General features: G+C 63.1%; 207 protein-coding genes, 6 tRNA genes, 1 other RNA gene, 1 pseudogene and 1 riboswitch (1 of these 216 only partly in view). Of the genes and pseudogenes, 115 read left to right on the top strand and 100 right to left on the bottom strand.

Features of this window, described 5'->3' with window-relative positions; genetic code table 11:
- Together FQ746_RS23220 and pdxH are read right to left on the bottom strand one after the other, a co-directional pair.
- Positions 1-1,026, bottom strand: partial view of an SAM-dependent methyltransferase gene (locus FQ746_RS23220; RefSeq protein WP_144111971.1) — the 5' portion only. The gene continues 189 nt to the left of window position 1, outside the view; only the first 1,026 of its 1,215 coding nucleotides appear in the window; the start codon lies at positions 1,024-1,026; its stop codon lies off the left edge, out of view.
- A gap of 141 nt (positions 1,027-1,167) precedes the next feature.
- On the bottom strand, positions 1,168-1,809 hold the full coding sequence (gene pdxH, locus FQ746_RS23215; RefSeq protein ID WP_144111970.1) for a pyridoxamine 5'-phosphate oxidase: 642 nt from the start codon (positions 1,807-1,809) through the stop codon (positions 1,168-1,170).
- A gap of 236 nt (positions 1,810-2,045) precedes the next feature.
- On the opposite strand from pdxH, the gene tcdA reads away from it, so the two are divergent.
- Positions 2,046-2,900: a tRNA cyclic N6-threonylcarbamoyladenosine(37) synthase TcdA gene (gene tcdA, locus FQ746_RS23210; RefSeq protein ID WP_144111969.1), complete on the top strand. Its 855-nt coding sequence runs from the start codon at positions 2,046-2,048 to the stop codon at positions 2,898-2,900.
- On the opposite strand, the gene trxA is transcribed toward tcdA, so the two are convergent.
- A complete protein-coding gene (trxA, locus tag FQ746_RS23205; RefSeq protein ID WP_144111968.1) occupies positions 2,897-3,745 on the bottom strand; it encodes a thioredoxin in 849 nt (282 codons plus the stop codon). The two genes, tcdA and trxA, sit on opposite strands and share 4 nt — an antisense overlap.
- A gap of 96 nt (positions 3,746-3,841) precedes the next feature.
- Positions 3,842-4,717: a pirin family protein gene (locus tag FQ746_RS23200; RefSeq protein ID WP_144111967.1), complete on the bottom strand. Its 876-nt coding sequence runs from the start codon at positions 4,715-4,717 to the stop codon at positions 3,842-3,844.
- A 148-nt stretch (positions 4,718-4,865) separates the two neighbouring features.
- Between FQ746_RS23200 and FQ746_RS23195 the strand changes: the two genes are divergently transcribed.
- Positions 4,866-5,747 (top strand): EamA family transporter, encoded by an 882-nt coding sequence (locus tag FQ746_RS23195; RefSeq protein ID WP_144111966.1) that lies wholly within the window; start codon positions 4,866-4,868, stop codon positions 5,745-5,747.
- 92 nt (positions 5,748-5,839) lie between these two features.
- Here the strand turns inward: FQ746_RS23195 and FQ746_RS23190 are convergent, their stop codons facing one another.
- Positions 5,840-7,441, bottom strand: coding sequence for an N-acetylmuramoyl-L-alanine amidase (locus tag FQ746_RS23190; RefSeq protein WP_144111965.1), 1,602 nt, complete (start codon positions 7,439-7,441; stop codon positions 5,840-5,842).
- Positions 7,423-7,995 carry a tRNA (adenosine(37)-N6)-threonylcarbamoyltransferase complex ATPase subunit type 1 TsaE gene (tsaE, locus tag FQ746_RS23185; RefSeq protein WP_144111964.1) on the bottom strand — a complete coding sequence of 191 codons (573 nt, stop codon included), beginning with the start codon at positions 7,993-7,995 and terminating at the stop codon, positions 7,423-7,425. The genes FQ746_RS23190 and tsaE overlap by 19 nt, the downstream gene beginning before the upstream one ends.
- A 17-nt stretch (positions 7,996-8,012) precedes the next feature.
- On the opposite strand from tsaE, the gene queG reads away from it, so the two are divergent.
- The 5 genes from queG to plsY all read left to right on the top strand — a co-directional run bounded on the left by queG (position 8,013) and on the right by plsY (position 12,069).
- A complete protein-coding gene (gene queG / locus FQ746_RS23180) occupies positions 8,013-9,263 on the top strand; it encodes a tRNA epoxyqueuosine(34) reductase QueG (RefSeq protein ID WP_144111963.1) in 1,251 nt (416 codons plus the stop codon).
- Between the two features lie 93 nt (positions 9,264-9,356).
- On the top strand, positions 9,357-9,842 hold the full coding sequence (locus FQ746_RS23175; RefSeq protein ID WP_144111962.1) for a methylated-DNA--[protein]-cysteine S-methyltransferase: 486 nt from the start codon (positions 9,357-9,359) through the stop codon (positions 9,840-9,842).
- Positions 9,839-10,774 carry a site-specific tyrosine recombinase XerD gene (gene xerD / locus FQ746_RS23170; protein WP_144111961.1) on the top strand — a complete coding sequence of 312 codons (936 nt, stop codon included), beginning with the start codon at positions 9,839-9,841 and terminating at the stop codon, positions 10,772-10,774. The genes FQ746_RS23175 and xerD overlap by 4 nt, the downstream gene beginning before the upstream one ends.
- Before the next feature lie 31 nt (positions 10,775-10,805).
- Positions 10,806-11,297 carry a Cys-tRNA(Pro) deacylase gene (gene ybaK / locus FQ746_RS23165; RefSeq protein WP_144112256.1) on the top strand — a complete coding sequence of 164 codons (492 nt, stop codon included), beginning with the start codon at positions 10,806-10,808 and terminating at the stop codon, positions 11,295-11,297.
- Positions 11,298-11,436: 139 nt separating this feature from the next.
- Positions 11,437-12,069 carry a glycerol-3-phosphate 1-O-acyltransferase PlsY gene (plsY, locus tag FQ746_RS23160; protein ID WP_144111960.1) on the top strand — a complete coding sequence of 211 codons (633 nt, stop codon included), beginning with the start codon at positions 11,437-11,439 and terminating at the stop codon, positions 12,067-12,069.
- 43 nt (positions 12,070-12,112) lie between these two features.
- Here the strand turns inward: plsY and FQ746_RS23155 are convergent, their stop codons facing one another.
- The gene (locus FQ746_RS23155; RefSeq protein WP_144111959.1) at positions 12,113-12,598 is read right to left on the bottom strand and encodes a YajQ family cyclic di-GMP-binding protein; all 486 of its coding nucleotides are present in this window, start codon (positions 12,596-12,598) and stop codon (positions 12,113-12,115) included.
- A gap of 180 nt (positions 12,599-12,778) precedes the next feature.
- Here FQ746_RS23155 and murB point away from each other — a divergent pair, with 180 nt between their 5' ends.
- Positions 12,779-13,822, top strand: a complete 1,044-nt coding sequence (gene murB, locus FQ746_RS23150; RefSeq protein ID WP_144111958.1) for a UDP-N-acetylmuramate dehydrogenase — start codon at positions 12,779-12,781, stop codon at positions 13,820-13,822.
- A gap of 103 nt (positions 13,823-13,925) precedes the next feature.
- Here murB and FQ746_RS23145 read toward each other — a convergent pair whose 3' ends face one another.
- Together FQ746_RS23145 and argF are read right to left on the bottom strand one after the other, a co-directional pair.
- Positions 13,926-15,152, bottom strand: coding sequence for an argininosuccinate synthase (locus FQ746_RS23145; RefSeq protein WP_144111957.1), 1,227 nt, complete (start codon positions 15,150-15,152; stop codon positions 13,926-13,928).
- A 204-nt stretch (positions 15,153-15,356) separates the two neighbouring features.
- On the bottom strand, positions 15,357-16,286 hold the full coding sequence (gene argF, locus FQ746_RS23140; protein WP_144111956.1) for an ornithine carbamoyltransferase: 930 nt from the start codon (positions 16,284-16,286) through the stop codon (positions 15,357-15,359).
- A gap of 386 nt (positions 16,287-16,672) precedes the next feature.
- Between argF and FQ746_RS23135 the strand changes: the two genes are divergently transcribed.
- Positions 16,673-17,020 carry a DUF3579 domain-containing protein gene (locus FQ746_RS23135; RefSeq protein WP_144111955.1) on the top strand — a complete coding sequence of 116 codons (348 nt, stop codon included), beginning with the start codon at positions 16,673-16,675 and terminating at the stop codon, positions 17,018-17,020.
- A 170-nt stretch (positions 17,021-17,190) separates the two neighbouring features.
- Here FQ746_RS23135 and rpsT read toward each other — a convergent pair whose 3' ends face one another.
- On the bottom strand, positions 17,191-17,469 hold the full coding sequence (gene rpsT / locus FQ746_RS23130) for a 30S ribosomal protein S20 (RefSeq protein ID WP_144111954.1): 279 nt from the start codon (positions 17,467-17,469) through the stop codon (positions 17,191-17,193).
- 508 nt (positions 17,470-17,977) lie between these two features.
- Between rpsT and murJ the strand changes: the two genes are divergently transcribed.
- A complete protein-coding gene (murJ, locus tag FQ746_RS23125; RefSeq protein WP_144111953.1) occupies positions 17,978-19,528 on the top strand; it encodes a murein biosynthesis integral membrane protein MurJ in 1,551 nt (516 codons plus the stop codon).
- Between the two features lie 5 nt (positions 19,529-19,533).
- Positions 19,534-20,376 carry a SirB1 family protein gene (locus FQ746_RS23120; protein WP_144111952.1) on the top strand — a complete coding sequence of 281 codons (843 nt, stop codon included), beginning with the start codon at positions 19,534-19,536 and terminating at the stop codon, positions 20,374-20,376.
- Between the two features lie 69 nt (positions 20,377-20,445).
- Here the strand turns inward: FQ746_RS23120 and FQ746_RS23115 are convergent, their stop codons facing one another.
- The 5 genes from FQ746_RS23115 to lpxK form a co-directional block, all read right to left on the bottom strand.
- The gene (locus tag FQ746_RS23115) at positions 20,446-21,204 is read right to left on the bottom strand and encodes a 3-hydroxyacyl-CoA dehydrogenase (RefSeq protein WP_144111951.1); all 759 of its coding nucleotides are present in this window, start codon (positions 21,202-21,204) and stop codon (positions 20,446-20,448) included.
- Positions 21,205-21,426: 222 nt separating this feature from the next.
- Complete coding sequence (adk, locus tag FQ746_RS23110) at positions 21,427-22,092, bottom strand: adenylate kinase (protein WP_144111950.1); 666 nt, start codon at positions 22,090-22,092, stop codon at positions 21,427-21,429.
- Between the two features lie 210 nt (positions 22,093-22,302).
- The gene (kdsB, locus tag FQ746_RS23105; RefSeq protein WP_144111949.1) at positions 22,303-23,103 is read right to left on the bottom strand and encodes a 3-deoxy-manno-octulosonate cytidylyltransferase; all 801 of its coding nucleotides are present in this window, start codon (positions 23,101-23,103) and stop codon (positions 22,303-22,305) included.
- Between the two features lie 133 nt (positions 23,104-23,236).
- On the bottom strand, positions 23,237-23,440 hold the full coding sequence (locus FQ746_RS23100; protein WP_007180583.1) for a Trm112 family protein: 204 nt from the start codon (positions 23,438-23,440) through the stop codon (positions 23,237-23,239).
- On the bottom strand, positions 23,421-24,437 hold the full coding sequence (lpxK, locus tag FQ746_RS23095; protein ID WP_144111948.1) for a tetraacyldisaccharide 4'-kinase: 1,017 nt from the start codon (positions 24,435-24,437) through the stop codon (positions 23,421-23,423). Before lpxK ends, FQ746_RS23100 begins: the two co-directional genes overlap by 20 nt.
- A 647-nt stretch (positions 24,438-25,084) precedes the next feature.
- On the opposite strand from lpxK, the gene xseA reads away from it, so the two are divergent.
- The 9 genes from xseA to FQ746_RS23050 all read left to right on the top strand — a co-directional run bounded on the left by xseA (position 25,085) and on the right by FQ746_RS23050 (position 34,424).
- Positions 25,085-26,464 (top strand): exodeoxyribonuclease VII large subunit, encoded by a 1,380-nt coding sequence (gene xseA / locus FQ746_RS23090; RefSeq protein ID WP_144111947.1) that lies wholly within the window; start codon positions 25,085-25,087, stop codon positions 26,462-26,464.
- Between the two features lie 268 nt (positions 26,465-26,732).
- Entirely contained in the window at positions 26,733-27,311 is a 579-nt protein-coding gene (gene sodB / locus FQ746_RS23085) for a superoxide dismutase [Fe] (protein ID WP_144111946.1), read from the top strand.
- A 259-nt stretch (positions 27,312-27,570) separates the two neighbouring features.
- Positions 27,571-28,695, top strand: coding sequence for an ABC transporter ATP-binding protein (locus tag FQ746_RS23080; protein WP_144111945.1), 1,125 nt, complete (start codon positions 27,571-27,573; stop codon positions 28,693-28,695).
- Positions 28,682-29,803 carry an ABC transporter ATP-binding protein gene (locus FQ746_RS23075; RefSeq protein WP_144111944.1) on the top strand — a complete coding sequence of 374 codons (1,122 nt, stop codon included), beginning with the start codon at positions 28,682-28,684 and terminating at the stop codon, positions 29,801-29,803. Before FQ746_RS23080 ends, FQ746_RS23075 begins: the two co-directional genes overlap by 14 nt.
- Positions 29,803-30,711, top strand: coding sequence for a carbohydrate ABC transporter permease (locus FQ746_RS23070; protein WP_144111943.1), 909 nt, complete (start codon positions 29,803-29,805; stop codon positions 30,709-30,711). Before FQ746_RS23075 ends, FQ746_RS23070 begins: the two co-directional genes overlap by 1 nt.
- Positions 30,701-31,510: a carbohydrate ABC transporter permease gene (locus FQ746_RS23065; protein WP_144111942.1), complete on the top strand. Its 810-nt coding sequence runs from the start codon at positions 30,701-30,703 to the stop codon at positions 31,508-31,510. The genes FQ746_RS23070 and FQ746_RS23065 overlap by 11 nt, the downstream gene beginning before the upstream one ends.
- Positions 31,510-31,791: a DUF2160 domain-containing protein gene (locus FQ746_RS23060; protein ID WP_144111941.1), complete on the top strand. Its 282-nt coding sequence runs from the start codon at positions 31,510-31,512 to the stop codon at positions 31,789-31,791. Before FQ746_RS23065 ends, FQ746_RS23060 begins: the two co-directional genes overlap by 1 nt.
- A gap of 116 nt (positions 31,792-31,907) precedes the next feature.
- Positions 31,908-33,650 (top strand): ABC transporter substrate-binding protein, encoded by a 1,743-nt coding sequence (locus FQ746_RS23055; protein WP_144111940.1) that lies wholly within the window; start codon positions 31,908-31,910, stop codon positions 33,648-33,650.
- 216 nt (positions 33,651-33,866) lie between these two features.
- The gene (locus FQ746_RS23050) at positions 33,867-34,424 is read left to right on the top strand and encodes a glycine zipper family protein (RefSeq protein ID WP_144111939.1); all 558 of its coding nucleotides are present in this window, start codon (positions 33,867-33,869) and stop codon (positions 34,422-34,424) included.
- A 77-nt stretch (positions 34,425-34,501) separates the two neighbouring features.
- Here FQ746_RS23050 and FQ746_RS23045 read toward each other — a convergent pair whose 3' ends face one another.
- The 4 genes from FQ746_RS23045 to FQ746_RS23030 all read right to left on the bottom strand — a co-directional run bounded on the left by FQ746_RS23045 (position 34,502) and on the right by FQ746_RS23030 (position 40,509).
- Complete coding sequence (locus FQ746_RS23045) at positions 34,502-35,965, bottom strand: NYN domain-containing protein (RefSeq protein ID WP_144111938.1); 1,464 nt, start codon at positions 35,963-35,965, stop codon at positions 34,502-34,504.
- Between the two features lie 79 nt (positions 35,966-36,044).
- Complete coding sequence (locus FQ746_RS23040; protein WP_144111937.1) at positions 36,045-37,319, bottom strand: EAL domain-containing protein; 1,275 nt, start codon at positions 37,317-37,319, stop codon at positions 36,045-36,047.
- A 235-nt stretch (positions 37,320-37,554) separates the two neighbouring features.
- Positions 37,555-39,015 carry a multidrug transporter subunit MdtD gene (gene mdtD, locus FQ746_RS23035; protein ID WP_144111936.1) on the bottom strand — a complete coding sequence of 487 codons (1,461 nt, stop codon included), beginning with the start codon at positions 39,013-39,015 and terminating at the stop codon, positions 37,555-37,557.
- Positions 39,016-39,087: 72 nt separating this feature from the next.
- Positions 39,088-40,509 (bottom strand): PLP-dependent aminotransferase family protein, encoded by a 1,422-nt coding sequence (locus FQ746_RS23030; protein WP_144111935.1) that lies wholly within the window; start codon positions 40,507-40,509, stop codon positions 39,088-39,090.
- A gap of 134 nt (positions 40,510-40,643) precedes the next feature.
- Here FQ746_RS23030 and FQ746_RS23025 point away from each other — a divergent pair, with 134 nt between their 5' ends.
- Positions 40,644-40,937: a DUF2917 domain-containing protein gene (locus FQ746_RS23025; RefSeq protein ID WP_144111934.1), complete on the top strand. Its 294-nt coding sequence runs from the start codon at positions 40,644-40,646 to the stop codon at positions 40,935-40,937.
- A 64-nt stretch (positions 40,938-41,001) separates the two neighbouring features.
- On the opposite strand, the gene FQ746_RS23020 is transcribed toward FQ746_RS23025, so the two are convergent.
- Positions 41,002-42,237 carry a citrate/2-methylcitrate synthase gene (locus tag FQ746_RS23020; protein WP_144111933.1) on the bottom strand — a complete coding sequence of 412 codons (1,236 nt, stop codon included), beginning with the start codon at positions 42,235-42,237 and terminating at the stop codon, positions 41,002-41,004.
- A gap of 112 nt (positions 42,238-42,349) precedes the next feature.
- On the opposite strand from FQ746_RS23020, the gene FQ746_RS23015 reads away from it, so the two are divergent.
- Positions 42,350-43,741, top strand: a complete 1,392-nt coding sequence (locus tag FQ746_RS23015; RefSeq protein WP_144111932.1) for a CoA transferase — start codon at positions 42,350-42,352, stop codon at positions 43,739-43,741.
- A gap of 12 nt (positions 43,742-43,753) precedes the next feature.
- Here the strand turns inward: FQ746_RS23015 and FQ746_RS23010 are convergent, their stop codons facing one another.
- Positions 43,754-44,500 carry a GntR family transcriptional regulator gene (locus FQ746_RS23010; RefSeq protein WP_144111931.1) on the bottom strand — a complete coding sequence of 249 codons (747 nt, stop codon included), beginning with the start codon at positions 44,498-44,500 and terminating at the stop codon, positions 43,754-43,756.
- Positions 44,501-44,733: 233 nt separating this feature from the next.
- Here FQ746_RS23010 and FQ746_RS23005 point away from each other — a divergent pair, with 233 nt between their 5' ends.
- The gene (locus FQ746_RS23005; RefSeq protein WP_144111930.1) at positions 44,734-45,579 is read left to right on the top strand and encodes an aldo/keto reductase; all 846 of its coding nucleotides are present in this window, start codon (positions 44,734-44,736) and stop codon (positions 45,577-45,579) included.
- 43 nt (positions 45,580-45,622) lie between these two features.
- Here the strand turns inward: FQ746_RS23005 and FQ746_RS23000 are convergent, their stop codons facing one another.
- The 11 genes from FQ746_RS23000 to FQ746_RS22950 all read right to left on the bottom strand — a co-directional run bounded on the left by FQ746_RS23000 (position 45,623) and on the right by FQ746_RS22950 (position 58,057).
- Positions 45,623-46,096, bottom strand: a complete 474-nt coding sequence (locus FQ746_RS23000) for a hypothetical protein (RefSeq protein WP_144111929.1) — start codon at positions 46,094-46,096, stop codon at positions 45,623-45,625.
- Between the two features lie 29 nt (positions 46,097-46,125).
- Positions 46,126-48,321 (bottom strand): ABC transporter ATP-binding protein, encoded by a 2,196-nt coding sequence (locus tag FQ746_RS22995; RefSeq protein WP_144111928.1) that lies wholly within the window; start codon positions 48,319-48,321, stop codon positions 46,126-46,128.
- A complete protein-coding gene (locus tag FQ746_RS22990; RefSeq protein WP_144111927.1) occupies positions 48,318-49,196 on the bottom strand; it encodes an ABC transporter permease in 879 nt (292 codons plus the stop codon). Before FQ746_RS22990 ends, FQ746_RS22995 begins: the two co-directional genes overlap by 4 nt.
- Positions 49,193-50,218 carry an ABC transporter permease gene (locus FQ746_RS22985; RefSeq protein WP_144111926.1) on the bottom strand — a complete coding sequence of 342 codons (1,026 nt, stop codon included), beginning with the start codon at positions 50,216-50,218 and terminating at the stop codon, positions 49,193-49,195. The genes FQ746_RS22990 and FQ746_RS22985 overlap by 4 nt, the downstream gene beginning before the upstream one ends.
- A 79-nt stretch (positions 50,219-50,297) precedes the next feature.
- Positions 50,298-51,962 (bottom strand): ABC transporter substrate-binding protein, encoded by a 1,665-nt coding sequence (locus FQ746_RS22980; RefSeq protein WP_144111925.1) that lies wholly within the window; start codon positions 51,960-51,962, stop codon positions 50,298-50,300.
- A gap of 226 nt (positions 51,963-52,188) precedes the next feature.
- Entirely contained in the window at positions 52,189-53,214 is a 1,026-nt protein-coding gene (locus FQ746_RS22975; protein WP_144111924.1) for a HoxN/HupN/NixA family nickel/cobalt transporter, read from the bottom strand.
- A gap of 28 nt (positions 53,215-53,242) precedes the next feature.
- The gene (locus FQ746_RS22970) at positions 53,243-53,776 is read right to left on the bottom strand and encodes a cupin domain-containing protein (RefSeq protein ID WP_144111923.1); all 534 of its coding nucleotides are present in this window, start codon (positions 53,774-53,776) and stop codon (positions 53,243-53,245) included.
- Between the two features lie 170 nt (positions 53,777-53,946).
- Complete coding sequence (fusA, locus tag FQ746_RS22965) at positions 53,947-56,052, bottom strand: elongation factor G (protein ID WP_144111922.1); 2,106 nt, start codon at positions 56,050-56,052, stop codon at positions 53,947-53,949.
- A 290-nt stretch (positions 56,053-56,342) separates the two neighbouring features.
- Entirely contained in the window at positions 56,343-56,849 is a 507-nt protein-coding gene (locus FQ746_RS22960) for a DUF192 domain-containing protein (RefSeq protein ID WP_144111921.1), read from the bottom strand.
- 145 nt (positions 56,850-56,994) lie between these two features.
- Positions 56,995-57,201: a hypothetical protein gene (locus tag FQ746_RS22955; RefSeq protein ID WP_144111920.1), complete on the bottom strand. Its 207-nt coding sequence runs from the start codon at positions 57,199-57,201 to the stop codon at positions 56,995-56,997.
- A gap of 286 nt (positions 57,202-57,487) precedes the next feature.
- Positions 57,488-58,057 (bottom strand): pseudouridine synthase, encoded by a 570-nt coding sequence (locus FQ746_RS22950; protein ID WP_144111919.1) that lies wholly within the window; start codon positions 58,055-58,057, stop codon positions 57,488-57,490.
- A 388-nt stretch (positions 58,058-58,445) separates the two neighbouring features.
- Between FQ746_RS22950 and icd the strand changes: the two genes are divergently transcribed.
- Both icd and FQ746_RS22940 read left to right on the top strand, forming a co-directional pair.
- The gene (icd, locus tag FQ746_RS22945; RefSeq protein ID WP_144111918.1) at positions 58,446-59,702 is read left to right on the top strand and encodes an NADP-dependent isocitrate dehydrogenase; all 1,257 of its coding nucleotides are present in this window, start codon (positions 58,446-58,448) and stop codon (positions 59,700-59,702) included.
- Positions 59,703-59,921: 219 nt separating this feature from the next.
- The gene (locus FQ746_RS22940; RefSeq protein WP_144111917.1) at positions 59,922-60,719 is read left to right on the top strand and encodes a hypothetical protein; all 798 of its coding nucleotides are present in this window, start codon (positions 59,922-59,924) and stop codon (positions 60,717-60,719) included.
- A 115-nt stretch (positions 60,720-60,834) separates the two neighbouring features.
- On the opposite strand, the gene FQ746_RS22935 is transcribed toward FQ746_RS22940, so the two are convergent.
- Complete coding sequence (locus FQ746_RS22935; protein WP_007180614.1) at positions 60,835-61,041, bottom strand: cold-shock protein; 207 nt, start codon at positions 61,039-61,041, stop codon at positions 60,835-60,837.
- Positions 61,042-61,601: 560 nt separating this feature from the next.
- Here FQ746_RS22935 and clpS point away from each other — a divergent pair.
- Together clpS and clpA are read left to right on the top strand one after the other, a co-directional pair.
- A complete protein-coding gene (gene clpS / locus FQ746_RS22930) occupies positions 61,602-61,916 on the top strand; it encodes an ATP-dependent Clp protease adapter ClpS (RefSeq protein ID WP_144111916.1) in 315 nt (104 codons plus the stop codon).
- Positions 61,913-64,210 (top strand): ATP-dependent Clp protease ATP-binding subunit ClpA, encoded by a 2,298-nt coding sequence (gene clpA / locus FQ746_RS22925; protein ID WP_144111915.1) that lies wholly within the window; start codon positions 61,913-61,915, stop codon positions 64,208-64,210. Before clpS ends, clpA begins: the two co-directional genes overlap by 4 nt.
- A gap of 73 nt (positions 64,211-64,283) precedes the next feature.
- Here clpA and FQ746_RS22920 read toward each other — a convergent pair whose 3' ends face one another.
- The 7 genes from FQ746_RS22920 to FQ746_RS22890 all read right to left on the bottom strand — a co-directional run bounded on the left by FQ746_RS22920 (position 64,284) and on the right by FQ746_RS22890 (position 74,479).
- Positions 64,284-66,797, bottom strand: coding sequence for a hypothetical protein (locus FQ746_RS22920; RefSeq protein WP_144111914.1), 2,514 nt, complete (start codon positions 66,795-66,797; stop codon positions 64,284-64,286).
- Between the two features lie 315 nt (positions 66,798-67,112).
- Positions 67,113-67,559: a dUTP diphosphatase gene (gene dut, locus FQ746_RS22915; protein WP_144111913.1), complete on the bottom strand. Its 447-nt coding sequence runs from the start codon at positions 67,557-67,559 to the stop codon at positions 67,113-67,115.
- A 14-nt stretch (positions 67,560-67,573) separates the two neighbouring features.
- Positions 67,574-68,593, bottom strand: a complete 1,020-nt coding sequence (locus FQ746_RS22910; protein WP_144111912.1) for an LLM class flavin-dependent oxidoreductase — start codon at positions 68,591-68,593, stop codon at positions 67,574-67,576.
- An 86-nt stretch (positions 68,594-68,679) separates the two neighbouring features.
- Positions 68,680-69,894, bottom strand: coding sequence for a bifunctional phosphopantothenoylcysteine decarboxylase/phosphopantothenate--cysteine ligase CoaBC (gene coaBC / locus FQ746_RS22905; protein WP_144111911.1), 1,215 nt, complete (start codon positions 69,892-69,894; stop codon positions 68,680-68,682).
- Positions 69,895-69,983: 89 nt separating this feature from the next.
- On the bottom strand, positions 69,984-70,493 hold the full coding sequence (gene lspA, locus FQ746_RS22900; RefSeq protein ID WP_144111910.1) for a signal peptidase II: 510 nt from the start codon (positions 70,491-70,493) through the stop codon (positions 69,984-69,986).
- On the bottom strand, positions 70,493-73,330 hold the full coding sequence (gene ileS / locus FQ746_RS22895) for an isoleucine--tRNA ligase (RefSeq protein WP_144111909.1): 2,838 nt from the start codon (positions 73,328-73,330) through the stop codon (positions 70,493-70,495). The genes lspA and ileS overlap by 1 nt, the downstream gene beginning before the upstream one ends.
- 168 nt (positions 73,331-73,498) lie before the next feature.
- Positions 73,499-74,479: a bifunctional riboflavin kinase/FAD synthetase gene (locus tag FQ746_RS22890; RefSeq protein ID WP_144111908.1), complete on the bottom strand. Its 981-nt coding sequence runs from the start codon at positions 74,477-74,479 to the stop codon at positions 73,499-73,501.
- A 117-nt stretch (positions 74,480-74,596) separates the two neighbouring features.
- Between FQ746_RS22890 and purN the strand changes: the two genes are divergently transcribed.
- The 6 genes from purN (at position 74,597) to nadC (ending at position 81,544) form a co-directional block, all read left to right on the top strand.
- Positions 74,597-75,250 carry a phosphoribosylglycinamide formyltransferase gene (purN, locus tag FQ746_RS22885; protein ID WP_144111907.1) on the top strand — a complete coding sequence of 218 codons (654 nt, stop codon included), beginning with the start codon at positions 74,597-74,599 and terminating at the stop codon, positions 75,248-75,250.
- Positions 75,247-76,506: an RsmB/NOP family class I SAM-dependent RNA methyltransferase gene (locus FQ746_RS22880; RefSeq protein WP_144111906.1), complete on the top strand. Its 1,260-nt coding sequence runs from the start codon at positions 75,247-75,249 to the stop codon at positions 76,504-76,506. Before purN ends, FQ746_RS22880 begins: the two co-directional genes overlap by 4 nt.
- Positions 76,507-76,617: 111 nt before the next feature.
- Positions 76,618-77,961: a mechanosensitive ion channel family protein gene (locus FQ746_RS22875; protein ID WP_144111905.1), complete on the top strand. Its 1,344-nt coding sequence runs from the start codon at positions 76,618-76,620 to the stop codon at positions 77,959-77,961.
- A gap of 203 nt (positions 77,962-78,164) precedes the next feature.
- Entirely contained in the window at positions 78,165-79,361 is a 1,197-nt protein-coding gene (locus FQ746_RS22870) for a fatty acid desaturase (protein WP_144111904.1), read from the top strand.
- Between the two features lie 132 nt (positions 79,362-79,493).
- On the top strand, positions 79,494-80,633 hold the full coding sequence (gene nadA, locus FQ746_RS22865; RefSeq protein ID WP_144111903.1) for a quinolinate synthase NadA: 1,140 nt from the start codon (positions 79,494-79,496) through the stop codon (positions 80,631-80,633).
- Positions 80,633-81,544 (top strand): carboxylating nicotinate-nucleotide diphosphorylase, encoded by a 912-nt coding sequence (gene nadC / locus FQ746_RS22860; protein WP_144111902.1) that lies wholly within the window; start codon positions 80,633-80,635, stop codon positions 81,542-81,544. The genes nadA and nadC overlap by 1 nt, the downstream gene beginning before the upstream one ends.
- Positions 81,545-81,650: 106 nt before the next feature.
- Here the strand turns inward: nadC and nadB are convergent, their stop codons facing one another.
- The 4 genes from nadB to radC all read right to left on the bottom strand — a co-directional run bounded on the left by nadB (position 81,651) and on the right by radC (position 84,893).
- Positions 81,651-83,249 carry an L-aspartate oxidase gene (nadB, locus tag FQ746_RS22855; RefSeq protein ID WP_144111901.1) on the bottom strand — a complete coding sequence of 533 codons (1,599 nt, stop codon included), beginning with the start codon at positions 83,247-83,249 and terminating at the stop codon, positions 81,651-81,653.
- Positions 83,250-83,464: 215 nt separating this feature from the next.
- Positions 83,465-83,632, bottom strand: a complete 168-nt coding sequence (gene rpmG, locus FQ746_RS22850) for a 50S ribosomal protein L33 (RefSeq protein ID WP_006050116.1) — start codon at positions 83,630-83,632, stop codon at positions 83,465-83,467.
- Between the two features lie 10 nt (positions 83,633-83,642).
- Positions 83,643-83,876: a 50S ribosomal protein L28 gene (gene rpmB, locus FQ746_RS22845; protein WP_007180631.1), complete on the bottom strand. Its 234-nt coding sequence runs from the start codon at positions 83,874-83,876 to the stop codon at positions 83,643-83,645.
- Positions 83,877-84,137: 261 nt separating this feature from the next.
- Positions 84,138-84,893 (bottom strand): RadC family protein, encoded by a 756-nt coding sequence (gene radC / locus FQ746_RS22840; RefSeq protein ID WP_144111900.1) that lies wholly within the window; start codon positions 84,891-84,893, stop codon positions 84,138-84,140.
- Between the two features lie 223 nt (positions 84,894-85,116).
- On the opposite strand from radC, the gene FQ746_RS22835 reads away from it, so the two are divergent.
- The 7 genes from FQ746_RS22835 (at position 85,117) to FQ746_RS22805 (ending at position 92,169) form a co-directional block, all read left to right on the top strand.
- The gene (locus tag FQ746_RS22835) at positions 85,117-85,572 is read left to right on the top strand and encodes a peptidylprolyl isomerase (RefSeq protein WP_144111899.1); all 456 of its coding nucleotides are present in this window, start codon (positions 85,117-85,119) and stop codon (positions 85,570-85,572) included.
- A gap of 2 nt (positions 85,573-85,574) precedes the next feature.
- Positions 85,575-86,534: a 4-hydroxy-3-methylbut-2-enyl diphosphate reductase gene (gene ispH / locus FQ746_RS22830; RefSeq protein ID WP_144111898.1), complete on the top strand. Its 960-nt coding sequence runs from the start codon at positions 85,575-85,577 to the stop codon at positions 86,532-86,534.
- Positions 86,535-87,078: 544 nt separating this feature from the next.
- A complete protein-coding gene (locus FQ746_RS22825) occupies positions 87,079-88,278 on the top strand; it encodes a branched-chain amino acid ABC transporter substrate-binding protein (protein WP_144111897.1) in 1,200 nt (399 codons plus the stop codon).
- Positions 88,279-88,508: 230 nt separating this feature from the next.
- A complete protein-coding gene (locus tag FQ746_RS22820) occupies positions 88,509-89,459 on the top strand; it encodes a branched-chain amino acid ABC transporter permease (protein ID WP_144111896.1) in 951 nt (316 codons plus the stop codon).
- A 26-nt stretch (positions 89,460-89,485) separates the two neighbouring features.
- Positions 89,486-90,655 carry a branched-chain amino acid ABC transporter permease gene (locus FQ746_RS22815; RefSeq protein WP_144111895.1) on the top strand — a complete coding sequence of 390 codons (1,170 nt, stop codon included), beginning with the start codon at positions 89,486-89,488 and terminating at the stop codon, positions 90,653-90,655.
- Positions 90,656-90,673: 18 nt separating this feature from the next.
- A complete protein-coding gene (locus tag FQ746_RS22810; RefSeq protein ID WP_144111894.1) occupies positions 90,674-91,447 on the top strand; it encodes an ABC transporter ATP-binding protein in 774 nt (257 codons plus the stop codon).
- Between the two features lie 17 nt (positions 91,448-91,464).
- Positions 91,465-92,169, top strand: a complete 705-nt coding sequence (locus tag FQ746_RS22805) for an ABC transporter ATP-binding protein (protein ID WP_144111893.1) — start codon at positions 91,465-91,467, stop codon at positions 92,167-92,169.
- 92 nt (positions 92,170-92,261) lie between these two features.
- Here FQ746_RS22805 and FQ746_RS22800 read toward each other — a convergent pair whose 3' ends face one another.
- A complete protein-coding gene (locus FQ746_RS22800) occupies positions 92,262-92,732 on the bottom strand; it encodes a GNAT family acetyltransferase (protein ID WP_144111892.1) in 471 nt (156 codons plus the stop codon).
- 16 nt (positions 92,733-92,748) lie between these two features.
- On the bottom strand, positions 92,749-93,933 hold the full coding sequence (locus FQ746_RS22795) for an acetylornithine transaminase (protein ID WP_144111891.1): 1,185 nt from the start codon (positions 93,931-93,933) through the stop codon (positions 92,749-92,751).
- Positions 93,934-94,470: 537 nt separating this feature from the next.
- Between FQ746_RS22795 and FQ746_RS22790 the strand changes: the two genes are divergently transcribed.
- Positions 94,471-95,397 (top strand): hypothetical protein, encoded by a 927-nt coding sequence (locus tag FQ746_RS22790; RefSeq protein ID WP_186310815.1) that lies wholly within the window; start codon positions 94,471-94,473, stop codon positions 95,395-95,397.
- Here FQ746_RS22790 and FQ746_RS22785 read toward each other — a convergent pair.
- The gene (locus FQ746_RS22785; protein WP_144111890.1) at positions 95,363-96,394 is read right to left on the bottom strand and encodes a CDP-6-deoxy-delta-3,4-glucoseen reductase; all 1,032 of its coding nucleotides are present in this window, start codon (positions 96,392-96,394) and stop codon (positions 95,363-95,365) included. The two genes, FQ746_RS22790 and FQ746_RS22785, sit on opposite strands and share 35 nt — an antisense overlap.
- 99 nt (positions 96,395-96,493) lie before the next feature.
- On the opposite strand from FQ746_RS22785, the gene FQ746_RS22780 reads away from it, so the two are divergent.
- Positions 96,494-97,582 carry a sugar nucleotide-binding protein gene (locus tag FQ746_RS22780; protein ID WP_144111889.1) on the top strand — a complete coding sequence of 363 codons (1,089 nt, stop codon included), beginning with the start codon at positions 96,494-96,496 and terminating at the stop codon, positions 97,580-97,582.
- A 24-nt stretch (positions 97,583-97,606) separates the two neighbouring features.
- On the opposite strand, the gene FQ746_RS22775 is transcribed toward FQ746_RS22780, so the two are convergent.
- Entirely contained in the window at positions 97,607-98,341 is a 735-nt protein-coding gene (locus FQ746_RS22775) for a pseudouridine synthase (protein ID WP_144111888.1), read from the bottom strand.
- Positions 98,342-98,491: 150 nt separating this feature from the next.
- On the opposite strand from FQ746_RS22775, the gene poxB reads away from it, so the two are divergent.
- Entirely contained in the window at positions 98,492-100,216 is a 1,725-nt protein-coding gene (gene poxB, locus FQ746_RS22770; protein WP_144111887.1) for a ubiquinone-dependent pyruvate dehydrogenase, read from the top strand.
- A gap of 27 nt (positions 100,217-100,243) precedes the next feature.
- On the opposite strand, the gene FQ746_RS22765 is transcribed toward poxB, so the two are convergent.
- A complete protein-coding gene (locus FQ746_RS22765; protein WP_144111886.1) occupies positions 100,244-101,236 on the bottom strand; it encodes an alpha/beta fold hydrolase in 993 nt (330 codons plus the stop codon).
- Between the two features lie 319 nt (positions 101,237-101,555).
- Here FQ746_RS22765 and FQ746_RS22760 point away from each other — a divergent pair, with 319 nt between their 5' ends.
- On the top strand, positions 101,556-102,896 hold the full coding sequence (locus tag FQ746_RS22760) for an amino acid permease (RefSeq protein WP_144112254.1): 1,341 nt from the start codon (positions 101,556-101,558) through the stop codon (positions 102,894-102,896).
- 99 nt (positions 102,897-102,995) lie between these two features.
- Here FQ746_RS22760 and FQ746_RS22755 read toward each other — a convergent pair.
- Both FQ746_RS22755 and hemN read right to left on the bottom strand, forming a co-directional pair.
- Positions 102,996-103,080: transfer RNA gene (locus FQ746_RS22755), tRNA-Leu, on the bottom strand.
- A gap of 117 nt (positions 103,081-103,197) precedes the next feature.
- Positions 103,198-104,595, bottom strand: a complete 1,398-nt coding sequence (hemN, locus tag FQ746_RS22750) for an oxygen-independent coproporphyrinogen III oxidase (protein ID WP_144111885.1) — start codon at positions 104,593-104,595, stop codon at positions 103,198-103,200.
- Between the two features lie 148 nt (positions 104,596-104,743).
- Between hemN and FQ746_RS22745 the strand changes: the two genes are divergently transcribed.
- The 3 genes from FQ746_RS22745 to FQ746_RS22735 all read left to right on the top strand — a co-directional run bounded on the left by FQ746_RS22745 (position 104,744) and on the right by FQ746_RS22735 (position 106,720).
- Positions 104,744-105,094, top strand: a complete 351-nt coding sequence (locus FQ746_RS22745; protein WP_260854138.1) for a YkgJ family cysteine cluster protein — start codon at positions 104,744-104,746, stop codon at positions 105,092-105,094.
- 114 nt (positions 105,095-105,208) lie between these two features.
- The gene (locus FQ746_RS22740; protein WP_144111884.1) at positions 105,209-105,802 is read left to right on the top strand and encodes a DUF1439 domain-containing protein; all 594 of its coding nucleotides are present in this window, start codon (positions 105,209-105,211) and stop codon (positions 105,800-105,802) included.
- Between the two features lie 81 nt (positions 105,803-105,883).
- Positions 105,884-106,720 carry an undecaprenyl-diphosphate phosphatase gene (locus tag FQ746_RS22735; RefSeq protein ID WP_144111883.1) on the top strand — a complete coding sequence of 279 codons (837 nt, stop codon included), beginning with the start codon at positions 105,884-105,886 and terminating at the stop codon, positions 106,718-106,720.
- An 89-nt stretch (positions 106,721-106,809) separates the two neighbouring features.
- On the opposite strand, the gene trmB is transcribed toward FQ746_RS22735, so the two are convergent.
- The 5 genes from trmB to FQ746_RS22710 all read right to left on the bottom strand — a co-directional run bounded on the left by trmB (position 106,810) and on the right by FQ746_RS22710 (position 109,983).
- Complete coding sequence (trmB, locus tag FQ746_RS22730) at positions 106,810-107,598, bottom strand: tRNA (guanosine(46)-N7)-methyltransferase TrmB (protein ID WP_144111882.1); 789 nt, start codon at positions 107,596-107,598, stop codon at positions 106,810-106,812.
- A gap of 117 nt (positions 107,599-107,715) precedes the next feature.
- Positions 107,716-107,789 (bottom strand) — tRNA-Gly (locus tag FQ746_RS22725).
- Between the two features lie 83 nt (positions 107,790-107,872).
- Entirely contained in the window at positions 107,873-108,436 is a 564-nt protein-coding gene (locus FQ746_RS22720; protein WP_144111881.1) for a YggT family protein, read from the bottom strand.
- 186 nt (positions 108,437-108,622) lie between these two features.
- Positions 108,623-108,943, bottom strand: coding sequence for an EthD family reductase (locus FQ746_RS22715; protein WP_144111880.1), 321 nt, complete (start codon positions 108,941-108,943; stop codon positions 108,623-108,625).
- A gap of 77 nt (positions 108,944-109,020) precedes the next feature.
- On the bottom strand, positions 109,021-109,983 hold the full coding sequence (locus FQ746_RS22710) for a Rossmann-like and DUF2520 domain-containing protein (RefSeq protein WP_144111879.1): 963 nt from the start codon (positions 109,981-109,983) through the stop codon (positions 109,021-109,023).
- A gap of 210 nt (positions 109,984-110,193) precedes the next feature.
- Here FQ746_RS22710 and FQ746_RS34860 point away from each other — a divergent pair, with 210 nt between their 5' ends.
- From FQ746_RS34860 to FQ746_RS22700, 3 genes are all read left to right on the top strand, one after another.
- Positions 110,194-110,355 carry a hypothetical protein gene (locus FQ746_RS34860; RefSeq protein WP_186310813.1) on the top strand — a complete coding sequence of 54 codons (162 nt, stop codon included), beginning with the start codon at positions 110,194-110,196 and terminating at the stop codon, positions 110,353-110,355.
- A gap of 376 nt (positions 110,356-110,731) precedes the next feature.
- Entirely contained in the window at positions 110,732-111,022 is a 291-nt protein-coding gene (locus tag FQ746_RS22705; RefSeq protein ID WP_144112250.1) for a hypothetical protein, read from the top strand.
- Positions 111,023-111,232: 210 nt separating this feature from the next.
- Positions 111,233-112,195 carry a threo-3-hydroxy-L-aspartate ammonia-lyase gene (locus tag FQ746_RS22700; protein WP_144111878.1) on the top strand — a complete coding sequence of 321 codons (963 nt, stop codon included), beginning with the start codon at positions 111,233-111,235 and terminating at the stop codon, positions 112,193-112,195.
- A gap of 83 nt (positions 112,196-112,278) precedes the next feature.
- Here the strand turns inward: FQ746_RS22700 and FQ746_RS22695 are convergent, their stop codons facing one another.
- The gene (locus FQ746_RS22695; RefSeq protein ID WP_144111877.1) at positions 112,279-112,962 is read right to left on the bottom strand and encodes a LysE family translocator; all 684 of its coding nucleotides are present in this window, start codon (positions 112,960-112,962) and stop codon (positions 112,279-112,281) included.
- 48 nt (positions 112,963-113,010) lie between these two features.
- A complete protein-coding gene (locus FQ746_RS22690) occupies positions 113,011-114,576 on the bottom strand; it encodes a UbiD family decarboxylase (protein WP_144111876.1) in 1,566 nt (521 codons plus the stop codon).
- Positions 114,577-115,194: 618 nt separating this feature from the next.
- Here FQ746_RS22690 and FQ746_RS22685 point away from each other — a divergent pair.
- Positions 115,195-116,388, top strand: a complete 1,194-nt coding sequence (locus tag FQ746_RS22685; protein ID WP_144111875.1) for a lytic transglycosylase domain-containing protein — start codon at positions 115,195-115,197, stop codon at positions 116,386-116,388.
- Between the two features lie 69 nt (positions 116,389-116,457).
- Here the strand turns inward: FQ746_RS22685 and FQ746_RS22680 are convergent, their stop codons facing one another.
- The 4 genes from FQ746_RS22680 to ribBA form a co-directional block, all read right to left on the bottom strand.
- Positions 116,458-117,654 carry a pyridoxal phosphate-dependent aminotransferase gene (locus FQ746_RS22680; protein WP_144111874.1) on the bottom strand — a complete coding sequence of 399 codons (1,197 nt, stop codon included), beginning with the start codon at positions 117,652-117,654 and terminating at the stop codon, positions 116,458-116,460.
- Positions 117,655-117,738: 84 nt separating this feature from the next.
- Positions 117,739-118,173 (bottom strand): transcription antitermination factor NusB, encoded by a 435-nt coding sequence (gene nusB, locus FQ746_RS22675; protein WP_144111873.1) that lies wholly within the window; start codon positions 118,171-118,173, stop codon positions 117,739-117,741.
- The gene (ribH, locus tag FQ746_RS22670; RefSeq protein ID WP_144111872.1) at positions 118,170-118,676 is read right to left on the bottom strand and encodes a 6,7-dimethyl-8-ribityllumazine synthase; all 507 of its coding nucleotides are present in this window, start codon (positions 118,674-118,676) and stop codon (positions 118,170-118,172) included. Before ribH ends, nusB begins: the two co-directional genes overlap by 4 nt.
- A gap of 48 nt (positions 118,677-118,724) precedes the next feature.
- Entirely contained in the window at positions 118,725-119,861 is a 1,137-nt protein-coding gene (gene ribBA / locus FQ746_RS22665; RefSeq protein WP_144111871.1) for a bifunctional 3,4-dihydroxy-2-butanone-4-phosphate synthase/GTP cyclohydrolase II, read from the bottom strand.
- Between the two features lie 335 nt (positions 119,862-120,196).
- On the opposite strand from ribBA, the gene FQ746_RS22660 reads away from it, so the two are divergent.
- The 4 genes from FQ746_RS22660 to FQ746_RS22645 all read left to right on the top strand — a co-directional run bounded on the left by FQ746_RS22660 (position 120,197) and on the right by FQ746_RS22645 (position 124,371).
- On the top strand, positions 120,197-121,252 hold the full coding sequence (locus FQ746_RS22660) for an alpha/beta fold hydrolase (RefSeq protein ID WP_144111870.1): 1,056 nt from the start codon (positions 120,197-120,199) through the stop codon (positions 121,250-121,252).
- Positions 121,253-121,301: 49 nt separating this feature from the next.
- On the top strand, positions 121,302-121,715 hold the full coding sequence (locus tag FQ746_RS22655; RefSeq protein ID WP_144111869.1) for a putative quinol monooxygenase: 414 nt from the start codon (positions 121,302-121,304) through the stop codon (positions 121,713-121,715).
- A gap of 187 nt (positions 121,716-121,902) precedes the next feature.
- Positions 121,903-122,622, top strand: a complete 720-nt coding sequence (locus FQ746_RS22650) for an ABC transporter substrate-binding protein (RefSeq protein ID WP_260854149.1) — start codon at positions 121,903-121,905, stop codon at positions 122,620-122,622.
- Between the two features lie 75 nt (positions 122,623-122,697).
- Positions 122,698-124,371 (top strand): thiamine pyrophosphate-binding protein, encoded by a 1,674-nt coding sequence (locus FQ746_RS22645; protein ID WP_144111867.1) that lies wholly within the window; start codon positions 122,698-122,700, stop codon positions 124,369-124,371.
- 20 nt (positions 124,372-124,391) lie between these two features.
- On the opposite strand, the gene FQ746_RS22640 is transcribed toward FQ746_RS22645, so the two are convergent.
- The 3 genes from FQ746_RS22640 to hemL all read right to left on the bottom strand — a co-directional run bounded on the left by FQ746_RS22640 (position 124,392) and on the right by hemL (position 127,567).
- On the bottom strand, positions 124,392-125,027 hold the full coding sequence (locus FQ746_RS22640; RefSeq protein ID WP_144111866.1) for a riboflavin synthase: 636 nt from the start codon (positions 125,025-125,027) through the stop codon (positions 124,392-124,394).
- Between the two features lie 22 nt (positions 125,028-125,049).
- Complete coding sequence (gene ribD / locus FQ746_RS22635; RefSeq protein ID WP_144111865.1) at positions 125,050-126,207, bottom strand: bifunctional diaminohydroxyphosphoribosylaminopyrimidine deaminase/5-amino-6-(5-phosphoribosylamino)uracil reductase RibD; 1,158 nt, start codon at positions 126,205-126,207, stop codon at positions 125,050-125,052.
- A gap of 76 nt (positions 126,208-126,283) precedes the next feature.
- Positions 126,284-127,567, bottom strand: coding sequence for a glutamate-1-semialdehyde 2,1-aminomutase (hemL, locus tag FQ746_RS22630; protein ID WP_144111864.1), 1,284 nt, complete (start codon positions 127,565-127,567; stop codon positions 126,284-126,286).
- Positions 127,568-127,868: 301 nt separating this feature from the next.
- Between hemL and FQ746_RS22625 the strand changes: the two genes are divergently transcribed.
- The 3 genes from FQ746_RS22625 (at position 127,869) to FQ746_RS22615 (ending at position 129,928) form a co-directional block, all read left to right on the top strand.
- Complete coding sequence (locus FQ746_RS22625) at positions 127,869-129,089, top strand: Bcr/CflA family multidrug efflux MFS transporter (RefSeq protein ID WP_144111863.1); 1,221 nt, start codon at positions 127,869-127,871, stop codon at positions 129,087-129,089.
- Positions 129,090-129,221: 132 nt separating this feature from the next.
- A complete protein-coding gene (locus FQ746_RS22620; RefSeq protein ID WP_144111862.1) occupies positions 129,222-129,452 on the top strand; it encodes a hypothetical protein in 231 nt (76 codons plus the stop codon).
- Between the two features lie 71 nt (positions 129,453-129,523).
- Positions 129,524-129,928, top strand: coding sequence for a RidA family protein (locus FQ746_RS22615; RefSeq protein ID WP_144111861.1), 405 nt, complete (start codon positions 129,524-129,526; stop codon positions 129,926-129,928).
- 58 nt (positions 129,929-129,986) lie between these two features.
- On the opposite strand, the gene FQ746_RS22610 is transcribed toward FQ746_RS22615, so the two are convergent.
- The 6 genes from FQ746_RS22610 to rph form a co-directional block, all read right to left on the bottom strand.
- Positions 129,987-130,166: a hypothetical protein gene (locus tag FQ746_RS22610; protein WP_144111860.1), complete on the bottom strand. Its 180-nt coding sequence runs from the start codon at positions 130,164-130,166 to the stop codon at positions 129,987-129,989.
- A 199-nt stretch (positions 130,167-130,365) separates the two neighbouring features.
- Complete coding sequence (locus FQ746_RS34855; protein ID WP_186310811.1) at positions 130,366-130,506, bottom strand: hypothetical protein; 141 nt, start codon at positions 130,504-130,506, stop codon at positions 130,366-130,368.
- Between the two features lie 260 nt (positions 130,507-130,766).
- Positions 130,767-130,856 (bottom strand) — tRNA-Ser (locus FQ746_RS22605).
- A 55-nt stretch (positions 130,857-130,911) separates the two neighbouring features.
- On the bottom strand, positions 130,912-132,141 hold the full coding sequence (gene hemW, locus FQ746_RS22600) for a radical SAM family heme chaperone HemW (RefSeq protein ID WP_144111859.1): 1,230 nt from the start codon (positions 132,139-132,141) through the stop codon (positions 130,912-130,914).
- A complete protein-coding gene (gene rdgB, locus FQ746_RS22595; protein ID WP_260854137.1) occupies positions 132,138-132,737 on the bottom strand; it encodes an RdgB/HAM1 family non-canonical purine NTP pyrophosphatase in 600 nt (199 codons plus the stop codon). The genes hemW and rdgB overlap by 4 nt, the downstream gene beginning before the upstream one ends.
- A gap of 124 nt (positions 132,738-132,861) precedes the next feature.
- Positions 132,862-133,602 (bottom strand): ribonuclease PH, encoded by a 741-nt coding sequence (gene rph, locus FQ746_RS22590; protein ID WP_144111858.1) that lies wholly within the window; start codon positions 133,600-133,602, stop codon positions 132,862-132,864.
- A 205-nt stretch (positions 133,603-133,807) separates the two neighbouring features.
- Here rph and FQ746_RS22585 point away from each other — a divergent pair, with 205 nt between their 5' ends.
- The 5 genes from FQ746_RS22585 to FQ746_RS22565 all read left to right on the top strand — a co-directional run bounded on the left by FQ746_RS22585 (position 133,808) and on the right by FQ746_RS22565 (position 138,853).
- A complete protein-coding gene (locus tag FQ746_RS22585; protein ID WP_144111857.1) occupies positions 133,808-134,743 on the top strand; it encodes a YicC/YloC family endoribonuclease in 936 nt (311 codons plus the stop codon).
- A 17-nt stretch (positions 134,744-134,760) separates the two neighbouring features.
- Entirely contained in the window at positions 134,761-135,441 is a 681-nt protein-coding gene (gene gmk, locus FQ746_RS22580; RefSeq protein ID WP_144111856.1) for a guanylate kinase, read from the top strand.
- Positions 135,442-135,501: 60 nt separating this feature from the next.
- The gene (gene rpoZ, locus FQ746_RS22575) at positions 135,502-135,705 is read left to right on the top strand and encodes a DNA-directed RNA polymerase subunit omega (protein ID WP_006025620.1); all 204 of its coding nucleotides are present in this window, start codon (positions 135,502-135,504) and stop codon (positions 135,703-135,705) included.
- A 140-nt stretch (positions 135,706-135,845) separates the two neighbouring features.
- Complete coding sequence (locus FQ746_RS22570; RefSeq protein WP_144111855.1) at positions 135,846-138,203, top strand: RelA/SpoT family protein; 2,358 nt, start codon at positions 135,846-135,848, stop codon at positions 138,201-138,203.
- A 161-nt stretch (positions 138,204-138,364) separates the two neighbouring features.
- Positions 138,365-138,853: a phage protein NinX family protein gene (locus FQ746_RS22565; RefSeq protein WP_144111854.1), complete on the top strand. Its 489-nt coding sequence runs from the start codon at positions 138,365-138,367 to the stop codon at positions 138,851-138,853.
- Between the two features lie 51 nt (positions 138,854-138,904).
- Here FQ746_RS22565 and FQ746_RS22560 read toward each other — a convergent pair.
- Both FQ746_RS22560 and FQ746_RS22555 read right to left on the bottom strand, forming a co-directional pair.
- Positions 138,905-138,981: transfer RNA gene (locus FQ746_RS22560), tRNA-Arg, on the bottom strand.
- Positions 138,982-139,102: 121 nt separating this feature from the next.
- Positions 139,103-139,179 (bottom strand) — tRNA-Arg (locus FQ746_RS22555).
- 128 nt (positions 139,180-139,307) lie between these two features.
- Between FQ746_RS22555 and greB the strand changes: the two genes are divergently transcribed.
- Complete coding sequence (greB, locus tag FQ746_RS22550; RefSeq protein WP_144111853.1) at positions 139,308-139,877, top strand: transcription elongation factor GreB; 570 nt, start codon at positions 139,308-139,310, stop codon at positions 139,875-139,877.
- 92 nt (positions 139,878-139,969) lie between these two features.
- Here greB and FQ746_RS22545 read toward each other — a convergent pair whose 3' ends face one another.
- Positions 139,970-141,115 (bottom strand): porin, encoded by a 1,146-nt coding sequence (locus FQ746_RS22545; RefSeq protein WP_144111852.1) that lies wholly within the window; start codon positions 141,113-141,115, stop codon positions 139,970-139,972.
- 536 nt (positions 141,116-141,651) lie between these two features.
- A complete protein-coding gene (locus FQ746_RS22540) occupies positions 141,652-141,891 on the bottom strand; it encodes a hypothetical protein (protein WP_409932421.1) in 240 nt (79 codons plus the stop codon).
- A gap of 365 nt (positions 141,892-142,256) precedes the next feature.
- Here FQ746_RS22540 and FQ746_RS22535 point away from each other — a divergent pair, with 365 nt between their 5' ends.
- Positions 142,257-143,408 (top strand): exonuclease domain-containing protein, encoded by a 1,152-nt coding sequence (locus tag FQ746_RS22535; protein WP_144111850.1) that lies wholly within the window; start codon positions 142,257-142,259, stop codon positions 143,406-143,408.
- Positions 143,409-143,437: 29 nt separating this feature from the next.
- Here the strand turns inward: FQ746_RS22535 and FQ746_RS22530 are convergent, their stop codons facing one another.
- The 3 genes from FQ746_RS22530 to FQ746_RS22525 form a co-directional block, all read right to left on the bottom strand.
- Positions 143,438-144,043 (bottom strand): chorismate mutase, encoded by a 606-nt coding sequence (locus FQ746_RS22530; protein WP_144111849.1) that lies wholly within the window; start codon positions 144,041-144,043, stop codon positions 143,438-143,440.
- Positions 144,044-144,292: 249 nt separating this feature from the next.
- Complete coding sequence (locus FQ746_RS34850) at positions 144,293-144,442, bottom strand: hypothetical protein (protein ID WP_186310810.1); 150 nt, start codon at positions 144,440-144,442, stop codon at positions 144,293-144,295.
- Positions 144,443-144,927: 485 nt separating this feature from the next.
- On the bottom strand, positions 144,928-147,609 hold the full coding sequence (locus FQ746_RS22525) for an excinuclease ABC subunit UvrA (protein WP_144111848.1): 2,682 nt from the start codon (positions 147,607-147,609) through the stop codon (positions 144,928-144,930).
- Between the two features lie 173 nt (positions 147,610-147,782).
- Here FQ746_RS22525 and FQ746_RS22520 point away from each other — a divergent pair, with 173 nt between their 5' ends.
- Positions 147,783-147,962 carry a hypothetical protein gene (locus tag FQ746_RS22520; RefSeq protein ID WP_144111847.1) on the top strand — a complete coding sequence of 60 codons (180 nt, stop codon included), beginning with the start codon at positions 147,783-147,785 and terminating at the stop codon, positions 147,960-147,962.
- A 99-nt stretch (positions 147,963-148,061) separates the two neighbouring features.
- Here FQ746_RS22520 and FQ746_RS22515 read toward each other — a convergent pair.
- The 3 genes from FQ746_RS22515 to pepN form a co-directional block, all read right to left on the bottom strand.
- A tRNA-Thr gene (locus FQ746_RS22515) sits at positions 148,062-148,137 on the bottom strand.
- A 55-nt stretch (positions 148,138-148,192) separates the two neighbouring features.
- The gene (locus FQ746_RS22510) at positions 148,193-149,209 is read right to left on the bottom strand and encodes a class 1 fructose-bisphosphatase (protein WP_144111846.1); all 1,017 of its coding nucleotides are present in this window, start codon (positions 149,207-149,209) and stop codon (positions 148,193-148,195) included.
- Between the two features lie 331 nt (positions 149,210-149,540).
- A complete protein-coding gene (gene pepN / locus FQ746_RS22505; protein WP_144111845.1) occupies positions 149,541-152,240 on the bottom strand; it encodes an aminopeptidase N in 2,700 nt (899 codons plus the stop codon).
- A gap of 226 nt (positions 152,241-152,466) precedes the next feature.
- Between pepN and FQ746_RS22500 the strand changes: the two genes are divergently transcribed.
- Complete coding sequence (locus FQ746_RS22500) at positions 152,467-153,156, top strand: DUF4136 domain-containing protein (protein ID WP_144111844.1); 690 nt, start codon at positions 152,467-152,469, stop codon at positions 153,154-153,156.
- Positions 153,157-153,279: 123 nt separating this feature from the next.
- Here the strand turns inward: FQ746_RS22500 and FQ746_RS22495 are convergent, their stop codons facing one another.
- Positions 153,280-153,852 (bottom strand): TMEM165/GDT1 family protein, encoded by a 573-nt coding sequence (locus FQ746_RS22495; protein ID WP_144111843.1) that lies wholly within the window; start codon positions 153,850-153,852, stop codon positions 153,280-153,282.
- Positions 153,853-153,930: 78 nt separating this feature from the next.
- Positions 153,931-154,082: riboswitch (yybP-ykoY riboswitch) on the bottom strand.
- Between the two features lie 62 nt (positions 154,083-154,144).
- Here FQ746_RS22495 and FQ746_RS22490 point away from each other — a divergent pair.
- The 17 genes from FQ746_RS22490 to FQ746_RS22410 all read left to right on the top strand — a co-directional run bounded on the left by FQ746_RS22490 (position 154,145) and on the right by FQ746_RS22410 (position 169,644).
- Positions 154,145-154,447, top strand: coding sequence for a hypothetical protein (locus tag FQ746_RS22490; protein ID WP_144111842.1), 303 nt, complete (start codon positions 154,145-154,147; stop codon positions 154,445-154,447).
- Between the two features lie 97 nt (positions 154,448-154,544).
- Positions 154,545-155,246 (top strand): beta-ketoacyl synthase chain length factor, encoded by a 702-nt coding sequence (locus tag FQ746_RS22485; RefSeq protein ID WP_144111841.1) that lies wholly within the window; start codon positions 154,545-154,547, stop codon positions 155,244-155,246.
- Positions 155,230-156,024 carry a lysophospholipid acyltransferase family protein gene (locus FQ746_RS22480; RefSeq protein ID WP_144111840.1) on the top strand — a complete coding sequence of 265 codons (795 nt, stop codon included), beginning with the start codon at positions 155,230-155,232 and terminating at the stop codon, positions 156,022-156,024. The genes FQ746_RS22485 and FQ746_RS22480 overlap by 17 nt, the downstream gene beginning before the upstream one ends.
- Complete coding sequence (locus tag FQ746_RS22475; RefSeq protein ID WP_144111839.1) at positions 155,999-156,298, top strand: phosphopantetheine-binding protein; 300 nt, start codon at positions 155,999-156,001, stop codon at positions 156,296-156,298. Before FQ746_RS22480 ends, FQ746_RS22475 begins: the two co-directional genes overlap by 26 nt.
- 3 nt (positions 156,299-156,301) lie before the next feature.
- On the top strand, positions 156,302-156,553 hold the full coding sequence (locus FQ746_RS22470) for an acyl carrier protein (protein WP_144111838.1): 252 nt from the start codon (positions 156,302-156,304) through the stop codon (positions 156,551-156,553).
- Positions 156,553-157,227: a hypothetical protein gene (locus tag FQ746_RS22465; protein WP_144111837.1), complete on the top strand. Its 675-nt coding sequence runs from the start codon at positions 156,553-156,555 to the stop codon at positions 157,225-157,227. The genes FQ746_RS22470 and FQ746_RS22465 overlap by 1 nt, the downstream gene beginning before the upstream one ends.
- On the top strand, positions 157,224-158,960 hold the full coding sequence (locus tag FQ746_RS22460) for an AMP-binding protein (RefSeq protein ID WP_144111836.1): 1,737 nt from the start codon (positions 157,224-157,226) through the stop codon (positions 158,958-158,960). The genes FQ746_RS22465 and FQ746_RS22460 overlap by 4 nt, the downstream gene beginning before the upstream one ends.
- Positions 158,960-160,708, top strand: coding sequence for a glycosyltransferase family 2 protein (locus tag FQ746_RS22455; protein WP_409932419.1), 1,749 nt, complete (start codon positions 158,960-158,962; stop codon positions 160,706-160,708). The genes FQ746_RS22460 and FQ746_RS22455 overlap by 1 nt, the downstream gene beginning before the upstream one ends.
- Positions 160,695-161,150: an acyl-CoA thioesterase gene (locus FQ746_RS22450; RefSeq protein WP_144111835.1), complete on the top strand. Its 456-nt coding sequence runs from the start codon at positions 160,695-160,697 to the stop codon at positions 161,148-161,150. The genes FQ746_RS22455 and FQ746_RS22450 overlap by 14 nt, the downstream gene beginning before the upstream one ends.
- Positions 161,138-161,839: a LolA family protein gene (locus tag FQ746_RS22445; RefSeq protein ID WP_144111834.1), complete on the top strand. Its 702-nt coding sequence runs from the start codon at positions 161,138-161,140 to the stop codon at positions 161,837-161,839. Before FQ746_RS22450 ends, FQ746_RS22445 begins: the two co-directional genes overlap by 13 nt.
- Entirely contained in the window at positions 161,839-164,277 is a 2,439-nt protein-coding gene (locus FQ746_RS22440; protein ID WP_144111833.1) for an MMPL family transporter, read from the top strand. The genes FQ746_RS22445 and FQ746_RS22440 overlap by 1 nt, the downstream gene beginning before the upstream one ends.
- Complete coding sequence (locus FQ746_RS22435) at positions 164,274-165,476, top strand: beta-ketoacyl-[acyl-carrier-protein] synthase family protein (protein ID WP_144111832.1); 1,203 nt, start codon at positions 164,274-164,276, stop codon at positions 165,474-165,476. The genes FQ746_RS22440 and FQ746_RS22435 overlap by 4 nt, the downstream gene beginning before the upstream one ends.
- 19 nt (positions 165,477-165,495) lie before the next feature.
- On the top strand, positions 165,496-166,008 hold the full coding sequence (locus tag FQ746_RS22430; protein ID WP_144111831.1) for a hotdog family protein: 513 nt from the start codon (positions 165,496-165,498) through the stop codon (positions 166,006-166,008).
- A complete protein-coding gene (locus FQ746_RS22425; protein ID WP_144111830.1) occupies positions 166,005-166,730 on the top strand; it encodes a 3-ketoacyl-ACP reductase FabG2 in 726 nt (241 codons plus the stop codon). The genes FQ746_RS22430 and FQ746_RS22425 overlap by 4 nt, the downstream gene beginning before the upstream one ends.
- Positions 166,730-167,956: a beta-ketoacyl-ACP synthase gene (locus FQ746_RS22420; protein WP_144111829.1), complete on the top strand. Its 1,227-nt coding sequence runs from the start codon at positions 166,730-166,732 to the stop codon at positions 167,954-167,956. The genes FQ746_RS22425 and FQ746_RS22420 overlap by 1 nt, the downstream gene beginning before the upstream one ends.
- Positions 167,953-169,182: a beta-ketoacyl synthase N-terminal-like domain-containing protein gene (locus FQ746_RS22415; RefSeq protein WP_144111828.1), complete on the top strand. Its 1,230-nt coding sequence runs from the start codon at positions 167,953-167,955 to the stop codon at positions 169,180-169,182. Before FQ746_RS22420 ends, FQ746_RS22415 begins: the two co-directional genes overlap by 4 nt.
- A gap of 39 nt (positions 169,183-169,221) precedes the next feature.
- On the top strand, positions 169,222-169,644 hold the full coding sequence (locus tag FQ746_RS22410) for a signal peptidase (RefSeq protein ID WP_144111827.1): 423 nt from the start codon (positions 169,222-169,224) through the stop codon (positions 169,642-169,644).
- A 70-nt stretch (positions 169,645-169,714) separates the two neighbouring features.
- Here FQ746_RS22410 and FQ746_RS22405 read toward each other — a convergent pair whose 3' ends face one another.
- Positions 169,715-170,440, bottom strand: coding sequence for a class I SAM-dependent methyltransferase (locus tag FQ746_RS22405; RefSeq protein ID WP_144111826.1), 726 nt, complete (start codon positions 170,438-170,440; stop codon positions 169,715-169,717).
- A 152-nt stretch (positions 170,441-170,592) separates the two neighbouring features.
- Between FQ746_RS22405 and FQ746_RS22400 the strand changes: the two genes are divergently transcribed.
- Positions 170,593-171,837: an NAD(P)/FAD-dependent oxidoreductase gene (locus tag FQ746_RS22400; protein WP_144111825.1), complete on the top strand. Its 1,245-nt coding sequence runs from the start codon at positions 170,593-170,595 to the stop codon at positions 171,835-171,837.
- Positions 171,838-171,875: 38 nt separating this feature from the next.
- Here FQ746_RS22400 and guaD read toward each other — a convergent pair whose 3' ends face one another.
- From guaD to FQ746_RS22360, 7 genes are all read right to left on the bottom strand, one after another.
- Positions 171,876-173,240, bottom strand: a complete 1,365-nt coding sequence (gene guaD / locus FQ746_RS22395; protein ID WP_144111824.1) for a guanine deaminase — start codon at positions 173,238-173,240, stop codon at positions 171,876-171,878.
- A gap of 100 nt (positions 173,241-173,340) precedes the next feature.
- Positions 173,341-174,399, bottom strand: coding sequence for an adenosine deaminase (locus tag FQ746_RS22390; protein WP_144111823.1), 1,059 nt, complete (start codon positions 174,397-174,399; stop codon positions 173,341-173,343).
- A 57-nt stretch (positions 174,400-174,456) separates the two neighbouring features.
- Positions 174,457-175,476: a xanthine dehydrogenase accessory protein XdhC gene (gene xdhC / locus FQ746_RS22385; RefSeq protein WP_144111822.1), complete on the bottom strand. Its 1,020-nt coding sequence runs from the start codon at positions 175,474-175,476 to the stop codon at positions 174,457-174,459.
- A gap of 135 nt (positions 175,477-175,611) precedes the next feature.
- Positions 175,612-178,080, bottom strand: a complete 2,469-nt coding sequence (gene xdhB, locus FQ746_RS22380; protein ID WP_144111821.1) for a xanthine dehydrogenase molybdopterin binding subunit — start codon at positions 178,078-178,080, stop codon at positions 175,612-175,614.
- A complete protein-coding gene (gene xdhA, locus FQ746_RS22375) occupies positions 178,080-179,645 on the bottom strand; it encodes a xanthine dehydrogenase small subunit (protein ID WP_144111820.1) in 1,566 nt (521 codons plus the stop codon). Before xdhA ends, xdhB begins: the two co-directional genes overlap by 1 nt.
- Positions 179,646-179,971: 326 nt before the next feature.
- On the bottom strand, positions 179,972-180,481 hold the full coding sequence (locus tag FQ746_RS22365; protein WP_144111818.1) for a disulfide bond formation protein B: 510 nt from the start codon (positions 180,479-180,481) through the stop codon (positions 179,972-179,974).
- 280 nt (positions 180,482-180,761) lie between these two features.
- A complete protein-coding gene (locus FQ746_RS22360; RefSeq protein ID WP_144111817.1) occupies positions 180,762-182,138 on the bottom strand; it encodes an amidase in 1,377 nt (458 codons plus the stop codon).
- 305 nt (positions 182,139-182,443) lie between these two features.
- Between FQ746_RS22360 and FQ746_RS22355 the strand changes: the two genes are divergently transcribed.
- From FQ746_RS22355 to FQ746_RS22345, 3 genes are all read left to right on the top strand, one after another.
- Positions 182,444-184,201 (top strand): cation:proton antiporter, encoded by a 1,758-nt coding sequence (locus tag FQ746_RS22355; RefSeq protein WP_144111816.1) that lies wholly within the window; start codon positions 182,444-182,446, stop codon positions 184,199-184,201.
- A gap of 126 nt (positions 184,202-184,327) precedes the next feature.
- Positions 184,328-185,869, top strand: coding sequence for a gamma-glutamyl-gamma-aminobutyrate hydrolase family protein (locus FQ746_RS22350; RefSeq protein WP_144111815.1), 1,542 nt, complete (start codon positions 184,328-184,330; stop codon positions 185,867-185,869).
- 371 nt (positions 185,870-186,240) lie between these two features.
- Positions 186,241-186,963: a DUF2968 domain-containing protein gene (locus tag FQ746_RS22345; RefSeq protein ID WP_144111814.1), complete on the top strand. Its 723-nt coding sequence runs from the start codon at positions 186,241-186,243 to the stop codon at positions 186,961-186,963.
- Between the two features lie 102 nt (positions 186,964-187,065).
- Here the strand turns inward: FQ746_RS22345 and FQ746_RS22340 are convergent, their stop codons facing one another.
- Together FQ746_RS22340 and FQ746_RS22335 are read right to left on the bottom strand one after the other, a co-directional pair.
- Complete coding sequence (locus FQ746_RS22340; protein ID WP_144111813.1) at positions 187,066-188,127, bottom strand: hypothetical protein; 1,062 nt, start codon at positions 188,125-188,127, stop codon at positions 187,066-187,068.
- A gap of 349 nt (positions 188,128-188,476) precedes the next feature.
- The gene (locus tag FQ746_RS22335; protein WP_144111812.1) at positions 188,477-189,001 is read right to left on the bottom strand and encodes a GNAT family N-acetyltransferase; all 525 of its coding nucleotides are present in this window, start codon (positions 188,999-189,001) and stop codon (positions 188,477-188,479) included.
- Positions 189,002-189,370: 369 nt separating this feature from the next.
- Between FQ746_RS22335 and FQ746_RS22330 the strand changes: the two genes are divergently transcribed.
- A complete protein-coding gene (locus FQ746_RS22330) occupies positions 189,371-190,672 on the top strand; it encodes an MFS transporter (RefSeq protein WP_144111811.1) in 1,302 nt (433 codons plus the stop codon).
- A 103-nt stretch (positions 190,673-190,775) separates the two neighbouring features.
- On the opposite strand, the gene FQ746_RS22325 is transcribed toward FQ746_RS22330, so the two are convergent.
- A complete protein-coding gene (locus tag FQ746_RS22325; protein ID WP_144111810.1) occupies positions 190,776-192,623 on the bottom strand; it encodes a tetratricopeptide repeat protein in 1,848 nt (615 codons plus the stop codon).
- Positions 192,624-192,825: 202 nt separating this feature from the next.
- On the opposite strand from FQ746_RS22325, the gene FQ746_RS22320 reads away from it, so the two are divergent.
- The 3 genes from FQ746_RS22320 to FQ746_RS22310 all read left to right on the top strand — a co-directional run bounded on the left by FQ746_RS22320 (position 192,826) and on the right by FQ746_RS22310 (position 196,077).
- Positions 192,826-193,863 (top strand): cation diffusion facilitator family transporter, encoded by a 1,038-nt coding sequence (locus FQ746_RS22320; protein WP_144111809.1) that lies wholly within the window; start codon positions 192,826-192,828, stop codon positions 193,861-193,863.
- 92 nt (positions 193,864-193,955) lie between these two features.
- A complete protein-coding gene (locus FQ746_RS22315) occupies positions 193,956-195,674 on the top strand; it encodes an FAD-dependent monooxygenase (RefSeq protein WP_144111808.1) in 1,719 nt (572 codons plus the stop codon).
- 136 nt (positions 195,675-195,810) lie between these two features.
- Positions 195,811-196,077, top strand: a complete 267-nt coding sequence (locus FQ746_RS22310; protein ID WP_144111807.1) for a hypothetical protein — start codon at positions 195,811-195,813, stop codon at positions 196,075-196,077.
- A gap of 105 nt (positions 196,078-196,182) precedes the next feature.
- Here the strand turns inward: FQ746_RS22310 and ssrA are convergent.
- The 4 genes from ssrA to ompA all read right to left on the bottom strand — a co-directional run bounded on the left by ssrA (position 196,183) and on the right by ompA (position 198,995).
- Positions 196,183-196,552, bottom strand: a transfer-messenger RNA (tmRNA) gene (gene ssrA / locus FQ746_RS22305).
- Between the two features lie 142 nt (positions 196,553-196,694).
- Positions 196,695-197,408, bottom strand: coding sequence for an HAD family hydrolase (locus FQ746_RS22300; protein WP_144111806.1), 714 nt, complete (start codon positions 197,406-197,408; stop codon positions 196,695-196,697).
- 50 nt (positions 197,409-197,458) lie between these two features.
- The gene (gene ubiG, locus FQ746_RS22295; RefSeq protein ID WP_144111805.1) at positions 197,459-198,157 is read right to left on the bottom strand and encodes a bifunctional 2-polyprenyl-6-hydroxyphenol methylase/3-demethylubiquinol 3-O-methyltransferase UbiG; all 699 of its coding nucleotides are present in this window, start codon (positions 198,155-198,157) and stop codon (positions 197,459-197,461) included.
- Between the two features lie 190 nt (positions 198,158-198,347).
- Complete coding sequence (gene ompA / locus FQ746_RS22290) at positions 198,348-198,995, bottom strand: outer membrane protein OmpA (RefSeq protein WP_144111804.1); 648 nt, start codon at positions 198,993-198,995, stop codon at positions 198,348-198,350.
- Between the two features lie 499 nt (positions 198,996-199,494).
- Between ompA and gyrA the strand changes: the two genes are divergently transcribed.
- Positions 199,495-202,158, top strand: a complete 2,664-nt coding sequence (gene gyrA / locus FQ746_RS22285) for a DNA gyrase subunit A (protein WP_144111803.1) — start codon at positions 199,495-199,497, stop codon at positions 202,156-202,158.
- A 119-nt stretch (positions 202,159-202,277) separates the two neighbouring features.
- A complete protein-coding gene (locus FQ746_RS22280) occupies positions 202,278-202,880 on the top strand; it encodes a DUF2059 domain-containing protein (protein ID WP_144111802.1) in 603 nt (200 codons plus the stop codon).
- A 55-nt stretch (positions 202,881-202,935) separates the two neighbouring features.
- On the opposite strand, the gene FQ746_RS35290 is transcribed toward FQ746_RS22280, so the two are convergent.
- Positions 202,936-203,211 carry a hypothetical protein gene (locus FQ746_RS35290; protein WP_260854153.1) on the bottom strand — a complete coding sequence of 92 codons (276 nt, stop codon included), beginning with the start codon at positions 203,209-203,211 and terminating at the stop codon, positions 202,936-202,938.
- Here FQ746_RS35290 and serC point away from each other — a divergent pair.
- The 15 genes from serC (at position 203,101) to cysM (ending at position 219,086) form a co-directional block, all read left to right on the top strand.
- Positions 203,101-204,147, top strand: a complete 1,047-nt coding sequence (gene serC, locus FQ746_RS22275; RefSeq protein WP_260854147.1) for a 3-phosphoserine/phosphohydroxythreonine transaminase — start codon at positions 203,101-203,103, stop codon at positions 204,145-204,147. The genes FQ746_RS35290 and serC overlap by 111 nt on opposite strands.
- Positions 204,148-204,251: 104 nt before the next feature.
- The gene (pheA, locus tag FQ746_RS22270) at positions 204,252-205,334 is read left to right on the top strand and encodes a prephenate dehydratase (RefSeq protein ID WP_144111800.1); all 1,083 of its coding nucleotides are present in this window, start codon (positions 204,252-204,254) and stop codon (positions 205,332-205,334) included.
- A 75-nt stretch (positions 205,335-205,409) separates the two neighbouring features.
- A complete protein-coding gene (gene hisC, locus FQ746_RS22265; protein WP_144111799.1) occupies positions 205,410-206,522 on the top strand; it encodes a histidinol-phosphate transaminase in 1,113 nt (370 codons plus the stop codon).
- 81 nt (positions 206,523-206,603) lie between these two features.
- The gene (locus tag FQ746_RS22260; RefSeq protein WP_144111798.1) at positions 206,604-207,554 is read left to right on the top strand and encodes a prephenate dehydrogenase; all 951 of its coding nucleotides are present in this window, start codon (positions 206,604-206,606) and stop codon (positions 207,552-207,554) included.
- Positions 207,555-207,573: 19 nt separating this feature from the next.
- Positions 207,574-208,878 (top strand): 3-phosphoshikimate 1-carboxyvinyltransferase, encoded by a 1,305-nt coding sequence (gene aroA / locus FQ746_RS22255; RefSeq protein ID WP_144111797.1) that lies wholly within the window; start codon positions 207,574-207,576, stop codon positions 208,876-208,878.
- 34 nt (positions 208,879-208,912) lie between these two features.
- On the top strand, positions 208,913-209,599 hold the full coding sequence (cmk, locus tag FQ746_RS22250) for a (d)CMP kinase (RefSeq protein WP_144111796.1): 687 nt from the start codon (positions 208,913-208,915) through the stop codon (positions 209,597-209,599).
- 200 nt (positions 209,600-209,799) lie between these two features.
- Entirely contained in the window at positions 209,800-211,533 is a 1,734-nt protein-coding gene (gene rpsA / locus FQ746_RS22245; RefSeq protein WP_144111795.1) for a 30S ribosomal protein S1, read from the top strand.
- Positions 211,534-211,640: 107 nt separating this feature from the next.
- Positions 211,641-211,964, top strand: coding sequence for an integration host factor subunit beta (locus tag FQ746_RS22240; RefSeq protein ID WP_094779754.1), 324 nt, complete (start codon positions 211,641-211,643; stop codon positions 211,962-211,964).
- Positions 211,965-212,244: 280 nt separating this feature from the next.
- Positions 212,245-212,538 carry a lipopolysaccharide assembly LapA domain-containing protein gene (locus FQ746_RS22235; protein WP_144111794.1) on the top strand — a complete coding sequence of 98 codons (294 nt, stop codon included), beginning with the start codon at positions 212,245-212,247 and terminating at the stop codon, positions 212,536-212,538.
- Between the two features lie 69 nt (positions 212,539-212,607).
- Positions 212,608-213,783: a lipopolysaccharide assembly protein LapB gene (lapB, locus tag FQ746_RS22230; RefSeq protein ID WP_144111793.1), complete on the top strand. Its 1,176-nt coding sequence runs from the start codon at positions 212,608-212,610 to the stop codon at positions 213,781-213,783.
- A gap of 144 nt (positions 213,784-213,927) precedes the next feature.
- Positions 213,928-215,343, top strand: coding sequence for a UDP-glucose dehydrogenase family protein (locus FQ746_RS22225; protein ID WP_144111792.1), 1,416 nt, complete (start codon positions 213,928-213,930; stop codon positions 215,341-215,343).
- Positions 215,297-216,328, top strand: coding sequence for a D-glycero-beta-D-manno-heptose-7-phosphate kinase (rfaE1, locus tag FQ746_RS22220; RefSeq protein ID WP_144111791.1), 1,032 nt, complete (start codon positions 215,297-215,299; stop codon positions 216,326-216,328). The genes FQ746_RS22225 and rfaE1 overlap by 47 nt, the downstream gene beginning before the upstream one ends.
- A gap of 51 nt (positions 216,329-216,379) precedes the next feature.
- A complete protein-coding gene (gene rfaD, locus FQ746_RS22215) occupies positions 216,380-217,372 on the top strand; it encodes an ADP-glyceromanno-heptose 6-epimerase (RefSeq protein ID WP_144111790.1) in 993 nt (330 codons plus the stop codon).
- 79 nt (positions 217,373-217,451) lie between these two features.
- The gene (locus FQ746_RS22210; protein WP_144111789.1) at positions 217,452-217,889 is read left to right on the top strand and encodes a ComEA family DNA-binding protein; all 438 of its coding nucleotides are present in this window, start codon (positions 217,452-217,454) and stop codon (positions 217,887-217,889) included.
- Positions 217,890-218,183: 294 nt separating this feature from the next.
- Positions 218,184-219,086: a cysteine synthase CysM gene (gene cysM, locus FQ746_RS22205; protein WP_144111788.1), complete on the top strand. Its 903-nt coding sequence runs from the start codon at positions 218,184-218,186 to the stop codon at positions 219,084-219,086.
- Positions 219,087-219,159: 73 nt separating this feature from the next.
- Here cysM and mltB read toward each other — a convergent pair whose 3' ends face one another.
- A complete protein-coding gene (gene mltB, locus FQ746_RS22200; RefSeq protein WP_144111787.1) occupies positions 219,160-220,386 on the bottom strand; it encodes a lytic murein transglycosylase B in 1,227 nt (408 codons plus the stop codon).
- Between the two features lie 216 nt (positions 220,387-220,602).
- Between mltB and FQ746_RS22195 the strand changes: the two genes are divergently transcribed.
- Positions 220,603-221,526 (top strand): histone deacetylase family protein, encoded by a 924-nt coding sequence (locus FQ746_RS22195; protein ID WP_144111786.1) that lies wholly within the window; start codon positions 220,603-220,605, stop codon positions 221,524-221,526.
- A gap of 43 nt (positions 221,527-221,569) precedes the next feature.
- On the opposite strand, the gene FQ746_RS22190 is transcribed toward FQ746_RS22195, so the two are convergent.
- The gene (locus FQ746_RS22190) at positions 221,570-222,505 is read right to left on the bottom strand and encodes an alpha/beta hydrolase (protein WP_144111785.1); all 936 of its coding nucleotides are present in this window, start codon (positions 222,503-222,505) and stop codon (positions 221,570-221,572) included.
- A gap of 242 nt (positions 222,506-222,747) precedes the next feature.
- On the opposite strand from FQ746_RS22190, the gene FQ746_RS22185 reads away from it, so the two are divergent.
- The 5 genes and pseudogenes from FQ746_RS22185 to FQ746_RS22165 form a co-directional block, all read left to right on the top strand.
- Entirely contained in the window at positions 222,748-223,782 is a 1,035-nt protein-coding gene (locus tag FQ746_RS22185; protein ID WP_144111784.1) for a methionine ABC transporter ATP-binding protein, read from the top strand.
- Positions 223,772-224,425, top strand: a complete 654-nt coding sequence (locus FQ746_RS22180) for a methionine ABC transporter permease (protein ID WP_144111783.1) — start codon at positions 223,772-223,774, stop codon at positions 224,423-224,425. Before FQ746_RS22185 ends, FQ746_RS22180 begins: the two co-directional genes overlap by 11 nt.
- Before the next feature lie 51 nt (positions 224,426-224,476).
- Entirely contained in the window at positions 224,477-225,277 is an 801-nt protein-coding gene (locus FQ746_RS22175; protein ID WP_144111782.1) for a MetQ/NlpA family ABC transporter substrate-binding protein, read from the top strand.
- Positions 225,278-225,559: 282 nt separating this feature from the next.
- Complete coding sequence (locus FQ746_RS22170) at positions 225,560-226,309, top strand: electron transfer flavoprotein subunit beta/FixA family protein (RefSeq protein ID WP_144111781.1); 750 nt, start codon at positions 225,560-225,562, stop codon at positions 226,307-226,309.
- Between the two features lie 13 nt (positions 226,310-226,322).
- Positions 226,323-226,476: pseudogene (locus tag FQ746_RS22165) on the top strand (electron transfer flavoprotein subunit alpha/FixB family protein); the annotation flags it as partial.

The following is a 226,476-nucleotide window of genomic DNA, read 5'->3' as shown; positions in this document are numbered from 1 at the left end:
GGCCTCGAAGTTCTCGGCCCAGATATCCAGCGTGCGCGCGTAGTGACGGCGCAGGCTTTCGACGTCGACCGCTTCCAGTCCGCCGCGTTGCATCGCTTCGAGAGCAAGGCCGATATGCGGCAACTCGCCGTCCGGGAACACGTAGCGGTCGATGAATTCGCCGCCGCCGAGCGCGGTCTCGCCGCTATCCGAATCGCTCGACGTTATGCCGTGATTCATCGCGATACCGTCGTCCACCAGCAGATCGCGAATTTTCTGGAAATAGCCCGGCAGATTCTTGCGGCCGACGTGCTCGAACATCCCGACGCTCGTGATGCGGTCGAACTGGCCTTCGACGTCGCGGTAATCCTGCAGACGGATTTCGATCTGGCCTTCCAGCCCCGCGGCCTTCACGCGCGCAGTAGCGAGATCGAACTGGTTCTGCGAGAGCGTCACACCCACGCACTGCGCGCCGAATTTCTGCGCCGCGCGCAGCACCAGCGCGCCCCAGCCGCAACCGATATCGAGCAGACGCTGCCCCGGTTGCAACTGGATCTTGGTGAGAATGTGATCGATTTTCTTGATCTGCGCGGTCGCGAGATCTTCGTCGCCGTTCTCGAAGTAGGCGCACGAGTACACCATGTTCTCGTCGAGCCAGAGCTTGTAGAACTCGTTCGACACGTCATAGTGATACTGGATGGCCTTCTTGTCCGACGCCTTCGAATGGCTGAAGTAGCGCCGCACGCGCGCGAGCTTGCTCGCACTGGTGACGGTGTTGCGCGCCAGCTGATAACCGATATTGATGATGTCCGACAGTTTGCCTTCAATATCGATTTTGCCCTTCACGTACGCCTCGCCCAGATTGTCGAGGCTCGGTTCGAGCAGATATGGCAGCGCCGTGGCGCTTTTTACGTGCAGCGTGACCTGTGGTGCGGCGAACTGCCCGAAGTCGTGTTGCTGACCGTCCCACAGCACGAGGCGTGCGGGCAGATTAGCCTTGGTCTTGACATCGTCCACCCACTGCGCCAGCTTTTTCTCCCAGAACATGTGATCTCTCCGAGTCCGTTGAACTAAAGCAAAGCCTACGTGGATCGCCTCGCACTACGGCGCAACTCCCAATGCCGCGAGAGGCAATCCGGCCGGCGCGCGTTGCTGCATTGGCGACGCGCGTACGGTATTCGATTCGAGTCAGGGCGACAGGCGGGAGATGTACCACTCGCTGTTTTCTGCTGACCGCGTGTAGAGCAGACGGTCGTGCAAACGCGACGGCCGGCCCTGCCAGAATTCGATTGCTTCGGGTACCAAACGATAACCGCCCCAGTGAGGCGGACGCGGTGGCTGGTCACCGTATTGCAGGCTGATTTCGCGTTCGCGTGTTTCGAGCTGCGAACGGCTTTCAATTACCTGACTCTGATTCGAGGCCCATGCGCCGATGCGTGAGCCGAGCGGACGGGAGGCGAAGTAGGCGTCGCTTTCGGTCTCGCTGGTTTTGACGATGCGCCCTTCGACCCGTACCTGACGCTCCAGCTCGATCCAGTAGAACAGCAGACTTGCGAATGGATTGGCGGCCAGTTCGCGGCCCTTGCGGCTCTCGTAGTTGGTGAAGAACACGAAGCCCCGTTCGTCCACCCCTTTAATCAGCACGATGCGCGCCGAGGGACGGCCGCGCGAGTCGACCGTTGCCAGCGTCATCGTATTCGGCTCGGGCAGTTGGGCGTCGACCGCCTGCTGAAACCACGTATCGAATTGCGCGAACGGGTTGCGGTCGATATCGGCAACGTCCAGAGACCCTAGCGAATAATTTTTCCGAAGGTCGGAGAGTGAGGTCATGTTCTTATGCGAACGCTACAGTGCGGCAAGTATAGCCAAGCCTAAATTTTTTTGCGCGCGACCAGGACAAACCCGCGCGACCATGCGGGTCACTTTTGCAGCTATTGATTGACTACCTGATTGCAGGGAAATGCGTACGACGATGACGCTCTATGGGTTCAGGCAGAATACCGGCTGCGAACGCTTACGCGTGAGTTCTTTCCGTTGTGTCTGTTTTTTTCACGAGTCCTGCCGCCATGTCCAGCCCCACCGCGCAAACCGATCTTACTACCAGCCCCGACGCGAGTGAATCCGCCGATCGCGCGCGACGCTTCGGCGGCATCGCGCGTTTGTATGGCGCGCCGGCGCTGGCCGCGTTCGAAGCCGCGCATGTGGCGGTGATCGGCATTGGAGGAGTGGGGTCGTGGGTCGCCGAGGCGTTGGCGCGCAGTGCGGTGGGCACGCTCACGCTGATCGATCTGGACAACGTGGCGGAGAGCAACACCAACCGGCAGATTCACGCGCTCGACGGCAATTACGGCAAGCCGAAGGTCGAGGCAATGGCCGAGCGTATCGCGGCGATCAATCCGTTTTGCGACGTGCGGCTGATCGAAGACTTCGTCGAGCCCGAGAATTTCGCGGCGACGCTCGGCAGCGGTTTCGATTACGTGATCGATGCGATCGACAGCGTGCGGACCAAGACGGCGTTGATCGCATGGTGCGTCGAACGCAAGCAGCCGCTGATTACCGTCGGCGGCGCGGGCGGGCAACTCGACCCCACGCGCATCCGTATCGACGATCTCGCGCTGACCATCCAGGACCCGCTACTTTCGAAAGTGCGCGGGCAGTTGCGCAAGCAGCACGGTTTTCCGCGCGGGCCGAAGGCGAAGTTCAAGGTGAGCGCAGTGTATTCGGACGAGCCGCTCATCTACCCGGAAGCTGCCGTGAGCGATATCGACGAAGAAGCCGGGCACGTCACGACGTCGCCGGGACAGACGGGACCGGTCGGCTTGAACTGCGCGGGGTTCGGCTCGAGCGTGTGCGTGACCGCAAGTTTCGGTTTTGCCGCAGCCGCGCATGTGTTGCGGGCGTTGGCAAAACCGGCTGTTTAGAACAGCGACGCGCTCAGCTTACGGCGCCATTGCGATACCAGCTCCGGCTGGTGCGCCGCCAGATCGAACACCGACAACATGGTCTTACGGCCGATATCGTCGCGGAACGTGCGGTCGCGTTGCACGATCGCCAGCAGATGTTCCAGTGCGCCTTCGTACTTCAGACGCGCAATCAAAGCGCTTGCCAGGTCGAAGCGGGCTTCGAGATCGGCCGGATCGGCGGCGACTCTCGCTTCCAGCGCGTCGGTCGGCGGCAGGGCGGCGGCAGCGTCGAGCGCGTCGAGCCGGGTCTTGATTGCATTGAACCGGTGGTCGATGCCCTGAGTGGTTTTCGGCGAGAGCTTGTCGACCTCGCTACGGACTTCCTCGATACGATCGTCGTCCAGCAGCAATTCAATGCGGTCCATACGCGCTTCGTCGAAGCCCGGATCGTAGGCGAGCGCTGTTTCCAGCGCGTCGTAGGCGTCTTCGCGGCGGCCTTCGGCCAGCGCGGTTTGCGCGTCGAGTCGCGCGCCGTCCGCGCCTTGCGGCACGAGGCGTTCGATGAACTCGCGCAACTGACTCTCCGGCAGCACGCCGACGAACTGGTCGACCGGCTGACCGTCGGCGAAGGCCATCACGTGCGGAATGCTGCGCACCTGAAAATGGCCGGCCAGTTCCTGGTTCTCGTCCACGTTGACCTTCACGAGCTTCCATTTGCCGGCGGCTTCGGCCTCCAGCTTTTCCAGCATCGGGCCGAGCGACTTGCAAGGGCCGCACCACGGCGCCCAGAAGTCGACCAGCACAGGCGCCTGGGTCGATGCCACGATGACGTCCTGTTCGAATGTGGCCAGAGTGGTGTCCATTGCGTCCTCGTCGATAAAACAGTTGGTTGATTAGTTGGGGGCACGCAGCGTGGTTTCAATGCGGCGAGAGCCTGGTGCGTCGGTGGCGCTCGATGCTCAGTGCCGCGCCGGCAGCGGAATCCATTCCGTTTCGCCGGGCACCGTGCCCATTTCCTGATGCGTCCACGCGATTTTGGCCGCATCGATCTTCTCGCGCGAACTGGCCACGAAATTCCATTCGATAAAGCGCTCGCCATCGAGCTTTTCGCCGCCGAGCAGCATGGCGCGCGCGCCGTGGCTGCTGGCGAGCGTGACCGTTTCGTCGAGCGCAAGCACGGCCATCTGGCCCACTTCGAGCGGGGTGCCGTCGATTTCCAGATCGCCCTCGACGAGATAGACGCCGCGCTCCTCGTGTTCCGGTTCCAGTGCGAAAGCGCTGCCCTGCGCGAACTCCGCAGCCACGTAGAGCGTGCCGGAGAATGTCGTGACCGGCGACGTCGCGCCGAACGCGGTGCCCGCGATCACGCGCAGCGTCACGCCGTTGCGCTCGATTACCGGCAGCGTATCGGCCGCGTGATGCGAGAACGACGGCTCGACCTCTTCGTCGTCGAGCGGCAACGCGACCCAGGTCTGCACGCCATGCATGGTCAGGCCGCTCGCGCGATCTTCGTCCGGCGTGCGCTCGGAATGGACGATGCCGCGACCCGCCGTCATCCAGTTGACGTCGCCAGGAACGATCTTCTGCTCCGAGCCGAGGCTGTCGCGATGCATGATCGCGCCTTCGAACAGATAGGTGACCGTGGCGAGACCAATGTGCGGATGCGGGCGCACGTCGAGGCCCGTACCGGGTTCGAGGGTGGCGGGCCCCATGTGGTCGAAGAAGATGAAAGGCCCGATCAGACGCGCCTGCATGGCCGGCAGCACACGCCGTACGGTAAGACTGCCGACGTCGCGCAAATGCGGCTTGAGGACTGCTTTGATCGAGGAGGACATGAGGCAGACCCGGTTGGAATGGAGAGGGAAACGGTGCGCAATGGGCGATTCTACTGCGGATGACGCTGGGGTCGCAGGGTGGGCGGTGTGTCCGCTAAACTGCCACCTCCGCTCATCGAGCACACTGAACCACCATCAGGAGACCCGGATGTCCCCGAGAGATCTGCTGCTCGCGCTAGTCGTCGTCGTGGCGTGGGGCGTCAATTTCGTCGTGATCAAGGTCGGGCTGCATGGTGTGCCGCCAATGCTGCTCGGCGCATTGCGCTTCACGCTGGCCGCGGTGCCGGCGGTGTTTTTCGTGAAGCGCCCGCGCATCCCGCTGCGCTGGCTGCTCGCCTACGGCGCGACCATTTCGTTCGGCCAGTTCGTGTTCCTGTTCTCGGCCATGTACGTCGGCATGCCGGCCGGCCTCGCCTCGCTGGTGCTGCAGGCCCAGGCCTTCTTCACGCTGATCTTCGCGGCCGCCTTCCTGCACGAACGCCTGCGTCTGCCGAACGTCGTCGGCTTGCTGATCGCGGCGGGCGGCCTGGCCGTCATCGGTCTGCAAGGCGGTCATGCAATGACGCTCGCCGGTTTCCTGCTCACGCTGTGCGCCGCGTGTTCGTGGGCGGCCGGCAACATCGTCACGAAGAAGGTCGGCAAGGTCGATCTGGTCGGGCTGGTGGTATGGGGCAGCCTTGTTCCGCCGTTGCCGTTTTTCGCGCTCTCGTTTGCGCTGGAAGGACCGCAACGGATCGCGGCGGCGTTGAGCGGCATCAGTGTCAGTTCGATTCTCGCGATCGTTTATCTCGCGTTCATCGCCACGCTGCTCGGTTACGCGCTCTGGAGCCGCCTGCTGTCGCGCTATCCGGCAAGCCAGGTCGCGCCGTTCTCGCTGCTGGTGCCGATCGTCGGGCTGGCGTCGGCTTCGCTGCTGCTCAACGAGCAATTGTCGGGACCGCAGATCGTCGGCGCCGTGCTGGTGATGGGAGGGCTGGTGGTGAATGTATTCGGTGGCCGGGTGATGCAGCGGTTCGCGCCGGCGCGCTGAACGCGGATTCCTCACAATGCGGTCATCGAAAAGACGCTCAAAAAAACGGCCGCTCGAAGCGGCCGTTTCTCATGGTGCAAGTGCGTGCCCGCTTACGTCATGCGGTTCTTCGCCAGCGGCGGATTAGCCGCGAAATAATGCTTGATGCCGTTCATGATCGCGTCGGCCATCTTGTCGCGATAGGCGTCGTCGTTCAGGCGACGCTCCTCGTCCGGGTTGCTGATGAATGCGGTTTCCACAAGGATCGACGGAATGTCGGGCGCCTTCAGCACCGCGAACCCGGCCTGTTCGACGGAGCCTTTGTGCAGCTTGTTGATACCGCCGATCTCCTTGAGCACGAAGTTGCCGTAGCGCATCGAATCGCGAATCTGCGCGGTCGTGGACATATCGAACAATGCGCGATTGACGGTGGCATCCGCGGACTTGATGTTGATGCCGCCGATCTGATCCGACGAGTTTTCCTTGTTCGCCATCCAGCGCGCCGCCGCGCTCGACGCGCCGTGATCCGACAGCGCGAACACCGACGAACCTTTCGCCGACGGTGTGGTGAACGCGTCCGCGTGGATCGACACGAACAGGTCGGCGCCCACGCGGCGCGCCTTCTGCACGCGCACGTTCAGCGGCACGAAGAAGTCGGCGTCGCGCGTCATCATCGAGCGCATGTTGGCTTGCCCGTCGATCTTGGCGCGCAGCTTCTTCGCGATGTCGAGCGCGATGTGCTTCTCGTACGTGCCGCCGCCGCCGATCGCGCCGGGGTCTTCGCCGCCGTGACCTGGATCGATGGCGACAGTCAGTAGACGCAGCGTGCCACTCTTGTTGGACTTGGGCGTGCTGAACGCGTAGTTATCGCTGTCGTCGCTATCGCCGAGGTTGCTCGCGTTGCTGCTGCCGCCTGAGCCCTTGTTGTTGCGCGCAATCGCGGTGGGCGGCGGTAGCGGCTTGCCGATGGAGGGCGTGCCAGGGGAGTTGGGTGCGCTGGGCACGAGCGGCGCCGGTACGCCATGCAGCGGCGCGCGCGGTGTCGTCGAGGTCGCTGCACCGCCGCTGCCGCTGCCGTTATCCGCGTAGCGCTCGAAGAACGCCTCACTGTTATCGGCGGTGGGCGGCGTCGTGCCGGGACCGCTCAGCGTCGCCGGCGGCGCGCTGTTCTGATTGAGGCTCTGTTCCTTGTGTTCGGTCTGCGCCAGCAGATCCATCAACGGATCGGGCGCGACCGCCGGGTACAGGTCGAACACCAGCCGGTATTTGTACGCGCCGACCGGCGGCAGCGTGAACACCTGTGGCTTCACCGAACCTTTCAGGTCGAACACCATGCGCACCACGTGCGGCTGATATTGCCCGACGCGGACGGCCTGAATCTGCGGATCGTTCGGCGTGATCTTCGAGACCAGGTCCTTCAGTTCCTGATCGAGATCGAGCCCGCTCAGATCGACCACCAGACGATCGGGACCTTGCAGCAACTGCTGCGCATTCTGCAACGGCTGATCCGATTCGATCGTCACGCGGGTGTAGTCGCGCGCCGGCCAGACGCGTACGCCGAGCACCGAACTGGCCCAGGCCACGCGCGGCGCGACGAGACCGAGCACGAGGGTGGACGCGCCCGCGCGCAGAATCTGCCGGCGCCGCCAGTTATGCGTGGCGGTAGCCGCCGATTCGATCGAACGGAACGGTTTGATCAACATCTTTCGAGACATGCCTTTCCTGATTCGCTGTATGCCCGTGCGACGAGTACGCGGCCTTCGCCGCTCACGTCGAGGTCGAGCGAGAAGACCAGATCCGGCACGCCTAGCAGACGTCCCGCACGTTGCGGCCATTCGACGAGGCAGATAGCGCCGCTGTCGAAATATTCCCGAAAGCCCGCATCGGCCCATTCGGCCGGATCGGAGAATCTGTACAGATCGAAGTGATACAGCGCGAGTTCCCCGGCGGGGCGCTCGAGCACATAAGGTTCGACGAGTGTGTAGGTGGGACTGCGCACGCGGCCCGTATGACCGAGGCCGCGCAAGGTGGCGCGCACGAGGGTGGTTTTGCCCGCGCCGAGATCGCCGGCGAGTTGCACTTGCAGACCGTAGAACGCCTTGTCGCCATCCGCATCCGGAGTTTGCAGGCTCGCTTCGCGCACGCTTTCGATGGCTTGCGCAAAGCGCTCGCCGAACGCGTGCGTCGCGGCTTCGTCCGCGAGCGCGAAGCTGCGTTCGAGGAGGACAGCGGCGAGCGGTGGAATCGCTTGATCGGGATTGACGGGCATTCTCGTAAAATGGCGTGATGAACCGAAGTCCGGAGTCCCCCGTTGCCCACCCGCCTGCGTTGAACGACGCCGGTGCGACTGCGCGCGCAGAGCCTTCGCTGGATGAGGCGGCGTTGCATGCGCTCGCGCTGGACATCAGGACATGGGGCCGCGAACTGGGCTTCGGAGCCATCGGCATTAGCGACACCGATCTCTCCGCTGCCGAAGCGCCGCTCGCTGCCTGGCTGGAAGCGGGGTGCCACGGCGAGATGGATTATATGGCCAAACACGGCATGAAACGCGCGCGGCCGGCCGAGCTTGTGGCCGGTACGCGACGCGTGATCACTGCCCGTATCGCGTATCTGCCGGCCGCGACATTGCAGGGTGAGACGCGCGAGCGCGCGACCGCGAACACGCAGGAAACGCCGCGAGAATGGCGCGCAGCCGAGCATGCGCGTCTCGCAGACCCGAGCGCGGCCGTCGTATCCGTCTATGCGCGCGGTCGCGATTATCACAAGGTGATGCGTAACCGTCTGCAACATCTCGCCGACAGGATCGAAGCGCAGATCGGCGCATTCGGCTACCGCGTATTTACCGATTCGGCGCCGGTGCTCGAGGTAGAACTTGCGCAGAAGGGCGGCATCGGCTGGCGCGGCAAACATACGTTGCTGCTACAGCGTGACGCTGGGTCGCTGTTCTTTCTCGGCGAGATTTACGTCGATGTACCCTTGCCGACCGATGCCGACACGACACCCGAGCTCGCTCCCGAGTCGCCCGGCGCGCATTGCGGCAGTTGCACGCGCTGCATCGGCGCGTGTCCGACCGGCGCGATCGTCGCGCCTTATAAAGTCGATGCGCGCCTATGCATCTCCTATCTCACCATCGAACTGAAAGGCAGCATTCCGCTCGATATGCGGCCGCTCATCGGCAATCGCGTGTACGGTTGCGACGACTGCCAGCTCGTGTGTCCGTGGAACAAGTTTGCGCAGGCCGCGCCGGTCGCCGATTTCGACGTGCGCCATGGGCTCGACCGCGCGTCGCTGGTCGAACTGTTTGCATGGAGCGCCGACGAGTTCGACACGCGCATGCAAGGCAGTGCGATCCGCCGTATCGGTTATGAAAGCTGGCTGCGCAATCTGGCGGTCGGGATGGGCAATGCGTTGCGGGCGTCGCCGCAGAGCATCGGCGAAGCGGCGCGTGAAGCGGTCGTTGCCGCGTTGCGCGCGCGCCTGAACGATGAATCCGCGGTGGTGCGCGAGCACGTGGAGTGGGCGTTGCAAGCGGCGTAAAGTAGCGCGGTCGAACAGCGGTCGAATAGCAGTTGAATAGCAGTCGAACAGCGGTCGAACAGCAGGGCTCAAAGTGGAAACCTCAAGGCAGTCATGAAACAGGCCACGTTATTCAACGCCGTGATAGATGCACCGTTCGGCAAGGTCGGCATTCGTGTGCAGGACGACGCGTTGCGCGAGATCGTCTATCTGCCCGAGTCGATACCGAACGTCACGCCAGACACGCCACTGGCGCGCGCAGCGGTAGAGCAGATCGAGCAATACTTCGCGAACGCCGCCACGAAATTCACGTTACCGCTGGCGCCCGTCGGCACCGCTTTCCAGCAGCGTGTGTGGCAGGCGATCGACGGGATTGCGCCGGGCGTCGTGCTCACCTACGGACAACTGGCGAAGCAGCTCGGCAGCGTGCCGCGCGCGATCGGGCAGGCGTGCGGTGCCAATTACTTTCCGATTCTGATTCCGTGTCACCGGGTGGTGGGGGCGAGCGGGATCGGCGGCTTTTCGAATCACGCCGGCGACGGTTTCTTTCGCAACGTCAAGCGCTGGCTGCTGACGCATGAAGGTGCTTCTTATCCATGAGTGATACCCCGGCTGAAGACGCCATCGTCGTGTCTCCGTTGTTCCTCGCAAGCAATGCCTCGATCGATGCGTTCTGCGACGCGCTGTGGCTCGAACACGGTCTGTCGCGCAACACGCTCGATGCCTACCGGCGCGATCTGCGGCTCTTCTGCGAATGGCTCGCGACGACCCGCAACAGTTCGCTCGACATCGCCAGCGAAGCCGATCTCAACGCCTATAGCGCGGCGCGTCAGAAAGACAAATCGACGTCGGCGAACCGTCGCCTGTCGGTGTTCCGGCGTTACTACGGCTGGGCGGTGCGCGAGCATCGTGCGCAGGTCGATCCGACCTTGAAGATCCGCTCGGCCAAACAGCCGCCGCGTTTTCCGTCGACGCTGTCCGAAGCGCAGGTCGAAGCGCTGCTCGGTGCGCCCGATATCGGCACGCCGCTCGGGCTGCGCGATCGCACCATGCTCGAACTGATGTACGCGAGCGGCCTGCGTGTCACGGAACTCGTCACGTTGAAAACCGTGGAAGTCGGGCTGAACGACGGCGTCGTGCGCGTGATGGGCAAGGGTTCGAAAGAGCGGCTGATTCCGTTCGGCGAGGAAGCGCATGGCTGGATCGAGCGTTATCTGCGCAAGGCGCGGCCGGCGCTGCTCGGTGCACGCGCGAGCGACGCGCTGTTCGTGACGTCGCGCGCCGAAGGCATGACCCGCCAGCAGTTCTGGAACATCATCAAACGGCATGCGGCGGCGGCCGACGTGCGCGCGCCGTTGTCGCCGCATACGTTGCGGCATGCGTTCGCCACGCATCTGCTCAATCACGGCGCCGATCTGCGCGTCGTGCAATTGCTGCTCGGCCACACGGATATCTCGACTACGCAGATCTACACGCACGTGGCCCGCGAGCGGCTCAAGTCGCTGCATGCGCAACATCATCCGCGTGGATGAGATCGGAGCGAGCGAACGCTACAATGCGCCGATGAGCAAATCCCGACACGTTTCCGAAACGCCCGCGACGCAGTTTCTGCGCCGTCAGGGCGTCGCTTTCACCGAGCATCCGTACGATTACGTGGAGCATGGCGGCACCGGCGAATCGGCGCGCCAGCTCGGCGTCGACGAGCATCAGGTGGTCAAGACGCTGGTGATGGAAGACGAGCACGCGAAGCCGCTGATCGTCCTGATGCACGGCGACCGGACCGTCAGCACCAAGAACCTCGCGCGGCAGATCGGCGCGAAGCGCGTCGAGCCATGCAAGCCGGAGGTGGCGAACCGGCACTCGGGTTATCTGATCGGCGGCACTTCGCCGTTCGGCACCCGCAAGGCGATGCCGGTGTACGTGGAGTCCAGCATTCTCGCGCTGGAGCGCATCTGGTTGAATGGCGGGCGGCGCGGTTTTCTGGTCGGTATCGAGCCCAACGTGCTGACCGAACAGCTCGCGGCAAAGCCGGTACAGTGCGCGAGCGTCGATTGAGGTTTGTCTGAATGTTTTCCGGGCGCGCGGGTTCGGTAGAATGTGCGCCGCCCGGGCGGTGCCGCTTTGCTGCCTGGTCGCTTTCCTGTTGCGGCCGGACTGTCGAGTTCCGCGCCGCCGATTCCTATAAGAGTCCCCGATGCAAAATCTGATCGTTGCTGTGCTGGCCTACCTGATCGGCTCGGTGTCGTTCGCCGTCATCGTGAGCGCCGCGATGGGGCTGGACGACCCGCGCTCGTACGGCTCGGGCAACCCCGGCGCGACCAACGTGCTGCGCAGCGGCAGCAAGAAAGCCGCGATCCTCACGCTGATCGGCGATGCCTTCAAGGGCTGGCTGCCGGTGTGGTTCGTGGTGCACTACGGCGCGCGTTTCGGCCTCGACGACACCTCGGTCGCCATCGCTTCCATCGCCGTGTTTCTTGGCCATCTGTACCCGGTGTTTTTCCGTTTCAAAGGCGGCAAGGGTGTAGCCACGGCCGCCGGCGTGCTGCTCGCGATCAACCCGATTCTCGGCGTGGCGACGCTGCTCACCTGGCTGATCGTGGCGTTTTTCACGCGCTATTCGTCACTGGCGGCGCTCGCGGCGGCGGTGTTCGCGCCGCTGTTCGATGGCTTTCTGTTCGGCCCGCACGTCATCGCGCTGTCGATCGTGGTGATGAGTTCGCTGCTGGTGTGGCGTCATCGCGCGAACATCGCCAAGCTGATGCGCGGGCAGGAGAGCCGCATCGGCGACAAGAAGAAGGCCGCCGCCGCGGCCGCCGATGCGGATTAAATCCCTTTGATGCACGGGCGGCGCGTGCCGCCGTTGGGGGGAGTCAGTCGCGGAAGTTGTTGAAGTCGAGCGGCGTGTCCGTCACGTCCTTGCGCAGCAGCGCGATGACGCTTTGCAGGTCGTCGCGTTTGCCGCCGGTGATGCGCACAGCGTCGCCCTGAATGCTCGCCTGGACCTTGATCTTGCTGTCTTTCACGAGGCGCACGATTTTCTTCGACAGATCGCCCGACACGCCTTTCTTGATCTTGATGACCTGCTTGACCTTGTCGCCGCCGATCTTCTCGGTCTTGCCGTAGTCGAGAAAGCGCACGTCGACGTTGCGCTTGGCCATTTTCGACACCAGCACGTCGGTGACCTGGCCGAGCTTGAAGTCGTCGTCGGCATAGGCGGTGATTTCGCTTTCCTTGTGCTCGACGCGCGCGTCCGACCCCTTGAAGTCGAAGCGCGTGGAAATTTCCTTGTTGGACTGCTCGATCGCGTTCTTGACTTCGATCATGTTGGCTTCGCAGACGACGTCGAACGATGGCATGGCTTTCTCCCAATAGTGCTGCGATGCGTGATGCGGCCGGCCGGCTGCACACAGGCACTCGCTATAATCACGGACCGGACGTCATTTTACCGACGCCGCCCGCATTTGCCTAAGCCGTATCCGCATCTGCATTGGCATCCGCATCGCTACGCTTTATTCCTGCTCCCACTTTCCTCTCCGATGTCCCAATCCGATCAGGCCGCCTTCCTCGCCGACTATCCGCTCAAGGCGCACAACACCTTCGGTTTCGATGTACGAGCAAAGCTCGCCTGCGTGATCGAGCATGAGGCGCAATTGCTGGCGGCCGTGCGCGATCCGCGGGTCGCCGGTTTGCCCTTGCTCGTGCTGGGCGGCGGCAGCAATGTCGTGCTGACCCGCGACTTCGCCGGGCTCGTGCTGCTGGTGACGCTGCGCGGACGGCGCGTCGTGCGGGAAGACGAGTCGGCATGGTATGTCGAGGCGGCGGCCGGCGAGCCCTGGCATGACTTCGTCGCGTGGACGTTGACGCAAGGGCTGGCAGGTCTCGAGAATCTCGCGTTGATCCCGGGCACGGTGGGCGCGGCGCCGATCCAGAATATCGGCGCGTATGGGCTCGAGATGGGCGAACGTTTTGCCTCGCTGCGCGCAGTGGAGCTGGCCACGGGCGCGGTGGTCGAGTTCGACGCCGACGCCTGCCGGTTCGGCTACCGCGACAGTTTTTTCAAGCGGGAAGGGCGCGATCGTTTCGTGATTACGTCGGTAACGTTCCGGCTGCCGAAGCACTGGCAGCCGCGCGCGGGTTACGCCGATCTGGCGCGCGAGCTTGCCGCGAGCGGTCACGAGGAAGGCTCGCCGCCAGCCGCGCAGGCGATTTTCGACGCGGTGGTCGCGGTGCGGCGCGCGAAATTGCCGGACCCGCTGCAACTGGGCAACGCCGGGAGTTTCTTCAAGAATCCTGTGGTCGAGGCGGCGCAGTTCGAGGCGCTCAAGCTCAAGGAGCCCGAGGTCGTTTCGTATGCGCAGCCTGATGGGCGGGTCAAGCTCGCGGCGGGCTGGTTGATCGACCGGTGCGGCTGGAAAGGCCGCGCGATCGGCGCGGCGGCGGTGCATGAGCGGCAGGCGCTGGTGCTGGTCAATCGCGGCGGCGCGAGCGGCGCAGATGTGCTGGCGTTGGCGCAAGCCATTCAGCGCGATGTGCTGGCGCGCTTCGGCGTGGAGCTGGAAGCGGAGCCGGTCTGCTTGTGAGCGTTGGACGTTCCTGACTGAGCGAGATCCGCAATAGAAAAGGCGCCGGGAGAGTGGAAACTCTTCCGGCGCCTTTTTATTAGCGGCTCGTGTTCAGATCCGCTTAGTCACGCTGACGGCGTGCGTTTTCAGCAATCCGCATACGCAAGGCATTCAGCTTGATGAACCCGCCGGCGTCGGCCTGGTTGTACGCGCCGCCGTCGTCGTCGAACGTGGCGATGGTCTTGTCGAACAGCGTTTCCTTCGAATCGCGTGCGACCACCGAGACGCTGCCCTTGTACAGCTTCACGCGCACCCAGCCGTTGACCTTTTCCTGCGTGTGGTCGATCAGCACCTGAATCGCACGACGCTCCGGGCTCCACCAGTAGCCGTTGTAAATCAGCGAGGCGTAGCGTGCCATCAGATCGTCTTTCAGGTGGGCCACTTCACGGTCGAGCGTGATCGACTCGATGCCGCGGTGCGCCTTCAGCATGATCGTGCCGCCCGGCGTTTCATAGCAGCCGCGCGACTTCATGCCGACGTAACGGTTTTCCACCAGATCCAGACGGCCGATGCCGTGCTTGCCGCCCAGACGGTTCAGTTCCGTCAGCATGTCGGCGGGCGACAGGCGCTTGCCGTTGATCGCGACCGGGTCGCCGTGCTCGTATTCGATGTCGAGGTATTCGGCCTGATCGGGCGCCTGTTCCGGCGACACCGTCCAGCGCCACATCTCGGCTTCGGCTTCGGCTTTCGGGTCTTCGAGATGACGGCCTTCGAACGAGATGTGCAGCAGGTTCGCGTCCATCGAATACGGCGCGCCGCCTTGCTTGTGCTTCATTTCGATCGGGATGCCGGCGCTTTCCGCGTACGCGAGCAGCTTTTCGCGCGAGAGCAGGTCCCATTCACGCCACGGTGCGATGACCTTGATGCCGGGTTCCAGCGCGTAGTAGCCGAGTTCGAAGCGAACCTGGTCGTTACCCTTGCCGGTTGCGCCGTGCGACACGGCTTGTGCGCCGGTAGCACGTGCAATTTCGATCTGGCGTTTGGCGATGAGCGGACGCGCGATGGACGTGCCCAGCAGATACTCGCCTTCGTAAATCGTGTTGGCGCGGAACATCGGGAAGACGTAGTCGCGCACGAATTCTTCGCGCAGGTCTTCGATGAAAATGTTTTCCTGCTTGATGCCGAGTTGCAAGGCCTTCTTGCGCGCCGGTTCCAGCTCTTCGCCCTGGCCGATATCGGCCGTGAACGTGACGACTTCGGCGTCGTAGTTGTCCTGCAACCACTTCAGGATGACGGAGGTGTCGAGGCCGCCCGAATAGGCGAGCACGACTTTCTTGATATCGCTCATGGTGAACTCGTAGCTGGAGAAAGCGGGAAAACAAGGCGCGCCGGCGAGGCTGGCGCACGGAAAACCACTATTTTGACACTAAACCGCGATTCGCCCGGGTTTTTGACGGTCCGGCGGCTACGCGATGGCGCGGCGCTAAACGTGGTTGCCTTGCCTCGTAGTCAAGGCCCCGTCGCGCTTCACGCAGGCGCCGCGTGAGCTCGCTCAGTGATTGAGCTTGCCGAGCAGCAGATATTCCATCAAGGCTTTTTGCACGTGCAGACGATTTTCCGCTTCGTCCCACACGACGCTTTGCGGACCGTCGATCACGTCCGCGCTGACTTCCTCACCGCGATGGGCGGGCAGGCAATGCATGAAGAGCGCGTCCACATTCGCGCGCGCCATCATGTCGGCGTCGACGCACCAGTCGGCGAAGGCCTGCTTGCGGGCTTCGTTTTCTGCTTCGAAGCCCATGCTGGTCCACACGTCGGTGGTGACCAGGTCGGCGCCGGTGCAGGCGTCGTTCGGATCGTCGAATTCTTCGTAGAACGGCGCGCTTTCGGCTGCGACCATCGCACGGTCGAGCTGGTAACCCGGCGGCGTGGACAGACGCAACTTGAAGCCGAGAATCTGCGCGGCTTCGATCCACGTGTACAGCATGTTGTTTGCGTCGCCGACCCAGGCGACCGTCTTGCCGCGAATCGGCCCGCGGTGCTCGAAATACGTGAAGATGTCCGCGAGGACCTGGCAAGGGTGATATTCGTTGGTGAGTCCGTTGATGACCGGGACGCGCGAGTTATCGGCAAAGCGCTGGAGGATGTCCTGACCGAACGTGCGGATCATGATGATGTCGACCATGCGCGAGATGACTTGCGCTGCGTCTTCGATCGGTTCGCCGCGACCGAGCTGCGTGTCGCGCGTGCTCATGAATACGGCATGACCGCCGAGCTGAAAAATACCGGCTTCGAAAGACAGACGCGTGCGCGTCGAATTCTTTTCGAAGATCATCGCCAGCGTGCGATCGTGCAACGGATGATAAGTCTCGTAGTTCTTGAACTTGCGTTTCAGAATGCGTGCGCGTTCGAGCACGTACTCGTAGTCGTCCAGCGAGAAATCCTTGAACTGCAGATAGTGGCGAATTTTCTTGGCGGTCATGAAACAAATACGGCGGTCTCACCCGGCAGGATTGCCGGACGGCGCCGCCGTCGTTTATGGTAACTGCGTGCAGCATAAAGGATTTCACCTCGTTTGACGAGTCGGCTAAAAGCGCGTGAAAGCTGGATGAAGGGCGTGCGCGAGTGCTGGATTGAGCTTGTGTGCAGTGCGGAAAAAGGTCCGCTGCGCTATAATCCGCGGGTTATCCCATAGCCCACCAGGCTGGTATTTCGCTCGCGGGAGACGGCTTGAGCGAGCCCAGGCAGTAGCGTGTAGAAGCAATAAGCGCGCAGAAGCTCGCAGAGACTCAAGCGGTTCGGAAAAGCCCCAAGCATTGCCATCAGCATTGCCATCGTCTCGTTGGGCAGTCACACAGGTATTCGTAAATGGCCGAAGCAGCTCCAACCGAATTTTTTATTCAAGGCGTAACGTCGACGGGGAAAAAGTTTCGGCCGAGCGACTGGTCGGAGCGGCTCGCAGGCGTCATGGCCTGTTTTGGTCCGAGCCCAGGTGGCCGCGGCCCCAATGCTTATCTGCAATATTCGCTGTACGTGCGCCCGACTATGATCGGCGACCTGAAGTGCGTGATTCTCGATTCGCGCCTGCGCGACATCGAGCCCATGGCCTTCGACTTCGTTCTTAACTTTGCTAAAGACAACGACCTGCTCGTTACCGAAGCGTGCGAGTTGCAGCTCGAACATGCGCCGCCGCCGCAGGTCAAGAAATGGCGCTGAGCCGTGCGCTTTGGAATTAAAAAAACCCGCTATGAGCGGGTTTTTTTGTGTCCTGACCGGTCTTCTGGAGGACTTGCCTGACGCTGGCGAGCCAAGCAAAAAAGCCCGCCGAGGCGAGCTTTTTTGGGCAGCGGAAACAGGAGGTAGCCCACCGGAGCGGGCCAACCGAATTACGCTGCTGCGGAAGCCTGCAGACCCTTGATGGCTGCAGACAGACGGCTCTTATGGCGAGCAGCCTTGTTTTTGTGAACGATTCTCTTGTCGGCGATGATGTCGATGGTCTTCGACGATGCCAGGAAGATTTCAGCGGCCTTAGCCTTGTCACCTGCGTCGATTGCCTTGCGGACAGCCTTGATAGCCGTGCGGAACTTCGAGCGCAGTGCCGAGTTGTGCGAGTTTGCCTTGGCGGCCTGGCGGGCGCGCTTGCGTGCTTGTGCGGAGTTAGCCATGACGGTTCCTTATCCTGTTCCTGTTTCCAGTACCTGAGCCTCGAGTAGGGAGGTGTTCTGCGGTACTGCTTTAATCCGAACCCTTGGAAGCGATTGCCCAAGAGCGCAAAGAGTGTCGAAAAATCGATCGAACGACGCCGAAAGAAGCAAAGGCGAGCCCGTATTCCGGAATGCCGACGTGAATTCCGACGTTATTGGCGGCGGTCTGACACGGTTTCGACGCGATGCTTGTCGAAAAATCTCATACAGACTGCCTGCTTTGAACCCCGTCCGAAAATTGAGCGAGCTTCGAAACCGGCGATTATAGCAACAAAATCAGGCACGTGGCAACGGCAATCGCCGGACCGGATTCGCCGGGCGATCCCGCTTCCAGCAGTCGGCTGCAGCCCGCACGGGCAAAAAATCCGGCGGATCGACACGCGAGCACGAACGTCTGCCGCGTAAATCGGTCCGAAAGGCGTTCCGGCTCGTCGTCCGCACCCTGCGGCACCCGTATAATAAGCGCCCCATGAATCTATTCCGAGCCCTGCTGACGGTCAGCGGCTTCACGCTGCTGTCGCGCGTGACCGGACTGGCCCGCGAAACGCTGATCGCTCGCGCGTTCGGTGCCAGTCAATACACTGACGCGTTCTACGTCGCCTTCCGCATTCCCAACCTGCTGCGCCGCATCTCGGCGGAGGGCGCATTTTCGCAGGCCTTCGTGCCGATCCTCGCGGAGTTCAAGAATCAGCAGGGACACGACGCCACCAAGGCGCTGGTCGACGCCACGTCGACGGTGCTCGCCTGGGCGTTGGCCGTGCTCTCGCTGATCGGCGTGGTCGGCGCGTCGGGTGTGGTCTTCGTGGTCGCGTCGGGCCTCGCGCACGAGGCGCAAGCCTACGCGCTCGCGGTCACGATGACGCGCATCATGTTCCCGTACATTATTTTCATTTCGCTGACGTCGCTCGCGTCCGGCGTGCTGAATACGTACAAGAACTTCTCGCTGCCCGCGTTCGCGCCGGTGCTGCTGAACGTTGCGTTCATCGCGGCGGCTGTGTTCGTCGCGCCGCGTTTGCACACGCCGGTCTATGCGCTCGCATGGGCGGTGATCGTCGGCGGGCTGCTGCAGTTCGTCGTGCAGTTGCCCGGTCTGAAGAAGATCGACATGCTGCCGCGCATCGGGCTCAATCCGCTCAAAGCGCTCGCTCATCGCGGCGTGAAGCGCGTGCTCTCCAAGATGGTGCCGGCCATGTTCGCGGTGTCGGTCGCGCAAATCAGCCTGATCATCAACACGAACATTGCGTCGCGCATCGGCCCCGGCGCCGTCTCGTGGATCAACTACGCCGACCGCCTGATGGAGTTTCCGACTGCGCTGCTCGGCGTCGCGCTCGGCACGATCCTGTTGCCGAGCCTGTCGAAAGCTCACGTCGATGCGGACCCGCACGAGTATTCGTCGCTGCTCGACTGGGGGCTGCGCGTGACGTTCCTGCTGGCCGCGCCGAGCGCGGTCGCGCTGTTCTTCTTCGCCGAGCCGCTTACCGCGACGCTGTTTCACTACGGCAAGTTCGACGGTCATTCCGTGGTGATGGTCGCGCGCGCGTTGGCCGCGTACGGCATCGGCCTGATCGGTCTGATCCTCATCAAGATTCTCGCGCCCGGGTTTTATGCGAAGCAGGACATCAAAACGCCGGTGAAAATCGGTATCGGCGTGTTGATCGTCACGCAGTTGAGCAACTATGTGTTCGTGCCGATCTTCGCGCACGCGGGTCTCACCTTGAGCGTCGGGCTCGGCGCTTGCGTCAACGCGCTGTTGCTGTTCCTCGGTTTGCGCAAGCGTGGCATCTATATGCCGTCGAACGGCTGGACCCAATTTTTCGTGCAGTTGCTCGGCGCCTGTCTGGTGCTCGCCGGCGCGATGCACTGGCTCGCGATCAGTTTCGACTGGATCGGCATGCATGACCGGCCGATCGACCGCATGGCGCTGCTTGCCGCATGTCTCGTGCTGTTCGCCGCGCTATATTTCGGTATGCTTTGGCTGATGGGCTTCAAGTACGCGTATTTCAAAAGGCGAGTGAAGTGATCACGATGACGCGAGTTCTCGACTATTTCGGCACGCTGGTTGCCGAGGACGACAGCCTGCCGTTGACCGAGGCGGCGCTCTCGCTCGCGCAGGACGCCTATCCCGATCTGGATCTGCAGGGCACGCTGGCCGAGATCGACGAACTGGTGGTGCGTCTGCAAAGGCGCATGCCCGACGACGCCGACATCCGGCAGAAGGTCGGCATTCTCAACCGGTTCTTCTTTCGCGAGCTGGGTTTCGCCAGCAATCTCAACGACTATTACGATCCCGACAACAGTCATCTGAACGCGGTGCTCAAGCGTCGCCGCGGCATTCCGATTTCGCTGGCGGTGCTGTATCTGGAAATGGCCGAGCAGATCGGCATTCCGGTGCGTGGCGTATCGTTTCCGGGGCATTTTCTGTTGCGCGTCACGACGCCCGACGGCGATGTGATGCTCGATCCGACGAGCGGGCATTCGCTATCGGAATCGGAGATGGTGGAAATGCTGGAACCGTACGTCGCTTCGGCCGGCGACTCGGTGAGTCGCGCACTGCGCATGCTGCTGCAGCCCGCGACGCGGCGCGAGATCATCGCGCGCATGTTGCGCAATCTCAAGTCGACGTATTTGCAGACCGAGCGGTGGCAGCGGCTTCTTGCCGTGCAACAGCGTCTCGTGATTCTGCTGCCGGACAGTATCGAGGAAGTGCGCGATCGCGGTTTCGCTTACGCGCGGCTCGATTATCTACGGCCGGCTCTGGAAGACCTGGAGCGATATCTCGGCGATCGGCCGGATGCCGAGGACGCGACGGTGGTGGAGTCGCAGTTGCACGAGTTGCGGCAACGTACGCAGCATAACGATCGCGATTGATCGACCGGCAAATAAAAAACGCCTGCATCTTTGCGAGATGCAGGCGTTTTTCATTGGTACGCGCTTTTGTCACTTGGGCTGCATGCGGATCGCGCCGTCGAGGCGGATTACTTCGCCGTTGAGCATCGGATTATCGAAAATCTGTTTGGCGAGCATCGCGTATTCCGCGGGTTTGCCGAGACGCGGCGGAAACGGCACCATCGCGCCGAGCGCATCCTGCACTTCTTGCGGCATGCCGAGCAGCATGGGTGTTTCGAAGATGCCCGGTGCGATGGTCATCACGCGAATCGCGCTGCGCGACAGGTCGCGTGCGATCGGCAAGGTCATGCCGACCACGCCGGCTTTCGACGCCGCATAGGCGGCCTGGCCGATCTGCCCGTCGTACGCCGCGACCGATGCCGTGTTGATGATCACGCCCCGCTCGCCGAACGCATTGGGTTCGTTTTTCGCCATGGCCGCAGCGGCGAGCCGGATCATGTTGAAGGTGCCGATGAGGTTGATCGAAATGGTGCGCGCAAAAGCGTCCAGCGGATGCGGGCCATCCTTGCCGACCGTCTTTGCGGCCGGCGCGACGCCGGCGCAATTCACGAGGCCGCGCAGCGTGCCGAGTTTCAGCGCGGCTTCGACCGCTTGCGTGGCGTCGTCTTCGCGGCTTACGTCGCATTTGACGAACACGCCGCCCAATTCGTCGGCGAGTGCGACGCCCGCGTCCTGGTTCAGATCGGCGAGGGCCACCTTGCCGCCGTGCTCGACCAGAAGGCGCGCCGTGGCAGCGCCGAGTCCCGATGCACCGCCGGTGATCAGGAATACATTGTCACGAATCTCCATGTCTTCTCCTTTGCTACGGTTCAGTAATGTCAGGATCGAATATTTTTTCGACGACCGATTGTACGGCTTATGCTGCAATGCGGAAAGTGCGGCGGACGCGCCGCAGTGTTTGAAATCGTTCTGGATGGCTAACGAATACGGCCGCAGCGGAAAAGTGCGGCGTATAAAAAAACCCGCCGGCGGGGCGGGTTCTTCTAACGTTGTTTGCCGAACGACGCGAGCTTACTTCAACGCGTCGAACGCGCGAGTGCGGATTTCATCGACCGTGCCGAGGCCCGAAATGCGGCGATATTGCGGCGCTTCGAGCGAGGACGACGCATCGCCGTTCTTCGCCCAGTTGTTGTAGTAGTCGATCAGCGGCTTGGTTTGCGCTTCGTACACTTCCAGACGCTTCTTGACGGTCTCTTCCTTGTCGTCGTCGCGCTGGATGAGCGGCTCGCCCGTCACGTCGTCCTTGCCTTCGACTTTCGGCGGATTGAACTTGATGTGATACGTACGGCCCGAAGCGGCATGCGAGCGACGGCCGCTCATGCGCACGATGATCTCGTCGAACGGAACGTCGATTTCCAGCACGTAGTCGATTGCCACGCCAGCCTGCTTCATGGCCTCGGCCTGCGGAATGGTGCGCGGAAAACCGTCGAACAGATAACCGTTCGCGCAGTCCTGCTCTTTCAGACGTTCCTTCACCAGGTTGATGATGAGTTCGTCGGTGACCAGTTCGCCTGCGTCCATGAAGCGCTTGGCTTCGATGCCGAGCGGCGTGCCCGCCTTGACGGCGGCACGCAGCATGTCACCGGTGGAAATTTGCGGAATGCCGAACTTTTCCTTGATGAACGTTGCCTGAGTGCCCTTACCCGCGCCGGGCGCACCCAAAAGGATCAAACGCATGTGATATCTCCAGATCTATGTGAATTCTGTCGTAGCGCTGAAGCCATCCCACGAAAACCGAGGGGCCCGCATCGGCTGCCGTCAGGGTCCGCGCTGCTCGTCGACACGACGGCGCTGCAGGACGATAACGGCGCGACCGGGTTAAACCCTGGCTCTCGCGTTCAACGGGAGGCGCGCACAACCGTCCGATTATGCCATGGGTTTTTGCGCTCAAGCCCCGAATAAAGCCTGCACGCGCGCCAGATCGGCAGGGGTGTCGACGCCCGGCAGCGGGGCGTCGTGGGTCACGAGGACCGCGATGCGCTCGCCATGCCACATTGCGCGCAACTGTTCGAGCGCTTCGACCTGTTCGAGCGGCGAGATTGCCAGAGTGGGATAAGAGCGCAAAAACTGCGCGCGATAGGCGTATAGCCCGATATGCCGGTAGACCGCCGCGGGAGCCGGTGGCGCGGGCATTGCCGCGATGTCGGGCCAGTGCGGCTGATACGCGTCGCGGGCCCACGGAATCGGCGCGCGCGAAAAGTACAGCGCGACGCCGCGAGCGTCGAGCACGACCTTGACGACATTGGGGTTGAAGATCTCGGCGGGATCGGCGATGGGATGCGCGGCGGTGGCGATGGCGCAATCGGGATTCGCCGCAAGGTGCGACGCCACGCCGCAGACGAGCGCCGGGTCGATCAAGGGTTCGTCGCCTTGCACGTTGACGACGAGCGTGTCGTCGCTCCAGCCGAACTGCGCGGCCACTTCGGCGAGCCGGTCGGTGCCGGACGGATGATCGGCGCGCGTCAGCACGGCTTCGAAGCCATGTTCGCGCGCGACCTCGAGCACCGCTTGCGCGTCCGACGCGATCAGCACCTGCTGTGCGCCCGACACGCGCGCACGTTCGGCGACCCGCACCACCATCGGTTTGCCGCCGATGTCGGCGAGCGGTTTATTCGGCAGGCGCGTCGACGCGAGCCGGGCCGGAACCACGGCAATGAACGGAGGAGGGGAGACGTCGGCTCGAGTCATGGAGAGTGAGTCAGCAGGAAGGATCGGCGGGAATGAAACTGCGGAGTAAGTCAGCGAGTCGAGCCGCCGCAACTTGCGAAGCAAGGCAGCCGGAACAGACTGCCCGCCCAAAGCGGCAAGCCGAACCGCTGCTTCAGGCCACCGAACCCGGATTCAGATCGACCGGGGTGCCTTCCACGGTTTGACGGGCTTCGTCGACCAGCATGACGGGAATGCCGTCGCGAATCGGATAAGCGAGCTTGTCCGCATTGCAGATGAGTTCCTGCGCGGCGCGATCGTAGCTGAGCGGGCCCTTGCAGATGGGGCAGACGAGAATTTCAAGCAGGCGAGCGTCCACGGACTTTCTCCACGACTAATGCAATGAGGCGATGATCGAGCGCGGCTTCAACCGGGACGACCCAGAGGCGCGCATCGTGCCAGGACCCTAATTTTACCGCATCCTTTTCTGTTATCAGGATGGCGTCGACGTCCACGTCGGTAAACGGATTGCGCTCGAACGCATAGTGATCGGGCAGCGCGAGGGTAGCGGGCGTAAGCCCGGCGGCGCGCAGTGTCGCGAAAAAGCGTTCGGGTGCGCCGATGCCGGCCGCCGCCAGCACGCGTTCGCTGCGAAATTGCGCGAGCGGACGGCGCAAGGAGGGTTGATCGACATGCCATGCATCGGCCGGCGCGAGTTGCAGCGCGAACGTGTTCGGCCACGCCGGCAGCGTGCGCGCATACGGATCGTTAATCAGCGTCGCGTCACGGCGGCGCGACAGCGATTCGCGCAATGGACCCGCCGGCAGCAGGAAGCCATTGCCGCCGAGCCGGTGATCGAACACGACCAGTTCCACGTCGCGCGCGAGGCGGTAATGCTGCAGGCCGTCGTCGCTCACGATCACGTCGACTTCGCGATGCGCCGCGCACAGCGCCTGCGCGGCTGCCACGCGATCCGGACAGACCCACACCGGCGCGCCGGTGCGGCGTGCGATCAGCAGCGGTTCGTCGCCACCGATGCTAGCCGCCGAAGTCGGCGAAACGCGCGTCGGCGATTTCACGCGTGCGCCGTAACCGCGCGACACCACGCCGGGCGTGAAGCCCGCCGCCCGCAGCGCTTCGACCAGCGCGATCACGGTGGGCGTCTTGCCCGTGCCGCCGACGGTCACGTTGCCCACTACCACCACGGGCACGCCGATACGCACCGGCTTCAGCCAGCCCAGCGTGAATGCGGCGCGGCGCGCGGCGGCAATCGCGCCGAAAATGCAGGCAAACGGGGTGAGTGCCCAGGCAAGCGGGCCGCGTTGTTGCCATTCGCGTGCAAGACGTGCTGCCAGACGGTCATTGAACTCGCTCATCGGCGAGTCGCTCGTGCGCAAGGAAAGCCGGAGAGTACCGGCGATGAGCAATGCGACGCGCCGCAGCGTGCGGGCTGATGGGGATCGGGCAGCAGGTTGGACAACGAATTGGACAGCAGATCGGGCATGTAGGCGGTACTCCGGACAGTCAAAGAAAGGTGTGGCTGGCGCGAAGCCGTTAAGCCGCAAGGCCATGAAACCAGGCTGGGCACTGACGCAGCGTGCCCACGGTGTATGGTCTGAGCGAACGCCGCCGGGGCATCCGCCGCGTCCACGAACGCGCCACTCTAGCGCGCGCGGCTTCTGCCCGGCAAGTCGGCCGGTTGGCCAGAAGCGCGCCACATCGGTCCTGTGGGCAACGCCCAGCCTGTGGATAACTTTGTGGAGAACCTGCCACCGAATCGGTCGGAAGCGCCGTTGGATGCGGCCGGTATCGGGCATCGTCCGTATTATCGAGATGCAAACTCCATATAAATCAAAGACATGCTTCGACTTTCCGTGATCCTGCGGGCGCGCCGGCCGACACTGCGACACTAACCCCCAGCATGTGGACACTTTTAACATTTCCGCGTTTGCTGCCCCGCCGCGCTGGACGCGGATAGCCACTCGGTCTATCGTCTGTCCGGCCAGTCACAGACATCCCCCGCATGAATTCCGAAAATCCGTTTGCTTCGTCGGCTCAGCCCGGCGGTGAAGTCGTCGTTCCCGTTTCCGCGCTCAATCGTGCCATCGGCTCGATGCTCGAGCGCTCGTTCCCGCTCGTGTGGGTCGCCGGTGAGGTGTCGAACTTCACGCGCGCCGCGAGCGGACACTGGTACTTCTCCATCAAGGATGCGCAGGCGCAGATGCGCTGCGTGATGTTTCGCGGCCGTGCGCAATACGCCGAATTCACGCCGCGTGAAGGCGACCGCATCGAAGTGCGCGCGCTGGTCACGATGTACGAGCCGCGCGGCGAGTTGCAGCTGAATGTCGAAGCGGTGCGTCGCACGGGTCAGGGGCGGCTCTACGAAGCGTTCCTCAGACTGAAGGCGCAACTCGAAGCCGAAGGGCTCTTCGCTGCCGGGCGCAAACGCGCGTTGCCCTCGCATCCGCGTGCCATCGGTATCGTCACGTCGCTGCAGGCCGCCGCGTTGCGCGATGTCCTGACCACGCTGTCGCGCCGCGCGCCGCATATTCCGGTGATCGTTTATCCGGCGCCCGTTCAGGGCGTGGGTGTGAGCGACAAGCTCGCCGCGATGGTCGATGCGGCCAACGCGCGTCGTGAAGTGGATGTGCTGATCGTCTGCCGCGGCGGCGGTTCGATCGAAGATTTGTGGGCGTTCAACGAAGAAGTGCTGGCCCGCGCGATTGCGCAGAGCGCGATTCCGGTAGTGAGCGGCGTCGGTCACGAAACCGACTTCACGATTGCCGATTTCGCCGCCGACGTGCGTGCGCCGACACCCACGGGCGCTGCCGAACTGGTAAGCCCGCAACGCGTCGAATTGCTGCGCGAACTCGATCAGCGGCATGCAACGCTCGCACGAGGTTTCGGCCGCATGATGGAGCGCCGTGCACAGCAACTCGACTGGCTCTCACGCAGACTGGTTTCGCCTGCCGAGCGTCTCGCGCGTCAACGTACCCATTTGCAGCAACTGAGCGTGCGCCTCGCCTCCGCGGGCACGCGACCGGCACGCGATGCACGAGCGCGATTTTCGCTGTTGCAGATGCGCTGGCAACGTTGGCGTCCCGATCTCAACGCGCATCGCGCGAAACTCGAGACGCTGTCGCAGCGTCTCGATGCAGCCGTGTTGCGTCAGCACGAGCGACAGAGCGCGCGTATCAGCACGCTCGCCGCGCGGCTCGACGTGTTGAGTCCGCAGCGTACACTCGAGCGTGGTTATGCCGCCGTGCTCGATGCACAAAGCGGTCGTGCAGTGCGCTCACCGTCGTCGCTGAAACCGGGGCGACGTCTGACCGTGCATCTCGCGGAAGGCGCAGCGGACATTGCATTGGCAGATGTGCAACCACGCCTTACCGATGGTTTCTGACACACTGCCGACACACGTCGGCATGTGGTCGATCGACGGTGTTTCCGTGCATGAAGCGGAGCGGGCACACGACGTGCGCACCGTCTCGTTGCGCTTCATTTGAAGTCGCGTGGATGATGGCGTCGACCACCTCGTCGAGCACCGCGAAATCCGCGTCGCGCATAATGTCCGTTGGTTTGCGGGGTTTTTCCAACTCGCCTACAATCGGGTGCTCTAAAGCATCATCCGCAGACTCCCCCACAACATAGACAGATATAAGGAAAGCACCATGGAACATACGCTCCCGCCGCTGCCGTTTGCAAAGAATGCTCTGGCTCCGAACATGTCGGAAGAGACGCTCGAGTATCACTACGGCAAGCATCATCAGACCTATGTGACTAACCTGAACAATCTGATCAAGGGCACGGAATTCGAAAGCCTGTCGCTCGAAGAAATCGTCAAGAAAGCATCGGGCGGCGTGTTCAACAACGCAGCTCAAGTGTGGAATCACACGTTCTTCTGGAACAGCCTGTCGCCGCAAGGTGGTGGTGCGCCGACCGGCGCATTGGCCGACGCCATCAACGCCAAGTGGGGTTCGTTCGACAAGTTCAAGGAAGAATTCGCCAAGACCGCAGTCGGCACGTTCGGCTCGGGTTGGGCATGGCTGGTGAAGAAGGCCGACGGTTCGCTCGACCTGGTGTCGACGAGCAACGCTGCCACGCCGCTCACCACGGACGCAAAAGCACTGCTGACCATCGACGTGTGGGAACACGCGTACTACATCGATTACCGCAACGCACGTCCGAAATTCGTCGAAGCGTACTGGAACATCGTCAACTGGGAATTCGCGTCGAAGAACTTCGCGTAAGTTGCCAGAGGTAGTCAAGCGCAGCGACTACCGCTGTAGCTGCAGTCTCAAGAAAGCCCTCCAGAGCGAGGGCTTTTTTTCGTTCTCACGAAACGCATGGATTCAAACGAGTAAGTAAAAAGAAATTTAAATGTTTGCGTATTGTATGGTTTACACCGATTTATAGGAAAACGAACAGAAAGGAACATGATTTCGTTGTTTTGATTTCGTTTCGGAACCCGCGCACGCCCGCATACGCACTCGAACAAAGGAGAGCGATTTGGTCCTGGAACTGGAGCGGGTGACCGTCGTATCGGGCGCGCAAACGCATTTGTACGGCGTCGATCTGCGGCTCGTGCCCGGTGCGATCAACGTGTTGCTCGGGCCTACGCAGGCCGGCAAAACCACGTTGATGCGCGTGATGGCCGGACTCGACCGACCGGCCTCGGGCCGCGTGCTCGCCGACGGCCTCGACGTCACAGGCGTGAGCGTACGGCAGCGCAACCTCGCAATGGTGTATCAGCAGTTCATCAACTATCCGGTCATGACGGTGTTCGACAACATCGCCTCGCCGCTGAAGCTTCAAAAGACGTCGGCCGGCGAAGTGAAGCGCCGGGTTCACGAAGTCGCCTCCAAACTTCATATCGAGCATCTACTGCAGCGCAGGCCCGGCGAACTGTCCGGTGGCCAGCAGCAGCGTTGCGCACTGGCACGCGCACTGGTCAAGCGATCGTCGCTGGTCTTGCTCGACGAACCGCTCGTCAACCTCGACTACAAGCTGCGCGAAGAGTTGCGCGTCGAACTGGCAACCCTATTCGCGGATGGCAAGACCACTGTCGTCTATGCAACCACCGAGCCGCTCGAAGCGCTGCTGTTGGGCGGCTATACGGCGATCGTCGACAAAGGCCGCGTGCTGCAGCAAGGTCCGACGCTCGACGTCTACAACGCGCCGGCGAACGTAGCCGTCGCCACCGTATTCAACGATCCGCCGATGAACATGCTCGTGAGCGACATTACCGCCGACGGCATCGCGCACTTGCCGATCGGTATCGATCTGCCGCTCGAACGCGTCACAGGGCGGGAAGCGGTGGACACGCGAGCATTGCAGCACGACGCGGCTTTACGGATCGGCATCCGGCCCGGCCATCTGCGCCTCGCACCGCGCAGCGCGCAGGCCGTCGCGGTGTCGTGCCGGCTGGAACTCGCCGAACTGAGCGGCTCCGAAACCTATCTGCATCTCCATACGCGAGACGGCGGCGTGGATCTCGTCGCGCAACTTCAAGGCGTGCATCAGATCGATCTCGGCACGCAACTCGACGTCTACATCGACCCCGACGAGCTGTTCGTATTCGGCGCGGATACGAAGCTGGTCTCGGGCCCGGAGGCCGTTCATGGCGCGCATTGAATTCCAGCAACTCGCGCACGCGTATGGTCCGAACCCCGCCACGCTGGACGACTATGCGTTGCAGCCCATGAGCATGGTCTGGGAAGATGGGGGCGCCTATGCGCTGCTCGGTCCATCGGGTTGCGGCAAGTCGACGCTGCTCAACATCGTGTCTGGTCTGGTCACACCCTCCGAAGGCCGGGTGCTGTTCGACGGGCGCGATATCACCGGGTTGAGTCCGCGCGAACGCAACATCGCGCAAGTGTTTCAGTTCCCCGTGATCTACGACACGATGAGCGTGTTCGACAACCTCGCGTTTCCGTTGCGCAATCGCAAAGTGCCTGCACGTGAAGTGAAACAGCGCGTTCACGAGGTGGCGGAGATACTCGACATGACGCGCGAGTTGCCGCGCAAAGCGAGCAACCTGTCGGCGGATGCGAAACAGAAAATCTCGCTCGGTCGCGGCCTCGTGCGCAAGGATGTCGCGGCGATCCTGTTCGACGAACCGTTGACCGTGATCGACCCGCACATGAAATGGATCTTGCGGCGTCAGTTGAAGAAGATCCATCAGCAACTGAAACTCACGTTGATCTACGTCACGCACGATCAGGTGGAAGCACTCACGTTCGCCGATGAAGTCGTGGTGATGACGAACGGCCGCGTCGTGCAGAAGGGCGGTCCGGACGCGTTGTTTTTGCGGCCCGATCATGCGTTCGTCGGGTATTTCATCGGCAGTCCGGGCATGAACCTGTGCCCCGTCGAGCTGAACGGTCACGGCGTGAAGATCGGCACACAGCAGATGCAGGTCGATCCCCGCACGCTCGAGACGCTCAGGCATGCAAGCGGTGCATTGAAGCTCGGCATCCGCCCGGAGTTCGTGAGCGTGGCGAGCGGCGAGCAAGCCGGCGCGGTGCAAGCCGGCGCGGTGCAGACCGGCGCGGTGCAAGCCAGGGTGCTGCGCGTCCAGCAGCTCGGCAACTATCAACTGGTCACCGCGCAATGCGACGGTCATGTGTTCAGAGCGAAGGTGGAGCCGCACCAGCGCATCGATGCCAACGACGCTACCGTCTGGCTCAAGCTCGTGACGCCGCAAACCGTCTTTTTTAGTAACGACGAAAGGATCGCGTGATGAACAAGCCCGTGAACCAGAAAGCGTGGCTGCTGGTCGTGCCGGTATTCATCTGCGTGGCGTTCTCGGCGATCCTGCCGCTGATGACGGTGGTCAACTATTCGGTGCAGGACATCATCAGTCCGACGCAGCACGTATTCGTCGGGACCGAGTGGTTCCGCGCGATCATCAACGACGACGATCTGCGTGGCGCACTCGGCCGGCAGATCGTCTTCTCCGCCTGCGTGCTGCTGTTCGAAATTCCACTGGGTGTCGGGCTGGCACTGGCCATGCCGGTCTCCGGATGGCGCGCGTCGGCGTCGCTCGTCGTGCTGGCCATGCCACTCCTGATTCCGTGGAATGTCGTCGGCACGATCTGGCAGATTTTCGGTCGCCCGGATATCGGTCTGCTCGGCTATACGCTCAATCATGCGGGCTTCGACTACAACTACACCGCGAGTCCCACCGCGGCATGGATCACGGTGCTCGTGATGGATATCTGGCACTGGACGCCGCTCGTCGCATTGCTCGGCTATGCCGGTTTGCGGGCCATCCCTGCGGCGTTTTACCAGGCCGCCGAGATCGACGGCGCGAGTCGCTTCGCGGTATTCCGCTATATCGAGTTGCCGAAGATGCGCGGTGTCCTGATGATCGCAGTGCTCCTGCGCTTCATGGACAGCTTCATGATCTACACCGAGCCTTTCGTGCTGACGGGCGGCGGTCCAGGCGATTCGACCACGTTTCTCTCGCAGTATCTGACGCAAAAGGCGGTCGGCCAATTCGATCTGGGCCCGGCTGCAGCGTTCTCGCTGATCTACTTCCTGATCATCCTGTTGCTTTGCTTCATCCTCTACAACTGGATGGAGCGCGTCGGCAAGGGCGGTTCCGCCGCGGCGTCGCCGGGAGCGGGAGACGACCATGCGCAATAACCGCTGGATGCGCGTTCTCGTGCTGACGCTGTACATCCTGTTCGCACTGATCCCGCTGTACTGGATGCTGTCCATCTCGCTGCGCACCAACGAAGAAACGATGTCGGCATTTGCGATCTGGCCGCATCACGTGACCTTCGCCAACTACAAGGTCATCTTCACGGACCCGTCGTGGTACTGGGGCTACATCAACTCCATCGTCTACGTGCTGATGAACACGGTGATGTCCGTGCTGGTCGCGCTGCCCGCCGCCTATGCGTTCTCGCGCTACCGCTTTCTCGGCGACAAACACATGTTCTTCTGGCTGCTGACCAACCGGATGACGCCGCCGGCGGTGTTCCTGCTGCCGTTCTTCCAGTTGTATTCGAGCGTCGGTCTGATGGATACGTATATCGCAGTCGCGCTCGCGCACATGCTGTTCAACGTACCGCTCGCGGTGTGGATTCTCGAAGGCTTCATGTCGGGCGTGCCCCGTGAAATCGACGAGACCGCTTATATCGACGGCTATACCTTCCCCGCCTTCTTCGTGAAGATTTTCCTGCCGCTGGTCAAATCCGGTGTCGGCGTGACGGCGTTCTTCTGCTTCATGTTCAGCTGGGTCGAATTGCTGCTCGCGCGCACGCTGACCACCGTCAACGCCAAGCCGATCGCCGCCGTGATGACGCGCACGGTATCGGCGGCAGGCATGGATTGGGGCGTGCTGTCGGCCGCGGGTGTGCTGACCATCGTGCCCGGCGCGCTCGTCATCTACTTCGTGCGCAACTACATCGCGAAGGGCTTTGCGATGGGGAGAGTGTGATGCTCACGTGGATGTACTGGACCCCCGAAGTCGCCATCTTTTTCGGCTGCGTCGTCGTGATGCTCGCCGGCATGACCGTGTGGGAAATCCGCTCGCCGACCGTCGAGCGCAAGGGCTTCCTGCCGATCGGCACCACGCGCGGCGACCGGCTGTTCATCGGATTGCTGGCGGCCGCCTACGTGAATCTCGCGTGGATCGGCCTGAGCGCGGAAAGCGCCAGCGCGTGGCCCGGTTTCGCCGCGTCGATGCTCGTGCTGGGCCTCGTCATGTGGAAAGGCTGACCGGCGCCGCGTCCTCGATGTTTTTGCTTATCTGGACAGACCGGTTCCGTTAATGCCCCGGGCGGAGCTGGCAGTCGATCCAAAAGGGGACGTAGACAGAGGAACAGGAGAGAGTCATGCAACGAAGGAGACGCATCATCGCGCTCGCGGTGGCGAGCATCGTCGCGGGCGGCCTGACGAGCCACCTCGCGATAGCCGGCACGCCTGAAGCGCAGAAGTGGATCGACAGCGAGTTCCAGCCGAGCACGTTGACGAAGCCGCAACAGATGGACGAGATGAAGTGGTTCATGGACACCGCCGACACGCTGAAAAAAGCCGGCGTGAAGGAAGTTCACGTGGTGTCGGAAACGCTGGACACGCACATGTACGAATCGAAGACCCTCGCGAAGGCATTCACCGAAATCACCGGTATTTCGGTCAAGCACGACATCATTCAGGAAGGCGATGTCGTCGAGAAACTGCAGACGTCGATGCAATCCGGACAGAGCATTTACGACGGCTGGATTTCCGACTCCGATCTGATCGGCACGCACTACCGTTACGGCGTGATCATGCCGCTGTCCGACTACATGGCCGGCGAGGGCAAGCAGTACACGAACCCGGGGCTCGACATCAAGGACTTTATCGGCACGAGTTTCACGACGGCGCCCGACAAGAAGCTCTACCAGTTACCCGACCAGCAGTTCGCCAACCTCTACTGGTTCCGGGCGGACTGGTTTGCGCGCAAGGACCTGCAGGACAAGTTCAAGGCGAAATACGGTTACGAGCTGGGCGTGCCGGTCAACTGGTCGGCGTATGAGGACATCGCGGAGTTTTTCACCAACGACGTGAAGACCATCGACGGCGAGAAAGTCTACGGCCATATGGACTACGGTAAAAAAGATCCGTCACTCGGCTGGCGCTTTACCGATGCCTGGCTGTCGATGGCGGGCGAAGCGGACAAGGGTATTCCGAACGGCATGCCGGTCGACGAGTGGGGGATTCGCGTGACGCCGGACGGTTGTCATGCGGTGGGCGCCTCGGTCAGTCGCGGCGGCGGCACCAATAGCCCGGCGGCGGTATTCGCGACCACCAAGTACATCGACTGGCTGAAGAAATATGCACCGCCCGAAGCCTCCGGTATGACGTTCAACGAAGCAGGGCCGGTGCCGGCGCAAGGCAAGATCGCGCAGCAGGTGTTCTGGTACAGCGCGTTCACCGCGTCCATGCTGAAACCCGGCAACGTCACCAACGCGGACGGCACGCCGAAGTGGCGGATGGCGCCGTCGCCGCATGGTCCGTACTGGAAGGACGGCATGCAGAACGGCTACCAGGACGTCGGCTCCTGGACCTTCTTCAAATCGACGCCGCCGAACCAGCGTGCCGCCGCGTGGCTCTATGCGCAGTTCGTCACGTCCAAAACCGTGTCGCTGAAGAAGTCGATTACCGGGCTCACGTTCATTCGCGACTCCGACATCCATAGCGATTACTTCACGAAGAACGCGGACAAATACGGCGGGCTGATCGAGTTCTACCGAAGCCCGGCGCGCGTCGCGTGGACGCCGACCGGCAACAACGTGCCGGATTATCCGAAGATGGCGCAGTTGTGGTGGAAGAATGTCGCGACCGCGGTGGCGGGCGAAAAGACGCCGCAGGCCGCAATGGACAACCTGGCGAAGGAGATGGACCAGGTGCTGGGCCGCTTGCAGCGCGCGGGAATGAAGGTTTGCGCGCCGGAACTGAACCCGGAAAGCGATCCGTCGAAATGGCTGTCGGATCAACATGCGCCGTGGAAGAAGCTGGCTAACGAAAAGCCGAAGGGCGAGACGGTCAAATACGACCAGCTGCTCAGTGCGTGGAAGCAGGGGAAGGTCAGGTAGGACGACGGCGGGGCGGTCTACGGGCCGCCCGCCGTTGCGGTGCGGTGACTGATTCGCCTTCGCAACTTTTTTGTCACAGTTGGTAACCGCCACCCATCGAAACCCGCTTGCGCGTGTCCAAATGTAAATGGAAAAAGATCCGGTAACTGTCTCGTAACCACGGCTCGCGTCGATAGGCCTAACGTTAGCTTCCCATTTCATGTAACCCGCGCTCTCATGAATTCACGTCTTCAACCCCTACGCGTCGCCCTGCCGCTCAGCCTCGTTGCGCTCGCCATTCTCGGCGGCTGCGCGGTGATGCCGCCTAGCGGTCCGTCGATCGTCGCGCTGCCGCGTAGCGGCGAGCCGCTCAACCAGTTCCAGCAAGACGATTATTCCTGTCGCGACTACGCGAATCGCTCCACCGACCCGGCGGGTGCGTCGCAAGCCGCCACCAACAATAGTGTGAACAGTGCAGCGCTGGGTACGCTCGGCGGCGCAGCCGTCGGCGCGCTGATCGGCGCGGCGGCCGGGAATGCCGGTGCGGGCGCGGCGATCGGCGCGGGCAGCGGTTTGCTGCTCGGCAGCGCGAACGGTGCCAACGGCGCGCAATACTCGGCCGACGGCATGCAGGCACGCTATGACGCGGCCTACGCGCAGTGCATGACGTCGAAGGGCAATACGATTTCGCAGCCGCAGCAGATGTATGCGCCGCAACCGGTGTATGTCGCGCCGGCACCGCGCTATTACGCGCCGCCGCCGCCGGTCATGTACGCACCGTATCCGTATTACTGATTGGTCTGAGCCAGTATGGAAACGGCGTCGTGGCCGCTAACAGCCCAGCGGCACACGAAGCCTGACGAAGCGCAGCTTTATTCCGCGTCGTTCGCGGTGCTCGCTTTACGCGGACGGCGGCTACGCGACGCCGTTTTGCGAGCGGTCTTTTTAGCGGGCGCAGGCGCGTCGTCATCGGCATAAGCTACCGGTCTTGCCTCTGCCACGACAGGCACATTTGTCGACTCGTCGGGCGTCGGTTGCGCTGTCTTCTTTGCCTTCTTCGCCGCCGGCTTACGCGGTGCGCGTTCCTTGCGGTGACGTGACGGCGTGTCGTTCGTTTCCAGCGCCTCTTCATGAGCGACGATCACCGGTTCTTCGGCCGCCGCCTCGCGCAGGCTCTCGGTTTCGTCCCACACAGGCTGCGCCTGTTCGAACTCGTCCGCGTTGCCTGATGGCGAGTGTTCGCGCCCATACTCGGGTTGCGTCCACTCACTTGCGCCATTCGCCGCGACAGTCTGCTCCTGGTGAACCGGCTCCGACTGATTCCGTCCCGACGACTTACGATTGCCGCGCCCGCGCCGCCGCGACTCGTGCTTGCCACCGGACTCCACCGAAGCCGCCACCGCCGCGTCGGCCACCTGGGGCTCATCGCCCGAACCACTCATCTCCACCGACTCGACGGACTCCATCGCCTCGCCCGACGTATCGCCGGTTACGGTAGCGCCCGTGCTGCGATACACATAAGCGCCGGACTTCTCGTCGCGGCCGAATTCCAGCAAGCCGCGCGCTTGCGCTTCTTCCAGCAGATTGCCGAACGCGCGAAACCCGTAGTACGTTTCGTTGAAATCCGGCTTGCGACGCTTGATCGCATTCTTCAGCACCGACGCCCAGATCTTGCCGCCGTCGCCACGTTCAGAGGCGAGCGCGTCGAACGTCTGCACGGCGATTTCGACAGCCTTGGTGCGGCGCTTTTCGATATCTTCCTTGTGGCTTTTCTTCTCTTCGTCCGGCGCGCGTTTGGCGGCTTGCTGCGCTGCCGGTTGCGGACGCGACGGCTCGCGTTTGGTGACGGTGCGTTGACTTTCGCGCACCAGGTCGTCGTAGAAGAAAAACTCGTCGCAGTTCGCGATCAGCAGGTCGGAAGTGGATTGCTGCACGCCGACGCCGATCACCTGCTTGGCGTTTTCGCGCAGCTTCGACACGAGCGGCGAGAAATCCGAATCGCCGCTGATGATGACGAAGGTATTGACGTGCGATTTGGTGTAGCAGAGGTCGAGCGCGTCGACCACGAGCCGGATGTCGGCGGAATTCTTGCCTGACTGGCGCACGTGCGGAATTTCGATCAGTTCGAAATTGGCCTCGTGCATCGCGCCTTTGAAACTCTTGTAGCGATCCCAGTCGCAGTAGGCCTTCTTGACGACGATGCTGCCTTTGAGCAGCAGACGTTCGAGCACCAGCTTGATGTCGAACTTGTCGTACTTCGCGTCGCGCACGCCGAGCGCGACGTTTTCGAAGTCGCAGAATAGCGCCATGCTGACGGTTTCGTTGGATGACGCCATGTATCTCTCCATTGAAGCGGTTCGTCGGACTCGACGAATCGCGACCATGATAGCGACTCCAGCGAAAACGATCGCGTTTTCAACTACGGTGCGCGGCGACTTCCCAGTTGATGTCCACGCACAGCACCTGCGTGCCGTGCGGCGTATGCGCCGCGATCGACGCGGTCACGCACAGATGCGCTTCGTTGATCGACAGATACGGCGGCGTGAGATGCACCTGACCCGGCACACGCATCGCCTGGATGAAATACGGCCGGCGTTCCCAGCTCGCGCCTTCCGAATGCAGGAGCGGACGGAAGCGTTTGGCGCGTTGCGATGCGCGTCCCGGCGGCAAGACGTTGTCGCCGATCTGCCGGCCCGAACCGTCGAGCACGAAACAGCGCGCGGTTTCGCCGAGCGTCAGCAGCGGCGCGGTGGCTTGCGTGACCGACTCGCCGGCGATGAGTTGCAGAGCCGCCGTCTCCAACGCCTTCACGTACGGTGCGAGCCGCGCGGCTTGCGAGCGTTCGCGCGTGGCGACCCGTTCACGCAGCGCCGCGGACAGCGAATCCATCAGTCCGGCGGCCGCCTGCGGCTTGACCGGCTCGACGCTCGGGCCCGCGAAGTACGCGCCCTGCACGAAATCGACATTGCATTCCAGCGCGATCAACGCGTCGCGCTCGGTGCTGAGGCCGCCCATCAACACGAGTTGCCCGGACTCGTGCAGCAGCGAAACGAGGCCCGGCAACACGCGTTCGATATGCGAATGCTCGCTCGCCTGCGCGAGGATGCAGCGGTCGAGCGTGACGATGTCCGGCCGCAGATTCCACACGCGGTCGATGTTCGAATGCTTCGCGCCGAAGCCGTCCAGCGCGATCAGAAAACCGGATTTGCGCAGCGCGTCGATGATTTCGGCGAACCGTGTGGTCTCGCCGCCGGCCTGTTCGGAGACTTCGAGCACCACGCGCTGCGGCGGCAAACCGAGCGCCTTGAGGCCGGCGAGCAGGGCGTCGCCGTAGCTGGTGTCCATCAACGCGGCGGGGTGCAGGCTCAAAAACAGCCATTCGTCGTGGCTGTCGAACGCGTTGAAATTGCCCAGATGCAGCGATTCGGCCAGCCGGCCGAGTTCCAGCAGATCGCCGCGGCGCGCGGCTTGTGTGAAGACTTCGTGCGAGGGGACTTGCACCGCATGTTCGTCACGCGCCCGCAGCGAGGCGTGATAGCCGATGGCGCGACGGTGCGAGACCGAGAAAACCGGCTGGAACACGCTGAATACGGTGTAGCCGCCATACAGGACGGTGCGTCGCGAGCCCTCGTCGCCGGCCATCGGGCGGGGCGGCTGGAAGCCGGGAGGATCGAGGTCGATCATGCTCATGATGTCGGTCGTGTGAGAGTGGCGGCGCGCTTGCCGGCTCGGCACGAGCGGCTTGCGTAAAACGTGAGTTTACAGGATAGCCGAGCAAGAACTATGCGCATGAGGATGGGCGCCGATCGCACGCTCGCGCATGGCTGGTTGCGGTAGCGAGGCCTCGGCACGCGCAGGAAGGCGACGATTCGCACAGCGCTGGTGCGAGTCGCGCCCCGCCGCGGGTCGTGCGGCGCGCACGCGCTCACGTGCGTTCGGACGGATCGGTCTTCTTCGCCGGGGTGCGGATGTCCGGCGACAGTTGCGCAAAGATCCACGAGGTCCCTGCCGTAATAATGCCGACACACAGGAACGTCGCATGAAAAGCGGGCAGCGAATTCGCCGCGGTCACGCGCGGCAGCAGGCCGGTGAACGTTGCGAGCAGTGCGCCGGCGACCGTCACGCCGAGACTCATCGACAGCATCTGGACTAGCGAGAACAGGCTGTTGCCGCTGCTCGCGCCGCCGGTGCCGAGGTCTTTCAGCGTGAGCGTATTCATCGCGGTGAACTGAATGGAATTGACGCCGCCGAAGCACGCGAGTTGCACGAGCCGCAGCCAGAGCGGCTGGTCCGCGCTGGTCAACCCGAAGCTCGCCATGAACAGGCCGACCAGCACCGTATTGACGATCAGCACTCGCCGGTAGCTGTACTTGACGATCAGAAACGTCACGAGGCGTTTGGACGCCATGCCCGCGGCGGCGACGGGCAGCATCATCAGGCCGGCTTCGAATGCGCTATAGCCGAGACTCACCTGCAATAACAGAGGCAGCAGATACGGCATCGCGCCGCTGCCGATCCGCGCGAACAGGTTGCCGAGCAGGCCGACGCTGAACGTGTGAATTCTGAAGAGATCGAGCGAGAACAGCGGCTGCGGTTCGCGCACCGCGTGCAGGCCATAGGCGACGAAGCAGGCGAGGCTGAGAATCAGCAGCACAAGCACCGTTGCGTGCTGAATGCCGAGTTCGCTGCGCCCGTCGAGCGCGAACGAGATGGCCACCATGCCGACCACCAGCAGCAGGTAACCCTTGAGATCGAACTTGCCGACATGGGTATTGCGGCTGTCCGGCATGAAGATGAACGTCGCGATACAGCCGACAATGCCCACCGGCACGTTGATCAGAAAGATCCAGTGCCACGACGCGATTTTCACTAGCCAGCCGCCGAGCGTCGGGCCGATCAGCGGTCCGATCAGCCCAGGAATGGCGACGAACGACAGCGCCGACAGATAGCGTTCCGCCGGGAAAGTGCGCAGGACCGCGAGCCTTCCCACTGGCAGCAGCATCGCGCCGCCCACGCCCTGGGCAATCCGGAACGCCACCAGCTGATTCAGCGTATGGGCATTCGCGCAGAGCAGCGAGCCGACCGCGAACACCAGAATCGCGCTGAAAAACACCCGCCGCGTGCCGAGCTTGTCGGCGAGCCAGCCGGATACGGGAATCATCACCGCCATCGTCAGCGAATAGGCGATCACCACCGACTGCATGCGCAAGGGCAACTCGCCGAGACTGGTGGCCATCGCCGGGAGCGCCGTATTGACGATGGTCGAATCGAGCGTCTGCATGAAGAAGCCGGTCGCCACCAGCCACAGCATCACGGTCAGCGAGCGGGCGGAAGGCGTGCGGGACGGCTGAGCGGACGGCGTGGGCGAGATGGGGGAGGTCGGCATGAGTGGCGGCTGGCGCGCGCGGACGGGGAGAGACTGGCTATTCTAGGGAAAACGCTGTGGCATGCCCAGCAATTAGCCGATCGGGCCGGGCAGCGCCGCCGCCGCATGGAAGAACGCCTGAGCCCGTGGATCGTTGCCGAACGCGGCATGAATGCGAATCCACGGACTGACCTCGGTGTTGGGCCGGAAATAGCTGCCGGGCACGACGGTGACGCCCAGCGGGATGCCGCATTGGACCAGCCGCCCGGCGTCCTCCACGTGCGGCACGCGCGCCCAGACGAACTTGCCGCCGACGGGCTTTTCGAACAGTTCCCAGCCGGCGTCTTCGAGTGTCTGGATGGTCGAGCCCAACGCGTCGCGCATCCGGCGGCGCAGCCGGTCCAGGTATTTGCGGTACGCGCCGCGCTCCAGCAGCGAGACCGCCACCGCTTCGACGAAGCGCGAGCCGCCGATGCTGGTCAGCATCTTGATGTCGACCAGATCCTTGATGATCGCGTGACTGGCCACGATGTAGCCGATCCGCAGCGACGACGAGAGCGTCTTCGACAGGCCGCCGACGTAAATCACGTGTTCGAGCTGATCGAGTGTCGCGAGCCGGTCGGTGACGTCGCTCTGAAAGTCCGCATAGATATCGTCTTCGATAATCTTGAAGCCATGCTCGCGCGCGAGTTGCAGCAGGCGGAACGCGACCGGCGGCGCCACCGTCGTGCCGGTCGGGTTGTGGAACACCGTGTTGATGAACAGCAGCTTCGGCCGATGCAGCTTCAACTGCGCCTGCATCACCTCCAGGTCCGGGCCGCTATGCGTGCGCGGAATGCCGATCAGCTTCACGCCGTGCAGTTTCAGCAGGCCGTAGAGGTTGTAGTAGCCGGGGTCTTCCACGAAGATCGTGTCGCCGGCCTTGAGCATGTAGCGCATCAGCAGGTCGAGCGCCTGGCTCGCGCCGTTGGTGATGAGAATCTGCGCAGCGTCCGCCTGAATGCCCAGTTGGCCGATGCGGCTTTGCAGATGCTCGCGCAAGGTCAGGTTACCGAGCGGCGTCGCATAGTCGATCATGCTGGCGGGGTCGGTGCGCGACACATGACGGATGGCTTGCGCGAGGCTGTCCATGTCGCGCCACGCTTCCGGAATGAAGCCGCTGCCGAGCTTCAGCGTCTCGCCTGGCTGATTGAACTGCTGCAGCAGATGTTCGGACTCGCCCTCGGCCCGGCGCGGGTCCGACGTGCCCTGACAGGTCAGGCCGACCGGCTGCCGTTCTGCGACATAAAAGCCCGAGCCGTGACGTGAATCCACGTAGCCGAGCGACACCAGCCGGTCGTACGCCTCGATCACCGGAAAACGGCTCACGCCGAAGTCCGCCGAGAACTGGCGGATGGACGGCAGCTTGGAGCCGGGGTGGGCGGCCCGTGAGCGGATCCACGTCGTCACGCCGGAGACGATCTGCTCGGTAAGCGGCACGCCGTTGTCCCGATCGAGCTGAATGTCGAGTCTCATAGTCTGTCTCCGTCAACTGTCCGGTTTTTCGACTGAACAGTTCCACCGAAAGTGTTCGGAACTGTGCATGGGTGGAAGATGATCTCACGTCAATAATCGCTGCAACAGAAATGATTTCTGACGGGAGAATGGCGATGCGTGAAGTGCGGATTTTCGAACTCGAACATGATGAGCCCGCGGCAGCCTGGCGTGTCGCGCGCCCGTCGACTTTCAAGGTGATCTCCGGCGAAATCTGGCTAACCGTTCAGGGCGACAGCGAAGATCACTGGCTGGCGACCGGGCAATCCATCGAGTTGCCGCGCAACGCGGTGGCGTGGATTAGTGCAGGACGGGCCGGCGCCCGGTTCGCGTGGGCGAGCGGCTCGGATAAAAGCATTGTGCGGCCGGTGCGCAGTCTGCCGGTATTGCGCTGGTTGGGCGTGGCCTGAGCGAAGGCTTTGATCCAGGCATCGACGGCGAGCGGCGTGAACCGCACCGACTCGCTGAATTGAATCAGCTATCTTCCCTGTAGTCCCCGATATAACGCGCACGCGGCCGTATCAGTCGCCCGTCGCGCGTCTGTTCCATCGCATGGGCGATCCAGCCCACCACCCGGCCTACCGCGAACAGCGTGAAAGCCGCGCCGGACGGCAATCCCAATACCCGCTCGATAGCAGCCAGCGCGAAATCCAAAGTGGGTTCCGCGCCCGTGGTGTCGTGAACCGCCTGTGCCAGCGCGAGCACGTCACCGAGCGGTGAACGGGCCGGCGCACACTCGGCCAGCAGCGCCAGCAGTACGCGTGCGCGCGGATCGCCCTGCGGATAAAGCGGATGACCGAAGCCCGACAGCACCGGTCCCGGCGCACGCTGTTCGTGTTGGGCTAGCCGGTTCGCCAGATAGCGGTCGAGGTCGGGCGCGCGCGCGGCTTCCTCGAACAGGGCGGCGACCCGCACCGTCTCGCCGCCATGCCGCGGGCCCGCCAGCGCGGCCAGGCCGCCCGCCACCGCGCCGAACAGATGGGTTCCCGTCGACGTGATGCAGCGCACCGTGAAGGTCGACGCGTTCAGCTCATGGTCCGCACACAACACCAGCGCCGCGCGCAACAGGCTCGTTTGCTGCCGGTTGCGAACCTGCCACGCCGCGGCCAGTTGCCGATGCATGGGTTCGCTGGTCGGCACGACCGAGATCATCGCGGCGGCCAGCAGACGCATCACCGCACACGCGTTGTCGAGTTGCGCATCGGCGCCGAGCGCCCACACGCGCGGCAGATGCGAAGCGGCAGCCGGCAACAGCACCAGCGCGCGATCGACCGGCGTGCTGTCGCTCCACAGCTTGAGCCATGCGGACCACTGAGCCGTACCAAGCGGCATGGCCGCCGACTCGGTCACGCGCTTTACGCTGCATTCCCACAGCAACGCCGCAATCTCTTCAAGCGTGGCGCGCTGCGCGAGCGTTCCGGCATCGTGTCCGCGATACAGCAGGCGACCGTCGGCAACCAGCGTGATCGACGATTCGAGCACCGGCACGCCCCAGTCCAGCACCTTTTGCGCGACCTTGCCGGCGCGCTTGCCGTCGGCCTTGCGGCGTGCAAGACGCCGGACCTCGGCGGCGTCGTAGAGACGGTGCTTGCCCTGTGGGTGGGGCGCAGAACTCAGCATGCCCCGGCTCACGTACGCGTACAGCGTGGGCAGGCTGATGCCGAGCGCGGCGGCGGCTTCTGACGCGGTGAAGAACGAGGAAGTCGGCATGAACGGTTCCCGGTGGCAAAAAATCAATATGGGTTGATTATCATAATCAAGATTGATTCCAGCAAAGAGGAATTCTAGACTGCGTTCACTTTCTTCTTTCGGAATACCTGTCATGACGCCTGAACTCGCGCTCAAACAGCTTTGGACTTTGGCCGGCTGCGACCCGACCGCGCTGCACGCTCTGTCGTTTTCCGGCGCCGAACCGGGCTTGCCTTCGGTTTATCACGTGGGCGCGCTGGCGTCGGCGACCATCGGCGCGACCGGTCTGGCCGCAGCCGAATATCACCGGCTGCGGACCGGCCGCAGACAATCGGTCGGCGTGGAGATGCGGCGCGCCCTGGCGTCGTTTCGCAGCGAGCGCTATCTGCGTATCAACGACGGGCCGCCGCCCGCGTTGCGCGATCCGATCATGGGCTTCTACGAAACGCGCGATGGCGGCTGGATTCAACTGCACACGAACTTCCCGCATCACCTGCAAGGCGTGTTGAAAGTGCTCGGCGCGTCGAACGATCACGCGTCCGTCGTGCAGGCGATTCGCGGCTGGGACGGCGCCACGCTCGATCAGGCGCTGGCCGACGCGGGTCTGTGCGCGGCACTGATCCGCTCACCCGACGAGTGGGCCGCGCACGAACAGGCACAGGCGATTGCGAGCCTGCCGCTGTTCGAGATCGAGCGCATTGGCGATGCGCCCGCCGAGCCACCCCGTCGCGACGACGCCTCGCGGCCGCTCGCAGGCGTGCGCGTGCTGGACCTGTCACGCATCATCGCCGGGCCGGTCGCGGGGCGTGCGCTGGCGCAGCATGGCGCCGACGTGTTGATGATCAACGGTCCGCATCTGCCGAACATCGCGCCGCTCGTGATCGACAACAGCCGCGGCAAACGGTCGGCCGTGCTCGATCTGCGCGATGCGGCGCAGCGTGAGCGCCTGCTGGGACTCGTGCGCGACGCGGATGTGTTCCTGCAGGCGTATCGCCCCGGCGCATTGGCCGCGCGGGGGCTGAGTCCCGAAGCACTGGCGCAGGTGCGGCCCGGCATCGTGTATGTGTCGGTCTGCGCATACAGCCATGCGGGACCGTGGGCGCAGCGACGCGGCTTCGACAGTCTGGTGCAGTCGGCCAGCGGGATTGCGTGGACGGAGCGTCGAGCCGCCGGTTGGGACGAGCCCAAACATCTGCCGTGTCAGGCGCTCGATCATGCAACCGGTTATCTGGCCGCGTTCGGTGCAATGGTCGCGCTGGCGCGACGCGCGACCGAAGGCGGTAGCTGGCATGTCCGCGTGTCGCTCGCGCAAACCGGGCGCTGGTTGCAATCGTTCGGTCTGATCGAGGACGGCTGGAAGGCGCCGGACGTCGGTATCGACGACGTGCGGGATTGTCTCGGCACCGTGCAATCGGAGTTCGGCAGCGTGCTGGGCGTGTTGCCCGCCGAGCAGATGGAGGAGACACCCGCATACTTCGGCCTGCCGCCGTCGCGCGTGGGCGCGCACGACGCAAGCTGGGCGTGAAGCCTTCGTGTGTTACTTGCGCAACTCCGCGACGAAGTCGTAGTAGTCGTTGCGGCAGTAAGTGTCGGTCAGTTCGATGGCCCGTTGATCCGCCGTGTAGCCCACGCGGGTAATCAGCAGTAAAGCCTCGTTCGGGACGATATTCATCTGCTGCGCAATTTCCGCCGTCGCGTTGACCGCGCGAAAATGCTGCAATGCCCGCACGATCGTCAGGCCGCGATTTTCCAGGTACGTATAAAGCGAATCGCCGATTGCATTGGGATCGGGAATCACGGCGGCGGGGAAGGTGGAGTTCTCCACGGCCATCACGATGCCGTCCGCGAGCCGCAGGCGGCGCAATCGGGTGACCGCCGCTGCCGGGGACAAGCCGAGCTGGATCACTTCATCGCGATTGGCCGGCATGATCTCGCGCGACAGCCATTTCGAACTGGGCTTGAAGCCGCGCCGCCGCAGCATTTCACTAAAGCTCGACAGTCGCGACAGCGGATCTTCGTAGCGCGGCGTGATGAAACTGCCCGCGCCTTGCGTGCGCCGGATCAAGCCCTGTTCGACCAGCAACGCGATCGCCTTGCGCGAGGTGATGCGCGAGACGCCGAGCGCTTCGGACAGCACACGCTCCGACGGCAATGCCTCGCCGGCGTTCCAGCGGCTTTCGTGAATCGCGGTGCCGAGCTTGCGGGCCAGTTGCAGATAAAGCGGCGTGTCGTTTTCCGGGTCCGGGCGCAGGTCGCGCCAGCGGTCTTCCGAGGCAGAGGTCATGGGACTCAGGCAAGAGGAGCAAGCGGCAATTCTATGACATCGGGGCGCTGCGTTATAGCGAACGTTTGCCCTGAGGCGGGTAGCCTGTGCGTCGCGGCGCTAAACTCGACACTCGACTTTGCATGGAAAGCGGTGCGTCAAACCGTGCGCGGCGTCCGTGCAGAAATTCGTGACGGCGCGCGGCGCATTTTTTGCGACCGCTCCAGCACATCGAGCCACTTCGAGGAATCAACATGACGAGCGACATCGCAAGCGTGAGCCTGCCCGACGGCGAACGCATTCCGAAACTGGGTCAAGGCACGTGGGAGATGGGTGAACGAACCGAACGCCGCGCCGCCGAAATCGCCGCGCTGCGCGAAGGCGTGGAACTGGGCATGACGCTGATCGACACCGCCGAAATGTACGGTGACGGCGCGACCGAATCGCTGCTCGGCGAAGCGCTGGCTGGCTTGCGCGAGCAGGTGTTTCTGGTCAGTAAGGTGTATCCGCACAATGCCAGCAAGCGCGGCGTGATCGCGGCTTGCGAGCGCAGCCTGAAGCGTCTGAAGACGGATCGACTCGACCTGTATCTGCTGCACTGGTCGGGCACGGAGCCGCTCGAGGCGACCGTGGCGGGGTTCGAGGCATTGCGCGAGGCCGGCAAGATTCGCCATTGGGGTGTCAGCAACTTCGACACGGCCGATATGGAAGAACTGTTCGCCACGCCGGGTGGCGACGCGTGCGCCACCAATCAGATTCTGTACAACGTGGCGCGCCGTGGCGCCGAATTCGATCTGCTGCCGTGGCTCGCCGCACGCAATATGCCGACGATGGCCTACAGCCCGGTCGATCATGCGCGCCTGCCGATGCATTCGCCGCTCGACGAGATTGCCGCCGAACGCGGCGTGTCGGTGTTTCAGGTAGCACTGGCGTGGGTGTTGCGCGAGCCTCGCGTCTTCGCGATTCCGAAGGCCGGCAGCGTCGAGCATGTGCGCGAGAACTATCGCGCGTCGCAACTGAAACTCAGCGCAGAAGAACTGGACGCGATCGATGCGTTTTTCAAGCCGCCGCGCAGCAAACGTCCGCTCGAGATGTTGTAAGCGGTGTCGAGCGCGGCGGCTTTCCCGCTGGACCGCGCTCAGGCTAATTGCAACTGTGATGCATATGCACGGACCCCAGCACCGCGACTTCGGCTGGGGTGTGCTTCAGTGAATCCTCGTTGACCTGCGCGGCGTCCGCGACGAACTCGTCGACGATCGACGAGACCGGTGCATCGCGCAGACACAGCGATACGCGTTGCGTTTCGTTCGGCGCGAGCGACGCGCGCTGCGAGAGGAACAGCACGCCGTACTGATAACCGTGGATGATGCCGCGGATCGCGCCGATACATTGACCTTGCGCGACGTTGTCGTCGTGGCGCTTGCAGGTCTGGGCCAGCGAATAGGCCGAGAAGCTCGGGTCGACCGGCGGTGCGGCTTGCGACAGTGTGGGAGACATGGGTTGCGCAGGCGGCGGTGGCGGCGTCTGCGCATGAGCGAGGGAGCTTAGCGCTACAGAGCCGGCCATCATGACGCCGACGGTGATACGTGCTGCGTGACGGGGTACGTTTCTTTGCATAGTGCGATGCCCTCCTGACGAACGTTGAATCAGGTATGAGGCGCTCGCGCCGGATTGGTTCCTGTCGTGTCTTTCTGCAGCACGCGTAGTTCATGCACGGGAATATGGCAGCGGATGCGATGTGTGGTCATCCTTACCGTACCGGCGTCCGTACCGGCGTCCGTACCGGCGTCCGTGTCGGCGTCCGTGTCGGTATGGGCAGCCGCATGACCGGCTTCGGCGAATGGCGGGTCCTGCTGCTCGCAGATCGCGCCGAGCTTGCGCGGACAGCGTGTATGAAACACGCAGCCAGACGGCGGCGACGCCGCGCTCGGCAAGTCGCCCGAGAGCCTGATGCGCTCGCGCGTCGTCGTCGCACCGAGCGTCGGCACGGCAGAAAGCAGTGCTTCGGTATAAGGATGATGCGGCCCGTCGAACACCGCGCCGGCCGGTCCGATCTCCAGCAGTCTGCCGAGATACAGCACGGCGATGCGGTCGGACAGATAGCGCACCACGTTCAGATCGTGCGAGATGAACACGTAACTCACGCCCTGTTCGCGTTGCAGATCGGCGAGCAGATTCAGAATCGCGGCCTGCACCGACACGTCGAGCGCGGACGTCGGCTCGTCGCACACCACCACGCGCGGATCGCCGGCGAACGCACGGGCAATCGCGACGCGCTGCTTGAGTCCTCCCGACAACTGCCTCGTACGCGAGCCGAGATAGCGCTCGGGCAGCCGCACGGCTTCGCTCAATGCCTGCAGCCGCTGTTCGACGGCCGGCCCGCGCAGACCGCTCAGGCGCGACAACGCGCGGCCGATCAGCCGCTTCACCGAATGCGCGCGATTGAGCGCCGAGTCCGGATTCTGGAACACGATCTGCAGCGACTTGATCTGGTCTTCGTTGCGGCGCGTCACGCGGGCGGCGAGCGGTGCGCCGTCGAGTTCGAGTACGCTGCCGGCGTCGGGCGTGAGCAGGCCGAGCATCAGTTTGGCCAGCGTGGTCTTGCCGCTGCCCGATTCGCCGACCAGACCGAGCGTTTCGCCGCTGGCGAGGTCGAGCGAAACCTCGTCGACTGCACGCAGCGCAACGCCGCCGACGTTAAATGTCTTGGAGAGCTTCTCTGCGCGCAGAACGGGTAGCGTGACCTCGCGCGCGGGTTGCGACTGGCTCGGAGCCGGCAACGTCTCCACGCTTGCACGCGGCAGGTCGGCGGCGCGCTCGTGGTAATGACAGCGCGACATCTGATCGCCGTGCGCGGCGCTAACGCGATAGGGCGGCGGTGCTTCACGGCTGCAGCGCTCATCGGCGAGACGGCAACGCGGGGCGTACAGACAACCTGGCGCGGCCGATCCCGGTAGCGGCAGGCTGCCCGCAATCGTATCGAGCCGTTCGCTATCCTTGCTGCGTCCGGCCGTCGGCAGGCAGCGCAGCAGTCCCACCGTGTACGGATGACGCGGTCGCGCGAACACGTCCGCCGTCGCGCCTTCTTCCACCAGTTTGCCGGCGTACAGCACGCCGACCCGTTCACACATTCTGCCGATCACCGCGAGATTGTGGCTGATGAAAAGCACCGCTGTGCCGAGTTCGGTGCGCAGCTGCGCGACCAGATCGAGCACTTCCGCTTCGACGGTGGCATCGAGACCGGTCGTCGGCTCGTCGAGAATCAGCAGTTCGGGGTTCGACGCGAGCGCCATCGCGATCACCACGCGTTGCTGCATGCCGCCCGACAACTGATGCGGATAACTCGCCATCACGCGTTCGGGCGCGGCGATGCGCACGCGTTCGAGCATCCCGGCGGCGCGCACTCGCGCTTCATCGGGCGCAGCGCCCGCCACTTCGAATGCTTCGCTCACCTGCCGGCCGATGGTCAGCGATGGGTTCAGGGCGCGCCCCGGGTCTTGGTACACCATCGAAACGGTCTTCGCGCGCAGCTTGCGCAGCGCGTTTGCGTCGAGCTTCTGCACGTCGTGCCCGGCGACGCCGATCTTGCCGGCCTTCACCTTGCCGTTACGCGGCAGATACCGCAGCACCGCCATCGCGACCGTCGATTTACCGCAGCCGGATTCGCCGACGAGCCCGTACGCCTCGCCGCGTCGCACGCGAAACGACACGTCCTGCAGCACTTCGCGATCGCGCCCGCGCATCCGGTAAGCGACGCTCAAGCCGACGACGGTGAGCGCGTCCGCACGGTCGCTCTTCGACACGTCGAAGGCGGGGAATGAGGAGGGAGGACGATCGTTCATCGGTCGAGGATGCCTTGCACGCTGTCGGCGATCAGATTGACGCCGACCACCAGCGACGCGATCGCGCCTGCTGCGAACACCACGGTCCACCACGCGCCGCCCGCCATCAGCGTGTACGACTCGGATAGCGCGAGGCCCCAGTCGGCGGACGGCGGCTGGATGCCGAAGCCGAGAAACGACAGTGTGGCCACCGCGAAGATCGCATAGCCGAGCCGCACGGTGGCTTCGACGACGATGGGCGGCAGCACGTTCGGCAGAATCTCGGCGAACATGATGTACGGCGCGCGTTCGCCGCGCAGTTGCGCGGCCGCGACGTAGTCGAGATGGCGCTCGGCGAACACGGCGGCGCGCACGGTGCGCGCGGTGATCGGTGTGAAGGTGATGCCGATGACGAGAATCACCGTCAGGTTCGACGCACCCACCGCGGCCAGCGCGAGCAACGCGACAATCACGAGGGGCAGCGCGAGCACGGCGTCGATTGCGCGGCCCACGACGTTGTCGACCCAGCCTTCGAAGTAACCGACGATCAGACCCAACGCGGTGCCCGCGAGCGTACCGAGCAGCGTGGCGAGCGGTGCGATGGTGAGAATGTCGCGCGCCCCGACGATCACGCGCGAGAACACGTCGCGGCCGAGCTGGTCGGTGCCGAACCAGTGCGTGCGATCGGGTGGCATCAACGAATTGAGCGGGTCGGACGCGTAGGGATCGATGCGCACGATCCATTGACCCGCGATGGCGCAGACGATCCACCACGCGACGATCAGCATGCCCACCACGAAAGTCGGCGAGCGCAGCAGCACGCGCAACGCGTCGAAGCGCGGTTGTACGGGCGCCGGCTGATCCGTCGTACCGGGTTGTGGCGCGACGTGGCTCATTCGGCGCTCCTGACCCGCAGGCGCGGACTGAGCAGCACGTGCAAAGCATCGGCCACCAGATTGGCCACCGTGTACACCACGCCGATGGTCAGCACGCCCGCTTCGAGCATCGGAAAATCCTTGGCCTTCGCGGCGTTGTAGATGAGCGAGCCGATGCCCTGATAGTGGAACAGCGTCTCGACCACCACCAGACCGCCGATCATGTACCCGAGCTGCGTCGCGGCGACGGTGATGGTCGGCAGCAGCGCATTGCGCAATACATGTCGCCAGATCACGACGCGGCGCGGCAGACCTTTGAGAATCGCGGTGCGGGTGTAGTCGGCATCGAGCGCTTCGACGGTGCCGGCGCGTGCCATCCGCGCGATGTAGCCGAAGAACACGAGCACCAGCGGCAGCACCGGCAACACCAGATGACGTAACTGTTCGAGCACGCCCGCGTCGGGCGCGGCCGACGCTTCGATGGGCAGCCAGCGCAGCCATACGCCGAACACGAGAATCAGCACGATGGAGGAAACGAATTCGGGCACCACCGTCGCCGACAGACCGGCGATGCTGATAGTCCGGTCGAGCCAGCGGCCCGCGTGCATGGCCGACCAGACCCCGCCGGCAATGCCGAGCGGCACGACCACGATGAACGCGAGCAGACCGAGTTTGGCCGAGCGGCCCAGTGCATCCGCGATAAACGGGCCGACCGGTTCACGGTAGGCATATGACAGGCCCATGTCGCCGCGCAGAAAATGCGAGATCCAGTCGAGGTATTGCGTCAGCAGCGGCCGGTCCGCGCCGAGTTGATGATTGAGCGCGGCGACCGCGCGTGCGTCGGCGAGCGGCCCGAGCATCGCGCGGCCGATGTCGCCGGGCAGCAACTGGCCGCCCGCGAATACGATGACCGACAGCAGCCATAGCGTGATTAACGACAGGCCGACGCGCGTCGCGAGAAAGCGCACGACGCGGCCGGCGTTGCCGCTGTTGCCGCCGTTGCCGCTTTTGCGATGAGAGGTTGGCGTGACCGTGGTCGACATGGTGAGCTCCGGCCTCAGCGACGGTTCGGGCTTTTGGGCTTGAGTGCTTGAGTGCGGTTGTGCTGTCGCGCCTGCACGCTTACGCGCTGAGCACCGCACGGTCGAAATACAACTGCGCGAGCGCGGTGAAGCGCACGCCGTTCACGCCTTTGCGCATCGCGATCAACTGATCGTAGAAGAACGGAATGATGACGGGCGTTTCGTCGAGTAGCAAGGTCTGGATCTGGCCGGAGAGTTTCTTCTGCGAGGCGAGGTCGATGGCCGCGACGAATTGCGCGACCAGTTGATCGTATTGCGGATTTTTGAAGTGCGCCGCGTTCCAGGTGCCGGTACTCACGAGCGGCGCATTCAGAAACACGTTCGGCACGCCGCGATGGCCGTAATCGGTAATGCCGAGCGGCGAGTCGAGCCAGTCCGATTTGCCCGGCGTGCCCGCACCGTAATACAGCGACTGGCTTTCGACTTTCAGGTTGATGCGTACGCCGATCGCTTTGGCCGCGTTCTGCACGACCACCGCGAGGTCGGGAATCTCCATGTACTTTTCGGTGGTGAGCGTCACGTCGAAACCGTTCGGCACGCCGGCCTGCGCCAGCAGCTGCTTCGCCTTCGCGAGGTCGAGATGGCGTTGCGGCACGCCGGCATCCGACGATGGAAACACGGGCGCGAACGGACTGTCGTTGCCGAGTTGCGCACGGCCTTTGAAGAGCCCGCGCACCAGCACGTCGCGATCGAGCGACAGCGCGAGTGCCTGTCGCACGCGCTTGTCCTTGAAGAGCGGATTATCGTTGCGCATGTGAATCTGCCGGTGCGCGCTCGACTTCACGCCGACCGCCTTGAAGTCCGGATTGTTCAGAATGCCGGCGCCACCCTGCACGGTGAAGGTACCCATCACGTCGGCCTGACGGCCTTGCAGCGCGAGCAGTTGGGCTTGCTCGTCGGCGTAGAACGAAAACTGTACGCGTTGCGGTAACGCTTTGTCGCCCCAGTAGTCGGGATTGCGCACGAACGACGCGCCGACTTTCGGCTGATACTTCTCGAGCCTGAACGGACCCGTGCCGATAAAGCTTTTCTCATAGCCGCCCGCGTAATTCGCGGGGAGCAGCACGGCGTTGTAATTATCCGAGGAGACGTAGTACGGAAAGTTGCCGTTGGGTGCATCCAGATGGAACGCGACCGTGTGTTCGTCCACCACCTTCGCGCCACCTTTGGAGAGCACGCCCTTCAACACGGAGAGCGCGGCCGAGCCGCTGGCCGGATCGGCGAGACGGTCGAAGGTCGCGACGACGTCTTTGGCGCCGAATGCCTGGCCGTCGTGGAACTTGACGTTCGGACGCAGCTTGAACGTCCACACGTCGCCTTTCTCGTTGGGCTTCCACGACAGCGCGAGCGCCGGTTTCAGCACGAGCTTGTCGCCGTCGTCGTCGATCAGGAATTCGCCGGTCTGGTTGAGCAGCGCGAGGCTTGCGGCATCCGTGACCGTGAGCGGGTCGACGGCGCCCGCGGGCGTCAGATGAGCGACGCGGATCGTCTGGTTCGTGGCCGCCGGTGCGCCCTGGGCGCGCGCGAACGGCGAGTCGAACAGACCGCCGCCCGCCAGCGACAAACCGATCACGCTCGCATAGCGCAGCAGGTCGCGGCGCGTGATGCGCCCGGCCAGGAATTCGTCGATCGCGTGATTGCCGAGCGTGTCGGCGTGACGGCGGGTCGTGCCGGAGAGGGGGAAGCGGTCCGCGGGCTTGTTCATCGAGGGAGTGTCCGTCCGTTCTGTTGTCGGTTCTGCTGCCGGATAGGCGTGCGATGAGTCGGATGACGCAAAGCTGCGGGGTCATCGGGCGCGATTAGTGTAAGCGATTGCCTGCAGGTTCGGAGTGCCCTGGCGGCATGCGGTTCCCGATCGGCGGAGAAAGCGGCGCTATGTCGATGGCGGCGGCGACATCCTTACCGATGTCGCCGCGCAGCGTGAGTTGGATTTACCGCGCGGGAGTGTCGGTGGTGGGCCGACGCCAGCGATGAAACAGCACCGAGCCGATCCAGCACGCCATGAACGTCGCGACGATGCCGTAGCCGATTTCGCCGAACCGGTCGTTGATGCTCGTCACCGCGTCCCATGCGCGGCCGCCCAGGCCGAGCTTGTCGGCGAGCAGTCCGAGCGCTTCGACTCCGCCGATTACGATCGCCACCACGGCCGAGACGAACGTGATGCTGGCGTTGTAGTAGAGCTTGCGTTTGGGATCGTCCATTGCCCAGCCGTATGCGTGAACCATCAGCACGTTATCGGTGGAATCGACCAGCGTCATGCCGGCGGTGAACAGCGCCGGAAACACCAGAATCGAGTACAGCGGCAAGCCTTTGCCTGCCTCGGACGCGGCGATGGCCAGCAGGCCGATTTCGGTCGCCGTGTCGAAGCCGAGTCCGAACAGCACGCCGACCGGGTACATGTGCCAGCTTTTCGTGACGAGCCGGAACATCGGCCGCAAGGCGCGTGTGAGCAGACCGGCCGGCGCGATGGCAGCGTTCGTGTCGGCAGGCAGTTCGCCGCCGCTTTGCACATGGCGGTAGCGGCGCCATACATCGCGCAGAATGACCAGGTTGACACCGGCCAGCACGAGCAGGAAGACCGCCGACACGACGGTGCCGAGCGTGCCGCCGACCGCCTTGAAACTCTCGAAGCGGCCGTGCAGCGAATGCGTGGTCCACGCAATGCCGAGCGTCGCGACGATCACGATGGTCGAGTGCCCCAGCGAAAACGACAGGCCGACGCCGAGCGGCCGCTTGCCCGCCTGCATCAGCTTGCGTGTGACGGCGTCGATCGCGGCGATATGGTCCGCGTCCACGGCATGCCGCAGACCGAAGCCGTACGCGAGCAAGGCGCTGCCGAGCAGCAGCGGATAGTGACGGAAGGCGATCAGCGCCCACACCCATGCACCGAGATTGGCGGCGAACAGGACGGCATACAGCATGAAGAGGCGCGGGCGAAGCGAAGCGGTCGGCGTCATGACGGGCGGAGAAAGTGGATGACCGGCGTTAGTGATCGTGCGGATGCTTGTGAATGGGATCGACCCAGAACACCGACTCCGGTTCTTCGACCGCGTCGATGTTCAGATTGACCACGACGGCCTCGTTGTCGCTGCGTACCAGCACGCATTCGAGCGGGTCGTCGGTACTCGCGTTGATTTCCTGATGCGGCACATAAGGCGGTACGAAGATGAAGTCGCCCGGTCCCGCTTCGGCGGTGAATTCGAGGTGTTCGCCCCAGCGCATGCGCGCCTGACCGCGCACCACGTAGATCACGCTTTCCAGCGCGCCGTGATGATGCGCGCCGGTCTTCGCATTCGGATGAATGGTCACGGTGCCGGCCCAGATTTTCTGCGCGCCGACCCGCGCTGCATTGATCGCGGCCGCGCGGTTCATGCCCGGCGTTTGCGCGGTGTTGCTGTCCAGCTGGTCGCCCTTGATGACCTTGACGCCGTGCTCGCGCCAGTCGACGGGGGCCGGCGAGGGTTCTCCCGAGGCGTTGCCGGATGCGTCGTGCGGTTCGTGCGGATGATCGTGGCTCATGCTGCGTCTCCTGATGGGCGAGTCGCCGGATGCGGCGCGCGGCGCGGCCCGCTATTTTTACACGGTCAAAAACGTTATGCGGCCGGATGTCGGCCGCGTTGTGACGGCCTATAAAAAAAGCCCGTCCGGGAAGGACGGGCTTCGTTCGACGTCGAGTCGTTGCGACCGACTTACTTATGCTTCGCGTTGATCACGGCTTCGGCGACGTTGTTCGGCGTTTCGGCGTAGTGCTTGAACTCCATCGTGTAAGTCGCGCGACCTTGCGTGGCCGAGCGCAGCGATGTGGAATAGCCGAACATCTCGGCAAGCGGCACTTCGGCGCGCACCAGCTTGCCGCCGCCACCGGCGATGTCTTCCATGCCCTGCACCATGCCGCGACGGCTCGACAGATCGCCCATCACGTTGCCCATGAAGTCTTCCGGCGTTTCCACTTCCACCGCCATCATCGGCTCCAGCAGCACCGGTTTGGCCTTGCGCATGGCTTCCTTGAACGCCATCGAACCGGCCATACGGAACGCGTTTTCGTTCGAGTCGACATCGTGGTACGAACCGAAAGTCAGCGTCACTTTCACGTCGACCACCGGATAACCCGCCAGCACGCCGGCCTTCAACGTTTCCGTAATGCCCTTGTCGACCGCCGGGATGAACTCGCGGGGGATCACACCACCCTTGATCGCATCGACGAATTCGTAGCCCTTGCCTTGCGCCGCGGGCTCGAGCGTGATGACCGCGTGGCCGTACTGACCGCGACCGCCCGATTGCTTGACGAACTTGCCTTCGACGTCCTCGACCTTGCTGCGCACCGTTTCACGGTAAGCCACCTGCGGTTTGCCGACGGTGGCCTCGACGCCGAACTCGCGTTTCATGCGGTCGACCAGAATTTCCAGGTGCAACTCGCCCATGCCGGAGATGATGGTCTGGCCGGATTCTTCGTCGGTCTGCACGCGGAACGACGGGTCTTCCTGCGCCAGACGATTGAGCGCGATGCCCATCTTTTCCTGGTCGACCTTGGTCTTCGGCTCCACCGCCTGCGAAATAACCGGCTCCGGGAAGATCATGCGTTCGAGAATGATGACGTGCTGCGGATCGCACAAGGTGTCGCCGGTGGTCGCTTCCTTCAGGCCGACGGCCGCGGCGATATCGCCTGCATAGACTTCCTTGATTTCCTTGCGCTCGTTCGCATGCATCTGCAGGATCCGGCCGAGGCGCTCCTTCTTTTCCTTGATCGCGTTATAGACCGTGTCGCCGGAATTCACCACGCCCGAATACACGCGGAAGAAAATCAGCTGGCCGACGAACGGGTCGGTCATGATCTTGAAGGCGAGCGCGGAGAACGGGTCGGTGTCGGTCGGGTGACGCTCGATTTCCTTGTCGTACTCGTCGTGACCGGTAATAGCCGGCACGTCGATGGGCGAGGGCAGATAGTCGATCACCGCGTCGAGCATCGCCTGCACGCCCTTGTTCTTGAACGCGCTGCCGCACAGCATCGGCACGATTTCATTGGCGATGCAGCGCACGCGAATGCCGTGCTTGATTTCTTCTTCGGTGAGCGTCTCGCCGCCGAGATATTTGTCGAGCAGTTCTTCGCTGGCTTCCGCTGCGGCTTCGACCATTTTCTCGTGCCATTCCTTCGCGGTGTCCGCGAGTTCGGCGGGAATGTCGCGGTACTCGAACTTGATGCCCTGGTTCTCTTCGTCCCAGTAAATCGCCTTCATCTTGACGAGGTCGACCACGCCCTGGAAGTGATCTTCCGCGCCGACCGGAATCTGGATGGGCACCGCGACGCCTTTCAGACGATCGCCGATCTGCTTCTGCACGCGGAAAAAGTCGGCGCCGACGCGGTCCATCTTGTTCACGAACGCAATGCGCGGGACCTTGTACTTGTTCGCCTGACGCCACACGGTTTCGGATTGCGGCTGCACGCCGCCCACCGAGTCGTACACCATGCAAGCGCCGTCGAGCACGCGCATGGAACGCTCCACTTCGATCGTGAAGTCGACGTGTCCGGGTGTGTCGATGATGTTGATCCGATGTTCGGGATAGTTGCCGGCCATACCTTTCCAGAAAGCCGTGGTGGCTGCCGACGTGATGGTGATGCCGCGCTCCTGCTCCTGTTCCATCCAGTCCATCGTCGCCGCGCCGTCGTGAACCTCGCCGATCTTGTGGGTCACGCCGGTGTAGAAGAGGATCCGTTCGGTGGTGGTGGTTTTGCCGGCATCGATGTGAGCGCTGATGCCGATATTCCGGTAGCGCTCGATGGGAGTCTTGCGGGGCACGTGAACCTCCTTGGAATGGCGCGCCTGAAACGCTCGCCGGGAGGCAGTTTGTGCGACCCGGCAAGTCTGGGTGCTGCGTGTCGTGCTGCTGCTTGATTTGCTGCTTCGATTAGCCTACTAGGATAGCGCGTCGGCCCGTCTTTTGCAGGAATCTTGCCAGCACGGTTCGAAGCCCGGCTGGCAAGGCTCGTAGCGTGCGGCGCCCGGTGCGCTCTGGCGCCACGCGAAAAAAAACCGGCGCCTCGTGAAAGGCGCCGGCTCATTGCCAGCGAATTGCCAGGCGCAGTCGCTTATTGCGCGGCCGGCAATCCCTGAATCTTCATACCCGGTTTGATGCCTTTCGACGTGAACCAGTCCTTGCTCATTTCCAGCGCGTACACGCCGTTGTTGCGCGGGCAGTGATTGTTGGTCGTCTCGGCCTGCATCTCGTCGATGTCGGTGACCGTACCGTCGGCACGCATGAAGGCGATCGACAGCGGGATCAACGTGTTCTTCATCCAGAAACAATGCACGGCGTTTTCGTTGAAGACGAACAGCATGCCTTCGTTCGGCGCGAGCGCGGTGCGATACATCAATCCCTGTTCACGGTCCGGGTCGTTCGCGGCGACGGCCGCGTCGATCACGAACATGCCCGCGGTCAGTTTGGCGCGCGGGAAGTCGCCGGGCTGTTTGGCGCCAGCCGGCATTTGCTGAGCGTGCACGGGCGCCGCATGGGTGGCGACGAACGAGAGTGCCGCGAGCGGCAACGCGACGGCAACAGCGAAACGCGCAATCAACGAGCGCATGGAAAATCGCACGGCATGACTCCTTGCTGGAAATTAACCCGCGCATGTTACGCGAGCGCGTCAAAAACAAAAAGGCAGATCGCCTTTCGGTGACCTGCCTTTCAACGCCGTAAGAACGGCAGTGAAGCTAGTTCTTGACTGCTTGTCTACAACAAACTTATTCCGAAGCGGCCGAAGCAGCTGCAGCAGCCGATGCTGCCTTATGCGACTTCTTGTGTGCCTTCTTCGTGGTCTTCTTCGTTGCCTTCTTGGCCGACGAAGCTGCTGCTGCCGGAGCTGCCGAAGCTGCAACCGGAGCCGAAGCTTGTGCGAATGCTGCCGTTGCGAAGAGGCCAGCGACCAGAGCGGCGATCAGTTTGTTCATTTTGTGAATCCTCAGCTTGAGTTAATTAACCAAATGACCCGGTTATAGGTAGAGTCATGTCGGTAAACGTGCCATCCACCTTTCGGTTGACAGTCGCATCGAACAATTTTTCCGATTCGACTGCCTAGCTCGGACACTCCGCATTCCCCGCGTGAACGGCTTGTGCAGCGGCCCTTTAGGCTGAATGCCGGATAGCTTTGGGCGGCATCTGCGTCGAATAACGCGTGAGCTCGCGCACCGGTTGACGTTATTTTCGTGGAAATTTTTCTGGTCGATCAAAGGCGCTTCAGGCGACTCCTTTCCAGGGTGCGTCCGGCGGCAATATGCGACTGTCGCCGGGTTGAAGGCCGAGAGAAAAAATATCGAGTGCGCCGATGCCCACGCGCACGAGGCGCAAGGTCGGAAAGCCGACGGCCGCGGTCATGCGACGCACCTGACGGTTCTTGCCTTCGGTGATCGACAGTTCGATCCACGTGGTCGGGATCGCGGCGCGAAAGCGGATGGGCGGTGTGCGCGGCCAGAGCGATTCGCCTGGCTCGACGTAATCGGCGCGACATGGGCGGGTGACGTAATCGCCGAGATCGACGCCGCGTGCGAGTTTTTTCAGCGTGGCGATGTCGACCGCGCCTTCGACTTGCGCCCAATATCGTTTGACGAGTTTGTGTCGCGGCTCGGCGATGCGCGCCTGCAGTGCGCCGTCGTCGGTGAGCAGCAGCAGTCCTTCGCTGTCGGAGTCGAGACGCCCGGCGGGATAGACGCCCGGCGTCGTGATCCAGTCGGCGAGCGATGTGCGCGTCTCATGCGGCGAAAACTGGCAGATGGTGCCGAACGGTTTGTTGAGGGCGAGTAGGGGCATGAGCAACGTACGGGGCGAGTCGCTCTGACGGTAGCCTGCGGGCTGGCGCGAGCGATCGCGGTGAATCGGGTTTGAATCGGTTGACTCGGGTTGAATCGCCGCATGGTACTGCATCGGCGGATTTCTCCATGCGTATCTATCTTTCATCGAGTGTGATTGCGCGGGGGCAGATAATGCGTGTCTTATATAAGACCTCACCCCGAAAGACCGTCCTGAGCCGCCTGGCCTATGTTGGAAAACCCTAGCCGTTGCCGCCTCGTGGGCCGGGTCGCGTGGGCTAGAATAGCGGCCAGGCCGCTTGCCGGCGCGCGGTGTCGCGCATCACGAAGATCATCCAATATTCGCAGTTTCCCTTCTGCTTCTGCTTCGTCTTCACTGGAGTCCGATCATGCCGTACCAGCACATCAAGGTTCCGACCGGCGGTGACAAGATCACGGTCAATGCCGATTTCTCGCTCAATGTCTCCGACCAGCCGATCATCCCGTTTATCGAAGGCGACGGCACCGGTCTCGACATTACGCCGGTCATGATCAAGGTGGTGGATGCGGCGGTCGAGAAAGCCTACGCGGGCGAGAAGAAAATCCACTGGATGGAAATTTACGCGGGCGAAAAAGCGACCCGAATTTATGGGCCGGACGTGTGGCTGCCCGAAGAGACGCTGGAAGTGCTGAAGGAATACGTGGTGTCGATCAAAGGACCGCTCACCACGCCGGTGGGTGGCGGCATCCGTTCGCTGAACGTCGCGCTGCGTCAGGAACTCGACCTGTATGTGTGTCTGCGGCCGGTACAGTATTTTAAAGGCGTGCCGTCGCCGGTACGCGAGCCGGAAAAAACCAACATGGTGATCTTCCGCGAGAACTCGGAAGACATCTACGCCGGCATTGAATGGCCAGCGGAATCGGAGCAGGCGAGGAAGGTCATCAAGTTCCTGCAGGAAGAAATGGGCGTGAAGAAAATCCGCTTTCCCGAGACTTCGGGTATCGGCGTCAAGCCGGTGTCGCGCGAAGGGACGGAGCGGCTGGTGCGCAAGGCAATCCAGTATGCGATCGACAACGATCGGCGTTCGGTCACCTTGGTGCACAAGGGCAACATCATGAAGTACACGGAAGGCGCTTTCCGCGATTATGGGTATGGTCTCGCGAAGAAGGAATTCGCCGCCGAGGTGATCGACGACGGTCCGTGGCTGAAGGTCAAGAATCCGAAGACCGGGGGCGATATCGTGGTCAAGGACGTGATCGCCGACGCGTTCCTGCAGCAGATCCTGCTGCGCCCGGCCGAGTACGACGTAATCGCCACGCTCAACCTGAACGGCGACTACATCTCGGACGCGCTGGCTGCGCAGGTCGGCGGAATCGGCATCGCGCCGGGCGCGAACATATCCGACTCGGTGGCGATGTTCGAAGCGACGCACGGTACGGCGCCTAAGTATGCAGGCAAGGACTATGTGAATCCGGGCTCGGAAATTCTGTCGGCGGAAATGATGCTGCGTCACCTGGGCTGGATCGAGGCGGCGGACCTGATTATCAAGTCGATGGAAACGTCGATTCTGCAAAAGCGCGTGACGTACGACTTCGCGCGATTGATGGAAGGCGCGACGCAGGTGTCGTGTTCGGGTTTCGGCCAGGTGATGATCGAAAATATGTGAGCGCTGGCGGAGTTGCGCTGTACTGAGTTTGAGTGGACAGGTCGACCCCGGCGCCGTTAGGCGGCCGGGGTCGATTCGTTTGCGGAGTCGCGTTATTGAGACGCGCGGTTTGCGAAGTCGGTTAACTTACGTGGCCTGTCTCTTCGCCGTCGTCGCCCTTGCTGCCGACGCGAACGCCGTCTTACTCGAACTTTGCATGCGATCCGCCTGACACCCGCTATGAATACCCAACACATTGCCGCCAACGTCTACGTTGCGACACCCAGCTATGGTGCGGTCGTTACCACCGCTTATGCGCTCGGCCTGCTCGATCTTTACGAGATGTCGGCCAGATACGGCTTTGGCGTCCGCGTAAATTTCAACAGTTTCGACAGCCTGATCACGCGGGCCCGCAACACGATGGTGGCCGAGTTTCTCGCCGACGGCCGCTTCACGCATCTGATGTGGATCGACAGCGACATTGGCTTCAAAGGCGAGGACGTGGTGCGTCTGCTGCAAGCCGACCGGCCGGTCGTGGCGGGTGTGTATCCGCTGAAGAACGACGGCTGGCCGGCCGCCGGTCTTGCTCGAGCGCTACCCGCGGGGGCGACGAAGGCGGATTTTCGTGCGATGCATGCGACGTATCCGGCGGTAGCGAGTTCGGCGACGCTGGAGCCCGACGCGGCGGGTTTTCTCGACGCGCTGCATGCGCCTACTGGCTTCATGTTGATCCGGCGCGAGGTGTTTCTCGCATTGATCGAGCATTATCCGGAATTGCATTGCCGCTCGCCGTTCGTCGATCGCCCCGAGTTCGATGCGGGTAAGCCCGCGGACTTTCTCTACGCATTTTTCGACACGGGCATCGATCCGGTCTCGCGCACCTATCTGTCGGAGGACTACTGGTTCTGTCAGCTCGTGCAGACGATCGGCATCACACCGGCTATTGACACGCACTCGAATCTCCAGCATCAGGGGATCGCGAATTACGAAGGCGATCTGGCGCGAAGCCTCGCGATGCAGCGGTCGATGATCGGCTAGACGGCATCGGTCCGTTATATGGGACGGCGTGACGCCCAAAAACGCGTTAGAAGGAAAGGCCCAAAAAAGAAACCCGGCGAGCAGCCGGGTTTCGAAGGACGGGTACCGAACGGAATCAGGCAGGTGCCTGGATGTTCGATGCCTGCTTGCCTTTCGGGCCTTGCACGACCTCGAAGGTAACCTTTTGGCCTTCCTTGAGTGTCTTGAAGCCATTCATCTGGATGGCCGAGAAGTGTGCAAACAGATCCTCACCACCTTCATCGGGCGTGATGAATCCAAAACCTTTTGCGTCATTGAACCATTTGACCGTACCAGTTGCCATTCCAACTTCCCCTGTAACTCATGTCACTACCACGAGCCCTCGAAAAGCTCGACGACTGCGACGCAGCCGCTCCCTCCTCACAAGCTCACCATCGGCATTTTTTCGAAATTATGGCTCAGTGAAAAAAGTGCCAGCTTGATTGTTGGTGCTCTTAATTCGAGTGTCAAGCGAATTTTGAGATGCCGCGAGATTGTCGTTGTTGGGCTGCAAACAGGCGCTTTCCAGGGTTTTTACCGCTTTCTATATGTGCGGTTGCGCAAGCGGGCTATCTTGAAAAGTCGCATAATCGACGCACATGCTGTTCTGCGGGTGCGCCGCTGCCGATTGGCTCCAGCGAGTGCCTTCAACCAGCTTTGGCAGGTTGTGCGATACTCGATCCGACTGCGGTGCAACACAACCGCGCTGCATCACTGGATAGGGGCCGGCTCCGCAATCGGCTCGTGGAATGTCGCAAGCAGGGCGGGTAATTCACCCATCAGGCGAACGCGAACGGGCTCACTGGTCGCAAGGCCGGGTTTTGACAGGATTGCGGGCCTGTCCTAGTTGTTTAGAATGGGTGTATGGCGATTATCCCGGACAAGCAGGACAGCACCGTACTGGAGCGGCAGGAGAAGAAGCTCAAGCCGCCAGCCATGTACAAGGTGGTGCTGCTGAACGACGACTTCACACCAATGGAATTCGTGGTGATGGTCGTGCAGGAATACTTCAATAAAGATCGAGAAACCGCAACGCAGGTTATGTTGAAGGTGCATCGCGAAGGCAGGGGAGTTTGTGGGGTCTATACGCGGGACATCGCGTCGACCAAAGTCGAGCAAGTCGTTACCCACGCACGGCAGGCCGGGCATCCGCTGCAGTGTGTGATGGAGGAAGCATGATTGCCCAGGAACTGGAAGTCAGCCTGCACATGGCGTTCATGGAAGCACGCCAGGCGCGGCACGAGTTCATCACGGTCGAGCATCTCTTGTTGGCGCTGTTGGACAACCCAACGGCCGCTGAGGTGTTGCGAGCATGCGCGGCCAATATCGAGGATCTGCGGCAGAACCTGCGCAACTTCATTCATGACAACACGCCTACCGTGCCTGGCACGGACGACGTCGACACGCAGCCTACGCTGGGTTTTCAGCGTGTGATCCAGCGCGCCATCATGCATGTGCAGTCGACCTCGAATGGCAAGAAGGAAGTGACTGGCGCGAACGTGCTGGTTGCGATCTTCGGCGAAAAGGATTCGCACGCGGTGTATTACCTGCAACAGCAGGGCGTGACGCGTCTGGACGTGGTCAATTTCATCTCGCACGGTATCGCGAAGACCAGCAGCACGGATGCCGCGAAAGCGAGCGACGCGAGTGCCGAGTCGGACGAAGCCGCCGCGCAGAAAGAAACGCCGCTCGCGCAATTCACCGCCAATCTGAACCAGATGGCCAAAGACGGTCGCATCGATCCGCTGATCGGGCGCGAGTCGGAAGTCGAGCGTGTGGTTCAGGTCCTGTGCCGTCGCCGTAAGAACAACCCGCTACTGGTTGGCGAGGCGGGCGTCGGTAAAACCGCCATCGCGGAAGGTCTGGCGTGGCGAATTACGCGCGGCGAAGTGCCGGACATTCTGGCGGATGCGCAGGTGTATTCGCTCGACATGGGCGCACTGCTCGCCGGCACCAAGTATCGCGGTGACTTCGAGCAACGTCTGAAGACCGTGTTGAAGGAATTGAAGGAACGCCCGCACGCAATTCTGTTTATCGACGAGATTCACACGTTGATTGGCGCGGGCGCAGCATCGGGCGGCACGCTCGACGCATCGAATCTGCTGAAGCCGGCGCTGTCGTCGGGCACCCTCAAGTGCATCGGCGCGACGACGTTCACGGAATACCGTGGCATCTTCGAAAAAGATGCAGCACTGTCGCGTCGTTTCCAGAAGGTCGATGTGACCGAGCCGACCGTCGAACAGACGGTGGCGATTTTGCGTGGTCTGAAGTCGCGGTTCGAGGAGCATCACGGCGTGAAGTATTCGTCGGGTGCGCTGTCGGCGGCGGCGGAATTGTCGGCGCGCTTCATCACGGATCGTCATCTGCCGGACAAGGCCATCGACGTGATCGACGAAGCGGGTGCCGCGCAACGCATCTTGCCGAAGTCGAAGCAAAAGAAGACCATCGGCAAGAACGAGATCGAGGAAATCATCTCGAAGATCGCTCGCGTCCCGCCGCAAAGCGTGTCGCAAGACGATCGCAGCAAGCTGCAGACCCTGGATCGCGATCTGAAGAGCGTGGTGTTCGGGCAAGACCCGGCCATCGACGCGCTGTCGGCCGCCATCAAGATGGCGCGTGCTGGCCTCGGCAAGCTGGACAAGCCGATCGGTGCGTTCCTGTTCTCCGGTCCCACGGGCGTCGGCAAGACGGAAGTGGCGAAGCAACTGGCGTTCACGCTGGGGATCGAGCTGATCCGCTTCGATATGTCGGAATACATGGAACGTCATGCGGTAAGCCGCTTGATCGGCGCGCCGCCGGGCTACGTCGGTTTCGATCAGGGAGGTTTGCTGACCGAAGCCGTCACGAAGAAACCGCACTGCGTGCTGCTGCTCGACGAGATCGAAAAGGCGCATCCGGATATCTACAACGTGCTGCTGCAGGTGATGGACCACGGCACGTTGACGGATAACAATGGTCGCAAGGCAGATTTCCGCAATGTCATCATCATCATGACGACGAATGCGGGTGCTGAGGCAATGGGCAAGTCGGTGATCGGCTTCACGAACCGTCGGGAAACCGGCGACGAAATGGTCGACATCAAGCGCATGTTCACGCCTGAGTTCCGTAACCGTCTGGACGCGGTCATCAGCTTCCGCTCGCTCGATGAGGAAATCATCATGCGGGTGGTCGACAAGTTCCTCATGCAACTGGAAGATCAGTTGCATGAGAAGAAGGTCGATGCGCTGTTCACCGACGCGTTGCGCAAGCATCTGGCCAAGCACGGTTTCGACCCGCTGATGGGCGCGCGGCCGATGCAACGCCTGATCCAGGACACGATCCGTCGTGCACTGGCCGACGAGTTGCTGTTCGGCAAGTTGATGAGCGGCGGTCGTGTGTCGGTCGACGTGGATGCCGACGACAAGGTCCAGTTGACCTTCGACGAACATCCGGCGCCGCGCAATCCGAATCCGGAAGCGGTGGAAGTCGAGTAATCGACCTCGGTTGAGCGCTTGAAAAAACGGCGTGGCTCCTTCGGGACCACGCCGTTTTTCTTTGCCTCAGCGCTTATTCATCGTCGAACGGGATGGGTGCGTTCATGTAGGCGTTGAGCTTTTCTCTCGCCCACGGCTCAGGGTTGCCGATTGCCGAGACGATGCCGGTCGTCGCGCCGCCGCCCAGCAGCACCGTGAAAATACCGCGCAGTGGAAAGTCGCCGTACATCGGCTTCGATATATCGAACGGCTCGGAGCGGATGAACATGTCTTCTGCCGTGGCGCCCATGTATTGCTGGAATGCCGCGGGAAACTGCAGCGCGAGAATCGTGGGATTCACGTTTTGATAATCCGAGCCGATGGCCGGATCGCCGAGCAGACAACTGCCGCCAGTGCCCCAATGCTGCGAGTCGAAGTCGGCCGCGACCGGATCGGTCGTCGTCGGAATACGGCTCGCGGGAATTTGCCAGGGCATCACGGGCAATTTGAGCGCGCGGCTTACGGCCTGGCAGAAATCGAAGTATCGATCCCATTCGCGTGGACCGTAGCAGTAGCCGTTCACATATGCACGCTGTGTGAAGTCGTCCGCCTCGTAGCGGTCGATAGCCAGGAAGTCCGGCGCGTAGGGCGCGTTATACACGCCCAGGCTCGATACATAGGCCGCCGTTTGTTGAGCCATCTGAGCCGGATCGATGTCGTTCTCGTAGATCCACTCCGAGTAGCCCACGCCCCACAGATTGATCTGCCAGCCGAACGTTACCGAGGGCGCAACGGTGCGAGTCAGCCAGTTAACCGCAAGCACATAGCCGGCAATATCTTCCGTGATGTCGGCGGGGATGGGAACCGCAATCGACCAGTGATCGAGCGCCTGCTGCAGCGGCGCTCGCACCGGCATCGCATACGTCGGCCCGAAGCCGGCTTGCTGGCATGCGCCGAGAAAGTCGGGATTGACGATAAAGCCGGCCGGCACCGGATGATGTTCGTCGATGGACTCGTTCGCGAGGTTGAGCGCCAGAATGTAATTGGCGAAGCTGTGCGCGTGAGCGTCGGCGTTGGCCAGATTCGTCCTGGTATCGCCGCCCGACAGATTGCACGTGTATGACACCATGACCGGCAGCACCGGCTGCGTATTGCCGAGTTGCGCCTCGACATTGCGGGCGAGCGTGATGGTCGCGGTGGTTTGCGGGTCGTCCGTCAGATAGACCGTGGCGTCGCCCGCACCGTCGGTGCCGGCGTAATCGAAGACGGAGGTCGCGCGCGCCGCGACGAAGTCTGCCTGATTACTGGGGACGAGATCGGCGCATCCGCCGAAACACAGGTATGCGGGAAAGCCGCGTACGTTGAGGTTGGCCGATGGCTCGACCGTGACCTCGAGTTGCGTTTTCCCCTGCGCCGACACGCTGAGTTGCGATGGCGCGCCGAGCGCATACACCACGCCCGCCGTTACGAAGTCGTTCACCGCGACCGTGTACTCGCCTGGCTGCACTAGCGCGGAGAACGCGGTCTGCTGCGAACTCGCCGTGACGGTTTGCAGATAACTCATGCTGCCGCCAATCAGACGCACGTCGATTTGCCGATCCACCGACTGCGCCGAGACCACCTGGATGTCGACCTCGACGTACCCCGACGTGTTCACTGCGGTCGCCTCGACCATCGAATCGTCGATGCTGATCGTCTGCAACGCATTTGTCAGCGTCACGTCGGGCACGTCGAACACGTAGCCGACATCGTTCAACGCGATCGACTGAACGGCTATGCGGGCCTGGCCCGATGGAGGCAGTTGCCGCAACGGCGTTACGCTATTGGGCGCGGCGCTAAACACGGCGAGCGGGGCACCGGAGACAAGATCGGTCACCGTGATGTCGAGCGTCTCCGACGACAATCCCGTGAGCGAGCCAATCGCGATATCCAGCGCCGCATAGTATTGAACCGGCGCGAAACTCACGCGTACCGAAACGGCGTCGCCGACCTCGACATCGATCGCGTCGGGCTCGATGACGAGGGCCGCCATGACCGTCTGGTCGCTGGTACTGACCGGATCGCCAGCGACCGTGTAGTGGCCCTGTTCGAGGCTCGCCGAAGACGTCGAGCCGTAGTCGAGCGTTAGGGTAGAGACGACATCGCCCTGCGCGAGCGTCAGCGACGGCTTGATGCCCGCAAGAGCCGGGTCCGGCGCGTCCGCGCAGCCGACGACGACCGAGCCGGAAATCGTCGGCGGCGCATCCGCGGAAAACACGAACGAGTCGAGCCACGTATCGGAATTCGTAGTGAGATCGCCGTTGATGTCGATAGTGATCTGGTCGGTGGCGGTCAGCCTATAAGGCGTGGTGAAGTCGATCGTCACGGTGACGTCGAAATTGCCGTCGTCGACCTGCGCGGAAGTCGCTGTGATGTCACCGATCACCCACGTACTGAATTGCGGGTCGATAGCGGTGGCGTCGACCGCCGCCGGCGAGTGAAAGTTGAACGCCAGATATTCACCGACCCCAATCCCGCTGCCGTCCGCGTAGCGAAGGTTGGAGACGACAAGGGTGCCGTACCATTCGTTTGCGCCCGGTCCAACGATTGCATCGTATTCGATCTGCATGCTCTAACTCCATTCAGGTTGAGAGTTCAATCCAGACATCAGACGCAAACGTACCGATCGCCAATTAATAGGTATGGCTAACTAAATAAAGCAATTCGAGGTCGGTAAGCATTGCGCTAGTCCATTTATAGGTGCGCGATGCAGCGAGCCAAATCGGACAAATCCGAATTCGAACGGAAAGGGGGAAATGAATTGATGCGGATGGCTAACTATTAGCCTGAGAAAGATTCAATTGCGCGCGACAATTAGAAACTATTGTCAGATCAGGACGGATCGGATAGGTCCGCCCTGATATTCAGATCAAGGCAAACGCGGTCAGTGCTTGCCGGTGCTGCCAAAACCGCCGGCACCCCGTTCACTGCTTTCGAAGTCATCGACGATATTGAACTGCGCCTGCACCACCGGCACGATGACGAGTTGCGCGAGCCGCTCCATCGGGTTGAGTACGAAGGTCGTCTCACCGCGATTCCACGTCGAAATCATTAATTGGCCCTGGTAGTCGGAGTCGATCAGTCCTACCAGATTGCCGAGCACGATGCCGTGCTTATGTCCGAGGCCGGAGCGCGGCAGAATCAGCGCGGCGTAGCCGGGGTCTCGCACGTGAATCGCGAGACCCGTCGGGACCAGTGCCGTTTCGCCGGGCTTCAGGGTCAACGGCTCGTCGAGGCAGGCGCGCAGGTCGAGACCCGCGCTGCCCGTCGTGGCGTAGGCGGGGAGTTGATCGCGCATTCGCGCATCGAGAATCTTCAGGTCGAGTTTCATGCAGTGTGAAGGCGTTAGGAAGGGGAGGCCGCGCGTGTCAGGGCAAACGCGTCGGCAAGAAGTTCATAGGAGCGCAGACGCGCACGATAACTGCCCGCCACGGTGAGCACGATCAGCTCGTCGGCCTGGAATCGTTCCTGCAGCGCTTGCAGTCGCGCGGTGACCGTTTCCGGCGTGCCGATGATGCTGCGCGGCTTCTCGCGGTCGATCACCAGTCGCTCGCGTTCGCCGTAGGTCTGCGCGATGCCCTGTGCGATCGACGGAATCGGTTCGTTCAGGCCGTAAGCCATTTGCACGCGCCGCAAATCGACGGCTTTCTCGAGATCGATGGCTTCCTGTTCGGTGTCCGCGCAGATCACGAAGACCGCGGCTGCGAGATACGGCTGCTGCGCCTCGTCGCCGGCTGTGAAGCGGTCGCGATACGCTTCGGCCACCTGCTGACCATAGTGCGCATTGATGAAATGCGCGAACGCAAAGCGAATCCCGAGTTGCGCGGCGAGCAGTCCGCCGAATTCGCTCGAGCCGAGCATCCACAGTTGCGGGCGCGTATCGATTTGCGGTTGTAGCAGTACACCGTTCGCCGGATGATCGTCGGGCAACGTGCCGTGCATCAGACCGATCAGTTCGGCCACCTGCTGCGGAAAAATATCGCCACGGTTGTAGTCGCCGGCGGCCACGGCCTGCGCCGTGCGCATGTCGCCGCCCGGCGCGCGCCCGACGCCCAGATCGATCCGGTTCGGAAACAGCGCTTCGAGCATCATGAACTGCTCGGCGACCTTGAACGGACTGTAGTACGGCAGCATCACGCCGCCGGAGCCCAGGCGAATCCGTTTTGTCACGCTGCCCAGTCGCGCGAGCATCACTTCCGGGCACGGGTTCGACACGCCGCGCAAACCATGATGTTCGGCGCACCAGTAGCGCGTGTAGCCGAGGTCGTCGGCGAGTTGTGCAAGTTCCACGGTCGCGGCGATAGCGTCCGCCACCGAGTGTCCGGCGATCACGGGTGTTTGATCGAGCACGGAAAGTAGCGTCATGACAGTTCCGCTTGAGAGAGGTGTCGATTCGGTAGCGTGGATTCAAACGAAGGTTGCCGGACAACACCGGCAACCCTGCGCACGTGCTAGCGGATCAGACTGGTATCGGGCAGCCGTTTCGCAATCTCGGCGATCAGCGCGCGGGCCAGCGTTTGCTTGTCGGCGCGCGGCAGACGCGTCACGCCGCCGGCTTCGTACAGAATGATCTCGTTGTCGTCGAGACCGAAGGTCAGCGGCCCGAGATTGCCGATCAGCAGCGGCACGTTCTTGCGCAGCCGTTTTTCTTCGGCATGCACGTCGAGGTCGCCGCTTTCCGCTGCGAAGCCGACCGCGAACGGCGGGTGCGCGAGCTTCGCGACCGAGGCCAGAATGTCCGGATTTTCGACGAAGCTGAAGCTCGGCAACGCTCGATCGGCCGTTTTCTTGATCTTGTGCTCGCTCACGTGATCGACACGCCAGTCGGCGACCGCGGCGACACCGATGAAGATGTCGGCATCGGCGACCGAGCGCATCACCGCGTCGTGCATCTGCTGCGCGGTTTGCACGTCTTCGCGGATCACACCCCAGGGCGTGTCGAGCGCAACGGGGCCTGCTACCAGATGCACGTCGGCGCCGGCCTGCTGCGCCGCGCGCGCCAGCGCGAAGCCCATCTTGCCGCTCGAACGATTGGTGATGCCGCGCACCGGATCGAGCGGTTCGAAGGTCGGGCCCGCGGTCAGCAGAACGCGGCGGCCCGCGAGCAGTTTAGGTGCGAAAAACGCGGCGATCGCTTCATACGTGGCGGCGGCCTCGAGCATGCGTCCATCGCCGGTTTCACCGCAAGCTTGTGGACCCGAATCGGGACCCAGTACGTCCACGCCGTCGCCGCGCAATTGCGTGACGTTGCGTTGCGTCGCGGGGTTTTGCCACATCTGCCGGTTCATCGCCGGCACGACCAGCAGCGGACAATCTCGCGCGACGCACAGCGTCGACAGCAGATCGTCGGCCATGCCGTGCGCGAGTTTCGCGAGGAAGTCGGTGGAAGCCGGCGCGATGACGATGGCGTCCGCTTCACGCGACAGGTCGATGTGCGCCATGTTGTTCGGCACGCGCCCATCCCACTGACTCGTGTAGACCGGGCGCCCCGACAGCGCCTGCATGGTGACGGGGGTGATGAACTGCGTAGCCGCTTCGGTCATCACGACCTGCACGGTTGCGCCGCCCTTGACGAGCAAACGCGTGAGTTCGGCGATCTTGTAGCAGGCGATGCCGCCTGTCATGCCGAGGACGAGGTGTTTTCCTGCGAGTTCAGCGGTTGCCAATGAAAGCCTCCGACAGACAGAGCGAAGTGGCCGGCGACGGCTCGATACGCCGAACGCCGGCCTCGAAGCGGGGGAGCCTGAGTGCCCCTTTAGCGCGACGACCCGCGCACGCGCCGCAACTCGTCGAGCACCAGCAGAATCGCGCCTACGGTAATCGCGCTATCGGCCAGATTGAACGCCGGCCAGTGCCACGTACGCGCATGAAAATCGAGGAAGTCGATCACATGGCCGTAGGCCAACCGGTCGATCACGTTGCCGAGTGCGCCGCCGAGAATCAGCGCGAGCGCCGTGCAGAACATGCGCTGTCCACCATGACGCTTGAGCAGGTAGCAGATCACCAGCGCCGCGACCACGCCGAGCGCGGTAAAGGCCCAGCGTTGCCAGCCGCCCGCCATCGCGAGAAAGCTGAACGCGGCGCCGCGGTTGTACACCAGCACGAGGTTGAAGAACGACGTGACCTCGTGCGCGACACCGTAGGCAAACACCTTTTGCACGGCGATTTTCGTCAACTGGTCGAACAGGATGACGATGAGCGCGACGCCGAGCCAGGGTGCCAGCGAACCGCTCGCCGACGTCGTTTTCGACATGGTTCTTGCCATTATGCCGCGCTCCTCGTTTCACCATTTCCGAACAGATTGCTAAAGCAGCGGCCGCACAGCGTGGGGTGCTCCGCATTCGCGCCGACGTCCGCCTGATAGTGCCAGCAGCGTTCGCACTTCAGATACTTCGAGGCGATCACTTCGACACTTTCCCCGGCTTCGCTGTCGACCTTCACGACGGTCGCAGCCGACGTGATCAGCACGAACTTGAGGTCGTCGGCGAGGCTGGCGAGCGCGTCGTAACGCGCACCGGCCGCGCGGATTTCCACTTCGGCCTGCAGCGACGAACCGATCAGGTTCGCGACGCGCGCTTCTTCCAGCGCCTTGGTTACGTCGCTGCGCGCAGCGCGCAGCAAGGTCCATTTGTCGAGCAGTTCGCCCGCTTGCGGCACCTGCGGGAACGCGTGATACGTCTCCGTGAAAATCGTCTCGCTGTTCGGCTGGAAGATCTTCCATGCTTCTTCGGCGGTGAACGACATGAACGGCGCCATTAGACGCAGCAGACCCTGCGCGATGTGATACAGCGCGGTCTGCGCCGAACGGCGCGCGACGGAGTCGGCGGCGGTCGTGTACAGACGGTCTTTCAGCACGTCCAGATAGAAGCCGCCCAGGTCTTCCGAGCAGAACGTCTGCAGCTTGGCGACCACCGGGTGGAACTCGTACTTGTCGTAGTGCGCGAGGATGTCGCTCTGCAGATTGGCCGACAGCGCCACCGCATAGCGGTCGATCTCGAGCCAGCTTTCCACCGGCTGCGCGTGTTGCGCGAAGTCGAAGTCCGACAGGTTCGCGAGCAGGAAGCGCAGCGTGTTGCGAATCCGGCGATAGCCTTCGGTCACGCGCTTCAGGATTTCCTCGGAGATGGCCAGCTCGCCCGAGTAATCGGTCGACGCAATCCACAGGCGGATGATTTCCGCGCCGAGCCGGTTCGCCACTTCATGCGGATCGATCCCGTTTCCGAGCGACTTGCTCATCTTGCGGCCTTCGCCGTCGACGGTGAAGCCGTGCGTGAGCAGCGCATTGTACGGAGGACGTCCGTCGAGCATCGACGCGGTCAGCAGCGACGAGTGGAACCAGCCGCGATGCTGGTCCGAGCCTTCCAGATACAGATCGGCGGGGAATTGCAGTTCGTCCTTGTGCGAGCCGCGCAGCACGTGCCAGTGCGTGGTGCCCGAATCGAACCACACGTCCAGCGTGTCGCGGTTCTTCTCGTACAGATTCGCATCGTCGCCGAGCAGCTCGCGCGGATCGAGCGATTGCCACGCTTCGATGCCGGCCTTCTCGACGCGTTGCGCGACTTCTTCGAGCAACTCCAGCGTGCGCGGATGCAGCGCGCCGGTTTCCTTATGCACGAAGAACGCCATCGGCACGCCCCACTGGCGCTGGCGCGACAGCGTCCAGTCCGGCCGGTTGGCGATCATGCTGAACAGGCGCTGCTTGCCCCACGACGGATAGAACGCGGTGTTCTCGATGCCTTCGAGCGCGGTTTCGCGCAGCGTGCGTTCGCTGTCGTTCGGCTTCACGTCCATGCCGGCGAACCATTGGGAGGTCGCACGGTAGATGATCGGCGTCTTGTGGCGCCAGCAGTGCATGTAGCTGTGCGTGTACTTCTCGGTGCGCATCAGCGAGCCGGCGCTCTGCAGCGCCTCGATGACCTGCGGGTTCGCGTCCCAGATGGACAGGCCGCCGAACAGCGCGAGCGACTCGATATAGCGGCCGTCGCCCATCACCGGATTGATGATGTCGGAGTCGGACATGCCGTGCGCCTTGCACGACACGAAGTCTTCCACGCCGTAGGCGGGCGACGAGTGAACGACGCCCGTACCTGTTTCGGTCGTCACGTAGTCGCCCAGATACACTGGCGCGGTGCGCTGATAGCCCGGATGTGCCGCGGCCAGCGGATGATTGAAGCGCAGGTTCACGAGCTTCGCGCCCGGCGTCGTCGCGACGATCGTGCCTTCGAGTCCGTATTGCTCGAGGCACGCTTCGACGCGCTCTTCGGCGAGGATCAGCAGGCCGCGCGGCGTATCCACCAGCGCGTAGACGATTTCCGGATGCAGATTCAGCGCCTGGTTGGCCGGGATGGTCCAGGGCGTGGTGGTCCAGATGACGATGCCGCCTTCATGGCGCGGCAACGCGGCGAGGCCGAACGCCTGCGCGGTCTTTTCCGGCTCGGCGAAGCTGAACAGCACGTCGATGGTCGGATCGGTCTTGTCCTTGTACTCGACTTCCGCTTCGGCCAACGCCGAGCCGCAGTCGAAACACCAGTTGACCGGCTTCAGGCCGCGGAACACATAGCCCTTTTCCATGATCTTCGCGAGCGCGCGGATTTCGCCGGCTTCGTTGGTGAAGTTCATGGTCTTGTACGGATTGTCCCAGTCGCCGAGCACACCCAGCCGGCGGAAGCCGACTTTCTGCTTCTCGATCTGCTCGCTCGCGTAGGCGCGCGCCTTCTGCATCACCTCGGCGGCCGGCAGCGACTTGCCGAACTGCTTTTCGATCTGGATTTCGATCGGCATGCCGTGGCAATCCCAGCCGGGTACGTAGACCGCGTCGAAGCCCGCCAGATTGCGCGCCTTGACGATCATGTCCTTCAGGATCTTGTTCACCGCGTGGCCGAGGTGGATGTCGCCGTTCGCATACGGCGGGCCGTCGTGCAGGATGAACTTCTTGCGGCCCTTGCTGGCGGCGCGGATGGTCTCGTAGACCTTGCGCTCCTGCCACTCCTTCACCCATTGCGGCTCGCGTTTGGGCAGATCGCCGCGCATGGGGAACGGGGTGTCGAGCAGGTTGACCGGGTAGCGTGACTGCGGTTTCGAATCGGCTTTCTTGTTGCTCATGATGGGATCGCGGTGATGTCTTTATAAGCGCAGCGTGGCGCGGGTCGCGCGGTGAAGCGCAGGGCGTTGGGCGCGCCCGGCAGGCATGTCGCGAAATCCACGGACGCCCTTCGATGCGCGCAGCGAGGGTATTTGCGGCACTCGACGTGCGCGCAGATACCGCGGCGGTTATCTAATTCGGTCGGTGGCCGAGGTGGCGAAACCGGTGGAACGGCTGCCGAGCGCCGCGAACCACTCGCGCGCATTGGCGACGTCGCGCGAAATGGCGGCCGTGAGCGTTTCCAGGTCGACGTACTTTTCTTCGTCGCGCAGTTTCTTCAGAAATTCGACGCGCACGAGTTTGCCATAAGCGTCGCCTTGCCAGTCGAGCAGATGCACTTCGAGCAGCACGCGGCCCGAGTCGTCGACCGTGGGACGCAGGCCGAGGCTGGCGACGCCGGGCAGCGGCTCATCGGCCACGCCGTGCACTCGCACGACGAAAATGCCCGCCAGCGCCGGCCGCTTGTGCGCGATGGCCAGGTTCAGCGTGGGGAAACCGAGATTGCGGCCGAGCTTCATGCCATGCACGACGTGACCGCTGATCAGATAGTCCCGGCCGAGTGCGGCACGCGCCGCGTCGAGGTCGCCGGCGACCAGCGCCGCGCGCACGCCCGAACTCGAGATGCGCGCGCCGGACGGGTCGGCGACGGTCGCCATCTGCTCGACTTCGAAGCCATATTCCTGACCGGCGGCTTTCAGCGAAGCAAAGTCGCCCGCGCGTTTCGCGCCGTAGCGGAAGTCGTCGCCGATCATGACCCAGCGAGCGTGCAGTCCGTTGACGATGATCCGTTCGACGAACGCCGCTGGCGACTGGCTGGCAAAGGTGTGGTTGAAATGCTCGACGACCACCCGGTCGACACCGTTGGTGCGCAGCGCTTCCAGCTTGTCGCGCAGCATCGCGATGCGCGGGGGAGCGCCTGCCGGGTTGAAGAATTCGCGCGGGTGCGGCTCGAAGGTCATCACGCAGACGGGCAGCCCGCGCGCATCGGCCGCGGCCCGCACGTGGGCGAGCAGAGCCTGATGGCCGCGGTGGACACCGTCGAAGTTACCGATGGTCAGTGCGCAGGGCGCACGGCTCTCGGCATTGGGAAGACCGCGGAAGACTCTCACGATAACGGCTTTGGGGTAGGGCGGCCGGGGTGCCGCAAAACGAATGATTATAAACGCTCGGCGCGGGAGACGGCGGCGCGACGCGGTTTTGGTGTTCCCGAATGATAAAATCCGCGGATGAAAAAAATCGTCATCCTGATTTCAGGGCGGGGAAGCAACATGGAAGCTATCGTTCGGGCCAGTTCGGCCGAAGCGTGGCCGGCGCAAGTCGCCGCCGTGATTGCCAACCGTCCGGACGCCGCGGGCCTTGCGTTCGCGGCGTCGCATGGTATTGCCACGGCGGTGGTCGACCACCGCCAGTTTCCCGATCGCGATAGTTTCGACGCTGCACTAGCCACGGAAATCGACCGTTTTGCGCCCGATCTGGTGGCGCTTGCAGGCTTCATGCGGGTGCTCACGGCCGGTTTCGTCGACCGATACGCCGGGCGCATGCTGAACGTGCATCCGTCGCTGCTGCCGAGTTTCCCTGGATTGAAGACACATCAACAGGCTCTGGACGCGGGCGTGCGGCTGCATGGCGCGTCCGTGCATTTCGTGACGTCGCAGCTCGACCACGGGCCGATCGTCGCGCAAGCGGCGGTGCCGGTGGTCGACGGCGACACGCCCGCCGCGCTCGCCGAGCGCGTGCTGGCAACCGAACACATTATTTATCCACGCGCGGTGCGCTGGTTCGTCGAAGGGCGTGTTGCTCTCGACGGCTTGCGCGTCACGCTAACGCCGCCGGAGCCGCAATGGCTCTTTGCCGGTCACACCGCCGGAGAGGGCGTATGAGATTGCATGGTTTTCTGATTGGACAAACCGAGACTTTGCTGGCCGAAGTCCTGAAACTGAACGGCCCGGCCGATGCCACCACCAGCCGTTTCTTCCGCGCGCACCCGAAGCTGGGGCATGGCGAGCGCGGCGTGATCGCCGAAGCGGTGTTTGCCGTGTTGCGGCGCCGGATGGAATTTGCGCACCTGGCCGAAGGCGGCGCGGGCAGCCCGGCGCGGCGTATGGCCCTGCTCGGTCTGATGCAGACGGCGGGCCGTTCGGCGCTCAAGCCGTTCGTGTCGGACACCGAGTCGAACTGGCTCGAACATGTCTCGAAGATCGACCCGGAAAGCTTGCCGCTGCGGATTCGCCTGAATCTGCCGGAGTGGATCTACACGGCGCTGTCGAAGCGCTTCGAAGCCGCGGAACTGGCGCAACTGGCCGCCGCGCTGAATTACCCGGCGCCGCTCGATCTGCGCGCCAACCCGATCAAGGCGAGCCGCGACGACGTGCTGAACGCGTTGTCGAAGGCCGGTATCGAAGGCGGCGCCACGCCGTTCGCGCCGTTTGGCGTGCGAGTGGTCGGCAAACCGCCGCTCACCAAGCTCGACGCGTTTCAGCAAGGCTGGGTCGAAGTGCAGGACGAGGGCAGCCAGTTGCTGTGTTCGCTGGTCGCACCCAAGCGCGGCGAGATGATCGTCGACTTCTGCGCGGGCGCGGGCGGCAAGACGCTGGCGCTGGGCGCGGCGATGCGCTCCACCGGCCGTCTGTATGCGTTCGACATCTCCGAGCGGCGTCTCGCCAAACTGAAGCCGCGCCTCGCGCGCAGCGGTCTGTCGAATGTCAATCCGGTGCTGATCGACAGCGAACACGACGCGAAAATCAAGCGCCTCGCGGGCAAGATCGACCGGGTGCTGGTCGACGCGCCTTGCAGCGGACTCGGCACGTTGCGGCGCAACCCCGATCTGAAGTGGCGTCAGTCGCCGGACTCGGTCGCCGAACTCGCGCCGAAACAGGCGTCGATTCTGGCGAGCGCGGCGCGGCTCGTGAAGAAGGGCGGCCGGCTGGTGTATGCGACCTGCTCGATTCTCGAAGCGGAGAACGAAGCGGTCGTGCAGCAGTTCCTCGCCGACCACCCGGACTTCGTGCTGGTGCCTGCGCGCGACGTGCTGGCCGAGCAACGCATCGAGCTGGAAATGGGCGACTACCTGTCGCTGTGGCCGCACCGTCACGCCACCGACGGCTTCTTCGCCGCTGTGCTGGAACGCCAGAGCTGAGCGCAGCGGGTTTCAGCGCGGCGTAGGGCGGGTTCACGGGTCGAGCCGGAATGCTCGACTTTTCCATGGCTGCAATCGTGAATCCGGCCCGCTGGCGCGATCGGCGACATCATGCAAAACCGTATCTTCTCCCACCTGTTCGGCGACCTGACGCGCGACTTCGGCCAGCCGGTCATGCTCTGGCAGACCGGCATGCTGCTCGGGACGCTTGTCACCGCGTGGCTGCTCGCGCGCCTGTTGCGCCGCGGGCTCGATCTGCGCCGGCAAACCCGATACCAGACGCTGCGTTTCGGCGCGGAAAGCCTGAATCGCGCGTTCTTCCCGCTGCTCGGCGCGGCGCTGGTGTGGCTCGCGCGAACCGTCGCCGGGCAGTTCATGCACACCGCGCTGCTGGATCTGGCGCTGGTGCCGCTGTTCGGTATCGGGCTGATCTACATCGTCTTTTTCTTCGCGCGACGGGTGTTCAGCCACGACGGCGAGACGCACCCGTGGCTGTTTCTCGTCGAAAAAATCGTCTCGCTGGTCGTCTGGGTCGGCATGGTGCTCACAGTGATGGGCATCCAGGACGACGTGATCGCGTGGATGGCCAGCGTGCATTTCCGCGTCGCCAACGCGCATATGACGCTGCTTTCGCTTATCACGGGCCTGCTGTGGGTGTGCGTGACGATGATCGTCGCGATGTGGCTCGGCTCGGCGTTCGAGGACCGGCTGATCCGCTCGACGACGCTCGACGCGAACCTGAAAGTCGTGGTGGCGCGGGTCGGGCGCGCGGTGTTCGTGCTGGCGGCGGTGCTGATCAGCCTGTCGCTGGTGGGCATCGACATTACCGTGCTGGGCGTGTTCGGCGGGGCGCTGGGCGTCGGGCTCGGGTTTGGTCTGCAGAAGATCGCCAGCAATTACGTGTCGGGCTTCATCATCCTGATCGACCGGTCGTTGCGGATCGGCGACACCATCAACGTGAGCGGCCTGCAGGGCATGGTCACGCAAATCCGCACCCGCTATACCGTGGTGCGAGGTCTCGACGGCATCGAGACGCTAATTCCGAACGAAAAACTGATTACGGACGTGGTGCAGAACCAGTCGTCCTATCTGACGCGTGGCTACGCGAAGCTGGCGGTGCAGGTGGCCTACACCTGCGACGTGGAACAAGCCATGGCGCTGCTGGTCGAAGCAGCACGGGACGTCCCGCGGGTATTACAGGAACCGGCGCCCGCTGCCTATCTGGCGAGTTTCGGCGCCGACGGCGTGAACCTGGAGCTGGGGTTCTGGATCGAAGAGGCCGCCACGGGAACCTCGAGCGTTCGGTCGAACGTGAACCGCAAGATCTGGCGGTTGTTCGCCGAGCACGGTATTTCGATTCCTTTCGCGCAGCGGGAAGTGCGGATTGTCGGCGGACCGATCGATGCGGTAACAATGACCGGGGCGACCGGCGATCGCCCGGAGAGCCTGCGCTGACGGGCCTGCGAGCGGTGGCTGACGCAGCCCGACGGAGCTTTTTTTGTTTGCTCCCCGTTGATACTCAACAAAAAATCCCTATTTGTTACAAACACTTGGAACGCTTCCAGTAGAATGACGTCCAATCCCGCTGTATGCTTTCACTTTCTTGACACGCGCATTTTGCGCGTGCCTCGTGTCTCTCGTTCCACAGGTAAATTGCCTTGTTGAATTCCTTGCTCGACTTCCTTGCCCACGGTCTGCTGCGCTTTTCGTGGTGGCAGCTTGTGCTGTACACGGCGATCGCGACGCACATCACGATTATCGGCGTGACGGTCTATCTGCATCGCTGCCAGGCGCACCGCGCGCTGGAGCTTCATCCCATTGCAAGTCATTTTTTCCGATTCTGGTTGTGGATGACGACGGGTATGTTGACCGGCCAGTGGGCCGCCATTCACCGTAAGCACCACGCCAAGTGCGAGACCGAAGAAGATCCGCATAGCCCGCAAACGCGCGGTATCTGGAAGGTGCTGCTCGAAGGCGCGGAACTCTACCGTTCCGAAGCCAAAAACGAAGAAACCATGCGCAAGTTCAGTCACGGCACACCGAACGACTGGATGGAACGCAATGTCTACACGAAGTACCCGATTCTCGGCGTGAGCCTGATGATGGTGTTGAACGTCGCGCTGTTCGGCGTCGTCGGCCTGACCATCTGGGCCATCCAGATGGTATGGATTCCGTTCTGGGCAGCCGGCGTGGTCAATGGCCTCGCGCACTTCTGGGGCTACCGCAACTTCAACTCGTCGGATGCCAGCACCAACATCTTCCCGTGGGGCATCATCATCGGCGGCGAAGAGTTACACAACAATCACCACACGTACGCGACCTCGGCCAAGCTGTCTAACAAGTGGTACGAGTTCGATATTGGCTGGATGTATATCCGCATCATGTCGGCTTTCCGTCTGGCCAAGGTAAAGAAGGTTGCGCCCACGCCGCGTCTCACCACCGGCAAGCTGGTACTCGATCAGGACACGCTGCAGGCCGTGCTGGCCAACCGCTATGAAGTCATGGCGCGTTACGGCAAAGCCATCAAGCGCGCTTACCGTCAGGAACTGGCGCATCTGAAGGAAGTCGGGGCGCGTGAGAAGTATCAGGTCATGCGCGGTGCGCGTAGCTGGTTCCATAAGGAAGAAGCCGGTCTGGACGAGCCGCAGAAACGTCAGCTGCCGCAAATCTTCGCGAACAGCCAGAAACTGAAGACGTATATCGACATGCGCAACGAGCTGGCTTCCATGTGGGAACGCTCGAACGCTTCGCGCGATCAACTGCTGGTGCAATTGCAGGACTGGTGCCATCGTGCAGAGCAAAGCGGAATCAAGGCGCTGCAGGAATTTGCTTTGCGACTGCGCCGTTATGCTTGATCGCGAAATCCTTTAAAATTCCGCTACGTCACAAAACCCCGCGTTTGGCGGGGTTTTGCTTTTTGGGCCGCTGAAACTGCAACGAAAGTCGATTGTCAGTCGGCGGCGACAGAGCGAGAGGCAGAGGAGATCATGGATCAGCAGTCGATCAGGACGGTCGAATACGACCGGCCGCAGGAGCAGGGTATGACCTGCGGGATCGGGCAGGCATGGGCGAAGGTGCCCGAGACGCCGTCGGCGGAGCAAAAAATCGCTCTCAAAGCACGCATCCGGGCGCTGCTCGAACGCGAGAAAGCGGTGCTTGTCGCGCACTACTACGTGGATGCGGAACTGCAGGAACTCGCGGATGAAACCGGCGGCTGCGTGGCCGATTCACTGGAAATGGCGCGCTTCGGCCGCGATCATGAAGCGCAGACACTGGTGGTGGCCGGCGTTCGCTTCATGGGCGAGACCGCGAAGATTCTGAGTCCGGGCAAGCGCATTCTGATGCCCGATCTCGACGCCACCTGCTCGCTCGACCTCGGTTGCCCGGTCGATGAATTCTCTGCTTTTTGCGATGCACATCCCGACCGCACGGTCGTGGTGTACGCCAACACCAGCGCCGCGGTGAAGGCGCGCGCGGACTGGATGGTGACCTCGTCGATCGGACTCGAAATCGTGGCCGATCTGCATGCTCGGGGCGAAAAGATCATCTGGGCACCGGACCGGCATCTCGGTAGCTACATTCAGAGCAAGACCGGCGCGGACATGTTGCTGTGGCAAGGCTCGTGTCTCGTTCACGACGAATTCAAGGGCATCGAACTCGACCTGCTGCGCGCCGAATATCCGGGCGCGAAAGTGCTGGTGCATCCTGAGTCGCCGGCTAACGTGGTGGCGCAAGCGGATGTGGTGGGTTCGACCACGCAGTTGATCGACGCCGCGCAGAGACTGAATGCCACCCACTTCATCGTCGCGACCGATCTCGGCATTCTGCACAAGATGCAACTCGCCGCGCCTGGCAAGACACTCATTGCGGCGCCGACCGCCGGCAATAGCGCCACCTGCAAGAGTTGCGCGCATTGTCCGTGGATGGCCATGAACGGCCTCGCCAATCTCGCCGACGTGCTCGAGCGCGGTCACAACGAAATCTTCGTCGATCCTGCCATTGGAGAGCGGGCGCGCTTGCCGATCGACCGGATGCTCGACTTTGCCGCGCGTCAGAAGAAGCGGGTTCAGGCAAGCGGCGACCTGGCGCGCGACGCGCAACTCTTTTCGAACGTAGGGGCAGCGTAATGGCAGTCGTGGAAGGTGCGGTCCGGTTCTCGCGGGACGAGGCAGTGTCGCCGCTATTTGCCGAGATTCACGCGCAGTATGGCGATGCTTTCGAAAAAGCATTGGCGCGCAACGTTGCCGATGCGCTCGCCGAAGACGTCGGCACGGGCGACCAGACCGGTCGACTCGTCCCCGCCGCGCAGTTGCGGGACGCACGCATCATCGTGCGCGAAGATGCTGTGCTGTGTGGCGTGCCCTGGTTCAACTCAGTGATGCGCCAACTCGATCCGGCTATCGAGGTGCAGTGGCTGTATCGCGAGGGCGACCGCATGACGGCGGGCTCGACGGTCTGCGAACTGCGCGGGCCGGCCCGCGCGCTGTTGACCGCCGAGCGTAATGCGTTGAATTTTCTGCAACTGCTGTCAGGCGTGGCGAGTGCCACGCGCCGTTACGTCGACGCCATCGCGCACACGCGCACGCGCATTCTCGACACTCGCAAGACCTTGCCCGGCTTGCGGCTCGCGCAGAAGTACGCGGTGCGGGTGGGTGGCGGCGCGAATCAGCGGCTGGCGCTTTACGACGGCATTCTTATCAAGGAAAACCACATTGCTGCCGCCGGCGGTGTGGGCGCCGCGCTGGATGCGGCGCTGGGTCTGAATGCGGGCGTGTCGATCCAGATCGAAGTCGAAACGCTCGAGCAACTGGAAACTGCGTTGGCGCATCGCGCGCAGTCTATCCTGCTCGACAATTTTTCGTTCGACGCCATGCGTGATGCGGTTCGTCTGACGGCGGGCAGGGCGGTGCTGGAAGTGTCGGGCGGCGTCAACTTCGAGACGGTGCGCACGATTGCGGAGACGGGTGTCGACCGCGTGTCGATTGGCGCACTGACCAAGGACGTGCGCGCGACGGATTACTCGATGCGGATCGTTTGAGCGCCGTGGGCGCTGAATAACAAGCGTGTCGTTCAGGAAGGCCATCGCCGGGGTTAAACCAGCGATGGCCTTTTCTTTTGCCCAGCTTTCGGCTGGGCGCGAACAATCAGACGTTGCGGTTTCGCACGTACTCGGGAGATAGCACCGAAGGCAGCGCCTTGGGCAGAGTCGCAGGCCAGTCGCGACTGAAATGCAGTCCGCGACTCTCGCGCCGCGAACGTGCGCCTTCGACGATCAACGACGCCACGTCGACGAGATTGCGCAGTTCGAGCAGATCGCGGCTCACCTTGAAGTTCGCGTAATACTCGTGGATTTCGTCACGCAACAGCGTGAGTCGATGTTTGGCGCGCGCCAGTCGCTTGTCGGTCCGCACGATGCCGACGTAATTCCACATCAGCCGGCGCAGTTCGTCCCAATTGTGGGCGACGACTACCTCTTCGTCGGGGTCGGACACGCGGCTTTCGTCCCAATCGGGCAGCGGCGCGTGGACGGCAGCGCTGAAGCCGTCCTGCTCGATGGCTTGCGCGGCGGAGCGACCGATCACGAGACACTCCAGCAGCGAATTGCTGGCTAGCCGGTTCGCTCCGTGCAGACCCGTGCACGAGGTTTCGCCGACCGCATACAGGCCTGCGAGATCGGTGCGTCCGGCGAGGTCGGTCACCACGCCGCCGCACGTGTAGTGCGCGGCCGGCACGACCGGAATCGGTTCTTTGGTGATGTCGATGCCGAACTCCAGGCAGCGCGCGAGAATCGTCGGGAAATGCTCGCGCAGGAATTCCGCCGGTTGATGGCTGATGTCGAGGTACACGCAGTCGATACCGCGCTTCTTGATCTCGAAGTCGATTGCACGCGCGACGATGTCGCGCGGCGCCAGTTCGGCGCGTTCGTCGTGGTTCGGCATGAAGCGGGTGCCGTCCGGCAGTTTCAGGATGCCGCCTTCGCCGCGCACCGCTTCCGAAATCAGAAACGACTTGGCATACGGATGAAACAGGCAGGTCGGGTGGAACTGGATGAACTCCATGTTCGATACCCGGCAGCCGGCGCGCCAGGCCATTGCAATGCCGTCGCCGGTCGCGGTGTCCGGGTTGGTAGTGTACAGATAGACCTTGCCTGCGCCGCCGGTGGCCAGCACCGTATGCGGCGCTTCGATGGTGACCGTGCGGCCGCTTTGCAGATCGAGTGCATAGAGACCATGGCAGCGACGCCCGGGCAAACCGAGGCGGTCCGACGTAATGAGGTCGATCGCGTAATGATCTTCCAGCAAGGTGATGTTCGGGTGGCGACGCACGCGTTCGCTGAGCGTGGCAACCACCGCGTGGCCGGTGGCGTCCGCGGCGTGAATGATGCGGCGATGGCTGTGACCGCCTTCGCGCGTCAGATGGAAGCCGAGTTCAGCGGCATCGTCTTTGGTGAACGGCACGCCTTGTTCAATCAGCCATTCGATTGCAGCACGGCCATGCTCGACGATGAACCGTGTCGCGGCTTCGTCGCACAGTCCGCCGCCGGCGATCAGCGTATCGCGCACGTGATTTTCGATGGAATCCGCCGAATCCAGCACTGCGGCGATGCCGCCTTGAGCCCAGTCGCTTGCCCCTTCCGTCATCGATCGCTTGGCGACCACTGCGACCCGCCTGGTCTCCGCAAGATTGAGCGCGACGCTCAAACCAGCCAGTCCGCTACCGACAATCGCCACATCGAATTCCATTGCCCACATCTCCGTCTATCGTTTGCCGTGACGACGCGTTTAAGACGCGCCGCTGAAACGACAAAGGATACGCGTCGCAACGGATGAGGGAAAGCTGACCAATTGGCATAGGACAGTCTTAAGCCGAACGAAAACGCAGCCTGAAAAGCAGAAAGCCCCGCACGAATGCGAGGCTTTCTGTTTGTCTTCTGTCTTCGTCAGGCTGGAGCCAAGTGTTACTTGATCTTGGTTTCCTTGTAGTCAACATGCTTACGGACGACCGGATCGAACTTCTTGATCAGCATCTTTTCCGGCATGTTGCGTTTGTTCTTCGTCGTCGTATAGAAGTGACCCGTGCCTGCGGTCGATTCCAACTTGATCTTGTCGCGTGCGCCTTTCGCCATGATTTACTCCTTAGGCTTCACCGCGTGCGCGCAGATCTGCGAGCACAGCGTCGATACCGTTCTTGTCGATCAGGCGCAGGCCGGCGTTCGAAACGCGCAGACGCACCCAACGGTTTTCGCTTTCCACCCAAATACGGCGGTTTTGCAGGTTCGGCAGGAACCGGCGCTTGGTTTTGTTGTTGGCGTGGGAAACGTTGTTGCCGCTCATCGGCGCTTTCCCAGTTACTTGGCATACGCGTGCCATGAGAGCACTCCTAATACGCTAATTCTGAGTTCGAACGCCGTGAAAGTTTCCCGAAAAGAGCAGCGCTGGGTTTAGCCGTGATTCAGTGTGAATCTCGCGAAAACCGGCAGTCGCTTTTCCTTTCCGGAACGCCTTGGTGGCTTCGGAACAGGGGGTTGGAAATGGGCAAACCGGAATTCTAGCAGGAAAAAAGCCGCAAAATCAAACCTTATTTGCGATGCGGGCCTGCGCGCCGGCGGTCGCCACCCCGCTGCAATCGTCTCACGGCCAGCCCGCGCGGGCGAACGAGTAGGTGCTGTCGGCGCCGATCACCAGATGATCGACGAGGCGCACATCGATCAGCGCTAACGCGTCACGCAGTGTGCGTGTGAGCCGGCAGTCGCTCGCGCTGGGCTCGACGGCGCCCGACGGGTGATTATGCGCGACGATCAGGCTCGCCGCATTCAGGCCCAGCGCGCGGCGGGCAATTTCGCGCGGATAGACCGCCATGTGCGTGAGCGTGCCGCGCGCGCTTTCCTCGCAGCGTATCAGCCGATGCCGGGCGTCGAGATAAAGCGAGATGAACACCTCGTGCGACCGGCCGCCGATCAGCAGGCGCAAATAGTCTTCGACGGCGTCGGGCGAGTCCATCAGCGGACGTTTGCGCATCTTGTCGACCAGCGACCGGCGCGCCATTTCCATGATCGCGATGAGCTGCGCTTTCTTGGCCGGTCCGATTCCGCGGAGCCCGTCGAAATCCGTGTAATCCGCGTCCAGCATGGCCCGCAGCGAGCCGAACCGGTCGAGCAGCCCGCGCGCGACTTCGAACACGTCGTGATCCGGCAGGCCCGAGCCGAGCACCAGAACGATCATCTCCGTGTCCGACAGGACGCCGGGACCCTGTTCGATCAACCGCTCGCGCGGCATGTCTTTTTTCCGCCATTTGCCGCGCACGAGTGCAGCCTGGCCGGGCGCGTCGGGCTGGCGCAGGCTGGCTGCGGGCCTTACTTCTTCAATCGTGGAGACAGGGTCAAGCATGGAATCTCATCCTCCGCACAGTTTCCGGGCGACGGGGCCGCGAGCCAGGGAGCCATGTGCACCGCGCGCGGCACCAGGCGAGCGCACGCGCGATGCAGCGCATGTGCCTTCCGTATGTGGCTTACAATAGGCGCTTTGCGCACGGCACCCCGACGGTTTGCCACACGCGTCGACTGCGCCCGCGGCGCACGCGTGCAGCGCGCTTCGACTGAGCGAGCACTGCATGAGCATCATCGACATTTCCGAAGTGAAGTCCGGTTCGCACGTGACGCTTCATTACCGGCTTTCCCTCGCCGATGGCGCCGAAGTCATCAATACGTTCAACGACAAGCCGGCCACGCTGCTGCTGGGCGCCGGCCAACTGGCACCGCCGCTGGAAGACATTCTGCTCGGTTTGAAGGTCGGCCACCATTCGACCTTTCAGCTAACGCCGGGCCAGGCATTCGGGCCGCGTAATCCGGAGTTGATCCAGCGCGTGTCGCTCGCCACCCTGCGCGAAAACAGCATGATCGGCGAGGATTTTTCGCCGGGCGACCTGGTCGAATTCAACGCTCCGGGTGGCGGTCGCTATGCCGGCGTGCTTAAAGAGGTCGGCGAAACGTCGGCTCTGTTCGATTTCAACCACCCGCTTGCCGGCCAGGCGCTGGCGTTCGAAGTGAAAATCATCGGAATTCTGTAACCATGAGCATTACGGATACGACTATTGCCGAAGCCGAAATCCTGCTCGCGCAGCCGCGCGGGTTCTGTGCCGGCGTCGACCGGGCCATCGAGATCGTCGAGCGCGCCCTCAAGCTTTACGGCTCACCCATCTACGTGCGCCACGAAATCGTCCACAACGCCTACGTCGTCGAAGACCTGCGCAAGAAAGGCGCGATCTTCATCGAGCGTCTCGAAGAAGTGCCGGCCGGTAATACGGTCATCTTCAGTGCGCACGGCGTGTCGAGAGCCGTGCGCGCGGAAGCCGAATCGCGCGGGCTGCGGGTGTACGACGCGACCTGCCCGCTCGTGACCAAGGTCCACATCGAAGTCGCGAAGATGCGCCAGGACGGTTTCGACATTGTCATGATCGGCCACAAGGGTCACCCCGAAGTCGAAGGCACGATGGGGCAGGCAGGCGAAGGCATGCATCTGGTCGAAGACATTGCCGACGTCCTGGCCTTGCAACTGGCCGATCCCGAACGAATCGCCTTCGTCACGCAAACCACGCTGTCGGTGGACGACGCGGCCGAGATCATCGGCGCATTGAAGGCCAAATATCCGGCAATCCGCGAGCCGAAGAAGCAGGACATCTGTTACGCCACCCAGAACCGCCAGGACGCCGTGAAGTTCATGGCGCCGCAGTGCGACGTCGTGATCGTGGTAGGTAGCCCGAACAGCTCGAATTCGAACCGCTTGCGCGAACTGGCCGAGAAGCTCGGCGTTCCCTCCTATATGGTGGATTCGCCCGACCAGATCGATCCGGTCTGGGTCGAGGGCAAGCGTCGCATCGGCGTGACGGCCGGCGCATCGGCGCCGGAGGTGCTAGCCCAGGCGGTCATCGCCCGCTTGCGCGAACTCGGCGTGCGCAACGTGCGCGCGCTCGAGGGCATCGAGGAGAACATTGCGTTCCCGTTGCCGCGCGGTTTGGGTTTGCCGGCCTGACCGACAAGGAGAAAGCGACACAGAAGAAAGCGCGCCGACGGCGCGCTTTTTTTACGCCCGTCGTCGGCAGCTGCATCGCAAAATTAAAGGGCCACACCAGTCGTTGAAGCGTTTTTCCCGCCTCCCAAGCGGAAATAATTTTAAAAAAACATCCCCATTTATAACTCGTTCCTTTTGATGCGTCCCCGTTTAAATTAAATCAAAACCGTCGCGCGGATTTTTGACGCACTAACATAGTGCGTATCGGGCGAAAGCAATCAAAACGTAATACTTATGGCAAATCCCGGTGTTATCGGGCATTGGGCGTACTCGCTGCAACACTTGATGACACGGGCTCTCACGCTGGTGCAACTGGTGCACGAAAAAAAGGCGCAACCTGGTTGCGCCTTTTAGCGAATTAACTCTCCAAAATAAGGTTGCAATGGAGGAAAACCCTGCCGGTTGAACAATATTGCCCGTCGCAAAATTGGAGTTACAATGCGCGCGTTCTCAAGGCCTTAGGGTCCCGAACAACAGAATGTGCAAGGCGCAGGAGAACTACTAGATGCGAGTGAAGTTTGCTTACGCCGTGTCCATCGCGGCCGTGGTCGTCGTCTCGACCGCGTGCGGCAAAAAACCGGATGGCGAGGCGGGAGCGGGTGCATCGGCGGCGACGGTCGCGGCGGCGCCGGCAAGCGAAGCGGTGGTCGTGAAGATCGGTCATGCGGCCCCTTTGACGGGTGGCATCGCGCATCTCGGCAAGGACAATGAAAACGGTGCGCGCCTGGCGGTAGAAGAAATCGACAAGCAGGGTTTGACCATCGACGGTCAGAAGATCCAGCTGGAACTCGATGCGCAGGACGACGCGGGCGACCCGAAGACGGGCACGGCGGTCGCGCAGAAGCTGGTCGACGATCACGTGGTCGCAGTGGTGGGTCATCTGAATTCGGGGGTCTCGATTCCGGCGTCGAAGCTGTACAGCGATGCGAGCATCGTGCAGATCTCGCCGTCGTCGACCAATCCGGCGTACACGCAACAGGGATTCAGGACGACGTATCGGGTGGTCGCTACCGACGCGCAGCAGGGACCGGCGCTCGCCAACTACGCCACGCAGGCGTTGAGCGCCAGACGCATCGCGATCGTGGACGATGCAACCGCCTACGGTAAGGGGCTCGCGGACGAATTCGCGAAGACCGTACAGGCGAACGGGGCGAAGATCGTCGCGCGGGAAGCGACGAACGACCGGGCCACGGACTTCCGGGCCATCCTCACGAAGATCAAGAGTGTTCAGCCGGACGTGATCATGTTCGGCGGTATGGACGCGACGGGCGGGCCGTTCACGAAACAGGCGGCGGCGCTCGGTATCAGGGCAAAAATCCTTGGCGGCGACGGTGTGTGTACCGACAAGGTGGGTGAGCTGGCGGGAACCGCCGTGCAAAACCTGGTCTGTTCGGAGGCAGGACTCGCGCTTTCGAAAATGGACAGGGGAGCGGACTTCGAGAAGAAGTACGTCGACCGCTTCCACACACCGGTGCAGATTTACGCGCCGTTCACGTACGACGCTGTATACGTGATCGTCGATGCAATGAAGCGCGCCAATTCGATCGAGGCGCCCAAGGTGCTGGCCGCGATGCCGTCCACCGATTACAACGGGGTAATCGGGCACATCGCGTTCGACGACAAGGGCGATTTGAAAGAGAGCGCCATTACGCTTTACGACTTCAAGGACGGCAAGAAATCCGTTCTCGACGTGGTCAAGATGTGATGACGGGATGTTCAGCCTGACGGCACCGATACCACCCAACGGTGCCGTTTTTGCATCCGCTCATGACGGGCCCGCGACTGCACCCCAGTCGCCAAGGCGCGCCGGCGGCGGATAACCCTTACCGGTTTTTACTATCAGTACCCGCAGTGCCGTTGAGATTTTCGAACCGCATCACCGCCCACCGGCTGATGAAGAACGTGAATCCAGTCGCACGGGCTAAGGAGCATTGAATGGATATCTTCATCCAGCAGATTATCAACGGACTGGTGCTTGGCAGCGTGTACGCCATCATCGCACTGGGCTATACGATGGTGTACGGCATCTTGGGCATCATCAACTTCGCCCATGGCGACGTGTTGATGGTGGGCGCGATGGTTGCGCTCTCGGCCATCGGCGTGCTGCAGAACCATTTCCCCGGGCTCGGCAACGTGCCGACGCTCATCATCGCGTTGATCATCGCCGCCGTCGTGTGCGCGGTGGTCGGCTACACGATCGAACGGGTGGCCTACCGGCCGTTGCGTAAAGCACCGCGTCTCGCTCCGCTGATCACCGCCATCGGCGTGTCGATCCTGCTGCAGACGCTGGCCATGATGATCTGGGGCCGCAATCCGCTGGCTTTCCCGCAACTGCTGCCGACCGATCCGCTCAACGTGATCAAGGCCACGGACACCAACCCCGGCGCCGTGATCTCGATGACTGAAATCGTAATCATCGTGGTGGCGTTCCTCGTGATGGGCGGTTTGCTGCTGCTGGTGCACAAGACCAAGCTCGGCCGCGCGATGCGGGCGATTGCCGAAAATCCGGGCAACGCCGCGCTGATGGGCGTGAATCCGAACTTCGTGATCTCGGCCACCTTCATGATCGGCTCGGCGCTCGCCGCACTGGCCGGCGTGATGATCGCCTCCGAATACGGCAACGCGCACTTCTACATGGGCTTCATCCCCGGCCTGAAGGCCTTTACCGCGGCGGTGCTGGGCGGTATCGGCAATCTCGGCGGCGCGATGGTGGGCGGCGTGCTGCTCGGGCTGATCGAACAGCTGGGCGCCGGTTACATCGGCAATCTGACTGGCGGCGTGTTCGGCAGTAACTATCAGGACGTGTTCGCGTTCGTGGTGCTGATCATCGTGCTGGTGTTCCGTCCGTCGGGTCTGCTCGGCGAACGTGTTGCGGATCGTGCCTGATCCCGGGCCATAAGGAGTCAACAGACATGACCTCAATTCAACCGATCGAGCCGTCCACGACGCTCATCCCCGAAAAGAACCGCGGCAAGACGCTGACGGTGGGCATCATCACCGCGATCCTCGTGATCGCGGCGCCGATGATCATCGGCACGGCAGGCGGCAACTACTGGGTCCGCGTGCTCGACTTCGCGATGCTGTACGTGATGCTCGCGCTCGGCCTGAACGTGGTGGTCGGCTTCGCCGGCCTGCTCGATCTGGGCTACATCGCGTTCTACGCGGTCGGCGCCTACGTCGCTGCATTGCTGAGTTCGCCGCATCTGTCCTCGCAGTTCGAGTGGATCGCGCATCTCGCGCCGCACGGGCTGCACGTGCCGTTCCTCGTCATCGTGCTGATCGCGATGGGCGTGGCCGCGCTGTTCGGCATCATGCTCGGCGCACCGACGCTGCGTCTGCGTGGCGACTACCTCGCCATCGTGACGCTCGGCTTCGGGGAAATCGTGCGGATCTTCATGAACAACCTCGACCGACCGGTGAACATCACCAATGGCCCGAAGGGGATCACGGCGATCGACCCAGTGCACTTCGGCGACTTCAGCCTCGCGCAGACGCACTCGCTGTTCGGCTTCCAGTTTCCGTCGGTGTACGCGTACTACTACCTGTTCGTGCTCGCCGCGCTGCTGGTGATCTGGGTCTGTACGCGTTTGCAGCATTCGCGTATCGGCCGCGCATGGGCCGCCATCCGCGAAGACGAAATCGCTGCGAAGGCGATGGGCATCAACACCCGTAACGTGAAGTTGCTGGCGTTCGCGATGGGCGCGTCGTTCGGCGGTCTGTCGGGCGCGATGTTCGGCTCGTTCCAGGGCTTCGTGTCGCCGGAATCGTTCACGCTGCAGGAATCGATCGTGGTGCTGGCGTGCGTGGTGCTGGGCGGTATGGGCCACATCCCGGGCGTGATTCTCGGCGCGGTGCTGCTGGCCGTGCTGCCGGAATTCCTGCGCTCGACCATGGGTCCGCTGCAGAACATGCTGTTCGGTCATGAAATCGTCGACACGGAAGTGATTCGCCAGCTGGTCTACGCACTCGCGATGGTGCTGATCATGCTGTACCGCTCGGAAGGCCTGTGGCCGTCGCCGAAGCACGAAGACAAGATCGCGAAACTGTCGAAGCGCAGCGGCAAGAAGCCGGTGCGCGCGTAACGGACGAGGACAATAAAGATGAGCGACAACATTCGACTGTCCGTTAAAGGCGTCAACAAGCGCTTCGGCGGCTTGCAGGCTTTGTCCGATGTCGGACTGGAAATCAGGTCCGGCCAGATTTACGGTCTGATCGGCCCGAACGGCGCCGGCAAAACCACGTTCTTCAACGTGATCACGGGTCTGTACACGCCGGATTCGGGCGAATTCAAACTCGACGGCGAGAACTACACGCCGACCGCGGTGTACCAGGTCGCCAAGGCCGGTATTGCGCGTACGTTCCAGAACATCCGTCTGTTCGGCGGCATGACCGCGCTGGAAAACGTGATGGTCGGCCGGCACGTGCGCACGAAGCACGGGCTGATCGGCGCGGTGCTGCAGACCTCGTCCGAACGCCGCGAAGAGCGCGAGATCAAGGAACGCGCGATCGAACTGCTCGACTATGTCGGTATTGCGCAGTACGCCGATTACACGTCGCGCAACCTGTCGTACGGCCACCAGCGCCGCCTCGAAATCGCCCGCGCGCTGGCGACCGACCCGAAGCTGCTGGCGCTGGACGAACCGGCGGCCGGCATGAACGCAACCGAAAAGGTCGAACTGACCAGACTGCTCGACAAGATCCGCTCGGACGGCAAGACCATTCTGCTGATCGAACACGACGTGAAACTGGTGATGGGTCTGTGCAACCAGATGACGGTGCTCGACTACGGCAAGGTGATTGCGCAAGGGCTGCCGCAAGACGTGCAGAAGGATCCGAAGGTGATCGAAGCTTATCTGGGGGCGGGGGTCCACTAATGTCCACGACGCAAGCAATGTTGAAAATCAAGGGCCTGCAGGTCAATTACGGCGGCATCCAGGCCGTCAAGGGTATCGATCTCGAAGTCGCGCAGGGCGAACTGGTCACGCTGATCGGCGCGAACGGCGCGGGCAAGACCACGACGATGAAGGCCATCACGGGTCTGAAGCCTTATTCGATCGGCGACATCGAGTATCTCGGTCAGTCGATCAAGGGCTTGCCGCCGCACGAACTGCTCAAGCGCGGTCTGGCGATGGTGCCGGAAGGGCGCGGCATTTTCGCGCGTATGTCGATCATCGAGAACATGCAGATGGGTGCTTATCTGCGTAGCGACACCGACGGCATCAAGGCGGACGTGGATCGCATGTTCGGCTTCTTCCCGCGTCTGAAGGAACGTGCTGCGCAGTACGCCGGCACCCTCTCCGGCGGCGAGCAGCAGATGCTGGCGATGGCGCGCGCGATCATCTCGCGCCCCAAACTGTTGCTGCTGGACGAGCCGTCGATGGGTCTGTCGCCGATCATGGTCGAGAAGATCTTCGAAGTGGTTCGCGCGATCTCGGGTGAAGGCATGACCGTGCTGCTGGTCGAGCAGAACGCGCGTCTGGCGTTGCAGGCGGCTAATCGCGGCTACGTGATGGACTCCGGTCTGGTCACGATGTCGGGTGACGCGAAGCAGATGCTCGACGATCCGAAGGTGCGGGCGGCTTACCTGGGTGAGTAATCGCGCTGAGTAAGTTAAACGAGCTGGTTTCGTAAAAAAGCCGCCCATATTTAACACATGGGCGGCTTTTTTTATTCGTGCGCGGGCTCTGTCTAGCTCACCGGCGCAGCATCCACGAACGCCCCCAGCCGCTTGCCCATGCTGATGACCGCATCGGCGCGATAACCGAGCGCTTCGTAAAACGCCTGAATATCCGTTTTGGCCGATAGCACCTGCAGGTTGAGCTTCGGACATCCCATTCCGGTCAACGTGTTTTCGACGTGCGCGACGAGCCGTGTGCCGATACCGTGACGCCGCACCGATTCATCCACCGCCAGCGAATACAGCCAGCCGCGGTGACCGTCGTAACCGCCCATCACCGTGCCGACGATCCGCTCGCCGAGCGTTGCCACGAAAAACAGCTCGGGTTGCGTCGTCAACTTGTTTTCGATCGACAGACGCGGGTTGCGATGCGGCTTCGTCGTGTCCCGATACTCGGGAAACGCCTGCTGCCACAGCGCGATGACCGCGTCGGTGTCGCGCGCATCGAAGCGGCGGATCGATAATGTCGCGCTCGTCGTCATACGTCTATTCCCGTGATTACAGCGAGTCCAGGATCGTGCGCAGCATGGCCATCATCTGGTCGATCTCTTCGTTGGTCACGTTCAGCGCCGGCATGAAACGCAGCAGATTCGGACGGGCCGCGTTCAGCAGCAAACCATCGGGCTGCATGTCGCGAGCTTTCTCGACGATCTGGTTGCCGATGTCCTTGCCGAGCAGCAATGCACGCAACAGACCTTCGCCGCGCTCACCCTCGAAGCCGCGCTCCTCCGACAACTCCAGCAGCTTCGCGCGCAGATACTCGCCGCGCGCGCGCACGCCTTCGAGGAAACCCGGCGCGGTGAGTTGCGAGATGACCGAGTAGCCGACCGCGGTCATCAACGGGTTGCCGTTATAGGTGCCGCCCTGGTCGCCGGCTTCGAAAACCGCCACTTCCGCCTTCGCGAGCAGCGCCGCCAGCGGGACCCCGCCGCCGATGCCTTTGCCGAGCGTCATGATGTCCGGCTCGATGCCCGAGAGCTCGTAGGCGAACAGCGTTCCCGCGCGGCCGCAGCCGCTTTGCACTTCGTCGACGATCAGCAGCAGGTTGTGCTTTTTCGTCAGTTCGCGCAGTTGCTGCATGAATTCGCGCGTTGCGGGAATCACGCCGCCTTCGCCTTGAATCGGCTCGAGCATGACCGCCACGGTTTTTGCGTTGATCAGCTTTTCGACCGATGCAATGTCGTTCAGATCCGCTTTCGGAAATCCCGGTACTTGCGGGGCGTAGATGGTGTCCCAGCCGGGCTTGCCGCTCGCCGACATCGTCGCGATGGTGCGACCGTGGAAGCTGTGATCGAACGTGATGATCTCGAACGCGCCGTCCTTGAACTTCTTGCCCCACTTGCGCGCGAGCTTGATGGCGCCTTCGTTGGCCTCCGCGCCGCTGTTCGCGAAGAACACCTTGTCGAAGCAGCTGTGCTGCGTGAGCAGCCCGGCGAGTTGCGCCATCGGCCCGTTATAGAACGCCGGTGACGGATTGAGCAGCAGCTGCGCCTGCTTGTTCAGCGCTTCGAGCATGCCGTCGTTGCAATGGCCGAGGCTATTGACCGCCCAGCCCTGGATGAAGTCCAGATATCGCTTGCCGTTATTGTCGTAGAGCCACGAGCCCTTGCCGTGCGTAAAAACGATTTCAGGCCGGTTCGTGATGTACATCAGCGACTCGATCGGGTACTCGGTGAAATTCATGACGGCAAGCTCCAGACAACGGGTGATGGATAAAGAAACGGGGAGTCGGAAAAACAAAAAAGCCACGGCATGCCGTGGCTTTCATGATTCGAACTGCGAGGCGCCCTGGTGTGGCGCGAATCCGTGACGAAGCCGGCGGCGTCCCTAAGGGAGCGGCGAGCGGCGACGTCGAAGTTCGGACTGGATGCGGTTCATGCGCGAAAGAATACGACAAGGAAAGCGCCGATGTAAACCACGAATTTGCATTGAGCCGATATTTTTGTTGTCGGCCCGCTCGAGGCTGCATGTCGCGGCTGGCCATCCGGCCAGTCGATTATGAGACGCTCGCTTGACTAGAATGTGACGCGGGGGCGGATCGATGGAAGTGGCGAAGTCACAAGCGGAGTTCGTGTTCCAGATGCAAATGGGCGCTCGACTGAGCGCCCATTTTTATTCAGGAAGCCGGGGGTCCGCCCACCCGAAGATAGCTGCCGACACTGATCCCGACTTATCGCCGACGATTCTACAAACAGGAAGAGGAAGCGTCAATGGGAACATTTGACCGACAAAGACATCGCTGAAGTCGCCGACCTGCTTTCAGGCGAGCGGCTTGGTACCTTCATGTCGATGACCGGGACTACGCGCGCTGCAATTGCGCTTCACCAGGAGATGCTACGACTTGCGGGCACCTTGATGAGTGTGACGGCGGTCGTGGAAATTGCTTTGCGCAATGCCGTCTATAACCGGCTTGCCGAACATTTTGGTAGCCATGCATGGTTGCGTCGCCCACCCGCGCCTTTTGTCTGGAAGGACGAAGAGCGAGGCAAAATCGAAGCCGCGGTGCGCAACGCGCAGCGCGTCGCCTATGCCAAATTAGGTCAAACCGAGAAGCGCGCGCTCGACAGCGCGGCATTTCGTCGAGGCGTCCCTTCCAATTTGCGTCACGAAATTCGACTCGACGCGCGGCAAAAAACCATTGCGGTCTGCAGCGGGCAGGTGATAACGCAGTTGACGATGTATTTCTGGAAGCGACTCTTTTCACGCGACTACGAGCAAACGCTCTGGAAAGTTGCGCTCAAGCGTATTTTTCCAGACCGGCGGATCGACCGGTCCACAGTCGCAGTTCAGCTGGAGCATCTTTATCAAACACGAAACCGTGTCGCGCACCACGAGCCGGTGTATGGCCGCAGGTTGTCCGATACGCTGACTGCCATCGACTTCCTTGCATCGAACCTGGGAGCAAGCGGTGACGGCAGTTGCGCTCCATTGCACAAGTTACTCGTGCCCGAGCAATCGACGCTGGCAACTCAAGCCCAGGCTCTGCAAACCCGCATCGACGCATTGACCGATGCCGACCCCGCATGGACAAAACGCGACCACCTGCACGGCCGCGCTCCACACCCCTCGTCCCGCGACCACCGGCGCTCTCGCGCCGATGCCGCACACCCCATCACACCGCGTTCGCCAGATCCGCCGCGCTCGTGAACGAGTCCGCGTAGAACTCGTCTTCCGGCAGGCCGTGATGCTGCGTGAAATCGCGTTGCGCCGATTCGACCATCACCGGTGCGCCGCATGCATACACCTGATGCGCGGACAGATCCGGCAGATCTTCGATCACCGCGCGATGCACGAAACCGACGCGGCCGGTCCATGCGTCGCCGGCATCCGGCTCGGACAAGACCGGTACGAACTTGAAGTTCGGATTCTCGCGCGCCCACTGCTCGGCCAGTTCGAGCAGATACAGGTCTTTCTTGCGACGCGCCCCCCAGTACAGCGTGATCGGCCGGTCCAGGTTCTTGAACACCGCGTGCTCGACGATCGCCTTTAGCGGCGCGAAGCCCGTGCCCGAGGCCAGCAGCACGATCGGTTTGCTCGAGTCTTCGCGCAGGAAGAACGTACCGAGCGGTGCCTCGAAGCGCAGGATGTCGCGCTCTTTCAGCGTGTTGAACACGTGGTCGGTGAAGGCGCCGCCGGGCATGTGACGAATATGCAATTCGATCGGGCCTTCGGCGTGCGGCGCATTCGCCATCGAATAGCTGCGGCGCTTGCCGTCTTTCAGGATGAATTCGAGGTACTGGCCGGCCAGATACTGCAGGCGTTCGTTGGCGGGCAATTGCAGCTTGAGCACGATCACGTCGTCGGCCTTGCGCTCGATTGCATTGACACGGCACGGCAGCTTTTTGACCTGCACGTCGCCAACGCCCGCCACTTCACGAATGTCGACCTCGAGATCCGAGCACGCCGTCGCGCAGCAGAACAGCGCCATGCCGCGGGTTTTTTCATCGTTCGACAAGGCCGACGACGAATGCGGGCGCTGTTCGATTTCGCCGCTGACTACGGCGCCTTTGCACGAACCGCACGCACCGTTCTTGCAACCGTACGGCAGACCGATGCCCTGGCGCAAAGCGGCGCTCAGTACGGGTTCGTCCTGTTCTACCTGAAACTGCCGGCCGCTTTGCCGGAGCGTGACGTTGAATGCCATAGAGAGTTCGTTCGAAATCGAGAAGTCGGTAATCGTTATCGGACCCGCGGTATCGACTGCGCGATACGCGCCGCGCCCGACCGCTACAATGCGTCCACCATGAAAGCGACACGAAACTTACGCCGGCCGCGCGTGCTGATTGTGGGTTGCGGCGATGTCGGCATGCGCTGCGTGCCTTTGCTGCAGCCGCGCGCGCGGTTATTCGCGCTGACCAGCCACCCCGAACGCAGCGCGCAATTGCGCGCGCTCGGCGTGACGCCGCTGGTCGGCGACCTCGACGTACGCGGCAGCCTGAAACGGCTTGCCGCGCTCGCGCCGACGGTGCTGCACCTGGCGCCGCCGCAAAAAACCGGCGACGACGACCGGCGGACCCGCACGCTGCTCGCGACGCTTGGGACACGCGGCACACGCGGCACACGCGGCACACGCGGCACACGCAGCGTTCGTCCGCTACGGGCCGCGCGTGGCGCGGTAGCGCCGGTGGGGCGGCTGCGCCGTATTCGTGCCTCGTGGGCTGAATCCGAAGCAGGCGGTATTGTACCCGACGGGGTGGGCCGGACCGCCGCACAGGGCCGCTGCGTGCACCCGCTGCGAATCGTCTATGCGAGCACGACCGGCGTCTATGGCGATTGTGGCGGCGCGTGGATCGACGAGACCCGCGCGACCCGGCCCGCCAATGGGCGTGCGAAGCGCCGCGTCTCGGCTGAACAGCAACTGCGGCGCGCGACCGCGCGTGGCGCCGTGTCGGTCAGCATCGCGCGAATTCCCGGCATCTACGCTCGCAACCGTCTGCCGCTGGCACGGCTCGAGAAGCGTACGCCCGCGTTGACCGATGCCGACGACGTCTACACCAATCATATTCATGCCGACGATCTCGCCGCGATCCTCGTACGCCTCGTCACCCACGGCCGGCCGGCGCGCGTCATTCACGCGTCCGACGACTCGTCGCTGAAAATGGGCGAGTACTTCGACGCGGTAGCCGACACCTTCGCGCTGCCGCACGCGCCGCGCATTACGCGCGATGAAGCCGCGCAGCAGATCGAGCCGACCTTGTTGTCGTTCATGCGCGAGTCGCGCCGTCTCGAGAACCGTCGCCTCAAGGAAGAGTTGCGGGTGCGTTTGCGCTACCCGAGCGTGGAAGATTTTCTGCGTGAAGTACGGGAGCGGGAAGGCTCGTCGAACGAGTAGTCTGCAAGATAGCGGTCAGGCCGTTCAGAGCTTCCGCAACGACTCGAACTCGCTGTCGTCGAGCCATTGCCACGCGCCCTCTGCGAGCGTTTCGGGCAGCACGAGTCCGCCGATCCGCTCGCGATGCAGCGCTTCGCAGCGATTGCCGGCCGCAGCGATCATCCGCTTGACCTGGTGGTATTTGCCTTCCATGACCGTGAGCGCGAGTGTGTGGTGGTCGCGCGCCTCTACGTCGACGGCGGCAATCGGTTTGGGCTCGCCGTGCAACAGCACGCCGTCGCGTAACGCGGCCAGTTGCGCGTCGTCGAGCGGGTGGCGCGTCGTCGCAACATACAGCTTCGGCACCTTGCGTTTGGGCGACGTGAACAGGTGCACGAACTTGCCGTCGTCGGAGAGCAGCAGCAGGCCGGTCGTGTCCTGATCGAGCCGGCCGACGCACTGCACGCCGCGCTCCGAGAACTGCGGCGGCAGCAGACTGAATACGCTCGGATGATGCTGCGGTTCGCGCGAGCATTCGTAACCGGCGGGCTTGTTCAGCAGCAGATAAGCGTGCTCGCGATACGGCCACAAGACACCGTCCACGCTGAAGTGGAGGGTGCCGTTACCGGTGGGGAAATCGGCATCGGGATCGGTGCAGGCTTCGGCGCCGGGATGTGCGCGAGGGTCGGGGGCGACGCTCACGCGCCCGGCGCCGATCAGCGCGCGGCACTGCCGGCGCGACCCGAAACCTTGTGTGAAGAGAATGCTTTCGAGATTCATGGCGAGCGAAGAATACCATCGCGCGCGGCGTCAAGCGGATCGTGTCACCGTGGCGGCGCGATTCATGAAGACGCGTTACGCTGCTCCATTTCCGAGGCGCCGTCTGTCACCGGACGGATCGCCAAATCTGATCACCAAGCGGAGCGCGACATGGGTAAGCAGACTATTGCGGATTATCTGGCCAAAACACTGGCGGCAGCCGACGTCGAACGAATCTGGGGTGTGACGGGCGACAGCCTGAACGGCCTGTCCGACAGTCTGCAACGACTCGGGTCGATTCAATGGATGCATACCCGTCATGAAGAAGTGGCGGCGTTCGCGGCCGGCGCGGAAGCGGCGGCTACCGGCAAGCTCGCGGTTTGCGCGGGCAGTTGCGGGCCGGGCAATCTGCATCTGATCAACGGGCTGTACGACTGTCACCGCAATCATCAACCGGTGCTCGCGATTGCCGCGCACATTCCGTCTTCGGAAATCGGTCTTGGCTACTTTCAGGAAACCCATCCGCAGGAATTGTTCAAGGAGTGCAGTCACTTCGTCGAACTGGTGACGAACCCGGCGCAGTTTCCGCGCGTGCTTGCCCGCGCGATGCGCACCGCGATCGAGGAGCAGGGGGTCGCCGTCATCGTGCTGCCGGGCGACGTCGCGTTGAGCGAAGCGCCCGACGAAACGCCGACGTGGGCCGGCACGCTCGAACGCTCGTCGGTCGTGCCGTCGGACGCCGACCTCGACCGCCTTGCCGATCTGCTCAATCAGGCCGGTGCCGTGACGCTGCTGTGCGGCAGCGGTTGCGCGGATGCGCACGACGAAGTGGTCGCGTTCGCCGATCAGCTCGGCGCGCCCGCCGTGCATGCGCTGCGCGGCAAGCAGTACGTGGAGTGGGACAATCCGTTCGATGTCGGCATGACCGGGTTGATCGGCTTCAGCTCCGGTTATCACGCGATGATGTCGTGCGACACGCTGGTGATGCTCGGCACCGATTTCCCGTATCGCAACTTCTATCCCGCGCACGGCAACGTCGTGCAGATCGACCGGCGCGGCTCCGCGCTCGGCAAACGCACACCGTTGAAGCTCGGGCTCGTCGGCGATGTGAAGGCGACCCTGCAGGCGCTCTTGCCGAGACTCAGGCACAAGACCGACCGGCGGTTTCTCGAGAACGCGCGCAAGCATTACGCGGATTCGCGCAAGGGTCTCGACGATCTCGCGCGTCCGTCCGATCCGGGTCGCGCGATTCATCCGCAATACCTGACCAGCATCGTCGATCAGGTCGCGAACGACGACGCCGTCTTCGCCGCCGATGTCGGCACGCCGACGCTCTGGGCCGCGCGCTATCTGACGATGAACGGCCGCCGTACGCTGCATGGCTCGTTCAACCACGGCTCGATGGCGAACGCGATGCCGCAGGCGCTCGGCGCGCAGGCGGCCGAGCCGGGCCGCCAGGTCATCGCGCTGTCGGGCGATGGCGGGCTCTCCATGCTGCTCGGCGATCTGCTGAGCGCCCGGCAACTGAATCTGCCGATCAAGGTAGTCGTGTTCAACAACAGCACGCTCGGTTTCGTTGCGATGGAAATGAAGGCGGGCGGCTATCTCGAAGCCGGCACCGATCTCGCGTCGACCGACTTCGCGGCCATCGCGCGCGGGGCCGGCATCTACGGTGTGCGCATCGAACTGTCGGAAAACATCGAGCCGGCGTTGCGCGAAGCATTCGCGCATCCCGGTCCCGCGGTCATCGACGTGGTGACCGCGAAGCACGAACTCGCGTTGCCGCCGAAGATTCAGTGGGCGCAGGCCAAAGGCTTCAGCCTGTACATGCTGAAAGCGGTACTCAATGGTCGCGGCGACGAAGTGGTCGAGCTGGCCAATACCAATCTTCGCTGAGCTTCCTCGACCCGGCGCGCGCGCCGTCTACTGCTGACGGCTTAGCTCACGCGCGGCGCGGTCGATCACATCGGCAATCGCGCCCGCATGCGAAACCGGCACGAGATGGCTCGACGCGATCGGCACGATCTTCGCGCCCATCCGCTCGGCCATGAATTTCTGGACGTCGGGCGAGACTGCGCGGTCATTGGTAGTCAGCACGTACCACGACGGTTTCTCGCGCCAGGCAACCTGATTCACGGATTCGCCGAAAGCCTTCGCCACGATCGGTTGCTGCGCGGCGGAGAGCACGCGTGTGAGATTGTCGGGAACGTCGGCGGCAAAGTCGCTGCGATATTTCGTGCGATCCAGCCACAAATAGCCGGTCGGGTCTTCGATCATGCTCTGGCCGGCCGGCATCGGGGCCGCGCGCTTCATCAGCGTGACGGTGGATTCGTGCAGGTCCGGTGCAATGGCCGCGACATACACGAGGCCGGCCACGTTTGGCGCGTTCGCGCCCGCTTCGGTGATGACGACGCCGCCCCACGAATGTCCGACCAGCATCGTCGGCCCGTCCTGACGCGCGAGCACGCGACGGGTGGCGGCGACATCGTCGGCGAGCGAGGTGAGCGGGTTTTGCACCGAACTCACGTGATAACCCTTCTGCTCCAGTTTCGCGACCACGCCGTTCCAGCTCGAGCCGTCGACGAACGCACCGTGCACCAGCACGACGTTGCGCACCGGGCCGAGCATGGGCGTGCTGGAGACTTTGCCGGCGGGTGGCGCAGCTGGCGCAGGTACGGTGGGTTGGGTGGCGGCGGTGCCTGTGGGAGCAGCCGATGGCGCCGGCACAGGCGCTATCGGTACATCGGGCAGCGGGCTGTCGGCGTCGGCCGGTCCGGCGGCGGACGGCGTGTCGGCGGACCGCGTGTCGGCGGACCGCGTATCGGGCGCCATCGTCGGCGCGCCCGTCTGGGCGAATGCGGCCCCGGCCAGGCAAAGACACACAGCAGCGGCGCACAGCAGACGTTGGGGTGACATATCGACTCTCCGGAGGCGGCAACCTCGACAAGGCAACATACCGAAGCGCGATTCCAGTGACAATCGCTATCCGCCCCGTTGCGTGCGGCGCAGAACCAAGCGCGGGTTGCGCGACATACAGGCGGTTCGGGTCACGCTCGCGAGCACGGTAAAATTGCGGGTTTCGCCTGAGGATCGCTGGTCTGCCCGGGCGATCGACACCCCGAGACTGGAGCGCAATTTGACTAGTGGACAGCAGCACGACGGGCTGAAGCAGGCTTCGAAGCACGACCCGACGCGCGACCCGAAGCACGACCCGAAGCCGGGTGCGAATCACGGCCTGCAGCGCGGTCTGAAAAACCGTCATATCCAGTTGATCGCGCTGGGCGGCGCGATTGGCACCGGGCTCTTTCTCGGCTCGGCGAGTGTGCTGCAGGCGGCCGGTCCGTCGATGATTCTCGGTTACGCGATCGGCGGCATCATTGCGTTCATGATCATGCGGCAGTTGGGCGAGATGGTCGCGCAGGAACCGGTGGCCGGTTCGTTCAGTCATTTCGCCTACAAGTACTGGGGCGATTTCCCCGGCTTCCTGTCGGGCTGGAACTACTGGGTGCTGTACGTGCTCGTGAGCATGGCCGAACTGACCGCGGTGGGCACTTACGTGCATTACTGGTGGCCGGGCGTGCCGGCCTGGCTCTCGGCGCTGGTGTGCTTCGCGCTCATCAACGCGATCAATCTGACCAACGTCAAGGCTTATGGCGAGACCGAGTTCTGGTTCGCGATCGTCAAAGTGGCGGCCGTGATCGGCATGATCGTGTTCGGCGGCTATCTTTTGATGACCGGGCACGGCGGTCCGCAAGCGTCGTTCTCGAACCTGTGGCGCAACGGCGGGTTTTTCCCGCACGGCGTGCATGGCCTGTTCATGATGCTGGCCGTCATCATGTTTTCATTCGGCGGGCTGGAACTGATCGGCATCACGGCAGCGGAAGCCGACGAGCCGCACAAGAGCATTCCGAAGGCGGTGAATCAGGTGATCTACCGGATCCTGATTTTTTATATCTGCTCGTTGACTGTATTGCTCTCGCTGTATCCGTGGAACCAGGTCGCGGCGGGCGGCAGCCCGTTCGTGATGATCTTTTCGCAGATCGGTTCGACGCTGACGGCCAATGTGCTCAACGTCGTGGTGCTGACCGCGGCGCTCTCGGTCTACAACAGCGGCGTGTATGCGAACAGCCGGATGCTGTACGGTCTCGCGGAGCAAGGCAATGCGCCGCGCGCGCTGATGAAGGTCGACCGCCGCGGTGTGCCTTACCTGGCGATCGGCTTGTCGGCGCTGGCCACGTTCACGTGCGTGATCGTCAACTATCTGATTCCTGCAGAGGCGCTGGGTTTGTTGATGGCTCTGGTCGTCGCGGCGCTGGTGCTGAACTGGGCGTTGATCAGCCTGACGCATCTTAAGTCGCGCAAGGCCATGGTCGCGGCCGGTGAGACGCTGGTGTTCAGGTCGTTCTGGTTCCCGGTCAGCAACTGGATCTGCCTCGCGTTCATGGCGTTGATTCTGGTGATTCTGGCGATGACCCCGGGCCTGTCGGTGTCGGTCTGGCTCGTGCCGGTGTGGTTGCTGGTGATGTGGGTGGGGTACGAGGTGAAGCGTCGGCGGGCGGGGGGGAGAGCGAGGTAGTTGCCCTGTAGTTGCTGTCAAGCCATAAACGAAAAACCCCGCAGGCAGCAGATGCTGGCGGGGTTTCAGGTGCAGACGACTACGGTGCTACGTATTCTTTGGTGCCCAGGGCCGGAATCGAACCGGCACGCCTTGCGGCGGGGGATTTTGAGTCCCCTGCGTCTACCAATTTCACCACCTGGGCAGGTCTTGCAGATCATCTCGCACGTCGCGCGCTAAAGCCGGCGCGGCGCGAAGACGCAGATTATGGCCGAAAATCCGGCGACGGGCAAGCCGCTCGCCAGGTTATCGTCGACGGTCGTCAAACCGTCCTTGAAAAACGCTCGAGCCGGTGTTGGCCGCCTTGCTGTCTTAGGTAGCCGTCGAACACCATCGCGATATTGCGCACCAGCATGCGGCCGGCCGTTTGCACGACGAGCCGGTCGCTCGTCAGCGAAACGAGACCGTCCTCTTCGAAGTCGCGCAAGCGCGCAAGTTCGGGCTCGAAGGTTTGAGTGAAGCGGATGCCATGCGCCGCTTCGACCTCGTCGAAGCGCAGTTCGAGATTACACATCAATTGCGTGATGACATCGCGCCGAAGACGATCTTCTGCGGTGAGCTTCACACCTCGCGTGATAGCAAGCTTGCCCGCTTCGATAGCCGCCGTATAAGCCGGCAGGTCTTTGGCATTTTGCGCGTACACGTCGCCCACTTTGCCGATCGACGATGCGCCGAGGCCGATCAGATCGCACTGCGCGCGCGTGCTGTAGCCCTGAAAATTCCGCTGCAAGGTGCGCTGTCGTTGCGCGCGCGCGAGTTCGTCCGAGGGCAACGCGAAATGATCCATGCCGATGTACACATAGCCCGCGCCGGTCAGCCGTTCGATGACCCGTTGCAGGATCGCGAGGCGCATCGAAGGCGAGGGCAGCGTCGCCTCGTCCATCTGGCGTTGCATCTTGAAGAGCTGCGGCATGTGCGCATAAGCAAACACCGACAGCCGCTCGGGCGCGAGTTCCAGCATCGTGTCGAGGGTACGGCTGAAACTGTCCGCGGTTTGATGCGGCAAGCCGTAAATCAGGTCCACGCCGATCGAATGAAAACCGTTGTCGCGCGCGGCCTGCATCACCGAGGCTGTCAACCCGAATGGCTGGATCCGGTTGATCGCCTGTTGCACGCGTGGATCGAAGTCCTGCACGCCCAGACTCAAGCGGTTAAAGCCGAGCTTGCGCAGATGCTCGATGGTCGCGGGCGACGCTTCGCGCGGATCGACCTCGATTGAGTATTCGCCCGCGTCGTCGGGACGCAACGCGAAGTGTTCGCGCGTCGCCGCCATCAACTCGGCCATCTCGTCGTGCGACAGAAAGGTCGGCGTGCCGCCGCCCCAATGCAGTTGCGAGACCGGCCGCCGCGTATCGAAACACGCTGCCTGCAAGGCCATTTCGCGTTTCAGCAGATCGAGATAGGGCCGCGCGTGAGCCCGGTTTTTCGTCGCTATCCTGTTGCAGCCGCAGTAGAAGCACACGGTGTCGCAAAACGGAATGTGCACGTAGAGCGAGAGGTCGGTGTCCGACGCGCCGGGGTCGGCGGCCGCGCGCAGGTAATCGGCGGGTTCGAACTCGTCGCGGAACTGCAGGGCGGTGGGATAGGACGTGTAGCGCGGACCGTTCGCACTGTACTTGGCGAGCAGGTCGGGGTGAAACAGCGTGTCGGCGGTGGTCATGATGAGCCCGGTTGAGCCGCCAAGTTTACGCGCGCCTTCCGGTGGGGCATTGCGTAAAAAGGTCGCACGGCAGGCGATGGCACAATGCGGGTCTGTCATTGCGATGCCGCGTGTCGCATCGCTTCTCCGCTCAGGATGCCTGTTCAAGATGAATGCCGTAAAGGATGTGTCCGACCGTGCCGCGAGGCGCGCGTCCCCGCCCCATGCCGACGATCACGCGTGCCGCCCCGATTGCGGCGCGTGTTGTATCGCGCCGTCTATCTCGAGCCCGATACCCGGCATGCCGAACGGCAAGCCGGCGGGCGTGCGCTGCGTGCAACTCGGCGAGGACCTGCGCTGCGCGATTTTCGGCCAGCCGCAGCGGCCGGCATGTTGCTCCGGTCTGCAGCCGCAAGCCGAAATGTGCGGCGAGAGTCGCGGCGCCGCGCTCGCCTGGCTCACGCAACTGGAAACGCTGACGCAACCTCTGACGCAGCCGCACACGGTGGCCAAGCGCTAGCGACACCAATACTGTCAGCACCGGGCGAACCGTCCGTGCACTCGAGCGGTCAGAACGACGTGGCAATCGACCGACCTCGTTCCATGCCGTGACCGTTTCCCCAGGAGATTTCGCATGACCCAAACTGCTGCGCCGACCCGGCGCCGCTTTCTGCTTGCCGCGCTGACAGGGTGCAGCGCGCTCGGCATCACGCTGTCGCTCGCGGCCTGCGCGACCTCGACGTTCCCGTTCATTCCGTCGCAATACACGTTCTCGCAGCGCCAGGTGCAGGAAGCCGTGCAGCGCAAGTTCCCGTATCAGCGGACGATCTCGCAGGTGTTCGAGGTCGCATTGACGCATCCGGTGGTCGGCTTTCTGCCGGACGCGAATCGCATTTCCGTGCAACTCGACGCGCGATTCGTGAGCCCGTTCATGCCGCAACCGGTCGACGGCGTGTTCACGCTGTCGAGCGAACTCGCTTACGACGCCACCGGCAAAGCCGTCGTGCTGCGTTCGCCGACGGTGGATCATGTCAGCGTGAGCGGCGACGCGCAGGCCTACACGCAACAGATCAACGCCGCGGCCGCCGTGCTGGCGACCCAGTTGCTCAACAACTATCCCATCTACACGTTCAAGCCCGAGCAGTTGCAATTTGGTGGCGTGAATTACGAACCCGGTACAATCACCATCCTTACAAACGGCATACGCGTGCAGATCGTCGAAAAATGACGCGTGCGCGTGGCCGACGGGGCTGCGCGTAACCAAACCGGCCCTGTCGAATTCGACAATCTAACGCGATGAGGGGCACGGATGGACTGGCTACTGGCTTGCAAGGCGCTGATTCTGGGCGTCGTCGAAGGCTTGACGGAGTTTTTGCCGGTGTCCAGCACCGGCCATTTGATCGTTGCGGGCAGCCTGCTCAATTTCACCGACGAACACGCCAAAACTTTCGACGTGGTGATCCAGCTCGGCGCGATTCTGGCCGTCTGCTGGGAGTTTCGCCGCCGCATTGCAAGCGTCGTGGTCGGCTTGCCGAACCGGCCCGCGGCCCGCCGGTTCACGCTGAACGTGATCATCGCGACCATTCCGGCTGTCGTGCTTGGCTTGCTGTTCGAGAAGTCCATCAAGGCGGTGCTGTTTTCGCCGGTGTCGGTGGCTTTTGCGCTGGTCGCGGGCGGCGTGGTGATTCTGTGGGCGGAAGCGCGTCAGCGCGCGGTCGGCGAGACGGCCGCGCGGGTGCGCGATATCGACGACTTGCGGCCGCTCGACGCGTTGAAGGTGGGTCTCGCGCAGTGCTTTGCATTGATTCCCGGCATGTCGCGTTCGGGCTCGACGATCATCGGCGGGATGCTGTTCGGGGTGGACCGGCGCGTGGCCACCGAGTTTTCCTTCTTCCTCGCGATTCCGATTATTTTCGGCGCGACGGCTTACGAGCTTCACAAAGACTGGCAGCTTCTTACCATCGATGCGTTCGGCACGTTCGCGCTGGGTTTCGTGGCGGCGTTCATCAGTGCGTTTGCCTGTGTGCGCTGGTTGCTGCGCTATGTCGCGGGGCACGATTTCACGGCGTTCGCATGGTACCGGATCGGCTTTGGCTTGCTGATTCTGCTGGTCGGCTATAGCGGGGCGCTGAGTTGGGCCGAGTGATTTTTGCGGTCATGCCGGCGCAATAACGGAAAAGGTCCGCCAGTGTTTGCTGGCGGACCTTTTTTCATGAATGACCTGGCGACGAGCGCTTACGGCGTGGCGCGCTTGCGGAACACCAGATCCCACACGCCATGGCCGAGCCGCAATCCACGACGCTCGAACTTCGTCACCGGACGATACTCCGGGCGCGGCGCGTAGCCGTCGGCGGTGTTTTCCAGCGCGGGTTCCGCGCCCAGCACTTCGAGCATCTGCTCGGCGTAGTTTTGCCAGTCGGTGGCGCAATGCAGATACGCGCCCGGCTTCAATCGGGACACAAGCAGCGCGACGAATTTCGGCTGGATCAGCCGGCGTTTGTGATGACGCGCTTTATGCCACGGGTCTGGAAAAAAGATATGCACGCCGTCGAGGCTGTCCGGCGCGATCATCTGTTCCAGCACCTCGACCGCGTCGTGCTGGATGATGCGGATATTCGACAGATTCTGCTCGCCCATCAGCTTGAGCAACGCGCCGACGCCCGGTTCATGCACTTCGACGCCGAGAAAATCGTCGGCGGGACGGTGGCCGGCAATCTCCGCTGTGGTCGCGCCCATTCCGAAACCGATTTCCAGCACGCGCGGCGCACTACGGCCGAATACGGTTTGCCAGTCGGGTTGTTCGGCGGTGAACGGCACGACGAAACGCGGACCGAGCTCGTCCATTGCCCGACGCTGGCCGGTCGACACACGACCTGCACGGGTGACGAAACTGCGGATGCGGCGGTGATGCAGCGCGTCGCCCGGTGTGTCGGAGTCGGCTACGGTTTCGGCCGCGGTTTCAGCTTCGCTCGACGGCGTGGGAAGTTCGTCCGGCAGACCGGCTTCGTTGGGATCGTGGATCATCGTTCGATGAAGAGGGCGTTGCGGGGCTGGCGCTTCGACCAGACCGGACCAAGGTGAGGCCAGAGTGAGGCCATGTTTGGCCTGCTTGGGTCGGTCAGGAGCAATCAGGAAGATATCTGGAGCGGGCGATGGGAATCGAACCCACGGCTCTAGCTTGGGAAGCTAGGGTATTACCATTATACGACGCCCGCAGAGCGCGCCATTTTACTCGGGAACGGGCATTGAGCGCAAATTGCTGCGCTTTCCCCCGTTCCTGCGACCATCCGCCATCGCGTCAAATCACAAAATAAGTCAGCTCGACGGCCGCGCGCGTGACCACCATCAACAGCACCTGGACGATGACGAACAGCAGAATCGGCGAGAGGTCAAGGCCGCCGAATTGCGGAATCACGCGACGCAGCGGATTCAGAAACGGCGCAGTCAGTTGATACAGCACCGGCATGGCCGGCGAACGCGGATTGAGCCACGACAGCAGCGCCATCAGAATGGTCATCCAGATGATGAGGTTCAACGCCCACTTGATCAGCGTCAGCACGGCGACGATCAGCAGCGTCGGCGCCAGTTGCAGCGGATCGGCGCCGGTTACCACGACCATCAGCACAACATAGACGATGGCGGCGAGCAACGCTGCGACCAGACTCGCCCAGTCGATGCTGCGCACGGCCGGCAGAATCTTCCGCAAGGGCAGGACGATCCAGTTGGTAGCTTGCAGCACGGCCTTCGTGACCGGGTTGTACGGCGGCATGCGCACGACTTGCAGCCACGCGCGCAGCAACAGCGCCGCGCCGAACAGCGTGAAAACGGTATTGAGCAGAAAACGGGCGATATCGCCAAACATCTCGTGTCCTTATGCTTCGGATAACGGCCGACCGGCCGCAGCTTGCCGGCGCCGCTTCAATAGCGCACCGGCGGGTGATTGGAATACTTCGCGACCTTGCCAGAACAGGGCGCTTTACGCGATGGATTTCGGGTTGCCACCGTGTGACTCGCCGCGTTCATGGACACCTTTAAAGGTGCGTCGACCTTACAAGGAAATCTTGATTTCGCTGATCAGGATCGTGCCGTTGCCGCCGTCGGTGTAGTTCGGGATATCGGCGCCCAGTTGCTCGGAGGCCGGCTTGAACACCTTGTAGAAATCGTCCGTGCTGTCGAACAGGAAATGGCCCGCGGCGACGAACGGCGGTGGCGTGCCCGGCGGCCCTGCATTGATGCCGACATCGACCGACCAGCCCTTAAGCGACGGCCCGAACAGTTTGGCCGCCAGCGGCATGTGCGTGACGCAGTAATAGTCCACGTCGAAGTGGCCGTTTTCCCGATAAGGATAAAGGATGCTGACCTTGATCATTGTGCGTTCTCGTCTGTTGGTCTCGAAGCGCGGCGCCCGCGGATTGCGCGCGGCGCCGGACGTCACATTATCACGGCTTACTTCAGGCTTGCACCTGCTGCCGCCTGATTCAACGAACGGCCCAGCGATTCCTCCACGGTCGCGGCAATGGACTCGATCGCGACGGGCGGTCTGATGCGGCGCCCGGCGAGTTCGACCGCCCGCCGCGACAGCAGACCATACAGCGCGGCATGGTCGCCGCCGAGTCCTTCGAGCAGGGCCAGCTGTTTGGCCACCACGCCCGTGTCGCCGCGCGAAACCGGGCCCGCCAGCGCGTTTGGCAGACCTTTGTCTCGCGCGGTTTCGATGGTGCCGGCGAGCATCGGCAGCAATGCGCGCAACGCGTCGTCTTCGGCGAAACCGAGAGTGCGCCACAGCGCGACGCATTCCGCGAGACTGCACAGCGCGAAGCTGGCCGCGTAGTGCGCGGCAGCGTGATAAAGCATGCGACCGCCTGGCGGAATCGACAGCGGATGGCAACGCAACGCGACGGCAAGCGCGGTCAGCGCTTCTTTGAGCGCGCCGTCGGCTTCGATGGTGACCGAGCAACCGGCGATCCGTTCGAGGTCCGCGAGTTCGCCGCTAAACAGGTAGAGCGGATGGAATCCGCCGATCGCCGCGCCCTGTTCGCGCGCAGGCGCCAGCAGGTCGACCGGCGAAGCGCCGCTGCAATGCACGAGCGCCTTGACGGCCGCTCGATTGGCCGCTGGGTTGGCCGCTGCATCGATCGTGTCGCGAGGGAACCGCAGTGTGTGCGCTGACGTACCGATGCTGTCGTCGGGAACGGCTAAAAAGACGATGTCGGCGTGGTCGACGACCGCTTGGGGATCGTCGAATGCCACGCAATGCTCGATCTGACCGGCGAGTTCGGCAGCGGAAGCCGGCGTGCGACTCGCTACCGCGGTCACCGGATAGCCGGCGCGCGCAAAGCTGAGCGCAAGGCAGCGCGCGAGCCGGCCTGCACCGATGAAGCCGACACGCGGCAAGGATTGCTGGGACATGGTGAACTGCTCCAGTCAGAACGGTTGAACGGAAGCAGGAGTATCGCGCATTCGTCGGGGCTGCAGCGCCTTTGAACGGCGCCTCGCCGCCGCTGCCATGAAGGTGGCCTGATTGCTCAGGCCTGAAAACTGCTCGATAGCAATCAAGGCCGGCCTGGAAGTTGCTGGTCACAGGTACGTCATCTCGCAATCAGATTCGGGGAGGTCACCATGAATGTTTTTTCTTATCGGAAGCATCTGCGATTCCTTTCGGCCGCACAGCGCCGTCGCTGGTGGGAGCAGAAGATGCGGCTGACGCCGAGGGTGCGGATTAGCGGCGCTTACGTGCCGCCGAACGTTTCCCGCGAATTCGCCTACGTGAAGGTCGCCTGAGTTAGTGCGGTTGTTGGCGGCTTTGCGTTGGTAAAAAGTGCCCGGCATATACACAGATGCCGGGCTTTTTCATTTGAGCAATCGGATTGAAGCGAATTTGTAATTAAAGTTTACCGGCGCGTCTCAATGCGAGCGTTCGATGCCGCAAAACCACCTAGCAGGAACAGGTTCAAATCGCCTGTAATCCCTTGCCATCGGGTGGTTTGCATAGCCTGCTCGATAAGCATCGCCAGATTAAATATTTTGCCATTGAGGCTGCAATTGCAATTTGCAACAAATCCAAACAGCGATGAATGGCGTTTTTCGATACATTGATTTCAGGGCGTGCGAGGCATGCCAAGTTGCCGGTTCACTTGAACTGCGCCAGGAGAACAAAGTGAAAAAGATCGTCCCGTTATTCGTTGCCGCCGCGCTCGGCGTGGGGTTTGCCGGTGCTGCAGAAGCACACGTTTCAGTTGGTATTGGCATCGGGGTGCCCATTGCGCCTGCCTATCCGGTCTACGCCGCGCCGCCGCCGGTCTACTACGCACCGCCGCCGCCGGTCGTTTATGCACCGCCGCCCGCCGTGGTAGTGGGCGGTTATTACGGTGGTTATGGTCATCCTTATTATCATCATGGCTATTACCGTGGCGGTTATGGTTATGGCCACGGTTACTATCGCCGCTAATCGGTAGCGAGTACTTGTAGTAATGACGGCGCGATGCCGGCATGAATGCCGGTATCGCGCCGTTTGCAATTGAGCTTTTAATTCGCGTGCGTTAGTGGAAGGCAATCCTCGTCATGCTGACTCCGCGCTATCGTTTCGTCGGGACGTTCCAAACCCTTGACGAAGCTGGGAGAATGGCGTTCCCGTCACCGCTCCTGAAGAGATTCGCCGATGCCGCTTCCCGCTCCTACTTTTGACGACGTACTCGACGCCGCCGCGCGTCTCGAAGGCGTCGCGCACCGCACTCCCGTTCTGACATCCACGACGTTCGACGAGCGGACCGGCGCCTCGGTGTTCTTCAAATGCGAAAACTTTCAGCGCATGGGGGCATTCAAGTTCCGCGGCGCCTATAACGCGATTTCTCACTTCGATCCGGAACAACGCAAAGCCGGCGTGCTGACCTATTCGTCGGGTAACCATGCGCAGGCGATTGCCTTGTCCGCGCGGCTCGCGGGCATTCACGCGACGATCGTAATGCCGCACAACGCGCCCGCCGCCAAGGTCGCTGCCACCAAAGGTTACGGTGGCGAAGTGATCACGTATGACCGCTACACGGAGAACCGCGAAGAGATCGGCCGGCGGCTCGCCGAGGAGCGCGGCATGACGCTGATTCCGCCGTACGATCATCCGCACGTCATTGCGGGGCAGGGCACGGCGGTCAAGGAATTGATCGACGAGACCGGGCCGCTCGACCTGTTGTTCGTGTGCCTCGGCGGCGGTGGGCTGATTAGCGGCAGCGCGTTGTCGGCGGCGGCTTTGAGCCCGGACTGTACGGTGATCGGCATCGAGCCGGAAGCGGGCAACGACGCGCAGCAGTCGCTCGCGCGCGGCGAGATCGTGCATATCGACACGCCCCGTACCATCGCCGATGGCGCCGCGTCGACCCACCTCGGCGATTACACGTTCGCGATTATTCGCGAACGGGTAGCCCGGATCGAAACGGTCAGCGACGCGCAATTGATCGAAACGATGCGCTTTTTTGCGCAACGCATGAAGATCGTCGTCGAGCCGACCGGGTGCCTCGCCGCGGCCGCGGTGCTCAACGGTATCGTGCCGGTGAAAGGCAAGCGGGTGGGCGTGGTGGTGAGCGGCGGCAATGTCGACCTGGCGAAGCTCGCGGAATATCTCGCTTGATGCGTGTTGCAACGACTGCCATTAACTGAACGCGCTGTGAAATGGCCAACGGCTCGCACGTGTGAACGGCGAGCCGTTTTTATTTAGCTGGCTGCCTGCGCGGTTTGCACGATCAGGTCGCGATACCCGTTGACGATCACGCTATACGAGAAGTACGCGAACAGCAGCGCGGAGAGTACATGGCACGCGCGCAGCAGGCCCGTGCCGGCGCGTTTGCGGCCGTGGCTGCCGAGTCCGCAGATAAAGATCGTCCATGCCAGGCCGCCTAGAAAGAAGCCGCCTAGAAACACCGGCGCCGTCGTCGCGCTGGTCGCGCCGGCTTTCGCGATCAACGCGCCGCCCACCGCCGCGAACCAGAGAATCGCCGAGGGCGACGAGACGGCCAGTAACACCCCACGCAGAAATCCGCGCCAGGCGGGCAAAGGCGGCGGTCCGCCCGCTGCGTCCGCTTCCCCGGCCACCGGCGGCGCCGACGCGGGGTAGAGCGCTTCGCGTGCCATTTTCCACGTGAGAAACAGCAGGATTGCTGCGCCGCCGATCCACACGACCCAACGCACCGACTGGAACTGCAGCAACGCGGCCATGCCGGCGAGCGCCAGCGCCGCGTAGATCAGATCGCCGAAACAGGAGCCGAGCCCCAGCCAGAAACCCGGCTTGAAACCGTGCGACAGCGTGAGCGAAATGATCGCGACATTCACGAGACCAATGTCGAGGCACAGTGACAACGACAGGAAAAAACCATCCGACAGCAAAGAAAAAGCGTGCATCCGTGCGACGACTCCATCGACGTTGTTATTAGTGAGCCACGGCCTGTTTCAAAGACCCAGCTCGCTCCACAACGCGTCCACACGTTGCTTGACCGCCTTGTCCATCTCGATAGGACGCCCCCATTCGCGGTCGGTCTCGCCCGGCCATTTGTTGGTGGCGTCGAGACCCATCTTCGAGCCGAGACCGGCGACCGGCGACGCGAAATCCAGGTAGTCGATCGGCGTGCGATCCACCAGCACGGTGTCGCGCGCCGGGTCGATACGCGTGGTGATCGCCCAGATCACTTCCTTCCAGTCGCGGATATTCACGTCCTCGTCCACCACGACGATGAACTTCGTATACATGAACTGGCGCAGGAAACTCCACACGCCGAACATCACGCGCTTGGCATGGCCGGGGTAGCTCTTTTTCATCTGCACGATCGCCATCCGGTAACTGCAACCTTCGGGCGGCAGATAGAAGTCGGTGATCTCGCTGAACTGCTTCTGCAAGAGCGGCACGAACACTTCGTTGAGCGCGACGCCCAGCACCGCGGGTTCGTCGGGCGGCTTGCCGGTGTAGGTGGAGTGGTAGATCGCGTCGCGCCGCATCGTGATGCGCTCCACGGTAAAGACCGGAAACCACTCCTGTTCGTTGTAGTACCCGGTATGGTCGCCGTACGGGCCCTCCAGCGCATGCTCGTAACCGGCCGACGCGCCTTTGGACGGACGCGGCGGCGCGCCTGCCGGAGCGGCGGCGGGCGCGCCTTCCTGCGGATAGATAAAGCCTTCGAGCACGATCTCGGCACGGGCCGGCACCTGCAAACCGTCGACGCCCGGCGTGATGCACTTCGCGAGTTCGGTGCGGCCGCCGCGCAGCAAGCCGGCGAACTGGTATTCGGACAGCGTGTCGGGCACCGGCGTCACCGCGCCCAGGATGGTGGCCGGATCGGCGCCCAGCACGACGGCAACCGGATACGGCTTGCCCGGGTTCTGTAGAGCGAACTCGCGAAAATCGAGCGCGCCGCCGCGATGCGCGAGCCAGCGCATGATCAGTTTGTTGCGCCCAATCAGTTGCTGGCGATATATACCTAAATTTTGTCGACTCTTATTCGGGCCTCGCGTGACGGTCAGACCCCACGTGATCAACGGGCCGGCATCGCCCGGCCAGCAGGTCTGAATGGGTAGCTTCGTCAGGTCGACATCCTGGCCTTCCCACACGATTTCCTGGCAGGGCGGCGCGCTCACCGTCTTCGGCGCCATGTCCCAGACGGCTTTCGCGAGCGACAGCAATTTGCCCGCATCCTTGAGACCTTTGGGCGGCTCGGGTTCCTTCAACGCTGAGAGCAGTCGACCGACATCGCGCAGCGATTCGAGCGCGGCGCCATCGTCTTCGCCTTGTGCGTCGATGCCCATGCCGAGTGCCACCCGGCGTGGCGTACCAAAAAGATTGCCGAGCACCGGGAACGCATGCTGGGCTTTGCTCTCGAACAGTAGCGCCGGCCCACCGGCGCGCAGCACCCGGTCGCACAGTTCGGTCATTTCCAGGACGGGCGAAACGGTTTGCGAGATACGGCGAAGCTCGCCGATCGATTCGAGTCGGCCAACAAAATCACGCAGGTCTTTGTATTTCATCGGTGCGGTTCGTTGCCGCATGAGCGGCAGAAGGAGGTTGCACGGGAAGGGGCAGCAAGACTTCCCGGGTGCGAAAACGATTGTCGATTTTACCTGTGTTACCTGGCGCACGCGGATCAGCCGAACGGCCTAGGACGGAAGCGGAAAGCAAGATGCTCGAAAACCCGCTTGGCGCGTGGTTCTCGACCGACTGAACACCGTTCATTATTACAATTAGTTATAGATTTACCTTTCTATAGTGTTGACGATCTATAAAACCGTGCATAGAATCCGTCCACATTGGTTGCAGGGCGTGAACCTTTTTACCACTGCCCCCGGTCCACTCGACGCAACGCGTCAGCGATTACCGATTCCCCTGCACGGTTTTCGACGGTCTTATCGAAGTCCTCGCCAGCGCCAAACTGACGCTGGTTTTTTCGCGTGGGAGCCTCCCGCCTGCATGTTTTCGACATGCCGCGGCCCTTTTTCAGGACGGCTCCCCACAGACGGTATATGCCGTTTCCCGACGTCGCTGCTGCCCTAACCAGACAGAGCACGCGATGTCTTGACTCTACGAACATGTGTTACCGCCCCTTTTTACCGGCGGAGTTCGCGGATCATGCACTATGGGAGATCTGAATGAACGCCTGGTTATCGTGGCGTCCCGATGAGCGTATCGCGCAATTCATGCGCGGCGTGCTGCGTCGCGGGACGCGAATGAGTCATCACCTGTTCAGCATCGTCGGCGGTATCGCCGTGGTGCTGGCACTGGCACTGTGGCTGATGCCGACCTGGCGCGGCACGCTCGCCGCCAGGCTCATGCCGGTCATTTCGGCCGCTGTGCAAGCCGGTCCTGCACGACTTCTGCAGGGCAATCCGCTGCCGGCTTTCGGGCCGCCGGGAACGACGGCACCCGCTGACGACTCGCTGTCGGCGAGTTCCAACGGCAACGACGCTACCAGCGCCGTCACTGCCGACAACACCGACAACAGCACCGTGACCGCCAGCAACACCAGCTTCGACGGCGCTTTCGACGCCGCCGGCTCGCCGGGCATGGGCGTCGCAGCATTGAACGGGCTCGACCCGCGCACCATGCAAGGCGTGTCCGCGCTGGCTCGTCTGATTCCTGCCCAGCGCGTTTCGGCCGATGCGCGCGACGATCGCGTGCTCGTTTCGACCCGTGAGCAGGACCTGGTCGCTTCCTACCTGGCCCGACGCTACCGCGTGGCTCAGGAGCCCGTCAGCGAGCTCGTGAAGGCCGCGTTCGACACTGGCCGTGAAGTCGGTCTCGACCCGCTGCTGCTGCTCTCCGTGATGGCGATCGAATCGGGCTTCAATCCGTACGCAGAAAGCGGCGTCGGTGCGCAAGGCCTGATGCAGGTGATGTCCAAGGTGCATTCGGATAAATTCCAGTACTTCGGCGGCCAGAGCGCCGCGCTCGAACCCGTCGCGAATATCAAGGTGGGTGCGTTGGTACTGAAGGACTGCATCGCGCGCGGCGGTTCGCTGCCGGGCGGTTTGCGTCTGTACGTGGGCTCGAGTTCGCAGGACGACGGTGGCTACGGTGCCAAGGTCATGGCCGAACGTGGCCGTCTGCGTGACGTGGCGCGCGGCCGCAAGGTGCCCATCAACGCGCCGCAGGCTCCGGTGATCACCGCGTCGAACAATACGGCAGCTGCCGTCGCCAGCACGAACAAGCGGGTGCAGGTCACGCTGGACGCTCATCCGCTGAGCGCGACGGTACCTGTCAAGACGCCGGTGGGCGATCAGGACGACGCCACCTCGGGTACGACGACGAAGCACGTCGCTTCGGCTTCGGAGTTGGGCGCCTGAGATTCAGCTGAGTGAACATAAAAAAAGACACCTTCGCGGTGTCTTTTTTTTCGCCTGCGGCCGCCCGGATCAATGCCGTCCGAACAGCTTCGCCAATCGGTCGACCGCCTGCTCCAGCTTTGGATAAGCCGTCGCATACGACAGCCGGATATAGTCCTTCGGCGCCGAGGTGCCGAAATCCATCCCCGGCACCAGCACCACACCCGCGTCGTGCAACATCGCCTTGGTCAGGGCCGCGCTGTCGCCGGCAGCGTGGTGCGCGACGCTCCGGCAGTCGGCATACGCGTAGAACGCGCCGTCCGGCATGACCGGCACGGAAAAGCCCAAGGTTTGTAGCGCCGGCGCGATGAAATCGCGGCGACGCTTGAATTCCAGACGACGCCCTTCGTAAATCGCGATCGTTTCGGGTTCGAAGCAGGCGAGTGCGGCATGCTGCGCGAGTGCCGAGGCGCAGATGAACAGGTTCTGAGCGAGCTTTTCGAAGGCGCTGACCATGCCTGGCGGCACCACCAGCCAGCCCAGCCGCCAGCCGGTCATGTTGAAGTACTTCGAGAAACTGTTGACCGTGATGACATCGTCGCCATACGAGAGCGCCGACACGGGTTTCGCGTCGTAGCTCAGGCCCTGGTAGATCTCGTCGACGATCGTGAAGCCGCCGCGCGCACGGACCGCCTTGACGATACGCTCGAGCTCGGCCGGTTCGATGGACGTGCCGGTGGGGTTCGACGGCGACGCCAGCAGCACGCCGCGGGTGTGCTCGCCCCACAGACGCTCGACATCGGCCGCGGTCAGCTGGAAGCGCTCCGCCGGACCGCTCGGCACCATCACCGGCTTGCCTTCCGCCGCGATGACGAAATGGCGGTTGCAGGGGTAGCAGGGGTCGGGCATCAGCACCTCGTCGTCGCGGTCGACCAGCGCGGCGCAGGCCAGCAGCAAAGCCGCCGAGGCGCCGGCCGTCACGACGATTCGTGCCGGATCCACCGCAACGTCGTACACCTCGGCGTAGTGCGCCGAGATGGCCTCGCGCAACGCGTGCAGACCGAGCGCGTTCGTGTACTGCGTCACGCCGCGACGCAACGCGCCAGCCGCCGCTTCGATCACCGGCTCCGGCGCGGTGAAATCGGGTTCGCCGATCCCCATGTGAATGATGTCGCGCCCCTCGCGTTCGAGCAGCGCGGCCTCCTTGGCCAGCTCCATCACATAGAACGGCTGGATGGCGTCCACGCGGGCGGCCAGCCGCACGAGGGGTTCGGTCACGGAAGTCATACGGTCAAATCCAGTTTCAAAGCAGAAGCGGAACGGCGCTGCGTCCGTTCGTCCATCGGTGCAACGGCGTTCCGGGCCCCCGGGTCAGTGCTTGCGGGCGGCTTGCGTTTCCGCCGGGCGCAGGTGCGCCGCGAGTTTGTCGAGCACACCGTTCACGTACTTGTAACCGTCCGCGCCGCCGAAGGTCTTGGCGAGTTCGACTGCTTCGTTGATCACCACGCGATACGGAATATCGAGGTGGTTCTTCAGTTCGAACGCGGCGACCAGCAACACTGCGCGTTCGACCGGCGAGAGTTGCTCGATGGGACGGTCGAGGCACGGCGCGATGTCGGCGGAAAGCGCTTCCGAGTCGCGGATCACGCCATGCAGGATAGCGTCCAGATGTTCGTGATCGGCCTTGTCGAAGCCTTGCGCGCCGCGCAGTTGCGCGTCGATTTCACCGCCGGGCGAACCCGACAGCAGCCACTGGTAAAGCCCCTGCGTAGCCAGTTCGCGGGAGCGTCGGCGTGCGCTCTTCATGCTTCTTCCTCTTCTTCGTCTTCTTCTTCGTCGTCGCCGCCGAGTTGTTCGAGCGCGACGGACAGGTTCGCCATTTCGACCGCCACGCGCGCAGCGTCACGGCCTTTTTCGGTCATGCGGGCCACCGCCTGTTCGTCCGTTTCGGTGGTCAGCACGGCGTTTGCAACCGGAATGCCAAAGTCCAGACCGATACGCGTGATGCCCGCACCGCTTTCGTTCGAGACCAGTTCGAAGTGGTACGTCTCGCCGCGAATCACCGCGCCCAGCGCGATCAGCGCGTCGAATTGCGCGCTTTCGGCAAGCTTTTGCAGCGCCAGCGGGATTTCCAGTGCGCCCGGCACGGTGACGAGCAGCACGTCTTCGCCGACCACGCCGAGGCGTTCCAGTTCTTCGATGCAGGAGTCGGCGAGGCCGTTGCAAACGGGTTCGTTAAAACGCGCCTGGACGATGCCGATGCGCAGTCCGTCGCCGTCGAGATTCGGTTGGTATTGTCCGATTTCCATATCAATTCCGTAGTGTTTGAGTGAGCGCGAGGCGCGTGAGTGGTCGGATCAGCCTTCGTGAGGCGCTTGTGTCGCGCCGCCCGGCATGGGGATGAAGCCCGTGACTTCCAGGCCGTAGCCCGACATGCTGCCGAGCTTGCGCGGGTTCGACAGCACCTGCATCTTGCCGACACCGAGCTCGCGCAGAATCTGCGCGCCGATGCCGTAGGTCTTGAAGTCGACCGGCCGGCGTTTGAGCGCCTCGGCCTTTTCCTTCGAGTCGAACGCCTTGAAGACGTCGATCAGATGGTCTTTCGAATCGCCGCAGTTCAGCAGCACGATCACGCCGAGATCGCGTTCGGCAATTTCCTTCATGGCGGCGTCCAGCGTCCACGAGTGGGTGGACTCGCCGACTTCGAGCAGATCGAGAACCGACAGCGGTTCGTGTACCCGCACCGGCGTGTCGCGCCCGACGTTCGGCGTGCCGCGCACCAGCGCGATATGCGGCTGGCCGCTGGGCTGGTCGAGATACATGACCGCGCGGAACGCGCCGTGCGCCGTCTGCATGGTGCGTTCGCAAATGCGCTCGACGATCGATTCGGTGCGGCTGCGGTAGTGAATAAGATCGGCAATCGTGCCGATCTTGAGGTCATGCTGTTTCGCGAATTCCATCAGGTCCGGCAGCCGCGCCATCGTGCCGTCGTCGTTGATGACTTCGCAGATGACCGCCGCCGGCGTGAGGCCCGCCAGCGCGGTGAAGTCGCAACCGGCTTCGGTATGGCCCGCGCGCACCAGCACGCCGCCGGGCTGCGCCATGATCGGAAACACGTGACCGGGCTGAACGATGTGCTCGGCGCGGGCGTCGGTGGCGACTGCCGCGGCAATGGTGCGGGCGCGGTCGGCCGCCGAAATGCCGGTGGTCACGCCTTCGGCCGCCTCGATGCTGACCGTGAACGCCGTGCCGTACTGGGTGCCGTTGCGGTACGTCATGAGCGGCAGGTTCAACAGCTTGCAGCGTTCCTGCGTCAACGTCAGGCAGATCAGGCCGCGACCGTAGCGTGCCATGAAGTTGATCGCTTCCGGGGTGACGAATTCGGCGGCGATGACGAGGTCACCCTCGTTCTCACGGTCTTCTTCGTCGACGAGGATCACCATCCGGCCGGCTTTCAGTTCGGCGATGATCTCAAGGGTGGAGGCGAGCGTCATGTTGGCGAGATTTTCGGGAAAGCGCGTATTTTACGCCACGAGCGGGGTCAAGTCGCCTCCGCCGGATGGCATAGGCCCGGATTGGCCCGGATTGGCCATCTGGCCGACTGGTGTTCAGGCGTGGGGCGCCGGTATGCTCGACGAAACTTTGGCTGTTCCCCGGCACTCAGCCAGTTGAAAGCTGGTGAAATGCGTGACGATCTTCGATGTGTCACCATCACGCCTTTGCCGGCCCCCTTGGTTCCGTCGCCCACGGCGATACGGATTTCCGTCGTCCTACGTTCTATCCGTCAATGAAAAAGTCTCATTGTTTAGTTTCGGTAGTCGCAGCCGCCATGCTGGTCGCCTCGCCTCTGCTGTACGCAGCAGCCGCAAGCGAGCCGGGCGCCTCCGCTCATCCGGCCAGTGTCGGCAACCCGGCCGATCCCGCACAGGACGGGCCGGTCTACGGCGCCGAACTGCAGGGCTTCGCGTATCCGTACCCGGTGTCGTACTTCAAGTTCCATTCGCAGCGGCAAGACATGCGGATGGCTTACATGGATGTCGCGCCGGACCCGAAGACAGTGAACGGCCGTACCGCCGTGCTGTTGCATGGCAAGAACTATTGCGCGGCTACCTGGGCGCCGACCATCCGCGTGTTGAGCCATGCCGGCTACCGTGTGATTGCAATCGACCAGATCGGCTTCTGCAAATCGAGCAAGCCGCAGAGCTATCAGTTCTCGTTCCAGCAACTCGCGCGTAATACCCGTGACCTGCTGCAGTCGCTCGATATCCATCAGGCCACGATGATCGGTCACTCCACCGGCGGCATGCTGGCGATTCGCTACGCGCTCACGTACCCGCAGCAAACCGAGCAACTGGTGCTGGTCGACCCGATCGGACTCGAAGACTGGCGCGCCAAAGGCGTGCCGCCCATCTCGATCGACGAGTGGTATCAGCGCGAACTGCATACCTCGGCGGACCGCATCCGCAACTACGAGAAAAACACCTATTTCGCGGGGCAGTGGCGCGCCGACTACGAGCCTTCGGTACAGATGCTGGCCGGCATGTACCGCGGGCCGCAGCGCGATCTCGTGGCGTGGGACTCCGCGCTGCTCTACGACATGATCCTGACGCAACCTGTCTACTACGAGCTGTCGCAACTCAAGGCGTCGACCTTGCTGATGATCGGCGACAAGGACACGACGGCGATCGGCAAGGAGTTCGCACCGCCTGAAATCCGTCCTTCGCTCGGCAACTATCCGCAACTTGCGCACGCGGCGGCCGCGGCGATTCCGCACGTGAAGCTGGTCGAGTTTCCGGATGCCGGCCACGCGCCGCAGATGCAGGATCCCGATGCATTCCATGCCGCGCTGCTGCACGGTATGGCCGAGCCCGTTTCCTCCAATTGATGTTTTGCAAGCCCACCCCCACCGTATGTTGAAAATCGAATCCCGCTTCATGGCGACACTCTTTGCGACAGCAGCGCTCGCGTGCCGGATCCCGGCTCACGCCGCCGGGCAGGTCAGCGCGGGAGTCGGCGAGGGCATGAGCGCGGGAGTCGACGCAAAGCCCGACACGCCGCTCTATTCGATCGTGCACGTCGATATCGAGCCGGCCGCCGTCAAGACCGCATTGCCGATCTTGCAGTCGTACGCGAAACAGGCCGAACAAGATCCGGCGGTGCTGCACATCGACGTGTTGCAGCAGGACGGCGCGAAGAATCACTTCACGCTGGTCGAAGTGTTGCGTTCCCCGGCGGCTTACGACACGTTCGTCGAAGAACCCTACGTGAAGGACTTGCGCAACGACCTTCAACCTTTTCTGGGCAGTCCCTTCGACGAGCGCCTGCATCAGGCCGTCGCGGTGCGCTAATCACCGAGGCATCCAACCGAGGCATTCCGGAATGACAAAGCTTTTAGCAAGGCAAGGCCGCGAGCGCCTCATGCAAATCCTTGGCGTCGTGCTGACGGCGAGCAGTGTGGTATTCGCTCTAACGTCCTGTTCCTCTCTCGCGCCGCAGCAGGGCGCGGCCTCTTCCACGACGCAGACAGGTGCATCCATGGTGAAAGTTTTCGCTCCGAGCGGCACGCTGCGCGCGTCGATCAACCTCGGCAATCCGATCCTGGCCAGGCTCGATCCGGCCACCGGTCAGCCGGTCGGCGTCTCGGTCGATCTCGCCACCGAGTTTGCCCGGCGGCTAGGCGTGCCGCTCCAACTGGTTGCGGTCAAATCAGCGGGTGCCTCTGTCGAGAACGTGAATCAGGACAAGGCCGACATCGGGTTCTTCGCGGTCGACCCCAAGCGTGGGCAGGAAATCAGTTTCACGAAACCGTACGTGCTGATCGAAGGTTTCTACATGGTGCGCAACGCGTCGCCGATCACCACCAACGAACAGGTCGATCAACCCGGCGTGACGGTCGCGGTCGGCAAGAACAGCGCCTACGATCTGTTCCTCACGCGTGAACTGAAGCGCGCCACGATCGTACGGATTCCGACTTCGCCCGCCGTCGTGCAGGGTTTTCTGGACCAGCATCTGGACGTCGCGGCGGGCGTCAAACAGCAACTCGAAATGGATGGCGCAAAGGTGGGCGGCTTGCGGCTGCTCGATCAACGCTTCATGGTGATCCGCCAGGCGATGGGCCTGCCCAAGGCGAAGGGCGACGACGCCGCTGCCTATCTCGCGCAGTTCGTCGAGGAAATGAAGGCGTCGGGTTTCGTTGCGCAGTCGCTGGCGCGTCATCACATTGCCGGAGCGGCGGTGGCCAAAGAGAACGATTAGCCGTCGTAGCGCACTACGCCGTGCTCGGCGTCGCGATGCTTTTGCGGGAAACCCGTCATAAGGAGCTTGAAGTCCATGTCTGACACTGTTCAATCGCGCAACGGCGGGCAGATTCTCGTCGACGCGTTGGTCCGCAATGCCGTGGACACGGTCTACTGCGTACCCGGCGAAAGTTATCTCGCGGTGCTCGACGCGTTGCACGACGCGCACGGCATCCGCACCATCGTCACCCGTCACGAAGGCGCCGCGTCGAACATGGCCGACGCGTACGGCAAACTCACCGGGCGCCCTGGCATCTGTTTCGTCACGCGTGGCCCGGGCGCGACGCACGCGGCCAACGGCGTGCACACGGCCCGCGAAGACTCCACGCCGATGATCCTGTTCATCGGTCAGGTCGAACGCGGCTTTATCGGGCGCGGTGCGTTTCAGGAAGTGGACTACCGGCAGATGTTCGGCGGTCTCGCCAAGTGGGTCACGGAGATCGACAGCCTCGAGCGCATTCCGGAAATCGTCGCGAAGGCGTTCAGCATTGCGCTGTCCGGACGTCCGGGGCCGGTGGTGATCAGCTTGCCGGAAGACGTACTGTTCAATGCGGGCGAAGTGGCCGATGCCGCGCCGGTGCGAATTGCGCAGGCCGCGCCGACCGTGGCCGCGATGGCTGAGTTGAAAAGCCTGCTCGACGCCGCGAAGAAACCGCTGGTGGTGCTCGGTGGCACGGGCTGGGATCGCTCCGCGACCGATGCGTTCAAACGCTTCGTCATCGCCAACGATCTGCCGGTGGCGGCGTCGTTCCGTCGTCAGGATCTGTTCGACAACCGCGACTCGCATTACGTCGGGCAACTGGGTCTTGGCATTTCGCCCGCGCTTGCGGATCGCGTGCGCGAAGCCGACCTGCTGCTCGTCGTTGGATCGCGGCTGGCTGAGACGACGTCGTCCGGTTACAGCCTGATCGGGCATCCGGTGCCGCGCCAGACACTGGTGCACGTGCATCCCGATGCTCAGGAACTTGGGCGCGTGTATCAGGCGCATTTGCCGATCAATGCGGGCATGCGCGCGTTCGCCGCGGCGCTCGAAGAACTGGGTGCGTCCGCAACGAACGCTGCAAGACCGTGGCAAGCGTGGACCGCGGCCGCGCGCGCCGACTACGTGAAGCACTCGACGCCGCCTGCTTCGAACCCCGAACTCGCGGGTGTCGATATGGCGAGCGTGGTGTCGCATCTGGACAAGGTGCTGCCCGACGACGCGGTCATCTCCAATGGCGCCGGCAATTACACGGTGTGGGTGCATCGCTTCTACCGTTACCGCACGCCGGGTACCGAACTCGCGCCGACCAACGGCGCGATGGGCTACGGTTTCCCGGCTGCCATTGCGGCGAAGCTGCAGAATCCGCAGCGAACGGTGGTGTGTTTCGCCGGCGACGGCTGCTTCATGATGTATCCGCAGGAACTGGCGACGGCCGTGCAGTTCGGCGCACCGCTCATCGTGATCGTGGTGAACAACGGCATGCTCGGCACCATCCGTATGCATCAGGAACGCGAATACCCGGGCCGCGTGTCGGCGACGCGTCTCGCGAATCCCGACTTCATCGCGCTGGCTAAATCGTTCGGCGCACACGCGGAACGCGTCGAGCGCACGGAAGACTTTCCGGCCGCGTTCGAGCGTGCGCAGCAGGCCGGCGTCGCTGCGCTGATCGAGTTGCGCACCGACCCGCTGCAGATCACACCGATTGCGCGGCTAACCCAGGATTAGCCGCCGCGCGTGAAGGCAGGTTATCTGGAAACCGGCACGCTGCCGGTGGGCGCGGACATCATCCGCTCCACGTACCGCGCAATCAGATCGATCTCCAGATTGACCCGGGTCCCTTCACGCAAATGCTTCAGCGCGGTGACTTCGACCGTGTGCGGAATCAGGTTGATCGAAAATTCGCAGCCGTCGTCGCGGTCCTTCACCGAGTTGACGGTCAGGCTCACGCCATTCACGGTAATCGAGCCTTTGTACGCGAGATAGCGGCCGATCTCGCGCGGCGCCAGCACGCGCAGTTCGTGCGATTCGCCCACCGGCGCAAAATGGGTGACGGTGCCGAGGCCGTCCACGTGACCCGACACGATGTGGCCGCCGAGCCGGTCGTGCGCACGCAGCGCTTTTTCCAGATTGACCTCGCCGATCTCGCCGAGCCCGGCGGTGCAGTTCAAGCTTTCGCGCGACACGTCGACTTCGAACGAGTCGGCGGTCTTGGCCACCACCGTCATGCAGGCGCCCTGAATGGTGATGCTGTCGCCGAGCTGGACGTCGTCCAACTCGAGGCCGCCGGCCTGCACGTTCAGACGCACGCCGGCATCGCCGTCGGTGCCGAGCGGGTTGACTGATTCGATGCGGCCCACTGCCGCGACGATTCCTGTAAACATCGTGCTGATCCTTGTCGTGTGCTTATTTCGTAATGGGAGGCGCGGCGGCATCGGCCTCGGCGGCGGCTGCTGTAGCCGGCACGAAGCGCGCGAGAATCCGCAGATCGTCGCCGATCCGGTCGACCGCATGAAAATTCAGTTTGACACGGGCATCGAGCGTCTCGGGTGCGCTCAGGTTGAACATGCTCATCGAGTCCATGCCGAGCAGACTGGGCGCGAGGTAGACGAGCAATTCGTCGACACAGCCTTCGCGCAGCAGCGAACCGTTCAGCTTGTAGCCCGCTTCCACGTGCAACTCGTTGACACCGCGTTCGCCAAGCGCCTTGAGCATGGCAGGCAGGTCGACCTTGCCCGCCGCATTCGCCATCTGCACGATCTCGGCGCCGCGATCGCGCAGCGCGTTTGCGCGTTCGGTGTGCCGCTCATCGAGATTGCCGCAAAAAATCAACGTCGGTGCGCCGGCCAGAATTTGCGCTTCCGGCGGCACGTCGAGACGACCGTCGACCAGCACGCGTTGCGGTTGACGGGGCGTGTCGATGGCTCGCACCGTCATGCGCGGATCGTCTTCGCGCACCGTGCCGATGCCGGTCAGAATCGCCGAGGCACGGGCGCGCCACGCATGGCCGTCCGCGCGCGCCGCTTCGCCCGTAATCCACTGGCTGATGCCGGACGGCAAACCGGTGCGGCCGTCGAGCGAAGCCGCCACCTTCATCCGTACCCAGGGCCGGCCGCGCGTCATGCGCGACACGAAACCGATGTTCAGTTCGTGGGCTTCCTGCGCCAGCAAACCGCAACGCACTTCGATACCGGCGTCGCGCAGCATCGCGAGACCGCGCCCGGAAACTTGCGGATTCGGATCCTGCATCGCGGCGACCACGCGGCTGACCTGCGCTTCGATCAGCGCGTTCGCACAGGGCGGTGTGCGGCCGAAGTGACTGCACGGTTCCAGCGTGACGTAGGCCGTCGCGCCGCGCAGATCGTGGCCGCGCGAGCGCGCATCCTTCAAGGCGCGCACTTCCGCATGATCCTGACCGGCGGGTTGCGTGAAGCCTTCGCCGATGACCTCGTCGTTCTTGACGAGCACGCAGCCGACGCGCGGATTCGGGTCGGTGGTGTACATGCCGCGTCTCGCCAGAGCTAGCGCGCGTTCCATATGGACAAAATCGGTTTGCGAAAACATCGGTGTCCGGTGGTGGTGGCGGTGGCTGGGCGGGCGCGAATGCCTGGGCGAAGGCCTGTGTGCGTGGTTGCGCGCCTCAGGCCGCGAGCGAAGCGAACGCGCCGCGCGCCGCGTCGATCGTCGCGTCGACGATCGCGTCGTCGTGAGCGATCGACACGAAGCCGGCCTCGTATGCCGACGGCGCGAAATACACGCCCGCGTCGAGCATCTTGTGGAAGAACGCGTTGAAGCGCGGCACGTCGCTTTTCGTGACTTCGGCGAAGCTGGCCGGAACCGACTCGGTGAAATACAGGCCGAACATGCCGCCGAGCGAATCGGCCGCGAACGGCACCGCCGCTTCGTTCGCCACCTTCGCCAGACCTTGCGCGAGGCGCGCGGTGCGTGCGGAAAGTGTTTCGTAGAAGCCGGGCGCCTGGATGAGTTGCAGGGTCTTCAGGCCGGCGGCCACGGCGATCGGATTGCCCGACAGGGTGCCGGCCTGATAGACGCCGCCGAGCGGCGCGAGATGCGCCATGATGTCCCGACGACCGCCGAAGGCCGCGGCCGGCATGCCGCCGCCGATCACCTTGCCCAGACACGTCAGATCCGGCGTGATGCCGTACACCTCTTGCGCACCGCCGAGGGCGACCCGAAAACCGCACATCACTTCGTCGAAAATCAGCACCGAACCATATTCGCTACACAGGCGCCGCAGCGCTTGCAGGAACTCGGGCGTGGCGCGTACCAGATTCATGTTGCCCGCAACCGGTTCGACGATGACCGATGCGATCTCGTTGCCGAAAGCCTTGAACGCCTCTTCGAGTTCGGCGACGTTGTTGTACTCGAGCACCGTGGTGTGCTTCGCGATGTCGACCGGCACGCCCGCCGAGGTCGGGTTGCCGAACGTCAGCAGACCCGAGCCCGCCTTGACCAGCAAGCTGTCCGCGTGACCGTGATAACAGCCTTCGAACTTGACGATGCGACTGCGGTTCGTGAAACCGCGCGCCAGACGCAACGCGCTCATGGTGGCTTCGGTGCCGCTCGACACCATCCGCACCTGTTCGATGGACGGCACCAGCTTGCAGATTTCCTCGGCGATTTCCACTTCCGATTCGGTCGGCGCGCCGAACGAGAAACCGTTGGCCAGCACGCGCTGCACGGCTTCGAGCACTTCGGGATGCACGTGGCCGAGGATCATCGGCCCCCATGAGCCGATGTAGTCGGTATAGCGCTGGCCGTCCGCGTCCCAGAAGTACGGACCTTGCGCGCGTTCGATGAAGCGCGGCGTGCCGCCGACCGAGCGGAATGCGCGCACCGGCGAGTTGACGCCGCCGGGAATCGTGCGCTGCGCGCGTTCGAAGAGGATTTCGTTTTTGGACATGGCGATAGCGGAATAGGGGTTCTGCAGCGACGGAAGCGGCCCGCGGATGACCCGGAGACAGCCCGGGTCGGCCCGGAGAGCCGTGCGTTCCACGCTGGGATGGGTGCGGAAATTGTACCGGAGTCGCGCTGAACGGGTAGCCGCGCGGCCCGCGGGGGTGAGGCGGCGACCGCGGGCGGGAAAGGGCGTTCAGAAGGGGACGGGATTCGATGTCGCTTACAATCGGGCTTTGCTGGTGCAGTTTTCTCCGGCTCACTTCATTGCGCCGTCAACGACGGAGCGGTGCGCCATCTGGATTTCCATGTCTCACGTCGTCACCCGCCGGCCCGATGGCCGGCTGATCCTGTTGCTCGGTGCGCTGGCCGCCTGCGGGCCGATTTCCATCGATATGTATCTGCCGAGCCTGCCGACCATTGCGCAGGCATTTGCGATCAGCGCCGGCCGCGCGCAGACCACGCTCACCAGTTTCATGTTCGGCTTTTCGCTCGGCATGCTCGTTTATGGTCCGCTGTCGGATAGCTATGGACGCCGCCCCGTGTTGCTCGGCGGCATCGTCATGTATGCGATCGCGACCGTTGCCTGCGCGCTGTCGTTCTCGATCGAATCGTTGGTGATATTCCGCTTCGTGCAGGCGCTCGGCGCCGGCGCGGCTTCGGTGCTGGCGCGCGCGATTGCCCGCGATGCGCACAGTCCCACCGACGCCGCCCGCGTGCTGTCGATGCTCGCCATCGTGACGTCGGTCGGGCCGCTGCTCGCGCCGTTGATAGGCGGCCAGTTGCTGCTACTCGGGGGCTGGCGCGTCGTGTTCGTGGCGCTCACGCTGTTCGGCGCCGTGTGCGCCGTCACGGCCTGGCTCAAGGTGCCCGAAACGTGGCCACGCGAGAAGCGGGCGCAATCGGCGTTGGTGAAATCGTTCGGTGCCTATGGCAAGTTGCTGCGCGATCCGGTTGCGTGGGGGCACATGCTGTGCGGCGGAATGGCGTTCGCGTCGATGTTCGCGTACATCACGGCGACACCCTTCGTATATATCGACTATTTCCACGTGTCCGCGCAGCACTACGGGTTCTTCTTTGCGCTGAACATCGCCGGCATCATGTTCGGCAATTTCCTGAATACGCGACTCGTCGGCCGGCTCGGTCCGTTGCCGATTATTTCGGCGGCGGCCACTGTCAGTTGCGTGGCTTCGCTGTTCGTGTGTCTGGTGTCGTTGACCGGATGGGGCGGCCTGTGGTCGATCGTGTTCGGGCTGTTTTTCGTGGTCGGTGTCGTGGGCGTACTGTCCGCCAATTGCACGACCGATCTCATGCATCGCTATCCGCTCAATGCCGGCGCGGCAGCGGCCGTGTTCGGCGCGGTGCAGTTGTCGCTGGGCGCGTTGTCGAGCCTGGCCGTGGGACTGTGGCAAGACGGTTCGCCGAGAGGCATGGGTGTCGTCGTCGGGGTAGCGGGTGTGTTGTGTTACGTCGGGCGGATACTCGTCGTGAAGCTGCACGGAGCGAAGGCGCCGGTTGCGGTTGTGTGACGTCGTTTCAGTACGACCGTGCCGGTCGCGAATGCAGCGCGACTAAGGAAAACACCCGGTGTTGCGTGCGCGCTACCTTGCGTTTCATTTTGCATTGCTATGATGGAGCCACTGTTCCTCGGAGCGGCAATCATGGCGATAAGAGACTTGATGGACGGCGAACGGCAATCTGCTGCATTCGCCGAAGCGCAGAAGCTGGCCGACAGCGGCGCCTATCACGATTACACGGATATCGAATACGTCTTGCGCTTTGATTATGGGTTGTTCGATGTATCGACACTGCTCGATAGTCAGTTGATGCATCGCGATCTGAATCGCCGCTGCGCCGACGCCCGCGAGAAGCTGGATGCGCTGAGCGTGTGACTCGCAGGTGATGGCATGCAGCGTTTTTACCGACGCGCTGCTTTGGCGCCATCACTCCTGGAGTCGCATTCATGGCTGTTAGCCAATCTGAACCGCAATTGCCGCAAACCTCGAATCCCGCTTCGCTAGCGAAGCCGGGTGGTCACTACAGCCATGTCGCGATAGCGAATGGTTTCGCGTTCGTGTCGGGGCAATTACCGATCGATGCGCAAGGCCAAAAGCTCGCGGACGCCTCGTTCGAAGTGCAAGCGGAGCAGGTACTCGCCAATGTTCGCCACGCACTTGAAAGCGCGGGAAGCAGCGTTGCGCAACTGGTACAGGTCCGCGTTTATATTTCCGACATCGACAATTGGCCGAGCTTCAATCAGATCTACGCGCGCTGGGCAGGCGAAGCCCGACCGGCACGCGCGGTGGTGCCGGTCCCGCAATTGCATTACGGATTCAAGATTGAAGTCGAAGCGACCGGGCTGATCTGAACGTCCGATACGGTGGGTGTTGTTGAAACGTATCGGCTATTCAGCCGATACGTACCGTTTAACGATGCCAGCCGCCATGTCCCCCACCGATGCCGATACCTACGTCGACACTCGGCGCCGCGTAGTAGCCGGGTGCATATCCATAGGCTGGCGCGTAGCCATATCCATATCCGGGTGGTGCGACGACGCATCCACCGAGGCCGAGCACGAACAGCGTTGCAAGTAGCAGTCTGAGCATGATTCCTCCTTGTCTTCGAGTTGGAGAAAATCCATGCGACGATCGTTCTACTCGAGATGTGACGGCAAATTACGAAGCGTCGATTAAAGCGGCATCCATTTACAGTTACTTACGTGCGTGCTTTCTGAGTACAAAAAAAAGCCCCGCGAGAAGCGGGGCTGATTCTGCAAAGACAGATTAATGCAGTTGCCTGATGCCCTTAATGGCAGCGATTTTGCCAATGGCCATGCACCTTCACCTTGTGGCAAACCGGATGGTGGTGGTGGTCGTCGGCGAAAGCCGGTGCGACAGCAGTCATGGTGGCGATAACAGCGGCCAGTGCAAGAAGGGCTTTTTTCATGGGAGTTTCCGATTGTGTGGTTATAAAGGCGGACCATCTTAGCATCGCGAACCGCGCATGAGACGTGCTGAGGCGGGTAGAAGTCCTTTGAAAACTGAGAGAGATGTAACGTTATATTCTGGTAAGTTTCGACAGGGTTTTGTTCGCGGCAATGGGTGAAAACCAGACGATTGAAGCGGTCGGATTTATCGGTTGTTTTTTGGCGAGCCAGTAAAAAAGCCCCGTGAGTCTTTTCGACTGACGGGGCTTTGATGATGATCTGGCGGAGGCGGTGAGATTCGAACTCACGGAAGGATCACTCCTTCGCCGGTTTTCAAGACCGGTGCCTTAAACCACTCGGCCACACCTCCAAGCCCTAAATTGTAACCTGAAAAAACCAGCCAGCGAAAGGCAACCCAACTGTAATCACTGCGGATCTTTGAGAAACAGCTCCTGTAGATCGTTCAGGAAGGCTTGACCCAGCGGTGTCGGCGCGATCTTTTCGTGATCGCGTGTGATCAGCCTGCGTCGTTCCGCTTCCTGCAAAGCCGGTTCGATCGATGTCATGGATAAGCCAGTGCGCTCCGCAAACCGATACACCGGAAATCCTTCGACGAGGCGCAGCGAGTTCAGCATGAATTCGAACGGCAGATCGCGCGGCCCGACTTCATGTTCTTCCTGCACGGCGCTACCGGCTCTCGCCTGCTCGATGAACTTCGTCGGGTGCTTGTAGCGCACCTGCCGCAACACGCGGTTCGGGAACGACAGTTTGGTATGTGCGCCCGCACCGATGCCAAGATAGTCGCCGAAGCGCCAGTAATTCAGATTGTGCTTGCTTTGCCGATGCGGCTGCGCGTACGCGGACACTTCGTAGTGTTCGTACCCAGCGGCTGCGCTGCGTTCGTGAATCCAGTCCTGCATATCGGCGGAGGCGTCGTCGTCGGGCAACGCGGGCGGAAAGCGGGCGAACAGCGTGTTCGGTTCGAGTGTGAGGTGGTACAGCGAAAGATGCGGCGGCGCGAATGACAGCGCAGTTTCCACGTCCGCCTGGCATTCGGCCAGCGTTTGTCCCGGCAGCGCGTACATCAGGTCAAGGTTGAAATTGTCGAACGTGGTCGCGGCCACTTCGACGGCGTGGCGTGCTTGTGTCGCGTCGTGAATACGGCCGAGCGCCTTGAGATGCGCTTCGTTGAAACTCTGAATCCCGACCGACAGACGATTCACGCCGCTCGCGCGAAACTGCGCGAACTTCGCGGCTTCGAACGTGCCGGGGTTGGCCTCCAGTGTGATCTCGGCATCTGCGTCGAGCGGCAGCAGCGCTCGTACGTCGGACAGCATGCGATCGAGTCCGGCCGCGGAGAGCAGGCTCGGCGTGCCGCCACCGATGAACACCGTATGCACCTGGCGTCCCCATACGAGCGGCAACGCCATCTCGAGGTCGGCGCGCAACGCGTCGAGATACTCCGTTTCCGGGAAGCTATCGCCTTTCCATTCATGCGAATTGAAATCGCAATACGGGCACTTACGCACGCACCACGGGAAATGCACGTAGAGCGAGAGCGGCGGCAGCGACGTCAAACGAATACTGCCCGGCGACGTGAACGCCTTGACGACACCGTTGCCGATGTCCGCGGGCGTCGGCTTGATCGGAATCACGCGTCCTCCGAGAGGCGCGCGAGCAGTTGCCGCAACGCCATCGCGCGATGGCTGCTGGCGTTTTTCACCGCGGGTTCGAGTTCCGCGGCGCTCGCGCCCAGGGCGGGCAGGAAGAAGTACGGGTCGTAACCGAAACCATGCTCGCCGCGCGGTGCGTCGAGCATCTCTCCATGCCAGCGACCTTCGGCGATAAGCGGCTCAGGGTCTTCCGGATGACGCACCAGTGCTAGCACGCAGTAGTAATACGCCCGGCGGTCGGATGCGCCTTGCAACGCGGAGACTAAATGGGTGTTGTTCGCCGCATCGCTTTTCTCACCGCCGGCCAGTTGCGCGTAGCGCGCCGAATAAACACCCGGTGCGCCGTTCAGGATGCGTACGCACAGGCCTGAGTCGTCGGCGAGAGCGGGCAGGCCGGTGAGTCGCGCGGCGTGGCGCGCCTTCGTCAATGCGTTCTCGACGAACGTGGGGTACGGCTCTTCCGCTTCCGGCACATTCAGCGCGCCTTGTGCGATCAGCTCGATGCCGGCGGCGTCGAGCAACGCCGCAAACTCGCGCAGCTTGCCTGCGTTGTTGGACGCCAGCACGACTTTCTTCAACGGCGACGTCGAAGAAGTTGATGGCGATACCGCGGGTGATGCCGCGGTTGATGCCGCGGTGGATGCCGGCAAGGCCGCTTTGAAACCCGCCTCCGGCTCTGTCGCGCCGCTGTTTCGTCCGGCCTCACTCACCCTGTTGCTCCAACGCGGCTTTCTGCAGGCCGATTAGCGTATTGATGCCGTCGCTCGCCAGATCGAGCAGCGAATTCATTTCGTCGCGCGAGAACGGCACGCCTTCGGCCGTGCCCTGGATTTCGACGAAGCCGCCGGCGCCCGTCATCACGACGTTCATGTCGGTATCGCATTGCGAGTCTTCGGCGTAGTCGAGGTCGAGGACCGGCAGACCGTTGTACACACCGACAGAAATAGCCGCCACGTAATTGCTGATAGGCGAGGCGGCGATGCGGCCGCTTGCCAGCAGTTTCGACACCGCATCGTGCGCGGCGACGAAGGCGCCGGTGATGCTCGCGGTGCGCGTGCCACCGTCGGCCTGAATGACGTCGCAGTCGATATGCAGCGTGCGCGCGCCGAGTTTCTCGAGGTCGAACACCGAGCGCAGCGCGCGGCCGATCAGCCGCTGGATTTCCTGCGTGCGACCCGTTTGCTTGCCACGGGCGGCTTCGCGGTCGCTGCGGGTGTGCGTGGCGCGCGGCAGCATGCCGTATTCGGCGGTGAGCCAGCCTTGACCGCGGTCGCGCAGGAAAGACGGCACGCTCTCGGCGATGCTGGCCGTGCAGATGACCTTGGTGTCGCCGAATTCGACCAGCACCGAGCCCTCCGCGTGCTTCGTGTAATGGCGGGTGATGCGCACGTCGCGCAACTGGTTCGCCAGGCGGCCGCTGGGGCGTTGGTTGGTGTCGGTCATGGGGGATGGGTCTGGAAGAGCAGGAGGAAAACCGGATTTTACAGCCGATCGTGCCCGGCGACTCCCACCCGATACAGGGGGGCGGCACGGGGACCAGTCGGCAAAAATGGGATAATAAGAATTCACCGCCTCGCGTCTCGTACACGCCAGGCGCTTGGACTCTCCGGCCATCGTCGAACGCATGGCCACAATCGCGAGAAATACAATGATCTACAGCATGACTGGCTATGCGAGCGCCACGCGCGAACTCGTCGCGGCCTCCGGCACCGGTGGCGTGAGCGTATCCGTCGAACTGCGCACGGTGAACTCGCGCTTTCTCGATCTGAATTTCCGCATGCCCGAAGACGTGCGGGTCTGCGAACCGACGCTGCGCGAAATGATCATGAACAAGCTGTCGCGCGGCAAGGTCGATATCCGTATCAATCTGCAACGCAGCGAGCAGTCGGCCAATGCCGGTTCCATCAATCGCGACGCGTTGAGCCAGTTGGCGCTGCTGGAGCGCACGGTGCTGTCGACTTTCCCGGAAGCCGGCCGTCTGCGCACCGGTGAAATCCTGCGCTGGCCGGGCGTGCTGGCCGAGAGCGGCGTTGCGCCCGAGGTGCTGCGCGACGCGGTGCTGGCTTGCGGCAAGCAGGCCATCGTCGACCTGATCGACGTGCGGGCCCGCGAAGGTGCGCAACTCGCGACCATGCTGCTCGCCAACGTCACCGAGATGGAAGCGATCGTCACGAAAATCACGCCCCTCGTGCCGGAACTGATTGCAAAGCATCAGCAGAAAATCGTCGAACGTCTGCAGGAAGCGCTCGGCATTGCCGCGCCGGATTCGGCCGCCGGCACAACCGGGTCGACCGTCTCGCGAGACGAAGTCAACGAACGGATTCGCCAGGAAGTGACGATGTACGGCATCCGTATCGACATCGCCGAAGAATTGTCGCGCCTCACCGCGCATCTGAACGAAACGCGCCATGTCATCGAGAAGGGCGGCAAGGTCGGCAAGCGTCTGGACTTCATGATGCAGGAACTGAATCGCGAAGCGAACACGCTCGGCTCGAAGGCGGCGGCCAAGGAACTGGCGGATTCGTCGATGACCCTGAAGCTGCTCATCGAACAGATGCGCGAGCAGGTCCAAAACCTCGAGTAAGCCGGAGCACCCCGAACATGACCGATTCCCCACGCGACCACGGCGCCTCGCGCAATCCCTACGCCGGCGCTTATCCCGGCAACCTGTTCATGGTCGTCGCGCCGTCCGGCGCGGGCAAGTCGACGCTGGTGAACGCACTGCTCGCCGGCGACGACGCGATCCGTCTGTCGATTTCGTACACGACGCGGCCACCCCGTCCGAAGGAGCAGGACGGCGAGCATTATCACTTCACGACCGTCGACGATTTCATGCAGCGGCACGATGCCGGCGAGTTTCTGGAAAGCGCCGAAGTGCACGGGAATTACTATGGCACCTCGCGCGTCTGGATCGAGCAGCAGATGAAGAACGGCCATGACGTGCTGCTCGAAATCGACTGGCAAGGCGCGCAGCAGGTAAAGAAACAGTTTCACAACGCAGTGGAAATTTTCATTCTGCCGCCTTCGCTCGAGGCGCTCGAAGAGCGTTTGAAAAAGCGTGGCCAGGACGAGCCGAATGTCATTACGCGTCGTCTGCTCGCAGCCGGTAGCGAGATGGCGCATGCGGCCGAAGCGGAATACGTGGTGATCAACGAGAACTTCGACCGTGCGCTCGGCGAACTGCAATGTCTCGTGGCGGCAACGCGTTCACGGTTCGCGTCGCAATACGCGCGCCACACGCAGCTTTTCGTGCAGCTGGGCATTCATCTGCCGCACGCGTGAACGCGGCGGTGTGTCGAGCACATAAGGTAGAATAAGCAACATACTGAGAAGGAACCCATCATGGCCCGCATTACCGTCGAAGACTGCCTCAAACAGATCCCGAATCGTTTCGAACTCGCACTTGCTGCAACCTATCGCGCGCGTCAGCTCGCACAAGGTCATACGCCGAAAATCGAAAGCCGCGACAAGCCCACCGTCGTCGCACTGCGCGAAATCGCAGCAGGCCAGGTCGGTGTCGAAATGTTGAAGAAGGTGCCCGTTTAATTCACATCGTTCTGTATTGGTTGCCGCGCGCGTTTGCCACACTTCTGGCTTTTATCTGAGTCACCGCGCGGTGTGATCGATCCGGATCATTGCATCAACGTGCCGAACGGCGTCCAACCCCAACCGCTACGGAGGCGAACATGAGTGCGACCCCGCCCACCGCCACGGAAGTGGAACACGACGCCGACTCGCCATCATCAGCACGTAAATACATCGACGCGGTCCTCGAACAGTCGTTTCGACATCTGTTCGGACCTACCGCCACGCCGGAGCAGCCACGCCGGCACGACGTCGTTTCAATCTCCAAGCTGACCTCCGTCCTCGCCGGCTATCTGCAGCCGGAAGAGATCAAGGACATCAAGGCAGCGTTTCACTTCAGCGACGAAGCCCATCTGGGCCAGTATCGTCAGAGCGGCGAACCCTACATCACGCACCCGGTAGCCGTAGCCGAAATCTGCGCCGGCTGGAACCTCGACGCCCAGGCGTTGATGGCGGCGCTGCTGCACGACGTGATGGAAGACCAGGGTGTGACCAAGGCCGAACTCGCCGAGCGATTCGGCGCGAAGGTTGCGGAACTGGTCGACGGCTTGTCGAAGCTCGACAAGATGGAGTTTCGAAATCGCGAAGAGGCGCAGGCGGAAAATTTCCGCAAGATGCTGCTGGCGATGGCCCGCGACGTCCGCGTCATTCTGGTGAAGCTCGCCGACCGGCTGCACAACATGCGCACACTCGGCGCCGTGCCACCGGAAAAACGCCGCCGTGTGGCGCGCGAGACGCTCGACATTTACGCGCCTATCGCTCACCGTCTCGGCCTGAACAACACCTATCGCGAACTGCAGGACCTGAGCTTCGCGAACTTCAACCCGCATCGGTACGCCACGCTCGAAAAAGCCGTCAAGGCGGCGCGCGGCAACCGGCGCGAGGTGGTCGGCAAGATTCTGGAGTCGGTGCAGCGCGCGATAGCCGACGCGAAACTCGACGCGGAAGTCACCGGCCGCGAAAAGACCATCTTCAGCATTTACAAGAAGATGCGCGACAAGCAACTGTCGTTCTCGCAGGTTCTCGACGTGTACGGTTTCCGCGTGGTGGTCGAGAGCGCGCTGGAGTGCTACACCTGCATCGGTGCGCTACATGCGTTGTACAAGCCCGTGCCGGGCAAGTTCAAGGATTACATCGCCATTCCGAAGGTGAACGGGTATCAGTCGCTGCATACCACGCTGGTCGGCCCGTTCGGCGCGCCCATCGAGTTTCAGGTTCGCACGCGCAAGATGCACGAGATCGCGGAAGCGGGCGTGGCGGCGCACTGGCTGTACAAGAACGGCGGCGCCGACCTGAACGACGTGCAAAAACGTGCGCATCAGTGGCTCAAGTCGTTGCTCGACATCCAGAGCGAAGCGGGCGATTCGAGCGAATTCCTCGAACACGTGAAGATCGATCTGTTCCCGGATGCGGTCTACGTGTTCACGCCGAAGTCGAAAATCATGGCGTTGCCGCGCGGCGCCACCGCTCTCGATTTCGCGTATTCGATTCACAGCGACCTGGGTAACCAGTGCGTCGCCGTGAAAATCAACAACGAACTGCTGCCGCTGCGGACCGAGCTGAAGAGCGGCGATATCGTCGAAGTCATCACGGCGCCTTATTCGAAGCCGAATCCCGCATGGCTCGGCTTCGTGCGCAGCGGCAAGGCGCGCTCGGCGATTCGCCATTATCTGAAGACCATGCGGCTGAACGAGTCGGTTCAACTCGGTGAGCGTCTGGTAGATCAGTCGCTCAAGGGTTATGGTCTGGCGTTGTCGGATGTCACGCCGGAAGCGTGGGAAAAGCTCGTGCAGTGGACGGGTAACAAGAACCGTCAGGAAATTTTCGCGGACATCGGCTTGGGCCGGCGCGTGGCTGCCGTCATGGCCAAGCGCATCGAGGTGCTGATGAGCGGGCGCGATGCCGACGACGACGGCTCGCGTTCCGAAAACGGCTTACCGCATGCACCGCCGGTGGTCATCACCGGTACCGAGGGTATGTCGGTGCAGCTGTCCGCATGCTGCCGTCCGATTCCTGGCGACGACATCATGGGTTATATCGGCATTGGTCTCGGCATGGCCATCCACACGACCGACTGCCGTGTCGCACAACGCATTCACCGGCGCGATCCGGGCCGCTGGATCGACGTGGCGTGGGCGCCGCAGCCTGGACGTCTGTTCGACGTGGCCGTCAAGGTGCTCGTCAAGAATACCAAGGGCGTGTTTGCGCGCGTGGCAGCCGACATCACGTCGGCGGACGCGAACATCGTCCACATTGCGATGGACGAAGACCTGTCGCAGGAATCCACCGTGTTGCGTTTCGTCATTCAGGTGAGCGACCGCGTTCATCTGGCGAATGTCATGCGGCGCGTGCGGACGAATCCCGATGTGATGCGGATCGCTCGCGAACGACCGAGCGAAGAAGGGCATCATCGGCACGACGGCGGCATGCGGATCGATCGCGAACGCGCCGATTACTGATAGGGCAGTGGGCCGCGGATTATCTGCGGCTTGCTGCTCCGATCTACGCCGGCGGTTCGTGCCTGCGGTTCACGCGTGGCACACGCGTGGCATCTTCGTCACCGCGAATCTGAACGCCGGTACCGCGCGCGAGTCTCACCTGAACCTCAGGGAGAACATAGATGAACGTAGCCGACCTCACCGGCGTGGCGCTCGATTACTGGGTCGCCCGCAGCCTGCACGATTTCGTGCGCGAAATCCACTTTACCGATAGCGGCGAAACCGTCTCGGTTCGCGGCAACGATCGCGGACGTGCATGGGACGGTCGCTTTACGCCCTCCAGTTCCTGGGAGGCGGCTGCCTCGGTGCTGGAGCGGGCGCAGCGTCTCGAAGTGCGGGAGCGCAGCGCTCACGGCGCAGCGCATTGCATCGCGGAATTCGACGGGGGTCATCGGACAGTGGAAGGGCGTGGCGATTCGCTGCGTGTGGCGCTATTGCGTGCGTTCGTCGAGAGCCGCTTTGGCGACCAGGTGGACGAAGTGCTGCGCGAGTCGCAGGCGTTGGTCGGGGAGCAGGCGGAGCCGATTGGCGAGCAATCGGCGGGCGGGCCGCTCGGCGATCTGCCGAGCCCGGATGGTCAGATCGGCGATATTCAGTCGCCGCCACGATAAAACGTGCGGGGAAAACAAAAAGGGCCTTCCGGTTGGAAGGCCCTCGATAAGTGGTGCGGCTGGCAGGATTCGAACCCACGACCCCTTGGTTCGTAGCCAAGTACTCTATCCAACTGAGCTACAGCCGCACGTAAAACGGGTGATGCTTTTTTAAACGATGCACGCGCCGTTAAAACCACGCATGCGATAAATCCGGATGAAACTTAGGCAAAACATAAGGGCCTCCCGGGAGGGAGGCCCTCGAATAAGTGGTGCGGCTGGCAGGATTCGAACCCACGACCCCTTGGTTCGTAGCCAAGTACTCTATCCAACTGAGCTACAGCCGCACGCAGAAACGAGATTATAGCAAAGCTTTTGAAAAAGGGAAGCATGTCGCCGCGATTTGTCTGGCGGTCCGGATCGTGTACCCTGCACAGGCAGCCGCTTGCTGCGGCTAACGGACCAACACACCAACATGAACAAGGCCTTTGTCAAAGAGTCGAGTGAAGAGAACGACGACGATCTCGACATCGCCCAGCCGGACATCCCCGCTGGCACGAAAAACTACATTACGCCTGCCGGCCACCGCCGCATGCGCGATGAACTGCTGCGCCTGATCGACGTCGACCGGCCCGAGGTGGTCAAGCTCGTTTCGTGGGCCGCCTCGAACGGCGATCGCTCCGAAAACGGCGACTACATCTACGGTAAGCGGCGCTTGCGTGAAATCGATCGACGCATCCGCTTCCTGACCAAGCGTCTCGATCTGGCCGAGGTCGTCGACAGCAGCAAACAGGAGAACGTCGACCAGGTGTTTTTCGGCGCAACCGTCCAGTACGCAACCGAAGATGGCGAGGAGCATACGGTGACGATCGTCGGTGTCGACGAGGTCGATCTGGACATTGGCTATGTGAGCTGGATCTCGCCGATCGCGCGGGCCTTACTCAAGGCGAAAATCGGCGATTCGGTGACCTTGTACACACCGGCTGGACCGCAGGCCATCGATCTGCTCGACGTCAAATATCCCGCGCCTGATAACGGCGGGTGAATCCGCTTTCGACAGCCGTGCTGCGCGCGACAATCTGCAAATAAAAAAAGCGCCGCAATGCGGCGCTTTGCATACCACGACTACGAAGTCGCTTAGAAGCGGTGACGCAAACCTGCGGTAACCGCGATTTGCTTGTTGTTGCCCGACGCACCCAGACCGTTGATATCGGCATCCACGATCGCGTTTTCGTTGAGCTGCTGATATTCGCCTTGCAGATACACGTCCGTCCGCTTGGACAACGCGTAGGCCGTTTGCAGGTTGAACTGGTTCCAGTGCGGACGCGTGCCGGCGAGGCTCGCACGCGTGTACGTGTACGAACCGGCGATGCTGACTGCCGGCGTCAATGCATAGCGGGCGTTGGCTTCGAAATTCTGGAAGTGCGCGCTGTTGTCGGCGAAACCAATGCCTCCCGTCTGACCCGAAGCCCCCGCGCCGATACCGGCCAGGCTCGACAGATTGGTTTGCGAGTACACGACGCCGACCGTTGCCGGGCCGAACGCGTAATTCGCGCCGGCGCCCCACGTTTGCTGACGACCGGCGAAGAACGTGTTGTCGCTCGACACCGCGCCACCCGAGTTGAATGCCGCGGCGGCGCCGGTTGCGCCGTTGCTGTTCAATTGCAGGTACGCGGCAGCGACGTTCAATCCGCCGAAGGTGTACGACGCGCCCGCGCTGTACGCGCGGTTGTTGGCGAAGCCGTCAGCCTGATTCGAGAACCCATACAGACCGCCGAACTTGAGGCCGCCGTAGTTGACGCTCTGATATTTGATCGAATTGTTGACGCGGAACGAGTTGTTCAGGTTGTCGTTATCGAACGGATGGGCAAACTCGGTTCCGCCGTATTGCGTGCCGGTCAGCGCCAGCGGGCCCACGTAGTCGACCATGCTGTCGTATTGACGGCCGAGCGTGACGGAGCCGAACTGATCGCTTGCCAGACCGACGAATGCCTGACGGCCAAATTCGCGGCCGCCTTGCTTGAGCGTGCCGTCGTTAATGCCGAAGCCGTTTTCCAATGTGAAGATGGCCTTGAGTCCGCCACCCAGGTCTTCGGATCCGCGCAAGCCCCAGCGGCTGCCGTTCACCGATCCGCTGGTCTCCTGCCAGTTGCTATGGCCGTGCTGATTGTTCGTGTAGGTGATGCCGGCGTCGATCAGGCCATACAGCGTGACGCTGCTTTGCGCATGAGCCGCCGTTGCACAGATGCCCGTCAGGGCCGTAACGATAAGCGTCTTTTTCATTCTGCAACTCCGAAGCGAAAAGGGATTGACCCAAGAGGTTTGAACCGAGGCGGTGCGGAAACCTTCGGTGGCCCTGATGCAGTGATTCGCTCGAGCCCTGCGCTGAAAAGCCGCGGCGGTTTCCGGATAGGCAGAGTGTAGAGAGGCGCCTCGAGAACCGGATATTCCGATTTTCGCAATAAAGAATTACAGCAGAAGAAATAGCGGGGAAATGCCGTGTAAGCCTTATGAATAAAGGCTTTCGGCCTGATCTTGGGGAATTGACGAGCGTGTCAACAGATTGACGTTGTTCATTCGCGACAGTAATCGACGCAAAATTTCAACGCAACGAATCAAAAAAAGAAAGATTGTTGCCGCGATGGAAATAGATGTTTGTTAATTGTGTGAATAATAGAAAAAGCAGAAGCCCTTATACTGCGGCTTCTGCTTTTCGAAGCGGACTTTTTCGTTGACGAAAAAGATCTCCAAACCTTTGTCGGCGCGACTCCCCAGTCGCGCTTTTTTTTCGTCCGCGGTTCTTGCTTTGGGAGGCTGGGCTAGTGCGCCGGCACGGCGCGCGCAGCCTCGCTCCACTCGTCGAGCGTCGGAACGCTCCAGTCTTCCATTACGTAGCGACGGGCGTCCATGGGCGACGACAGCAGGTTTTGCCAGTGATCGCCATGCCACATCGGATCGAATTCAAAGAGTGAAGCTGCGGCCGGAGCAGGTGCAGCCAGCGCGGATTTCGCCCGCGTTGCGGTAAGCCGGTTGAAAAGGTAGCGGAATGGATTGAGCAACATGGCAATCTCCTTGAGCGCGTCGGACCTTTCAATAGCGATCATGCGGTTAATAATGCGGCGCAACAACCCGGACAAACACTTACTAAAATCAGATTTTGTTACATTTTAATCGGGGCGCAAAGAGAAATTATTGCTGATTAATCAGTTTCTATTAAATCCGTCCGAGTAATCCTGACTGGGTGAATTGAATGCCAGGATCCGGGTGGCCAGTCGTTTATTTGTCCGATTATCTATTTGAAGTGATTTGCCATTCGTCGCCAGATGCGCGTGCGCCTGGCCGATTCCCCCACGCAGCCCGCGTCAGCACGAGCCTTCTGGTGCATACTTGCCGCCAAGTCATCTGCCCAAAAGTCTTCCTCTCCATGTCTGAACAGTTTTTGCCGGAACCGGCGCTGGATGTACCAATTGTCTTCGTCGATCTCGAAACTACCGGCGGCTCGACCAGCGAGCACCGTATTACCGAAGTCGGCGTGGTCGAAGTCGGGCCGGCCGGCGTATCGCGCTGGAGCAGCCTGGTCGATCCGCAGCAGCCGATCCCGTCGTTCATCCAGCAACTCACCGGTATCACGAACGCGATGGTGCGCGGCGCGCCGACTTTCGACGCGATCGCGCCCGCGCTTTTCGAGCGTCTGAACGGCAAGTTGTTTATCGCGCACAACGCGAGCTTCGATCGCGGATTCCTGCGTAGCGAGTTCCGCCGCGTCGGACTGGCGTTCGATCCGGACGTGCTGTGCACCGTGCGTCTTTCCCGCGCGCTGTTTCCGGCCGAAAAGCGTCATGGACTGGACGCGCTAGTGGAGCGCCACGCGCTGGTTCCGTCCGATCGCCACCGCGCGCTCGCCGATGCCGATCTGATCTGGCAGTTCTGGCAGCGTCTGCATGGGCTCGTGCCGCTGGAGGTGTTGCGCGCGCAAATCGAGCGCACCACGCGTCGCTACCGGCTGGCGGGCGATATCACGGAAGAAATGCTCGACACCGCGCCCGCCGGTTGCGGCGTGTACGCGTTTTATGGCGAAGAGGATCTACCGCTATACGTCGGACGCAGCGTACGTGTGCGTCAACGGTTGCGCGCGCATCTGACCGGCGAGCGCCGCTCGTCGAAAGACGTGCGGCTCGCGCAACTCGTGCGACGCGTCGAGTGGCGCGCAACGGGCGGCGAGTTGGGCGCCATGCTCGCCGAGGCGCAGTGGATAGCCACGCTGCGCCCCGGCCACAACCGCGTGCCGCGCAAGTCGAAGAGCGATCCGCTGGAGGCGCCGTGGCCGTTCGACGGCCCGATTGCTTTCGAGGAGCGCGAGGAGGCGTCGCAGTCGCGCGCTTTTCACGTCGTCGATCGCTGGTGCTATCTCGGCCACGCGCCTTCGCTCGGGCAGGCCGCCGAGTTGCATGCATCGAGCGTCGTCGGATTATTCGAGCTCGCCACGTTTCGCCTGTTGCAAAGCCATCTCTCACGGGGTTTGCGCGTGATGCCGTTGAGCCTGTCGATCGGCGCGGCGTCACCGAGCCTCGCCTGATCGCTTCTTTCTGATATCGCGACTGCGCGCTAGCCGGTCGCGCCTACACCGCCCGATTCGCAGACGTGCTGAAGCGCGTGCGTCAACGCTTTCGTCTGCGTCGAGTCATAGCGGGTCAACGATTGCCAGTTGGCCAGCGACTGCGCAACCCGCGACGGACAATCCGGTGTCTCCCGCAAAGCTTGCACCCGCGTGAGGCCCGCGATCAGCGATTGCGTGAGTCGATCCAGTTGCGGCCGGGTGCCGATAGCGAGGTCAGGCGGCGACCCTTCGGGTGGCTGCGCGCTGTGCCATCGGTCGAACAGCGCCTGCTGTATTTCCTTGCCGGCGTCGATCTGATCGCGGAAAAAAGCCCGCGCGAATGCTGGATCGAGATTGGCCGCCGCCGCGCGCTTACCCACATCCGTCAACAGTTCGTTTTCGCGCGGCGTATCGGTGATGGGTTTGTGGTTAGCCCACTTCCAGCGTGCCACCGGTTCCGCGAGCGCGAGGCGCTGCGCCGCCAGCGCGACCAGATTGGTCAGGGCGGTGTCGTCACCATCGGCATAGGCAATAGCTGGTGTGAGCGTGAAGGTGGCAAGCGCGGCAAATGACACGAGCGCGCAGGAAGCGGCGACGCGAAACGAACGATTCATGGAAGCTGGGTAACCGAGGGGTGTGAGGAAGGATAGAAGGCTAACCGACCTGGGCCCGGTATGTGCGAAAGCGCGTGATTGAAGCGACGCGCCGGTCAGGGTCGACTAAAGGTCAAATGGATGTCAACTAAAGGTCAGCTAGTAGTCGAGGTCAGCTAGCGGTCGACCAAACGTGCGGACGCAAACAAGCCGGGCCGTGCGCATAACGCGCGGCCCGGCTTGTCATTGCTGCGGTGCGAAGACGGCTGATTACTTCGGCTCGCAAGACTTACGTTGCTCGTCGAAGAAGGCGCGGACATGCTCAGGCAGTTCCGCACCTAAAAATTCGACGCCAGCGGGTTCCGGATCCGGGCAGAAAACTTTATCCGGGGTCGGAATCTTCGTTGGTTTTGCATCCATGATTTTCTCCTTGACTGACCGATTATCTGCCTCGGTCCCCGTTTTAGACCAGCGCCCATTGTGAGCGTCGGGTTCTTTGTTGCTTTAACGGCACAGGCCGACTTTCATTCAATTTGTTTTAATAAAATTCTTCGGGTCTTCGGCGACAGTTCGTGTGAATTGCGACCGTTTTGCGAGTCATAGATCCTCCACGAACGCTCAATCAGCCTTGATACATCGGGCTTTCCGACTTCTACCCGCTAATCGGAGCAGAGTGGAGAAACCCTTCGCGTCGACACAAAAAGATCATCGGTGATTTGTGCGCTGCCGCATCGGAAGGATTTTCTTCGTCTATATACCTGTCGAGTGTGAATTACCGATCTATTCAAAACCGACAGCAAAGTCGAGCTTAATTTTTCGTAAACGATTCAGAAGCTCGATTCGTTGACGAGTAAAAGAACTTTTTAATTTGCGTACGGTGTGTGTGGATCCGCACTGACTGGAAATCACTGAATGTTCAGCTTCGGCCGCAGATAGTTCGCCGTACGGCTGTCCGCAGCGAGCGCAACTTCGGCGGGCCGGCCGCTCGCGACGATGGTGCCGCCGGCATCGCCCGCACCCGGACCCACGTCGATGATCCAATCGCTTTGCGCGGCCACCCGCATGTCGTGCTCGACCACGACCACGGTGTTGCCGGCGTCGACGAGCCCCTGAAGTTGCACCATCAAGCGGTCGACGTCCGCGGGATGCAGCCCCGTAGTCGGTTCATCGAGGATATACAGCGTGTCGCCACGCTGCGCACGCTGCAGTTCCGTCGCGAGCTTGATGCGCTGCGCCTCGCCGCCTGACAACTCGGTGGCGGGCTGGCCGAGCCGCAAATAACCTAGACCGATGTCGCGCAGCACACTCAGCGCACGCATCACGCTGACTTCACCAGCAAAGAAATTGCAGGCGGCGTCGACGGTCAGATTTAGCACGTCGGCGATGGTCTTATCGCGCCATGTCACCTCCAGCGTCTCTGCGTTATACCGGCTGCCATGACAGGTCGAGCAGGGCGCATACACACTCGGCAGGAACAGCAGCTCCACGCTGACGAATCCTTCGCCTTCGCAGGTCGGACAGCGTCCTTGCGCAACGTTGAATGAAAACCGGCCCGCGCCATAGCGACGCTTGCGCGCAAGCGGCGTATCGGCGAACAGCTTGCGCACGTGGTCGAACAGCCCGGTGTACGTCGCGAGATTGGAGCGCGGCGTGCGTCCAATCGGCTTCTGGTCGACGCGCACGAGACGGCGAAGCGCGTCCATGCCTTCTGCGATATGGCCGCCGGTCGGCACCGTCGCCGTGGCGAGCAGCGGGTCCTGCTCGTCTTCGTCGTTCGTGTCGAAAGTTTTTCCCAAGCCGTGCGCGACCAGTTCGGGCAACGCCTGACTCACGAGGCTAGACTTCCCCGAGCCCGACACGCCCGTCACGGCCGTCAGGCAGCCAAGTGGAAACGCGACGTTCACGCCACGCAAATTGTTGCGTGTGATGTCCGCGAGCTTGAGCCAACCTGCCGGCTCACGTGGCTGACGCGCCTCGCGCGCTGACGCCGACGCGAACAGATGCTTACGCGTCTCCGACGCCTCGACCTGCTCGAGTCCCGCAGGCGGCCCGCTATACACGATATGTCCGCCTGCCTCGCCCGCTGCCGGCCCGACATCGACGAGCCAGTCGGCACGCCGCATCGTCTCCAGATCGTGTTCGACGACGAACAGCGAATTGCCCGCCGCCTTCAATTCCTGCAACGCGCTGAACAACGCCTCGCCATCGGCGGGATGCAGGCCGGCCGATGGCTCGTCGAGTACATAGACGACGCCGAATAGTTGCGACGACAACTGCGTCGCCAGCCTCAGCCGCTGCAATTCGCCCGACGACAGCGTCGGCGTGCTGCGTTCGAGCGCGAGATAACCGAGACCGAGGTCGATCAACGTGGTGAGCCGCTCCAGCAATTCAGCTGCGATGCGCTGGGCCGCGACGAGTTTCTCAGCGGACAGATTCGGCGTGCGCCTCACGTCGGGCGACGCGCGGTGCGCCGAGCCGCCCGCGGCAACCCGTTTGTCCACCGCAGTTTGTCTCGCGTGACGATCGAGCACGCCGCCCTTCGCCGGCATCGTCGCGGTGGAGGCCGGCCATTCGCCGCGCGCGATCGGCTCGAGCGTGGCGGCGAGCGTGGCAATCGGCAACTGTGAGAACTCGCCGATATCGAGTCCGGCGAAAAGGACCGACAGCGCTTCCTTCTTGAGTCGTTTGCCGTGACAGGTCGAACAGACGCTGCCGACCATGTACTGAGAGACGCGCTTCTTCATCAACGCGCTCTGGGTGTTCGCGAACGTATGCAACACGTAGCGACGTGCGCCGGTGAAAGTCCCCTGATAGCTGGGCTCGTCCTTGCGCTTCAGTGCGGCGCGGGTTTCCTTCGGCGTGAATCCGGCGTACACGGGCACGGTCGGCTGTTCGTCGGTAAACAGAATCCAGTCGCGGTCTTTCTTCGGCAGGTCGCGCCAGGGCGTGTCGACGTCGTAGCCGAGCGTCACCAGGATGTCGCGCAGATTCTGTCCATGCCAGGCAGGCGGCCACGCGGCGATGGCGCGCTCGCGGATGGTCAGTGAATCGTCCGGGACCATCGAGCGTTCGGTGACTTCATACACGCGACCGAGTCCGTGGCAGGTCGGACATGCGCCTTGCACGGTATTGGGCGAAAAATCTTCGGCGAACAGCATCGCCTGTTTGGGCGGATAGTCGCCGGTGCGCGAATAGAGCATGCGCACGAGGCTCGACAAGGTCGTCACGCTGCCGACCGAAGACCGTGCGCTCGGCGTGCCGCGTTGCTGCTGCAGAGCGACGGCCGGCGGCAAGCCTTCGATCGCATCGACCTCCGGCACGCCGACCTGGTCGATCAGACGTCTTGCGTAGGGCGCGACGGATTCGAAGTACCGCCGCTGTGCTTCGGCATACAAGGTGCCGAACGCCAGCGACGATTTGCCCGAGCCCGACACGCCGGTGAATACGACCAGCGCGTCGCGCGGAATCTGTACGTCGACGTTCTTCAGGTTGTGTTCGCGCGCGCCGCGCACGCGCACGAAGCCGGTAGGCGAGGGCGCGTCGGTGAGCGTTGAGGTCGTGTGGGCTTTGCGGCGAGTGGCGTCCATGGCAGTCGATCGATGACGGCGCGTGGCCCGTCGGATGAAGATGATGCCGATGGGTTTGCACGTAGCATGCCCGGGTCGGAAACGTTGCCGTGTGTTTTTTATCGTGCGCTGGCCAACGGAACGCTAGCCGGTAGCGCGGAAGATAACAATCTTCGTCTCACGGAGAGTTGCTCATGGAAAACGCCGTCTACTGGAATGGGCGTCAAGTCGGAATCGAATCCGCCGGCCGGATTTTGTGGTTCACTTCGGCGCCGCAAGAGGCCATTGCCGCTTATGGTCGTCCGCAGGTCGATAACGGCGCTCTGGTCGCCGATCCTGTGATCGCTCGCAATCTTTTGAAGACAGCGCCTTAAGCGCGCCTGGCAGAATCGCGCCACAGATAGCGCCGCAGAAAATTGAAAAGAAAAGCAAAAAGCCCAGTCGCAAGGACTGGGCTTTTTGTTTAAATCTTGTGGTGCCGGAAAGAGGAATCGAACCCCCGACCTTCGCATTACGAATGCGCTGCTCTACCGTCTGAGCTATTCCGGCATCAGGAGAAACGAGATTATAGGGAGTTCTTTAGGAACTTGGCAAGCCCCTCAACTCACTTTTTTGCTTCGAGATGGTAGCGGGTGACGCGGTCGACCTCGTTCTTCGAACCAAGGAACACGGCGACACGTTCGTGCAACGCTTTCGGCTGAATATCGAGAATGCGCTTCTCGCCGTTCGTCGCGGCGCCGCCCGCCTGCTCGACGATGAACGCCATCGGGTTCGCTTCGTACATGAGACGCAGCTTGCCGGGCTTGTCGGGCGTGCGCTTGTCGGCCGGGTACATGAACACGCCACCGCGGTTCAGGATACGGTGCACGTCGGCCACCATCGACGCGATCCAGCGCATGTTGAAGTCGCTTTGACGCGGACCGTCCTTGCCGGCCTTCAACTCGCCGACGTACTGCTCGACCGGCGGATACCAGTGACGTTCGTTCGACGAGTTGATTGCGTATTCGCGGGTTTCGACGGGAATGCGCATGTCGCTTTGCGTGAGCACCCACGACCCCAGTTCGCGGTCGAGCGTGAAGCAGTTCACGCCATTGCCGGTTGTCAGAACCAGTACGGTTTGCGGGCCGTACACCGCATAGCCTGCCGCGACCTGCTGCGTGCCCGGTTGCAGGAACGACTGTTCGGTAGGCTGCTGACCGTCAGGGCAACGCAGCACCGAAAAGATCGTGCCGATGGACACGTTCACGTCGATATTCGACGAGCCGTCGAGCGGGTCGAACACCAGCAGATACTCGCCCTTCGGATAGTTGGCCGGGATCGGGAAGAACTGTTCCATTTCCTCGGAAGCCATGCCGGCCAGGTTGCCGCCCCATTCATTCGCTTCGAGCAGGATTTCGTTCGACAGGATGTCGAGCTTCTTCTGCACTTCGCCCTGGACGTTCTCGCTGCCTGCGGTGCCAAGCGCATCGCCGAGCGCGCCTTTGCTGACGTGATAGCTGATCGCTTTGCAAGCGCGTGCGACGACTTCGATCAACAGACGCAGATCGGCCGGCAGGTTGTTGGTCTCGCGCTGCTGCTCGATCAGATACTTCGTGAGAGTGGTACGACGTTGCAAAGCCATTGCTGTACTCCGGGAGACTTGAGGAATTTCTCGATTTTAACCGCTCACTGTGTCGGCTCCGCGCTTTTACGCACGGAACGACGCATGTCCACGCCAAGTCGCGCTTTGCGCCGCCCCTTGCCGGCCGCGACCATGCCGCTGAGGCTGACCGCCTGGGCCGCGGCGCACCCGCGCCGAAGTAGCGTTCGAGGCGCAACGCGGTGTCGGCAGAAATGGCGCGCTTGCACCAGTCGGCCGAATGGCTAACGCGAGTTGCATTCTCACAAAGTCAAAACGAAAAAAAGCCGGCATCGCGTGCCGGCTTTCGACTACTCAAGAGCTGAAAAACGTCTTATGCCAGTGCCTTCTGCACGATCTCGCGGACATCGCGCGATTTCACTTGCGGGGCGACTTTTTCCAGCGCGGCACGCATGCCGTCGCGCTGGACCGGCGTGAAGCGGCGCCACAATTCGAGCGAGCGGGCGAGGCGCGCGGCCACTTGCGGATTGATCGCGTCGAGTGCAATAACCTGCTCGGCCCAGAACGCATAACCCGAACCATCGGCGGCGTGGAACTGCGCCGGATTTGCCGCGCAGAAGCTGAAAATCAGCGAGCGCGCGCGATTCGGGTTTTTCAGATTGAACGCCGGGTGCGCCATCAGCTTGCGGACGATCCCGATGACCGGACGCTCCGCGCTGCCACGCTGGGTCGCCTGCAACGCGAACCATTTGTCGATGACTAGCGGCTCTTTCTCGAAGCGCTGGTAGAAGTCGTCCAGTGCGTGCTGCGCCTCGGGGCTACCGCCGTTGGCCGCCGATGCATTCAGCAGCGCCGACAGCGCCGCCGAGCGATCGGTCATGTTGTTGGCGGCGTCGTATTGTGCGGCGGCAAGCCGGACGGCGTCGGCCGGATCGTCGAGTTCCGCGAGATACGACAGCGCGAGATTCTTCAGCGCGCGATGGCCCGATGCCTCCGGCGTCGCCTCATAAGCGCCGGGCGTGCGATGTTGCTCGTAGACCTTCAGCCAGTCGCTCTTCAACGCGTTAGCGAGCCGCTTGCGCACGAACTGCCGCGCGGCATGCACGGCGGCCGGATTCGATTCGGCCATCTGCTCGGCCAGATATGCTTCCGAAGGCAGCATCAACGCCAGCTCGCGGAACGCGGGCGACAGCGTTTCGTCCTCGAGCACGCGCGCAAACGCCGACACCACGGAGTCGTCCAGTTGCAATGGCACGCCAGTGGCGGCGCGCCCCGCGAGCGTCAGCAATTCGCGCGTGGCCAGTCGCTGGCCGGCTTCCCAACGGTTGAACGGATCGCTATCGTGCGCGAGCAGGAACGCCAGCTGGTCGGCCGAATACTCGTATTCGACGATCACCGGCGCCGAGAAATTGCGCAGCAGCGACGGCACCGGTTCCTCTGCAACATCGACGAACGTGAAGGTCTGTTCGGTCTGCGTGAACTCGAGCACGCGCGTGGTGGCGTCGCCGGAAGCGGCTTCGCCGTCGAGTTGCAACGGCAGATCGGCGCCGTCCTTGCCGATCAGGCCGATGGCGAACGGAATCGGCAGCGGTCCCTTCTGGGTTGCGCGCGCCGCGGCCGGCGTGTTCTCGCCATAGCCCTGCGTGAGCGTCACGCGGTAGCGTTTCTGCGCGGCGTCGTAAGCCGTGCGCACGGACACGCGCGGCGTGCCGGCCTGGCTGTACCAGCGTTCGAACTGTGCGAGATCGCGACCGTTCGCGTCGGCGAGCGCGTGACGGAAATCGTCGCAGGTCACCGCCTGGCCGTCGTGACGCTCGAAGTACAGGTCCATGCCCTTGCGAAAACCGTCGCGGCCGAACATCGTCTGGTACATCCGCACGACTTCCGAGCCTTTCTCGTAGACGGTCATCGTGTAGAAGTTGTTGATCTCGGCATAGCTTTCCGGGCGCACCGGATGCGCCATCGGACCCGCGTCTTCCGCGAACTGCATCTGCCGCAGGACGCGCACGTCTTCGATCCGCTTGGTGGCGCGCGCGGCTTCGTCGGTTTCGCCGCCGGCCATGTCCGCGGAGAATTCCTGATCGCGGAACACCGTGAGACCTTCTTTCAGGCTCAGCTGGAACCAGTCGCGACAGGTCACGCGATTGCCGGTCCAGTTATGGAAATACTCGTGGCCGACCACCGCCTCGATGTTGGCGAAGTCGGTGTCGGTCGCGGTTTCGGGGTTCGCCAGCACGTACTTCGTGTTGAAGACGTTGAGCCCTTTGTTCTCCATCGCGCCCATGTTGAAGTCGCTCACGGCGACGATCATGAAGCGGTCCAGATCCAGTTCGAGCCCGAAACGCTTTTCGTCCCAGTTGATCGAGTTGATCAGCGAGTCCATGGCGTGACGGGTCTTGTCCAGATCGTGCGGCTCGACCCACACCTGCAACAGCTTCTCCTTACCCGAACCGGTCTTGACTCGCTCTTCCAGCGCGACCAGCTTGCCCGCGACCAGCGCGAACAGATAACTTGGTTTTCTGAACGGGTCTTCCCAGCGCGCGAAGTGACGGCCATCCGGCAAATCGCCTTCTTCGAGCAGATTGCCGTTGGACAGCAGCACCGGGTAGTCGGCTTTGCTCGCGCGCAGGGTGACCGTGAAGGTCGCCATCACGTCCGGGCGATCGAGGAAATACGTGATGCGGCGAAAGCCTTCCGCCTCGCACTGCGTGAAGAAGTTGCCGCTGGAAACATACAGACCGGACAGCGTGGTGTTGGCCGCCGGATTGCACACGCTGGTGAGCGTGAGTTCGAAGTCGTCGGGCACGTCGTCGAGCGTCAGGCCGTGCTCGTGAGCGTGGGTGCGGGTGAACGGCTGAGCGTCGATGGCCGCGCTGACGAACTCCAGTTGTTCGCCCATCAGTTCCAGTTGCGTGGCGCGGACGGCGTCCGGATTGCGGCGCACGCGCATGGTGTTCTTGACGACCGTGCGTTCTGGGACCAGATCGAACTCCAGTGCGACGGTGTCGATCAGGAAGGCGGGCGGCGCGTAGTCGGCGCGGCGGATCACATTGGGCGTTGCGGTATCGGCCATGGCGTTCTATAGGAATGGACTCGAGTCGGCCGGCGCGCAAGCGCGTGAGCCGGGCTGGTCGGGCCATTGTACAAAGCCTCGGCCGATCGTGCGGGCTGAACTTTTTACCGAATCGACCGGTCAGCGTATTATCGGACGCCCGGTCGCGACGATCGCCACGACTACGACCACGACTACGCGCCGATAGCCAGAAAAGCCAAACACTGCACGTTTAACGAGGAAGACCATGACTTTCGATCGATGGACCCGTCGCGCCACGCTGTTCATCGCGGCGCTGACGGTGTTGCTGTCCGGCTGTACGACTTACGTGACCACGCAGGTCACGGCGTTTTCGGACTGGAGCGGCAGCGACGCCACCCGCACCTATGCGTTCACGCGGGCCGACGATCAGCAGAACAATCTCGAACTCAGTACTTACGAGCGCCTGGTGGGCAACGAGCTGGCCGCACACGCATTCCGTCAGGTCGATACCTCGCAGGCGCATTATCTGGTCGGGCTGTCGTACGGAATCCGCTCCGACATGGTGACGGTGGCCCAGCCGGTCTATTACAACCCGTGGCCGGCGCCTTACTGGGGTCGCGGCGCGTTCGATCCGTGGGGGCCCTGGGGTCCGTGGGGCCCGGCGCCGATGGCTTATATGAACGAGAGTTACCCGATCTTCACGCACCTGCTGGGCGTGCGGATCACGGAGCGGGTTAGCGGCAAGGAAGTCTATAACGTGACCGCGCGCAATTCGGGCGGCGAGTCTTCGCTGGTGCGGGCCATGCCGTATCTGGCGCGCAGCGCGCTGGCCGATTTCCCGCTGGGCAACGGCGTCGTGCATACGGTGAGATTCCCGCTCGACAAGAACAGTGGCGCCGGCAATGAGGTCGGCGCCGGCAGTGCCACGCCGGCGTCCGCTCCCGCTGCGCAATAAGCGTCGCATCGACGGGAACTCCGCAGCATTAAAAACGGCCCGGCAGGTCATCCCTGCCGGGCCGTTTTCTTTCATGCGCGATGCGAGACCGGATGCACGAACGCGGCTACCCGAACCGGCGACTCAAACCCCCACGCCGAACAGCGCCATCGCCCCGAGGATCACGAACATCACCGCCGCGATGCCATGCACGACCCTGGTCGGCAGACGATGCGCGAAGCGGTCGCCGAGCAGGATCGCCGGCACGTTCGCGATCATCATGCCGAGCGTCGTGCCGCCCACCACCCCGAAGAAGTCGTGAAAACGCGCGGCGAGGGCGACCGTCGCAATTTGCGTCTTGTCGCCCATTTCCGCGAGAAAGAACGTCACGACGGTCGCGCCGAATACACCGAAGTGCGTGCGGCTGGTGTCGGCGTCGTCGTCGTCGAATTTGTCGGGGACCAGAATCCACAAGCCCATGCCGATGAACGACACGGCCAGTGCCCAGCGCATGACGGTCGGCGTCAGCAGCGAGCCGAGCCAGGCGCCGAGCGCGCCGGCGCAGGCGTGATTGACGAGGGTCGCGGCGAGCACGCCGAGGATGATCGGCACCGGCTTGCGGTAGCGGGCTGCGAGGACGAGCGACAGCAGTTGCGTCTTGTCGCCGATCTCGGCGAGCGCGACTGCCCCGGTCGAAATAAGAAAGGCGTGATCCACGTTGCGTTGTTTTCCCGGGGCCGAGAGATGAGCGAGCGACGATCCACGGCACGCCGGGCCCAGTGACGGCGCGTGTGGATCATCGGTCTCGCCAGGCCAGAGGCTGCGGCTGCCATGGCCATGCAGGCCAAGTCTGTTGACAGGCGCCCCCGCGTTTGTCGCACATGCGACGCCCCGCGTGGCAGCGGAGCGGACGTGCCGCGGGGCGGCTACTCCCCAATGAGGGACGGAGTATAGCAGGCAAGGCGCACAGGGCCGGAATGGGGCAGGCAGAGTCTGTCAGGGGCCACATATGTTTCGAACCGAAACAATTGTTCAACCTGTGCGGAAAGCGGAGGAGAGGCGAATCGGCAACGATGGCCGGCGCGCCGGCGCCGGTGAGTATGGCGTCGTCCAGAGGCCGGCGAGCCTGCCCAAGGCGCTGGAACGGGTCGACCAGCCGGCCGGCCGGATACAGACGGATACGTCTTTTCTGGCTGATTTAATCGAGAATATTCAGTATGATTCCGCCACCCCGAGGGAGCCCGCGCGAATCCAACAGACTAAATTGCTGCCGACGGCTTCATCTTCCGGGGCGGGTGCCGTTATTCGCTAAAGCCACTTAAGAAGACTGGATCGACCCTCCGGCTGGAAATAAGCCGGTCCGCGCGGCGCTCCGGCCTTATCCCCGCTTCTACGCGCGAACACCGCATATGCCCGATCTGCACTGGACCATTCCGGTCGCTCGCTGGTCTAGCTGGCCTGCTGCCGCATCTGCCGCACCCGATATCGGCTTTATCGAGCCGATCGTGCGGCGTCGCCTGAGCACTCTGTCCAGAGTGGCGCTGAAGGTCGCGCACGACTGCACGGCGGACGATCCGGTGCGCGTGGTGTTTGCCTCGCGCCATGGCGAACTGCGCCGCACCACGGACATTTTGCGCAGCATCAGCGCGGGCGAGCCAGTGTCGCCAACCGCGTTCAGCCTGTCGGTGCTGAATGCGATGACCGGCGTGTTCGGGATAGCGCGCGGCGACCGTTCGGCCGCGAGCGCGATTTCCGCCGGCGCCGAAACGCTCGGCTATGGGCTGCTGGAAGCCCATGCGCAGTACGCGGCAGATGCCGCCTCGCCGGTCCTGCTGGTGTACGCCGACGAACCGGCCGATAGCGCATACGGCACGATCGAAGACGAAGTCCAGGGCGGCGCGCTCGCCATCCTGCTGGACGAGAAGACGGCCGTCGGGTATCTCGACTGTGCGCTGACGGATGGAACAGCCCCGGCCCCAACCTCCACCTCGCCGCGGCGCTTTGCGACCCAAAGCCAGGCTTTGCAATGCTGCCTCGACACCGGCGAGCCGGCCGACTGGTCCGGCCTCGCCGCCATCTGGCAATGGAGATGGCATGCTCGCGCGGCTTGATTACGGCTGGCGTTTTTGCGCGACGGGCCTCGCCTTCGTGGTGTTCGGCCTCTGCGGAATGCTGTTTTCGCTGCTGGTGTTTCCGCTCGCCTGGATCTGGCCGCATCGCGCGTCGCGGCAAGCGGCGGTCACGCGCGTGATCTACTGGTTTTTCCGCGCGCTGGTCGCGGTGTTGCAGCATATCGGCGTGATGGCGCTCGACGTGTCCGGCGCGCGGGTTTTGCGCGCGGGCGGCCCGGCGGTGGTGGTCGCGAATCACCCGACTTACCTCGACGTGATGGTGCTGCTTTCGCTCACGCCGCACGCCTGCTGTGTCGTCAAGAACGCGCACTGGCGCAACCCGTGTTTCTGGGGCATCGTGCGTTCGGCCGAATACGTCAGCAACGCCGATCCTGCGGAACTGGTCGAGGCGGGCGCGCGGCAACTGGCGGCGGGTTATACGATGATCATTTTTCCCGAAGGCACCCGCAGCCCCGCGCCGAACCGGCTGCACGCGTTTTCGCGCGGCTTCGCGCATATGGCGCTGAAGGTCGGCGCGCCGATCGTACCGGTCCTGATGGACTGCGATCCGCCGGCCTTCACCAAACAGATGCGCTGGTACGACGTGCCGGCGCGCGCGTTCCGGATTCGCGTGAACGTACTCGAACCGCTCGGCGTCGACCAGTTCGCGCCGCTCGACACCCCACCGGCTCTCGCGGCGCGTAGCGTGACGAGCGCCGTCGAAGCACATATGACTCAGCACCTGTTCGATTATGGATTCTTTAAAACTGGAAATTAAACAGCTTCTGATCGAAGCCCTCGATCTGGAAGACCTGAGCCCTGCCGATATCGACGACGACGCCCCGCTGTTCGACACCGACGGCGTTGGCCTCGATTCGATCGATGCGCTCGAAATCGGCATCGTGCTGCGCAAGCATTACCAACTGACCATCGCAGCGAACGACGAACGCACGCGCGAACATTTCCGCTCCATCAACACGCTGGCCGCGCTGGTGGCAAGTCAGCGCGAAGCGACGAATGCAGCGGGCGAAACTACAAGGAAGGGGGAGTAAATCGTGTCCGAGACGGAGATTCTTGAACGCATCCGCGTCATTTTCAAAGACAACTTCGCGATCGAACCGGAACGTGTGACGCCGGACGCGAACCTGTTCGAAGACCTCGATCTCGACAGCATCGACGCTGTCGATCTCGCGATCAAACTGCAGGAAATGACCGGCCGCCGCATCAAGCCGGAAGAGTTCAAGTCGGTGCGCACGGTCGGCGATGTGATCGGCGCGGTCGAATCGCTGCTGGCGGCCCAAGGCTGATGCCTGCCACGCGCCCGCGCATGCAGGCGACGCTCGACGAAGGCACCGGCGTCCCGGCGCCAGGCGAGCATCGGAATCGGCATTGGCCAGGCGCGATCGCGCAGGTGCTGCTGAGGCTCGCCTATCCCGCGCTGATTCTGTGCGCGTGGCGCTGGGATGCGCCGCGCTATGCGGGCTGCCTGCTGCTGGTGCTGCTGTGGCTGCAACGCTGGGTCGGCCGCGGCGTGATCGGTACGTCGTTGCGGCGGCTGTCCGCGCTCGACTGGGGCGTGGTCGCGCTGCTGAGCGGCGCGTCGCTCGCCATCGTGCTGACCAACAGCGAACTGCTGCTGCGTCTGTACCCATCGCTCGTCAATCTGGGTTTGCTGATCGCGTTCGGCGCGACGCTCACCGGCGGCGGTCCGACGATGATCGAGAAGTTCGCGCGTCTGGGAAAGCCGGATCTGCCGCCGGCGGCAGTGCGGCATACGCGGCGCGTAACGTGGGTATGGTGTGGCTTCTTCGCGCTGAACGGCGCGTTTTCCGCTTATACGGCGGTGTACTGGAGTCAGGCAAGCTGGTCGCTTTATAACGGCGCGATTGCCTACGGGTTGATCGGTTTGCTGTTGCTGGCCGAAGTGGTGTGGCGCTATCTGGTCGTGCTGCCGCGCGCGGCGCGCTCGGAGGCGGCATGATCGCGCTGCACGAGTTGTTGTCGACGCCGCTCGATGCCGCGACCGCACACGTTCCCGTCTGCCGCGATAACGGCGCGGTGCTCGAGCGCGCCGCGTTTCGCGCGCGCGTGGCGAGCCTCGCCGCGTCGCTTCGCATGCAGGACGCGCGCCGCTACGCCGTCTGCATCGACGATCCGTTCGACTTTGCCTGCGCGTTGTTTGCGCTGTTCGCGGCCGGCAAGGAGCCGTTGATTCCGGCCAACGCCACGCCGGGCTATCTCGCCGATCTCGCGGACGCTTACGACACGGTCCTGACCGACGCCGAACTGGCGTCGATCGCGCCGCCGCTCGACGCGACCCACGCGCTCGACGATTGCTTCACCATCGCCCGCGAAGCGCCGCTCACGCTCTATACGTCGGGCAGCAGCGGCAAGCCTAAGGCCATCCGCAAGACCCTCGCGCAATTCGACGCCGAAGTGCACACGCTCGAACGGCAGTGGGGCGCGCTGCTCGGCGACGCGACCGTGCTTGCGAGCGTGCCGCATCATCACATCTACGGTCTGCTGTTCCGGGTGCTGTGGCCGCTGGCGGCCGGCCGCGCTTTCGACCGGGCGATCAGCATCGAGCCGTTGCATCTGCAAAGCCAGATCGCGCAGTGCGGCGCGAGCGTAGTCGTGTCGACGCCCGCGCAACTGTCGCGCTGGCCTGCATTGCCGGGATTCGCCGAATTGGGCCCCGCGCCGCTGGCATTCTTTTCGTCGGGCGGACCGCTGCCCTTGCAGACCGCCGAGGCCTTTGCGCAGGCGTACGGCGCCGCGCCGCTCGAGATCTATGGCAGCACGGAAACCGGCGGTATTGCATGGCGGCGTCAGGATCGCAGCGATGCCTGGCAACCCGTCGACGGTATCGACGTGCGTTGCGACGACGACGGCGCGTTGATGGTCCGCTCGCCGCATCTCGACCATCGCGACTGGCATCGCACCGACGACCGGATCGCGTTCGACGAAGCCGGCCGTTTCCGTCTGCAAGGGCGGCTCGACCGCGTGCTGAAGCTCGATGGCAAACGCGTGTCGTTGCCCGAACTCGAAGCGCGTCTTGCCGCGCATCCCTTCGTCGAGCAGGCAGCCGTGGTGCTGCTGGCGACGCGAACGCACGCCACTGCCGACGCTGGCCTGGAAAACACCGCACGCGAAAGAATCGGCGCCGTCGTCGCACTGACCGAAGCCGGCAGCGCGGCATTGCGCGAATCGGGCCGCGTTCCGCTCGCGCGCAGCTTGCGTCGCCATCTCGCCGATTACTTCGACGTCGTGGTGCTGCCGCGTCACTGGCGTTTTCGCGTGAGCCTGCCGTTCGATGCGCGCGGCAAACTGCCGGTCGCCGCGCTGACGGCCGCGTTCGCGCCGCGCGCCGAAGGCATGGAAGTGCTGGCGGTCGCCCGTTGCGCCGACACCCTGTACTACGAACTTCGCGTGCCGCCGACGCTCGTGCATTTCGCCGGTCACTTTCCCGGTCTGCCGATTCTGCCGGGCGTCGTCCAGGTGGATTGGGCCGTGCGTCTGGCCGCCGATCATCTGCCGGCGGTGCGCAACGTGGCGTCGGTGGAGCGCCTCAAGTTCATGGCGCCGGTTACGCCGGGCGCATTGCTCGACCTCACGCTGACCCACGACGCTTTGCGGCGCCGCGTGCAGTTCACGTTCCGCACGAACGGGCGCGACTGCGCGTCGGGTGCGATCGTCTATCGGGAGCCCGCGTGATGAGCGTGAACGTGCTCCCGTGCATCGTCGTTCCGATCTACAACCACAAGGACGCCATCGGCGCGACCGTGGCCAACCTGGCCGTGCACGGCCTGCCGATCATCGTCGTCGACGACGGCAGCGACGCGCCGACCCAGCAGGTGCTCGCCGCGCTTGCCCGCGAGTACGCGGCGCAACTCACGCTGCTGCGCTTGCCGGAAAACGGCGGCAAGGGCGCGGCGGTGATGGCGGGACTGCGCGCCGCACGCGCGGCCGGCTACACACACGCCTTGCAGATCGACGCCGATGGCCAGCACGACGCGACCGACGTCCCGCGTTTCATCGACGCGGCGCGCGCCGAGCCGGGCGCGGTCGTTCTCGGCCGTCCGGTCTACGACGACAGCGTGCCCAAAGCCCGCCTCTACGGCCGCTATCTGACACATGTGTGGGTGTGGATCGAAACGCTTTCGCTGACCATTCGCGATTCGATGTGCGGCTTTCGCCTCTACCCGCTCGCGCTGGTGTGCGATCTGATCGACAGAGTCGCGTTGCCGACGCGCATGGACTTCGACATCGAGATTCTGGTGCGTCTGCACTGGCGGCGCGCGGCGTTCCGGTCGATCCCGACGCGCGTCACTTATGCCAGCGACGGCGTCTCGCACTTCGACGTGCTGTGGGACAACGTCCGTATCAGCCGCAGTCATACCCGGCTCGTGTTCGGGATGCTGTGGCGTCTGCCGATGCTGCTCGCGCATAAGGTGATGCCGCGTCGTGCACTGCCGCCCAACGAACCCGGCGAGTCCGATGAAGCCGCCGGGCGCCCGTGGTGGCGCGTCGCCGAGCGCGGCAGTCACCTCGGCATGTCGCTGCTCGCGCTGAGTTGCAAACTTTTCGGACGACGCTTCACGGCGCTGTGGCTGCATCCGGTCGTCGCGTATTTTCTGCTGACCGGCCGCGCCGCGCGCGAGGCGTCGGGCAACTACTTTGCCCACCTCGCCGCGGCCACGCCGCAGAACGCGCCGCACACGACGCCGCGCCCCGGCTGGTGGTCCGCCTATCGCCATATGCTGGCGTTTGCTCAATCGGGCTTCGACAAGCTGGCCGCCTGGTCCGGCCGCGTCGATAAAGCCGACATCGCCTTCGACGACCCAACCGCATTCGAAGCGCTGACCTCGAGCGGCAAGGGCGCGCTGGTGATCGGCGCGCACCTCGGCAATCTGGAGATGACCCGCGCGCTCGCCGCCCGGAACACGCGGATAAAAGTGACGGCGGTGGTCTACACGGAGCACGCGAAGCGCTTTAACAGCGTGCTGGCCTCGGCGAACAGCGAGTTCGCGCGGCACCTGCTCGAAGTGCGCGACTTCGGTCCGCAAACGGCCATGCTGATGCAGGAGCGTGTGGATGCCGGCGAACTGCTGGTGATCGTCGGCGACCGCGTTCCCGCGCACGAAACGGGGCGCACGACCGACGCGCAATTTCTCGGCGCGAGCGCGCCTTTTGCACAAGGCCCGTATGTGCTCGCGCATGCGCTGGGCTGCCCGGTCTATCTGTTCTTCTGCCTGAAAGAGCGCGACGGGTACCGGCTGTATTTCGAGCCGTTCGCCGAGCGCATCGCGTTGCCGCGCCGCGAGCGCGCCGCGCATCTGGCCGGCTGGGCGCAGCGTTACGCCGCGCGACTCGAATTCTATTGTCGCAAGGCGCCGTATCAGTGGTTCAATTTTTTCGATTTCTGGGCCAGTCCCAAACGAGGTGCCAATGGACGGACCTGAACTGAACGCCGCCAATGCGTCTCGCAAGATCCTGACAGCCAGTGCGACGGTCGAAGTGCCGTTTCACGACGTCGACGCGATGAACGTATGCTGGCACGGCCACTACCTGAAGTACTTCGAGATCGGCCGTGCCGCGCTGTTGCGCGTGTTCGATTACGACTATCGCGAGATGCAGGCTTCCGGTTATCTGTGGCCGATCGTCGAGGCGCATCTGAAGTATGTGCGGCCCGCGACTTACGGTCAGCAGATCGAGGTGCGCACGCAACTGCTCGAACACGAAAACCGCCTGAAAATAGGCTATGAAATCGTCGATTGCGCGTCCGGCACGCGCCTGACCAAGGGCTACACGATCCAGGTGGCGGTCGACGCCGCCACCCAGGAATTGCAGTTCGTTTCGCCGCCGGTGGTGTTCGACAAGCTGGAGCGCGCATGGGCACGATGACACGCCGCGGTATCGTCGCTGCAGGCATTGTCGCGATGAAGGCCACGGTGGCCACGGTGGCCGTCTCATGCGCGTTGAGCGTCATTCCCGAGAACGCGAACGCCGCCGAAGCCCCGCCCGCTGCCGAAGGTAATCCCGCGCTCGTCTCGCAGATCGCCGCGCATCTGGCGCAAGCCAAAGGCGTGCGCGCGCAGTTTACGCAAACGCAAACGCTCGCCGCGATGAAGCAGCCGCTCGTCAGCAGCGGCTCGCTGCTGTTTCTGCGCGAACGCGGCGTGCTCTGGCAAATCGACACGCCGTACAAAGCCACCTACGTGATCTCCGATGCGGGCGTGGCCGAAGTGAATGCGAACGGTCAGCGCGTGACCACGCATGGCGCACAAGGCACGCGCGGCGTCGCCCAAGTATCGAAGATGATGCGCGCGATGCTCGGCGGCGATCTGTCCGCGCTGTACTCGCAATTCGACGTGCAGGCCGAGGGCAGCGTGGCGCAGTGGCGCCTGCAACTCACGCCGAATCAGCCGCAAATCGCGCAATCCATCAAAAGCTTGCAGATGAAGGGCGGCGACTTTCTGCAAAGCCTGCGCATCACGCTCGCGAATGGCGACATCACGCAACTCGACTTTACGAAGAGCGTCGCAGTGACCGAACCGACGCCGGCCGAGCGCACGCTGCTCGGAGCGCCGTAATGCAGGTGCTGCAAACGCGCGCGCCAAAGCCGCCGGTACAAACGCGGCAGACGTGGACTTTGCGCGTCGTGTGGCTGCTGCTCGCACTGAGCGCGGCCGCCTACTGCGGCTGGCGCTTCACGGGGCCGTCGCCGTTGCAGACCAATCTGCTCGCCTTGCTGCCCGCCACCGAAGCCGATCCCGTCGCCGAGAAAGCGGTCGACACCCTGGCTGCTGCGCTCGGCGATCGCACGGTGTTGCTCGTCACGAGCCGTGACGATGCGCAGGCGAAAGCGGCGGCGAAGCAACTCGGTGCGTCGCTGCGAACCAGCGGTGCGTTCGCTTCCGTGACGACGGAGTTGCCGCCGTTCGACCTGTCGCAAATCGCGGCACTCTATTCGCCGTACCGCTTCGGTCTGCTCACGCCCGCCGATCGCGCCGCGCTGGCCGGCGCTGGCGGCAACGCCGGCGCGTCCCTGCGCGACGCGTTGACCCAACGGCTCTACAGCCCCTTGCGCGGCGGCCTGAGCACGTCGCTCGCCGACGATCCGTTCGGCTGGCTCGAACACTGGCTGAACGCCATGCCGCTCGCCACCTCGAATCTCGAAGTCGAAGACAACCTGCTGGTCGCGCATCGCGATGGCGCGACCAGCGTGCTGATCGTCACGAGCCTCGCCGGTTCCGCGTATGAGTCGGCCACCCAACGGGCGGTGCTGGGCGCGCTGGCGCAAAGCGAAAGCGCGCTGAAGCGGCGCTTCCCCGACGTAACGGTCGCGCGAACCGGCGCGGTGTTCTACGCGCAGGCGGCGCGCAGCGCGTCCGAACACGAAGTGCATGTAATCGGTCTTGCGTCCCTCTGCGGCATCGCGTTGCTGATGATGTGGGTGTTCCGCTCGCCGCGTCTGTTGCTGCTTGGCTTCGTGTCGACGGCGCTCGGTATCGTCTGTGCGCTTGCGGCTACCTTGCTGGTGTTCGGTAAGCTGCATCTGTTGACGCTGGTGTTCGGCGCGAGTCTGATCGGCGAAGCGGTCGACTATTCGATTCAATATTTCGTGGTGTATCTCGGCGCCGGGCGCGACTGGGACGCGCGGCGTGGCGCGCGCGAGGTGCGTCCCGCGTTGACGGTGGCGCTGGCCACCAGCCTGCTGGGTTACGCGATCCTCGCGTGGGTGCCGTTTCCCGCGCTCAAGCAGATTGCCTGCTTTGCGATGGTCGGCATTGCGACGGCGTTCGCTTCCGTGCTCAGCCTGCTGCCCGCGCTGCTCACGCGAGCCCCGGCGCGCAGTCCCCAACGCGTCTTCGACGGCGCGGCGCGTTGGCTCGCGGTATGGCAGCGGACGATCGGCGGCAAGCGCGCAGGGTGGGTCGCAGCACTGCTGCTGGCCGTGGCGATTCCCGGCTGGCTGCGCCTCACTGGCGACGACGATATCCATCTGCTGATCCAGCGCGACGCGTCGCTGGTCGCTCAGGAGGACCGCGTGCGGCAAGCCGTGGGCGCGGATAACAGCACGCAGTTCTTCGTCGTGCGCGGCGCGAGCCCGGAGCAGGTGCTGCAACGCGCCGAAGCGCTGGGTGCGCGACTCGATGCGCTGGACGGCACGGCGAACGCACTCGGCGGGTATCAGTCGGTCACGCAGTTCGTGCCGTCGGCGCGACAGCAGAACGCCGACCGCGCGTTGCTCGCCAAGCGCGTGTTCGGCGATCCGGCCGCGTTGCGCGCGACGCTGTCGCAAGCCGGCTTCAAGGACGACGTGGCAGCGGCATGGCTCGCGGCCTACGCGAAACCGCAGGCGCCCATGAGTCTCGACACGTGGCTCGCCGCGCCGTGGTCGCAGCCGTACCGGCATCTCTGGCTCGGCCAAGTGGATCCGGCCACCCGCACCTACGGTGCAGTGGTCGTTCCGCAAGGCGTCGGCGCACGCAACGAAGCGGCCCTCGTCGGGATTGCGCATACGTTGCCGGGTATCGTTTTCGTCGACAAGGCGGCCAGTGTGTCGGCGCTGTTCGGCGCGTATCGCGTGGATAGCGGCTGGTGGCTCGGCGGTGCGCTGGCACTCGTGCTGTTGCTGCTGATGCGGCGCTACCGGCCGCGCGGCGGTTTCTCCGTGACCTTGCCGGTGCTGCTCGCGGTGGGCACGACGCTCGCCGTGTTCGGTTATGCGCGGGTGCCGCTGAATCTGTTCAACTGGCTCGCGCTGATGCTCGTGCTCGGCGTCGGCGCCAATTACGCGGTGTTTCTGCGTGAAGGCTGCCTGCGCGCGCACGCCGATCTCGGCGCGGTGTGGACGGGCGTGTTGCTGTCGGCGGCCACCACTTTGTTGTCGTTCGGCTTGCTGGGCATGAGTGCCATGCCCGCGTTGAAAAGTTTCGGCGCGACGCTCGCGCTCGGCATCGCGGTGGCGGTGCTGCTCGCGCCGATCGGTATGCCGGCGTCGAACTCGAAACGGAGCAGCCCATGACCCTGCCCCCGGTTTATCTCCACGCGCTCGGCATGATCAACGCGCTGGGCGGCGACCTCGACGAGATCGTGCCGGCGCTCGCCGCGGCGCGCTCGCCCGGCATGGCGGCGGTGCATACCGGTATCGGCGAGGCTTTCGTCGGTAGCGTGCTCACGCCGTTGACCGTCGCGCCGCCCGCGGCGCTCGAACGTTACGACTGCCGCAACAACCGTCTGCTGCTGGCCGCGCTCGCACAGATCGCGCCGTCCGTCGAGGCGGCGCGCGAGCGTTACGGCGCGGCGCGGATCGGCGTGGTGCTCGGCACCAGCACGTCGGGCATCGAAGCCGCCGAGACGGCGTTCGTCTATCAGGCGCAGGCAGGCGAGCTGCCCGCGAGCTTTAACTACAGGCAGATGGAAATCGGCACGGCCGCGCCGTTCGCGGCCGCCGCGCTCGGCGTGCAGGGTCCGGCGTTCACGATATCGACTGCCTGCACGTCGAGCGCGAAGGCGTTTGCGTCGGCCCGCCGGCTGCTGCAGTTGCAACTCTGCGACGCGGTGGTGGTGGGCGGCGTCGACTCGTTGTGCGAACTCACGGTGCAGGGCTTTGCGTCGCTCGAATCGACCAGCCCGGTGCGCTCGAATCCGCTGAGCCGCAATCGTTGCGGCATCAACGTCGGCGAAGGCGCGGCGGTATTCCTGATGAGTCGCGACGAAGCGGCGGTGCGGCTCGCGGGCGTCGGCGAATCGAGCGACGCGCATCACATCTCGTCGCCGGACCCGCGCGGCGCAGGCGGCGAACTGGCGTTGCGCGCCGCGCTTGCCGACGCGTGCATCGCGGCGGACGCGATCGGCTACGTGAATCTGCATGCGACCGCCACCCGCAAGAACGACGAGATGGAGGCGGCGCTGATGGCGCGTGTGTTCCCGCACGGCGTCGCGACGAGCGGCACCAAGCCGCTCACGGGTCATCAACTGGGCGCGGCGGGCGCGACCGAACTGGGTTTTGCATGGCTCACGCTGGCGCGTGCGGATGTGCCGCTGCCGCGGCATCTGTGGGATGGCGAAGCCGACGCCGCGCTGCCCGTGCTGGATCTGGTGGAAACCGAACGTTTCCTGCCGCGCGCGACGAACGGGACGAACGCGACGAACGCGCACTACGCGATGAGCAATTCGTTCGCGTTCGGCGGCAGCAATGTCAGCCTGATTCTGTCGACTTGATGTCGACGCGAGCTTAAAGATGAATCGAACCGACACCCTGACGACCCCACCGCGCGCCATCGAGCAGTTGCTGCTGGAGCCGATCGAAGCGATCATCCCGCACCGCGGCACGATGCTGTTGATCGACGCCGTGGAGCGCTGCGACACCACCTCCCTGAGCGCGCGCGCGACGGTGCATGCCGACGCCTGGTATGCCGACCCCGAAGCGGGCGGCGCGATGCCCGCGTGGATCGGCATCGAACTGATGGCGCAGGCGATCGCCGCGCACGTCGCGTTGTGCGCGATGCAAAGCGGCGGCCGCGCGCGTCCCGGCGTGCTGCTCGGCTCGCGCAACTACACGGCGCACCGGCCGAACTTCGCCGCCGGTGCCCGTTTATTGATCCAGATCACCGAACTGTTGCGCAGCGAGGCCGGTCACGGCGCTTATGAGTGCACGATTCACGACGGCGAGCTGTTGTGCGCGGACGCCGTCATCAAGGTTTTTCAGCCGCCCGATTTTCAGTCTTTTATCGAAGGGAGTGTCAGTTCATGAGCCGGCGTGTTCTCGTTACCGGCGCAAGCCGCGGCATCGGTCGCGCGATTGCGTATCAGTTGGCCGCCGACGGCTTCACCGTCTCCGTGCATTGCCGCACGGGACGCAGCGAAGCCGAGGCGGTCGCCACCGGTATCGCCGCGCAAGGCGGCACGGCGCGCGTGCTGCAGTTCGACGTGCGCGAGCGCGCCGTCTGCCGCGAAGTGCTCGAAGCCGACGTCGCGGCGCACGGTCCGTACTACGGCATCGTCTGCAGCGCGGGCGTGACGCGCGATGCGGCGTTTCCCGCGCTCACCGAAGAAGATTGGGACATCGTGATCGAAACCGGTCTCGACTCGTTCTACAACGTCGTGCATCCGCTCACCATGCCGATGGTGCGGGCGCGCAAGGGCGGACGCATCGTCACGATCGCGTCGGTGTCGGGCGTGATGGGCAATCGCGGCCAGGTGAATTACAGCGCGGCGAAAGCCGGACTGATCGGCGCGACCAAGGCGCTCGCGGTCGAACTGGCGACGCGCAACATCACGGTGAACTGCGTGGCGCCGGGTCTGGTCGATACCGGCATGCTCGACGACGTGCCGCTCGAACACGCATTGAAGACGGTGCCGATGAACCGCGTCGGGCAGCCCGCCGAGGTGGCCGCGGTGGTCGGCTTCCTGATGTCGGATGCGGCCTCGTATGTCACGCGCCAGGTGATCGGCGTCAACGGCGGGATGGTGTGATGAAACGTGTCGTCATAACCGGAATGGGCGGAGTCACGGCGCTGGGCGACCAGTGGGACGCGATCGAAGCGCGCCTGAAAAGCGGCGTGAACGCCGTGCGGCGCATGCCCGAGTGGGATTACTTCGAATCGCTGCATACGCGACTCGCGTGTCCGCTGCCGGATTTCACGGCGCCCGCGCATTATCCGCGCAAGAAAATCCGTTCGATGGGACCGGTGTCGATGTACTCGGTACGCGCCAGCGAACTCGCGCTCGCCGACGCCGGTCTCGCCGGGGACGAGCGCATCAAGGACGGCCGCATGGGCGTCGCGTACGGTTCGTCGTCGGGCTCGGTGCAGCCGATTCGCGCGTTCGGCACGATGCTCGAAACCGGCTCGATGAGCGACGTCACGTCCAACAGCTACGTGCAGATGATGCCGCACACCACGGCGGTCAACGTCAGTCTGTTCTGGGACCTCAAAGGCCGGATCATTCCCACCTCGTGTGCGTGCGCGTCGGGCAGCCAGGCGATCGGCTACGCGTACGAAGCCATCCAGGCCGGCAAGCAGACCCTGATGCTGGCGGGCGGCGCGGAAGAACTGTCCGGGCCGGCGGTCGCGGTGTTCGACACGCTGTATGCGACCAGCACGCGTAACGACGAGCCGCAACTCACGCCGCGCCCGTTCGATGCGGCGCGCGACGGCCTCGTGGTCGGCGAAGGCGCGGCCACTCTGGTGCTCGAAGAATACGAGCATGCGCTGGCGCGGGGCGCGCGCATTCACGCGGAAATCGTCGGCTTCGGCTGCAATTCGGACGGCGCGCATATGACGCAGCCGACCGCGCACACCATGGCGCTGGCGATGCAACTGGCGCTGCGGGACGCGCGTGTGTCGCCCGACGAAATTGCTTATGTGAACGCGCACGGCACCTCGACGGATCGCGGCGACATTGCCGAGAGTCACGCCACCGCGCAGACCTTCGGCGAGCGTATGCCGATCAGTTCGTTGAAGAGCTACGTCGGGCATACGCTCGGCGCCTGCGGTGCGCTCGAAGCGTGGTGGACCATCGAGATGATGAAGCGCAACTGGTTCGCGCCGACGCTGAATCTGCAGAACGTCGATCCGGCCTGCGCGCCGCTCGATTACATCGTCGGCACGGGGCGCGAGATCGACGCCGGGTATGTGATGAGCAACAACTTTGCGTTCGGCGGCATCAACACGTCGCTGATTTTCAGGCGCGTCCGATGAGCGTCGCGCTGCCGCGAGTGGTCGTCACCGGCATGGGTATCGTGTCGTGTCTCGGCAATACGCTCGACGACGTGGCAGCCGCGTTGCGCGCGGGCCGCTCGGGTATCGTGCGAATCGACGCGTGGCGCGAGCGGGGTTTTGCCTCGCAGGTGGCGGGCGTCGCGTCGGTGGCGCAAGAGCCGCCGTTCGAACGCAAGCTCGAACGCTTCATGGGCGACACGGCGCGCTTTGCCTGTCATGCCGCACGCAAGGCGATCGACGACGCGAGGCTCGACGCGACGACGCTGCGCTCGCCGATGGCCGGCGCGGTGATCGGCTCCGGCGTGGGTGCGCTCGCCGGTTACGAGGCGGCCGTTGCGACCGCGCACACGCGCGGCGTGGATAAAGTGCCGCCGTACACGGTGGCGCAGACCATGAGCAGCACGGCGGCCGCCAATGTCGCGCAGATGGTGGGACTGGAAGGCGTCAGCTATGCGCCGTCGTCGGCCTGCACCACCTCCGCACTGGCGCTCGGTCAGGCCATGCAACTGATCCAGACCGGCCGCCAGCAGATCGTGCTGGCCGGCGGCAGCGAGGCGCTGCACGACAACGTCACGCTGATGTTCGATGCGATGGGCGCGTTGTCGCGCCGCTTCAACGAGAGTCCGCAGCACGCGTCGCGTCCCTACGACAGCGCGCGTGACGGCTTCGTGATCGCGTCGGGCGGCGGCGTGCTGGTGCTCGAAGCACTCGACCATGCGCTGGCGCGCGGCGCCCCTATCGTCGCTGAACTGACGGGCTTCGCCGATTGCACGGATGGCGATGCGATGGTCGCGCCGCGTGCCGCGGGCATCGCGCGGGCAATGCGGGGTGCAATGCGCGATGCGGACAGGCGGCCCGACTACATCAATACGCACGCGCCCTCGACGCCGCTCGGCGATCTCGAAGAACTGCGCGCGTTACGCGAGGTGTTCGGGGCCGACGTGCCGGCGTTTTCGTCCACCAAAGGGCTGACCGGGCACTCGCTCGGCGCATGCGGCGTGCACGAAGCGATCTATACGTTGCTAATGATGCGCGACGGTTTTATCGCCGGGACAGCAGAAGTCGGGACGCAGGACGCGGCGCTCGACGGCATGCCGCTCGTGCGCTCGACGCGCGACGCGCGCATCGGGACGGCGATGTCGGTGTCATTCGGGTTCGGCGGCAGTTGCGCGAGCCTGATGTTCGAAGCATGGCAGGGCGGTTGAAGAAGCCGCCACCATTCATTAAAGGGTAGGGAGATAACAATGAAAAAACTGTGTGGATTGGCTGGTCTGGGTTTGTTGGCTGCTGCGCTGAGCGGGTGCGCGACCCAGGTGAAATCGCTGCCGCTGGCGGCGGCCGGCGGCGAATCGCGGGGCGACGTGCAGGTGTATTTTGGCCAGCAGGATCACCCGGCGGTGCAGCGTCAGGTGGGTAGCGTATCGTACTCGGTGCGCATCGCGCGTCAGGTCGCGAGCCCCGAGGAAGCGTGCCACAAGGCGCTGACCGAGGCGGTGCAGAAACTGCGGAACGCCGCGCGCGAGCGTCACGCGAATGCGGTGATCGACGTGTCGACGCGCTTTCACAGCACGGAGACGAATTCGTCGACCGACTTTACGTGCGGCGTGAGTCCCAGTGCGGCGGCGCTGGCGGTGAAAGGGCAACTGGTCGTGCTGGATAGCAACTGAGCAGCAACTAAGCAGCAACTAAAGCGTCATGCGTAAGTCCGATCGCAGCGCTTTAGCCGGGAAGGCGGTTTTAGTTTCTGACCGCCGCCACGTTGACCAAAGTTTCGCGACGCTTACCCGGCTGCGGACGGCTCAGGCCGATCCGTTCGAAGAGGCCGAAGTCTTTGGCGCGGCTCCACCAGAGATACGGTAGCGACACGTTGTGCTGACCGAACGAGAAGCCGCCGCGGCGAATCATGTCGAGGTAGCCGTCCGCGCTCTTCTGCACCTGCATCGGGTGACGGAACAGCAGGCGGATCACCCACGATCTGATGTACGCATCGGTGGATTCGGCGAACAGCAGCAGGCCGCCCGGCTTCAGTACACGGCGGAACTCGGCGAGTGCGCGGTCCTGTTCGACGAGATGATGGAAGGTTTGATGGCAGAACACGATGTCCGCGCTCGCATCCGGCAACGGCAGTTTCGCGCAGTCGCCATGCAGCAGGTCGATATCGGCGATTTGCGCGCGGCAGGCATCGGCCGCTCGTGCGGCCAGCGCCAGCGAAGGCGCATGAAAGTCGACGCCGATCAGCCGGCGCGGTTTGAACGCGTCGGCCAGCAGGCGAAACGAGATGCCCTGGCCGCAACCTGCATCGACGATCACCGGTGCGTGCGGCAGCGGCGTGTCGATCAGACGCACGAGATCGTCGATCGCCACGCGCAAGACGTGATGCTCCCAGGTGTGGGTGCGCAGGAACCAGATGCCGAACGCCGTTTCCGGCACGAACGGGACACGGGATGTTTCGGATGGCGACAAGCTGGGCTCCCGGCGAAAGAGGGGTCTCGCTGCTGTCATGCAAGCCTGGACATCAGGTAGCGACACGCAACGACACGCGATTCTAACGACAAGTCAGGCCGCCGCGGCACGCTTTTGCGCCGCGGCTGGCAGGCCAACGAGTTGAGGCAATCTTGAAGACACAATCGTCAACGCGCATCGCGGTCGATGTCGCGATCATCGGCGCCGGTCCCTCGGGCGCCGTCGCCGCCGCGCTGCTGCGCCGCGCGGGCCGCTCCGTGCTGGTGCTGGAGCGCGAGCATTTTCCACGTTTTTCGATCGGCGAGAGCCTGTTGCCGCAGAGCATGGCGTATCTCGAAGAGGCCGGCATGCTGCAGGGGGTGGTCGAGGCCGGCTTTCAGTACAAGAACGGCGCGCACTTCGTTTATCGCGACCAGAGTTCGTCGTTCGACTTTCGCGACAAACATACGGCGGGTTGGGGCACGACCTATCAGGTCGAGCGCGCGGTGTTCGACGACCTGCTGATTCGCTGCGCGGCCGGGCAGGGCGCCGAGGTGCGCTTCGGCCACACGGTGCGCGCGATTCATCCCGGCGCGCGGCCGCTCGTCGATGTGGTGGACGAGGCCGATCGCCCTTATCAGGTCGAAGCGCGCTTCGTGTTCGATGCGAGCGGCTTTGGCCGCGTGCTGCCGCGTCTGCTGAATCTCGAAGCGCCGTCCCGCATGCCGACGCGCGCCGCGCTTTTCACGCACGTGCGCGACGGCATTCCGGCCGGCGCGACCGATCGCAACAAGATCTGCGTGGCGACGCATCCTGAGCGGCGCGACGTGTGGTTCTGGATGATTCCGCTGGCGGGCGGACGCTCGTCGGTGGGCTGTGTGGCCGACGCCGCTTTTCTCGCCGTACCGGAAGCGGAGCGCGAAGCCAGGCTGCGCGCGCTGATCCAGCAGGAGCCGACGCTTAGCCGGTTGATCGGCGACGCGCCGTTTCTGATGCCGGTGCGGCATATTGGCGGCTACTCGGCGAACGTCGAGCGCCTGCACGGTCCCGGTTATGCGCTGCTCGGCAACGCGGGCGAATTTCTCGATCCGGTGTTCTCCTCCGGCGTGACCATCGCGCTGCGCTCCGCGCATCTCGCGGTCCAGACGCTGAACCGGCAACTGGATGGCGAGCAGGTCGACTGGACGACCGCGTACGACGTGCCGTTACGCAAGGGCATCGACACATTCCGCGCGTTCGTCGAGCGCTGGTACACCGGCGAATTGCAGGACATTATTTTCTACCCGGACCAGACACCGTCGATTCGCCGGATGATCAGCGCGGTGCTGGCAGGCTATGCGTGGGACGAGACCAATCCGTACGTGGCCGATCCCGCCCGGCGTTTGAATGCGTTGCACGACGTGTGCACGCAGAAATGAACGGAGCGCCGTAGCGCTCCGCTTCGACGAGCCTCGAATCAGGCAACGGCCTGCGCGCGCGGCGCCGTCTGCCGCACGTCGTCGCGCCGATGCACCCGCTTGCCGGCCGCATACGTCTCGTAGATCGCGCGGTCGTCGCCGAGCAGCGCGAACGCGAACAGCAGTTCTTCGAGCGATTCGGTGCGTCCCGTGCGGCGTGCGAGCAGCGGCGTCGCCTGCGGATCGAGCACGACGAAATCGGCTTCGGAGCCCGGCTTCAAGGTGCCGATCCTGTCCGCGAGATCGAGCGCTTGCGCCGCGCCCGCCGTGGCCAGATAAAACATGCGCGTCGCCGTCAAATGATGGCCGCCGAGGCGCGCCACCTTGTGCGCTTCGTTCATCGTCTGCAGCATCGAGAACGACGTCCCGCCGCCGACGTCCGTCGCGAGCGCGATCGGCATGCCGGCCGCGTCGGCCTTGTCGAAGTCGAACAGGCCGCTGCCGAGAAACAGGTTCGAGGTCGGGCAGTGCGACGCGACCGTGCCGGTTTCCGCCATGCGCTTGCGGTCCTGCTCGTCGAAGTGGATACAGTGCCCGTACACCGCACGCCGCCGCAGCAGACCGTAGTGGTCGTAAATGTCCAGATAGCTGCGATGACCGGGGAACAGATCGGCGACCCACTTCACTTCGTCGGTGTTTTCCGCGACGTGGCTCTGGATGAAAATGTCCGGATGCTCGCGCGCCAGCACGCCGCAGGCTTCGAGTTGCGCTTCCGTGGACGTGGGTGCGAAACGCGGCGTGAGCGCATACATCTGCCGGCCACGGTTATGCCAGCGGCCGATCAGTTCGGCGCTGTCGTCGTAGCCCGATTGCGCGGTGTCGCGCAGGAACTCGGGACAGTTGCGGTCCATCAGCACCTTGCCGGCCACCATCCGCAGATTGCGCGCTTCGCTCTCGCTGAAGAGCGCATCGGCCGATTCCTTGTGCACCGTGCAGTACACCAGCGCCGTGGTCGTGCCGCACGCCAGCAGTTCGTCGACGAAGAAACTCGCGGTGTCGCGCGCGTAGGCCGGGTCGGTGAAGCGGCGCTCGGTCGGGAAGGTGTACGTGTTGAGCCATGGCAGCAGGCCCGGCGCCGGCGAGGCGATCATGTCGGTCTGCGGGTAGTGAATGTGCGTATCGATGAAGCCCGGCACGATCAGCTTGCCGCGCAGGTCGTGCACGGGTGTGCCCGGTGCGAGTCGCGAAGCCAGAGCCGCATACGCGTCCGCTGCGACGACGTGGCCGTCTTCGACGATCAGGAGACCGTCTTCGTGGAAGACGGCCGCATTCGGCGCGTGCGCCGGGTCGCCGTTGAAGCCCAGCAGTTGGCCGCGGTAGGCCGTTTGTGCCGCCGAGGCGGGCGCGTTTGCTTGATCACTCATGAAAAAAACCGTCTCCAGATTTGCTTAAGACAAACAGCGCAGCGGGCGGCGAAGGCTTTGAGATCGGGCCGCCATGCCGCCGCTGCGATTCATCGGCCCGTCAGTGCGGGCCGCCTTGATGCCAGTGCGCATCGAGCTTCGCGATCAGCGCGTCGCGTTCCGCCGGCGTCACGAACGACGCTTCGAAGCTGTTGCGGATGATCGTGTAGACCTCGTCCTCGTTCAGCTTCAAGGCCTCGACGATGGCCACGTAGTTTGCGTTCACGTAGCCGCCGAAATAGGCCGGATCGTCGGAATTCACGGTGACTGCGACGCCGCGATCGAGCAGGTCCTTGAGCGTGTGTTTTGTCATGTCGTCGAACACGCAGAGCTTCAGGTTCGACAGCGGACACACGGTGAGCGCCACGCGCGAATCGGCGAGGCGCGTGACGAGCGCGGGGTCTTCGATGCTGCGCACGCCGTGATCGACGCGATCGACTTTCAGCAGATCGAGCGCTTCGTAGATATACGACGGCGGCCCTTCTTCACCGGCATGGGCGACCAGCTTCAGACCCAGCGCGCGCGCTTTGGCGAACACCCGCTCGAACTTGGACGGCGGATGGCCGCGCTCCGACGAATCGAGCCCGACGCCGATCAGCCGATGCCTGTACTGCTCGAATAACGGCAATGCTTCGTCGAAAGTGGCGAGCGCGTCTTCTTCGGAAAGATGGCGCAGGAAGCACAGAATCAGCTTGCTCGTCATGCCGCGCTGTTCCGCGTCGGCCAGCGCGCGTTCGATGCCGGCGACGGCGGTCGCGATCGGCACGCCGCGTTCGGTGTGTGTCTGCGGATCGAAAAAGATTTCGCTGTGAATCACGTTGTCGGCGAGGCAACGCTCGACGTACGCGCTCGTCATGTCGTAGAAGTCCTGCTCGTGCAACAGCACGCTCGCGCCTGCGTAGTAGATGTCGAGAAACGATTGCAGGTCGGTGAACGCATAGGCCGCGCGCAAGGCGTCGATCGACTCGTATGCGAGCTTCACGCCGTTGCGTTGGGCGAGTGCGAAGATCAGTTCGGGTTCGAGCGAGCCTTCGATATGGATATGCAACTCGGCCTTCGGCGCGAGCGCCGTTTTCTCGATGAGCGGCGTGAGGTTCAATGTCGTTGTCGTTGTCGTCATGGTCGGTCAGGTGGTTCGTTGAGTCGGGTCGTGCCGGATGCGCGTGCGGTGTTCTTTTCAGACCGGCTGCGCTGCGCCCGTGCCCGCGTTCGCGTTCGCTTCCACGGCTTGCAGGACCTGCGCGGCCGCCGAGATGGCAATGATCTCCGGCGACTTGTCGACGATGCCGTCGACGCCGAGCGGGCACTTCATCCGTGCAATCTGCGACGGGTCGATGCCGCGCGCCGCCAGCCGATGCTCGAACTGCTTGCGCTTGCTATGCGAGCCGATCATGCCGAAAAACGCGAAATCGCCGCGCCGCAGAATACGTTCGGCGAGATCGAGGTCGAGCGCGTGGTTATGCGTCATCACGATGAAATACGTGTTCGGCGCGGCTTCGTCGATGGCCTGATCGGGCGCATCGTTAGGATCGATCCTGACGTTCGGCGCGTGCAACGTCTCCACGGGCGGAAACTGTGCGTCTCGCTCGTCGACCCAGCGCACCGTGCAAGGCAGCGTGGCCAGCACGCGCACCAGCGCCGCGCCCACGTGGCCCGCGCCGAACAGCACGAGTTTGAAGTCGCCCGGCACGATGGTTTCGGTGAGCAGCGCGCCGCTGTCGTCGAAACCGGCGCCGTCCCACAGCAGGCAGTCGGCAGTGTCGACCCCGGGCTCGGGGTCGGACAGCATCACCGCATCCGGTGCGGGGCCGAATGATACGCTACGCACGGTCGGCAGGCCCGCGGCCACGCGCTTGGCGAGCGACGTGATCCAGCCGAGATCGCCGATATCGAGCCGCTCGAACGCGAGAATCACCGCGCCGCCACAGCACTGGCCGAGACTCGGGCCGAGCGCGAAGCGTTCGAGGCGCCGCATGTGCGGCGAGCGCATGCCGTCGCGTAACACCTGGCGCGCGGTCTCGATCGCTTTCCATTCGAGGTGTCCGCCGCCGATGGTGTGTTTGGCCGAGTCGCGCGTGACGATCATCCGGGTGCCGGGTTCGCGCGGCGCCGAGCCTTCCACGCGCGCGACCGTCACCAGCACGGCGGCGTCGCCGTGTGCGAGAAGGTGCTGCAGATCAGGTAGCCAGGCTTGCATCCGGCGGTTCTCCTACGTGGCCGCGCGACGCGCGTGCGGCCGGTTGGGCGGACGGGTGGCGCGCTGTGTTGCAGGCTGTGTTGCGCGCTGTGCTTCCCGCTGTGCTTCCCTTTACTCGTCCGCGATGAGGGGTTTTCATGCGTTCGTTGCGGCCGGCGAGCCGGTCGTCGCTGTTGTCGGTGCTGTTGCTGTTGCTGTTGTTGTTGTCGGTGCTGCTGTCGACGTGCCGGTCGATGAGCTTGCAACCGTTGCTTGCAGCGCGTCCAGCGCGTCCAGAATCGCCTCCGGTGTGGCCGGCGCACGCAATGCCGGAGCAACCGGCGCGCCCGGCACGGCGGCGGCGAGGGCGTCGCGAATCGCGAGGAAGACCGAGAAGGGCAGCAGCAGCGGCGGCTCGCCGACGGCTTTCGAGCGGAACACAGTCGGCTCGGCGTTGCGGTTCTGATAAAGCTGCACGTTGAACGCGTCGGGCGTATCGCTGACAGCGGGAATCTTGTACGTCGACGGCGCATGCGTCATCAAACGGCCATCGCGGTTCCACCACAACTCTTCGGTGGTGAGCCAGCCCATGCCCTGAATGAAACCGCCTTCCACCTGACCGATGTCGATGGCGGGATTGATCGACTGTCCAGCGTCGTGCAGGACGTCGGCGCGCACGAGCTTCCATTCGCCGGTCAACGTGTCGATCACCACTTCGGACACGGCCGCGCCGTACGCGAAGTAATAAAACGGATGACCGGTCAGCGTTTTAGCGTCCCAGTGCACGCGTGGTGTCGTGTAGAAACCGTCGGACCACAACTGCACGCGGGCCAGATAGGCGGCGCCCACGAGTTGTGTGAACGGCATCGCGCCGCCGTTGACCGACACCTCGCCATCGGCAAACTGCACGTCCGCGGCGTTGCCGCCGAGTTGCCTCGCGGCGAGTTCGGCGAGGCGTTCGCGGATGGTTCGTGCGGCGGCTTCGGCGGCCTTGCCGTTCAGATCGCTGCCGGTGGAAGCCGCGGTCGCCGAGGTGTTGGCGATCTTCGACGTATCGGTCGCGCTCACGCGTACGCGCGAGAGCGGCAAACCCAACTCGTTGGCGACCACTTGCGCGACTTTTGTGTTGAGCCCCTGGCCCATTTCCGTGCCGCCGTGGTTCACGAGGACCGAGCCGTCCTTGTACACATGCACGAGCGCGCCGGCCTGGTTCAGAAACGGCACGTTGAACGAGATACCGAATTTCACCGGCGAAAACGCGAGGCCGCGCTTGAGCACCGGACTCGTCGCGTTGAATGCGGCGAGCGCGGCGCGGCGCGCGCGATAGTGGCTGGTGTCGAGCAGTTCGTCCGTGAGCGGCGCGATGACGTTGTCTTCGACACGTTGCCCATACGGCGTGGTGTCGCGCTCGCCCACGCCGTAGTAGTTGACGACGCGCACGTCGAGCGGATCCCGGTTCAGTTGCCGCGCGATGCTGTCGAGCATCACTTCCATCACCAGCGCGCCCTGCGGTCCGCCGAAGCCGCGAAACGCCGTGTTCGACTGCGTGTTGGTCTTGCAGCAGAGCGCGACGATGTCGACGTCGGACAGATAGTACGCATTGTCGAAATGGCACACGGCACGGGTGGCGACCGCGCCGGACAGATCGGCGGAATAGCCGGCGCGCAGTGCGATTTCCACGCGCGCGCCGAGAATGCGGCCCTGGTCGTCGAAGCCGGCTTCGTATTCGTAGATCGCGTCGTGACGCTTGCCGGTAATCATGAAATCGTCGTCGCGATCGGCGCGCAATTTCACGGGGCGTCGCAGACGCTGCGCCGCGAGTGCCGCGATGCACGCGAACAGCGCCGATTGCGATTCCTTGCCGCCGAAGCCGCCGCCCATGCGCCGGCATTCGCACACCACGTTGTGCGCGGGCCAGTCGAGCATATGTGCGACCACCTGCTGCATTTCGCTCGGATGCTGCGTCGAACTGTAGACGAGCATGCCGTCCATTTCCTTCGGCACCGCGTAGGCAATCTGGCCTTCGAGATAGAACTGCTCCTGGCCGCCCACTTCGAAACTGCCGCTGATCCGGTGCGGCGCGGCGGCCATTCGCGCATCGGGGTCGCCGCGCTTCAGATGCAGCGGCGGCAACACGAACTGCTTGCGCGCCTTTGCTTCGGCCGGCGTGAGAACGGCTTCGAGCGGTTCGTAGCGCACCACGTCGTCGCTCTTTGCGAGCGACGCGGCACGCCGCGCCAGCTCATGATTTTCGGCGATCACGGCGAACACCGGCTGACCGAGATACAGCACTTCGTCGACCGCGAGAATCGGATCGTCGTGCAGCACCGGGCCGCAGTTGTTTTCGCCGGGAATGTCTGCCGCGCTCAGGACCGCGATCACGCCGGGGGCTCGACGCACGGCGTCGAGGTCCATCGACACGATGCGCGCATGCGCGTGCCGCGACAGGCCGAGCGCGGCGTGCAGCGTTCCGGTCAGTTCGGCGACGTCGTCGGTATAGGTGGCTTCGCCGCTCACGTGCAGCGCCGCCGATTCGTGCGGCAGGGACACGCCGATGGCGGTGCTGCCCGCGTCGAATGTGGACTGGCTCGCCGCGTGTTCGAGGAACGGATCGATGCGGTTCATTACGACGGCTCCTTCGCGGCGGCGGTTTCCCCGGCGCCGATGTCGAACGCGAACGCGTTCACGTCGAAAAGGCTGAGCGGGGCGGCGTCGCGGGTTTCGAGGTGGAAGCGCCACAGCAGGTTGCGCGCCACTTTGAGGCGATATGCGCTCGAGGCGCGCATGTCGGAGAGCGGCTGGTAGTCGGCGGCGAGCGCGTCCATCGCTCGCCGCGCGGTGTCTTCGGTCCAACGCGCGCCGTTGAGGACGGCTTCGGTGTGCGTCGCGCGCTTCGGCGTGGCCGCCATGCCGCCGAAGGCGATGCGGGTCTGGCCGATGGTGCCTGCTTCAGCGGGATCGGTGCCGGGGGTGACGTGGATGGCGAAGGCCGCGCAGACCGCGGAAATGTCCTGATCGTAGCGCTTCGACACCTTGTAGGTGCGCACGCGCAGGCTGCCCGTCGGTCGCGGGATGCGCAGCGCGGCGACGAATTCGCCCGCTGCCAGCGCTGTTTTCTGATAGCCGAGGTAGAAATCTTCGAGTGGCAGCGTGCGGGTTGTGACGCCGTGGCGCAGCACGACTTCAGCGCCGAGGGCGAGCAGGACCGGCATCGAATCGCCGATCGGCGAGCCGTTCGCGACATTCCCGCCGAGCGTGCCGGCATTGCGGATGGGTAGCGACGCGAAGCGCGTCCACAGTTCGGCGAGTTCGGGGGAATCGGCGGCGAGCGCCGCGTACGCGTTTTCCAGCGTGACGGCCGCGCCGATCGTCAACGTCTGCGCGTCGCGGCCGATCGTCTTCAGTTCGGCGACGTTGCCGATATACAGGATGTCGCCCAGATCGCGAAACTGCTTGGTCACCCACAGACCGACGTCGGTGCTGCCGGCCAGCAGGCGTGCTTGCGGCAGATCGGCGCGCAGCGCGGCGAAGGCGTCGAGCGTGACGGGGGCGTGGAAACTGGGGGAGCCGAACGCGGCACCGCGCGTGTCGGGGGCCTGGTAGGTGAACGTTTCGCGGCGTTGCAGCGCGCTCAGGGTAGCGGCGAGCGTTTCACGGTCCAGCGTGACGCGCGGGTAATGCGGATAGTCGAACATTTTCTGCGTGGCGTCGACAATCGGCCGGTAGCCAGTGCACCGGCACAGATTGCCCGACAGCGCCGCGTTGATTTCGTCGCGGGTGGGCAGGCCCGCGTCGGCCGGCTGATTCTCGTAGAGCGCCCACATCGACATGACGAAGCCGGGGGTGCAGAAGCCGCATTGCGAACCATGGCAGTCGACCATGGCCTGTTGCACAGGGTGAAGCGAGCCGTCGGCGGCGCGCAGGTCTTCGACGGTGAACAGGGCTTTGCCGTCGAGTGTAGGCAGGAACTGGATGCAGGCATTGACCGCTTTCAGCTGGACGGTGCCCTCGGCGTCGAGTTCGCCGACGACGACGGTGCAGGCTCCGCAGTCGCCTTCAGCACAACCCTCCTTGGTGCCCGTGCAATGCAGATCTTCACGCAGATGCTGCAGCACGGTGCGCGATGCAGGGATGTTCGCGACTTCGCGGACGGACCCCTGGTGGTAGAAGCGGATGGTTTGCGATGTCATGGCGAATCTCAAAAGACAGTGCGGACCGGGCGCGCGTTACGCAGGGGGTCGTGCCGGAGCCCCCTCGCGCACGTAGATCGCCATCCAGGCAGGACGATAGCATTACCTTATCCTGAAAATATTCCCATGCCCGCATGAAGCTTATGCGGACGCGGGCATGAGATCAGTACGATTCGTGTGAGGCGGGGAAGTTGCGTGGAGGATTGATAAGAGGTGGACGGCTGCGGGCGGTTGCGGAGGGGCGGAAGGGTGGGGCGGCCCCGCCGCTCGGTGGGGAGCGGCGGGTGGCGCGAATGTGGACGGGTTTGGACGGATTTGTGGACGATTCAGGAAAAGCGGCGGCGATTGCGGGACAAACTCAGCACCAGCGGCAGGAAAGCCACGATGAAGGCCACCAGCGACCACATCGGCAATGTCAGACCGAGAATCGGCGGATAGGCTGTTTCGCACAAACCGGCGACTTTGAACACGCCCGGCAGCCAGTGCGCGGGGGGCAAACTGTCGACGACCGGCTGCAGCGCGTCGAAACCGCAGCTGAACCCCGGATGCGCCTGCACATAGACATGACGCGCTGCGGTCACGATGCCACCCAGGGCGGACAGCGCCGCGAGCACTTCCAGCAAACGCACGCCGCGCCAACTGTCGAAGCGTGCGCCGAGAAACGCGAAGATGGCGATCAGCAGGAAGAAATAACGTTGGATGATGCACAGCGGACAGGGATCTTCGTGCAGCCCGTACTGGAGATACAGCGCACCGGCCACGAGGGCGACGCAGATGAGGCCAAGCAGAACCAGCAGGGAGCGCTCGCGGCGCAGTATCGCATTGTCGTTATTCATGGATCTTGTAGCGGTCTGGGTACGGGAAAGGCGGGTGCCCGCGATTCTAGCGCGAACGTTCCTGGTGACGCAGATTTCAGGTGCGCTGGTGGCGCTGGTGGCGCTGGGCGCGCGGGCACGAGGCTCGCGGGCACAGGGCGCGCGCGCTGCGATGGGTGGGATGGATGCACCAAGTAGGCTGTTCCGCGGCGCGTGTTTCTCATCTCGGACTTTATGCGGGGAGTGGGTCTTCTGCCTTGATGCGCTGCGCTCGGCGGCTGTCCCCCGGACTTCCCAAGGTTCAACGGATCGCGTTCAGTACCGCCTCCGCGCCACGGCCGAGCGCGAGCAGGCCGTCGTCGGCGTTCGGCGCCCCGGCCAGCATCAGCCCGACCGGCGCCTCGCCGCGCAAATGGCAAGGCAGCGACAGCGCGCAGCTATCGAGGAAGTTGAACACGCTCGGATTGCGCAAAATCAGCGCGTTGGTCCGACCGAACGCGGCGTCGTCGGCCAGATCGGCGACTCGCGGCGGCAACACCGGCACCGTGGGCGCGACCACCGCGTCGAACCGCTGCCACAGCGTGCGCGCGGCTTCGGCCAGCATGGCCTCACGCTCCGCAAGCAGGTCGAGATAATCGACCGCGCTGGCAGGCTGGCCTTTGAGGATGCGCACCAGCACGCGCGGGTCGTACTGCTCGCGATGCTTGTCTAGCAGAGGGCGATGCCACGCATACGCTTCGATTGGCGAGAAACCGAAGCGGTTGATGTCGGCGAGGCGCTCGAGCGGCGCAAAGCGCACTTCGCTGACGATGGCGCCCGCCGCTTCCAGATGTTTGAGTGCCGTGTCGATTGCGGCGGCCACCGCGGGCTCCACGCCATCGGTCACGAAATTGGTCAAAACGCCGAGACGCACGCCTTCGAGTGGCCGGGCCGCGGGAATGCGCGGCTCGAGGCCGGCCAGCATGCGGTCGACCAGCGCGCAGCAGGCGACGGAGACGCCTATCGGGCCAAATGAATCCAGGGTGGACGACAGCGGCACGCCGCCTTGCTTCGGAATGCGGGCGGCGGTCGGTTTAAAGCCGGTTAGTCCGCATAGCGCTGCCGGGATACGGATCGAGCCGCCGGTGTCGGTGCCGAGCGCGACCGCCGCCATGCCGTCCGCCACCGATGTCGCCGCGCCCGACGAAGAGCCGCCCGAAATACGCTCGTCGCCCGGCACGTCCCGCCGGTAAGGTGATAACGGATTGCCGTAATGCGGATTCAGGCCGAGCCCGGAAAAAGCGAACTCGCTCATGTTGGTGCGTCCGACCAGCACGGCGCCGGCCCGCTTCAGGCGCGCGACCGCGACTGCGTCCGCGGCGGCGGGCGGTGCGTCGGCGAGGACGACTGAACCGGCGCGGGTCGGCTGACCTTCGACATCGAACAGGTCTTTGACCGACACCGGAATGCCGGCGAGCGGCGACAGCACGGTGCCGGCGGCCCGTAGCCGGTCGTGCGCGTCGGCGGCGGCGCGCGCGTTCCCGGCGTCGACATGCATGAAGGTCGCCGAGCCCTGACCGGCCGGATCTTCGATGCGCTCCAGCGCAGTTTCGACCAGCGCACGACTCGTGGTGCGGCCGGCGGCCAGGTCGGCGGCGAGTTGGGCGAGCGGCGGGAAAGGGGTGAATTCAGTGGCCATGGTGTTGGGTGAAAAACCGGTTGAGTGCATTTGTTGACGCTGCACACGCCTGAGTTGTCAGGCGGAGCGAGCGCGAGCAAGCGGCGTGAGCCCGGACAGACAGGTGCTTTCAGTAACGTCCGCATTGTAGAGCAAGGTTTTGCGCGGCCTGCCCCTCGAATCGGGGGGTATTTCGGGAGCGCGAAGGGTGGGTGCGCACCCACCCGAAAAATCCCGGGGACTATGCCTTTTGGCCAATGGGGCGAGCCTTCCGCGTTTGCTACACTGCGTCTCTTCGAGGATTACTTTTTGTAAGGGACGCATCCATGCATCAGGGCATTGGCTTCATTCAGGATCTGGCGGTCGTGATGGCGCTCGCCGGCGTCGTCACCGTGCTGTTCCATCGCCTGAAGCAGCCAGTGGTGCTCGGCTACATCGCGGCCGGCGTGATCATCGGCCCGTACACGCCGCCCTTCCAGCTGATTCACGACGAACAGACCATCCAGACGCTCGGCGAACTCGGCGTGGTGTTCCTGATGTTTTCCCTCGGGCTTGAATTCAGCCTGCGCAAGCTCTTCAAGGTCGGCGCGACGGCTATCGTCGCGGCGCTCTCGGAAATCGTGCTGATGCTGTGGCTCGGCTACGAGATCGGCAGCGCGTTCGGGTGGAGTTCGATGGACTCGCTGTTTCTCGGCGCCATTCTCGCCATCTCGTCGACCACCATCATCGTCAAGGCCTTGTCGGAGCTTGGTTTGAAGCGCGAGAGTTTCGCGCAACTGGTGTTCGGCATTCTGATCGTCGAGGACATTCTCGCCATCGCGATGCTGGTGCTGCTCTCGGGCATCGCGCAGACGGGGCAGTTGAGCGCCGGCGTCGCCGTGGTCACGCTCGGCAAGCTATTGCTGTTCATGACGGTATCGCTGGTGGTCGGCATTCTGGTCGTGCCGCGCGCGCTGAACTATGTGGCGCGCTCGCGCAGCGACGAGATGTTGCTGGTGTCGGTACTCGGCTTCTGCTTCGGGTTCTGCCTGCTGGTGGTGAAACTCGACTACAGCATCGCGCTCGGCGCGTTCCTGATCGGCGCAATCATGGCCGAATCGCGCCACCTGCACCGCATCGAGCATCTGATCGCGCCGTTGCGCGACGCGTTCTCCGCCATTTTCTTCGTGACCATCGGCCTGATGCTCAACCCGGCGGTGCTGGTCGACTACGCATGGCCAATCGCGGTCATTACCGTGGCGGTGATCGTCGGCAAGATCGTGTCCTGCGGCCTCGGCACCTTTCTCGCCGGCAAGGACGGCCGCACGGCAATGCGGGTCGGCATGACCGTGTCGCAAATCGGCGAGTTCTCGTTCATCATCGCGTCGCTCGGCCTGACGCTGAAGGTGACGAGCGCGTTTCTCTATCCGATTGCCGTGGCCGTATCGGCTTTGACCACGTTGTTCACCCCGTATCTGATCCGTGCGGCGGACCCGCTCACGCAGCGCCTCGGTCACGCCATGCCGCGCACGCTCGCCAACGTTTTCGGTCTGTATGGGCAGTGGTTGCGCAGTCTGAGCACGGAGACCGGCGGGCCCACGGTTTTCAGCATGACGCGGCGAATCGTTTTACAGATCGCCGTCAATCTGGCGCTGGTCGCGGCCATTTTCCTGATCGTGTCGTACAGCGCCCCCTATACGAGCGCGTGGCTGGCGCATTGGGTCGTTTCCGAGCCGATGCAACGCGTGGTGTTATGGAGCGCGGCGCTGGTCGTGTCGCTGCCGTTTCTGGTGGCGGTCTACCGAAAGACGAAATCGCTTGCGTTGCTGCTCGCCGAGGTCAGCGTGCAGCCGGCCATCGCGGGGCGCTTCACCAGCGCCATTCGCTACGCGATCTCCGATCTCGTTCCGGTGGTGTCGATGGTCGGCGTGTTCCTGCTGGTTGCGGCCCTGTCGGGCGGCATCCTTCCTCCCACGGGCCTGCTGGCGGTCGTGCTGCTTTGTGCCGGCTTGCTGCTAGCCCTGGTGTGGCGCTGGTGCGTGAAAATTCATGCGGCCATGCAAATCGCGCTGCGGGAAACGTTCGACGAGCAGCCCGACCCGTAACCGTGGAAGGGAAGTCATTGCCCGCGACAATGTGAGCAATTGTGTGCGTGTTTGCGGGGCCTGGTTCGCTAGCGGATAATCAGGGCATATTCATTCGTTCGCGTGGAAGGCGCCAGTCCGACAGTCATGAGCGAAAACAAACCCGAAAACGCCGGCCAGCCCGGCAACCCAGCGGCGCCCGCGGCGCCGTCCCAGTCCGCGGTACCGGTTACGCCGCCCGCCTCTGCTGCATCGCCCACCGGATCTACAACGTCCCCATCTGGCATCACGAGTCCCGGCAAATCATCGGCCGAACCGGTGACGTCTCTGCCACCGTCTCCTGCAGTTCAGCAAGCAGGCGTTATCCAGCCGCCCAACGCGGGCGCGACCCTGCCGGCGGACGAAGAGGCGGCCTTGCGCTCATCGACCGACGCCCCAGAGAGTGCTTCCACCGTTACGCCTGCCGATCCGCAATCAGCCCGGCAGCGCGATGCGGCGCAAGCACGCAGCGCGGCAGCCGAATCGACCGTTCAGCAGGAGTCCGCGGTTCACGAAAGCGAGGAGCGCCGGGTCCACGCACGCCCAACGCCGCTCGATCCCACCGTGACACTCGTGGACAGCGAACCGGTGTCCGGTGAATTGATCACCACGGGCACGCACCCAACCACGACGGTTGTCGAAGAGCCGGAGGTCGAAGACGTCACCGCGTCCACCGCGCGGCCTTCGGGCTCGCCGCCTCCGGGTTTCGGCGCGGCGCCGGATTTCAGCGCGTCCAACCCGCCGCCGCCCAACGCGATACCGCCGTCGGCGCCGCGCTATCTCAAACACAACGATTCGGCCTGGACGGTTTTCGGCCGCATCATCGCCGCACGTGCCCGTCAACTGTTCGATCGGGCGGGGCAGCGCATTACGCAGCGCACGCTGCGCATCGGCGTGTCGGCGCGTATTTTTCATCCGGAGCCGGGTGCCAAAGGGTTGCGCGGCAAGACGCTGCAGTATCTCGAGGAATCCATCGCGCATTGGGTCATGTCGCGCGACGTGCTGGTGTTCATGATCCCGACCGTCGGCCATCAGGGCATGCTGCACCCGAGCAATATCCGGTTGCGCGATTACGCGAAACATCTCGATGGCCTGCTGTTGCAAGGCGGCGCCGACGTGTCGCCACAGTCGTACGCGGAAGCGGCAACCAGCCACGAATGGCCGGGCGACCGCGTGCGCGATATGTACGAACTCGAGTTGCTGCACGAGTTCATCGAGTCGGGTAAGCCGGTGCTCGGCGTGTGCCGCGGCTGTCAGCTGATCAACGTGGCGTTTGGCGGGACCTTGTATCAGGACATCGCGACCGACGTGCCCACGGCCGGCGCGCACGTCAACGAGAACTACGATCAGCATCGGCATGGCATTCATTTCCCGGACGGCTCGACGCTCGCCAATATGTTCCCGGGCCGGCGCGATGCGATCGTCAATTCGATCCATCACCAGGCAGTCAAGACGTTGGGGCGCGATCTCAATATCGAGGCGGTATCCGCGTCGGACGGCATCATCGAGGCCGTGCGGTATCGGCGCGCGCCATTCGTGATGGGCGTGCAGTGGCATCCGGAGTTTCATCGCGCGGGCGGCCCCGAGTTGCTCGATTGCACACCGTTGCTCGATACCTTCCTGCGAGTCGCGCGAGAAACGCGGTTCTAAGCGCTGGACAGCAGCACGACGGTCGAACCCGCCAGTTATCGCGGCAGCTTCGACCGTCGGGAAGCAGGAGTCGTTAGTCGATCACCGACTGCAAGACACCCGCCTCGTTTTATCTCTAATTCTCCGCATCTCCGACATTGATTTCCCGGCATTCCAATCAAGATTCCGAAATTTCTGCACGGGACGGATTGCGACATTTTGTGCCTATCTGAAATCTTTTATCCCACGATAATGCGGGTGATTAACGCAAATCGTTCGCTGTCGATTTATCTCGATTTAAAGTCCGTTCACTCGCTGTTTGAATGCTTCGCTTGACGACTGATCCGCGCGATAATCTGCGGCTGTTTTGGATTCGCATGGAGCATGCACGTATGAAGTCTCTTTTAACCGTACGGCGCGCCATGCTGCTCGCGAGCTCGTGCGCGCTGCTGCAGCATGGTGGTGCCGTACTGGCGTCGCAAAATGAAGAGGCCGCGCCTCTGGTCGGCGCGCGTCCCGCTATCACCACGCTCACGCCGCAGCCCGCTGCTGACGCATTGCGAACCCCTGCATCGGATAGCACAACGACCTCCGCGTCCGCCGACGCCCAGGGCAACGTGGCCGAATTGATGCATATGATTCGCGACGCGCAACTCAGCGAACTGCGCACCACGTACAACGGCAGTTACGGCGCGAGTCTGTTTTTCTATCCGCAGGAAATGACGTATTACATCGCGTTATTTCAGGACAAGCATTTCTGGCGTGTCATCAAGTCCGAAGATGCGGGTCGCGCCGAGGCGGTCTATGCCGGCTTCGTCCAGCAGACGGTGCAACTTGCCGATGTCGAATTGCGTCGCACGCAGTTGCTGGCGCAGAAGGCGTACATCGAAAATATCATCGCGTTGTCGGAAGACCGCGCGAAGCGACTGCAGGCCGACCTCGACGTCGCCCGCACGCAGCAGGCGAAGGTCAACGATTATCAGCGTCAAACGCAGGATCAGGCCGTCGCGTTGCGCGTGGAAAAGGACAAGGCGCAAGCGCAGTTGCGGCAGGTTCAGGGTGCGGTGCTGCAACTGCAGCAGCAGACCGAATTGGGATTGCCCACGCAGAAATGAACCGCGCGGAGCGGAAAGCGCATTAAAAAATCCGGTCGGCTCGAATGATGAGCCGGCCGGATTTTTTCCAAGTCGCCGTGTGAGGTGGCTAGACCTCGCCGCCTATTTCAGAAACTGCTCGGGCGTTTCGGTGATGCGGCGTTGGGTGAGCCCATCGACCCATTCTGTCCCAACGGAATCGGACGGCTTGAATCGTTCCACCGGACTGGTGATGCGCGCGGCACGCGAAGCGGTCGTCATACCGGGCAGATGCGTGCCCGCGGATAAGGTGATGTTGGCGTAATCGCTATCCGCGGCACGCGACGATGCAAGCGCGGAGTACGGCCCAGCCGCGGATGCGCGTGTGGTTTTTTGCGGGTGACGCACCGGACTGGCGGTAATGGTGGTCGCGCTGCTGCGGCCTCGCAAGCCGTGTCGGGACGCCAGGACTTGCGACGGATTGCTGCCGACATCTGCGAGGCCGTCGCGACGCAACGAGGGGGACTGACTACTCATGACTTGATGAGCAGGCGAACCCGTAGCGCCAGTCGGAACGCTCACAGACACAGAACCCGACGCGCCGTAATCCGGACTTGCGGGCTGCCCATCGACGGCATTTATCGAGTCCGCCCGAGGCGCGCGAGCGAGGCCATCGAGCGAACCGGCCGCACGCGATCCGGCATTTGCCGCCACCACGTCGGAACGCAAACTCCGATTCTCCACGTGACGATGCGTTGAATGCCCAAACGCAAGCCAGGTCAGCACGGCCGCGCCACCGAGCGCGCAGGCACCGCCCGCGATCATGCGGCGATGCGTGGAAGCGGCGCCCTTCACCGTATTCGAACTCATTGCCGCACCCACCCTGTCCGCCGGTGTGCGCGCCAACTCCGACTGCGCGCGTTCAGCCGCACCTTCATCAGCCGGCGCTGGTTCATCCCGACCATCCGCCGCCTCAGCGCGCCAACGCTCCCACGCATCCCACTTACCTAGCGAGAGCATCGTCTCTTCGCTGAGGCAAAAGGTGCGCAGCATCGCGGCATAAAGCGCCTTGAGCTCCGCACGCAGGCTGTGCCCGGGCGGCCGCAGGGCCCAGTCGCGGCCAAAGGGCGCCGGCAATGCGTCGAGCGGACGCAGACTGGGAAGCGCCATGGCGCCTTCGATGAGAGTGAGGGGAATGGTGGACATCGGTTTCTTCGATCGCTTCGTGATGGGTTTGCCGAAAGATGGATCGGCGAACCTGTGGCCTGTGGGACCCAGGCTTCGTAGCGACATGCATGAAGGGCGCGAAGTGGAGGAGAGTGCGCGAACAGCCGGCACTCGAGCCATCCGCCAGGGCTCGCTGGCGACAAGCCGTGAGCGCTGCTTCGTGAAGCCATCAGGGTGCGACGATGATGGCGGGAAGCGGCCGAACAGACGATCGGATTGTTCTGAAAAATTGTGTCGAAAAGCTCAGCGGAACCGCAACGCCGCCCGCGAGCGCGGCGGCTAATCAACCTGGCAGCGCACCCACGAGCGAACCCGTCAGCGCACCCATCTACCGACCCAACTCATACACATAACGCAGCGCCGTAATATCCGCGCCGCCCATCCGGTCCGGCTCGGCGCCGGCGAACTGCCAGCCTTGCCGTTCATAGAAGCCGATCGCCGGCGCATTGCCTTCCAGCACGAACAGATGGATGCGCGTCTCACCTTGCGCGCGAGCCCAGTCCTGGGCGGTGCGAATCAGCAGCTTGCCGGCCCCGATGCCCTGATATTGCGGCAGCGCATGCAGGTTATCGAGCAGCGCGCCCCACTGGGAATCCGGCTGCTGCTCGACGCACATGAAGCCGACTGGCGTCCGGTCCAGCTCGGCGATCGAGACGATCCGGCGCTCGCCGTCCGGCGCGTTCAGGCGCGTGTCCCAATAGGCTGCGCGCTCGCGCACGACTTCGCCGTCGAGAAAGGCGTCGGGCAACAGGCCACGGTAGGTCGCCTGCCAACTGGTGCTGTGAATCGAAGCGATGAGCGCGGCATCCGCGAGCGTGGCGGGGCGCAAGGTGAGCGGCGGGTGGTTTTGCATCGTGGAGTCGCGAACGGGATAAAGAATAGACGGGAAGGCGAGCGAAACAATCCGGACTCGAGCCGGAACGAAAGCCAAAAGCGAGCTAAAACGCGAGCTAAAACGCGAGCCGGCAGACGCGCTGGATTGTAATGAAACCGTATGCTTTGCGCGACACTGCCGAAGGCCGCGCGGCACGGTAACATACACCGGCCCGCGATCCACCCGACTCACAACGTTTACCCTGATACCGCCCGAATGCTTTCAGCATGAAAATGCAGCGCCCTGCGGGCGCGTCCGACCGCCCGATGGATCCGCCTGCCGAACCGGGCGGATCGTTCAACTCCCCGCCGCTATGGGCTCGTAGCGGCAGGCTTATCAGAGAATGTCATGTCAACTGCGTCACACGTTCCGTCCGCGTCCGGGGAATCCAAGGTCAAGACAGTTTTCCGCGTGGTGAGCGGCAACTTCCTCGAAATGTACGACTTCATGGTCTACGGCTATTACGCGTCGGCCATCGCCAAAACCTATTTCCCTAGCGGCAACGAATTCGCTTCCCTGATGCTCGCGCTGTCGGTGTTCGGCGCAGGCTTCCTCGTGCGACCGCTGGGCGCGATCGTGCTGGGTGCGTACATCGACCATCACGGCCGGCGCAAAGGGCTGATTCTCACGCTCGGACTCATGGCCATCGGCACGCTGGCCGTCGCCGCCGTACCGGGCTATGCGACCATCGGCGTCCTTGCTCCGGTGCTCGTGCTCTGCGGCCGCCTGCTGCAAGGTTTCTCGGCCGGCGTGGAACTGGGCGGCGTCTCGGTGTATCTGTCGGAGATTGCGACCAAGGGCAACAAGGGCTTCTATTGCGCGTGGCAATCGGGTAGCCAGCAGGTCGCGGTGATCTTCGCGGCACTGATCGGCGTGGTCCTGAACAAGCTGCTGCCGGCCGACCAGATGGGGGCATGGGGATGGCGCGTGCCGTTCCTGATCGGCTGCCTGATCGTGCCGTTCCTGTTCATGATCCGTCGTTCGCTGCAGGAAACCGAAGAGTTCAAGGCGCGCAAGAATCATCCGGCGATGGGCGAGATCCTGAAGACGATGGTCGCCAACTGGCCCATCGTGCTGGGCGGCATGGGCATGGTGATCATGACCACGGTGTCGTTCTACATGATCACCGCTTACACGCCGACCTTCGGCAAGGAAGTGCTGAAACTGTCGTCGCTCGATACGCTCGTCGTGACCGTGTGTATCGGCTTGTCGAACCTGATCTGGCTGCCGCTCGCGGGCGCGTTGTCGGACCGGATCGGCCGGCGTCCGGTCCTGCTCGCGTTCACCATCCTGACCATCGTCACCGCTTATCCGGCGCTGCAATGGCTGGTGGCCGAGCCGTCGTTCGTGCGCCTGCTGATCGTCGAGTTGTGGCTCTCGTTCCTGTACGGCTGCTACAACGGCGCCATGGTGGTCGCGCTGACCGAAGTCATGCCGGTCGAAGTGCGCACGGCGGGTTTCTCGCTGGCTTACAGCCTCGCCACGACGATCGGCGGCTTCACGCCGGCCATCTCGACCTTGCTGATCCATTCCACCGGCAACAAGGCTGCGCCGGGTCTCGTGCTAGGTGTTGCGGCGATCTGCGGTCTGATCGCGACGCTGGTGCTGTACCGCACGCCGGGTTCGCGCAACCAGTACCGGACGGCCTGACTGGCGCCGCTGCCGCGGTTGTCTCGCGGCAATTGAAAAACCCCGTGTTTCTTGGCGAAATGCGGGGTTTTTTTATGAGGTTTTGTCGCCGGCCAACGGTCGGCTAGCCGTGGCGCAATTCGTTCGCGACCGTCTCGACGACCGCGTCCCACGCGCCCGGCCCCGGTTGCCGCACCAGCGTCGCGCCCGGATACCACGGACTGCGCGAGTCGCCGGTGAACCAGCGCCAATCCGCGGCGAACGGCAGCATCAGCCAGAGCGGTTTGCGCAGTGCGCCGGCGAGATGGGCGATGGAGGTGTCGATGGAGACGACGGCATCCAGCCGGTCGACGATCGCAGCGGTATCCGCGAAATCTGCGATGCGCCCGTCGAAGCGATGGATCGACGCCGCCCGCGGATGCGCGTCGAGCGCGGCCCGCTCGGTGTCGCTCAGGTCCGGCTGCAAGACGAGCCAGTCGATGCCCGGTAGCGCGAACAGCGGATCGAGCGCGGCGAGCGGCATGGTGCGGGTTTCGTTGTGCTGGATGCGCCCCGACCACGCGAGGCCGATCTTGCGTTTGGCGTGGCCGCCCAGCGAACCGCGCCATTTGCGGCTATAGGCCGGCGGCACGCTGAGATACGGCGTGCGGCCGACGATCGTCTCGTAACGCGTGCCGAGCGCGAGCGGCAGACTCAGCAGCGGGCATTGCAGATCGGCGGCGGGACGCGGCGTGCCCTGCGCGATCAGCACGATACGCGCAGCGCGCGCGAAGGGTTCGAGCAGGGCCACGAGCGGCGCCTGCACTTCGAGTACGACGCGCGCCGCCCGCTGCGCCGCCTGGCCGACGAAGCGCACGAATTGCAGCGTGTCGCCCAAACCCTGCTCGGCGTGAATCAGCAGCGTGCGCGACTCGATCGGTTCGCCATGCCAGCGCGGCAGGGTCTGGATGACCGGTTGCACCATGGTCTGCAGGCGCCATTCGTATTCGGGCAAGCCGCGCGCGAAATCGCGCAAGGTGAGCCACGCCAGCGCGCGGTTCATATGCGCGGACGCCAGATCGGGCCGCAGGCGCAACGCCTGATCGAATGCGCGGATGGCGGGCGCCGGCGCGCCCAACGCTTGATGCGTGGTGCCGAGGCTCAGCCATGCGAGCGCGAAGCGCGGATCGAGGCCGACCGCGCGTTCGAGATACGGCAGCGCCTCGGCGTGACGTCCCATCGACGCGAGCGCGTTGCCCATGCCGAAAATGGCGGGCGGCAGGTTCGGCTGAAAACCGAGCGCGGTCTGGAACGACGCGACCGCTTCGGCGTGGCGGCCGGTGGCATCGAAGGTATTGGCGAGATTGAAATGCGCAGCGACGAAGCGCGGTTGCGCAGCCAGCGCCGCCTGGAAGCAGGGGATTGCCTCATCCGCCCGGCCGAGTGCGTTCAGCGACATGCCCAGATTGTTCAGCGCGCCGGCATGGCCGGGACGCAGTTCGAGCGAGCGCTGGAACGACGCGACCGCTTCCGCGTGGCGGCCCAGCGCATGCAGCGCATTACCGTGGTTCGTGTGCGACGAAGGATCGTCCGGTTGCAAGCGCAACGACCTTGCGAACGCGTCGGCGGCATCTTCATGACGACCCGCTGCCGCGTAGGCGTTGCCGAGGTTGTAGTGCGCCATCGGAAACTCCGGCGCCAGCGTGAGTGCATTGCGGAACTGTTCGATCGCGTCGTCGAGCTGACCGAGCGCCTTCAGGGCGTTGCCGAGATTAAGCTGCAACGCGGCATCTTCCGGGCGCAATCTGACCGCGCGCCGCACGAGGTCGGCAGCTTCGGCGTGTTGACCCTGCTGGTGGCGCAGAACGCCCAGCAGGTGCAACGCATCGACGTGCGCGGGATTGCCCTCGAGCGTCGCGCGATAGCCGCGTTCTGCATCGTCGAGGCGGCCGTCACGGTGCGCCGCGAAAGCGCGGTCAAATACAGGTTGCATGACGGAGGGATGGCATTTCAGTTGAGACGAACAGCGCATTTTCCCACACTCGCTGCGCGCGTCCTCGATTTGACCGGTTATCGCGGTGTCTATACCCTCTCCACACCGGGTGTGGCCACGGTACTGAATAACTCAGCGCACGGCTGCAGGCCCGGTTCGAACCGGTGGTCGATCCTGCCAACGCATTTCCTCCGGATGTCCGATGAACCAAACCGATTCTTCGAAGCACGCCGCACACGAACATTCCGACGGCCATGACCATGATCATGATCACGGTGCCAGTCACGAGCATGGCGGCGGTCAAGGCCATGCTCACGGCCATGGCGGCCACGCGGGACACCATCACGCCCATGCGCCCGTCGCGGGGCATGGGCGCGCCTTCGCACTCGCCGTCGCGCTGAACGTCGCCATCGTGGTCGTGCAGGCCGTGTATGGCGTGCTCGCCCATTCCACCGCGCTGCTCGCCGATGCGGGTCACAACCTGTCCGACGTGCTCGGCCTGTTGCTCGCGTGGGGCGCCGGCTGGCTCACCACGCGGCGGCCGTCGGCGCGCTATACGTTCGGCTACGGCAGTTCGTCGATTCTCGCCTCGCTGGTCAATGCGGGGCTGTTGCTGTTCGCGTGCGGCGTGATCGTCACCGAAGCGCTTTCGCGGTTGATGAATCCGGCGCCGGTGGCCGGCCTCGCGGTGTTCGTGGTGGCGACCATCGGCGTCGTGGTCAACGGCATTTCCGCGTGGCTGTTCATGCGCGGTCAGAAGGAAGACCTGAACATTCGCGGCGCCTTTCTGCACATGGCAGCGGATGCCGGCATCTCGGCGGCCGTCGCGCTGAGCGGTCTCGCCATTCTCTACACGAACTGGACATGGCTCGACCCGGTGATGAGCCTGGTGGTGGTCGCCGTCGTGGTCTACGGCACGTGGGGACTGCTGCGCGATTCCGTGCGGCTCGCGCTCGACGCGGTGCCGCCGGGCGTGGATCTGCAACACATTCGCGCGTGGCTCGCCGATCAACCCGGCGTCGCGGACGTGCACGATCTGCACGTGTGGGCCTTGTCGACCACCGGCAACGCGCTGAGCGCGCATCTGGTGATGCCGGGCGGCCATCCCGGCGACGAGTCGCTCGACCGAATCGTTCTCGTGTTGCGCGAGCGGTTCTCGATGCAGCACGCGACCTTGCAGATCGACCTCGGCACCACCGAACATCATTGCGCGCTGGATCACCCGACCCACGTGCATTGACCCGACACGCGCGCATTGAATTGATGCAGCGCAGCTTTGCGTAAAAACCCGGCGGCGTACACTGGAACGTCTTGTTGCCTCGGGAGCTTCGCATGGACGTTGCTTCACACGACGCGTCGCCGGTGCTGATCGTCGGCGCCGGCCCGACCGGACTGGCCGCCGCGATCAGCCTCGCGCGTGCCCACATCCCCGTCCGTCTGATCGACAAAGCCACACAACCCAACCCTTACTCGCGCGCGATCGGCATTCAGGCGCGTACGCTCGAATTGCTCGAGCAGCATCGGCTGGTCGAGCCGTTTCTGGAACTGGGTCATCGCGCGCGCGCCGCCAATCTCTTCTCGAACGGCATGCGACTCGCGCAACTGGATTTCGATCCGCTGCAAACACGCTACCCCTATCTGCTGTTTCTCGATCAGTCGGTGACCGAGCGGCTTCTGACCGGACATCTCGCGAGCCTCGGCGTGACGATCGAACGCGGCGTCGAATTGACGATGCTCGCGCAAGGCGCGACGAGTGTTCACGCGACGCTGCGCCGTGCCGACGGCCAGACGGAATCGATGCGCCCGTCTTACGTGATCGCGGCCGACGGAGCGCACAGCACGGTGCGGCATCGGCTGGAACTGGGTTTTGTCGGCAAGACGTTCGAGCAGACCTTTTTGCTGGCCGATCTGCAGGCGCAAACCGATTGGCCCGACGACGAGTTCCATATTTTCGCGTCGGGCGAAGGGCTGGTCGCGCTGTTTCCGATGGGACATGGGCGGCATCGGCTGATTGCGGATCACCCGGTCGAAGCGGGCGGCGCGGCATCGGCGAATGGCGGGACGCCGCAGGGTTTTTCTGCGCCGCCGCCATCGCCGTTGCTCGCACAGTGCAAGGCGTTGCTCGCGCGTCGCGTGCGGGAGAGGATCGACGTGTCGGACATGACGTGGTCGTCGTATTTTCATCTGAGTAGCCGGATGGTCGAGAAGCTGCGGACGGGGCGGGTTTTTCTCGCCGGCGATGCCGCGCATGTGCATAGTCCGGCCGGCGCTCAGGGGATGAACACGGGCATGCAGGAGGCGTTCAATCTCGGCTGGAAGCTGGCGCGCGTTCTGAAGGGCGCGGCGCCCGACCGGCTGCTCGATACCTATCATCAGGAGCGTCATCCGATCGAACGCGACGTGCTGCGCCAGACCGGCTTCATCACGCAGATGGCGCAAGCCGATCACGGTCCGCTCAAGCTGCTGCGCGAACGCGTCATGCCGGTGCTGGCCGGCTTCGGTCCGTTGCGCGACGCGGCGCGTCTGACGGTCAGCGAGCTGGCCGTGCAGTACCGGCGCAGCCCGCTCACGCTGGAGCGGGTGCTCGACGGCGGTCCGCGGGCCGGCGAGCGCGCACCGGATGCGCTCGTGCACGTGGTGGATGGGCCGCTAGGATGTGCGCCGGGCGTCGGCTGCATTTTCGATCTGCACGACCCGGCATTCTTCTCGCTGTTTCTGCTGGTGCCGCCATTGCCGGTCGACGACCAGCCGCTCGACCCGGCCGCCCGTCATGCCGTGCCGGAGGATGCGGAACTGTCGCGGCTGGTGGAGGGTATCGAGCGAATCCTGCCGGGAGCGGTGCGGGTCTGGCGGATTACCGATACACGCGGCGAAGGCGGGCCGCCGCTGTCCGAAGCGTATGGCCGCACGCGGCCCTCGTTCTATCTCGTGCGACCCGACGGATACGTGGGCGCTCGCGGGCGGACCAGCTCGGATCTGCATGGCTTGCTGCGGCATTGCGAGACGTGGTTCGCCGTCAGCGGGGACGCACCGGAGGCAGTGGCGCTTTGAGCGGGGGGAAGGGCGTTGGCCGCCGCGTAAGCTGCTGTAAAAATTCGCGCCGCGGCGGCGCTGCGCGGCGCCTTTGTTTGGGATACTCTCTGTCCTTCCGCTTTTGCCTTAACCGCGCCGTGTGCGCCGACCCGATATGAAAGCTCTACTTCACGCATGTGCTGCACTCGCTACGACGGGTGTGTTGCTCGCTACTGTTTCGGTGGCCTTTGCGCAAAATTCGCCGGGCGTGCCCGGCGGCATTCTGGACGACCAGTTTCGCCTCGCCGAACATCCGCAAATGCCGTTCGCCGCGTCGGCCGCCGGGGATAAGTATCAGCATGGCAAGAAATCGGCTATGCGCAAGCGTGGCGATATGGGCGATCCGAATGGCTGCAATCTACAGTGCCCGCAGGACGAGTAATCCGCTTTCTGGCGCTTTCGTCGCCAGGTGTTCGACGAATCGACAGGCAATAAAAAACCCGCAAGCAGTGATGCTTGCGGGTTTTTTGCTTTCTGCTTCGTGTTCTGGTGGAGGCGGCGGGAATCGAACCCGCGTCCAGAAGCACTCTACGACCAGTTCTACATGTGTAGTTCTGTCTTTTGATTTAACCGTAACGACGCGGACGAACACGCTGCGTTATGGCGATTCACTAGGTTTTCGACCCGGATGTCGTGACACCACCAAGGCTTAACTGACGTATATGACCTCTGTCGGTATTGCTACCGGTCTTGCGACTCTAGCCCGTCAGTGAACTAGGCAGAGGACGGCGGCCCTTAGGCTGCCAGTGCGAACGTTTCGTCGTTTGCAGTTACGTTTTTCCCGCTGATTTACGAGGTGACGGGGCCTCGACATGCCCTGGCCGCTTCGCGACCCCTGTCGAAACCAGGTCGCCCCCGCGGCTCGTTGCTCAAAACGTCTGAACCGGCGTAGATTTTACAATAGATCGGCCGCTGCGTCCTGATTGATTGCTTCGCACCGTTAGATCGGCGTCAGGATGCGTTATGGAGTTGTCGTAACCCGCGCGCGGTCGACCGAAGCTAGCTGATATCGCGCAACAGTTTCAACAATTCGGCGGGCGTCAACACGACATGTTGTGCGTGCCACTGAGTTGGCGGGATGTCGGTGCCGCAGTATCCGTATGCGGCTGCAACCGTCTTCATACCGGCAGCAAAACCGGCCTGAATGTCGCGCAGATCGTCGCCGATGTACACGATGCGCTCCGGCTGCGTGTCCAGTTCGCGCGCGGCATGCAGCAGCGGCGCAGGGTGCGGTTTCGAATGCGGCGTGGTGTCGCCGCTGACCACGCAACCCGCGCGTTCTTCAAGACCGAGCTGCGCGACGAGCGGTTCGGTCAGCCTGGCCACCTTGTTCGTGACGATGCCCCAGCGCACGCCACGGGCGTCGAGGTCGTCGAGCAGTTCCGGGATGCCGGGGAACAGCGTGGTCTCGATGCACAGGTCGGCTTCATAGTTGGCGAGAAACTCCTCGCGCATACCGGCGAATTCGTGATCGTCCGGGCCAATGCCGAATGCGCCGCCGATCAGGCCGCGCGCACCGGCCGATGCGAGCGGACGGAGATCGTCGAGCGGCACCATCTCGAGGCCGCGATCGTGCCGCATCTTGTTGACGGCGGCCGCGAGATCGGGCGCCGTGTCGGCTAGCGTGCCGTCGAGGTCGAACAGGACGGCCTGGCAGAGGCCGAGTGCGTCGTCGGTGTCTTCACGCTGGGGCAGGGGTGTGGGATCGCTCATGGATTGGCTGTGTCCGGCAGGTACAGGTGCAGGGGCAGAGGTCGGAGCGCTCAGGCGTCGCGGCGGCAAGCGAGCATGTAGTTCACGCTGGTGTCGGCCGATAGCGTGAAATGCTTGCTGAGCGGGTTATAGACGATGCCTTTGATGTCCGCCGTGCGCAGGTCGGCGGCGCGTACGAAGCCGGCCAGTTCCGACGGGCGGATAAAGCGCGCGTAATCGTGCGTGCCTCTCGGCAGCATGCGCGCTACGTATTCGGCGCCGATTACAGCGAACAGGTATGACTTCACATTGCGGTTCAACGTGGAGAAGAACACCCAGCCGCCGGGTTTGACAAGGGTTTGACAGGCTTTGACGACCGCGGCGGGTTCCGGCACGTGCTCCAGCATCTCCATGCAGGTGACCGCGTCGTAAGTGCCGGGTTCGCGCGCAGCGAGTGCTTCTGCCGCGATTTCCTCGTAATCGACCGTGACGCCGCTTTCCAGGCTGTGCAGATCGGCCACGCCCAGCGCCTGACTCGACAGGTCGATGCCTTTGACGTGCGCGCCGAGGCTCGCCATCGACTCCGACAGGATGCCGCCGCCACAGCCGATGTCGAGCACCTTCTTGCCCGCCAGTTGCGCGTGAGCGTCGATCCAGTTCAGACGGATCGGGTTGAGTTCGTGCAACGGCTTGAACTCGGCGTTCGGGTCCCACCAGCGGTGTGCGAGGTCGCTGAATTTCTGCAGTTCGTGGGGATCGGCGTTGGTCATGACGGAAGCTGCCTCGATGGGAGCGGTGAGCGGGCGCTCGAGGATAAACCCGGAGTATATAGGTCGAGGCACAGTGCGGCAAAAATGGCGCCGCACGGGGTGAACGTGGCAGGGAGGAGAGAACGGGACGGCGCGCGGGCAAAAAAAAACCCCGCCGAAGCGGGGCTTTGATACTGCGGTAATTTCGAGCTTACTGCTTCGAAGTTCCGACAACTTCGACTTCCACGCGGCGATCCGGTGCGAGGCAGGCGATGAGTTGCTTGTGGTTCTTCTGGTTGCAACCGGTCGTGACCGGGTTGCGCTTGCCCTTGCCTTCCGTATAGATACGGTTGGATTCGATGCCCTTGCTGACCAGGTATGCCTTCACAGCTTGAGCGCGGCGCAGCGACAGACGATCGTTGTACTTGTCCGAACCGATACGGTCCGTGTAGCCCGTTGCAACGACGACTTCCAGGTTCAGCGCGCCGATCTTCGATGCCAGATCGTCCAGCTTTTCCTTGCCAGCCGGCTTCAGGATAGCCTTGTCGAAGTCGAACAGAGCGTCAGCTTGATACGTAATCTTTTGGCTCGTAATAGCCGGGGGAGGCGTGACCGGAGCCGGCGGCGTCGGAGCCTGGGCAACCAGGGCGCCATCGCACTTGGCATTGGCCGTTGCCGGCGTCCAGAATGCATCGCGCCAGCAAAGCTCGTTCGTGCCGTTCATCCACACGTATTCGCCGGTACCATTCACCCAGTTGTCGTTGGTGGCTTGTCGCGACGCCGGCACCGACTGCGCCATGGCGGATGCAGCCATAACTGCGGTAGCTGCAATGAACGCGAGCTTTGAAAGTTTATTCATATTTCTCCTCTCGAATTTGAGATTACCGCAGGTTTACTGCGAGCCTGTTGACGAAGACAAGTCATACATTGCTCGAAGTATAACATTGGTGTGGAACAAAAAACGTTGCTGTGTAGACTTCGAGCAGTGTCTAACTCTTTGTGCGTTGGCATTTTGCCATATCGTTCCCTTCCGACGATAAAAAAATCTGCACCCAATCGAAACCCCTTCCAATTGTGGTGCATGCGCAACAGAAGCAATTCCCGCAAGCCGCCGCCAGTCATGGCTGAGCGGCGGATTGCCCCACGCACGAATCGCGCCTGACCGGCGCAAATTTGGGGCGTCTGCGCAAGGTTCCCGTGCATGCACTAATAGGTATACGTAGGACCGGCGGGCCCGGATTCGCGGCATGTTAGAATCGCGGGATGCATTGCGCCTGCAATGTCTACGCGAGGGCGCGGCAAATACCGGTTAGGTCGAGCGGTGGAGTCGTTGTCCCAGCATGTAAAAGATACGGATAATGGATCAATTCGCCAAAGAGACTCTGCCAATCTCCCTAGAGGAGGAAATGCGCCGTTCGTATCTCGACTACGCGATGAGCGTGATCGTAGGGCGTGCGCTTCCCGATGTTCGCGATGGCCTGAAGCCGGTTCACCGGCGCGTGCTGTACGCGATGCACGAACTGAACAACGACTGGAATCGCGCATACAAGAAGTCGGCGCGTATTGTCGGCGACGTCATCGGTAAATATCACCCGCATGGCGACACGGCCGTATACGACACCATCGTCCGCATGGCGCAGCACTTCTCGCTGCGCTACATGCTGGTCGACGGCCAGGGCAATTTCGGGTCGGTCGACGGCGACAACGCCGCGGCAATGCGCTACACCGAAATCCGCATGGCCAAGATCGGTCACGAGTTGCTGGCTGATATCGACAAGGAAACGGTCGACTTCACGCCGAACTACGACGGCAGCGAAAACGAACCTGCCATCCTGCCGGCGCGCATTCCCAATCTGCTAATCAACGGTTCGTCGGGTATTGCCGTTGGTATGGCCACCAACATTCCGCCGCACAACCTCAACGAGGTGGTGGACGCGTGCCAGCATCTGCTCAAGAATCCCGACGCCACGATCGACGAACTGATCGAGATCATTCCCGCGCCTGACTTCCCGACCGCCGGCATCATCTACGGCGTTGCCGGCGTGCGCGACGGTTATCGCACCGGCCGCGGCCGCGTCGTCATGCGCGCGCTCACCCACTTCGAAGAAATCGACCGCGGTCAGCGCATGTCGATCATCGTCGACGAGTTGCCGTACCAGGTGAACAAGCGTTCGCTGCTGGAACGCATCGCCGAACTCGTCAACGAGAAGAAGCTGGAAGGCATCTCCGACATCCGCGACGAGTCCGACAAGAGCGGCATGCGCGTGGTGATCGAGCTGAAGCGCGGCGAAGTGCCGGAAGTCGTGCTGAACAATCTGTACAAAGCCACGCAGCTGCAGGACACCTTCGGCATGAACATGGTCGCGCTGGTCGACGGCCAGCCGAAGCTGCTCAACCTGAAGGAAATGCTGTCGTGCTTCCTGTCGCATCGCCGGGAAGTGCTGACGCGGCGTACGGTCTACGAACTGCGTAAGGCCCGCGAGCGCGGCCACGTGCTCGAAGGTCTGGCGGTTGCGCTGGCCAACATCGACGACTTCATCGCGATCATCAAGGCTGCGCCCACACCGCCTATCGCGAAACAGGAGTTGATGGCGCGTCCGTGGGACTCGTCGCTCGTGCGCGAGATGCTCTCGCGTGCCGAAACGGACAACGCGTCGGCCGGCGGTCGCGAGGCGTATCGTCCGGACGGTCTGAATCCGTCGTTCGGTATGCAGGCCGATGGCCTCTACCGCTTGTCCGACACCCAGGCTCAGGAAATCCTGCAGATGCGTCTGCAACGCCTGACGGGTCTGGAGCAGGACAAGATCATTGGCGAGTACCGCGAAGTGATGGCGCAAATCGCCGATCTGCTGGACATTCTGGCTCGCCCGGAACGCATTACGGCCATCATCGTCGGCGAACTCACGTCGATCAAAGCCGAATTTGGCGACGCGCGCCGCTCGAAGATCGAGTTGAACGCGACCGAACTGAACACTGAAGACCTGATCACGCCGCAAGAGATGGTCGTCACCATGTCGCATGCGGGCTACGTGAAGTCGCAGCCGCTGTCCGAGTACAGCGCGCAGAAGCGCGGCGGCCGCGGCAAGCAGGCTACTGCGATGAAGGAAGACGACTGGATCGACACGCTGTTCATCGCGAACACGCACGACTACATCCTGTGCTTCTCGAATCGCGGCCGGGTCTACAGCCTGAAGGTCTACGAAGTACCGCAGGGTTCGCGCAATTCGCGCGGCCGTCCGATCATCAACATCTTCCCGTTGCAGGAAGGCGAGAAGATCACGGTGGTGTTGCCGGTCAAGGAGTTCTCGGCCGACAAATTCGTGTTCATGGGCACTGCGTTAGGAACGGTAAAAAAGACGCCGCTGGAAGCCTTCGGCCGCGTGTTGCGCAAGGGTATTATTGCGGTCGGTCTGGATGACGGCGATTACCTGATCGGCGCGGCCATTACCGACGGTCAGCACGACGTGATGCTGTTCTCCGATTCGGGCAAGGCGGTTCGCTTCGACGAAAACGACGTTCGTCCAATGGGTCGCGAAGCGCGCGGCGTACGCGGCATGCAGCTCGAAGACGGCCAGAACGTCATTGCACTGCTGGTGGCCGGCGACGAGCAGCAGTCGGTGCTGACCGCAACCGAGAACGGTTTCGGCAAGCGCACGCCGATCACCGAGTACACGCGTCACGGTCGCGGCACGAAGGGCATGATCGCGATCCAGACGTCGGAGCGTAACGGCCGGGTCGTGGCCGCAACGCTCGTGGACTCCGAGGCGCAGATCATGCTGATCACCAATACGGGCGTGCTGATCCGCACGCGCGTGTCGGAAATTCGAGAAATGGGGCGTGCAACCCAAGGTGTTACACTCATCAGCCTTGACGAAGGGACCAAGCTTTCAGGTCTCCAACAGGTTGCCGAGGCGGAAGCAGAAGGTCTCGCCGAGGGTGACGCCGAAGGTCCCGCCGACGGTCCTGCTGAAGGCGACAACGCTAGCGACGGCAGCAGCGGTGATGGCGGCGACGCAGTCTGATGCGTCCCGACGTTCAGTCTCGGTAACGGGTTGAAGCTGCGCGAAACATCATCACGTATCGGGCCGATACGTCTTTCGCGCAGCGTGCAGTTCAAGTTCATTTCTATTTGGGAGTAATGATGCAGAAACGATTCAAACAACTGATGTTGCTGGCTGCTCTCGTGCCGACCTTCGCTATGGCTCAAGCACTGCAAAGCCAGGCGCCGGCGGCTCCGGCTGCAGCCGCTGCACCGGTTGATCCGGCCAAGCAGGCAGCAATCAAAGACCTGCTGGACGCAATCGACGCACAGAAGCTGGTCGGCGCAATCGGCAACAGCGCCCAGATGCAGGCCAAGCAACTCGTCCCGGCTATCCTGTCGGACGCGCTGAGCGAAAACAAGACGATGACGGACAAGCAGAAGCAGGCTTCCGTCCCGGCGCTGCAGAAGAATTCGGTGCCGAAGCTGGTTGACGGCGCAGGTCAGGTGTTCGCAACCGACGGCTTCCGTCAGGACGCCATGCAAGCTCAGTACGACGCTTACGCGAAGTACTACAGCACGTCGGAAATCAAAGACCTGACCACGTTCTACAAGAGCCCGACCGGCCGCAAGTTCATCCAGGTCCAAGACCAGGTTGGCCGCGACGTCGTGAATGGCTTGATGCAAAAGTACATGCCGCAATCGATCAAGGCAACGCGTGACCAGGCCGACAAGGAAGTCGCTTCGGTCAAGCCGGCGAAGTAATACGGCTGGGTAATCCGGCGAGGTAATCCCGCATAGCCCGACCGCCCGGTAGGCTTTACTGCATTGGGTTTGGCGGCTTGGCGGTGTCGATGCGATAATGGCTGTTTGCGCACATGCGCAAACAGCCATTATCTTTTTCGGCGCGAAATTGTCGGTCAGTCGCGCTGGCTTCCAGGATCACACGATGCGCGTCTTTAATTTCTCCGCGGGCCCCGCGGCCATGCCAGAAGAAGTGCTGCGTCAGGCCGCCGGCGAAATGCTCGATTGGCAAGGCAGCGGCATGAGCGTGATGGAAATGAGCCATCGCGGTAAAGAGTTCATGTCTATCCATGAAGAAGCGCTCACCGATCTGCGTGATTTGCTCGCGGTGCCCGCCAGTCATCGCATCCTGTTCCTGCAGGGCGGCGGCCTGGGCGAAAACGCCATCGTGCCGATGAACCTGATGGGCAGCAAACCGCGTGCGGACTTCGTGGTGACCGGTTCGTGGTCGCAAAAGTCGCTGAAGGAAGCGCAGAAGTACGGCGCGGTACATCTGGCCGCGAGCGGTCAGACTGCCGACGGTTTCACCCGCGCACCGTCGCGCGCCGAGTGGCAACTGTCGGACGACCCGGCTTACGTGCACGTGTGTACCAACGAAACCATTCATGGGGTGGAAACGTTCGAGATCCCAGATTTGGGCGATATCCCGCTGGTGGCCGACGCGTCGTCGCATATCCTGTCGCGCCCCATGGACATCGCCAAGTACGGTGTGCTGTTCGGCGGTGCGCAGAAGAACATCGGCATGGCCGGGGTCACCGTCGTGATCGTGCGCGAAGACCTGCTCGATCGCGCAATGCCGGTCTGCCCGTCGGCGTTCGAGTGGAAGACCGTCGCCGAGAACAATTCCATGTTCAATACGCCGCCCACTTACGCCATCTATATCGCCGGACTCGTGTTCAAGTGGTTGAAGAAGCAGGGCGGCCTGGTGGCAATGGAAGCGCGCAATCTCGAGAAGTCAAAGCTGCTGTACGACACCATCGACGCAAGCCCGTTCTATCTGAACAAGGTCGAGCACGGCTCGCGCTCGCGCATGAACGTACCGTTCTTTCTGGCCGACGAGTCGCGCAACGACGACTTTCTCGCCGGTGCGAAGGCCCGCGGAATGGTGCAGTTGAAGGGACACAAGTCCGTCGGCGGTATGCGGGCGTCCATCTACAACGCCGTGCCGCTCGAGGCCGTCCAGGCGCTGGTCGAGTACATGAAAGAGTTCGAACAGCACAGCGCCTGATCCGCCCGCAGTGCCTGATTCGCCAACGCCGACAGCAGACACCCGGCAATCAGCGCACTCGTTTTCCAAAGCATCACGCAGTTACCCGCAGGGCCGTTTCTAGTATGGATGACGAACTCAACAGCCAGCTCAAGCCTCTTCGCGAACGAATCGACGCGCTCGACGCCCAGTTGATCGCGCTGCTCAATCAGCGCGCCGCAGTGGCGCTCGAAGTGGGCGAGGTCAAGAAGCATTTCAACGCGCCGGTGTTCCGGCCGGAGCGCGAACAGCAGGTGATCGCCCGCTTGCAGGGCATGAGCGACGGTCCTTTGGCGAGCGAACATATCGGCGCAATCTGGCGCGAGATCATGGCCGCGAGCCGCGCGCTGGAAAAGACCATCAAGGTCGGTTATCTCGGCCCGGTCGGCACCTATAGCGAACAGGCGATGCACGAGTACTTCGGTCAGTCGATCGAAGGTTTGCCGTGCCCCTCCATCGACGAAGTGTTCCGCTCGGTCGAAGCCGGCGCGGCAGAGTTCGGCGTCGTGCCGGTCGAGAATTCGACCGAAGGCGCGGTCTCGCGCACGCTCGACCTGTTGTTGCAAACGCAGTTGTCGATCGGCGGCGAACTGGCCTTACCCATCCATCACAATCTGTTGACGCGCAATGGCGGCTTGACGGGCGTGACGCGTGTGTGCGCGCATGCGCAAGCGCTCGCTCAATGCCAGCGCTGGCTCGCAACCAACGCGCCGCATCTGGAGCGCCAGGCGGTGTCGAGCAATGCCGAGGCGGCCCGCCTGGCGGCGGACGATCCGACCGTCGCGGCCATCGCCGGCGATCGCGCGGCGACGCACTACGGTCTGCAGGTCGCGTACGCGCTCATCCAGGACGACCCGCATAACCGCACCCGCTTCGTGATGATCGGCAAGGCGCGCACCGGCGTGAGCGGCAACGATCAGACGTCGCTGATCGTGTCGGTCGCGAACGAACCGGGCGCGGTGTTCAAGCTGCTCGAACCGCTGGCGCGTCACAGCGTCTCGATGACCCGCTTCGAGTCGCGCCCGGCGCGCGTCGGCACGTGGGAGTATTACTTTTATATCGACGTCGAAGGTCATCGCGACGACGCGCCGGTCGCCGCCGCGCTCGCCGAACTCGGCGAGAAGGCCGAATTCCTGAAGATTCTGGGCTCGTATCCGCGCGCCCGTTGACCTCATCCAAGCGGCGCGTTCGGCGCTTCGCCGGCGCGCCGTGCATTTCATTACTCATCGATGTTCGGAGATCTCATGACAGCGTCTTTCGGTCCTTCTTACGTTCGCGCAATCGCCCCCTACGTTGCCGGCAAACCGATTTCCGAAGTGGCCCGTGAGTTTGGACTCGACGAAGCGACGATCGTGAAACTCGCTTCGAATGAAAATCCGCTCGGCATGCCCGAATCGGCCAGGCAGGCGATGGTGCAAGCCGCGAGCGAACTCGGTCGCTATCCGGACGCGAACGCGTTCGAACTGAAGGCCGCGTTGAGCGAGCGCTATGGCGTGCCGCCCGAGTGGATCACGCTGGGTAACGGCAGCAACGACATTCTCGAAATCGCCGCGCACGCGTTCGTGCAGAAGGGCGAGTCGATCGTGTACGCACAGTACTCGTTCGCGGTGTACGCGCTGGCCACACAAGGTCTCGGCGCGCGCGCGATCGTCGTGCCGGCCGTCGCCTACGGCCACGATCTGGACGCGATGCTGGCCGCAATCACGGACGACACGCGCCTGATCTTCGTCGCTAATCCGAATAACCCGACCGGTACCTATATCGAAGGCGCGAAGCTCGAAGCGTTTCTCGACAAGGTGCCGCGCCATGTCGTCGTGGTGCTGGACGAGGCGTACACGGAATATCTGCCGGAAGAAAAGCGTTACGACTCGATTTCCTGGGCACGCCGCTATCCAAACCTGCTGGTGTCGCGCACGTTCTCGAAGGCGTACGGCCTCGCCGGTCTGCGCGTTGGCTTCGCCATTGCGCAGCCTGAACTGACCGATCTGCTGAACCGTCTGCGTCAGCCGTTCAACGTGAATACGCTGGCGCAAGCCGCGGCGATCGCGGCGCTGAACGACCAGGCCTTCCTGAAAAAAAGCGCCGAGCTGAACGCGCAAGGCTACCGCCGTCTGGTCGAAGCATTCGACAAGCTGGGTCTCGAGTACGTGCCGTCGGACGGTAACTTCGTGCTGGTGCGCGTCGGCGACGACGACGCAGCCGGCAACCGCGTCAATCTCGGCTTGCTGAAGCAGGGCGTGATCGTGCGTCCGGTCGGCAATTACGGGTTGCCGCAATGGTTGCGCATCACGATCGGCCTGCCGGAAGAAAACGAAGCCTTTATCGCGGCACTCGAAAAGACGCTTGCGGCTTCCTGAGTTGTCGGCGTTTCCTTTGTCCCCTGTGTTTGCAAACTCTCCACCCGCGCAACCGCTTCGCGAGAAGCGCGCGTTTTTTCCGTGACTGCTGTGGCCGTGTTCTCTTTTGACAAGCTGGTGATTTTCGGTGTCGGTCTGATCGGCGGATCGCTTGCGCGCGCGCTGCGTGAATATGGCGAGCATGGCGACGCTGCCGGGTTGCGCCAGGTGATCGGGGTCGGCAGGTCGTCCGCGTCGAGCAAGCGGGCAGTGGAGTTGGGGGTGATCGACGGCGCAGCGGCCTTGCAGGACGACGACGCCTTGCGCGACGCACTGTCCGGCGCCGACTTCGTGCTGCTGGCCGCGCCGGTCGCTCAAACCCAGCCGCTGCTCGAACGCATTGCGCCGTATCTGGATGCCGGGACAATCGTTACCGATGCCGGCAGTACCAAATCGGACGTGGTTGAAGCGGCCCGCGCCGCGCTCGGTACGCGCATCGCGCAATTCGTGCCCGGGCATCCGATTGCCGGGCGCGAAGCAAGCGGCGTGGACGCAGCGTTACCCGATCTCTACGTGAACCGCAACGTCGTGCTCTGCCCGCTGCCGGAAAACGCCCCGGCCGCGGTCGAGCGAGTTGCGGCGATGTGGCGGGCCACCGGCGGGTGCGTGCGCGAAATGACGTGCGAGCAGCACGACCGCGTGCTCGCGTCGGTGAGCCATCTGCCGCATGTTTTGTCGTTTGCGCTCGTCGAGCAGATTCTCGCTTCGCCCGACGCCGCGCTTAAATTCTCATTCGCGGCCGGCGGTTTTCGCGACTTCACGCGGATTGCCGCGTCGAGTCCGGAGATGTGGCGCGACATCTGCGTGGCGAACCGTGCCGCGCTGCTCGACGAACTCGACGCCTACACCGCGGTGCTCGCGCGTTTGCGCTCGGCGATCGAAGCGGGCGACGGCGCCACGCTCGAAGCCGTGTTTGCCCGTTCGCGCGAGGCGCGTAGCGAGTGGCAGGAACGACGTGTTGCGGGCGCGACGCCCGGCGACGTGTCGACCTAACCGGAAACTGGACTCAATCATGGAATTCCTCGATCTCGGACCTTTTTCGCGTGCGTCCGGCACGGTGCGTCTGCCCGGCTCGAAAAGCATTTCGAACCGGGTGCTGCTGCTTGCCGCGCTGGCCGAGGGCGAAACGACGATCACCAATCTGCTCGACTCCGACGACACCCGCGTCATGCTCGACGCGCTCGCGAAACTTGGCGTGCATCTGCAGCGCAACGCCGACACCTGCGTGGTGACCGGCACCCGCGGCGCGTTCACGGCGCGCTCGGCCGATCTGTTCCTCGGCAATGCGGGCACGGCGGTGCGTCCGCTGACCGCGGCGCTGGCGGTGAACGGCGGCGACTACCGCATTCACGGCGTGCCGCGCATGCACGAGCGGCCGATCGGCGATCTGGTCGACGGATTGCGCCAGATCGGCGCGAAGATCGATTACGAAGAAAACGACGGGTATCCGCCGCTGCGCATCCGGCCGGCGCAGATTTCCGCCGACGCGCCCATCCACGTGCGCGGCGACGTGTCGAGCCAGTTCCTCACCTCCTTGCTGATGACCTTGCCGCTCTTGCGCACCGCGAGCGGTGTCAGCACGGTGCAGGTGGACGGCGAGCTGATCTCGAAGCCGTATATCGAGATCACGATCAAGCTGATGGCGCGTTTCGGCATTCAGGTCGAGCGCGACGGCTGGCATCGGTTCGTGGTCCCGGCGGGTCAGCGCTATCGCTCGCCGGGCAAGATCATGGTGGAGGGCGACGCGTCGTCGGCGTCGTATTTCCTCGCGGCCGGCGCGCTGGGCGGCGGCCCGCTGAAGGTGGAAGGCGTCGGCCGGGCCAGCATTCAGGGCGACGTGGGATTCGCCGATGCGCTCATCCGGATGGGTGCGAACCTGCAGATGGGCGACGACTGGATCGAGGTGCGCGGCGTCGGTCACGACAGCGGCAAGCTCGAGCCTATCGACATGGACTTCAACCTGATTCCGGATGCGGCCATGACGATCGCCGTGGCCGCGCTGTTCGCGGACGGCACGACGACGTTGCGCAATATCGGCAGCTGGCGCGTGAAGGAGACCGACCGCATCGCCGCGATGGCGACCGAACTGCGCAAGGTCGGCGCGAAAGTCGAGGAGGGCGACGACTATCTGGTCGTCACGCCGCCCGTCAAACTGATTCCCCATGCCGCGATCGACACCTACGACGATCACCGCATGGCCATGTGCTTCTCGCTGGTGAGCCTTGGCGGCGTGCCGATCCGGATCAACGATCCGAAGTGCGTTGGCAAGACGTTCCCCGATTATTTCGAGCGCTTTACCGCGCTCGCTCAACCCTGATTCTTCCCGAATCGACTGAAGCGCGACTTTTTCGATGAAACCGACCCGTCCTTTTCACCAGACGCCCGTCATCACGATCGACGGCCCGAGCGCTTCCGGCAAAGGCACGGTGGCTGCGCTGGTGGCCGCGAGCCTCGGCTTCCATCTGCTGGACAGCGGTGCGCTGTACCGGCTGGCGGCGCTGGCCAGCCTGCGCTACGACATCCCGGGCGACGACGTGGGCGCGCTCGTCAAGCTGATCGACGACCTTCACATCACGTTTCGCGAGGGGTTGGCGCAGCTCGACGGCGTCGACGTTTCGGCCGAGATTCGCGCCGAGGAAGTCGGCAGCCGGGCTTCTGCGATCGCGGTCCACGCGCCGGTGCGAACCGCGCTGGTGGCCCGTCAGCGGGCGTTCCGCAAAGAACCTGGTCTCGTCGCCGACGGCCGCGACATGGGTACGGTGATCTTCTCCGACGCCGTGCTTAAGGTGTTCATGACCGCCAGTGTCGAGGCTCGTGCGGCGCGCCGGCATAAGCAATTGATACAAAAAGGCTTTTCTGCTAATATAGATGACTTGCTCCGGGATTTGCGGGAGCGTGACGAGCGCGATAGTCAGCGCGAAGCCGCGCCACTCAAGCCCGCAGCGGACGCAAAGCTGCTTGATACCTCCGCATTGTCCGTCGACCAGGCGGTCGAACAGGTGGTGCAGTGGTACCAAGTTCTGATCCCGCATAGCTAACGGACACTGACGGATTGCCCGACTGGTTCACCCGGTCAGCTCATTCGGCCAGTTACCGGGCGGGTGCTGTAGAAGTCCCTGTTGTGGTAGGTGCTGCGCGAAACCGTCGCGTGGCTTGTATTAACCCCTTAACCCCGCGTGGCATTCGCATTACTGGCCGTAGTTGCTGACCTTCCGGCCAGCCGGGCCCCGCGAGCACCATGCAAATTTCGATTTTTATGTCCGACCTGCAAACCTCTACCCCGAATACCGAATCTTTTGCGGCTCTGTTCGAAGAGTCGCTGACCAAGCAAGACATGCGCGCTGGCGAGGTCATCTCCGCCGAAGTCGTGCGTGTCGACCACAACTTCGTGGTCGTCAACGCTGGTCTCAAGTCCGAAGCCTACATCCCGCTAGAAGAGTTCCTGAACGACGCGGGCGAGGTAGAAGTGCAGGCGGGCGACTTCGTTTCCGTCGCGATCGACGCGCTGGAAAACGGCTATGGCGACACGATCCTGTCGCGCGACAAGGCGAAACGTCTGGCTTCGTGGCTGTCGCTGGAAAAAGCGCTCGACAACAACGAACTCGTGACCGGAACGATCACGGGCAAGGTCAAGGGCGGCATGACCGTGATGGTCAACGGCATCCGCGCATTCCTGCCGGGTTCGCTGGTCGACACGCGTCCGGTCAAGGACACGACCCCGTACGAAGGCAAGACGCTGGAATTCCGCGTCATCAAGCTCGACCGCAAGCGTAACAACGTCGTGCTGTCGCGTCGTGCCGTGATCGAAGCAACCCAGGGCGAAGAGCGCGCAAAGCTGCTCGAAACGCTGAAGGAAGGCGCGATCGTGGAAGGCGTGGTGAAGAACATCACCGACTACGGCGCATTCGTGGACCTGGGCGGTATCGACGGCCTGCTGCACATCACCGACATCGCATGGCGTCGTGTGCGTCACCCGAGCGAAGTTCTGTCGGTTGGCCAGGAAGTCACCGCGAAGATCCTCAAGTTCGATCAAGAGAAGAACCGCGTTTCGCTGGGTATCAAGCAACTGGGCGACGATCCGTGGGAAGGCATTTCGCGCCGTTACCCGTCGGGCACGCGTCTGTTCGGTAAGGTCACCAACATCACCGACTACGGCGCATTCGTCGAAGTGGAATCGGGCATCGAAGGCCTGGTTCACGTGTCGGAAATGGACTGGACGAACAAGAACGTTGCACCGTCGAAGGTCGTGCAACTGGGCGACGAAGTCGAAGTCATGGTTCTCGAAATCGACGAAGACCGCCGCCGTATCAGCCTCGGCATGAAGCAATGCAAGCCGAACCCGTGGGACGATTTCAGCCGCAACTTCAAGAAGGGCGACAAGCTGCAAGGCGCAATCAAGTCGATCACCGACTTCGGCGTCTTCATCGGTCTGCCGGGCGGCATCGACGGTCTGGTTCATCTGTCGGACCTGTCGTGGTCGGAAACGGGCGAAGAAGCCGTTCGCAAGTACAAGAAGGGCGACGAAGTCGAAGCCATCGTGCTCGGTATCGACGTCGAGAAGGAACGCATTTCGCTGGGTATCAAGCAGCTCGAAGGCGACCCGTTCAGCAACTTCGTTGCCATGAACGACAAGGGTTCGATCGTCGACGGCGTGGTCAAGACGGTGGACGCGAAGGGTGCCGTGGTTCAGCTGTCGGTTGAAGTCGAAGGCTACCTGCGCGCATCGGAAATCGCTCAAGACCGCGTGGAAGACGCTCGCAACGTGCTGAAGGAAGGCGACAAGGTCAACGCGATGATCATCAACATCGATCGCAAGTCGCGTGGCATCAACCTGTCGGTCAAGGCCAAGGATTCGGCTGAGCAACAGGAAGCGATCCGCGGCCTGGCTTCGTCGGACTCGAGCTCTGCTGCAACCGGCACGACGAACCTTGGCGCGCTGTTGAAAGCCAAGCTCGACGGCCAGAACCAGTAATTGAGGAACGCCCCCGACCCTGTCGAAAGGCGGGTGGCCCTTCTTCATGAAGGAGGGCAGTACACGTTGGGGGCAGACCGGCGTTCTCTTGTGAGGTCTGCTGCAGAATGACCAAATCGGAATTGGTCGCCCAGTTGGCCACGCGTTTTCCGCAGCTTGTTCTTAAAGATGCGGACTTCGCGGTGAAGACGATGCTCGATGCAATGTCGGAGGCGCTTGCCAATGGTCACCGCATCGAAATTCGCGGCTTCGGCAGCTTCGGTCTCAACCGTCGTCCATCCCGCGTTGGACGCAATCCCAAATCGGGCGAGAAGGTGCTGGTACCTGAGAAGTACGTACCGCACTTCAAGCCGGGCAAGGAATTGCGTGAACGTGTAGATCGTCGGGCGGGCGAGCCGTTGAAAGACGAAGAGCCGGATGACGATCTGTAAAATGCCCCCGCCGTGCGGATTGCCGCATGATAAGGGTTGGCCTTGCAGTGTCAGCGGCCAAAGCCAGTCGGCATGAAGACCAGAAAAAAAGCGCCCTCGGGCGCTTTTTTTTTGCCTCTGCGGCCTTGGCCACCTCTGCCCGGAAGCACGCATCCCGCCAGTTCCTGCCCAGCCGCGAGGGCTTCAATTACAATACGGGTCACTTCGGCGCGGGCAATACCGTGGCGCGATGCGTCATCAAGCTGGCGTCACCTCGCAACTGCCGTCAAGAGACCTATACATGAAATTTATCGTCTGGCTAATCCGTGTGCTGGTGTTCGTGCTGCTGCTGGTGCTCGCACTCTCCAATACGCAACCTGCTACGCTGAATTTCCTCGCCGGCTATGCATGGTCGGCACCCTTGATCCTGATCGGCCTCGCATTCTTCGTCGTGGGTTTGCTGGCTGGCCTCGTGTCCGCTTTACCGGCTTCGCTGCGTCTGCGCATGGAAAACGGCCGGCTCAAGCGCGAGTTGCGCGTGGCGCGTGAAACGCCCGTGGTGGTCGAACAGCCGCCCATGCCGCCGCTCATCTGATATTTCCTCTGCCGCGCGTAGTCGGCGCGGCATTTCGTTTCCGCCTTTCCGCAAAGTAGCGTCAATCGCATGGATCTAGACTTCTGGTGGCTGCTGGTCATACCCGTCGCGTTCGCGTTCGGCTGGATGGCTGCGCGCTACGACCTCAAGACGCTGTTGTCCGAAAGCGCCAATCTGCCCCGGTCGTACTTCCGAGGTCTCAATTTTCTGCTCAACGAACAGCCGGATCAGGCCATCGACGCGTTCATCGAAGTCGTCAAGCTCGACCCGGAAACCATCGAGTTGCACTTCGCGCTCGGCAATCTGTTCCGTCGCCGCGGTGAAACCGATCGGGCGATCCGTGTGCATCAGAATCTGCTGAGCCGCGCGGACCTGCCGGTCACCGAGCGCGATCACGCGCTTTACGAACTCGGTCAGGACTTTCTCAAGGCAGGCCTGCTAGACCGCGCGGAAGAAACCTTCCGTTCGCTCGAGACCGGCGATTACGCACTCGGCGCGCAACGCGCGTTGCTCACGATCTACGAGATCGAGAAAGACTGGGTCAAATCGATCGATACGGCGCGTCATCTGGAAACCATGGGCGCCGCGTCGCTCGACAAGGAAATCGCCCAGTTCTATTGCGAGCTTGCGCAGGAAGCCCTGCAACAAAAGAACCCCGAAGAATCGCGCAAACAACTCGGTCTCGCGTTGAAGGCGAATCCGCACAATGTACGCGCCACGATCCTGTTCGGCGACGTGGATGCCGCCGGCGGTGCGCAGGAAGCCGCCATCGCGCAATGGAAGCGGGTGGAGGAACAGAATCCGGCGTATCTGCCGCTCGTCGCCGAAAAGTTGATGAAGGCCTACGATGCGCTCGGCCGTTCGCAGGAAGGCGCCGACCTGCTGACCGAATGGGTGGACCGGTATCCGTCCAACGATCTGCTCGATGTCGCGTATCAGCATGTGGCGTCGCTGCGCGGACTGGACGCGGCGCACGCGCTCGCGCGCGCGCAGATGCTGAAGTCGCCGAACCTGGCCGGCATGACGCGACTGCTCGAAGCACAACAGGCCGTCGCCGAAGAGCCGCGACGCGGCGAACTCGAACTCATGCGTACGCTGATTCGCCAACGGACCAAAAACCTACCCCGATATACTTGCCAGAACTGTGGTTTCCGGGCGCGCCTGTTTTACTGGCAATGTCCTGGGTGCAGCGGTTGGGAGAGCTACGCGCCGCGCCGCGTGGAGCCCATTGCCGCGTCCAGTTGATCGAAGCGCGACCGTCGCAGATCGTCGCGCCGTCCGGGTATCGAACTCGCGCGACGAGCGAGGCCCGCAGTTTCACACTGCCCGGCGCCCAAACGCACGGTCCATCCCGAGAATCTCCCACCGGAGTCTCCCACCGGAAAGCATATGAAAATAACCATTATCGGCACGGGCTACGTCGGACTCGTCACGGGTGCGTGTCTCGCCGAAATCGGTCATGACGTTTTCTGTCTGGATGTCGATCCGCGCAAGATCGACATTCTGAACAACGGTGGCGTGCCCATCCACGAGCCGGGTTTGCAGGAAGTGATTGCCCGCACGCGCTCGGCTCACCGCATCCGCTTTTCTACCGATATCGCAGCGGGCGTCGCGCATGGCGACGTGCAGTTCATCGCGGTCGGCACGCCGCCCGATGAAGACGGTTCAGCCGATCTTCAATATGTGCTCGAAGCGGCGCGCAACATCGGCAGGACGATGGACGGCTTCAAGGTCATCGTCGACAAATCGACGGTGCCCGTCGGCACCGCGCAACGTGTGCGCGCGGCGGTCGAGGAAGAACTGGCGAAGCGCGGCCTTGCCGGCAGCGACGAGCACGGGTTCTCGGTCGTGTCGAATCCCGAATTCCTGAAAGAAGGCGCCGCCGTCGACGACTTCATGCGCCCCGACCGGATCGTGCTCGGCAGCGACGAAGACGAAGCCGGCCTGCGCGCCCGCGAGTTGATGAAGCGTCTGTACGCGCCGTTCAACCGCAATCACGAACGCACGTTGTACATGGACGTGCGCTCCGCCGAATTCACGAAGTACGCCGCCAACGCCATGCTGGCTACGCGCATCTCGTTCATGAACGAGATGGCGAATCTGGCCGATCGCGTCGGCGCGGATATCGAAGCGGTCCGGCGCGGTATCGGCTCGGATCCGCGCATCGGTTATCACTTTCTCTACGCGGGCGCGGGCTATGGCGGCTCGTGTTTTCCGAAGGACGTCCAGGCGTTGATCCGCACGGCCAGCGAGAGCGGCCACAATCTGCGCATTCTCGAAGCGGTCGAGGAAGTCAACGACCGGCAGAAGGACGTACTGGTGCGCAAGATCACGGCGCACCTCGGTGAGGACCTCGGCGAGCGCACTTTCGCCGTCTGGGGCCTCGCCTTCAAGCCGAATACCGACGACATGCGCGAGGCGCCGAGCCGCCGGCTGATCGCGGAACTGCTCCGGCGCGGCGCGAAGGTTCGTGCGTACGACCCGGTCGCGATCGACGAAGCGCGGCGCGTGTTCGCGATCGACCTGCACGACGAAGCGGAACAACTCGCGCGTCTCACCTTCACGAAAACACAGAACGACACGTTGAACGGCGCCGATGCGCTCGTGGTCGTCACCGAATGGAAGGCCTTCAAGAGCCCGGACTTCGTGCATCTGAAGTCGGTGCTGAAATTGCCGTTGATTTTCGACGGACGCAACCTGTATGAACCGGAAGCGATGGCCGAACTCGGCATCGACTACCACTCGATTGGACGCCCTTATGCCCAACCCTCCCAACCTCCCGTCGACCCCTCAGGCCATGCCTGAGGCGGCTACGACCTTGACCACGACCGCCACGCCTCCGAGCTCCGCCCCGGCGCTTCCCGTGGTGCCGCGCGCACAACTCGGCGCGGCTCGCGTGCTGGTGGTCGGCGACGTGATGCTCGACCGCTACTGGTTCGGCGACGTGAACCGTATTTCGCCGGAAGCGCCGGTGCCCGTCGTGCACGTGCAGCGTCAGGAAGACCGCCTGGGCGGCGCGGCCAACGTCGCGCGTAACGCGGTCGCGCTCGGCGCGCAAGCCGGACTGTTGTGTGTGGTGGGTCACGACGAGCCGGGCGAACGGATCGTGCAACTGCTCGGCGAAAGCGGCGTGGCCGCGCATCTGGAACGCGATCCGGCCTTGCTCACGACGATCAAGTTGCGCGTGCTGTCGCGCCAGCAGCAACTGCTGCGCGTCGACTTCGAGAATTCGCCGGCTCATGAAGTGCTGCTCGCGGGTCTCGCGCGCTTCGACGAGTTGCTGCCCCTGCACGACGTCTTCCTGATGTCCGACTACGCGAAGGGCGGTCTCACGCACGTCACGAAGATGATCGCGAAGGCGCACGCGGCCGGCAAGCCGGTGCTCGTCGATCCGAAGGGCGACGATTGGGAGCGCTATCGCGGCGCCACGCTGATCACCCCGAACCGCGCCGAGTTGCGCGAAGTGGTGGGGCAGTGGAAGTCGGAGGAAGACCTGCTCGCGCGCGTGACCAGACTGCGCAAGGACCTCGAATTCAAGGCATTGCTGCTGACGCGTTCCGAAGAAGGCATGACGCTGTTCTCGGACGACGGCTTGCTGCACGCGTCGGCGGTCGCACGCGAAGTGTATGATGTCTCGGGCGCCGGCGACACGGTCATCGCCACGCTCGCCGCCATGCTGGGCGCGGGTCTCACGCTGGTCGACGCAGTCGGATTCGCGAATCGCGCAGCAGGTATCGTGGTCGGTAAGCTCGGTACCGCCACTGTCGACTACGACGAACTCTTCCCTTGATCCAGCCCGCTCGCTGACTCCAACGCAAGGCTCCTTACCCGCAGGATCAACATGACTCTCATCGTCACCGGCGCGGCCGGTTTCATCGGCAGCAATCTCGTCAAGGCGCTCAACGAGCGTGGCGAAGACCGCATCATCGCGGTCGACAATCTCACGCGCGCCGACAAGTTCAAGAACCTGGTCGATTGCGAAATCGACGACTATCTCGACAAGACCGAATTCGTCGAACGCTTCAGGCGCGGCGACTTCGGCAAGGTACGCGCGATTTTCCACGAAGGCGCCTGCTCGGACACGATGGAAACCGACGGCCGCTACATGATGGACAACAACTTCCGCTACAGCCGCGAGGTGCTCGACGTCTGCCTCGCGCAGAACATCCAGTTCCTGTACGCGTCGTCGGCGGCCACTTACGGCGGGTCGAGCCGTTTCGTCGAAGACCGCGAAGTCGAGCAGCCGCTGAACGTGTACGGCTATTCGAAATTCCTGTTCGACCAGGTGATTCGCCGCGTCTTGCCGGGCGCGAAAAGCCAGATTGCCGGATTCCGTTATTTCAACGTCTACGGTCCGCGCGAAACGCACAAGGCGCGTATGGCGTCGGTGGCGTTCCACAACTTCAACCAGTTCCGCGCCGAAGGCAAGGTCAAGCTGTTCGGTGAATACAACGGCTACGCTGCGGGCGAGCAGACCCGCGATTTCGTGTCCGTCGAAGACGTCGTGAAGGTCAATCTGTTTTTCTTCGATCATCCGGAGAAGTCGGGCATTTTCAATCTGGGCAGCGGCCGTGCGCAGCCGTTCAACGACATTGCCAGCACCGTGGTCAACACGCTGCGCGGCTTGAACGACGAAGCGCCGCTGTCGCTCGCGGAGCAGGTGCAGCGCGGGCTGATCGAGTACATTCCGTTTCCCGACGCGTTGCGCGGCAAGTACCAGTGCTTCACGCAGGCCGATCAGACGCGCTTGCGCGCCGCGGGCTACGACGCGCCGTTTCTGAGCGTGCAGGAAGGTGTCGACCGTTACGTGCGTTGGCTGTTCGGCCAGGTGTAAATCTTTCGGATCCCTCTTTAAACTGGAATCTCCCGTCTGGTGATGGTCGCCAGACGGTTTGTACGAGGGAGATTCCAATATGTTTCGAAAAGTTCTGGTTACCGCGGCCATGCTGGCCGCTTTCGGTCACGCGTACGCGGCGGTCGACGTCAATACGGCTAACGAAGACGCGTTGCGCGGCATCAAGGGCATCGGTCCTGCCAAAGCGAAAGCCATTCTCGAAGAGCGTACGGCGCATGGTCCGTTCAAGGACCCGGCCGACCTCGGCAAGCGCGTCAAGGGCATGGGCGGGCATACCGTCGAGCGCCTGCAGGCGGAGGGTCTCGCTGTCGGTCCGGCTGGCGCGGCTGCTAACCCGCAGACTGCGGCGGCTTCATCGGGCAAAGGCGCGGCCGTTCCGGCCAACGGCGCAAACGGTGCAAACGGTGCAAACGGCGCGAACGGTGCAGCGGCCCCCGCTGCGACCACGGGTGCCGATGCGCAAAAAGCCAACGCCACCGTGGCGGTGAAGAAATAGCCCAACGCGGATCGCACGCGCAGGTGCATCGGGTGCGTGCGATCCATTGCGGATTGCTTTCATGGTCGGAGTGGTGAGCCCACTCCTTCAGCTGTCATGCAAATGACTGGCTCCCGCGGCTGCCTCCACCGCGGGTTTTTTGTGTGCTTGCAGCGCCGTCCCATTGGCTTGCATAGACGCGCGTTCTCGACGAGCCTGCATCCATGCGCGCAGAAGGGCCGCGCGGCAGTGGGGGGCACGGTGGTTTAGAATCGCTGGATTGCAGACTCCACGCAGCGACAGCACCCAACCCACATGGCTTACAAAACGATTGAAGACACGATCGGCAATACGCCGCTCGTTCAACTGGTCCGGCTTCCCGACGAAGAGATTCGCAGCCGCAACAACGTGATCCTGGCCAAGCTCGAGGGCAACAATCCCGCGGGTTCGGTGAAGGACCGTCCAGCGTTGTCGATGATCAAGAAAGCGGAAGCGCGTGGCCGCATCAAACCGGGCGACACGCTGATCGAATCGACCAGCGGCAACACCGGCATCGCGCTGGCCATGGCCGCCGCGATTCGTGGCTACAAGATGGTGCTGATCATGCCGGAAGATCTGTCGGTGGAGCGTCGTCAGAGCATGGCAGCGTACGGCGCGCAAATCGTCCTCACGCCGGTCACCGGCGGCATGGAATACGCGCGCGATCTTGCCGAGCAGATGCAGCGGGAAGGTAAGGGCATCATCCTCGACCAGTTCGCGAACCCGGACAATCCGGCTGCGCACGTCGAAACCACCGGCCCGGAAATCTGGCGCGATACCGAAGGACGCATCACACACTTCGTGTCGTCGATGGGGACGACCGGCACCATCATGGGCGTGTCGACTTATCTGAAGGAACAGAGCCAGGCCATCGAAATCGTCGGCGCGCAGCCTGAAGAAGGGTCGCGCATTCCGGGCATCCGCAAATGGCCGGAAGCCTATCTGCCGAAGATCTTCGACCGTAGCCGCGTCGACCGGGTTGAAAACGTGAGCCAGGCCGCAGCCGAGGCCATGGCACGGCGCATGGCGTCGGTCGAAGGCGTTTTCGCCGGCATCTCGTCGGGCGGCGCGTGCGAAGTGGCGCTGCGCATTGCGCGTCAGGTCGAGAATGCGACCATCGTATTCATCGTGTGCGATCGTGGCGACCGGTATCTGTCGACAGGCGTGTTCCCGGCCTGATGTAGCGGCGTCACACGCTCGCTCAATAAAAAAAGCGCCCGCAGGCGCTTTTTTTATTGCACCCGGAACTCGCTCATTGCGAAGCCGAAGCGGCTCCCGGTGCCGCAGCATTAGCTCCGCCGTTATTGCCAGGTGCATTCGCCGCGTCGCTGGCCTGCATCTGCGCCTTCACCCGCTGACCCAACTGATACACCGCGAGCGCATAGAAGAAGCTGCGGTTATAGCGCGTCAGCACGTAGAAGTTTTTCAGACCCAGCTTGAACTCCGTTCCGCGACCGGGCGACGGCAAATCCACGACCGTCACCGGCGTGCCGGCTTCCGCCGCGACATCCACGCCCGGCTCGTTCAGCACGAGACCCGCGCGCAGTAGTTGGTCCAGAGGCCAATGCGGCTCCGGCTGACCGTCGGCGGCCGCTTGCGCGACGCCGAGGCTGCCCGCGTCGGTGCCGATTTTCCAGACCACCGGCCGGCCGCTTTCCCACCCGTTCTGCCGCAGATAATTCGCGACGCTGCCGATCGCATCCGCCTGACTCGTCCGCAGATCGATCTGCCGGTTGCCGTCGTAGCTGACCGCGTATTGCGTGATGCTGCTCGGCAGGAACTGCGGAATGCCGATCGCGCCGGTGTACGAACCGAGCACGGTCGTTGGATCGATTTGCGAGTCGCGCGTCCACACCAGGTAGTCTTCGAGATTCTTGCGGAAGGTCGCCTGGCGATCCGCGCGATTGGGTGTATTCGGGTAGTCGAAGCTCAGCGTGGTGAGCGCGTCGAGCACGCGAAAGTTGCCCATGAAGCGCCCGTAAATCGTCTCCACCCCGATGATGCCGACGATCACTTCGGGCGGCACGCCGAACTCTTCATACGCGCGCTGCAGCGTCGCCTGGTTGTCGTGCCAGAAGCGCACACCGGCGTTGATACGCACCTGATCGAGAAAGCGCGACTGATACACGCGCCAGTTCTTGACCGAAGGCGAGGGCGATGGCGTCACGAGCTTTACCGCGGTAGTCGAATAGCTCACGCCGGCAAACAGCGCATGCAGTGCCGACTCGTCGAAGTCGTAACGCGCCACCATGTCGTTGATGAACGCATCGACATTCGCGTTGTTGGCGTAGCGTTGCGGAATGATCTCTTCTTCGAAGGTCTGCCCTTGCGGCGTCGACGGTTGAGGCTGGCTTTGCGCGAATGCGGGCGAAGTTGCCATGAACAGGCACGATGCAGCCGACAGTGCGGCGGCTAGTTTGGTGGCGGTGGTGCGGGTACGTAGCCGGTTTCGCGCAGACAGGGCAAGCTTGACGGTCATAGGGGGCTGGAGGCGCAATGCTGGATAGACGGGAAGAAATCGGTCCGGGGCAGTATACCCGACGCGTTTGTGAATTCCGTACTGGCAACCGGCGGTGCCGGTTCGGTATCTAGGGCGGCCTGTGGTAAGTTGGCGAGTGTTGGTGCGCCGCGGGCGCGCGCCTCTGGACGGAGACCCGCTGCACGGCCGCGAAGGCGTCGCGCAGCAGAAGAGAATATGGCAACCGGCTTTTATTCCCACGCAGACTGTCTGCTGCACGATATGGGGCAATGGCATCCCGAATGTCCTGCGCGTCTGCAGGCAATCGAGGATCAGCTGATTGGCAGCCGTATCGACTCGCTGATCGAACGCGAGTCCGCGCCGCTTGCCGAAGAGTCCGCGCTGTTGCGCGTGCATACGCAGGCGCATGTCGACCACATTCGCAGCATGTCGCCGGCCGAAGGTCAGGCCGAGATCGATCCCGACACGACGATGAATCCGCACACGTGGCAAGCCGCGATGCGCGCAGCGGGCGCCGCGGTGGCCGCCACCGACGCAGTAATCGAAGGCCGTTACGACAATGCGTTCTGCAGCGTGCGGCCGCCCGGTCATCATGCGGAACCCGCGCGCGCGATGGGCTTCTGCTTCTTCAACAACGTGGCGATTGCCGCACGTCATGCGCTCGACGTGCACGGCATGGAGCGCGTCGCGATCATCGACTTCGACGTGCATCACGGCAACGGCACCGAGGCCGCCTTCGCGGGCGACTCGCGCGTGCTGATGTGCAGCATCTTCCAGCATCCCTTCTATCCGTACACGGGCGCCGAGAATCAGGCGCCGAACATGTGCAACGTGCCGATGCCGGCCCGCTCCAAAGGCATGGCGGTGCGCGAAGCGGTCGACCTGCTGTGGCTGCCGCGTCTGCATGAATTCAAGCCCGAGATGATCTTCATCTCAGCCGGTTTCGACGCGCATCGCGAAGACGACCTCGGCAACATGGGCCTCGTCGAAGACGACTACGCGTGGATCACCGACCAGATGCGCGAAATCGCCAGGCGCTATTCGCGCGGCCGGATCGTGAGTTGCCTCGAGGGCGGCTATAACCTCTCGGCGCTGGGACGCAGCGTCGTCGCGCACGTGCGCTCGCTGGCGGGAATCTGAAGGGTACAGCCGCAGTTTTAAAAGGCACGGCCCACCGCGCGCATCAACTTACCCGTTTGCCGATCCAGTCGAGCAACGCGCCGATCACGCGATCCCGGTCGAGATCGTTCATCGTTTCGTGATAACTGCCTTCATGTAGCGTGACCGTTTTGTCCGGCGATCCCGCATGCTGGCCGAACGCGCGGCTGCCCTCGGGTTCCGTCAGCTTGTCGGCGGTGCCGTGATACACCAGCAGCGGCACGCGCAGTCCGGCGCGGCCGCGCTCGATCCGGGCCATCGCCAGCAATAGCTCCGCACCGGTCCGCGCGGGAATCGCGCCGTGATGCACGAGCGGATCGTTCAGGTTGGCTTTCACCACCGGTTGCAGACGCGATAGCAGCGCCGCGTCGATTTTCATCGCCGGAAACCCCGGATAGAGACGGCTGATGAGCTGGCTCAGCTTCAGCATCCAGCGCGGCACGTCACGGCCCGGCGCGAGCGCGGGACTCGACAAAATCAGGCCGCTGAGCCGCCGGCCGCTACCGGCTAGCCGTTCGATCGCGTACAGCGCGGCAATCGCGCCGCCCATGCTGTGGCCCATCAGGAAAAGCGGCGCGCAACTGGTTGCGGCTTCGTCGAGCAACGCTTGCGCGTCGAGCAGGTACTCGTCGAAGCGGCCGATGCGCGCCCGCTTGCCGGGCGCTTCGCCGTGACCGCGCAAATCGATGGCGACCAGTTCGATGCCGGCTGGCGCGAGCCGGTCGGCGAGCGCGGCATATCGGCCCGCGTGCTCCGCGAGTCCGTGCAGCAACGCGACGGTGGCGCGCAGTGGAACGCTGGGTCGCCAGCGGTACAGCGGCAGGACGATGCCATCGCGCGTGGTCACGGTCGTGCGCTGCACGACGGCGCCTTTGCGGGCGCTCGCGAGCGGGCGCACGTTGCTGCCGCCGCCGTTGCTATTGCCGTTGCTATTGCTGCTGCCGGAGCGGGTCGTCTCCATGTCTGCCTGTTCAGGTTGATTTTTGTTCCGCCGATCATAGTCGCAGGGGCTTCATCCCGACGAATGGCGCGCACCGCGTACGGCCTCTAATTCTTTATGGTTATGAAAAGATCGTAATTGATTATTAAAGGGAATGACGTCGCTGCGGTAGAATTGCGGCCTCAAATCCCAATAAAAGCAACGGCGGCTGCTTGCCGGGAGCGCAAAACGCTCGCGGGCAAACCCGCCGTTTCGTTTTTTCCATGATCGAAATTCGCAATATCTCTCAGCGGTTCGCCGGGCCACGGGGCTGGGTCGAGGCGTTGCACAACGTCAATCTGTCGATTCCGGCGGGCGAGGTGTTCGGCATCATCGGCCGCAGCGGGGCAGGCAAGAGTACGCTCGTGCGTACTCTCAATTTGCTCACGCGTCCGACCGAAGGCAATGTCGTCGTCAATGGCCGCGATCTCACGACGCTGCCGTCCGCGCAATTGCGCGAGGCGCGCCGCGAGATCGGCATGATCTTCCAGCATTTCAACCTGCTGTCGTCGCGCACGGTGTACGGCAACGTGGCGCTGCCGCTCGAACTCGCCGGCATGAAGCGCGCCGAAATCGAAGCGCACGTTCTGCCGCTGCTCGAACTGGTCGGGCTGTCGGCGCAGAAGGACCGGTATCCGGCGCAGATCAGCGGTGGACAGAAGCAGCGCGTGGGTATCGCCCGTGCGCTTGCGAGCAAGCCGAAGGTGCTGCTCTCCGACGAGGCGACGTCGGCGCTCGACCCGGAAACCACACGTTCGATTCTCGATCTGCTGCGCCGTATCAATCGCGAACTGAACCTGACCGTCGTGCTGATCACGCATCAGATGGACGTGATCAAGCAGGTTTGCGATCGCGTCGCAGTGCTCGATGCCGGCCGCGTGGTCGAGCAGGGCAAGGTGATCGACGTATTTCTGCAGCCGCATCACGAAGTCACACGGGCGTTGATCGGCGACGTGATCGCGCAGGAACTGCCGCCCGCGCTCAAGGCGCGCGTGGCCGAGAAGCTGAAGAGCGGCAATGGTCACCTGCTGCGGCTTGCCTTCACCGGGTCGGGCGTCGATCAGCCGATTCTCTCCGAGACGATTCGCCGTTACGAACTCGACTTCAACATCCTGCATGGCCAGATCGACGAGATTCAGGGGCAGGCGTTCGGGTCGCTCGCGGTGCTCGCCGGTGGCGAACCCACGATGGTGGCGCAGGCGATCGCGTATCTGCGCGAACAGGGTGTGGTGGTAGAGGAGCTGTCGTATGTTGAGTGAAATGTTGGATATGTTCGTCCAGTCGTTCTGGGAAACGCTGGTGATGGTGGGCATTTCCGGACTGGTCGGCGCGGTCGTCGGCCTGCCGCTCGGCGTGCTGCTGTATCTCACGGACCGCAACGGCGTGCTGCAGAACATCGCGGTGAATCGCGTGATGGGCGTGGTCGTCAACGCGGTGCGCTCCACGCCGTTCATCATTTTGCTGGTCGCGGTGATTCCGTTCACGCGGCTAGTGGTGGGTTCGTCGATCGGGACGGCCGCGGCCGTCGTGCCGCTGACCATCGCCGCCGCGCCGTTCATCGCGCGACTGGTGGAAACCGCATTGCGCGAAGTGGATCGCGGTCTGATCGAAGCCGCTCAGGCGATGGGTGCGAGTACCAGCCAGATCGTCTTCAAAGTGTTGCTGCCCGAGTCGTTGCCGGGCGTGGTCGCCGGGTTGACGATCACGTTCGTCTCGCTGGTCGGCTATTCGGCGATGGCGGGTGCGATCGGCGGCGGCGGCCTGGGCGATCTGGGGATTCGCTACGGTTATCAGCGGTTCCTGCCGGAAGTGATGCTCACGGTGGTCGTGATCCTGATCGTGTTCGTGCAACTAGTGCAGTCGTTTGGGGATTGGCTCGTGCGTCGCCTGAGCCATAAATAACAAGGGTCGTCGAAGACCCGATAAATCAATAACCAGGTTGGAGAGATCTTCATGCAACGTCGTTTCGTTATCAAACTGGCGGCCGTGCTCGGCGCCGCCTCGCTGTTCGCTACCGCTACCGCCGCCCGGGCTGAGGACACGATCAAGGTCGGCGTCACCGGCGGTCCGCACGCGCAGATCATGGAGGTCGTGAAGACCGTCGCGGCGAAGAACGGTCTGAACATCAAGATCGTCGAATTCTCGGATTACGTGCAGCCGAACGCGGCGCTCGCCGGCGGCGATCTGGACGCGAACAGCTACCAGCACGACCCGTATCTGCAGGCGCAAGTGAAAGACCGCGGCTACAAGCTGATCCGCATTGCTGACACGGTCACGTATCCGATGGGTATCTACTCGAAGAAGGTGAAGTCGCTCGCCGACCTGCAGCCGGGTGCGAAGATCGCGGTACCGAACGATCCGACCAACGGCGGCCGGGCTCTGTTGCTGCTGCAAAAGCAGGGTTTGCTGAAGCTGCGCGCCGATGCCGGTCTGAAGGCGACGCCGCTCGACATTACCGACAATCCGAAGAAGCTGAAAATCGTCGAACTCGACGCGGCGCAGATTCCCCGCTCGCTGAACGACGTCGATGCTGCGGCGATCAACACGAACTTCGCGATGGAAGCCGGTTTGAAGCCCAATCAGGATGCAATCGCCGTCGAAGACCCGAAGGGCCCTTATGTGAACGTCATCGCAATCCGCGAAGCAGACCGGAACAAGCCGTGGGTCGCCAAGCTGATCGCGGCGTATCACTCGCCGGAAGTGAAGCAGTTTATCGAAGGCAAGTTCGGCGGGTCGGTCATTACCGCCTGGTAAGCACGGTGCGCGGACCCTTGCGCGGACCGTGTATGGACGGCCCGCGCAAGCCGTGCCGATGTGTCGCAACACCTGATCGCAAAACGCAATTAAAGTCGTAGGTTCTAACCCGGGGTTGTCGCCCGGGTTTTTTCACAGTTAAAATAGTACGATCGTTCGCAATTTACATGACGCCGCGGGGGAGCGATATCCCTTCTGCTAAAGCGCCCGCGACGGGGCTGCCATGGAGCAGTCGCTATAATGTCCGCTGGCTTGACGTATTCGTAACTTTGGAGCGTGTGCATGAAAATCCTGGTGCCGGTGAAAAGAGTGGTCGACTACAACGTGAAAGTCCGGGTGAAATCGGACGGTACGGGCGTCGACATCGCGAACGTAAAAATGTCGATGAACCCGTTCGACGAAATCGCAGTTGAAGAAGCAGTACGGTTGAAAGAGGCAGGCGTGGCGACGGAAGTGATCGCCGTGTCGGCTGGGGTGGCGCAAGCGCAGGAAACGCTGCGTACCGCGCTGGCGATCGGCGCGGACCGCGCCATCCTGATCGAATCTTCCGAAGAGTTGCAGCCGCTGGCAGTCGCCAAGCTGCTGAAGGCGCTGGTCGATAAAGAACAGCCGCAACTGATCATCCTCGGTAAGCAGGCCATCGACGACGACTCGAACCAGACCGGTCAGATGCTGGCCGCGCTGGCAGGTTTGCCGCAAGCCACGTTCGCCTCGAAGGTAACGGTCGCCGACGGCAAGGCAACGGTCGCACGGGAAGTGGATGGCGGTGCCGAAACGCTGTCGCTCACGCTGCCCGCCGTGGTCACCACCGACCTGCGCCTGAACGAGCCGCGTTACGTCACGCTGCCGAACATCATGAAGGCGAAGAAGAAGCCGCTGGAAACGATCAAGCCGGAAGACCTCGGCGTCGACGTGACCCCGCGCCTGAAGACGCTGAAAGTCGCCGAGCCGCCCAAGCGCTCCGCCGGCGTGAAGGTGCCGGATGTGAAGACGCTGGTCGAGAAGCTGAAGAACGAAGCCAAAGTGCTGTGAAGGAGACAGGGTAATGACGAATCTGGTAATCGCAGAACACGACAATGCGTCGATCAAGCCGGCGACGTTGAACACCATCGCCGCTGCGCAGAAAATCGGCGGTGACGTTCACGTGCTGGTCGCGGGTCACAACGCTCAGGCTGCAGCAGATGCAGCAGCGAAGATCG

The organism is Paraburkholderia sp. BCC1886, from assembly GCF_900996245.1.
Taxonomy (GTDB): Bacteria; Pseudomonadota; Gammaproteobacteria; order Burkholderiales; family Burkholderiaceae; genus Paraburkholderia.
This window is presented reverse-complemented; position numbering and strand designations above follow the sequence as displayed.

Excerpts from the sequence above, each read along its gene's own strand:
- pdxH (WP_144111970.1), bottom strand. The coding sequence starts at position 1,809 with ATGACCTCACTCTCCGACCTTCGGAAAAATTATTCGCTAGGGTCTCTG.
- tcdA (WP_144111969.1), top strand. The coding sequence starts at position 2,046 with ATGTCCAGCCCCACCGCGCAAACCGATCTTACTACCAGCCCCGACGCG.
- trxA (WP_144111968.1), bottom strand. The coding sequence starts at position 3,745 with ATGGACACCACTCTGGCCACATTCGAACAGGACGTCATCGTGGCATCG.
- FQ746_RS23200 (WP_144111967.1), bottom strand. The coding sequence starts at position 4,717 with ATGTCCTCCTCGATCAAAGCAGTCCTCAAGCCGCATTTGCGCGACGTC.
- FQ746_RS23195 (WP_144111966.1), top strand. The coding sequence starts at position 4,866 with ATGTCCCCGAGAGATCTGCTGCTCGCGCTAGTCGTCGTCGTGGCGTGG.
- FQ746_RS23190 (WP_144111965.1), bottom strand. The coding sequence starts at position 7,441 with ATGTCTCGAAAGATGTTGATCAAACCGTTCCGTTCGATCGAATCGGCG.
- tsaE (WP_144111964.1), bottom strand. The coding sequence starts at position 7,995 with ATGCCCGTCAATCCCGATCAAGCGATTCCACCGCTCGCCGCTGTCCTC.
- queG (WP_144111963.1), top strand. The coding sequence starts at position 8,013 with ATGAACCGAAGTCCGGAGTCCCCCGTTGCCCACCCGCCTGCGTTGAAC.
- FQ746_RS23175 (WP_144111962.1), top strand. The coding sequence starts at position 9,357 with ATGAAACAGGCCACGTTATTCAACGCCGTGATAGATGCACCGTTCGGC.
- xerD (WP_144111961.1), top strand. The coding sequence starts at position 9,839 with ATGAGTGATACCCCGGCTGAAGACGCCATCGTCGTGTCTCCGTTGTTC.
- ybaK (WP_144112256.1), top strand. The coding sequence starts at position 10,806 with ATGAGCAAATCCCGACACGTTTCCGAAACGCCCGCGACGCAGTTTCTG.
- plsY (WP_144111960.1), top strand. The coding sequence starts at position 11,437 with ATGCAAAATCTGATCGTTGCTGTGCTGGCCTACCTGATCGGCTCGGTG.
- FQ746_RS23155 (WP_144111959.1), bottom strand. The coding sequence starts at position 12,598 with ATGCCATCGTTCGACGTCGTCTGCGAAGCCAACATGATCGAAGTCAAG.
- murB (WP_144111958.1), top strand. The coding sequence starts at position 12,779 with ATGTCCCAATCCGATCAGGCCGCCTTCCTCGCCGACTATCCGCTCAAG.
- FQ746_RS23145 (WP_144111957.1), bottom strand. The coding sequence starts at position 15,152 with ATGAGCGATATCAAGAAAGTCGTGCTCGCCTATTCGGGCGGCCTCGAC.
- argF (WP_144111956.1), bottom strand. The coding sequence starts at position 16,286 with ATGACCGCCAAGAAAATTCGCCACTATCTGCAGTTCAAGGATTTCTCG.
- FQ746_RS23135 (WP_144111955.1), top strand. The coding sequence starts at position 16,673 with ATGGCCGAAGCAGCTCCAACCGAATTTTTTATTCAAGGCGTAACGTCG.
- rpsT (WP_144111954.1), bottom strand. The coding sequence starts at position 17,469 with ATGGCTAACTCCGCACAAGCACGCAAGCGCGCCCGCCAGGCCGCCAAG.
- murJ (WP_144111953.1), top strand. The coding sequence starts at position 17,978 with ATGAATCTATTCCGAGCCCTGCTGACGGTCAGCGGCTTCACGCTGCTG.
- FQ746_RS23120 (WP_144111952.1), top strand. The coding sequence starts at position 19,534 with ATGACGCGAGTTCTCGACTATTTCGGCACGCTGGTTGCCGAGGACGAC.
- FQ746_RS23115 (WP_144111951.1), bottom strand. The coding sequence starts at position 21,204 with ATGGAGATTCGTGACAATGTATTCCTGATCACCGGCGGTGCATCGGGA.
- adk (WP_144111950.1), bottom strand. The coding sequence starts at position 22,092 with ATGCGTTTGATCCTTTTGGGTGCGCCCGGCGCGGGTAAGGGCACTCAG.
- kdsB (WP_144111949.1), bottom strand. The coding sequence starts at position 23,103 with ATGACTCGAGCCGACGTCTCCCCTCCTCCGTTCATTGCCGTGGTTCCG.
- lpxK (WP_144111948.1), bottom strand. The coding sequence starts at position 24,437 with ATGAGCGAGTTCAATGACCGTCTGGCAGCACGTCTTGCACGCGAATGG.
- xseA (WP_144111947.1), top strand. The coding sequence starts at position 25,085 with ATGAATTCCGAAAATCCGTTTGCTTCGTCGGCTCAGCCCGGCGGTGAA.
- sodB (WP_144111946.1), top strand. The coding sequence starts at position 26,733 with ATGGAACATACGCTCCCGCCGCTGCCGTTTGCAAAGAATGCTCTGGCT.
- FQ746_RS23075 (WP_144111944.1), top strand. The coding sequence starts at position 28,682 with ATGGCGCGCATTGAATTCCAGCAACTCGCGCACGCGTATGGTCCGAAC.
- FQ746_RS23070 (WP_144111943.1), top strand. The coding sequence starts at position 29,803 with ATGAACAAGCCCGTGAACCAGAAAGCGTGGCTGCTGGTCGTGCCGGTA.
- FQ746_RS23065 (WP_144111942.1), top strand. The coding sequence starts at position 30,701 with ATGCGCAATAACCGCTGGATGCGCGTTCTCGTGCTGACGCTGTACATC.
- FQ746_RS23060 (WP_144111941.1), top strand. The coding sequence starts at position 31,510 with ATGCTCACGTGGATGTACTGGACCCCCGAAGTCGCCATCTTTTTCGGC.
- FQ746_RS23055 (WP_144111940.1), top strand. The coding sequence starts at position 31,908 with ATGCAACGAAGGAGACGCATCATCGCGCTCGCGGTGGCGAGCATCGTC.
- FQ746_RS23050 (WP_144111939.1), top strand. The coding sequence starts at position 33,867 with ATGAATTCACGTCTTCAACCCCTACGCGTCGCCCTGCCGCTCAGCCTC.
- FQ746_RS23045 (WP_144111938.1), bottom strand. The coding sequence starts at position 35,965 with ATGGCGTCATCCAACGAAACCGTCAGCATGGCGCTATTCTGCGACTTC.
- FQ746_RS23040 (WP_144111937.1), bottom strand. The coding sequence starts at position 37,319 with ATGAGCATGATCGACCTCGATCCTCCCGGCTTCCAGCCGCCCCGCCCG.
- mdtD (WP_144111936.1), bottom strand. The coding sequence starts at position 39,015 with ATGCCGACCTCCCCCATCTCGCCCACGCCGTCCGCTCAGCCGTCCCGC.
- FQ746_RS23030 (WP_144111935.1), bottom strand. The coding sequence starts at position 40,509 with ATGAGACTCGACATTCAGCTCGATCGGGACAACGGCGTGCCGCTTACC.
- FQ746_RS23025 (WP_144111934.1), top strand. The coding sequence starts at position 40,644 with ATGCGTGAAGTGCGGATTTTCGAACTCGAACATGATGAGCCCGCGGCA.
- FQ746_RS23020 (WP_144111933.1), bottom strand. The coding sequence starts at position 42,237 with ATGCCGACTTCCTCGTTCTTCACCGCGTCAGAAGCCGCCGCCGCGCTC.
- FQ746_RS23015 (WP_144111932.1), top strand. The coding sequence starts at position 42,350 with ATGACGCCTGAACTCGCGCTCAAACAGCTTTGGACTTTGGCCGGCTGC.
- FQ746_RS23010 (WP_144111931.1), bottom strand. The coding sequence starts at position 44,500 with ATGACCTCTGCCTCGGAAGACCGCTGGCGCGACCTGCGCCCGGACCCG.
- FQ746_RS23005 (WP_144111930.1), top strand. The coding sequence starts at position 44,734 with ATGACGAGCGACATCGCAAGCGTGAGCCTGCCCGACGGCGAACGCATT.
- FQ746_RS23000 (WP_144111929.1), bottom strand. The coding sequence starts at position 46,096 with ATGCAAAGAAACGTACCCCGTCACGCAGCACGTATCACCGTCGGCGTC.
- FQ746_RS22995 (WP_144111928.1), bottom strand. The coding sequence starts at position 48,321 with ATGAACGATCGTCCTCCCTCCTCATTCCCCGCCTTCGACGTGTCGAAG.
- FQ746_RS22990 (WP_144111927.1), bottom strand. The coding sequence starts at position 49,196 with ATGAGCCACGTCGCGCCACAACCCGGTACGACGGATCAGCCGGCGCCC.
- FQ746_RS22985 (WP_144111926.1), bottom strand. The coding sequence starts at position 50,218 with ATGTCGACCACGGTCACGCCAACCTCTCATCGCAAAAGCGGCAACGGC.
- FQ746_RS22980 (WP_144111925.1), bottom strand. The coding sequence starts at position 51,962 with ATGAACAAGCCCGCGGACCGCTTCCCCCTCTCCGGCACGACCCGCCGT.
- FQ746_RS22975 (WP_144111924.1), bottom strand. The coding sequence starts at position 53,214 with ATGACGCCGACCGCTTCGCTTCGCCCGCGCCTCTTCATGCTGTATGCC.
- FQ746_RS22970 (WP_144111923.1), bottom strand. The coding sequence starts at position 53,776 with ATGAGCCACGATCATCCGCACGAACCGCACGACGCATCCGGCAACGCC.
- FQ746_RS22955 (WP_144111920.1), bottom strand. The coding sequence starts at position 57,201 with ATGAACAAACTGATCGCCGCTCTGGTCGCTGGCCTCTTCGCAACGGCA.
- FQ746_RS22950 (WP_144111919.1), bottom strand. The coding sequence starts at position 58,057 with ATGCCCCTACTCGCCCTCAACAAACCGTTCGGCACCATCTGCCAGTTT.
- icd (WP_144111918.1), top strand. The coding sequence starts at position 58,446 with ATGCCGTACCAGCACATCAAGGTTCCGACCGGCGGTGACAAGATCACG.
- FQ746_RS22940 (WP_144111917.1), top strand. The coding sequence starts at position 59,922 with ATGAATACCCAACACATTGCCGCCAACGTCTACGTTGCGACACCCAGC.
- FQ746_RS22935 (WP_007180614.1), bottom strand. The coding sequence starts at position 61,041 with ATGGCAACTGGTACGGTCAAATGGTTCAATGACGCAAAAGGTTTTGGA.
- clpS (WP_144111916.1), top strand. The coding sequence starts at position 61,602 with ATGGCGATTATCCCGGACAAGCAGGACAGCACCGTACTGGAGCGGCAG.
- clpA (WP_144111915.1), top strand. The coding sequence starts at position 61,913 with ATGATTGCCCAGGAACTGGAAGTCAGCCTGCACATGGCGTTCATGGAA.
- FQ746_RS22920 (WP_144111914.1), bottom strand. The coding sequence starts at position 66,797 with ATGCAGATCGAATACGATGCAATCGTTGGACCGGGCGCAAACGAATGG.
- dut (WP_144111913.1), bottom strand. The coding sequence starts at position 67,559 with ATGAAACTCGACCTGAAGATTCTCGATGCGCGAATGCGCGATCAACTC.
- FQ746_RS22910 (WP_144111912.1), bottom strand. The coding sequence starts at position 68,593 with ATGACGCTACTTTCCGTGCTCGATCAAACACCCGTGATCGCCGGACAC.
- lspA (WP_144111910.1), bottom strand. The coding sequence starts at position 70,493 with ATGGCAAGAACCATGTCGAAAACGACGTCGGCGAGCGGTTCGCTGGCA.
- ileS (WP_144111909.1), bottom strand. The coding sequence starts at position 73,330 with ATGAGCAACAAGAAAGCCGATTCGAAACCGCAGTCACGCTACCCGGTC.
- purN (WP_144111907.1), top strand. The coding sequence starts at position 74,597 with ATGAAAAAAATCGTCATCCTGATTTCAGGGCGGGGAAGCAACATGGAA.
- FQ746_RS22880 (WP_144111906.1), top strand. The coding sequence starts at position 75,247 with ATGAGATTGCATGGTTTTCTGATTGGACAAACCGAGACTTTGCTGGCC.
- FQ746_RS22875 (WP_144111905.1), top strand. The coding sequence starts at position 76,618 with ATGCAAAACCGTATCTTCTCCCACCTGTTCGGCGACCTGACGCGCGAC.
- nadA (WP_144111903.1), top strand. The coding sequence starts at position 79,494 with ATGGATCAGCAGTCGATCAGGACGGTCGAATACGACCGGCCGCAGGAG.
- nadC (WP_144111902.1), top strand. The coding sequence starts at position 80,633 with ATGGCAGTCGTGGAAGGTGCGGTCCGGTTCTCGCGGGACGAGGCAGTG.
- nadB (WP_144111901.1), bottom strand. The coding sequence starts at position 83,249 with ATGGAATTCGATGTGGCGATTGTCGGTAGCGGACTGGCTGGTTTGAGC.
- rpmG (WP_006050116.1), bottom strand. The coding sequence starts at position 83,632 with ATGGCGAAAGGCGCACGCGACAAGATCAAGTTGGAATCGACCGCAGGC.
- rpmB (WP_007180631.1), bottom strand. The coding sequence starts at position 83,876 with ATGGCACGCGTATGCCAAGTAACTGGGAAAGCGCCGATGAGCGGCAAC.
- radC (WP_144111900.1), bottom strand. The coding sequence starts at position 84,893 with ATGCTTGACCCTGTCTCCACGATTGAAGAAGTAAGGCCCGCAGCCAGC.
- FQ746_RS22835 (WP_144111899.1), top strand. The coding sequence starts at position 85,117 with ATGAGCATCATCGACATTTCCGAAGTGAAGTCCGGTTCGCACGTGACG.
- ispH (WP_144111898.1), top strand. The coding sequence starts at position 85,575 with ATGAGCATTACGGATACGACTATTGCCGAAGCCGAAATCCTGCTCGCG.
- FQ746_RS22825 (WP_144111897.1), top strand. The coding sequence starts at position 87,079 with ATGCGAGTGAAGTTTGCTTACGCCGTGTCCATCGCGGCCGTGGTCGTC.
- FQ746_RS22820 (WP_144111896.1), top strand. The coding sequence starts at position 88,509 with ATGGATATCTTCATCCAGCAGATTATCAACGGACTGGTGCTTGGCAGC.
- FQ746_RS22815 (WP_144111895.1), top strand. The coding sequence starts at position 89,486 with ATGACCTCAATTCAACCGATCGAGCCGTCCACGACGCTCATCCCCGAA.
- FQ746_RS22810 (WP_144111894.1), top strand. The coding sequence starts at position 90,674 with ATGAGCGACAACATTCGACTGTCCGTTAAAGGCGTCAACAAGCGCTTC.
- FQ746_RS22805 (WP_144111893.1), top strand. The coding sequence starts at position 91,465 with ATGTTGAAAATCAAGGGCCTGCAGGTCAATTACGGCGGCATCCAGGCC.
- FQ746_RS22800 (WP_144111892.1), bottom strand. The coding sequence starts at position 92,732 with ATGACGACGAGCGCGACATTATCGATCCGCCGCTTCGATGCGCGCGAC.
- FQ746_RS22795 (WP_144111891.1), bottom strand. The coding sequence starts at position 93,933 with ATGAATTTCACCGAGTACCCGATCGAGTCGCTGATGTACATCACGAAC.
- FQ746_RS22785 (WP_144111890.1), bottom strand. The coding sequence starts at position 96,394 with ATGGCATTCAACGTCACGCTCCGGCAAAGCGGCCGGCAGTTTCAGGTA.
- FQ746_RS22780 (WP_144111889.1), top strand. The coding sequence starts at position 96,494 with ATGAAAGCGACACGAAACTTACGCCGGCCGCGCGTGCTGATTGTGGGT.
- FQ746_RS22775 (WP_144111888.1), bottom strand. The coding sequence starts at position 98,341 with ATGAATCTCGAAAGCATTCTCTTCACACAAGGTTTCGGGTCGCGCCGG.
- poxB (WP_144111887.1), top strand. The coding sequence starts at position 98,492 with ATGGGTAAGCAGACTATTGCGGATTATCTGGCCAAAACACTGGCGGCA.
- FQ746_RS22765 (WP_144111886.1), bottom strand. The coding sequence starts at position 101,236 with ATGTCACCCCAACGTCTGCTGTGCGCCGCTGCTGTGTGTCTTTGCCTG.
- hemN (WP_144111885.1), bottom strand. The coding sequence starts at position 104,595 with ATGACCACCGCCGACACGCTGTTTCACCCCGACCTGCTCGCCAAGTAC.
- FQ746_RS22745 (WP_260854138.1), top strand. The coding sequence starts at position 104,744 with ATGAATGCCGTAAAGGATGTGTCCGACCGTGCCGCGAGGCGCGCGTCC.
- FQ746_RS22740 (WP_144111884.1), top strand. The coding sequence starts at position 105,209 with ATGACCCAAACTGCTGCGCCGACCCGGCGCCGCTTTCTGCTTGCCGCG.
- FQ746_RS22735 (WP_144111883.1), top strand. The coding sequence starts at position 105,884 with ATGGACTGGCTACTGGCTTGCAAGGCGCTGATTCTGGGCGTCGTCGAA.
- trmB (WP_144111882.1), bottom strand. The coding sequence starts at position 107,598 with ATGATCCACGATCCCAACGAAGCCGGTCTGCCGGACGAACTTCCCACG.
- FQ746_RS22720 (WP_144111881.1), bottom strand. The coding sequence starts at position 108,436 with ATGTTTGGCGATATCGCCCGTTTTCTGCTCAATACCGTTTTCACGCTG.
- FQ746_RS22715 (WP_144111880.1), bottom strand. The coding sequence starts at position 108,943 with ATGATCAAGGTCAGCATCCTTTATCCTTATCGGGAAAACGGCCACTTC.
- FQ746_RS22710 (WP_144111879.1), bottom strand. The coding sequence starts at position 109,983 with ATGTCCCAGCAATCCTTGCCGCGTGTCGGCTTCATCGGTGCAGGCCGG.
- FQ746_RS34860 (WP_186310813.1), top strand. The coding sequence starts at position 110,194 with ATGAATGTTTTTTCTTATCGGAAGCATCTGCGATTCCTTTCGGCCGCA.
- FQ746_RS22700 (WP_144111878.1), top strand. The coding sequence starts at position 111,233 with ATGCCGCTTCCCGCTCCTACTTTTGACGACGTACTCGACGCCGCCGCG.
- FQ746_RS22695 (WP_144111877.1), bottom strand. The coding sequence starts at position 112,962 with ATGCACGCTTTTTCTTTGCTGTCGGATGGTTTTTTCCTGTCGTTGTCA.
- FQ746_RS22690 (WP_144111876.1), bottom strand. The coding sequence starts at position 114,576 with ATGAAATACAAAGACCTGCGTGATTTTGTTGGCCGACTCGAATCGATC.
- FQ746_RS22685 (WP_144111875.1), top strand. The coding sequence starts at position 115,195 with ATGAACGCCTGGTTATCGTGGCGTCCCGATGAGCGTATCGCGCAATTC.
- FQ746_RS22680 (WP_144111874.1), bottom strand. The coding sequence starts at position 117,654 with ATGACTTCCGTGACCGAACCCCTCGTGCGGCTGGCCGCCCGCGTGGAC.
- nusB (WP_144111873.1), bottom strand. The coding sequence starts at position 118,173 with ATGAAGAGCGCACGCCGACGCTCCCGCGAACTGGCTACGCAGGGGCTT.
- ribH (WP_144111872.1), bottom strand. The coding sequence starts at position 118,676 with ATGGAAATCGGACAATACCAACCGAATCTCGACGGCGACGGACTGCGC.
- ribBA (WP_144111871.1), bottom strand. The coding sequence starts at position 119,861 with ATGACGCTCGCCTCCACCCTTGAGATCATCGCCGAACTGAAAGCCGGC.
- FQ746_RS22660 (WP_144111870.1), top strand. The coding sequence starts at position 120,197 with ATGCTGGTCGCCTCGCCTCTGCTGTACGCAGCAGCCGCAAGCGAGCCG.
- FQ746_RS22655 (WP_144111869.1), top strand. The coding sequence starts at position 121,302 with ATGGCGACACTCTTTGCGACAGCAGCGCTCGCGTGCCGGATCCCGGCT.
- FQ746_RS22650 (WP_260854149.1), top strand. The coding sequence starts at position 121,903 with ATGGTGAAAGTTTTCGCTCCGAGCGGCACGCTGCGCGCGTCGATCAAC.
- FQ746_RS22645 (WP_144111867.1), top strand. The coding sequence starts at position 122,698 with ATGTCTGACACTGTTCAATCGCGCAACGGCGGGCAGATTCTCGTCGAC.
- FQ746_RS22640 (WP_144111866.1), bottom strand. The coding sequence starts at position 125,027 with ATGTTTACAGGAATCGTCGCGGCAGTGGGCCGCATCGAATCAGTCAAC.
- ribD (WP_144111865.1), bottom strand. The coding sequence starts at position 126,207 with ATGTTTTCGCAAACCGATTTTGTCCATATGGAACGCGCGCTAGCTCTG.
- hemL (WP_144111864.1), bottom strand. The coding sequence starts at position 127,567 with ATGTCCAAAAACGAAATCCTCTTCGAACGCGCGCAGCGCACGATTCCC.
- FQ746_RS22625 (WP_144111863.1), top strand. The coding sequence starts at position 127,869 with ATGTCTCACGTCGTCACCCGCCGGCCCGATGGCCGGCTGATCCTGTTG.
- FQ746_RS22620 (WP_144111862.1), top strand. The coding sequence starts at position 129,222 with ATGGCGATAAGAGACTTGATGGACGGCGAACGGCAATCTGCTGCATTC.
- FQ746_RS22615 (WP_144111861.1), top strand. The coding sequence starts at position 129,524 with ATGGCTGTTAGCCAATCTGAACCGCAATTGCCGCAAACCTCGAATCCC.
- FQ746_RS22610 (WP_144111860.1), bottom strand. The coding sequence starts at position 130,166 with ATGCTCAGACTGCTACTTGCAACGCTGTTCGTGCTCGGCCTCGGTGGA.
- FQ746_RS34855 (WP_186310811.1), bottom strand. The coding sequence starts at position 130,506 with ATGAAAAAAGCCCTTCTTGCACTGGCCGCTGTTATCGCCACCATGACT.
- rph (WP_144111858.1), bottom strand. The coding sequence starts at position 133,602 with ATGACCGACACCAACCAACGCCCCAGCGGCCGCCTGGCGAACCAGTTG.
- FQ746_RS22585 (WP_144111857.1), top strand. The coding sequence starts at position 133,808 with ATGATCTACAGCATGACTGGCTATGCGAGCGCCACGCGCGAACTCGTC.
- gmk (WP_144111856.1), top strand. The coding sequence starts at position 134,761 with ATGACCGATTCCCCACGCGACCACGGCGCCTCGCGCAATCCCTACGCC.
- rpoZ (WP_006025620.1), top strand. The coding sequence starts at position 135,502 with ATGGCCCGCATTACCGTCGAAGACTGCCTCAAACAGATCCCGAATCGT.
- FQ746_RS22570 (WP_144111855.1), top strand. The coding sequence starts at position 135,846 with ATGAGTGCGACCCCGCCCACCGCCACGGAAGTGGAACACGACGCCGAC.
- FQ746_RS22565 (WP_144111854.1), top strand. The coding sequence starts at position 138,365 with ATGAACGTAGCCGACCTCACCGGCGTGGCGCTCGATTACTGGGTCGCC.
- greB (WP_144111853.1), top strand. The coding sequence starts at position 139,308 with ATGAACAAGGCCTTTGTCAAAGAGTCGAGTGAAGAGAACGACGACGAT.
- FQ746_RS22545 (WP_144111852.1), bottom strand. The coding sequence starts at position 141,115 with ATGAAAAAGACGCTTATCGTTACGGCCCTGACGGGCATCTGTGCAACG.
- FQ746_RS22535 (WP_144111850.1), top strand. The coding sequence starts at position 142,257 with ATGTCTGAACAGTTTTTGCCGGAACCGGCGCTGGATGTACCAATTGTC.
- FQ746_RS22530 (WP_144111849.1), bottom strand. The coding sequence starts at position 144,043 with ATGAATCGTTCGTTTCGCGTCGCCGCTTCCTGCGCGCTCGTGTCATTT.
- FQ746_RS34850 (WP_186310810.1), bottom strand. The coding sequence starts at position 144,442 with ATGGATGCAAAACCAACGAAGATTCCGACCCCGGATAAAGTTTTCTGC.
- FQ746_RS22525 (WP_144111848.1), bottom strand. The coding sequence starts at position 147,609 with ATGGACGCCACTCGCCGCAAAGCCCACACGACCTCAACGCTCACCGAC.
- FQ746_RS22520 (WP_144111847.1), top strand. The coding sequence starts at position 147,783 with ATGGAAAACGCCGTCTACTGGAATGGGCGTCAAGTCGGAATCGAATCC.
- FQ746_RS22510 (WP_144111846.1), bottom strand. The coding sequence starts at position 149,209 with ATGGCTTTGCAACGTCGTACCACTCTCACGAAGTATCTGATCGAGCAG.
- pepN (WP_144111845.1), bottom strand. The coding sequence starts at position 152,240 with ATGGCCGATACCGCAACGCCCAATGTGATCCGCCGCGCCGACTACGCG.
- FQ746_RS22500 (WP_144111844.1), top strand. The coding sequence starts at position 152,467 with ATGACTTTCGATCGATGGACCCGTCGCGCCACGCTGTTCATCGCGGCG.
- FQ746_RS22490 (WP_144111842.1), top strand. The coding sequence starts at position 154,145 with ATGTTTCGAACCGAAACAATTGTTCAACCTGTGCGGAAAGCGGAGGAG.
- FQ746_RS22485 (WP_144111841.1), top strand. The coding sequence starts at position 154,545 with ATGCCCGATCTGCACTGGACCATTCCGGTCGCTCGCTGGTCTAGCTGG.
- FQ746_RS22480 (WP_144111840.1), top strand. The coding sequence starts at position 155,230 with ATGCTCGCGCGGCTTGATTACGGCTGGCGTTTTTGCGCGACGGGCCTC.
- FQ746_RS22475 (WP_144111839.1), top strand. The coding sequence starts at position 155,999 with ATGGATTCTTTAAAACTGGAAATTAAACAGCTTCTGATCGAAGCCCTC.
- FQ746_RS22465 (WP_144111837.1), top strand. The coding sequence starts at position 156,553 with ATGCCTGCCACGCGCCCGCGCATGCAGGCGACGCTCGACGAAGGCACC.
- FQ746_RS22460 (WP_144111836.1), top strand. The coding sequence starts at position 157,224 with ATGATCGCGCTGCACGAGTTGTTGTCGACGCCGCTCGATGCCGCGACC.
- FQ746_RS22455 (WP_409932419.1), top strand. The coding sequence starts at position 158,960 with ATGAGCGTGAACGTGCTCCCGTGCATCGTCGTTCCGATCTACAACCAC.
- FQ746_RS22450 (WP_144111835.1), top strand. The coding sequence starts at position 160,695 with ATGGACGGACCTGAACTGAACGCCGCCAATGCGTCTCGCAAGATCCTG.
- FQ746_RS22445 (WP_144111834.1), top strand. The coding sequence starts at position 161,138 with ATGGGCACGATGACACGCCGCGGTATCGTCGCTGCAGGCATTGTCGCG.
- FQ746_RS22440 (WP_144111833.1), top strand. The coding sequence starts at position 161,839 with ATGCAGGTGCTGCAAACGCGCGCGCCAAAGCCGCCGGTACAAACGCGG.
- FQ746_RS22435 (WP_144111832.1), top strand. The coding sequence starts at position 164,274 with ATGACCCTGCCCCCGGTTTATCTCCACGCGCTCGGCATGATCAACGCG.
- FQ746_RS22430 (WP_144111831.1), top strand. The coding sequence starts at position 165,496 with ATGAATCGAACCGACACCCTGACGACCCCACCGCGCGCCATCGAGCAG.
- FQ746_RS22425 (WP_144111830.1), top strand. The coding sequence starts at position 166,005 with ATGAGCCGGCGTGTTCTCGTTACCGGCGCAAGCCGCGGCATCGGTCGC.
- FQ746_RS22420 (WP_144111829.1), top strand. The coding sequence starts at position 166,730 with ATGAAACGTGTCGTCATAACCGGAATGGGCGGAGTCACGGCGCTGGGC.
- FQ746_RS22415 (WP_144111828.1), top strand. The coding sequence starts at position 167,953 with ATGAGCGTCGCGCTGCCGCGAGTGGTCGTCACCGGCATGGGTATCGTG.
- FQ746_RS22410 (WP_144111827.1), top strand. The coding sequence starts at position 169,222 with ATGAAAAAACTGTGTGGATTGGCTGGTCTGGGTTTGTTGGCTGCTGCG.
- guaD (WP_144111824.1), bottom strand. The coding sequence starts at position 173,240 with ATGAGTGATCAAGCAAACGCGCCCGCCTCGGCGGCACAAACGGCCTAC.
- FQ746_RS22390 (WP_144111823.1), bottom strand. The coding sequence starts at position 174,399 with ATGACGACAACGACAACGACATTGAACCTCACGCCGCTCATCGAGAAA.
- xdhC (WP_144111822.1), bottom strand. The coding sequence starts at position 175,476 with ATGCAAGCCTGGCTACCTGATCTGCAGCACCTTCTCGCACACGGCGAC.
- xdhB (WP_144111821.1), bottom strand. The coding sequence starts at position 178,080 with ATGAACCGCATCGATCCGTTCCTCGAACACGCGGCGAGCCAGTCCACA.
- xdhA (WP_144111820.1), bottom strand. The coding sequence starts at position 179,645 with ATGACATCGCAAACCATCCGCTTCTACCACCAGGGGTCCGTCCGCGAA.
- FQ746_RS22365 (WP_144111818.1), bottom strand. The coding sequence starts at position 180,481 with ATGAATAACGACAATGCGATACTGCGCCGCGAGCGCTCCCTGCTGGTT.
- FQ746_RS22360 (WP_144111817.1), bottom strand. The coding sequence starts at position 182,138 with ATGGCCACTGAATTCACCCCTTTCCCGCCGCTCGCCCAACTCGCCGCC.
- FQ746_RS22355 (WP_144111816.1), top strand. The coding sequence starts at position 182,444 with ATGCATCAGGGCATTGGCTTCATTCAGGATCTGGCGGTCGTGATGGCG.
- FQ746_RS22350 (WP_144111815.1), top strand. The coding sequence starts at position 184,328 with ATGAGCGAAAACAAACCCGAAAACGCCGGCCAGCCCGGCAACCCAGCG.
- FQ746_RS22345 (WP_144111814.1), top strand. The coding sequence starts at position 186,241 with ATGAAGTCTCTTTTAACCGTACGGCGCGCCATGCTGCTCGCGAGCTCG.
- FQ746_RS22340 (WP_144111813.1), bottom strand. The coding sequence starts at position 188,127 with ATGTCCACCATTCCCCTCACTCTCATCGAAGGCGCCATGGCGCTTCCC.
- FQ746_RS22335 (WP_144111812.1), bottom strand. The coding sequence starts at position 189,001 with ATGCAAAACCACCCGCCGCTCACCTTGCGCCCCGCCACGCTCGCGGAT.
- FQ746_RS22330 (WP_144111811.1), top strand. The coding sequence starts at position 189,371 with ATGTCAACTGCGTCACACGTTCCGTCCGCGTCCGGGGAATCCAAGGTC.
- FQ746_RS22325 (WP_144111810.1), bottom strand. The coding sequence starts at position 192,623 with ATGCAACCTGTATTTGACCGCGCTTTCGCGGCGCACCGTGACGGCCGC.
- FQ746_RS22320 (WP_144111809.1), top strand. The coding sequence starts at position 192,826 with ATGAACCAAACCGATTCTTCGAAGCACGCCGCACACGAACATTCCGAC.
- FQ746_RS22315 (WP_144111808.1), top strand. The coding sequence starts at position 193,956 with ATGGACGTTGCTTCACACGACGCGTCGCCGGTGCTGATCGTCGGCGCC.
- FQ746_RS22310 (WP_144111807.1), top strand. The coding sequence starts at position 195,811 with ATGAAAGCTCTACTTCACGCATGTGCTGCACTCGCTACGACGGGTGTG.
- FQ746_RS22300 (WP_144111806.1), bottom strand. The coding sequence starts at position 197,408 with ATGAGCGATCCCACACCCCTGCCCCAGCGTGAAGACACCGACGACGCA.
- ubiG (WP_144111805.1), bottom strand. The coding sequence starts at position 198,157 with ATGACCAACGCCGATCCCCACGAACTGCAGAAATTCAGCGACCTCGCA.
- ompA (WP_144111804.1), bottom strand. The coding sequence starts at position 198,995 with ATGAATAAACTTTCAAAGCTCGCGTTCATTGCAGCTACCGCAGTTATG.
- gyrA (WP_144111803.1), top strand. The coding sequence starts at position 199,495 with ATGGATCAATTCGCCAAAGAGACTCTGCCAATCTCCCTAGAGGAGGAA.
- FQ746_RS22280 (WP_144111802.1), top strand. The coding sequence starts at position 202,278 with ATGCAGAAACGATTCAAACAACTGATGTTGCTGGCTGCTCTCGTGCCG.
- serC (WP_260854147.1), top strand. The coding sequence starts at position 203,101 with ATGCCAGAAGAAGTGCTGCGTCAGGCCGCCGGCGAAATGCTCGATTGG.
- FQ746_RS35290 (WP_260854153.1), bottom strand. The coding sequence starts at position 203,211 with ATGGATAGACATGAACTCTTTACCGCGATGGCTCATTTCCATCACGCT.
- pheA (WP_144111800.1), top strand. The coding sequence starts at position 204,252 with ATGGATGACGAACTCAACAGCCAGCTCAAGCCTCTTCGCGAACGAATC.
- hisC (WP_144111799.1), top strand. The coding sequence starts at position 205,410 with ATGACAGCGTCTTTCGGTCCTTCTTACGTTCGCGCAATCGCCCCCTAC.
- aroA (WP_144111797.1), top strand. The coding sequence starts at position 207,574 with ATGGAATTCCTCGATCTCGGACCTTTTTCGCGTGCGTCCGGCACGGTG.
- cmk (WP_144111796.1), top strand. The coding sequence starts at position 208,913 with ATGAAACCGACCCGTCCTTTTCACCAGACGCCCGTCATCACGATCGAC.
- rpsA (WP_144111795.1), top strand. The coding sequence starts at position 209,800 with ATGCAAATTTCGATTTTTATGTCCGACCTGCAAACCTCTACCCCGAAT.
- FQ746_RS22240 (WP_094779754.1), top strand. The coding sequence starts at position 211,641 with ATGACCAAATCGGAATTGGTCGCCCAGTTGGCCACGCGTTTTCCGCAG.
- FQ746_RS22235 (WP_144111794.1), top strand. The coding sequence starts at position 212,245 with ATGAAATTTATCGTCTGGCTAATCCGTGTGCTGGTGTTCGTGCTGCTG.
- lapB (WP_144111793.1), top strand. The coding sequence starts at position 212,608 with ATGGATCTAGACTTCTGGTGGCTGCTGGTCATACCCGTCGCGTTCGCG.
- FQ746_RS22225 (WP_144111792.1), top strand. The coding sequence starts at position 213,928 with ATGAAAATAACCATTATCGGCACGGGCTACGTCGGACTCGTCACGGGT.
- rfaE1 (WP_144111791.1), top strand. The coding sequence starts at position 215,297 with ATGCCCAACCCTCCCAACCTCCCGTCGACCCCTCAGGCCATGCCTGAG.
- rfaD (WP_144111790.1), top strand. The coding sequence starts at position 216,380 with ATGACTCTCATCGTCACCGGCGCGGCCGGTTTCATCGGCAGCAATCTC.
- FQ746_RS22210 (WP_144111789.1), top strand. The coding sequence starts at position 217,452 with ATGTTTCGAAAAGTTCTGGTTACCGCGGCCATGCTGGCCGCTTTCGGT.
- cysM (WP_144111788.1), top strand. The coding sequence starts at position 218,184 with ATGGCTTACAAAACGATTGAAGACACGATCGGCAATACGCCGCTCGTT.
- mltB (WP_144111787.1), bottom strand. The coding sequence starts at position 220,386 with ATGACCGTCAAGCTTGCCCTGTCTGCGCGAAACCGGCTACGTACCCGC.
- FQ746_RS22195 (WP_144111786.1), top strand. The coding sequence starts at position 220,603 with ATGGCAACCGGCTTTTATTCCCACGCAGACTGTCTGCTGCACGATATG.
- FQ746_RS22190 (WP_144111785.1), bottom strand. The coding sequence starts at position 222,505 with ATGGAGACGACCCGCTCCGGCAGCAGCAATAGCAACGGCAATAGCAAC.
- FQ746_RS22185 (WP_144111784.1), top strand. The coding sequence starts at position 222,748 with ATGATCGAAATTCGCAATATCTCTCAGCGGTTCGCCGGGCCACGGGGC.
- FQ746_RS22180 (WP_144111783.1), top strand. The coding sequence starts at position 223,772 with ATGTTGAGTGAAATGTTGGATATGTTCGTCCAGTCGTTCTGGGAAACG.
- FQ746_RS22175 (WP_144111782.1), top strand. The coding sequence starts at position 224,477 with ATGCAACGTCGTTTCGTTATCAAACTGGCGGCCGTGCTCGGCGCCGCC.
- FQ746_RS22170 (WP_144111781.1), top strand. The coding sequence starts at position 225,560 with ATGAAAATCCTGGTGCCGGTGAAAAGAGTGGTCGACTACAACGTGAAA.